Below are 230686 nucleotides of genomic sequence, written 5' to 3'. Positions count from 1 at the left end.
GCAACGGCAGGCCGTTGATTTCGACGACGTTGTCGAGCATGCGGGTGAAGATGGCGACGACTTCGCGGTATTCGTTCCAGTCGAAATAAGCGTTCTCGGTAAACGGCTGGCGCACGAACTTGGTCAGGTTGACCGAGCCGAGCAGGCAGGCGCCGTAAGGCGGCAGGGGCTGTTCGCCGCAGGGGTTGGTGGCGCGGATGTTCTCGCAGTACCAATTGTTGTTCATCTCGTTGACGCGGTCGATGAGGATGAAGCCTGGCTCGGCGAAATCGTAGGTGGAGGACATGATCACGTCCCACAGGCGCTGCGCCTTGATGGTCTTGTAGACGCGGCAGGCCACCTTGCCGTCGGATTTACGGGTGAGGTACCTGCCTTTCACTGGCCATTCGCGCCAGACCACTTGCTCGGGATTGCTGAGGTCCAGATCGTCTGCGATCGCTTCCTTTTCAGTGACTGGAAATGCGAGTTTCCATTCTGCATCTGCCTTCACGGCTTCCATGAATTCCCTGGTGATCAGGGTGGACAGGTTGAACTGGCGCAGGCGTCCAGCTTCGCGCTTGGCCTTGATGAAATCGGTCACGTCGGGATGCGAGATGTCGAAGGTCGCCATCTGCGCGCCGCGGCGGCCGCCGGCGGAGGAGACGGTGAAGCACATCTTGTCGTAGATATCCATGAACGAGAGCGGGCCGCTGGTGTAAGCGCCCGCGCCGGCGACGAAAGCGCCCTTGGGGCGCAGGGTGGAGAATTCATAGCCGATGCCGCAGCCTGCCTTCAAGGTCAGGCCGGCTTCATGCACTTTCTCCAGGATGCCGTCCATGCTGTCTTCGACAATGCCGGAGACGGTGCAGTTGATGGTGCTGGTGGCGGGCTTGTGCTCCAATGCGCCAGCGTTGGAGGTGATACGGCCAGCCGGGATCGCCCCGCGGCGCAACGCCCAGAGGAACTTGTCGAACCACAGGCCGCGCTTTTCCTCGGTTTCCACATCTGCCAAGGCGCGCGCCACACGCTTGTAGGTATCGTCTATGTCCTGGTCGATGAAACTGCCTTGCTTGGTTTTCAGGCGGTATTTCTTGTCCCAGATGTCCAAAGAAACTGACTGCATCGTCACCTCTTGCACTGCTGATTCCTGATCGGCTAGTTTGGCAGATTTCACGGCCTTGAGCATGGAATTTCCTCTTTAGTTTTTGTGGCTAGATGCGCCGTTTCTGGATACACAGGCTTTTGTTGCAGATCACGGTTTGACCACAACATGTAGTGATTGAATGCAAAGTTATGTCATTTTATTGTGTTGGTCAAGCGTGTTTTTTGGTGCATGAGGATGGCGGTCATGCATCGAAAAAGGGCATGCTGGGCGTATGCCTTTTGCGTGCAATGCTTTGGAGCAGGGTGAGTCCTTGCTTCGTTTTGTTTTGATGGTGGAAAATCGTTTGCTGGGGGTTATGGGCTGTGTCAACCAACTCAGATTACAGGTGAGCAGGCATGAGCGATGAGTTGGGGCTAGGTGGTCGCAACCCATTCAACCTCCATGCTGTTTTACGCCTAAATTACTTCATCCACTGAATTGGCAATCCCGGCATACAAATCCCGCGTGGAGGCCAGTGCCCCCTTCTGTACCTCGGCTGCTGGGATAATGGTGCCATCCGCACCGGGAAGCGCCCGGGTTGCGGTTGCACTGGCGACAATAGTAGGTGCATATCCAAGATTGAAGCCACCATGCGCCGTGGAATTGATGCACATGTGCGTCATAAAGCCCGCCAGCACAATGCTTTTAATACCGTTGGCCTGCAAGACTTCATCCAGGTTCGTTCCCACAAAAGAGTTGGGATAATGCTTGGTAATGACCACTTCGTTTTTAATGGGAGCGACCACATCCACGATCTGGCCGATATGGGCGCGAATGTCATATAGTGTTCCTTCGCCTGAATCATGCTGGATATGAATCACGGGCACCTTGAGTTCGCGTGCTTTCCCCAACAAGCGTTTGGCCTCTTCCAGTGCAGGCTCCACCCCTTCCAGTTTCATGAGGCCTTCGCGGTAGGTGTTCTGGCAGTCAATCAGAATCAGGGCCGAGTCTTTCAATAATGCGGGTGTCTGGCCAAGCCCGTTCAAGTCTCGCAATGTCGTGATCATGATCTCTCCTCTTTTGAGTCGGGTGCTGTTGTCGCCATCAATGGATGAATGTTTGCCATTCACTTAAGCAGCATGCTAGTGCCCAGATTATGTGATTATGCTTTCCTTCTGGCCAGATGTTATACAAGTCGGCGGCAATCATGAGAAAATTGCGCCATGCCGCGTTCACTTTATACCCTGCTTATTTACCTTTTATTGCCTTTTGCACCATTGCGCTTGCTCTGGCGAGGCCTGCGCCAGCAGGAATATTTGCGGCATTGGGCGGAGCGCTTCGGGTTTTTCCGGGTACCGGTGACGAGCCCCGTTATCTGGATGCACTGCGTATCGGTGGGTGAAACCCGGGGCGCCGCGCCGCTCATCAAGGAATTGCAGCAGCGCTATCCGCAATACCAGATTCTGATCACCCATGCGACGCCCACCGGGCGCGAGGCCGGGCAGCAGTTGTTCGGCGACGGCGTGCTGCGCTGCTACCTGCCTTATGACACGCCAGGCGCGGTGGCGCGCTTCCTCAAGCATTTCCAGCCCAAGCTGGGCATGCTCATGGAAACTGAGTTGTGGTTCAACCTGATTGCGGGCTGCAAGGCGCGCAACATTCCCATCCTGCTGGTCAATGCGCGGCTTTCCGCAAAATCGGCGCAGGGTTATGCGCGTTTGGGACGCTTGGCTGGCGACGGCTTGCGGCAATTGACGGCAATTGCCGCGCAGACCGTGCAGGATGCCGAACGCTTGCAGGCATTGGCGAGTGACCGTGACGGAGAGCTGCCGGTTGAGGTGACCGGCAACCTCAAATTCGACGTCACGCCGCCCGCGGCAGCCGCGGAACTGGGCGCTACCTTGCGCGGCTATTTCGGCAATGCGCGGCCGGTATTTCTTGCTGCGAGCACGCGCGATGGCGAGGAGGCCATTATCCTCGATGCGGTGGCTGCGGCTAATATTCCGCAGTTATTGACGGTGATCGTGCCGCGCCATCCGCAACGGTTTGACGAAGCCGCCAACCTGCTGACAAAACGCGGCATCCATTTCCTGAGGCGTTCCCGGCTGGATTCGGCTGTGCCTGCAAGCGTGCAGGTGGTGCTGGGCGACAGCATGGGGGAAATGTTTGCCTACTATGCAGCCTGCGATGCGGCGTTTATCGGTGGCAGCCTGCAACCGCTGGGTGGGCAGAACCTGATTGAGGCGAGCGCGATGGGGAAGCCGGTGCTGATAGGCCCGCATACGTTCAATTTTGCAGCTGCCACCGAGCTTGCTATCGACGCCAAGGCTGCCTGGCGCGTGCAAGATGTGGCTGATCTTGCGCGCGCATTGCAGCGACTGTTTGGTGACCCGGAGCTGCGGCAGTCCATGGGATGGAAGGCATTGGCGTTCAGCACCAGCGCGGGCGGCGCTACCCGACGCATTGCCGATATGGCGGCGCGGTATTTGCCTTAGAGCCTGTTCACCCTCTTAAACATAGAGTGAGATAGTGACATCGTTGGGGACTTGCGTCTGCCATTGCCCATTTCGATGTTTTATTTCACAAGCCGCGAGATTGCCTTGAAGGCATCTCCTTCTGCTTTTTCCAACCACTCGAATACGATGGATTCGGTATTGCTCACGACAACACCGGCCTGCTGCAGGCGTTGCAGGGCATTGGCCTTGTTGGCCGGATGGCGCGAGAGCACTGCGTCTTCCGCCACGATCACCTGGTGACCGTGCTGCTGTAATTGCAGCGCGGTTTGCAATACGCAGATATGCGCCTCCATGCCCGCGAGCACAAGTTGCGGCCGGTCGCGCGTGAGCTGGCTGCGGAAGGCGGGCACGGCATGGCAGGAGAACGCGGTTTTCTCCACCCGGGCGGCCTTTTCCAGCCACGGGGAGAACTCCGCGAGCGTGGAGCCAAGGCCCTTTGGATACTGCTCGGTGTATATCACCGGGATTTCCAGCAAACCGGCGGCCTGCAGCAGGATGCCGCAGTTGCGGGCAAGGGAGGCGATGGCGTCTTCCGCCATGGCGGCTGCGAGTTTTTCCTGCACATCGACGATGACCAGCTGGCTTTGCTCACGTATGGCGAGATGGGCAATGGGCATGAGTGGCTCCTGTTATTGCGACAGGCTGCTGGTGACGACCAGGCGCTCGTTGACTTCGGCAAGGTCGGCCTCGTTCAGGAGCCCGATGGCATACTTGAGCCTGAGCACATTCATGAGATAGCCATAGCGCGATTGCAGCAGGTCGCGCTTGGCGGTGAAGAGTTGCTGCTGGGCATTGAGCACATCCACGCTGTTGCGCACGCCGACTTCATATCCCAGGTTGGTGGAATCAAGCTGGCTCTGGCTTGAATTGAGTGCCTGTTCATAGGCTTGCACCTGTGCCACGCTGCCGGTCAGGCTGAGATAGGCCTGGCGCGTATCCAACTCCGATTTTCTGCGCGCGGCCTCGACTTCATCCATAGCTTTTTGTTGGTTGGAAATGGCTTCGCGCACACGCGAACTGATGGCGCCGCCCTGGTAGAGCGGGATATTCAGCCTGAGGCCGATGGTGGCATTCTGCAAATCAGTGCCGAAACCATTCGGGCTGCCGCCTGAGCGGGTATCTGCATAGCTGCCCACCATATCCAGTGTGGGCCAGTGGCCTGCGTTCATGCGCTCGACTTCCTGGCTGGCAAGCTGCAAGGCCTCCTGTTGAATGCTGAGTTCCAGATTGTTCTGTGCCGCAAGGGTTACCCATTGTTCCATATCAAGAGGCTGCGGTGGCCGCGTTTGCAGGTCTTGCCGTACCGTGGCGAGGCGTTCCGGCAGGCGGCCAATGATGGCCTGCACCGCGCGCTTGCGCACCTCGTAATCATTGTGCACGGTGATTTCCTGCGCTTTGAGCAGGTCGAACCTTGCCTGTGCTTCATTCACATCCGTGATAGTGGCAGTGCCTACTTCAAAATTGGCCTTGGCTTGTTCCAATTGCTCGGCAATGGCAGCTTTCTGGCTGTTGATGAGGTCGATCTGGTCCTGTGCCATCAACACGTCAAAATAGGCTTGCGCACTGCGTAGCATCAGGTCTTGCTGTGACAGCATCAACTGCTTGTCCGCCTGCGAAACCTGGGTTTGCGCCTGCTTGTATTGCACCCAGTTTTCCTTGCGCAGGATAGGCTGGGTGAAGTTAACGCCAAAGCCGAATACTTCAAAGGATTCACGCCCGGCGTTGCGGAAAATGGCGTTGTCGCCCAGGTAGCGGATGTCGGTCTCGGAATGGCTGGCCTCAGTCGTGAAGTTGACTGTGGGCCGGTACAAGGCCTTGCCCTGTTCGATCTTTTCCTGTGCCGCCAGGTTACCGCTGCGCGCTGCCGCGAGCGTGGGATCACTGGATAGTGCAATTTCGTAGATATCAAGCAGGTTCTGTCCGTTTTCAGCCTGCGCCTGACATGAGATCAGGCCAGCCATTGCGAGGATGAACAGGCGGGTATGGATGTGAGTAACTCTCATGGTATTGATCTCTGGAAAGTCTGTTAATACCGTGTCAGGGATTGATTGTCCGGCATTCTAACCCGATACCAGGCGGCATATAGCGCGGGCAGGGACAATATCGTCAGCACGGTGGCCACGGTCAAGCCTCCCATGATGGCGACGGCCATGGGGCCGAAAAATGTGTTCCTGGTGAGCGGGATCATCGCCAGGATGGCGGCTGCCGCTGTGAGCATGATGGGACGGAAGCGGCGCACGGCGGATTCGACAATCGCTTCCCATTCCGGCTTGCCGGCACGCTTGTCCTGTTCGATCTGATCTACCAGGATCACGGAATTACGCATGATCATGCCCGATAGCGCAATGGTGCCCAACATGGCGACAAAACCGAATGGCTTGTCGAATATCAGCAGGGCGATGGTGACGCCGATCAGGCCCAGCGGCGCGGTCAATAACACCAGCATGGTGCGCGAGAAACTCTGCAGTTGCAGCATGAGAATGGTCAGCATGGCAAAAATAAACAGTGGCAGCCCGGCTGCTACCGATTGGCCGCCCTTGGCTGACTCCTCGACCGCGCCGCCGGTTTGCAGGTCATATCCCACTGGCAGGTGCTGGCGGATATCGGCCAGTTTCTTTTCCACCTGCTCGGAAACAACTGGGGCTTGCAAGTGGCCGATCAGGTTTGCTCGAACGGTGATGGTGGGGACGCGGTTGCGGCGCCAGATCACGGCATCTTCAAAGCCAGGGGTGATGGTGGCCAGTTGCGAGAGCGGAACACTGGTGCCGGCGCTGGTGGGCACCATCAGTTCGGACAGGTGCGAGAGGTGGGTGCGCTCCAATGTATCACCGCGGAGCACGAGGTCTATGCGCTCTATGCCGTCACGGTACTCGGTGACATACAGCCCGCGCATTGCGGCATTGAGCAGGTTGGCAATATCAGTGGAACTGACGCCCAACAGCCTGGCCTTGGATTGATCCACTTCCACCTTCATGACCTTGCTTGGCTCTTCCCAATCCAGTTGCACATTGGTGAGGTTGGCGTTGCTGCGCATGATATCTGCCACCTGGTGGCTGATGTCGCGGATTTTCTCCACTTCAGGGCCGGAAACGCGGAATTGCACCGGAAAACCGACCGGCGGCCCGTTCTCCAGGCGCAACACCGAGGCCCTCAGGGCAGGGAAGTCAGTGTCGAACAAGTGCAGCAGCTTGCTGCGCAGGGCCTCGCGTTGCGCATCGCCTGCCGTCAGGATGACGAACTGGGCAAAGCTGCGTTGTGACAATTGCTGGTCCAGCGGCAGGTAGAAACGCGGGCTGCCGCTGCCAATATAGGCCACATAGTTTTCTATGCCGGACTGTTGCTGCAGCCATTGCTCCAGCTTTTTGACCTCCGCATCGGTGGCGGCATACGAGGAGCCTTCCGCCAGGCGCAGGTCGACAATCAATTCGGGCCGAGTGGAATCAGGGAAAAACTGTTGCTGCACCAGGCCAAAGCCAACCACCGAGGCGATGAACAGTGCCAATGTGGTCGTGATGACGATCCAACGGTGGCGTACGCACTGCGTGATCAGGCGGCGCAGGCGTTGATAGAACCGCGAGTCGTAAATGTTGGCATGTTCGCCGGCCCCTATATGTTGCAGGTGTTGCTGCTTGCGTGCTGCCAGGTATCGGTTCAGGCCAGGAGCGATGCGTTGCAGCCAACGGGCCGCGCGTGAAGGCGGCTTGGCTGCTTGCTGCCGATAGTCAGGCAGCAGGTAATAGCCGAGGTAGGGCACAAGGATCACTGCCGCAATCCAGGAAACCAGCAGGGCAATGGCCGAAACCTGGAAGATGGAGCGGGTGTATTCACCGGTGGCGGATTCGGCGATGGCAATCGGCAGGAACCCTGCCACGGTGACCAGCGTGCCGGTCAGCATGGGGATGGCCGTGGAGGTGAAGGCAAACGAGGCGGCTTTCATGCGCTCCCAGCCCTGTTCCATTTTCGATGCCATCATTTCCACGGCAATAATGGCATCGTCCACCAGCAGGCCCAGCGCCAGGATTAATGCGCCCAGCGAAATCTTGTGCAGGCCCACGCCGAATATTTCCATCAGCAGGAAGGTAATGGCCAGCACTACCGGGATGACAATGGCGACGACAATGCCCGTACGCAGACCCAGTGACAGCAGGCTGACGCCCAGCACAATCACCAGCGCTTCTATCAGTGAATGCACAAAATCATTGACGGACCTGACGACGGCCCTAGGTTGTGAAGACACGGTATCCAGGTTCAAGCCCACGGGCAACTGGACGCTGATGCGGGTGGTGGCATTATCCAGTGCGCGGCCCAGTTGAATGATATCGCCGCCATGGTTCATGGCTACGCCCAGCAGCAGGGTTTCCTTGCCCATGAAGCGTACGCGCGAGGTAGGCGGATCTTCAAACCCACGGTAGATTTTCGCAATATCACCCAGGCGGAACTCATTGCCATTGGCCCGCAGTTTCAGCTCGCGCAAGTTGTCCAACCGGTCAAAGCGCCCGCTGACGGCAATGCGGATATGTTCCGGCCCGCTGTCGTAAGCCCCAGCGCTGTTAACTTGATTCTGCTGTTTCAGCGTATCCAGCAGGGTGCCGGTGCTGATACCCAGGGTTGCCAGCTTGGCATTGGCCAGTTCGATATAGATGCGCTGCGGCTGCTCGCCAAAAAACTCGACCTTGGCGACATCCTTGATCCTGAGCAATTCGCTGCGGATGGATTCGGCCTGGTTCTTCAGTTCGGCATAGTCGTAGCCATCGCCATGCAGGGCATAGAGGTTGCCATAGACATCGCCGAACTCGTCGTTGAACCATGGCCCCTGCACCCCGTCGGGCAAAGTGTTGCGGATGTCGCCTATCTTTTTTCTGGCTTGGTACCAGACATCAGGCACGGCTTTGGGTGGCGTATCGTCCCTGGCGAGGATGAAAATCAGCGATTCGCCCGGGCGGGAATAGCTGCGCAGGATATCCAGGTGAGGCAGTTCCTGCAGTTTCTTTTCCAGCTTGTCCGTTACCTGTTGTTCCACTTCATGGGCACTGGCGCCGGCCCACAAGGTACGCACCACCATGACCTTAAAGGTGAAGGGCGGGTCTTCAGACTGCCCGAGCTTGGTGTAGGCGAGCATGCCGGCAATGGTGAGTGCCAGCATGAAGTAAAGCACCAGGCTGCGATGGTGCAGGGCCCAGTCGGAAAGGTTGAAATGACCGCGTTGTTCGCTCATTGGTCAACCTCGGTATTGACCGGGGTGACGACCTGCCCGTCAGTGAGGGTGTGCACGCCGGTGACCACGATAGTTTCGCCGCCGTTGAGGCCGGAAAGAATGCTGACCCCTTGCTCGCTATAGCTGCCTATGCTGACAGCCTGCGGACGTACCTGGTTGTCGGCGTCAACAACCCAGACTTCCGCCTGGCCGTTTTGCTGGGAGACAGCGGTGCTGGGTAGCACAAAGCCATGCTGGTGGTCGTCCAGCCTGACTCCCGCCGTCATGCCGATCTGTACGTTCTCATCGGGATCCAGCAACGATACCTGGGTCTGGAAGGTGCGGGTGGATGGATCAGCGGCGGGTGCTATTTCCCTGATGCGGCCCTGATAAGCCTGCTCACGGTGCGACCAAAGGCGGATGACAGCGCTATCTCCTGCATGCCGGTTCTGCATGCGGGATTCAGGGATGGCAACCTGCACCTCCAGTATGCCCGGCACCGCAACACGCGCGATGGTCTGCCCGGCACTGACCACCTGGCCAGGCTCTGCATTGATCGCGGTGATCACCCCATCGCGCTCTGCCGTCAGTGTGGTGTATTGCGCCTGGTTGCTTGCTACCCTGGCCTGGGCCCTGGCCTGCTGCACCTGGGCATTGGTGGATTTCAGGCGTGTTTCCACCGAGTCCAGCGCAGCGGCGGAAATAAAGCGCTGCTCAAAGAGCTGGCGCTGGCGCTTGCTATCCGCCTCGGCCAGGGCCAGTTCGGCCTCTGCGGCATGCAGGGCAGCCTGGGCTGCAGCAAGGGAGAGGTTGTTGTCCTCTGCGTCCAGCCTGGCAAGTACTTGTCCTTTTTTGACGTGATCACCTACTTCCGCATAACGCTGGACAATCTTGCCGGCGATGCGGAAACCTTGCGCCGACTCATAGCGCGGGCGTACCTCGCCCGTCAGCCACTGGCCATGGTTGATGTCATCGGCGGCTTCTACTTTCATTACCAGTGCAGGCCGCGGTGGGGGTGCTTCCGGGGCGGGTTTCTGGCAAGCGGCAAGTAGAGACAGGGTCAGGCTGAGCAGCCACATGGTACAGGGCAGCCTGAAATACCTGTTGTTACCTATAAAGTTGGGGCTTGCTGGCGAAGATGGCATGTGCAGGGCGGGCTTTTGGGGCATATCTATACCTAGTGGGCAGGATGAGGCCTGGTCAGGCCTTGAATCATGGTGTCTTGCATGAGGGTGACGCGTTGTTCTATCGGCTGCCAGTCCACCCAGTCGTCGTCAGCCATGCTGATTTGCAATGCGCATACCCCATGAATCCCGGCCCAGAGCGTCTGGGCAATCAGCTCTATATTGTGTAGTTCAGGGCGGAATACCTGTTGCTCGAATGCCTGTTTGACCATGAAGCGCAGTAGTGCATAGGCATCCTGCTCGACATTGCCATGGTGAACCTTGGATTTGTCCTTGCTGGTAACAGGCTTTGGCGTCATGAACATGAAACGGTAATGGTTGGGGTAGGTCAGCGCATAGCGGGAGTAAGCGCGGCATAGTGCCTGAAGTTGCTCGACCGCATCCTGGCTGGCATCGGTGTGAATGCTTTGCAGATCCTTGGAGAGAATCCTGAAATCGTGATCGCACAGGGTTTGCAGCAAGTCGTTCTTGTCAACAAAGTGCAGGTAGATTGTCGTGGGAGAGTAGGCTGTGCGCTTGGCAATCTCGCGCATGGAAACAGCCTCAATACCGCGCTCCACAAACAACTGGCGTGCCGCATCCAGTATCAGCATTTTCAGGTGTTGGCGTTGTTCCGGGGTTTTGACTCTGCGAGGCATACACTGGATATCAAATAAATAATATCTTTAAATTAAACACTGTTAAGTTAACAGTGTCAATTTAACTGGGATTGCTGAGCAGGCTGCCTTTGCTTTCTGCTGGGAAAACTAAGCCTGCTAGGCGAGTTTTCCCGCGGGCGCAGGGATGCAGTAACTTAAAGAAAGGCGATACGAAAACGGAAGCTTCTGGCTCCCGTTCTTTTATTCAGAAGTTGAATTTTTGCGGCTGCGGTGCATTTTCGAGCTGGGGCAGGCAGGTCTCGAAAATCACATCCTGACGGAAGCTTTCCTCGCTGATGCGGCGCACGATAGTGGCTTCCATCACAGGCGCTTCACCTATCACGGCAAACAGCCTGCCGCCGACATTCAGTTGTTGTGCTGCCAGGGGCGGAAGCGCAAGTGACCCTGTGAACACGATGACGTCATACGGCGCATTGTCGGGCCAGCCTTGGGCGCCATCACCGACATACAGGGTGACATTGTGAATGTGTTGTTGTATCAGTCTCTCATGGGCTTGACGGCTCAGTTCTGCATTGATTTCAATGCTGTGCACCTCGCGAGCCAGGGAAGCGAGCAAGGCGGTGAGATAACCACTGCCGGTACCTATTTCCAGTACCTTGTCCGCGGGTTTGATTCCCAATGTCTGCAGGATGCGGCCTTCCATCTTGGGGGAAAGCATGGTCTGGCCTGAGCCGATGGGAATTTCGATATCAGCAAATGCCAGGCCTTGGTATTGCTTGGGGACAAAAGCTTCGCGAGGAACTCGGCTCAACAGATCCAGCACAGTGCCGTCTAGTACCTCCCAGGGGCGGATTTGCTGCTCTATCATGTTGAAGCGGGCTTGTTCTACATCGTGGTGCATAACATTATCCATCACATGGGTATCGGTTTGCCGATTATAGCGTTCGCTGATGGAGATTCAAGCTAATCCCGCTTTTGTAAGGGATTTTGATTGTTGAGATGAAAAGATTATGAGTGCCGGCTTTGTCGCTATACGGGAGATTAACACGGTTTTTCAATGGCTTATTTCTGATTCAATGTTTTTATTACACTTGATTCCACCAGGGATTTAACGTAGATTCCACCTATCGCTAGGGGTCTGCTTTTCCTGTCTCAATTGATGTTGGGGCTGGGAGTTGCAGTGAGAGTTACCCTTTGAACCTGACGTGGATTATCCCACCGTAGGGAAGCGGCTGTAGGTTTCAATGGGTTCCCCTGCCTGGTTTCTTTCCAGCGTCCATGAAGCTTTCATCGCTCCCTGCATTTTTCTGGAGCACTGAATGAACGCCACCGATAAAAACCTGCATGAGAAATTCCTCAATGCCACTGCCCAGGTCGACCCGGGTACTACGCAGCCGTTTACCAATTCCCGCAAGATTTACGTAGCAGGCTCGCGTCCTGACATCCGCGTGCCTTTCCGTGAAATCAGCCTGTCCGATACGCCGTCGGCATTTGGCGCGGAAAAGAACCCGCCTGTTGTCGTCTACGACACCTCCGGCCCCTATACCGACCCGGACGTGCAGATTGATATCCGCAATGGCTTGCCGGCCTTGCGCGCGGGTTGGATTGCAGAACGCAATGATACCGAGCAACTGGATGGGCCGACCTCGAAATACGGCCATGAGCGCCAGACCGACCCCAAGCTGGCCGACATGCGCTTTAACCTGACACGCAATCCTTTGCGCGCCAAGCCTGGCAAGAACGTGTCGCAGATGCACTATGCACGCCAAGGCATCATCACGCCGGAAATGGAATTCATCGCCATCCGCGAGAACCAGCGCCGCGAGGGGATGAGCGAATTGTTGCAAACCCAGCATGCCGGGCATCATTTCGGTGCTTCCATTCCCAAAGTCATTACCCCTGAATTCGTGCGTGACGAAGTGGCGCGTGGCCGTGCGATTATTCCTGCCAACATCAACCACCCGGAAATCGAGCCGATGATCATCGGCCGCAACTTCCTTGTGAAGATCAATGCCAACATCGGTAACTCGGCCATTTCGTCGAGCATCAACGAAGAAGTGGAAAAAATGGTCTGGGGCACGCGCTGGGGCGGCGATACCGTGATGGATTTGTCCACCGGCAAGAACATCCACGAAACCCGCGAATGGATCATCCGCAACTCGCCCGTGCCGATCGGCACCGTGCCTATCTACCAGGCGCTGGAAAAGGTCAACGGCAAGGCTGAGAACCTGACCTGGGAAATCTTTCGCGACACCCTGATCGAGCAGGCCGAGCAGGGCGTGGATTACTTCACTATCCATGCCGGCGTGCGCCTTGCCTACATCCCGATGACGGCCAAGCGCATGACCGGCATCGTGTCGCGCGGCGGTTCCATCATGGCGAAGTGGTGTCTGGCGCATCACAGGGAAAGCTTCCTCTACGAGCATTTTGCGGACATCTGCGAGATCATGAAGGCCTATGACGTCAGCTTCTCGCTGGGTGATGGCCTGCGTCCCGGTTCCATCTACGATGCCAACGATGAAGCCCAGTTTGCCGAACTCAGAACTCTGGGCGAACTTACCCAGATTGCCTGGAAGCACGATGTGCAATGCATGATCGAAGGTCCCGGCCATGTGCCCATGCACATGATCAAGGAGAACATGGACCTGCAACTGGAGCATTGCGGCGAGGCGCCGTTCTATACACTCGGCCCATTGACTACCGATATCGCGCCTGGTTACGACCATATCACTTCCGGCATCGGTGCCGCGATGATCGGCTGGTACGGCTGCGCGATGCTGTGCTATGTCACGCCCAAGGAGCACCTGGGCCTGCCGGACAAGGAAGACGTGCGCGTGGGTATTGTCACCTACAAGATTGCCGCCCACGCGGCCGACTTGGCCAAGGGCCATCCAGGCGCGCAGATCCGCGATAACGCGCTATCCAAGGCACGTTTCGAGTTCCGCTGGGACGATCAGTTCAACCTCGGCCTCGATCCTGAAAAAGCCAAGGAATTCCACGACGAGACACTGCCGCAGGAAGGCGCCAAACAGGCGCATTTCTGCTCTATGTGCGGCCCGCATTTCTGCTCGATGAAGATCACGCAGGACGTACGCGAATATGCAGACAAGTTGGGCGTGGACGAGCAGGCGGCGCTGAGCAAGGGCATGCAGGAAAAGGCGATTGAGTTCGTCAAGCGCGGTAGCGCGGTTTACCAGAAGGTCTGAATGAGCTTTGATGCGCTTGATAGCAATAGCCAGTTGCACTGGCCGTTGCTATTTTTTCGGCTGATTGTTACGTCTCAGCCAATCGGCAAGTTCCAGTTCGCTGATACCGCCTGCAGCCATGTTCTCAATCGTGAGCGTGGCATCTGCCTGCGATGCGGTCAACTTTCTGCCATTCAGCAGCAAGAACAAACCAGCCGCCAGCAAGGCGGCGCGTTTGTTGCCGTCGATGAAGGGATGGTTCTTGGCGATACCGTAACAGTATGCGGCCGCCAGGTCGGCATAGTCAGGCGACTCGTAGTTGGCAAGATTGATTGGCCTTGCAAGCGCGGAATCCAGCAATCCTTCATCGCGCATGCCTGAATCCCCGCCATGTTCTGCCAGGCTTTCATCGTGCAGCACCAGCAGTAGCTGCTTGTCTAGCCAGCGCCAGGACATTTATTTAGCCAGCGCCTTGAAAGTGTCGCGATACTCTTTCATGAATTCACGTCCCATTTCCAACTGCTCCTCGAAATTAGGGTCATAGGCGCTCAGCGTAATACCGGTTGGGCTTTCTGTGACAAAAACCTCATCGCCCTTTTTCAGCTTGAGCTTGTTCAGGTATTCCTTGGGCAGAATCACGCCCAGCGAGTTGCCAATTTGCGTCAATTTGAGTGTGGACATAGGGCTTACCTCAATGGGTCAATGTTATAACGATAGTTATAATACATAATTTTGTCAGGCATTCCAATGTGACAGGTCACTACCTTGATAAGCAATCGGTTGTTTGAGGTTGTGAAGCAGGACGCGGAATGATGGGTGCGGATGGCTGCTATGCTAAAATCACGTCATGACCACGCTTAAACTGAAACCCGGTGCAGCAACTTCATCCAAGACCATTGGCAAGCCACCGGTACGCAGGGCGGATCCTGCCAAGCGGTCGCGTACGACAGCACCAGATTATGCGGTGAAGGCCTCGCAGGGTGAGAGCGAGGAAATACGGAGTTCAGAAAAGGCTGCTCCTGTAAAAGAACGCAGGGCCAGGCCAGAGTCTGCACGAATCGCTTTAGAAAAACCTTCCAGAAAGCCGGCAGATCACAAACCGGCATCTGCCAGGAAACCGCATGGCCAAAAAGATGCCCAGCCGCGCCAATTTACCGATCGTGACACGCCTCGCCGTGGGGGCAAGCAGCGTGATGGTTTTGAGCCGGGCGTATTCAATCAGGATAGAAGTACCAACCCCAAGTTCTCGCCTAAGCCAACCCCCGGCAATCCCGAGCTGCCCCGGCTTTCCAAGCGCATGGCCGAGCTTGGCCTTTGCTCACGCCGCGAGGCGGACGAGTTTATTGCCAATGGTTGGGTGACGGTGGATGGCAAGGTGGTGGATGTGCTCGGAACGCGCGTATCGCCTGATGCGGAAATCAAGGTGAGCAAAGAGGCACACAAGCACCAGGCAGAAACGGTCACTATCTTGCTGCATAAGCCGGTAGGTTATGTGTCTGGCCAGGCGGAAGACGGTTATGAGCCCGCCATTGTGTTGGTGCACCCTGATAATCACTGGGATGAAGACCCCAGCCAGATAATATTTCAGCGCGGGCACCTGCGCGGCCTTGCGCCGGCAGGGCGTCTCGATATTGATTCCACTGGATTGCTCATCCTGACACAGGATGGCCGTATTGCGCGCCATCTCATCGGCGAGGATTCCAGTGTGGAGAAGGAATACCTGGTGCGTGTGACGGGAACGCTCAGTGCAGACGGGTTGAAGAAGCTCAACCATGGCCTGAGCCTGGATGGCGTCACACTCAAGCCTGCCAAGGTTTCCTGGCAGAATGAAGACCAGTTGCGCTTTGTCTTGCGCGAAGGGCGCAAGCGCCAGATACGCCGCATGTGCGAACTGGTCGGGCTGACCGTGGTCGGACTCAAGCGCGTGCGTATAGGCAGCGTGACCTTGGGTAAATTGCCTGTGGGTACTTGGCGTTATCTGCGTCCGGGCGAGCGTTTCTAGGAAAATTTAAAGGAATATCATGGGATTGTTTGACAGTATTGCAGGTTCGGTCATGGGCAAACTTGCTGGAAACAGTGGCAACCCGATGGTGCAGGCCGGGCTGGAACTCATGAACAAGTCCGGCGGGCCGCAAGGTGTGCTCGACAAGCTGCGTGCCAATGGCCTGGGTGCCGAGGTCGAATCATGGCTGGGCTCCGGCAGCAATCTGCCGTTGACCTTGCAACAGGTATTGCAGGTGTTTGGGACTGAGCTGATCAAGTCGATGGCGGGGCAGTTTTCCCTGCCCGTGGATGAATTCGGCAGCAAGCTTGCCGAGTACCTGCCGCAGGCAATCGACAAACTGAGTCCGGACGGCAAGCTGCCTGGCAGCCAGGCAGAGCTGATGGCACGGGCATTTTCCTTGCTTAAGTAGGCGCAGCCTGTGAGAACCGTCGGGGGCGGTTCATCGCAGGATCACATGAATGCGGTATTTTGATGCCGCCCATATCAACAACAAAGATGGCAAGACATGGATCTCTTATTATTACTCAAGGCTTTTCTCCTCGGCATCGTTGAAGGTGCCACTGAATTTCTCCCCATCAGCAGCACGGGCCACTTGATCATCATTGGTGATTTGCTCGACTTCAACGATGACAAGGGCAAGGTGTTTGAAATCGTGATCCAGCTGGGTGCAATCCTTGCCGTGTGCTGGGAGTACCGCACTCGGCTGACATCGGTGGCGACCACTTTGCATACCGGCACATCGCAGCGTTTTGTCCTCAACCTGTTTATTGCATTCCTGCCAGCGGCAATTCTGGGCCTGACGTTGCACGGGTTTATCAAGGAGCACCTGTTCTCCTCGATTACCGTGGCGGGCGCCCTGATTGTTGGCGGTTTTGTCATCCTGCTGGTGGAGAATATCTATTCCCACGACAAGGCGCCTGTCGCCAAGACTTCCAATCTCAACGAGATTACGCCATGGCAGGCGCTCAAGGTCGGTTGCGCGCAGTCGCTGGCGATCATGCCTGGCGTGTCGCGCTCGGGTGCCACCATTCTCGGCGGCATGATTTTCGGCCTCAACCGCAAGACGGCAACTGAATTCTCCTTCTTCCTGGCAATTCCTGTGATGTTTGCAGCCACGGTTTATGATGTTTACAAGAACTTCGAGCTGTTCGTGGTGGAAGACCTGGCAATGTTTGTCATCGGTTTTGTCACGGCTTTCCTCGCCGCGCTGGTGGCGATCAAGACCCTGATCCGCTATGTAGCCAACCATGATTTCAAGGGTTTTGCCTACTATCGCATCGTGCTTGGTATCATTGTGCTGGCTTATTATTGGTAAGCCGCTATCCGGTATCACTGCCGGTCAAACCTAGGCAGTGATACACTCGTTTTCTTCGCGCGCAATCAAAACAGGATAGGTTAATGAATAAAATCCTTAAGTATTCCTTGTTTGGCCTCGGCGGAATTGTCCTGGTGCTGGTCATCATCGTGGCGGTGTTTGCCGCGACCTTCAACCCGAATGACTACAAGCCCATGATCGTGCAACTGGTCAAGGACAAGAAACAGCGCACGCTCAATATAGAAGGCGACATCAAGCTGGCCTTCTGGCCCAAGCTTGGGGCCGACCTGGGCAAGATTTCACTTTCCGAGCACAACAGCGACAAGGAGTTCGCTGCAGTGGACGGTCTCAAGGTATCAGTGGCCTTGCTGCCGTTGCTGCGGAAAGAGCTAGTGGTCGATGCGGTTTATGTCGATGGCGCACGGGCCAATATCGTCCGTTACCAGGACGGCAGCACCAACTTCGACGACTTGCTGAGCGAAAGCAATGATGAGCCTTCCCAGGAAATCGCGTTCGATATTTCCAGCATCAATGTCAGCAATTCGGCAGTGAGCTTTCATGACGAAGCTGCCGACAGCACTTATGCCATCAAGCAGTTCAGCCTGAAAACCGGGCGTGTTGCGCTTGGCACGCCATTCGACCTTGCCAGCGATTTCGAGTTGAGCACCAGTGCGCCCAAGGTCGAGGCCAAGGTCAAGCTGCAAGGCAACTTCATGGCCGACCCCGAGAACAAGCATTTTGCCGTAAGCAAGCTGGATGCCGTGGTCAAGGGCAATATTGCAGATGTGGAGGATGCGGACATTCGTCTCAGCGGCGATGTGGATGTACACCCCGATAGCATGGAGTTGCTGGTCAATGGCCTCAAGCTTGCTGCTACCGGCAAGCTGGCGGATGCGAAGCTGACTGCCGACCTAGTAGCGCCCAAGCTGGTGGTGCAGAAGGATGAAGTGTCGGGAGACAAGGCAGAGCTTGCCTTCAGCCAGGAGAAAGCAGGGGAAATCATCAAGGCCAAACTGGTGCTGGCAGACATCAAGGGTTCGCCAAGGCAACTGCAAAGCAGTGGCATCAATGGAGAATTCAGCCTCAAGCAGCCGGACCGCAGCGTGGAAAGCAGGTTCTCCTCGCCGTTCCAGGGCAATCTGGAAGATTTGGTGTTCGAACTGCCCAAGCTGGCCGGCAGGATAGACATCAAGGACAAGGCGCTACCCAAGGGTGCTGCCCAGGGCGAATTTGCTTTCAAGCTGTTCGCAGATGCCAAGCAGGAGAAAGTGAACAGCGATTTCAGCCTGGATGTCGAAGATACCAAGCTTAAGGGTGATGTTGCCGTGGTGGGTTTCGCCAAGCCGGATATCCGCTTCAACCTTAATGGTGACAAGCTTGATCTCAACAAGCTGCTGGGTACAAATTCCACCAATGCAAAACCGGCACAGAAGGCTGCGAGCAAGCCCTCAGAAGCAGGGGCGCAGGATCTTTCAGCGTTGAAGGACTTGTTGTTGCAGGGCAACGTCAATATCGGGAGCATTGTGTATGAGAAATTCCATCTGGCCGGACTCAGGCTGGGGATCAAGGCAGATGGCAAAACGCTGAATGTTAGCCCGTTCAACGTCAAGCTGGATGAAACTTCCATCAAGGGCAGGTTTGGCATCAGCCGCTTTGAACGGCCGATTTACCATTTCGATGTGGATATCGATGATCTGGATGCAGACCGCTATATCACGGATTCCGAGGCCAAACCTGCTCCAGCGCCTGCCAGCAAGCCGAAAGAGGATGCCCCGATTGACCTGAGCGCATTGCGCCAGTTGAACGCGGATGGTGAGCTGCGTATCGGGTCGCTCAAGGTTGCCAATGTCAAAAGCACGAATGTGCGCATCAAGTTAAAAGCGGACTCGGGGGTGGCCGAATTATCCCCTTTTTCCGCTAATCTCTACGAGGGCTCAATGAATGGCGCCCTGACCGTGGACGCCCGCAGCACGCCCAATATCGCCATCAAGCAGGACATGAAAAGCATCGCGATAGGCCCCTTACTCTCTGATGCCATCAACAATGACATGCTGAGCGGCAAGGGCAGTCTCAATCTGGATATCACGACCAGCGGCGAGACTGTGAATGCGCTCAAGAAAGGGCTGAACGGCAAGGCGGCGCTCAATCTTCAAAATGGCGCAGTCAAGGGCATCGACATTGCCGGCACGTTGCGCGGCGCCAAGGACAAGCTCAATGTGCTTAAGGGCAATACCAGTGTGGCGGATGACAAAAGCAAGCAGACGGATTTCAGCGAAATGTCCGCAAGCTTCAATATCAAGAATGGCGTTGCGCATAACGACGACCTGAACATGAAGGCGCCCTTGTTCCGTATTGCAGGCAATGGCACTGTCGATATTGCCAATGAAACCTTGGATTATCTTGCTAAGCCTACCGTAGTGGCTTCCCTTAAAGGACAGGGCGGGGCAGACCTGCAAGAGCTCAATGGCTTGACTGTGCCCATCAAGCTGAGCGGCACCTTTGCCAAGCCTGCGTATGCCATTGACTTTGCCGGGCTTGCCAGCGCAGTTGCCCGCAACAAATTACTGGAAGGCGCCGGCGGTGCGAAAGGCGAGGCCGTGAAGAATCTGCTGGAAGGCAATCGCGAGGAAGCGGTTAAATCCCTGCTGAACAAGAATAATCAAAGCTCCAAGGAAGGCAGCGATGAGCCGGCTGCCTCGTCTGAAGACAAGGTCAAGCAGAAGCTGCAGAACTTATTTGGCAGATAAATGGATTTGTCACATTTTCCACCTATTGCAGAACGGTTGATTGCCTGGCAAAAACAGCATGGCCGTCATGACCTGCCCTGGCAGAATACGACGGACCCGTATGCGATCTGGGTTTCAGAAATCATGTTGCAGCAGACGCAGGTGGCTGCCGTGATCGGCTATTACCAGAAATTCATGCAGCGCTTCCCGACCATTGCCAGCTTGGCTGCAGCCAGCCAGGAAGACGTGATGCAGCACTGGAGCGGCCTGGGGTATTACTCGCGGGCGCGCAACCTGCATAAGGCAGCGCAGATCATGATGGCCGAACACCAGGGTGTTTTTCCACGAGATTTCGAGGCGATACAAGCCTTGCCCGGCATAGGCCGCTCTACCGCAGCAGCCATTTCCTCATTCGCCTTCGGCCTGCCGCAACCGATATTGGACGGCAACGTAAAGCGCGTGTTTGCGCGTTATTTCCTGGTCGATGGCTGGCCCGGCCAACCCAGTGTCGAGAAAAAACTCTGGCAGATAGCGGAGCGGATGCAGCCCCAGACTGCAATGGGCACTTACGCGCAAGCCCTGATGGACCTGGGGGCCACGGTGTGCGTGCGTAGCCGCCCCCGTTGTGCCAATTGCCCATTGCAGGAAGATTGCGGCGCACTGTCCATGGACCGCGTCAGCGAATTGCCTGCCTCCAAGCCCAGAAAAACCATCCCGGAAAAAACCGTGCAAATGCTGGTGATGACGCATGGCAACCGTGTCTTGCTGCAAAAGCGGCCTGATAGCGGTATTTGGGGCGGCTTATGGAGCCTGCCCGAGCTGGAGTTGGGCCAGGATAGCCAGGCTTGGGGGAAGCAGACAATGGGCCTGGATGGGCATGCGCCCGCATCCTTGATGCGGCTGACCCATGTGTTCACCCACTTCAAGCTGCATATTACCGCCAACCATATGCCGGTGGCTGCTTTGCCCTTGCAGGCGCAGGAACCTGGCTGGCATTGGATGCCGCTTGACGTGGCGATTGATGCAGCCCTGCCGGTGCCGGTGCGCAAAATCCTGCAGGCCCTGGCCGCGCAGCAGCATGGCGCTGCCAGTGCAAAACAGCGCCAGCTGGCCCTGGTCTAAGAGCCTGTTCACCATCTTTTCATGGGATACGTTGTCCCGGCAGGGTAGTTGAAGCAAGGTTCCTCCTTAAGCGTTTTTCACCTTCTGAGCAGTGCTGCGCGATCTGCGCTTGCGCAGCCAAATGACGATGCCGGTAATGCTGAGCATTGCCACCACGGCGCCCATGACAGAAATCATGATGCGGCCCGGCAACCCGAGAATGCGGCCCGAATGCAGCGGGAATTGCGCTTGCATGAAGATGTCCCCAGCGCTGCCGGTGCCGGGAATGACTGAGCCGGCCGGGCTGCCATCCTTGCCATCGAAGTAGAGCCAGGGATTTCCCAGTCCGCCGTCGCCATGGTCATTGCCCGCTTCAAAAAATCCCACACCATACAGGCCGAATGCCGGTGAATAGAACACGGCACCCGCAGGTGCGCTCCATCCGCGCTTGCGGGCTTCCGTACTTGCAATTTCCAGTATCTTTTCCCGGCTGATGCCGGGTTCGAGCGGCTGGTCTTCGGGTTGCGGTGCGCGCGAGGCAAACGGGCTTGGGCTCAGGCTGGAAAAGGTTTCCACCACGGGGCGCATTACCTGGAAATTGAGATTCATCGAAACTGAGGTAACAGCGAGTATCAGTAACAACAGCCACACCCAGACGCCGCCGGAGCGATGCAGGTCGAAATTGAGCTTGTAGCCGCCCTGCTGCCAGCGGAAGGCAAACGATTTGCGCCACGACTTGAAGTTGGGAAACGAAATCCAGAGTGCGATTAGGTTATCGAACACCCAGATAATGGCAATGATGCCCATGAACAGTATGCCCAACTCGATGCCCCAGGCATCGGGAATATGCATGCTGTAGTGCAGTTTATAGAGAAAAGGCAGCAGGTTTTCGCGGCTGAGGGAAACTGCGCCCCACTCCCGCTGGCCTTGTATTTTCCCGTTGACCGGATTTAGGGCCACTTGGTTGAAATCAAGTTCGTGGGCTTTTCCGGTGGATGGGTCCGGCCTGGCGGCAACGCCCACACCCAGGGTATGGCCTGGCTCTATATCAAGCGGCAGGTAGCTTACCATCAATTTGGGGTTATCTTGCTCAAGCTTGTTGGCAAGATCCAGTGCAGCTTGGGGTGTTCCTGTGCTTGCAGCATGGAACAACGCCGGGTTTAGCCATTCATCCAGCTCATGATCCCATGAAATGACGGCACCGGTGAGGCCGGCAATAAAGAGAAAAACGGCCATGGTGAGCCCGAACCAGCAATGCAGGGTAACTAGATATTTACGCATTCAAATTCTAATGATGCAGTTATGAGTGGAGATGAAAGTTTATATTTTATATAATACGGATAATGATTTTTATTAAAAATAATCAAGCGCGTCAGTAGTTTTGGGCTTGCGTCCGGGTTCCAGCCCGGTGTTTCCAGCTTCATCTATCCAATCGGGGAATTTGCACAGCCGGGCAATTCCCTGTCCCCAAGCCTTGCGTCAGCAGGGTTGTCCGGTATTGTTAATTCAATGCAGGAGTATCATGAAATCCTTAAATTATCGTTTCTATTGCTGGTTGGCTTGCTTTGCTACCTTGCAGGCTTATGCGGCTGAAGAAAAATTGCCCGAGGTGCAGGTAAGCAGCCACCTGGAAAAGGAAACCCCCACAAGCGCCGTGCGGGGCTATACCGCAAAACGCAGCGCTACTGCAACCAAGACCGACAGCAGCATCCTGGAAACACCGCAATCCATCTCCGTGATCACGGCAGACCAGATTGAAGACCAGCGAGCGCAATCAATACAGGAAGTCTTGCGCTACAGTGCTGGGGTCGTATCCGACCAGTACGGTCTGGATTCACGGTCAGACTCTTATGCCATCCGCGGCATGGATGCCACGCAGTACCTGAATGGCTTGCGCCAGATCAATACCTTTTATTCCGAGACCATACGTCCCGACCCTTACGCCATGGAGCGCATCGAGGTTTTACGGGGACCTTCTTCCATGTTGTATGGATCAGGCGGCGTCGGCGGTGTGGTTAACCTGGTATCCAAGCGCCCGCAGACGGAAACCAAACGTGAGATGAGCATCTTGCTTGGCAACTATCAGCGCAAGCAATTGCAGGCTGATTTCACAGGGCCGGTCGCGGATACCGACAACTTGTTCTACCGCTTGGTCCTGTTGGGACGCGATAGCGAGAGCCAGGTCAAGCATGCGGGAGACGAGCGCACCCTGATTGCGCCCTCGCTGACCTGGAAGCCGAGCGATCACACCAGCATTACCCTGCTGGCCCAATACCAGCGCAATGACGGGCGGCCCACGCCGCAATTCCTGCCTTGGTCCGGCGTGCTGCGGCCCAACCCGAACGGCAAGATTCCGTTCAACACCTATCTCGGCGATCCCGGCTTCGACCGCTATGTCTCCGAATCCACGCACCTCGGATGGTCGCTGGAGCACGCGTTCAACGATCACCTGAAATTTAGGCAGAACGCCCGCTACACCAGCAGCACGAACGATTACCGCAGCCTTTATCCCGACAGTTTCAGCGTCAACCCTTATATCGATGCCAACCAGCGCGTGTTGAACCGTTACGTGGATGTCTCCAAGACGAATTCCAAGACCGTCAATCTCGACAATCACCTGGAAGCCAGCTTCAATACCGGCGATTTTTCACATACCTTGCTGCTGGGTTTGGATTATGGGCGTTTTCGCCAAGCCAAGAATGCCGGTTTTTATTTCAGTCCCAACAACTCGATTGATGCCTACGATCCAATCTATACGCCTGTAGATACTTCTGGCTTGGTATTGACACCTTCATTCTCGCGCCTGATTCAGACAGGTGTTTATTTGCAGGATCAAGTGCGCTACAAGCAATGGATACTGACAGCCGGCATTCGACGGGACGAGGCCAAGAATGAGGCTCAAGGCTCGGAGACCCAGCGGGATTATGCAACCACGGAACGTTACGGCCTGACCTATGTGGCCGAGAATGGCTGGACGCCTTATATCAGCTATGCCGAATCTTTCTTGCCTGTTGCCGGAACAGATCGCTTGGGTGACCTGTTTGAACCGCAGCGTGGCAAGCAATGGGAGCTGGGAGTGAAGTATGAGCCGCCAGGGTCCCGCACTCGCTTTACTGCGGCAGTGTTTGATATTCGCGACCAGAATCGTGCGACGCCTGACCCTATCAATCCAAACTATTCAATCCAGCAAGGAGAAATCCATTCAAGAGGCCTAGAGTTGGAAGCGGTGAGCTCACTGACTAACCATCTGAGCCTGATTGCGAGCTACAGCTATCTGGATGCGCGTTATAACAAAACCAATAATCCAGCGGAGCGCGGCAACCAGATCGAAACCATTCCCAAGCATTTGGCTTCCGCATGGGCAGTGCAGCGGTTTGCGCTGGGTGAGCTGCATGGCTTCCGGGCCGGCCTCGGGGTGCGCTACATTGGCAGTACTCAGGATGCCTACGAGCAGGTCAAGGCGCCCGATGTAACGCTGGTTGATGCGATGCTCGGATTGGATTACGGGTCATGGCGCTATGCATTCAATGCCAGTAACCTGTTCGATAAGGAGTATGTATCCACTTGCATTTCGCGAGGCGATTGCTGGCTGGGCCCGCGCAGGCAGGTGATTGCCAGTGCCACCTATTATTGGTAAGCGCTTGCTTTCTGTGGCAAGTGAATAAAAAAGCCCGCTTAGCGGGCTTTTTAGGATTAAGCCAGGCTTAGATCTCGCCCCAGCTTTCGTCCCACATGCAGTGCTTGATCTTGTGGCGGTTGGCGATGAGTTCGTCGATAGTCGGCTCATCGTTCAGCGCGCGCTTGATTGCAAGCTTGGTTGCTTCGTAGTTGTTCTTGTACATGTCGGCCTTGTCCAGCTTGCCTTCCTTCGCCAGCGGGCCACAGCCCGGATCAATCCATACCAGGCTGATGATGGCCAGGTCGTTGACCTGATCTTTAGGGATAATGCCTTCGATCACAGCGTCCAGGATTGCGTCAGCCGTTGCAGCCTGTACCACGCCGCCGAACAGCTCAATGTTGATGGAATCCTTCAGGGTCACCTTGGGCACCATCATGGTAGCTGGGCGCACCAACTGGTTGATGTCACGCACGGCAAACATGGCGGAGTGGCCCTTGCTTTGTGCCATCAGGTTGGCAAATGCCTGGCCGACCGGGCCGTCAACAGCGCCGATGAGGATTTCTGGCATGGCCGCGGTGACGTCCTTGCCTTCACTGAAGATGGTGGCTTCACCAGCCTTGAAAATGATTTTTGACATCGTGGGTATCCTTAAGGGAGTGGTAAACGAACTAAACGTCGTATTTTACCCAAAGCGGCATGACTGGGGCAAACTTCAAAAGTGGCTGGCGTGCGCCTGATGTGATCTAAATGTAGCCGACCTTCGGCGATCGTGCCGCTTGTCAGCACAGTATTGCCGCTTGTCGGAAAAATTCGCTTTCAGCGCAGTCTGCATTGCATGATTCACAGTGGCAAAAGAGGAGTTCTGATGAGAGTGAGACAGCAAGGTTTTACATTGATTGAGCTGATGGTTGTGGTGGCAATCATCGCGATTCTTGCGTCTATTGCTGTACCGTCTTATACACGGTATGTCGCTCGTGCGAAGATTGCAGAGGCAATCTCGCAATTGTCGGATATCCGCAACCGCATGGAGCGCAGTTATCAGGATAACCGGCGGTATGACTGTAATGCCGTTACCATGCCTTCTGCCCCGACTGTACAGTTCTTTACCTACGAATGTGGCACGCCTAATGGTAATCAGACTTTTCTCATTACGGCGACTGGTGTTGCCGCGCAGGGCATGGGCGGTTATGTCTTCACCATCAATCAGGATAATGTGCGGCAAACCACGGCATTTCCTGGTGCCTCAGTACCAGCGAATTGCTGGATCACCAAGCATGGCGGGAGCTGCTAAATGCGGCAACATGGCTTCACGCTGGTGGAGTTGGTGGTTACCTTGACGCTCATGGCGATTTTATTAGCAGTTGCAGTACCAAGTTTTCGTGAGATGTTGCTGAATTTCCAGATTCGCGCAGCAGCGGAAGGGTTAAATACCGGTTTGCAACTGGCGCGGGCAGAGGCTATTCGTCGCAATACCAATGTGGTGTTTACCTTGAGCAACAATGCGACCTGGACTATCGGGTGCCAGGTTGTTGTGGCAGATGATGATAATGATGGCGTTGATGACTGCCCGGCGGTGATTCAGAGCAAGCCTGATACGGAAGGTGCGGTAGCCGTGAGTGTAGAAGTGGTGCCTGCAGGTGCCAATACGGTAACGTTTAATGGTCTGGGGCGCGTGACATTCAATAACGATGGCAGCAATGTGGTGCGCGAGATTGATATTGACGCCAGCGAAGGCAATGGACGCAACTTGCGCATCCTGGTTCGGGGGGGCAGTGTGCATTTTTGCGACCCCAACGTGACTACAGTAGGAGATCCACGCGTATGCGCATGATTCCGTCTCGTGCTAAGCAAAACGGTTCTATCTTGCTGGAAGGGCTGATTGCTATTTTGGTGTTCTCCATGGGGATATTGGCAATTATCGGTTTGCAGGCCGCATCCATGAGGACAGTATCTGATGCGCAATATCGTTTGGAAGCAAGTTACCTTGCCAATAGGTTGGTGGCCAGTATCTGGACAGCAGGGCCTTCCAACATCAATACCTATGGTTTACCCGGCGGCAGCTCTCCCGAGCTTGCGCTTTGGCTTGCAGATGTGAAAAACCGTTTGCCGGGAGCCGAGAGCCAGGCGCCTACTGTTGTGATAGCAGGCGATGCCACGGCCGGCTTTACCGCCACCGTGACTGTGTTCTGGCAACCTCCCTCAGAAACCGAACCACACAGCCATACCGCCGTGGCCTACATCAACAGCAATCCGACGCCATGAACACCATTGCCATTCATAGACATCATTCGGGATATAGCCTGGTCGAAATCATGGTCGGCATGACCATCGGTTTGTTGGGGCTGATGGTGATTGCACAAGTGCTGTCCATTTCGCAGGACAGCAACCGTACAACAAGCAGTGGCGGCAACGCGCAACAAAATGGCGCATTGGCCCTGCTGGCCATAGAGCGCGATATCCGTCAATCTGGCTATGGCATGAATGTGTCGCAAAACCTGGGTTGCCAGGTGGTGGGGACGGATAGCAGCACAGGCCGTGAGGTACGTTTTCTTTTTACCCCTGCTGTGATTACCCAGGGCCTGGATACAGCACCAGATGTGATTCAGCTCACTTACAGCAATGCCAGTATGGTGACTAGTCCTTCGGCATTGATGCAAACCATGGCTAATGCGGATGCAGACTATGTGGTTTCCAACCGCTTCGGCTTCACGGTAAATGATTTGGTTGTAGCAGCAGCCCCGGGCCAGGATTGCGATCTCGCACAGATTACTGCCACTCCTGGCAATCCTTATCAGAACAATATTACCCATGCTGCCACAGCGCGTTATCGCGGCAGCCAGATATACAGCAGTGGCGCACAAATCTACAACATGGGAAAGAGTCCGGCCAGCAACCGTTATTCAATTGTGGACGGCGGGCTCCAGGTATTTTCTGAAATCACTGGCGAGGCTGAACTGATCGCGGATGGCATTGTGGATTTGCAGGCGGATTACGGGATCAATTTGGATGCGGATACTGAAAACACGGTAGATGAATATCGTGCATCTCCAGACCTTGATGGCAATGGCGTGGTGAGTTGGGACGAGTGGGAAAAAGTAATTGCAGTACGGGTGGCGCTGGTGAGCCGCAGCGGCAAGAAGGAAACGGCCAACGTCACCACCGAGTTGCCTAGCTGGACTGGTGGCGTATTCAGCAATGTGTCCAATCTGGCCGATTGGCAGCAATACCGTTACCGTGTGTTTGAAACCACAGTCGTGATACGGAATATTTTATGGAAGCCTCCTGCATGAAAACACACATGCGAGTTAATCAGGCAGTTCCTGCTGCGCACCAGCAAGGTGTTGTGCTCATGGTGGCCTTGATTGTTTTGATTGCCATGACCTTGGCAGGGTTGGCACTGTGGCGCGCGGTGGATTCCGGTAACGTAATTGCCGGCAATCTTGCCTTCAAGCAATCAGCCACCATGTCTGCAGACCGCGGCTTGCAGGCAGCATTGGTATGGCTGGATAACAACCGCAACGCACTTGCTGAAAGCAACCCATCACAAGGCTATATTGCCAACACTCTCACCACGGATCCGGACTGGTACAGCAACACTATCTGGAGTAATGCTGTGGATGTGGGCACAGATGCGGCAGGTAACCGCGTGCAATACTTGATTCATAGGTTATGTACTACTACTGGTGCATATAACGGTGAAGATGGTTCAGGCCAACCTAATTCCTGCTCGACCTCATTATCCAAAGCACCAGTCACCAATGCCACATTGGGCAGCAGCCTGCAAATTGGTGCTGCCGTCTACCAGTCCAACCCATCCGTGTATTACCGCATCACAGCCCGTGTGCTCGGGCCGCGCAACACTGTGAGCATCGTGCAGGCCACCGTCATGGTGCCGGTATAAATCCAGAGAAGCGCCAGCAATTCCAGGGAGCAAGATAATGAAACAACAAACTCAAAGAATATTCTGGTGGCAGCCTATCTTGTTTGCAGGCTGGCTGATGATGTCCTCCTGGCTGGCACATGCAGCGGTGACGGATATTTCCAGCAATCCGCTTTCTACTGCTTCCGGTACGGTAGTCAGGCCGAACGTGATGTTTGTGTTGGACGATTCGGGAAGTATGAACTTTAATTTCATGCCGGATTATATTGGATATAACCCGGCCAACTCTACACAAGCACGTTATAAATGCCGGAAAGGTACAGCTGGAAGAATCAACGGATCAAATGCAATTTGCAGCGGAGCAACAAGCCCAAGCGAAACAGGGAGCAATGCGCCTACGATAGGTGGCGATCCGCCGATGTACAGTTATCAAGTTAATACGATTTATTACAACCCGAATGTGAGCTATACGCCACCGGTGAGCCCATGTGACGCATCTCAGAACCTGCCATCCATGAATGGGACGAATACCAATGGTTGGCGTGCTGTCAGAGTTGCAGGGCATTCATTGAACAGTTCCTGCGAGCAGAATTCAGCAACCGCCAATATTTTGGCCTCCTATCCCGAGCTTTATTATTGCACGGGGACGAACGGCAATACTTGCAAGCGTAATGGAATAGCAGCAGATCAACGCCAAGGCACTGGGGGAGATTATGATAACTCTGATGGTGATTATGATTGGCCGTACAGGGTAAGTGAGAATAATACAACGAGGGATTACACCACAGCAGTAACGAAAAACAGTAACCCCCATTACTTCTGGATTGAGCCGAAGGAATATTGCACTGATAGTTCATTGACGATATGCCAGAGTGACTATGAGGCTACTCATACTTATCCTGCGTATGTTCGATTTTGCCAGACAGCTGATGATGCCGATAGAGTCGCGGTAGTAAGTGGCGCAGGAAAGTGCCAAGCCAAATTTGTGGCAAGTGTGACAAATGGGCCGACCAGTTATGTCTATGCCCGATACGGAAAATTCCGGCGAGTAGATATTGTTTCAGGCAATACTTATTCCAAATCTACTGATCGTATTGACTGTGCTGGAGTGGTATGTAGCTATGATGAGGAGATGACGAATTTTGCCAATTGGTACGCCTATTACCGTACGCGCATGTTTACTATGAAAAGCGCCGCAGGTCTGGCATTTTCAACGATTGATAATAGTTACCGGGTCGGGTTTCTTACAATCAATCCAGGCTCACCGGTTGCGGAGACAAAATATCTGAAAATTGATGATTTTGAACCAGCACATAAAGCAAACTGGTACAAGAAATTTTATTCAACAAATGCTAGTGGTGGTACACCCTTACGGCAAGCGCTTTCACGCGTAGGGCGACATTATGCTGGCATCACTACTGGAATTAATAGAGGTATGTCTGAGGATCCGGTGCAGTTTGCTTGCCAACAAAACTTTACTATTCTAACGACAGATGGCTATTGGAATGGCGCTGCAGGTGTTACAACAGGGAATGATGCAATAGGTAACCAAGACAATGAAGATAGTGGATATTCCAAGCGTGCTGATGGTGCATATGATGGGGGGTTAACTGACGCAACTGATACTTTGGCTGATGTAGCGATGTATTACTACCAGACAGATTTGCGACCCAATATGGAAGACAAAGTGCCGACTACCAGCAAGGACAGAAATGCGAAACAGCATATGAATACTTTTACGCTGGGGCTTGGGCTGGATGGAGAGTTGGATTATCGCTCTGACTATGAAGTTGCTAATGAAGGCGATTTTGCAGAAATTAAGCAAGGTCTTAGAAATTGGCCTATTCCGGCCGCAGATTCTCCAAGTGCCTTGGACGATCTCTGGCATGCTGCGGTCAATGGACGTGGTTTATATTTCAGTGCCAAACAGCCCAAAGAATTGATTTCAGGATTGCGCAGCGCGCTGGCCGGAGTGTCGGACAGGACGGGAGCTGCTGCAGCTTCCGCAACTAGCAGTCCTAACATTACCCAAACCGATAACTATATCTTCAGTTCTACCTATCGTAGCGTGCATTGGGATGGCGATGTGCAGGCGCAAACCATTAATCCCTCTGACGGTACGGTGAGCGAGGCGCATGTCTGGAGTGCGCAAGCGCAATTGAGCGGTGGTGGCCGGAGTATTTTCAAATTTGACCGGGACAGCAAGGCAGTAGAGCCTTTTGCATGGGATAACCTGAGCACAGAAGAAAAGGCATACTTCAATAACAAATGCGAACTGCTTTCGCAATGCAATGGTTTCGACGCAGATACCAAGGAGATTGCAAACTCTGGCGAGAACCTGCTGAATTATCTGCGGGGGCACGCTGGCCATAGCGGCGAAGTAACCCAGACGGACAAGGCATATCGCTTGCGTACGCATCTGTTGGGTGACATTGTTAACTCGGCCCCTGCCTACGTGAAGCAACCACGATTCAATTTCATTGACAATGTTGCGCCTAATTACCAAGCATTCAAGAATGAGCAGGCAGATCGTCACGGCATGCTGTATGTAGGTGGAAATGATGGCATGCTGCATGCGTTCAATACCACGAATGGTGCGGAGAGCTGGGCTTATGTGCCGCATTCTGTAATGCCCAATATGTACAAACTGGCAGACAAGAACTATGGTGCTAACCACCAATTCCTGGTAGATGGTTCGCCACAGGTGATGGACGTTTACGATGCTTCTACATCTGCCTGGCGTACGATTCTTGTTGGAGGGTTGAACGCCGGTGGGCGTGGTTATTTTGCGCTGGATGTGACAAACGAAGATAACCCTAAGGCGCTTTGGGAATTTTGTCATAGCAATGCGTATTGCAACCGTTGGGATGAGGATTTAGGTCTGACATACGGCAACCCGATCATTACCAAACTGCCCGAGGGCAATGCCTATGCGGGCCGTTGGGTAGTGATGTTTACTTCGGGCTACAACAATGTATCGCCAGGCAATGGGCAAGGCTATCTATACATTGTGGATGCTATCACAGGGGCGTTGATCCAGAAGTTGGGTACAGGCGTGGGTACGGCCGAAAGTCCCAGCGGTTTTGCCAGGCTTGCCAGCAGTTCAGGAATCAATAGCAATGCGGATATCAATGCTGCGTCGGTGGCATTATACGGGGGTGATCTGGACGGTAATCTATGGAAAGTCAATCTCGAAACCTCGACGGCAACCATCTCTCGTCTGGCCAAGTTGACGGATCCTGTAGGCATTGGGCAGCCGATTACAACCAAGCCTGAAATTGGCAAGGTGCCCAATGTTGTTGAACCTGTGATCTTCGTGGCGACAGGGCGTTACCTGGGGCTGAGTGATGTGACCAATGCCCAGGTGCAATCGGTATATGCAATACGGGACAATGGTGTGAGCTATAACGGGCGGGCGCTGACGCCGAGGTCCATCACACAGGGCGATACGACTTCTTCGATTGATGGCAGCGTGCTTGATTGGGCAAATGGTGGCTGGTATGTTGATCTGCCTGGGCTGCGTGAGCGTGTCAATCTTGATCCGCAACTGGCCTTGGGGACATTGACGGTCAATAGCAATGCGCCGCAGATCGACAACGTGAATTCAGACGGTTGTTCGCTGGGAGGCATTACATGGGCATATCAGTTCGATTTCAGGACTGGCTTGATGGTGCCGGGAGCTAGTCACTTTGGCAATAAACTGGCGACAGGGTTGTCGGTGGGGATGGTGATTGTCCGTCTGCCTAATGGTCAGCTCAAGGCGATCATCACGGACGCACAGGGCAGGAAAACCACCATTGGCATTGATACGGCTGCTTCGGACACCGTATCCAGGCGTACAGGTTGGCGTGAGTTGACCAAATAATAAATAACCCGAGCCGGTAAGTAAAAAAGCCAGGTCAGTTCCCTGGCTTTTTTATTACGGAAAACTGGCTGTCAGCCTGTCGAGCAGGATTGCAGCAGGATTGCAGTCCGTCTGCGCCGCAATTTCCACCATACCTGTCGGGCTGGTAACGTTGATTTCTGTCAGGTGTTCACCAATCACATCCAGGCCAACCAGGAATAATCCTTTTTGCTTGAGCACGGTGCCTACTGCATTGGCTATTTCGTAGTCACGAACACTCAGTGGCTGGGCCACGCCCTTGCCGCCCGCTGCCAGGTTGCCGCGGGTTTCGCCGTTTTGCGGGATGCGAGCGAGGGCATAGGGTAAAGGATCACCATCAACGACGATAATGCGTTTATCGCCTTGTGTAATTGCTGGCAGATAGCGTTGTGCCATGATGGTTTGGCTGCCATGGCGGGTGATGGTTTCCAGGATAACGCCCAGGTTGGGGTCATCTTTCTTTAGGCGAAATACGCTGCTGCCGCCCATGCCGTCCAGTGGTTTGACGACAATATCCTGTTGCTCAGCAAGAAATTCCCGGATGAGGCTTTGTTCGCTGGTGACGAGGAAGGTGGGTGCAAACTGCGGGAAGTTGAGTACGGCGAGCTTCTCGTTCCAGTCACGGATGGCGACGGGATTGTTGTAAACGCGGGCTCCCTGTCTGGCTGCTTGTTCCAGCAGGTAGGTGCTGTAAAGGTATTCGTTGTCGAAAGGCGGATCCTTGCGCATGAGGATGGCGTCAAAATTCTGCGGGGCTTCTTCTTGTATCTCGCCCAGCTTGTACCAGTTCTCACCAGTGCTGAACTGGAAGGGCCTTACGCGTAGCCTGGCTTCGTTGTGACGCAAGAAGAGGTCGTGCTGCATAGCCACAAACAGGGCATGTCCGCGGGCTTCAGCCTCGCGCATGATGGCAAGGCTGGTGTCTTTGTAGAGCTTGAGGCTATCCAGCGGATCAAGGATGAATGCAATGCGCATAATTAAGGCCTAGTCCACCAAGTCCGGGTCGGTTTCCTGCAGCTCAATCGCTGCCGCGAGCAAGGCCAGCCTTGCGACAACGCCATAGGCATAGAAGCGGTTGGGCAGCGCGTCGGGCGCGCCGGCGCAATCAGGGGTCGAGCATGGGGTTTCGAATGCCAGCGGCTCAAAGTGCATGCCGGGCGCGTTGAGGTTTTCATCGATGCCGCGCGAAGTATGCACGCGGTAGAAGCCGCCTACGACGAAATGGTCCATCATGTAGACCACGGGTTCCGACACGGCATCATTGAGGTGCTCGAAGGTGTACACACCCTCCTGCAGAATGACTTCGCTGACCTTGAGGCCTTCCTTTACTACGGACATCTTATTGCGTTGCTTGCGGTTGAGATCGCGAACATCATCGGCATTTTTCACGGTCATGATGCCCATGCCGTAAGTGCCGGCATCGGCCTTGACGATAACGAACGGCTCCTGGGTGACACCATATTCTGCATATTTGCCGCGGATTTTTTCCAGCAGGGTTTCTACCTTTTCCGCGAGACAGTCTTCACCAGTGCGTGCCTGGAAATCCAGTCCTTCACAAGTATCAAAATAAGGATTGAGCAACCAGGGGTCTATCTCGATCAGTTGCACAAACTCTTCTACGACGCGGTTATAGGCATCAAAGTGCCGGGATTTGCGGCGGGTGGCCCAGCCTGCGTGCAAAGGGGGAATCAGTGATTGCTCAAGGTTCTGCAAAATCTCGGGAACACCTCCGGAGAGGTCATTGTTGAGCAGGATGGCGCAACTGTCGAAGTTTTCCAGCACCAGGCGATTGCCTTTGCGTTGTACGGGCTCCAGCAGGATACTATGGCCGTCATGCGTTTCCAGAAAGGTCGGCTCGGTAATTTCGGGGGAAATGCTGCCTATGCGTACCTCCAGGCCTGCCTGGCGCAGGATGTGGGTGAGAGCGTGGATATTGCGCAGGTAGAAAGTATTGCGTGTGTGGTTCTCTGGAATCAGCAGCAGTCTGCGTGCATCTGGGCAGATCTTTTCTACGGCGATCATGGCTGCCTGAATGCATAGTGGCAGGAAATCCGGATTGAGGTTGTTGAAGCCGCCCGGGAACAGGTTGGTGTCTACCGGGGCCAGCTTGAAGCCTGCATTGCGTAAATCCACCGAGGCATAGAAAGGTGCGCCATATTCCAGCCATTGGCTGCGAAACCAGTGTTCGATGCGCGGCATGCTTTCCAGAAGCCGCTTCTCCAGGGTGAGTAATGGGCCGGTAAGAGCCGTGGTAAGGTGGGGAACCATCATGAAAGCAGCACCTGATAAGCCAAAAGAGTAGCCGCTGATTTTAGCCTAAAACAGGAACAGTCCCTCTATGGGTGAAAAAAAAGGGCGCTAAAAGCGCCCTGAGGAGGAGGAGATAATGCATAAAACTAGGCAGTAAGATGTTCCAAGTCTTGCGACGTAAAGATCAAATTACGCTTGATTAACTATAAGCAATAGCTGTGCCAGGTTGTGTGAGCTAAGTGCGGCTAACAAAACTCTCCTGGCGTTGTTGCCTTATCTTGCTGCACTTCTCGTACTGTCTGCGGCAGAGTGCCTGGCCAGGGCTGCTTTGCTGAGAGTTGTTAGCTGGCCTGAATAATGGGATTGATGTTGTGATGAAGTGGTGCAAGCCTGCCCTGATTATGTGCATTGCCCAGAAAATATTTGCTATGGTCAAGCTAGAAATGACAACGGGCGCTAAAAGCGCCCGTTTTTACTATTGCCGATTGAGCAACTTAATTAAAAGGCTTAGTAGTGGTAAGCACGTTCACCGTGTTCGGCGGTATCCAGACCTTCACGCTCAGCTTCTTCGCTGGCACGCAGGCCGATGAATATATCCACGATCTTGAACAGGATGTAGCTACCAATACCGCCCCAGACAATGGTCACGCCAATTGCTACCGCTTGCGCATAAAGCTGGCTGCCCATGGTGGTGCCTTCTTCGTAGCCCACGCCACCAAAGTCAGCGCTCATGAGGACGCCGGTACCGATTGCACCGATCAGGCCTGCGACGCCGTGGATGCCAAAGACATCCAAAGAGTCATCATAGCCAAGCTTGATCTTGAGGCTGGTCACGGCCCAGAAGGCAATGACGCTAGCAACAAAGCCGAGAACCAGGGAACCGACGGGGCCAAGGAAACCGCAAGCAGGGGTGATGGCAACCAGGCCAGCCACTGCACCTGAAACGGCACCCAGCAAGGAAGGCTTGCCCTTGAACAGCCATTCGGCAAATACCCAGCCCAGCACTGCGGCACCTGTCGCTGCCTGGGTATTGATCATTGCCAGGCCGGCAATGCCATCAGCTGCCAACTCACTACCGACGTTGAAGCCGAACCAGCCAACCCACAGCAGGGAGGCGCCGACCATGGTCAGGGTGATGCTGTGCGGAGGCATGGCTTCTTTGCCATAGCCTAGGCGCTTGCCAACGACAATGGCACCAACCAGGGCTGCAATACCAGCATTCATGTGTACTACGGTGCCACCTGCGAAGTCGGCAGCACCGAGTTCGCCGAGGAAACCGCCACCCCAGACCATGTGTGCGATCGGGATGTAGACAAAGGTGACCCAAAGCGCCAGGAATGCCAGTACGGCGGAAAACTTTATGCGTTCTGCAAAGCCGCCCACAATCAGTGCGGGTGTGATAGCCGCAAAAGTAAGCTGGAAGGTAATGAATACGTATTCAGGAATAGTGGCATCCTCCAGAAGAGTGTCTGGCGTCACGCCGGAGAGCAGTGCTTTGCTGAAACCGCCGATATAGGCATTGAGGCTGCCCCCATCGGTAAAGGCCAGGCTGTAGCCATAGACTACCCAGATGACGGACATGAGTGCCGTCGTCACAAAAACCTGGGTGAGTACGGACACCATGTTTTTGGTGCGTACCAAACCGCCGTAAAACAAGGCGACACCAGGAATGACCATGGCTAACACCAATACCGTGGCAGCGATGGTCCAGGCAGTATCGCCGGCGCTGAGTGACAGTGCGGCTTGTGCTGCTTCCTCTACTACTTCCACAGCAGCGGGTGCAACTTCAGTGATAGTGGCTTCATCAACAATGACAGCCTCTTCCTCAGCCAGTGCAAATCCGGATAAGCCCAGTGCGCTGACCAGTGCAATCATGGAAAGAATTTTTTTCATAACATACCCCTTAAAGCGCATCTGCGCCGGTTTCCCCGGTGCGGATGCGATAGACCTGCTCCAGGTCGAAGACAAAAATCTTGCCATCGCCGATTTTGCCAGTAGTAGCGGATTTTTCGATAACCTCTACTACTTGGTCAAGTAATTCATCCTCAATTGCGACTTCCAGTTTTACTTTAGGCAGGAAGTCGACTACGTATTCTGCGCCACGGTAAAGTTCAGTGTGGCCTTTCTGGCGTCCAAACCCTTTGACTTCAGTGACGGTAATGCCTTGTACTCCAATGGAGGAAAGGGCTTCGCGCACTTCGTCAAGCTTGAATGGCTTGATGATGGCGGATACAAATTTCATGGGTATCTCCTCTTAAAAGCATAAAGGCAAGGCAATTTGCCTTGCCTTCTATTATGACTGTCTGAATTAGAAAGTCTTTTGCACGAAGAATGTCCAGTTTTCCTTGCCGGAGAACACAGGGCCATAAGTGAAGGAACCACGGTCAGCATCGGTATCAGTATAGTAACCACCTACTACAATGCCGTTATCCCAGGCCTTGCTTAAGCCAAGCTTCCAGTCAGTGTAATCAAATACGCTGGGACCATTACCAAATTCCTGGCGACCAACGTGGGCAATGGCACTATAGCCACTTTCACCGAATGGTACTTCCAATGTCAGGTCGATATAGCTGGCACCCCGGCCTTCAAAACCGAAAGCTGACTTGCTTGGGGACCAGTTGTAACGTGCGGAAACCCACTTGTAAGAAATACCGCCGTAGATTTCGGTAGTGTCGGCATTGTAGGAACCGCTTACCGAGTTGCGGCGGCCAGGATAAATGTACTGATTCACACCAACATCATAAGTGATACCTGTGTCACCGATTTCAGCTGTATAACCTCCATAGATATCCCATTCCAGACTGGAGCTGTTGTAAGCACGATCACCGGCGTAACCGTCAGCACCTGTATCAGCCAGCCAACTGATACTGGATGCCCAGCTACCAATATAGAACCCACTGGCGTGAGAGTAATCCACGCCGCCTTGTACGGCAGGGCGGTCACCGGATTGGCTGGTACCACGGAAGATATAGTTGCTGGTCAGGCCAATGTTGTAAGTAACAGTGTGAGGTGAGGTTGCCTCAGCAGCTTCTTCGGCCATGACAGCGGCAGGTGCTGCAAATGTGCCAAGGATGGCGGCAAGTAGAAGCGAATTACGCATGATTTACCCTTTCAAGGTTTAAAAATAAAACAGCAACGAAAACTCTGCGTTGGGTAATAAGCAACACCTGTGCCATAAAAACAACATCTATATAAAACAAATAGTTACGTCGTTTTTCTTGATATTTTTTACCGTCAAAAACGGTGCGCATCTTGAATTTGTTTTGTAAGTGGTTGAGTTAATTGTATTTAGTTGGGATTTTTGCGAGAAAAAACCTGCTAAACTGCAAACGTTTTGGGAGATATTTAAGCTATGAATGCTCAAATGATTGAAGAATTATCTAATAAAATCAAAGAAATATACTCTTCGTTGCCTGCTGATGGCATAGAGCGAAACTTGCATGCACTATTACAGGGCGCATTCACTAAACTGGAGCTTGTTTCGCGCGAGGAGTTTGATATACAGGCTGAAATTCTGCGCAAAACCCGCGTCCAGCTCACAGACTTGGAGAAGCAGTTAGCAGCGCTGGAGGCACGTCTGGAGCAGCATTTCTGAGTATGGCGCTCGCAGTATTGCATAGCCGTGCCTTAGCGGGCATGGAGGCGCCAGAAGTGGCAGTTGAGGTGCATCTCGCCAATGGATTGCCGAGTTTTGCTATCGTTGGTTTGCCAGAGGCCGAGGTCAAGGAAAGCAAGGACCGGGTGCGCGCCGCCCTGCAAACGGCGCAGTTCGAGTTCCCGGCTCGTCGCATCACTGTGAACCTGGCGCCTGCGGATTTACCGAAGGAAAGCGGGCGTTATGATTTACCGATTGCGCTTGGCATCCTGGCGGCTTCTGGGCAGATACCTTTGCAAGGACTGGATCAATATGAAGTGGCAGGCGAGCTGGCGCTGACTGGCGAGCTGCGCCCGATACGCGGTGCATTGGCCATGATGTACAAGGCGCGTCAGAGCGGGCGGGCGTTTATCCTGCCCCAGGACAGTGCAAAAGAGGCTGCGTTGGTGCGCGGTGCGACGGTTTTGCCTGCCGCCAGCCTGTTGCAAGTTTGTGCGCATTTGGCCGGGCGTGAGTTGTTGGTGCCGCATTCCGAGGCTATTGAGGACAGGTCGGCAGACTATGCCGATTTTGCGGAGGTGAAAGGGCAGTTACAGGCCAAGCGTGCGCTGGAGGTTGCCGCTGCTGGCGGACATAGTGTATTGATGTCTGGCCCGCCTGGTACCGGGAAGTCCATGCTGGCCTCCCGTTTCGCCGGTTTGTTGCCACCCATGAGTGAGGATGAGGCACTGGAATCGGCGGCCATCCAATCGCTGAGCAAGGGCTTCCATGCCAATGAATGGGGCAGGCGGCCCTACCGCGCGCCTCATCATACGGCGTCTGGTGTAGCTTTGGTGGGAGGCGGGGGCATTCCCAAGCCGGGAGAGATTTCCCTGGCCCACCATGGTGTCCTGTTTCTGGACGAGCTTGCCGAGTTTGACCGCAAGGTGCTTGAAGTATTGCGTGAGCCGCTTGAGTCAGGGCATATCACGATTTCCCGTGCGGCACGCCAGGCCGAATTTCCTGCGCGCTTTCAGTTGATTGCGGCGATGAATCCCTGCCCGTGCGGCTATTTGGGGCATCCCAATGGCAAATGCCGATGCACGCCTGATCAAGTGTCGCGTTACCGCGGGCGATTGTCGGGGCCATTGCTGGATCGCATCGATATTCATATTGAGGTGCCTGCATTGAGCGAGGATGAGTTGCTCAGTGTGCCGGCAGGAGAGTCCAGTGTGGTGATTCGAGGCCGGGTTGAAGTTGCGAGAAAGCGCCAACTGGACCGGCAAGGCGTAAGCAATCACCTCCTGACAAGCCAGCAGGTGGAGGCATATTGCCAGCCAGATGAGGCGGGAGGAGCGTTGCTGAAACAAGCGATCGCACGGCTTGATTTATCAGCCCGTGCCTATCATCGTATTCTCAAGGTGGCGCGCAGCATTGCCGACCTTGCGGCGAGCGAATCTATCAGCAGCACTCATATTGCCGAGGCGGTGCAATATCGCAGGTTGGGGTTGTAGCCTGTGGTAGACCTGTTGCAAGGCTGGCGCGAAGAGCAACGTTCGGCGTATCTCTACCGGGTATTGGCGCAGCGCGAGCCTGATGCAGAGCTTGCCATGATGTTCAGCAAGCTTGCCGATGCCGCGCTGATGCAGGCCCAGGTATGGCAGCACAAACTGAGTGCTGCGGGATATGAGGTACAAGCCTACCATCCGGATATACGCACGCGTTTCGTGGTGCTGATGTTGCGTGCCCTCGGTCCAAGGCGTATGCGCCATGTGCTTGCTGCCAGCAAGGTGCGCGGCCTGTCAGCCTATGGTACAAAGCGTATCGATCTTGCGACACATGCCACACCAAGCCAGCTTCATGAGGTCGGTGGACGGCACAAGATGCCCGGCAGCAATGGCGGCTTGCGCGCGGCCGTGTTCGGGGTCAATGACGGGCTGGTGTCGATAGCCTGCCTGGTGTTGGGGGTGGCAGGCGCAGCCAGTCAGGCTTCCGTGATTTTGTTATCCGGGGTTGCGGGGTTGTTGGCCGGCGCATTCTCCATGGCGGCAGGGGAGTATGTCTCCATGCGCTCCCAGCGCGAGTTGTTTGAATACCAGATCGCCTTGGAGCGGGAGGAGCTTGCCCTGTACCCTGAGCAGGAGGCGGCAGAGCTGGCATTGATTTACGAGGCGCGCGGCCTGACGCATGATGAGGCGCAAAAGCTGGCAGGCCGGCTGGTGGCAGACCCGGAGCTGGGTCTTGATATCCTGACGCGGGAAGAACTGGGCTTGAACCCCGATGAGCTTGGTTCGCCCTGGGCTGCTGCTGGTTCCTCATTCATATCCTTCTTGCTGGGTGGAATGATTCCCCTGTTACCGTGGTTATTGAATGTTTCGGAACATGCCCTGGAAATTGCCTTTGGCCTGACTGGAGTTGCTTTGTTCATTGTTGGCGCCATGCTCGCGTTGTTCAGTGGACGCAACATGATCTATGGCGGCGTCAGGATGTTGTTGATTGGTGCGGCTGCCGGAGGACTGACCTACTGGATAGGCAGCCTGCTGGGAACAGGCACTTAGAGCCGCTCGGGATGTGGAGAAATTATTGGCATGTTATGCGCCATGCTTTAGCTGATTTATAATCACGCCCTGAATATTCAATCACCTGGCAGGTTTCAGTCCGCCAGTATTTAAGGTTTTGCATGAAACACGACGAAATGTCCCCGACCGAGGTTTTGCTGCGGGAAATCCTCGCCAGGCGCATCATGATCCTCGATGGCGCCATGGGCACCATGATCCAGCAATACAAGCTGACGGAAGAAGATTATCGTGGTGGGCCACAAGGTCGTTTCGCCGACTTTGCTGCGCCGAAGGGTGAGCGTGAACTGTTCGTCAAGGGCAACAATGAATTGCTGACCATGACCCAGCCGCACATTATCCAGGAGATACATGAGCAATACCTGGCGGCGGGTGCCGACATTATTGAGACCAATACGTTTGGCGCAACCAGCGTAGCGCAGGATGACTATTTCATGTCGCACCTCGCCTTTGAGATGAACGTCGAGGCTGCCAGGCTGGCGCGCGCCGCCTGTGACAAATACTCCACCCCGGACAAGCCGCGTTTTGTGGCTGGCGCACTCGGGCCCACGCCCAAGACCGCCTCCATTTCGCCTGATGTGAACGATCCGGCAGCGCGCAATGTGACTTTCGACCAGCTCGTCGCTGCCTATCATGAGCAAACGCGGGGCTTGGTCGAAGGCGGCGCAGACATCCTGATGGTCGAGACCATCTTCGATACGCTTAACTGCAAGGCGGCCTTGTTTGCCATTGACCAGTATTTCGAGGAAACCGGCAAGCGCCTGCCTATCATGATCTCGGGGACGGTAACGGATGCGTCCGGGCGCATTCTTTCAGGCCAGACCGTGCCTGCATTCTGGAACTCCGTGCGCCATGCACGGCCTTTGACCATCGGGCTCAACTGTGCGCTGGGTGCGGCGCTGATGCGCCCTTATGCCGAGGAGCTGAGCAAGATCGCGGATACCTTCGTCTGCATTTATCCCAATGCCGGGCTACCCAACCCGATGTCGGATACCGGTTTTGATGAAAGACCCGCTGATACTTCTGCCTTGCTGAAAGAGTTCGCCGAGAGCGGCTTTGTCAATATTGCCGGTGGTTGCTGTGGCACGACGCCGCCGCATATTGCCGCGATTGCCGAGACGATCAAGGACATTCCGCCGCGCCGCATTCCGGAAATCCCGGTCGCCACGCGCCTGGCCGGGCTGGAGCCATTCACGATCGATGAAAACTCCTTGTATGTGAATGTCGGCGAGCGTACCAATGTGACCGGTTCCAAAGCGTTTGCGCGCATGATCCTCAACGAGCAATACGAGGAGGCGTTGGTGGTGGCGCGCCAGCAGGTGGAAAACGGCGCGCAGGTGATCGACATCAATATGGACGAAGGCATGCTGGATGCCATCCATGCCATGACGCATTTCCTCAACCTGGTGGCTTCTGAGCCGGATATTGCCCGCGTGCCTATCATGATCGATTCGTCCAAGTGGGCGGTGATCGAGGCCGGACTCAAATGTGTGCAGGGCAAGTCCATCGTCAATTCCATTTCCATGAAGGAAGGCGAGGACGAGTTCCTGCGCCAGGCGGGATTGTGCCGCCGCTACGGTGCGGCCGTGATCGTGATGGCGTTTGATGAAGTCGGGCAGGCCGATACCTTTGAACGCAAGGTCGAGATATGCAAACGTGCATACGACCTGCTGGTGGAAAAGCTGGATTTCCCGCCCGAGGATATCATTTTCGATCCCAACATCTTTGCCGTGGCGACCGGCATCGAAGAGCACAACAACTATGCCGTGGACTTTATCAATGCCACGCGCTGGATCAAGGAAAACCTGCCCTATGCGCGGATTTCCGGCGGCGTTTCGAATGTGAGCTTCAGTTTCCGCGGCAACGAGGCGGCGCGTGAGGCCATCCATACTGTGTTTCTTTACCATGCCATCAAGGCCGGCATGACCATGGGCATTGTCAATGCCGGCATGATAGGCGTCTATGACGACCTGAACCCTGAACTGCGCGAGCGGGTGGAAGACGTAGTGCTCAACCGCCGCGAGGATGCCACCGAACGCATGATCGAGTTTGCCGCCACTCTAGCGGCAGGCGGCAAAAAGCAGGAGGCGACGCTGGATTGGCGCGGCACGCCGGAAAATCCCGTACCGGTGGAAAAGCGCCTGGAATATGCCATGGTACACGGCATGACCGAATTTATCGTGAGCGATACTGAAGAAGCCCGGCAGAAAGTCATGGATGGCGGCGGGCGCCCCATTCATGTCATTGAGGGGCCCTTGATGGATGGCATGAATGTGGTGGGTGACCTGTTCGGCCAGGGCAAGATGTTCCTGCCGCAGGTGGTGAAGTCCGCCCGCGTGATGAAGCAGGCCGTGGCGCACCTGGTGCCGTTCATCGAGGAGGAGAAGCGTCTTGAGGAGGAGCGTACCGGCATTGTCGCCAAGCCCAAGGGTAAGATGGTGATTGCCACCGTGAAGGGCGATGTGCACGACATCGGCAAGAATATCGTCTCGGTGGTGTTGCAGTGCAACAACTTCGAGGTGGTCAACATGGGCGTGATGGTGCCTTGCGCAGAGATTCTCGAGCAAGCCAAGGCCACTGGCGCCGATATTATCGGTCTTTCCGGCTTGATTACCCCTTCACTGGAAGAAATGGCCTATGTGGCACGTGAAATGCAGCGCGACCCGTATTTCCACGGCATCAAGATGCCCTTGCTGATCGGCGGTGCGACGACTTCGCGTGCGCACACTGCGGTCAAGATCGCGCCGCACTACGATGGCCCGGTGATCTATGTACCGGATGCCTCGCGTTCGGTCTCCGTGATGCAGTCGCTATTGACGCCGGAGCAGCGCGATACCTACCTTGCCGACCTGGCCGAGGATTATGAGCGCGTGCGCACCCAGCATGCCAACAAGAAGGGTACGCCCATGCTGAGCCTGGCTGATGCCCGCGCCAACAAGGCGAAGCTGAGTTTCAGCGGTGAGTATACCCCGGTGAAGCCCAAGTTCATTGGCCGCCGCCTGTTCAAGAATATTGATTTGGCGACGATTGCCCAATATATCGACTGGGGCCCGTTCTTCCAGACCTGGGACCTAGCCGGGCCTTACCCTGCCATCCTCAAGGATGAGGTGGTGGGAGACGCGGCGACCAAGCTGTTTGCCGAAGGCCAGGCCATGCTCAAGAAGATTATCGAGGGCCGCTGGCTCACTGCCAGCGGCGTGATTGCCCTGTTGCCTGCCAATAGTGTGAATGACGACGATATCGAGATTTACACGGACGATACGCGCAGCCAGGTAGCGTTCACTTACTACGGCATGCGCCAGCAGACGCAAAAGCCTGTGGTCAATGGCGAGCAGCGGCCCAACCAGTGCCTGGCGGATTTCATTGCGCCCAAGGCAAGCGGCATTGCGGATTACATCGGCATGTTTGCCGTGACTGGCGGGCTGGGGATCGAGAAATACGAGCAGCGCTTCGAGGCCGCGCAGGATGATTACAGCAGCATCATGCTCAAATCCCTGGCGGATAGGCTGGCTGAAGCATTCGCCGAATACCTGCACGAGCGCGTGCGCAAGGATTTGTGGGGTTATGCGCCGGATGAAGCGTTGAGCAACGAGGCGATGATCAAGGAAAAATATCGTGGCATACGCCCGGCTCCCGGCTATCCTGCCTGCCCGGACCATACGGTCAAGCCGGATATGTTCAATGTCATGAAATGTGAGGAAGTCGGCATTACACTGACGGATTCGTTTGCCATGATGCCGGGTGCCGCGGTTTCCGGTTTCTATTTTGCCCATCCTGAATCCAAATATTTCAGCGTGGACAAGATTGGTGAAGATCAACTGCTGGATATGGCAAAGCGGCGCGGATTGCCCAAAGAGTATCTGGAACGCTGGCTGGCACCCAACCTGTCCTGATTGTCTGCATTTGCTACAATCAACCTGATTCGAAAGTTCATTTAGCCTTATGCATATACATATCCTCGGCATCTGCGGCACCTTCATGGGCGGGATTGCGGTGCTCGCCAAGGCAGCCGGGCATCGCGTGACCGGCTGCGACGCCAATGTCTATCCGCCCATGAGCACGCAGCTTGAGGCCCAGGGCATAGAGCTGATCGAAGGCTTCGGCCCGGAGCAGGTTTCCCTCAACCCCGACATTTATGTCGTGGGCAATGTGGTGGCGCGTGGCAATCCCCTGATGGAGGAAATTCTCAACCGCGGTTTGTCCTATATCTCCGGCCCACAATGGCTGGCCGAGAATATTCTCTATGCACGGCCAGGTGAGCAGGAAAAGTGGGTGCTCGCTGTAGCCGGCACCCATGGCAAGACCACCACCACTTCCATGCTGGCCTGGATACTGGAATATGCCGGTTTGGCCCCTGGCTTCCTGATTGGTGGCGTGCCAGAGAATTTTGGCGTTTCCGCGCGGCGGCCCGGTGTGCCGCGCCAGGACGACAAGAGCATTTCGCCGTTTTTCGTGATTGAGGCCGATGAATACGACACGGCGTTTTTCGACAAGCGCTCCAAGTTTGTGCATTACCGCCCGCGCACGGCCATCCTCAACAACCTGGAATTCGACCATGCGGACATTTTTGCCGATCTGGCGGCGATAGAAACCCAGTTCCACCATCTGGTGCGCACGGTGCCCGGCAATGGCTTGCTGGTGGCCAATGGCAGGGAGGACAGCCTCAAGCGGGTCATCAAGCGTGGCTGCTGGACACCTGTGGAGTATTTCGGCACCGACTGGCAGGCGCAGGATGTGGATGCTGAAGGCAGCTTTACCGTGGACTTCAAGGGCGAGTCCAAAGGCAGGGTGCAATGGCAGTTACTGGGCGAACATAACCGCATGAATGCGCTGGCTGCCTTGGCTGCGGCGCGTCATGCCGGTGTGGCGATTGAAACCGGCATTGTGGCGCTTTCCGAGTTCAGGAATGTCAAGCGGCGCATGGAGGTGCGTGGCGTGGTCAACGGCATTACCGTTTATGACGACTTTGCCCATCATCCTACCGCGATTGCCACCACGGTGGCGGGTTTGCGCGCCAAGGTCGGCCAGGCACGCATCCTGGCCGTGCTTGAACCGCGTTCCAATACCATGAAGTCGGGCGTGATGAAGGATGCCTTGCCGCAAAGCCTGGCTGATGCCGACCAGGTGTTCTGCTACGGCGAGCACCTGGGCTGGGATGCTGCCGCTGCATTGCAACCTGTGCAGCACAAGTCGGCCGTATTCGATTCATTGCCGGTGTTGGTGGAGGCGATTGCGGCAGAGGCGCAGCCTGGCGATCATATCCTGGTCATGAGCAATGGCGGATTTGGCGGTATCCATCAACGCCTGTTGCAGAGGCTGGCTGAGTGAGCCTGCCTGGCTTGAAAGAAATGGGCATACTGGGTTGGGCCTTGCTGGTTTCAGCCGTGTTTCACGTTATCCTGATTCTTTCGGTCAATTTCGAGGCGCCCGACCTCAAGTTCCTCAAGGATAATATTCCGCCGCTGGAGGTAGTCCTGGTCAATGCCAAGACCGAATCCAAGCCCAAGAAGGCCGATGCCTTGGCGCAAGCCAACCTGGATAAAGGTGGAAATACCGACCAGGACAGGCAGATGAAGACTGCCCTGCCCCCGCCGAGGAAAAAGAAAACCGAGGTGACTCCTGATCAGTCGGTGGAAGCCTCGGCTGCCTCGCGCCCTGGTGAGGAAAAGCAGGAACAGACGCAGCAGGGTAAGGTAGCTGAGCTGGAGCGCCAGGCGCAGGAACTCATGACCCAGCTCAAGGAGCAGAAAAAGGTTGAATCTGCGCCTGCACAGAGTGCTGCGACTTCAACGCCTGATCATGGTCAACAGCAAGATGCGCCAAAGAATCTCAATGCGCGTGATCTGATTGCCAGCAGCATGGATATTGCGAGGCTGGAAGCTCAGATTGCCAAGCAGCAGGACGAATACCAGAAACGCCCCAAACGCAAGGAACTGGGTGGACGTACACAAGAGTACCGCTTTGCGACCTATGTAGAGGCATGGCGGCAGAAGGTGGAGAAAATCGGCAACCTGAACTATCCCGAAGCGGCCAAGGAGCAAAAGCTCTATGGCAAATTACAGTTGTCGGTGGATATTCGCGCGGATGGATCGATAGACAAGATTCACATTACACGCAGCTCGGGACACAAGGTGCTGGATGATGCCGCCAAGCGCATTGTCGAGCTTGCGGCGCCTTATGCCGCCTTTCCGGAAGACATCCGCAGGGAATACGATATTATCGGCATCACCCGCACCTGGACCTTTACCAAGGAAGACAGCCTAGCCACCCAGTAACTATTATTGAGAATCTTGCTGTCAAATTCCCATAAAAACCTGCTCGCCCTGATTCAGGCGGGCAGCGATAGCATTCTTTAATGCCTGGCTACTGCCTGAGTCCAAAGCCTGCGGCAAGCTTTCGCGCTTGCTTGCTCCCCATATTGGGTTGGGGAAGTGACGGTCGCGCTTGAAGCGTGGGATCACGTGCCAATGCACATGCGGTGTCATATTTCCCAGGCTGGCAAGATTGACCTTGTCAGGGCGTATGACTTCACGCACGGCTTCTTCCACGGCAAATACCACCAGCATGACATGCTCGCGGTCCGCAGGCTTGAGGTCACTCATTTCCTTGATATGCCGGTTCAGGATGACGCGGCAGAAACCCGGATAATCCTGGTCTTCTACATGCACCACGCGGCATAAAGCATCTTGCCAGAGAATTTCCCCTCCGGCTGTGGTGCAGAGTTCGCAAGTCTTGTGGTACGGCATGGTTCTGGTCATGAAGTATGGCAAGCCTGATATGGCATGGTTAATGCTAAGTAATTGTTATAGAAATGACATTCAATATGGAACTTTGTGTTAGCGTGCAAGTCTTGCACAGGGTTTGTTCCTAATGGCAGTTTCTTGTCATGGGTAATTGTTAAGGATTATAGATCAAGATGACCAGATTTCTGCCAGGCAGGCGCCTGGGCTTGCTGTTGATATGCATTGCCGCATTGCTGCTACTCGCTTATAACTTCAGGCTTGAGGCGATTGCCTGGCATTTGTGGAGTACACAGCAGGTCAAAGAGGATGCTTCCCTGCGTCTTAAGGATTATGTCGTTGAACGTGAGGCGATTGAAATTCCCGGCGTTGGGTCCGACCTTTCCGATCTCAGCTACAACCATGAAACGCATACCCTGTTTACCGTTTCAAACAAGCAGCCGTTGATTGTTGAACTTGCCCTGGATGGCAAGGTATTGCGCAAAATTCATGTGCAAGGGATTTCCGATATGGAGGGGATTGCCCATATCGGCGGCAATCGTTTCGCACTCCTCAATGAAGATACACATACGCTTGTGATTGCCGACATCAGGAATGATGTGCATGAACTGGATGTCCGCAATGCGCCGTCACTGACGCTCGCCATGTATGCGCACGACAACAAGGGCTTCGAGGGCATTGTCTGGGATAAAGAGCGCCGCCGGTTGCTGGTGGCCAAAGAGCGGTCACCCAAGCGGGTAATTGCCATCCATGGGTTTGTGGATGCGCTACCTGGCCAGCCGGTGAGCATCCATATCGAGAAACTACAGGAAACGGCCTCTTGCGGGTTGAGGGATTTGTCTGCCGTGACCTATGATGTAGCAAGCGGCCATGTGCTGCTGCTGAGTGATGATTCGCGCATGGTGGCGGAATATGACGCGGAGGGTAAGATGCTGGATACACTCGCCCTTTGGCGCGGGTTTCAAGGGTTGAGCAAGAGTGTGCCGCAGGCCGAGGGGTTGGCGATTGGCCCGGACAAGCGCATTTATGTGATCAGTGAGCCCAACCTGTTCTATGTCTTCAAGCCAGGCTCCAGTGCAAAATCCAGTGTTTAGCTTTGTGCAGAAAATTGCGCAAAGCCTTGAATGAACTTCTCCAACTCTTCCTTGCTGCGTTGATTGCTCAGGCTGCCTTGCGCATCAAATGCTTCATGCGCGCGTGAAAGCAGCAGTTTACCGCCAGCCCAGTAACGGGTGCCTAGCTGGCGCAGCACCGTAAGCCAGGCATCCTGCGCCAGAATGGTGCCAAACCCCGATGGCGTGGCGCCGATCACAGCGAATGCGCGTCCAGTGAATACCTGGGTGATATCGGCCGGCGGGCGTGACAACCAGTCAGTGGCGTTTTTCAATACACCGGGAATGCTGCTGTTGTATTCAGGCGAGGCGAGGATGACACCGTCGCTGGCAATGATTTTCTGCTTGAGTTTGGCAACGGCTTCAGGAATGCCGGAGGTTTCCTCCAAATCACCATCGTAAAGCGGGATGCCATGCAGGTTGACGACCTCGAGCTCCACGCCTGCGGGTGCAAGCTCCTTTGCTGCATTCAACAGTGCAGTATTGAACGATTGTTTGCGTAAACTGCCGGATATACCCAATAACTTGGCCATGCTGGTTCCTTTATCGGTCGATGGTAAAAATAGCGTGTGAACGATCAGGCATCTCCCTTGAGAATGAGTTCCGTATATTCTTCTATCGTGATGGTGCCGCCCATTTTGGCAACCTTGTCGAGATCAGGTTGGTGCAGCACATCCTGCACAGTGTCCAGGCGTTTCCACTGCGGCGTTGGAGTGGTGCACCCGGCTTGGGGGACATAAGGTGAAGTTTGCACGCGCTGGTGCTTGTGGATGTAGCGTGGGCAATTGACGAACACCTCCTCGATTTTTACGCGCACGACCAACTCTGCCTCCTGATATTCTGCAAGCAATGGATCGGCCTGGTCTATGCTCGCCGTACCATGGACCCGTACCCGATGCGGTGTCTCAAAATCAATGAACAGCATGCCGATCTTCGGGTTAAGCGAGAGATTGCCCATGGAAAGGTACATGCTGTTGCCATCCAGGCTGGGAAAGGCCAATGTCGAGTCATCCAATATCTTCACGAATCCAGGCTGACCACCTTTGTGTGAGCAGGTGGGGAAGCCGCGATGGTCAATCGTGGAAAGAAAGAAAAAATCCCGGCTGGCAATAAATCCTGCATGTTCTTCCGGAATCGTGGGTAACACGATCAGGTCACGCACCCGGTCCGCCATGGCAACGCCATCAAATACCTCCTGCCATTGCCGGTGCTGCTGCCCATAAAATTCGCTCATTTCTCCTCCTCCATTTCATGGTGGTGTTTACTGGTTAGTATAGTTGCATGGTATGGAGAAGTAGTAAGTTACGTCAATAAACTATTACTGAGGCGAGTGTTTCTAGCGGTGGGATAAAGAAAATTGGTATTAATTTTGAGTCAGGAAATGGCTGTAACAGCTATGGCTCCGGGCGGCACCATAGCCAAGTGAGTACGGTTGCCATGCAGCTTATGGAGATGACAACACTGGGAAGGTGTGTAACGAACGCAACCATAATTATTGCGGTAATTGTCATTGCAATAGTGGCCGCCCATTTTGCACGGCGCGGCAATTTGCCTTGCTGCCAATCGGTGAGCAACGGGCCAAACAAGCGATGACGCAAAATCCAGGCATGCAGGCGGGGGGAGCTACGCGCGGCGGCCCATGCGGCAAGCAGAATGAATTCTGTGCTTGGAAGTCCTGGCAAGACGAGCCCTAGCATGGCGATGGCAAGGCTCAACAATGCTAGGACATGCAATAGCCAGCGCTTGAGCCGGTTCGATGTTGCCGGGACGGTGGAATGTTCCAGCTCAGGGAGAGATGGTGTTGAGAACATGGCCTGATCCTGTGTGTTTTCTAGGGATTTCATGAGCTGGTTTTCATCATTGTTTCAATATGGTCAATGCAATCTGTAACCAGCGGTTCACCGGCTACAGATTACTCTTCGCCCCCTTTATGTGGGAAGGTTCTCACTGGTAATGATCCAGAACTTCTTCACAAACGGCCCCTTCGATGTCCAGGTAATATTCAGTCCCGAGGGCAGGGCGATCACGTCCCCCGCCTTGAAGTCGTATTCTTCCCCGGTTTCCTCGTTGACGACATGGGCCTGCCCTTCCAGCAGCAGCATGGTTTCGTCGCCAAGCGGTGCGGTATAAGGAACTGTGGATGAGCCATCCGCTTCGCATCCGGCAATACCCACGCCCGTGCGCCACATGCCGCACATCAATGTGCCGGTGCTGCCTGTCGAGCGGAGCATGAACAATTCACCGCAGACTTGCGGGCCATGGTTAGGTTCGACCCATTCATAGGCGCTCCAGACATCAGGGTTGTCGTTGATGTTGCCGACGAAGACATCATCGCTTTTGGTCGCTTGTTTTGGACTGTCCCAAATGACCCAGAATTTTTTCAGGAATGGTGAATCGATATCCCAGCAAACCTCCACGTCTTTGGGGTGGCTGATGATGGTGCCAGCCTCAAGGCGGTATTGCTTGCCTGTCGCCTTGATAGTGACGGTCGCCGACCCTTCCAGGATCACCATGGTTTCATCGCCCAGCGGGGCAGAGTAATCCACATGGCATGTGCCGTCCGGCTCGCAGCCGGCGATGTTGGGGCCGGTGCGCCAGAGCCCGGCCATCAGGGTGCCGGAAGTGCCTTGGGTGCGGATAACGGCAACTTCGCCTTTTACCTGTTTGCCGTAGATGGGGTCGTCCCATTCAAACGGTGTCCAGGTTCCAGGATTGAAGTTTCTGCTGCCTGTCTCTATTTTCAAATTCTCCTGGGCAGTTTTAACAGCGGTTGTACTAGTCATGGTTCTCGGCCTTTTATGTCAAGTTAATCGAGTGGATAAGGGCATGGCCTTGAAAACCAGCAAAGGCATTCGGCCATGAGGCATTCAAGACGATGTCAGGCGGAGCATAGGGCAGCGGGCTGGCCATCCCATAGAGCCAGTTGCCATATTTCATTTAGAGCCAGCGAGATGGCTTGAGGCGGCATCAGCATGGATAATGGCGCGCGCGTTTGCGCGCCGCAGTTGCACATGGCTGCCTGCGTGGCGCGTTATGAGCCGGCTTTGTGAGCAGGTTTCAGGTATGGAATTGGATGAGCTTCAAATGGCAGAGGCCAGGCGTGCGATCGCTTGCCTGATTTCGTCCGCAGACAGGCCGGTGTAGCCAAGCACGATGGCGCGGCCACGGAACCGTCCGCGCGTGCCCTGCTCGTATGCGGCAGCGGCTTGCAGGGGATACAGGCCGACATCATGCTGCCGTGCCACCCGCTGCAATTCTTCCGCGGCAGGCAGGCCGGGCGGCAATGTCCACATCATGTGCATGCCGCATTCCCTGCCTAGCAATGCGCCGCCGGGGAAGTGGTGTTCAATCGTTTCAATTAGCGTGTCGCGCGCCGCCATGTACGATCTGCGGATACGCTTCAGGTGGCGCAGGAAAGCGCCTTCTTGCAAAAAGTCCGCTATAACCGCTTGTTCCAGCCATGGGGCGCCGTGATCAAGCAACGCCTTGACGATGCGCGCCTGGTCGAGCAGATGGCGCGGCAGGACGGCATAGCCAAGCCTGATGCCGGCGCCGATCGACTTGGAAAACGTCCCCAGGTAGATCACCCTTCCCTTGCGGTCCAGGCCGGCAAGGGCAGTCAAGGGCGGCCCGTCGTAACGGAAGTCGCTGTCGTAGTCATCCTCAATGACGTAGCTGCCTGTCCGGTAGGCCCAGTCCAGCAGGTGCAGCCTGCGGTCCAGGCTAAGCGTGCAGCCGGTTGGAAACTGGTGGGAGGGTGTCACATACACCAGGCTGCCGGGAAAGCCTTCAAGCTGGGACACGAGCAGGCCTTGCTCGTCCACCTCTACGGGAGACACCCGGGCGCCATAGCTGCTGAACAGGAATGCCGCGCCCTGGTAGCCGGGATTTTCGACGGCGACATTCAATTGGGAGCGGCCGCTGGTGAAAATGCGCGCGAGCATGTTCAATGCCCCCTGGATGCCCGCCGTGATCAATATCTGGTCCGCTTCTGCATCAATGCCGCGTGTGGCGCGCAAATGCTCGGCGATGGCATGGCGCAAAGCGGGCAGTCCTCTCGGGTCGCCATAGTCTGTCTGCATGCCGTTGGCATATGGCAGGTGCCTTGAAACGGCGCGTTGCCAGAAAGTCGTCGGAAAGCTCTTGGGATGAGGGCGTCCGACAAAAAAATCGAACTGGGGCCGCAGCTTTTTTTCTTTCCATAATTCCGGGGCGCGCCCGGAAAAGCCCGGAATTTTCCCCACCCGGATGCGGCTGCCCTGTGAAGCCACTGCAGGGCGGCTGTTACGCGCGAGCACGCTGGCTTCGGGCAGTTTTCATTGACGAAGATGCCCGCCTTGATGCGCGAGGCAATGTAGTCCTCCGCCATGAGTCTCTCATAGGCGATGACTACCGTATTGCGGGAGATTTCCAGCTGGGCGGCGACGCTTCTCGTGGAAGGCAGCCGCTGCCCGGCTTTCAGCGTGCCAGTCAGGATCATGCGGCGGACAGCTTCATAAATTTGAACCTGGAGCGGCTGGCTGTCGTGCCGGTCGATATTGATCAGTAATTCCATTGAAATGTCCTCTGGGAGATTATCCCCCTTTTTTCTACATTGGTATTTTGTCGCCGGGGATGTCAAGTGAATTATCTGGCCTCATCAACTTTTGCGATTGTGGCTCTACGGGCCGGCCAAACTCTTTCTGATAATGCGCTTGCAGTCAATTTGACTGTAGCCAAGCAAAATGAAGGAGTCAGCAATGTCTATTTATCTCAGCATGCAGCGCGTGCGATTCTCCAGTCCGGACGGATACGAGAAATTCAAGGTTATTTTTGCCGATACCCGCAATCACCTCATGAAAATGCCGGGTTTCCTGCACCTCACGTGGTGGGTGCACCCCGAGGACCCGACCTGGTTCAACGAAGTCAGCTTCTGGATCAGCCGCGAATCCCTGAAGGACTGGCATATGAACACCTACCACAAGTATGCAAAGGAATGGGCAGCCCGCGGCGCGATCATGGAGGACATTATCACCAACTTCCAGCTCACCAACACACGCCTACTGCGCGTATGCCCTTGTTGCGGCTTGGTCGAAGACAAGCCATACGAATTGCAGCAGGAGCAAAAGACATTGGCCGAGCCTTGCCCGCAATGTGAGTTCAATTTCCCCGTGATGCCGGCTACCCCAAGCAGCTTCGCAGTTTTCAAGGACATATTGGAGCCGGTCGGAAAAGGCTAACCGGCATGCATTGAACACGGTGAGGGGTATGTGACGCGGCTTTGGGCCGGATAAACAGCGTTTCACCTGCGTTTATGAAATCCAAGCCATCGCTTAAACCCCTTTGCATGTGTGCGGTTCATCAAACCTTGCCAGAACCTCGTCGACAAGTTAAACAAAAGGAAAACCATGTTTACCCAAAAATTACGTCATGGCTGTCTTCTGGCCTGCATGGCCTTGCTTCTGGCCGGGCCTGCGCATGCCGTGGATGTCAATTCACAGGACTTCATACCAGCGCCGGCGGGTACCAATGCGATGCTGGGTTATTTTACCTATACAACACGTGACAGCTTTGTGCCTACCCAGGGGAATACTATCAAGCACGACACCAGCCTGGAATCATTTGTCGGTATCTTCCGTTATGCCCGGTATATGGATATTGGCGGCTTCAGGGTCGGCCCCCAGGTGCTGTTGCCGTACGGCAGGCTGTCAAACGGCTCACTAGGCGGCGCGCAGCTCGACTCGGCCAGCGGGGCAGGCGATCCGATCTTTGCTGCTCCTGTCTGGCTGGTGACCAATCCCAGTACCAATCTGGTGGTCGTGCCTTACTTGTACGTACCCGCCGGGTCGTATGATGCAGGCCGCACCTTGAATGTCGGGGAAAACCGCTGGAAATTCGACTTTCAGTTTGGCGGTACCCAGGTGATCGCCCATGATTTCACCCTGCATGTATCGGGGGATGTGATGTGGTACGGCAAGAATGACGATGCGCTGGGCACTGGGGTCGGCACGCTCAAGCAAGACAACACTTATCAATTCCAGAGCTGGCTTTCTTATGCGCCTCCAAGCGACAAGACATGGAACTTCGCCGTTGGGTACTCGAAATATTGGGGCGGCAGGCAACGCATAGACGGCATTGAGAATGGGCAGGCGACAAAGGCTGACCAGGTGCGGCTGGAAGTGTCGAAGTTTCTGACGCCCAGTTTCCAGGTTCAAGGGCTGGTGCAAAAAGATATTGATGTGCAAGGAGGCTTCAAGGAGGATTTCCGCACTACCTTGCGCTTGCTGAAATTATTCTAGCAATGCCGTCGATTCTTAAGTTTTAGCCGCTGTTCCGCTCCTTGCTGACAGCGGTTTTCGCGTCGACGCCACTTGCTGATGCAATTGCTGCTCATCTAAAATGAGAAATATTCTCAATTATTGGCGCAGCACATGTCCTCTAGTCCCGATTCCAGGCAGCAAATCCTTGGCGCACTTTATAGCGAGCATCATGGCTGGCTCCAGGGCTGGCTGCGCAAGAGGCTGGGCTGTGTATTCGATGCTGCCGACTTGGCACATGACACTTTCGTGCGCATTGCCGTCCAGAACGAACTGGAAAACCTGCGTGAGCCGCGCGCTTACCTCACTACTGTCGCGCATGGACTCATGGTCAATCAACTGCGCAGGCGCAAGCTGGAACAGCATTATCTGGATGCGCTGGCTCAGGTGCCAGCCAATCAGATGCCTTCGCCGGAAGCGCAGGCCATGCTGCTGGAAACCCTGATGGAAATTGATGTGATGCTGGATGGATTGCCGCCCAAGGTACGCATTGCTTTCCTCATGGTGCAGCTCGAAGGCGCCTCGCACGCCGAGATTGCCCAGCGCCTCGATGTCTCGGTAAGTTCAGTGCGTAAATACATCATGCGGGCATTGGCGCATTGCCTTGCCGTGGAAATGCCCGCGGTTTAGTCGTCTGCATGTCTACTATTCCGCCACCGACCGAACAATCCGCCTTGCAGGCGGCCATTGCCTGGTATGCCCAGTTGAGTTCGGGCGAGGCCAGCGAAGCCGACCATGCCGCATGGCAAGCCTGGCGCGAGCAAAGCGCTGAACACCATGCCGCATGGCAACGCGTGGAGGCTATCACCGGCAAGTTCGAGCATGTGCCAGGCAAGCTCGGCATGGCCACCCTGACCCCGCAAAAGCGCCTGGAGCGCCGCAAGGCGCTCAAGCAATTCGCTGTCCTGCTGGCTGTGAGTGGCACTGGCTGGCAGGCCTATCGAGAACTGCCGTGGCAAAGCTGGAATGCCGATATCCGCACCGCAGTGGGCGAGCAGCGCACAGTGGCGCTGGCAGATGGCAGCCAGTTGATCGTCAACACTGACTCTGTCCTGGATGTGGCATTCAGTGCTACACAACGCCTGATCCGTCTGCACCAAGGTGAAATCATGGTCGATACCGGCCAGGAATCTGGCCCTTACCGCCCTTTTGTCGTGCAGACCCGCGAAGGACTGCTGACTGCATTGGGTACGAGATTCAGCGTGCGCCAGACTGATGGCCGCACCTTGCTCAGCGTGCTGGCGCATGCCGTCAAGGTCGAGCCGCAGTCCGCACCTGAGCAGGCTTATACCGTTAGTCAAGGCATGGCTAGCCTGTTTTCTGCCCATGGGAAGATCACCTTAAGCCCGTTGTCACCACAAGCGTCGAGCTGGGCGAATGGGTTTATCTATGCCGACAACCTACCCTTGTCGCAATTTATTGCCGAATTGCAACGCTACCGCAAAGGCTGGCTGCGCTTGGCCCCTGAACTGCATGGGTTGAAAATCTCCGGCTCCTTCCCCGTAGCGGATACCGATGCCGTGTTGCGCAGCATTGCGAGAACACTGCCAGTCAGGCTCACTATGTTCACCCGCTATATTGTGCTGCTGGAACCTCGCACAACGTAAAGCCCGATCACTGGCTTGGGCAAGCCTGCCAAAATAATATTCATTTTCGATTGTCACTTTTCGATTTTCGTTTGGCAAAGCAGATAGAGACGTTCAATCACTATCCAGGGAGCATCATGCCAAGAGAAAACAAAACACATTCATTCAAGCGCAGCACTATTGCCTTGCTGCTGCAGGCCAGCCTTGCAACAGGCGCGGTGATGTCAATGCAGGCGACACATGCTGCCGAGCCAGCTGCGGCAGAGGCAAAAACCTACGCTATCGCAGCAGGCCCTTTGGGCGCTGCGCTTTCCACGTTTGCCACCCAGGCTGGCGTGCTGCTTTCGTTTGACCCTGTCGCTACACAAGGGAAAACTACTTCGGGTTTGAACGGCACTTATCGTTTGCGGGAAGGCTTCGAGGTTTTGTTGCAAGGCAGCGGGCTGGCCGTGAGGCAGGAAAGCGATGGTAGTTATTCTTTGACCATAGCTCAGGAGCCCAAGGCTAGCGCAGAAAACACTCTGCCCGAAGTCAGGGTCAAAGCAAGTCGGGAGGTTAACATGTCTTCAGCTATGACCGAAGGTACAGGTAGTTACACTATCGGCTCCATGAGAACCGCTACCAAAATGGATTTATCCATCCGCGAAACGCCGCAGAGCGTCAGTGTTATAACGCGTCAGCGCATGGACGATCAAGCCATGTATACACTGAATGACGTCGTCAAGAATACTGTAGGGCTGACTGTCTCTAAATGGGGCGATGAACGTCCGCAATTCAACTCTCGTGGCTTTCAGCTTAACAATTTGATGATTGATGGCTTGCCCATCTTCTATGAAGAAGCAGCTCTCAGTACCGGCTTATTGTCGCAATACGATCGCGTTGAAATTGTTCGAGGAGCCTCCGGCTTGATGGAAGGAGTCGGTTCGCCAGGTGGTTCCATTAATCTTGTACGCAAGCGTCCAACCCGGGAGTTCCAGAGCTCCTTGACGGTCGGGGCTGGGAGTTGGGACAACTACATCGCCAGCTTGGATGTTAGCGGTCCATTGAATGAACAAGGTACCTTACGTGGCCGAAGCGTTGTGTCTTACCAAGACAAGAATTCTTTCCAAGACTACCGCGAGAACAAGCGCACACTGCTCTACAGTATTCTTGAAGCGGATATAACCACTGCCACTACGTTAAGCCTCGGGGCTTCATACAGTAAAGAGGACAACCCCGGTGCGAACTGGGTTGGTATGGTAACCTATCCTAATGGCAGCTTCTTGCCTATTTCTCGTTCGCATTCCATGTCTCCAAGTTGGACGCACTGGGATAAAGAGAGCAAGACGGTTTTTGCAGAAGTCAATCACAGTTTTTCCAACGAATGGAAAGCCAAGGTGGCGGCGACTTATGTCGAAAGCCAAATGGATATGCTTGGTGTCAGCTTCAGCAGGAGTAGCGACGACCTCGTATATGGCGTTGGATCTTACAACTATGACATTACTCAGAAAAGTGTAGATGGAATGGTTTCCGGTCCATTCTCATTGATGGGCAGAGAGCATGAACTGGTTTTCGGCGTCAGTCATCGCGTGAAAAAGGATGACTGGACAGGAAGTTGGCCTTCCGGTTACAGCTTCATCCTCAATCCCCTTGACGCTAACTCGGCAAGCTCAGCACCTTATCCAATATTGCAGACTCCAAACCCTTACGCTAATAAGGTCGAGGTCGAGCAATCCAGTATTTACACTAGTGGACGTTTTAATTTTCGCGATGATCTGAAGTTAATTGTCGGCGGCCGTCTCGATTGGTATGAAAATACACAAAACATTCGGTCCGGTACTTGGCTGAACAATGTTAATTACAAAACCACTCGTCAGTTTACGCCATATGCGGGTTTGGTTTATGACCTCAACGACACTTATGCGGCATACGTAAGTTTGACTCGAATATTTGCCCCGCAAGATTACCAACAGCCAGGGGGCGGCTTGATTGATCCCCGGGAAGGGACTAATTATGAACTGGGAATCAAAGGAGAGCACTTTGGGGGACGCTTAAATACAAGCTTGGCTCTTTTCCAGATTGATTTGGAAAACCTGCCTACCCAACTTGATGTATCGCAGTGCGCACAAGAGCAAACAAGCTGCTATACCACGACTGGAAAAGTGCGTAGCCGAGGTATTGAGCTGGAAGTCTCTGGAGAAATCGCTACGCGTTGGCAGATGGGGGCTGGCTATACCTATAACTATGCCGAAAACCTTGAGCCATCATCCTATTCCCAGATCGGCACAGGAAGCATGGGAAAGCGCTACGGCACTAATCTACCTCTCAATATATTCAAAATGTACACTACCTATCGCCTGCCGGGAGAGTTTGACAACTGGAAGATCGGCGGAGGAATTCAAACGCAAAGCAATATATATACGCAATATGGAGTCAAGCAAGGAGGCTACACCCTAGTTGATTTGCATGCTGGGTATACCTTCAACAAAAATATAGACTTGTCATTGAACATCAATAACCTATTAGATAAGCGCTATTACTCTGGAATTTTGAGTACAGCGAGCGGAAACTTTTTCGGGGATCCCCGCAACTTCATGCTGACAATGAGGTATAGGTTCTAAGGTATGGACGATTTCCCCACTAGGATTTAGTGGGGTTTTATTTATTTCGGGAAGAGGTTCAAGGCTATGGATAATGATAGTGTTTTCAATCCCAGCGCATAACGAATCACTTCCCGCTTGAGAGGGCCGTCGTGATTGGCAAGCCTGAGCCCAAGATTGCGGGCAATACGCAGCGGTGCAATGTCGTTACTGAAGCCGTAACTGAAAGCGTCCATGACACGCTGCATGGCATGATTGGCCAGTTTGCGTTTGCGTTCATATTCTTTCAGCAGGGTTAATGCTTCAACCGGTTTCTTATCCTGCCAAGCGTTGAGAAGTAGCTCGCTCAGCACAGTGGCATCCTGGAAGCCGAGGTTGACGCCTTGGCCTGCCAGTGGGTGGATGGTGTGGGCGGCGTCGCCGATCAGTGCGACGCCTTGACGGGCATAGCTGGTGGCGTGGCTGCGGGTGATGGCGAAGCTGCCTTTTTGCACAAGGCCAGTGATCTCAGGCAGCGCGGCAGGAAAGTGCACGCGGAATGCGTCCAGCAGCGCGTCGTCTTCCAGTGTGAGCAGGCGGCGTACTTCGCTCGGACGGTGGTACCAGACTAGCGAGGCATGGTTTCCCGGCAACGGAAGTAATGATTGCGGTCCGTCAGGGGTAAAGCGCTGCCAGGTGATGTCGCGTTCGCCGCCTTCTATGTTGACGGTGGCAACCAGGGCGTGCATCGGGTATTGCCGACTGTCTAGTGCGATGCCGGCAGCCTTGCGCACCTGGGAGTTGGCGCCGTCAGCGCCTATAAGTAGTTTTGCCTCGAAAGCTTGGCCGCTTTTCAGGCTGATACGGCTGCCTCCGGGCTGATAGCTAATCTGGCTGACTTCGTCTGGACACAACACCGTGACGTTTTCGTGATGTTGCAATACTTCCAGGCAGGCCAGCTGCACCAGGCGGTTTTCTACAATATGTCCCAGCCACTGTGCATCAACCTCGGCAGCATCAAACAGGGTGCCTTGGTCGCGGCGGTTTTCCCACACCTGCATGCGCCTGAACGGGGCGCTGCGCATGGCAGCGATGGCGAACCAGGCCTGGGCTTGTTCCAGGAAATGAATGGAAGCCGGGCTCAGGGCAGAAACGCGAAGGTCGGGTGCGCTGGCTGGGTCGTAGGGAGTAGGGGCACGGTTCTCCAGCAATGCGATGCGCATGCCGCTGGGCGCGAGCCGCGCAGCCAGTGCGCTGCCGACCATGCCGCCGCCCACGATGAAAATATCGACAGCGCTAGTCTTATTAGTCATGGGCCTGCTTAGGGTGGATGCGCACGAGGATGATGCGCGGGCCGTTCATCTTCTTGACGACGATGTCGAACTGGCCAAAGGGAATACTATCGCCTTCCTTGGGAATATCGCCGAGCTTGGACAGTACCAGGCCGCCTACCGAGTCGACTTCGTCGTCGTTGTCGATTTCTACGCCGAGCGCTCGCTCGAGCGTGAAGATGGGCAGGCTGCCCTTGCCGATCAGCGTCCCGTCGTCTAGCTTGGTCCAGTCATTCTGGCTCTGGCGGAACTCGTCGCGGATCTCGCCGACCAGGGCGCCCAGCATGTTGTCCAGGGTGATGAAGCCCTGGGGTTCCTGCCCCTTGCGGCCGACGATGGCGAAGTGGCTGGCCTTACCCTCGCGGAAGCGGCGGAACAGTTCTATGGCAGGCAAATCGGGAGCCACAAATGGGGCCGGGTGCACAAACTGGCTTAAGTCCTGCAGTTCTTCTGCCTCGAATTTGGCCAGAAATAAACTCTTGAGATGGATGACGCCTTTGACCTTGCCATCCAGCTCCACGAAAGGATAACGGCTGTAGCGGTGCTGGGAGATGATTTCCAGGTTTTCCTCAAAGCTGTTTTTTGCCGATAGGGAAATGGCCTCGTTGAAGGGGCGCATGAGGTCGGCGACTTCGAGGTCGCTGAAATCCAGCGTGTGCGCGAGGATGTTCCATTCATCTTTGGTGAGTTCTTCCGAAGCGCGGCTGCTGCGCAGGATCAGTTTAAGCTCATCGGCAGAATAATGTGCGTCATTGGCATGGCCGGTGCCCAGGCCTGCCTTGCGCAATATCCAGTTGGAGCTGGCATTGAGCAGCCAGATGGCGGGATACATGATCCAGTAAAACGCGTACAAGGGTGCAGCAGTCCACAGGCCGACTCTCTCTGCCTGGCGTATTGCGATGGATTTGGGCGCCAGCTCGCCCAGGACGATATGCAGGTAAGAGATGGTAAAAAAGGCGACGACGAATGAAATGCCATGGATGATTTCGGGCGAGGTGACGCCTAGCTTGAACAGCAAAGGCTCCAGCAGTTCGGCAAAGGCCGGTTCGCCCACCCAGCCCAGTCCGAGAGAAGCGAGGGTGATGCCAAGCTGGCAGGCGGAAAGGTAGGCATCAAGCTGGGCATGCACTTTTGCCAGGATGCGCCCACGCCAGCCGTGGGTTTTGGCGATCGCCTTGACCCGGGTTTGCCGGAGTTTGACCATGCCGAACTCGGCGGCCACGAAGAAGCCGTTGAGCAGGACCAGGAACAGCGCAAGCAGGATGAGGAGAAGGTTGCTTTCCATAATGCCGGCGGTTTAGAAACTGACTCCTGCCTGTTGTGCCTGGTTGTCGGCATGGTAGGATGAACGTACCATAGGGCCACAGGCGGCGTGAGTGAAGCCCATGGCGAGTGCTTGCTGCTCGAATTCCGCAAAGCGCTGCGGGGTGACAAAACGCTTCACCGGCAGGTGGTGTGCACTGGGTTGCAGGTATTGGCCCAGGGTGAGCATGGTGACGTTATGGGCACGCAGGTCGCGCATTACGTCGAGGATTTCTTCGTCAGTTTCGCCAAGGCCGAGCATCAGGCCGGACTTGGTTGGGACTTCGGGATGCAGTTCGCCGAATTCCTTGAGCAGGCTGAGCGAGTTCTGGTAATCCGAGCCAGGCCGTGCTTCCTTGTAGAGGCGCGGCACGGTCTCCAGGTTATGGTTCATGACATCGGGCGGTGCGGCCTTGAGAATGTTGATCGCGCGGTCGAGGCGGCCGCGGAAGTCTGGCACCAGGATTTCCACCCGGATATTGGGTGAGTGAGCGCGTACTGATGCAATGCAATCAACAAAGTGCTGGGCGCCGCCGTCGCGCAGGTCGTCGCGGTCCACGCTGGTAATCACAACGTATTTGAGGCGCATCTGGGCAATTGTACGCCCCAGGTTTTCCGGTTCATTGGCATCGGGCGGCAGCGGTTTGCCGTGCGATACGTCGCAGAACGGGCAACGGCGTGTGCAGATGTCGCCGAGGATCATGAAGGTGGCGGTGCCGCCGCTGAAGCATTCGCCGATGTTGGGGCACGATGCTTCCTCGCATACTGTGTGCAGGTTGTTCTCGCGCAGTACCTGCTTGATTTCCTGGAAACGTGCGCTGTCTGGCACTTTCATGCGTATCCACTCCGGCTTGCGCATGGCAGGCATGGGAATGATCTTGATCGGGATACGCGCCATTTTTTCGGCGCTCGTCTCCTTGACGCCTGCAACCTTGCGCGGCGGCGGGGCGATACGTTCTGTCGTTTCTGTCATAAAGTATTCTCGGTCAGGCAGTCAGTATAGCCTAACTGTGATGTCAATTTATCAAGCAGCTTTTGTGCCGCCGTCTCAGGTGTCAGGCCGATTACTAGGTCGCGAACCTGGGTGACTTGCAGGCCTCGGTAGCCGCAAGGGTCGATGGCGAGGAAAGGGGCAAGGTCCATGTCGATATTCAGTGCCAGGCCATGATAGCTGCGCTGGTTCTTCAGGCGCAGGCCGAGCGAGGCAATCTTGGCACTATGAACATAGACGCCTGGGGCGTCGGTACGCGCCTCGGCATGAATGCCGGAGTCGGCTAGAAGGGCAATGATGGCATTTTCCATTGCGCTGACGAGTGAGCGCACACTGATGCCCCGGCGCTTTAGGTCAATCAGTACATAGATCACCGCTTGGCCGGGGCCGTGGTAGGTAATCTTGCCGCCTCGGTCGACTTCAATCAGCGGAATGTCGGATCGGCTAGGCGGGCGTACCTCCTTGCGGTTCAGCCCCAGGGTATAGACAGGGGCATGCTCGGTGAGCCAAAGTTCATCGGCGCTATGTTCTGTCCGCGACTGGGTATAGACCCGCATGGCCTGCCAGGTAGGCAGATAGTCGGTACGGCCTAGGGTGCGGATAACCAGGCGCTGGTTTGTGCGTTCAGGATGCATGTCTGGATGGAGTGAACGCCGCAATCAAAGTACGTACTTGACCTTTGGGTGCGAAGTCAGCGCGCGGTAAATATCATCCAGCTGCGGCTTGGAGTGTACCAGTACGGTGCATGTCAGGCTCACATATCTGCCGCCTGTGCTTGCGCGCATTTCAATGCGGCTGGCATCGAAATCGGGCAGGTGCTGCTGGATCACGGCCATGATCAGGTTGGCAAATTCTTCGTGTGACTCGCCCATGACCTTGATCGGGAAGTCGCAGGGAAATTCGATTAAAGACTCTTGTTCGTTAGGTTCATTGGCCATGGTGGGGTACCTGTCTCCGCATCACTTGTTTCTTGAATTCCTGGTATAGCGCATACATGCGCTTGAGCAGCGGGCCCGGTTTGCCCGTGCCGACCACGGCATTATCCAGCGAGACAATGGCTAGCACCTCCTTGGTGGAGGAGGTGAGCCAGACCTCATCTGCCGCCCTGAGCCGCGATTCGCTGATCGGTTCGACCGAATAGGCAATGCCATTGGCTTCAGCCAGTTCCAGCACTACATCGTAAGTAATCCCCGGCAGCATGTGCTCGTTCTTGGGCGGCGCCAGTAGTTTTCCTTGTTCGACTATCAAAATATTGCTGCTGCTGCCTTCGGTAAGGTAGCCGTCACGCAGCATCAGCGTTTCTGCCACGCCATGATCCACGGCTTCCTGTCGCAATAACACATTAGCGAGCAGGGATATGGCTTTTATATTGCAGCGTTGCCAGCGAATATCAAGTGCCGTGATGGCACTGACGCCGGATTGCACCAATGCTTGCGTCGGAGTATCCAGCGGCATGCTCATGATAAACACCGTGGGAGCGACGCTGGATGGAGGGAATGCCTGGTTGCGCGGCGCTACCCCGCGGGTGATTTGAATGTACACCGATTGGTCGGAGAAGTGGTCATTGGTGTGCACCAGCCTGTTGATCACTCCCTGCCATTCGGCCAGGCTGAGCGGGTTGCGAATGCGTATTGCCTCCAGGCTATTTGCGAGTCGGGCCAGGTGCTCGTCAAGGCGGAACGGCTGGCCGGAATAGACCGGGACGACTTCATAGACGCCATCGCCAAAGATAAAGCCACGATCCAGTACCGGGATCGTGGCTTGTTCCAGTGGCAGGAATGAGCCGTTGAGATAGACGGTTTCACTCATGCGGTTTGGAATGATTCAAATCAGGCTTATTCAAACCAGAGCTTGATGCTATCCAGTATGCGGCCAAAGATGCCAGCGACTTCCACACCCTTGGAGGCAACCAGTTTGTGTTCGGCGATGACTTTTTCATCCAGGATGAACTGGATGGTGCCAACCTGCTGGCCAGCACTGACTGGGGCAACCAAGGGCTGCTGGCTCACTACCTTGGCTTTGACGCGGGCATATTCGCCCTTGGGCAGCGTCAGCGAAACATCCTTGGCGACAGTGGCAACCACTGTGTTCTCGGCACCCTTCCAGACCTTGAGCGTGCTGACTGCGCTGCCGCGCTTGTAGACCAGCTTGGATTCATAGAACTGGAAGCCGTAATTGAGCAGTTTCTGGCTTTCGGTGGCGCGTGCTGAATCTGACGGCGCGCCCAGTACTACCGAGATCAGGCGGGTATCTCCGCGCTTGGCGGAGGTGACCAGGCAGTAGCCTGCGCTCTTGGTGTGGCCGGTCTTCATGCCATCCACATAAGGGTCCAGCCACAGCAGGCGGTTGCGGTTGGGCTGGCTGATCTTGTTATAGGTGTATTCCTTCATGGAGTACAGGCGCTTGTATTGGTCCGGAAAGTCGCGGATCAAGGCACCCGCGAGCACGGCCAAGTCATGTGCGGTGGTGTAATGCTGCGGGTCGGGAAGGCCGGTGGCATTGACATAGTGGGTGTCACGCATGCCTAGCCGTGTGGCTTCCTTGTTCATGAGTTCGGCGAAGCCCTCTTCAGAGCCGGCAATGCCTTCCGCCAGGGTGATGGAGGCATCGTTGCCTGACTGGATGATCATGCCGTGCAGCAATTCATCGACCGTCACAGGCTTGTTGGGCTCGATGAACATCTTGGAGCCTTCCACTTTCCAGGCCTTTACGCTGACCGGCAGGGTTTGGGTCAGCGTGAGGTGGCCGTTCTTGAGTGCCTTGAATGACAGGTAGGCAGTCATGATCTTGGTGAGCGAGGCAGGCTCCACGCGGGAGCCGCCATCTTGCTCGGCAATGACGCGTTCACTGTTGTAGTCGTACAGCTGGTAGGACTTGACGGCAAGTGCAGGCGGCTGGGGAATATCCGCTGCCTGTGCGGTCAGGACATTGCTCAGGAATGCTGCCGCTGCAACGAGCAAGGCAGCAGGCTTGGCGTAGGTGGAGAGGTATGACATAGAATCTCTTTAACTCAAATATTCAGGGTTTCAATTTCGGGGGTAGCCAACAATCTTACTGGTACACCACGATGGCATTCGTATTGAGCGTTTGCTTGATTTTTTCTGCAGCAGCTTCAGCCTGTTGGCGGCTGCTATAAGGCCCCAGGCGTACGCGATAAGTTCCGGCATTATACCAATTCTCTACCTGTACATTGTCCGCCAGCTTGTTTTGCTGCAACGTATCCACCAGGCGGTCCCCATTGGCCTTGACCGAGAAGGCGCCCACCTGCACATAAGCCCCCGTTATTGGCGGATTGGTCACCGGCTCGTTCATGACATTGGGCAGGTTGCCTGGCGCTATCTCTGTGGGCGCAGGTGCCGGCGCTGGAGCTGGTGCCGTTTGTGGAGCAGCGGCTGTGGTGATGGGCCTGCCATGTTCATCCAGCGCTTCCACATCGACAATACCGCTGCCTTTTTCTATCAGGCGCAGCTTGTAGGCTGCGGCGTAGGAAAGGTCGATCAGGCGGTTGTCATGAAACGGGCCACGGTCATTGATACGCACAATGACCGAGCGGCCGTTTTCCGGATTGGTGACGCGCACATAACTGGGCAACGGGAGAATGGTATGCGCGCCGGTCATGGCGTACATGTCGTAAACCTCGCCGCTGGAGGTTTTCTGGCCGTGGTAGCGTTTGCCGTACCATGAGGCAACGCCACGCTGCTTGTAGGGCGTGTGCTCGCTCAGAGGGGTATAACGGCGGCCCAGCGCACTATATGGACGCGTAGCGCGCGGCAGCGGTGTTTCCGCGCGTGGCACGGCATCCGGGATATTGTCTATATCGGCAGGCGGATTGTCGCCAGGGCCGTCGTCCAGGTAATAGCCGCCTTTTTTCGGGGCTGGCTTCTGCGTGGTCGGGGCGGGTTTTCCTGCTTCAGGTTTGACGCTGGTGCCGCCGCCGCAGGCGACCAGGGCGAGGGCAATCATGCCCGGAATCAGGTTGCGTATCAGTTTCATTGGTTCATACAGATTGCGTAGCGCAGTCTGCCTCGCTCCTTTTCCATTATGAGGTAACAAGTTTTTTGTGCGTATGGATACTCATGAGTATGCCGAAACCGGTCAGCAAGGTGACCAGCGAGGTGCCACCATAGCTGATAAGCGGTAACGGCACACCTACCACGGGCAAAATGCCGCTGACCATGCCTATGTTAACAAACACATAGGTGAAGAAGGTCAGCGTGATGCTGCCGGCGAGCAGGCGGCTGAAAGTACCTTGGGCCTGCGCTGCAATGACCAGGCCGCGACCGATGATGGTGGTGAACAGGAGTATCAGCAAGACATTGCCCAGCAGGCCGAATTCCTCACCAAATACGGCAAAGATGAAGTCGGTGGTGCGCTCAGGCAGGAAGTCGAGCTGGGACTGGGTGCCATTGAGCCAGCCCTTGCCGGCAAGGCCGCCCGAACCCAGCGCAATGCTGGCCTGTATGGTGTGGTAGCCAGCGCCCAATGGGTCCTGATAGGGGTCGAAGAGGATTTCAATGCGCCGGCGCTGGTAGTCATGCAGCATGGTCCAGAGGATGGGCGCCATGACGCCAATGCTCACTGCGGTGCCGATCAGGATGCGCCAGCTCAGCCCGGCAAGGAACAGCACATAAAAACCGGAGGAGGCGATCATGAGTGAAGTGCCAAGGTCGGGCTGCTTCATGATGAGCCCGACTGGCACAGCAAGCAGCACGGCCCCGATGGCATGGTCTTTGAAAGTGGCTACTGATTCGCGCCGGGAGAAATACCAGGCCAGCAGCATGGGAACCGCGATCTTCATCAGTTCTGAAGGCTGGATTTTGGCAACGCCGATGTGCAGCCAGCGCCTCGCGCCGTGGCTGATTTCGCCGAACAGGGCCACGCTGATCAAAAGCAGCACGCCCAGCACGTAGGCGGGTAGCGCAATGCGCTCCAGAATCTGGGGCGAGACATTGGCTGCAATCCACATCAGGCTGACGGCGACACTGATATTGATCAATTGGGTGCTGATCTTGCTCATGCTCTGGCCGGAAGCGCTGTAAAGCACGCACAGGGCAAGGATCATGGTGACGATCAGGCAACTCATGAGAAAGCCATCGATATGCCTGACCAGGCGCTTGAGCAGTTTATTCAACATGGTTATGCTCCTCCGGTGTTACAGGCGCGCCCACGCTTGGATCTTCCACTGCCGGTTTGGCTGATGGAGGTTCTTTGCCCAGCAGGTAGTAATCCATGACGCGCCGTGCTATCGGGCCTGCAGTAGAGCCGCCATGGCGGCCATTTTCCACAATCACGGCGATGGCAATCTTCGGGTCTTCGGCAGGCGCATAGGTGATGAACAGCGCATGGTCGAGATGACGTTCGGCCACCTTGCTCTCGTTATATTTTTCATTCTGTTTGATGCCGACTACCTGGGCGGTACCGGTCTTGGAAGCCATGAGATATTCGCTGTCAGCCCCCAGCCGTGCCGCTGTGCCGCCTGGCAGGGTGACATCCATCATGCCTTGCTTCACGAGGTCGACATTTTTCGGGTTGAGCGCGATCTGGTCAATGACTTCTGCCGGCACGGAGTGGACCTGACCGCCCTTGCTCTCCTGGATGGCAGAAACCAGATGCGGACGCATGGCCTTGCCGTTGTTGGCGAGGATGGCTGTGGCTTGTGCCAATTGCATGGGCGTTGCCAGCATATAACCCTGGCCAATGCCGACAATGACGGTTTCACCCGGGAACCAGGCCTGTTTGAAGCGGCGGCGTTTCCATTCAGGCGTTGGCAGCAGGCCTCCCATTTCGCCCTTGATGTCGATGCCGGACGGCTTGCCGAAGCCAAAGTGGCTGACGAATGACGTCAGTTTTTCTATACCCAGTTCCACGGCAAGGCCGTAAAAGAAGGTATCGCAAGAAACGGCAATCGCCTTGCGAATATCGACGCTGCCGTGGCCGCCGGCCTTCCAGTCGCGATAGCGATGGGTATTGCCGGGCAATGTGAAAAAGCCGGGATCGCTGATGCTGAAGGGGGGATGGCGTTTGCCTGCCTCCAGTCCGGCCAGCGCGACGAATGGCTTGAAGGTCGAACCGGGCGGATAAATCCCGCGCAACGGGCGGTTGATCAGTGGCTTGTCTAGCGATTCATTGAGCTCTTTCCAGCTTTCAGTGTCGATGCCATCGACAAAAAGATTGGGGTCATAGCCTGGCTGGCTGACGTAGGCCAGTATTTCTCCGGAACTGGGTTCAATCGCGACCAGGGCGCCCCGGTAGTTGCCAAACGCTTCCTCGGCGATACGCTGCAATTTGCTGTCCACGGAAAGGATCAGGTTGTTGCCTGGCACCGGCGGCGTGCTGGATAAGACCCGCACCGCATGGCCGCCTGCGTCAATTTCCACTTGTTGGAATCCGGTGATGCCATGCAGCTGAGATTCGTAATATTGTTCCAGGCCGCTCTTGCCGATATGGTCGGAACCCTTGTAATTCGAGAGGTCGCCCGATTCCTTGAGGTTCTCCAGGTCACGGTCGTTGATGCGGCCTATGTAGCCAATGATGTGTGAGCCCGACTTGCCTTGCGGGTACTGACGGAACAGGCGCGAGCGGATTTCCACGCCAGGGAAGCGGAACCGGTTCACGGCGATTTGCGCGGCCTCTTCCTCGGTGAGATGGGTGCGGATGGGGACGCTTTCGAAGCTGTGGGTCTGCGCCCGCAGCTTCTTGAAGCGCTTCTGATCGTTAGGGCTTACTTCAATCAGCTTGGCCAGTTCCTCAATGGTTTCTTCTACCGTGTTTGCGACCTTGGCAGGCGTGATTTCCAGGGTATAGACGAAGGAGTTCTGCGCCAGTACCTCGCCATTCCGATCCAGAATCAGGCCTCGGTTGGGTGCAATGGGCACCAGCGAGATACGGTTGTTCTCGGCCATGGTCTGGTAGTGGTCGTACCTGCTGAATTGCAGGTAGACGAAGCGGCTGATGAGGATGCCGAAACAGATGAGGACCAGTAATGCGCCTGCGGCGAGGCGCATGCGGAAGTCGTACTGTTCCTTTTTATAGTTTTTCAGTTCTGACCGGCGGGCTCTCATACGCAGGGTCAAGCCTTGTTGGAGCGACTGTCGATGTTAAGACGCGAGAAAATGACGAATTGCCAGAGCAGGATGCCGCTGACGCTGGGCAGGAAATACTCCCAGCCTGGCAGCTCGCCGCCGGCAAACAGCTTCAGCACCAGCGTGATGAGCTGGGTAAACAGCAACAACAGGAATACGTAGCCGGCCTGTTGCCAGATGTTGAACAATGCCAGGCGGCGCTGATAGGTGACGGCAAAAAATGATGTCAAGGCATAAGCGAGCGCGAACTGGCCAAATAGCCCGCCTGAAATCAGGTCCATGATCAATCCGGCAAACCAGGCGGTGCCGATATTGCATAAATGGGGCGCACGCAAGGTCCAGTACAACACGGCAAGCAGCAGAAATTCGGGGCGTACCATCAGCAGAGTGCCCGACCATGGCAGGAGCTGCAGCAACAATGCCAGCAGCAATGACAGAAATACAGGCTTGAAGCTAGTTGTTGACATGGCGCTTGGGCGGCGTTGCTTTTTTGTTGTTGGCAGGAGCGGGTGTCTTCAAGGTGTTGCTGTCTGCTGGACGGTCGACCTGGGGGATGCTGACCAGCAGGAGTTGCCGGTGGTGCTCAATCCCAGCCAGGGGTTTGCCGATAATGTGGGCAAACGGGGAGTCCGCATCCGTGTCTACCTGGATGACTTCGGCCACTGCGAGCCCTGCAGGATAAATGCCATCAATCCCCGAGGTAATGAGCGTATCGCCCACACGGATATCGACATTCGCAGGCAATGATGGCAGTTCCACTGTGGCACTGCGTCCCTGTCCGAACGCAATCGCCCGCAGTCCGTTGCGTTCCACCTGTACCGGGATGGAGAGGTTTTTGTCCGTAATCAGCGTGACCTCGCTGCTGAAGGGAAACACGCGCGTGACCTGGCCAACCACGCCGGCTTCGTCAATGACCGCCTGGCCTGGGGTAATGTTCTGGCGCGAACCCAGGTTGACCACTACTTTATGGCTGAACGGATCCCGGCTCATATGTAATATTTCTGCCAGGCGCGCAGGCTGGCTGGATAGTTGCGCAGCGCCCAACAGGCTGCGCAGGCGTTCATTCTCGACGGCGAGCGCCTTGAAGCGTTGCAGTTCGGCCGCGTGTTCCAGGGCCTGGGTGCGTAACTGGATGTTTTCTTCGACGACGGTGGTTTGCGTATGCAGGTACTCACCAATGTCCTCCGCAATATTGAGCGGGGCGTTGGCGATGATTTGCAAGGGATGCAGCAAGGCGATGAACCCTTGGCGAACCTCGACAAGATAGTTCAGTCTGGCATCCGTCGCGATCAATACCAGGGAAAGTACAGCAAAGAAGAACAGCCGTGCAGTTGGGCTGGGGCCGCGGACAAAGAAGCCAGTGTGATGTTGGTGTTCCAAGGCGCGTGGCATGAGAGCTGTGTCGTGACTAGGTTTGGTTTAGTGTGCTGAGCATATTAGGAAACCTGCAAGGTTCCCGATGATAAAAAACAGGCCATCGTGACATGGCCTGTTGATTCCTATGATAGCGCAATTTACTCGTAGGCAAACACATTGCCCAGTTTGTCCATCTCTTCCAGGGCGCGGCCGCAGCCACGTGCAACACAGCTCAATGGATCCTCTGCGACGATGACCGGCAGGCCGGTTTCTTCGAGCAGCAGGCGATCCAGGTCCCGCAACAGCGCGCCGCCGCCAGTCAGTACCATGCCCTTCTCGGCAATGTCTGCGCCAAGTTCAGGAGGCGTCTGTTCCAGTGCGGATTTCACCGCGCCGACAATCGCGTTGAGCGGCTCGGTGAGCGCTTCCAGGATTTCGTTGCTGGAAATGGTGAATTTGCGTGGCAGGCCTTCTGCCAGGTTGCGGCCGGTGACTTCAAGCTCCAATACCTCGGAACCCGGGAATGCGGAGCCGATCTGCTTCTTGATCAGTTCAGCGGTAGGCTCGGAGATTTGCATGCCGTAGTTGCGGCGGATGTAGTCGATGATGGCCTGGTCAAACTTGTCGCCGCCGACACGTTCGGACTTGGCGTAGACGATACCGCCCAGTGAGATCACGCCGACCTCGGTGGTGCCGCCGCCGATGTCCACGACCATGGAGCCTGTCGCTTCGGCCACCGGCATGTTCGCACCAATCGCTGCTGCCATTGGCTCTTCAATCAAATACACCTGGCGCGCGCCTGCCATCTCGGCAGATTCCTTGATCGCACGGCGCTCCACCTGGGTGGAACCGACGGGAACACAGATGATGATGCGGGGATTGGGGCTGAACAGGCGGGACTCGTGAATCTTTCGGATAAAGTATTTGAGCATTTGCTCGGTAATGGTGAAATCGGCAATCACGCCATCCTTCATCGGGCGGATCGCGGTGATGTTGGCAGGCGCGCGCCCCAGCATGCGCTTGGCTTCCAGGCCAACGGCAAGCAGCGTTTTCTTGCCGGTGGGGCCGCCTTCCTGGCGGATGGCGACTACGGAGGGCTCGTCAAGGACGATGCCTTTGCCACGCACATAGATGAGGGTGTTTGCTGTGCCAAGGTCAATGGCGAGATCGTTAGAAAAGTAACTGTTTAAAAGACCGAACATTTATTTGTATCCTGACAAGCTGCCGCAGGTCATAAGGGCCTTATGACGCGGCTGAAGATGTGCGTAAAATCAAGTTATAATACCCGATATCGCATAGAAATTTAAGATTTGGATTTAGATAAATGTCACTCAATACAAATGACGTCAAAAGGATCGCGCACCTGGCACGACTCGCCGTCAGCGAGGAAGAGGCCGAGGCCACGCTGGTCAAGCTTTCCGGTATTCTCGGCCTGATCGAGGAAATGCAGGCGGTGGACACCACTGGCATTGCGCCAATGTCGCATTCTCAGGATGTCACCCAGCGCCTGCGTGAGGATAAAGTGACTGAAAGCAACCAGCGTGAGCTGCTGCAATCCATCGCGCCTGCTGTCGAGAACGGCCTCTACCTCGTCCCCCAAGTCATCGAATAAGCCCCGTCATGATCAATCATAGTTTGAAACACTTGGCTGGTATGTTGGCCGGCAAGGAGATTTCCAGTGTCGAGTTGACGCAGGAATACCTCAACCGCATTGCGCGTTTTAATCCCGAGATCAATGCCTATATCACGGTTGACCCTGAATTGAGCCTGGCGCAGGCCAGGGCTGCAGACCAGCGTTTGGCCAATGGCGATGCCGGCCCTCTCACCGGTATTCCGATTGCGCAGAAAGACATCTTCTGTGCTAAGGGCTGGAAGACCACCTGTGGTTCCAAAATGCTTGAGACATTCATTGCGCCCTATGACGCCGGCGTGATCGAGCGCTTCAATGCGGCTGGCGCGGTGAGTCTTGGTAAGACCAATATGGATGAGTTCGCGATGGGCTCTTCCAACGAGACTTCCTATTACGGCAAAGTGCAAAATCCCTGGGACAGGACGCGTGTCCCAGGCGGCAGTTCCGGCGGCAGCGCCGCTGCTGTGGCGGCTCGATTGTGCGCAGCCGCAACGGGCACCGATACGGGTGGTTCGATTCGCCAACCAGCATCGCTGTGCGGTCTCTCGGGCCTCAAGCCCACCTATGGCCTGGCTTCGCGCTACGGCATGATCGCCTTTGCCTCCAGCCTGGACCAGGCAGGCCCGATGGCGCATTCCTGTGAGGACATGGCGTTGATGATGAACGTGATGACCGGCTTTGACGAGCGGGATTCCACCAGCTTGCAGCGCGAGAAGGAAGATTACACGCGTGACCTTGGCAAGCCGCTGGCAGGGCTCAGGGTTGGACTGCCCAAGGAGTATTTCGCCGAAGGCCTGGATACGGGTGTGGCGAAAGTGGTGGAAGCCGCCGTGGAAGAATACCGCAAGCTGGGCGCTGAAATTGTCGAGGTCAGCCTGCCCAATACCATGCTTTCCATTCCGGTCTACTACGTGCTTGCCCCAGCCGAGGCTTCGAGCAACCTCTCGCGTTATGACGGCGTGCGTTTCGGCCATCGTGCCGCCGAGTACGACGACCTCATGGACATGTACTGCAAGAGCCGCGCCGAAGGTTTTGGCGCCGAAGTAAAGCGCCGTATCCTGATCGGGACCTACGTGCTGAGTGCAGGTTACTATGATGCGTATTACCTCAAGGCGCAGCAAATCCGCAGGCTGATTGCGGAAGATTTTGCCAGGGCATTCGAGCAATGCGACCTCATTCTCGGGCCGACGGCGCCCTCTACCGCGTTCAAGGCCGGTGAGAAGGCAGATGACCCGGTATCCATGTACTTGCAGGATATCTACACCATTGCCGTCAACCTCGCCGGCTTGCCCGGGATGAGCATCCCGGCCGGGTTCGCGACTGTTGCCGATGGCACCGCATTGCCCGTGGGCCTGCAAGTGATCGGCAATTATTTCGACGAAGCGCGCATGCTCAATGCCGGGCATGCCTATCAACAAGTAACAGATTGGCATACCCGCATGCCTGAAGGGATTGCATAATGAGCACTTGGGAAGTCGTCATCGGGCTGGAAACCCATGCCCAGCTCAACACCAAATCCAAGATTTTCTCCGGCAGCAGCATTGCCTTCGGTGCGGAGCCCAATACCCAGGCCAATGTGGTCGATATCGCCTTGCCGGGCGTGTTGCCGGTGCTGAACAAGGAAGCCGTGCAATGCGCGATCCGCTTCGGCCTCGCCGTCAATGCCGAAATCGCCTCGCGCTCGGTGTTCGCGCGCAAGAATTACTTCTACCCCGACCTGCCCAAGGGCTACCAGATCAGCCAGTATGAACTGCCGGTAGTCGGCAAGGGCGCACTGACCATCCAGGTCGGCGATAGCGAGAAAACCATCAACATCACCCGCGCCCATCTTGAAGAAGACGCGGGCAAGTCCGTGCATGGCGCGAGCCCGGGCCAGTCAGGCATCGACCTCAACCGCGCCGGTACGCCCTTGCTGGAAATCGTCACCGAGCCCGACATGCGTTCCGCCGCCGAGGCCGTGGCCTATGCGCGCAAGCTGCATGAGCTGGTGCAGTGGATCAATATCTGCGACGGCAATATGCAGGAAGGCAGCTTCCGCTGCGACGTCAACGTCTCCGTGCGCCGCAAGGGGGATGAAAAGCTCGGTACGCGCCGTGAGATCAAGAACCTCAATTCCTTCCGCTTCATGCAGCAGGCGATCGAGTATGAAACCCGCTGGCAGATCGAAACGCTGGAAGACGGCGGCAAGATCGAGCAGGCAACCGTCCTGTTCAATCCTGATACCGGCGAAACCCGCGCCATGCGCAGCAAGGAAGAGGCCAACGACTACCGTTACTTCCCTGATCCCGACTTGTTGCCAGTGGCAATCTCGGCTGAAGACATTGATGCAATCCGCGTTACGCTGCCCGAATTGCCATCCGCGATGAAGGTGCGCTTCGAGCGTGAGTATGGCTTGTCGGCTTACGATGCCGCAGCCCTGACTGCGTCGCGCGGTATCGCGGATTACTTCACCGCAGCCCTTGTCGCATTTGGTGGCGAGGCCAAATTGGTTGCCAACTGGGTGATGGGCAACGTCAGCGCCAAGCTGAACGAGGAAAGCCGCGAGATTGCGGATGCCCCCGTTTCACCCGAGCTGCTGGCAGGCTTGCTGAAGCGGATTGCCGACAATACTGTTTCCAGCAAGATTGCCAAGGATGTGTTTGAAGCCATGTGGAGCGGCGAAGGCGATGCCGATGCCATTATTGAGCGCAAGGGCCTGAAACAGGTGACGGATACCGGTGCGATTGAAGCCATCGTCGATGAAGTGCTGGCAGCGAATGCGGCCATGGTGGCGGAGTTCCGCGCTGGCAAGGACAAGGCCTTCAATGCCCTGGTCGGCCAGGCAATGAAGGCTTCCAAGGGCAAGGCCAATCCTGCGCAGGTCAATGAAATCCTCAAGCGCAAGCTGGCCGGTTAACCCGCTCTAACGTGCCGGGCTGGTATTCTCGCCAGCCGGCACGCCTGTCTTCAATTCAGTAAAGCGTTTCTTGTCATTCTCGAAGCGCTGGCGCGTGGTTTCCATGTGCTGTTTGCGTTCCGCAATTTGTTCATCGATCTTGCCAATCTCCAGATGGGTGTTCTTGAGGTCTTTCTTGATATCACCCGGGACTGCTTTGCCTTGCCTAGTGTAGTCGGCCGCGGTTTTCTGGACATTCTGTAGGCGGGCAGCGGTGCTGAGCCTGCGTTGCTCCAGGCCTTCCAGCATGGCTTGGTCTATTTGCAGGTTGCGGTCACGTGCGAGATCGATTTCCTGCTCCGAGCTATACACCGATTGCAAGGTCTTGTCGCGCCTGTCCTGTTCGCTCCCTTTGCCTGAACGTTCTGCCACGGCGGGGCTATGCAGGGTGTCGGCCTGCGGCAATCCGCGCGGGCTGATATTGCTTTGCTTGCCTGTATATTGCGGCGGCAGGGTGTCGCTATAGTGGGTGACGCCTTGTTCATCCACCCATTTCATGATCTTGCCGCTTGGCTGTTTGGACTCCGCGGCTGCCAGGATCGCACTGGCGTGAAACGTGAATGACAGCAGTGCGATGACAGTGCTTGGCAATCGCAATATGCGGGCCATGCTTTTCCTCCCTGTGGGGTTTTGTCGTGATTGTTTTTATATGATTTATGACTAATTAGTGCATGATTCTGCGCCAGATCATGTCCTGCCTGCAAGCATGGATATTACTGGGAGGCGATTTCCGCGAGCCGCTGCCATTGTGCAAATTTGTTGTCACGCGTGATGGAAGCATTGGCCGGACTGGTGGAAGGCAGCTTGTGATAATGCAAGTGTGCAGGAATCGATTGCTGTTTCAGCACATGGCGGCGGAAAGCCTGCTCCGCCTTGCTGCCGTTGAAGAAAATATGCCGGATATGCGGAAATTGCACCAAAAGGGCGCTGAAATCATTGGCAATGATGGAGGCTTCTTCAATGTCGCCATCCAGGCTGCTGATGCGTATGCACTCCTTGAGCACATCCCATATGCCGATATTCTGCTGGTTCAGCAACTGCAGCCTTTGTTGATATGCGGTATCGGCTGGGATGTTGAAAAGGTGATTGATGAACGGCCAGAACAGGTTTTGCTGGTGGGCATAGTAGGCCTGCATTTCCAGCGAGCGCTTGCCGGGCATGGAGCCTAGTATCAATATCCGGCAATTCGGCGTGATGGCCGGAGGAAAACTATGGATGAGCATGCAGTCGCGTTATTCCACGCCATAGGTGTTGCGGTATTCTGCAATGGCTGGGCGGTATGCCGCGAGTTCGTTGCTTTGGTCCAGGTACTGGATCAGGTCGCGCAGGTTGGCGATGCTGATCACGGGCAATTGGTGCTGCTGCTCGACTTCCTGCACTGCCGACAGTGCGCCCAGGCCGCGTTCCTGGCGATCAAGCGCAATGGCGACGCCACTGGGAATAGCGCCGTTGGCGGAGATGATATTGACGGATTCGCGCACCGAGGTGCCTGCGGAAATGACGTCATCGACGATCAATACCCTGCCTTGCAAGGGAGCGCCTACAATGGTGCCGCCCTCCCCGTGGTCCTTGGCTTCCTTGCGGTTGAAGGCATAAGGGACATTGCGGCCTTGCCGCGCCAATGCAATCACAATGCTGGCTGCCAGCGTAATCCCCTTGTATGCCGGGCCAAACAGCATGTCAAACTGCACGCCGGAACGTACAATGGCCGCGGCATAGAATTCGCCAAGGCGCATGAGGCTCTCGCCATCGTTGAAAAGCCCGGCATTGAAGAAGTAGGGGCTGAGCCGGCCGGCCTTGGTAGTGAACTCGCCAAAACGTAATACCTGCTTTTGGATGGCGAATTGGATAAAATCTTGCGTTGAATCTGACATGGTGAATGAAGAAAGGTTGTAGTGTTGCGTATTATATCCCTGAATCTCAATGGCATCCGCTCAGCAAGCAGCAAAGGCTTTTATCCGTGGATGCAGGAACAGCAGGCCGATATCGTCTGCTTGCAGGAACTGAAGGCGCAAGAGGGCGACATGACGCCCGAGATGCTGCAGCCGGAAGGTTATTATGGCTATTTCCACTATGCTGATAAAAAAGGCTATAGCGGCGTGGGCATCTACTCCCGGGAAAAGGCGGATGCAGTGATTGTGGGCCTCAGGATTGCTGACATCGACAATGAAGGACGTTACCTTGAGGCACGGTATGGAAACCTGAGCGTGGTGTCACTCTATTTGCCTTCGGGTTCCAGCGGGGAAGAGCGCCAGACTTTCAAGTTTAGCGTCTTGGCGCGTTTCCTGCCGCACCTCGAGTCATTGATTCGGGATGGGCGCGATGTCGTGATCTGTGGTGACTGGAATATCGCCCACCAGGAAGCCGACCTCAAGAACTGGCGTGGCAACCGTAAGAATTCCGGCTTTTTACCGGAGGAGCGTGCCTGGTTGACGGACTTATTGGGGCGAGTAGGTTGGGTTGATGTTTATCGGCTATTGCATCCGGATACCACCGATGCCTGTTATACCTGGTGGAGCAACCGTGGCCAGGCATGGGCCAAGAATGTGGGATGGCGAATCGACTATCAGATCGCAACACCGGCATTTGCAGCAAAAGCAGTGAGCGCCACGATTTACAAGGATGAGCGCTTCAGCGACCATGCGCCGCTCACCGTGGACTACCAGTAGTGTGAAAACCAGTAACTTTACAAGTCAGGATATTGAATGATCAAGCAAGGCTGGGGGGCTACCCTCAAGGCCGTGGTAAGCGGGCGCATGCTGGTGGCGCTGATGATGGGGTTTGCTTCCGGCTTGCCGCTCCTCCTGACGGGTTCGACCATGCAGGCATGGCTCAAGGAGTCCGGCGTCGACTTGGCCATGATAGGCGCCGCGGCCATGATAGGGTTGCCGTATACGCTCAAATTCCTTTGGGCGCCGATTTTTGACCGCTACACTATTCCCTTGTTTGGGCGTCGCCGTGGCTGGCTGGCCCTGAGTCAACTAGCCCTGGTGCTGGCTTTGCTGGGCTTGAGCCTGAGTGACCCTGCTGCCAGCTTGTGGGGCGTGGCATTTGCCGCCTTGCTGGTGACATTCTTTTCCGCCTCGCAGGACATTGTCATTGATGCCTATCGGCGCGAAAGCCTGTCGGATCAGGAGTTAGGGCTGGGTTCCGCCATGTTTGTGAATGGCTACCGGGTGGGCATGCTGCTCGCTGGCGGCGGTGGCCTGATTCTGGCGGATTTGCTGACTTTTCCCAAAATGTACCAGCTTATGGCCTTGTTCATGGGTTTGTGTATCCTGGTCACCCTGTTTTCGCCGGAGCCCAGGGAAGCCGCCGGCACGCCACGTACCCTACGGCAGGCAGTGATAGAGCCATTCCTCGAGTTCTTCAAGCGCCCGGAGGCGATCACGATCCTGACGTTCATCCTGCTGTACAAGCTTGGCGATACCCTGGCTTCGGCGATCAATGTGCCGTTTTATCTTGATCTGGGATTCAGTAAGAGCGAGATCGGGGCCATAGCCAAACTGTTTGGTTTCTGGGCAACTCTGATCGGCGGTACGCTGGGCGGGATATGGATACTGCGTATCGGTTTGTATCGCTCATTGTGGATATTTGGTTTTCTGCAAATGGCTTCTACTTTTGGTTTTGTGCTGTTGGCGCAGGTCGGGTATAGCCTGCCGATGCTAACCGGTGTGATCGCGATCGAGAATTTCACCGGGGGGTTGGGCACGGCGGCCTTTGTCGGCTTCATGGGCGCAATGACGGATAGGCGTTTCACGGCAACGCAATATGCGCTGCTCTCCAGCCTGATGGGCGTGCCGCGGGTGATTCTTTCCACGCCGACAGGCTGGATGGCCGGGGGGATGGGTTGGACCATGTTCTTCCTGCTTTGCACCCTGTTGGCAATTCCGGGCCTCATCATGATCCGCCGTTTCAGGGGCTGGGAAAAGCATGCCTGAGCTCAGCCTGCTCGCTGCCTTGTTGGTGGGTTTGCTGGGTGGCGGGCATTGCGTGGGCATGTGTGGCGGCATCGTCGGTGCCGTGAGCATGAGCATGCCGGGCAGCCGTCCCCAATGGCGCTTGCTGCTGGCTTATAACCTGGGGCGTATATTCAGCTACACCATGGCGGGGGTGGTTGCCGGTGCGGTGGGTGCCAGCAGTTTTTTTCTCCCGCATCTCCTGCCCGTAGGCAAGGTGCTGTATGTCCTCGCCAATATCATGCTGATCCTGCTGGGCCTCTACCTTGCCAATATCTGGCATGGCGTCATCGCGCTCGAGCGCGTTGGCAGTATGTTGTGGAAACGGCTGCAACCATTCAGCAAGCGCTGGTTGCCGGTACGCACTATTTTCCAGGCGGGTGCATTGGGGGCGATCTGGGGCTGGTTGCCTTGCGGCTTGGTCTATAGCGTCCTGATTGCTGCGTTGGCAACTGGGCATCCTGTACAGGGTGGTTTGCTGATGCTGGCATTTGGGTTGGGGACGCTGCCTACCCTGCTGGCAATGGGTATGGCTGCTGTGCGGCTCAAGGCCTGGCTGCAGCAAATATGGATCAGGCGCGTGAGTGGTGTATTGGTATTGTTGTTTGGAGTCGTCGGATTGCTAAGGTTATGGCCTTGAGGGTATTGAGGATGCCAAGCGTGCTTAGTAACTGATTGGCCAGGCCGCCTGTTCAAAGCGATAGATCGCCAGGCTGCCCAGCAGGTTGGGCATGAAGCTGACCGTATCGCCTTCGTTGATAACAATGCGGTCGGTGATGCGGATATTCATCTTGGCGCATAAGGCCTCGAAGTCATCAATCGTGCATAAGTGCAGGTTGGGAGTGTTGTACCACTGGTGAGGCAGGTTGTCCGAAACCGGCATGTGTCCGGCCATGAGCTGGATGCGGTGTCGCCAGTAACCAAAATTGGGGAAGGTGATGATACCTTGCTTGCCGACGCGCAGCATCTCCCGTAACACGCCTTCTGTATTGACCATGGCCTGCAGCGTCTGCGACAGGACCACATAGTCGAAAGAGAGTGAGTCGAAGCCAGCCAGCCCTGCTTCAAGGTCCATCTGGATAACGCTGATGCCATTGCTGATGCAGGCAAGCAGATTGGCGTCGTCCTTGTCCACGCCATAGCCTTTGACTTCCAGCTTGTCGCGCAGAAAGGCCAGGAGCGAGCCATCGCCGCAGCCCAGATCCAGCACTTTGGACTTGGGCTGAACCCATTCTGCTATAAGGGCAAAATCTCGACGATTTTCTGCTTCTCTTACAATTTCTGTGCTCATGTGCCAGCTCCGGTATTGATATTGGCAAGGTAGGTACGCAGAATCTGGTGATAGTGCGGATCCGGCATCAGGAAAGCATCATGCCCGTGTGCAGCGGTCACTTCTGCATAACTCACGGCAAATTCATTATCGAGCAACGCTTTGACGATCTCGCGCGAGCGTGCAGGGGAAAAGCGCCAGTCACTCGTAAACGACACCACTAGAAAATCTGCCTGGGCCTTGGACAGCGCCAGGCTGAGGTCGCCATGATGGGCGAAGGCCGGGTCGAAATAATCGAGCGCCTTGGTCATGCGCAGGTAGCTGTTGGCATCGAACGCGGTGGCGAACTTGTCGCCTTGGTAGCGCAGGTAGGATTCCATCTCGAATTCCACCTCGAAATTGTATTTGAGGCTGCCGTCGCGCAGCTTGCGGCCGAATTTCGCGCCCATTGCATCGTCGGAAAGATAGGTAATGTGGCCGAGCATGCGCGCGATGCGCAAGCCGCGCCTGGGCACTGTGTCATGCTCGTAATAATCGCCATCGAAGAACTCGGGATCGGTCATGATCGCCTGGCGCGCTACTTCGTTGAATGCGACATTCTGCGCCGTGAGGTTGGGGGCGGAGGCAATCACCAGCGCATGGCGCACGCGGTCGGGGAAGTCCAACGTCCACTGCAGGGCCTGCATGCCACCCAGGCTGCCACCGACAACGGCAGCCAGTTGTTCAATGCCAAGGTAATCCAGCAGCCTGGCCTGGGATGCCACCCAGTCCTCTACCGTGACCATGGGGAATTGTGATCCCCACGGTTTGCCGGTTGCCGGGTTGATGCTGGCAGGGCCAGTGCTGCCGTGACAGCCGCCCAGATTGTTGAGGGCGATCACGAAAAACTTGTTGGTATCCAGCGGCCTTCCAGGGCCGATCAGGTTGTCCCACCAGCCGGGATGTTTGTCGTCTTCTTGATGCTTGCCGGCTGCGTGATGGTTGCCCGACAATGCATGGCAGATCAGCACGGCATTCGACCTTGTGCTGTTTAGCGCGCCATAGGTCTCGTAAATAATATCGAATGCGGGCAACACCTCGCCGCTCTTGAGCGTCAGGGGTTGCTGGAAATGCGCAGTTTGCGGGGCGACGATGCCGACGGATGAAGAATCTTGCATGGGTGGGATTATACTATGGCTTATGCCGGACAATCATACCTCGCAAGCGGGTGCTGTGCTTGCTGCCTATCAAGGAGTCGCGCCGCAGGTCGGGCGCGAAGTCTATATTCATCCTTCAGCCGTGGTGATTGGGGATGTCGTGCTGGAAGACCATGCCTCGGTATGGCCGGGCACGGTGATCCGCGGGGATGTGAACCATATCCGCATCGGCGAGGGCAGCAATATCCAGGACGGCTCCATTCTGCATGTCAGCCACAAATCCAGTTGGGAGCCGGAGGGGTGTCCCTTGATTGTGGGGCGGAATGTGACGGTAGGCCACAAGGTGATTCTGCATGGATGCACATTGGAAGACGAATGCCTGATTGGCATGGGCAGCATTGTCATGGACAAGGCGGTCGTGCAAAAGCATGTATTGCTCGGTGCGGGCAGCCTGGTGCCGGAAGGCAAGGTGCTGGAAAGCGGCTTTCTCTATCTGGGTAGCCCGGCGCGCAAGGTCAGGGCGCTGACGGAAAAGGAAATTGCGCATTTCACCTATTCAGCGCAGCACTACATGCGGCTCAAGCAGCATTATCTGCTGGCTGGATAATACGGTGGACGGGCTGATGTGCTTGGGATATAGTCAGGCCATGAATTCTCTCAAGCATATGTCAGGCCTGCGACTGTGGCATTCCGCCATTCTGGCCCGGCATGCCTGATAGTTTTTTTATGGCGACACGGGCTTTGTCCCGTTGATTGCTTTCTGACTGTTCTCCTCACCTGGACCAAGCCTGCGTCATTCGACTCAATCTCAATCCAGGTTTCCCAATGTCCACTATGCACTCGTTCCTTTCAAGATTCTTCTCCTCGCGTCAGCAGGCATTTGGCGTATTGTTTGCGCTGTTGTCAGCGGTTGGTTTTTCAGCCAAGGCGATTTTTGTCAAGCTGGCCTACATTGAGCCTGTAGATGCGGTAACCCTGCTGGCCCTGCGCATGGCATTCTCCGTGCCATTCTTTGTGCTGGCGATGTTCTGGGGCCGGGAAGATGGCGCCGCGATGCGCAGCCATGACTGGCTTGCCGTGTTGGTGCTGGGCTTGGTGGGTTATTACCTGGCGAGCTTCCTGGATTTTCTCGGCTTGCAATACATCAGCGCCGGCCTTGAGCGCCTGATCCTGTTTCTCTATCCCACCATGGTGGTGTTGATCAGCGCCCTGGTGTTCCGCAAGCGTATAGGCCGGACAATATGGATTGCGCTCTTACTCAGCTATGTGGGGATTGTGCTGGTGTTCGTGCATGATTTCAGCATGGGCAGTGAGGGCTTGCTCCTGGGCGGCAGCCTGGTGTTTGCGAGTGCGCTTGCCTATGCCATCTACCTGGTCGGGGCAGGGCATACGATTGCGCGCATCGGCGCCATGCGCTTCACGGCTTATGCGATGACTGTTGCCTGCCTGGCGTGTATCGTGCAGTTCCTGGTGACGCACCCGTTAACCGCATTGCAACAATCCGGGCGGATATACGGGTTGACGATCGCGATGGCATTGCTGTCAACGGTGCTGCCCGCATTTGCCCTGGCTGCTGCCATGCGGCGTATCGGCTCCATGCAGACTTCCATGATAGGGGCATTGGGACCGGTAGCGACTATTTATCTTGCCTATGTATTCCTGGGCGAACAATTGTCACTAATCCAGTTTTTGGGATCGGTACTGGTATTGGCTGGTGTGATGATGATCAGCCTGCGCAAGCGGAAGGCGTGATGATTACGTATGCTGTCCTAATGTCACGCGGTCATGCCCAGCGAGGTCTTGCTGGGTATAGATATTCTTGAACGCATGTCGTTGAAGAATGGATCTGACTGCCGAACCTTGGTTGTAGCCATGCTCAAACATGAGCCATCCCGAGGGGGCAAGGTGTAACGCTGCCTGGGCGGCAATACGGCGGATGTCATCAAGGCCGTCTTCCCCGGAGGCCAGGGCCGTGACCGGCTCAAAGCGCAGGTCGCCTTGCCGCAGGTGTGGGTCAGCGGCTTCAATGTAAGGCGGGTTGCTGACGATGAGGTCGAAACGCTGCCCTTGCACGGCGGCAAACCAGTCGCTCAGTATGGCTCTGACGTTGTGGGCTGCTAACAGCTGAATATTGTCTCTTGCAACATTGAGCGCAGCCACGGAGAAATCCAGGAGCATGACCCTTGAGCGAGGACGTTCAAGGCCGAGGGTGATGCCGATGGCACCGGTGCCTGTGCCCATATCCAGTATGCCATATGGTTGATCGGGCAGTATTTTGGCGAGCGCGGTTTCGACCAGAATTTCGGTATCCGGGCGTGGAATCAGGGTGGCGGGGGTGACCAAAAACTCCCGCCCAAAGAATTCGCGCTTGCCGAGGATATGCGCGATGGGCTCGCCGTGGATGCGGCGGGCAAGCAGGTTTTCAAAGCGTGCGCGCAATTCATCTGTCACAGGGTCGTCGCCATGGGCAATGAGCCAGGCGTGGCTCACACCGCCCAGGCTATGCTGCAATAGGGTTCGCACTTCGATGCGTGCTTCGTTGCCCGGTAGTTCGCTGGCTTGTTGCAATCGATTGCTTGCGCAGGCTGCCAGGTTTTTCAGTTTTGCCATGTTTCTGGTGTGGCAAGGGTTAGCGGTGATGGCGCCAGAGGATGGCGACAATCACCAGGTTGGAAGCAAACACGCTCAATCCCAGCCAGCTGAAATGTGCCAGCAACTCCAGGATTTCGAATGGCAGGTACAAGCCGGCACTTGCAATCCCCAGCACAATAGCCCAGTGGCGCCCAAGCCACAAGCCGTAGGCTTCAAGTAAGCGGATGGCGGCGTAAAACATGGCGCCGAATGCTAATGCCAGCAGCCTGGGTTCGGTAATGTTGGCGCTCAGGCTCAGCAGGATGCGCGGATAATGATTGGCAGGGTTAAGGTGCAGGTGGCGGATCAGCGATTCCGCATATGCCTGCCAGTCTGCATTGATATAACGGAACAGCGCCAGCGAGGCCGTGAGCACGATAAGGCCCTTGCTGGCCTCAAGCAGGGCAATGCTGCGAAGGCTGGTGCTCATATAGGCCTAATTGTCCTCGCCTAATGTGGCCAGCAGGTCTGCTTGATACTCTGCGGCGAGGGCGTTGATCAATTCATCCATGTCGCCCTCGGTGATCGCATCGATCTTGTAAAGCGTCAGGTTGATACGGTGATCGGTGATGCGCCCCTGCGGATAGTTGTAAGTGCGGATGCGTTCACTGCGGTCGCCCGAGCCGATTAGGCTACGGCGCTCGCTGGCAATCTTGCTTTGCTGCTCGTCCACCTGCTTGGCCTTGATACGCGCGGCAAGCACTTGCATGGCTTGCGCCTTGTTCGAGTGCTGGCTGCGTCCGTCCTGGCATTCCACCACGATGCCGGTGGGGAAGTGGGTGATGCGCACTGCCGAGTCGGTCTTGTTGATGTGCTGGCCGCCGGCCCCGGAGGCGCGGAAGGTATCGATGCGGATATCGGCAGGATTGATGGTGATGTCGGAAACTTCATCGACTTCGGGCAAGATGGCGACTGTGCAGGCGGAGGTGTGGATACGGCCCTGGGTTTCGGTTTCCGGCACCCGTTGCACCCGGTGGCCGCCGGACTCGAACTTGAGCTTGGAATAAGCGCCGAAGCCCTCGATCTTGGCGATGATTTCCTTGTAGCCGCCCACTTCGGATTCGCTGGCAGAGACGATTTCCACCTTCCAGCGCTGGCGCTCGGCATAGCGCGAGTACATGCGGAACAGGTCGCCGGCGAACAGGGCGGACTCGTCGCCGCCAGTGCCGGCACGGATTTCGAGGAATATATTGCGCTCGTCGTTAGGATCCTTGGGCAATAAGAGCTTTTGCAGTTCCTTGGCGATGTCTTCGAGTTTTTCTTTGCCGGTTTCGATTTCTTCCTGGGCAAATTCTTTCATTTCCGGGTCGGAAAGCATTACCTGGGCTTCGCGGATGTCGTTCTCTGCCTGCTCATAGGCGCGGAACTGCTCAACGATAGGCGTGATCTCGGCATGTTCGCGCGTGATCTTGCGATAGTTGTCCATATCGTTGGTAGCGTCTTCGCTCGACAATAGACGGTTTAGTTCATCCAGGCGCTCGCTCAAGGTGGCGAGCTTTTTGATTATTGAGGGTTTCATTGCTTGAGAAGGTGAAGGCTAAGTTTAGTGGTGTATTTGGTAGAGCTGGCGCAACATGGCTTCCAGCTGGTCGCGGTCTTCGCCGTTGACATTGTTGAGGGCATGGCTGGGCCCATGCAGCAGCTTGTTGGTCAGTGCGCTGCTCAAGGCGTCCAGCACTTGTGCCGGATCTTCGCCGCGGGCAAGCAGCTTGTGGGCTTTTTCCAGTTCATTCAGGCGATGCTGTTCCGCCTGTTCACGCAATGCGCGAATGGTCGGGACGGCGCTGCGCGTTTTCAGCCATTGCATGAAGTTCTCCACGCGCATGTCGATGATGGCTTCTGCTTCAGCGGCGGCCTCCTGGCGATTCTCGATGCCTTCCTGCACCACTTGCGCCAGATCATCCACGGTATAGAGGAATACATCGTCCAGTTCGCTGGCTTCGGGCTCGATATCGCGCGGCACGGCAAGGTCCACCATGAACATTGGTTTGTGCTTGCGGTTGCGGATGGCGCGTTCCACCATGCCCAGGCCGACGATAGGCAGCTGGCTCGCCGTCGAGGTGATCACGATGTCGAATTCAGCGAGCCGTTCAGGCAGGTCGGCCAGCAGCATGCTGTTGCCGCCGATGCTGTTGGCCAGCTCCTGGCCGCGTTCCAATGTGCGGTTGGCCACGGTAAGGGAGAGTGGGCGGTGGGCAGCGAAATGCTCGGCGCACAGCTCAATCATTTCCCCCGCGCCGATAAATAATACATGTTGTTGGTGCAGTTCGCCGAAAATGCGCTGGGCAAGCCGGGTTGCGGCGGCGGCAAGGGAAACCGAGTTGGCGCCGATATTGGTATTGGTGCGGACTTCCTTCGCAACGGAAAATGTGCGCTGGAACAGCTTGTGCAACAGGGTGCCCAGGGTCCCCGCGTTTTCCGCAATACGCACTGCCTGCTTCATCTGCCCCAGAATCTGGGCTTCGCCCAGCACCATGGAGTCCAGGCCGGAAGCGACACGGAATGCATGCTTGACCGCATCCTGCTGCGGCAGGGTATACATGTACGGGGCAATGGTTTGCGGCTGCAGTTGGTGGTAATGCGCCAGCCATTCCAGGGCTTTTTGCGGGTTATCGGTATTGCAGTAGAGTTCGGTGCGGTTGCAGGTCGACAGGATGGCAGCTTCGTGAATGCCGTGCGAGTTCAGGTCGCGCAGAGCTCCGCCGAGATGCTCGTTCTGGAAGGCGACGTTCTCACGTATGGAAACTGGTGCGGTCGTGTGATTAACGCCGACTGTAAATAAATGCATCCTGCAATTTTCCCGTATCGCGGCAACTTGGGCAACAATTTCAAGCAATTAAGCTAAGAGCCTGTTCAACGTCTTTTCATAGGGTACGCATGGCCCCAAAACGCGTCCGGTCAAGGCGCAGTCCGCAGGTAATGCTTATTGCCTTGCCAAGGACCGCAACGCCGAGCGGGCGCGTTTTGGGGCCGTGCCCTTCGGGTTGTCCCGGCAGCGCAGCCGCTGCTGCATTGCAAATCCTCGCCGGGCAATAAGCCCGTCTGCGGTTTGCGCCTGGCGTCCACTACCCTGCCGGGACAACGTGCCCTATGAAAAGACGTTGAATAGACTCTAATAATTGTGCGCGGCAGGCCGCTATCATACTCTGATTTGAGGTTGTTGAACTAAGCTGTTAATTAGCGAGCAAAATATTTTCCTGAACTAATGGCTCGAATATTGCCGATAGACCCTATATAAGCACGTTTGCAACATGGTTTTTGCAAGACGCGTTGCCGATGCCAAGTGTTTTGGCGCATTTTCAGTTAAAATAACCATTTTTACGCTTATCCGACTTCAATATCATGGCTAAACCATTCAGAATTGCACCTAGTATCCTTTCCGCCAACTTTGCCAAGCTGGGCCAGGAAATCACCGATGTCATCACTTCCGGTGCCGATATTGTCCACTTTGACGTGATGGACAACCATTATGTTCCCAACCTGACCATTGGTCCTCTGATCTGCGAGGCTATCCGCCCGGTGACTGATGCCATCATTGATGTGCATTTGATGGTGAAGCCGGTCGACCGCATCATTCCTGACTTTGCCAAGGCCGGTGCCAACATCATCACTTTCCACCCGGAAGCTTCCGAGCACATCGACCGCAGCCTGTCGCTGATTCGTGACCAGGGCTGTAAGTCCGGCCTGGTATTCAATCCGGCCACGCCGTTGTCCTACCTTGACTATGTCATGGACAAGGTGGATATGGTGCTGTTGATGTCCGTGAACCCCGGCTTTGGCGGCCAGAAATTCATTCCCGGCACGCTGGACAAGCTGCGTGAGGCACGCGCCCGCATCGATGCCTATACTGAAAAGACCGGCCGCGAAATCTGGCTGGAAATCGATGGTGGCGTAAACCCTGCCAATATTGCCGACATTGCCCGTGCCGGCGCCGATACTTTTGTGGCAGGCTCTGCCGTGTTCGGCGCAGGCAAGGACACTGATCCTAACCGTTACAACACCGTCATCAGTGCCTTGCGTGCTGAGCTGGAAAAAGTATAAGCAATATGGGCATGAATATCCGAATCCTGAGTGATCGTACTAGTTGGCGATGGTGGCGCTGAGGTTGCCAACTTGAAGCCCGTGGAAATGTATGGGCGCCACGCAATAAAAAAACTAATCAGGATTCGGGAATTTTTATGCTGAAAACCATCAGTCAACAGGAGTTTGATGCCCTGGCGAGCCAGGGCTATAACCGTATTCCGCTGGTAGTCGAGACGTTTGCTGATCTCGATACACCGCTTTCACTCTATCTCAAGCTGGCTAACCGGCCGTTTTCCTATCTGCTGGAATCGGTGCAGGGCGGTGAGCGCTTTGGCCGTTATTCCATCATTGGCCTGCCTGCACATACCCGCATAGAAGTACATGGCCAGGCGGTCAAGGTGCTTGAGCATGACAGGGTGGTTGAGGAAGCGCACGATGTAAACCCGCTGGATTTCATCCAGGCCTACCAGGCCAGGTTCCGCATTCCTCCCTATCAGGGCCTACCCCGCTTCATCGGAGGGCTCGCAGGGTATTTCGGCTACGACACCATCCGCTATATCGAGCGCCGACTGGCGCATACCGTCAAGCCGGATGGTATTGGCGTTCCGGATATCCTGTTGATGGTCTCGGAAGAGCTTGCCGTGGTAGATAACCTCTCGGGCAAGCTTTATTTCATCGTCTATGCCAATCCTGCAGTGCCGGATGCCTATCAGCACGGCATCCAGCGCTTGAATGGGCTCATTCAGCGTTTGCGTCAGCCGGTTAGCATTCCGCAGGCGCCTGCCATGGCCGCGACGGAAGCGCATTCGGAGTTTGGCGAGGCCAGCTTCAAGGATGCGGTTGCCAGGTCCAAGCGCTATATCTTTGATGGCGACATTATGCAGGTCGTGCTCTCGCAGCGCATGGCCAAGCCGTTCGATGCCGATCCGTTGTCACTGTATCGTGCCTTGCGCAGCCTGAACCCTTCGCCTTACATGTTTTATTACGATATGGGCGACCATCATGTGGTCGGCTCTTCGCCTGAAATCCTGGTCAGGCTGGAAGATGGCACGGTGACTTCGCGGCCAATTGCCGGGACCCGTCCTCGGGGCAAGACCGGGGAGGAAGACCTGGCGCTTGCCGATGAGTTGCTGGCCGACCCCAAGGAGATTGCCGAGCATGTGCAGTTGATGGACCTGGGGCGGAATGATGTCGGGCGTGTGGCGCAGGTCGGCAGTGTGCGCGTGACCGATAACATGATGATCGAGCGTTATTCCCATGTCATGCACATCGTCTCCAACGTGGAAGGCAAGCTCAAGCCTGGCTTGCATGCCATTGATGTGCTCAAGGCAGCGTTCCCGGCCGGCACGCTGAGCGGCGCTCCTAAAGTCAGGGCCATGGAAATCATTGATGAGCTGGAGCCGAGCAAGCGTGGTATCTATGGCGGTGCCGTAGGCTATCTTGGCTTCAATGGCGATATGGATCTTGCCATTGCCATCCGCACCGGCGTGGTCAAGGATGGCATGTTGTATTCCCAGGCCGGTGCAGGGATCGTTGCCGACTCAGTACCGGAAAACGAATGGACAGAAACCCAGAACAAGGCGCGTGCGGTATTGCGCGCAGCGGAGATAGTGCAGGCGGGACTCGATAACAACAAGGAGTAGGGATGGCGGCAGCTAAAGGCCGGGTGTTACTCCGGTTTATCATTCTGATATTAGGGTATTGCGCCATTGGCATGCTGGGTAAAGTGTTGCCATTTTCCATATTAGAGGCAAACCTTGTCTGGTTGCCTGCGGGGGTTGCGGTAGCGGCCTTGCTGCGCTGGGGTATTCATTACTGGCCAGCAGTGCTTGTCGCAGAGGTGGTGCTTGCTGTCATGGCCTATGGCCCAGCTCCTGCCAATTGGATACTCCTCTTCATACTGCCGGTTGCCAACACTGTAGCCTATTTGATCACTGCATGGATGCTGCGGCTTAGCGCTTTCCATCATATGCTTGACCGCATCCGCGATATTCCCATGATGGTCTGCGGGGTTGTTCTCGGGATGCTGGCCTCTGCCGTGGCGAGCCTAGCGGTATTGCATTATGCGCAGGTGGTTGAGTCCGACGACCTGTTGCCTTCCCTGCTGTTTGCATGGGTGGCCAATGTCATTGGGGTGCTGCTGCTATTGCCTTTGCTGCTTAATATCTCCTGGAGTGATCTCAGGAGTTTCTGGCAGCGGCGCAGGAAATATACATTGTTGGCGGTTCTCGTGGTGGCAATGGAATGGGGCATTTTCCATTTTGTGCACGATTATGCCGACCAGTACATGCTGCTGGCTTTCCTTGTATTGCCATTTGTGGTGCTTATCTCCATGCGCATGGGCGTGGCCGGGACCTCACTGGTCGTGCTGGTGCTGTCCATGGTGGCCATGGCCGCCATCCAGGTCGAGACGCACACAAGGCTGGAAGGCCTGGAGCATCAACCGGTATGGGCGCTGTGGGTGCTGATGAGCACATTGTCTATCGTGGGACTGCTTATTACTGCCTTGCAATCTTCACGCGAGCTGACTGAAAAAGCATTGCGCAACAGCGAAACCAGGTTTCGCGCGGTGATCGAGAATGCCCAGGATGGCATTGTCAGTATTGATGAGCAGGGCAGGTTGGTTGAGTTCAACCAGGCGGCTGAAAACATGTTTGGCTATCGCCGTGATGAAGTGCTGGGCAAGATGCTGGTGGAAACCTTGATTCCCCCAGCCCTGCGCGAGGCGCATAAGCAAGGCCACCAGCGTTATCTTCATACGGGCCAGAGCAAAATGCTGGATCGCCGGCTGGAATTGAGCGCATTACGTGCGGATGGCACCGAGTTTCCAGTCGAGTTGACCATTACCTCGCTCAAGGAACAGGGCGTGCCATTGCTGACAGGGTTTTTTCGCGATCTGACCGAGCGCCGCAAGGTTGAGACTGAAATCCGCAACCTGGCTTTTTACGATGCCCTGACCAGTCTGCCGAATCGCCGTCTGCTCATGGACAGGCTGCAGCAAGCCATTGTCGCCAGTGTCCGGCATGGCAACCATGGTGCCGTCCTGTTTATTGATCTGGATGACTTCAAGGCGCTTAATGATTCGCGCGGGCATGATACTGGTGACCTGCTGCTGATCGAGGTTGCCCGGCGTTTGCGGCAATGTGTGCGCAACGAGGATACCGTGGCGCGCCTAGGTGGCGATGAATTCGTGATTGTGCTGGAGGACCTCAGCCTCAGCCTGGAGCAGGCGATTGCTCAAACCAGGCAGGTGGCACAAAAGGTACTCGACGCTATCAACCATCCTTATCAATTGGGCGAGATCGAGCATCACAACTCATCCAGCATCGGCATTGTGTTGTTCAACGGCAATTTCGTCAGCATGGAGGAGTTGCTGAAGCGATCCGACACTGCCATGTATGAGGCCAAGGCCGGCGGGCGCAATACCTTGCGTTTTTTCGATCCTGCCATGCAGGCGGCATTGGAAAAACGCGTCGACATGGAGTTGCAGTTGCGCCTGGCGATTGTGCAGGAGCAGTTGCGATTGTTTTGCCAAGTCCAGGTGGATGCCGAACGCAAGGCATTCGGCGCCGAAGTATTGCTGCGTTGGCAGCACCCGGAGCATGGCCTGCTTTCTCCCAAGGAATTTGTCGGCATTGCCGAGGATAGCGGGCTCATTGTTTCGATTGGTCACTGGGTCTTGTATAACGCCTGTTTGCAGCTCAAGGCATGGGAGGGCAAGCCTGGGTTCGGCGAATTGCAACTTGCCGTGAATGTGAGTGCCCGCCAGTTCCGCCATAGCGATTTTGTTGATGAGGTTAGCAATATCCTGCAAAGCACAGGCGCTGATCCCAGCCTGCTCAAGCTGGAGTTGACGGAGAGCGTGGTGCTAGACAACCTGGCGGACGCCGTTGCCAAGATGAACGCATTACGCGAGCTTGGCGTGCGTTTTTCCATGGATGATTTTGGCACGGGTTATTCTTCGCTGGCCTATCTCAAGCGTCTGCCGCTGACCCAGGTCAAGATCGACCGCTCGTTTGTGTACGATATCGCGGAGGACGCAAGTGACGCTGCAATCGTGCAGGCTATCCTGGCGATGAGCAACACACTGGGACTCAACGTGATTGCAGAGGGCGTGGAGACGGAGGCACAGTTTGACCTGTTGCAAAGCTATGGTTGCCGTTTCTTCCAGGGGTATTTGTTCTCTAAGCCAGTGCTGGTCCAGGACTTTGAGCAATTGCTGCAGGACAAAGGCTTTTTTTTATGATGAATTACGCCCAAAATAGCGAGCTGGGCCTAAAGCGCGAGAAGGCGCAAGATGAAGGAAGCACATTATGCTGTTGATGCTGGATAACTATGACTCGTTTACCTACAACCTCGTGCAATATCTTGGCGAGCTTGGCCAGGATGTACAGGTTTATCGCAATGACGAGATCGACCTTGCCAGCGTGGCGGCCCTTAATCCGCGGCATATCGTGATCTCGCCAGGGCCGTGCACGCCTAACGAGGCAGGTATCTCTGTGCCATTGATCCACGAGTTTGCGGGCAAGATTCCCATTCTCGGTGTTTGCCTGGGCCATCAGAGCATAGGCCAGGCATTTGGCGGCAGGATTGTGCATGCCAAGCAGCTGATGCACGGTAAGACTTCGGAAATCCATCATGCGGATATCGGCGTATTCAAGGGGTTGCCCAATCCCTACACTGCGACGCGCTACCACTCGCTGGTGATCGAGCGCGAAACCATCCCGGACTGTCTGGAAATTACGGCTTGGACCGAAGACGGCGAGATCATGGGCGTGCGCCACAAGACCTTGCCGATTGAGGGCGTGCAGTTCCATCCCGAATCCATCCTAACCCAGTATGGGCACGAGTTGCTGAATAATTTCCTGAAAGCGTATTGATGAGTATTACCCCCAAGAGTGCCCTGCAGAAACTGATAGACCACACGGATTTCAGCCATGAGGAAATGCTGGATATCATGCAGCAGATCATGGGCGGGGCATTTACCCCAGTGCAGATTGCCGGGTTTCTTATCGGACTGCGCGTCAAGGGCGAGACGGTGACCGAGATTGCTGCTGCTGCGCAGGTGATGCGCGAGCTTTCCAGCAAGGTCGAGGTCGCTGATACCCGCCATCTGATTGACACCTGTGGCACGGGCGGTGCGGCTAACAAGGCGTTCAATGTTTCCACTGCCTCGGCGTTTGTTGCTGCCGGTGCGGGGGCGAGAATTGCCAAGCATGGCGGGCGGGCGGCTTCTTCCAAGAGCGGGTCGGCGGATGTGCTGGAAGCGCTTGGGGTCAATATCGGTCTGACACCGGAGCAGGTGGCGCGCTGTGTCGATGAGGCCGGCATCGGCTTCATGTTTGCCCCCAACCACCATGCCGCCATGAAATATGCAGCGCCGGTGCGGCGCGAGCTTGGGGTGCGTACCATGTTCAATCTGCTGGGGCCGATGACAAATCCGGCAGGCGCCAGGCGGCAGGTCATGGGGGTGTTCCACCGTGACTTGGTCAGCCTGCTGGCACAAACGCTGCAAAAGCTCGGCAGCGAGCATGTGATGGTGGTGCACAGTGCGGACGAAATGGATGAGATATCCTTTGCTGCGGATACTTATGTGGCCGAGCTCAAGGATGGCGAAGTACGTGAGTACACGCTTAACCCTACGCAGTTCGGCATTCCTCTGCATGACATCAACAGCATCAGGGTGGAAAATGCCCAGCAATCCAGCGAAATCATTCTCGGCCTGCTGGCCGGTGAGCGGGGCCCCGCGCGTGACATCGTCCTGCTCAATGCCGGGGCGGCGATCTATGTGTCTGGCCTTGCAGATAATCTTGGTGATGGCATCAAGCAGGCAGCCAACTCACTGGATTCCGGCGCTGCTATGGGGAAATTGCAGCAGCTCAAGGCCTTGAGCCAGGCATCATGATGCGCCTGTTGTTGGTCGCTGCCATTGCAGTTACCTATACCTTGTTCCATTTTGGCCAAGGCGGAAGCATTGCATCGCCGGGACCTGAAGCACAGGTATCATTGCAGGGGCATGCAGGCCAGGACATTGGCGAAGCCTTCCGGCAGCGTGCAAGCGGAGTCGCAGTGCAGTCGGGTGGCATGGTGGCCAAGGTGCTGCCGGATGACAATGACGGCTCGCGCCATCAGCGCTTTATCCTCAAGCTGGATAACGACATGACGCTATTGGTGGCGCATAATATTGACCTCGCCCCAAGGCTGGATGGACTCAGGCCGGGCGATACGGTGGATTTCAATGGTGTTTACGAATGGAATGCCAAGGGTGGCGTCATACACTGGACCCATCATGACCCGCGCGGGCGCCACGCGGCTGGCTGGTTGCGCTATAACGGCAGGCTCTATCAGTAGAGCCAGGATTAACGAAAGCGATTGCAGGGCAATGTCAGACATACTCAATAAAATCCTTGAAGTAAAACGTGCGGAGATCAACGCTGCACAGCAGCAAAAGCCATTGGCTGCGGTTGAAGCCGAGGCATTGGCCCAGCTGCCGCCCCGTCCTTTCCTCAAGGCAATCCGGGACAGGATTGCCGCGGGCAAGGCGGCTGTGATTGCAGAAGTCAAGAAGGCAAGCCCCTCCAAGGGGGTGATCCGGGAAGACTTCCGGCCTGCCGAGATTGCCGCCAGCTATGCGAGCCATGGGGCGGCCTGTCTTTCCGTGCTGACCGACGAGCAATTTTTCCAGGGCAATGCCGAATACCTCAAGGCAGCCCGTGCCGCTTGCGACATTCCCGTTCTGCGTAAGGATTTCATGATAGCTCCTTATCAAGTCTATGAAGCGCGCGCCATGGGGGCTGACTGCATCCTGCTGATTGCCGCTGCTCTCGACCTGGCCCAGATGCGCGAACTGGAAACGATTGCCCACAAGCTCGGCATGGGCGTGCTGGTGGAAGTACATAACGGTGAGGAGCTGGAGCTGGCATTACAATTGCAAACTCCGCTGTTGGGGATCAACAACCGCAACCTGCGTACATTCGAGGTCACGTTGGACACCACGCTTTCCCTGTTGCCGCGTATTCCTGCGGAAAAGACAATAGTGACGGAGTCCGGCATATTCACTGCCGAGGATGTGACCTTGATGCGACGCCATGATGTGCATACCTTCCTAGTGGGTGAGGCTTTCATGCGCCAGCCTGACCCAGGCCTGGCATTGGCCCAGGTATTTGCATGAGTATGAGGAGCCTAGGCAATGAGTAAGCAAACACGCCAGTTTCTTGCCATACGTCCGCGCCGGATGCGGCGTGATGAATTTTCGCGCCGCCTGATGCGTGAGCATGTGCTCACTAGCAATGACTTGATCTATCCGGTGTTTGTGCTGGAAGGGGAGAACCGTGTCGAGGAAGTGGCATCCATGCCAGGCGTATTACGCCAGAGCATAGACCGCTTGCTGGAAACTGCCGGGCAGTGTGTGGCGCTGGGGATTCCTGCATTGGCATTATTCCCTGTGGTCGACCAACAATATAAAAGCCTGACCGCTGATGAGGCATGGAACCCGGAAGGGTTGGTGCCGCGCGCAGTACGTGCGCTGAAGGCGGCGTATCCCACGCTGGGGGTCATCACTGATGTTGCGCTTGATCCTTACACCACGCATGGGCAGGATGGCGTCATCGATGAAACAGGCTATGTGCTCAATGATGAGACTGTTGCGATTCTGGCAAAGCAGGTCTTGTGCCATGCCGGGGCAGGCGCGGATGTGGTGGCGCCTTCAGACATGATGGATGGGCGGATTGGAGCGATTCGTGACGCATTGGAAGACGCTGGACATATCCATACCCGCATCCTCGCGTATTCCGCCAAATATGCCTCCGCTTTTTACGGGCCGTTCCGCGATGCGGTGGGGTCTTCCGCCAACCTGGGCAAAGGCAACAAATATAATTACCAGATGGATCCTGCCAATTCTGACGAGGCCTTGCGCGAAGTCGCGCTGGATCTGGAAGAGGGCGCGGACATGGTGATGGTGAAGCCCGGCCTGCCTTATTTGGACATTGTGCGGCGTGTGAAGCAGGAGTTTGGTGTGCCGACCTATGCCTATCACGTGAGCGGCGAATATGCCATGATCAAGGCCGCAGCGCAGAATGGCTGGCTAGATGAAAAAGCCGTGGTGCTGGAGGTCATGCTGGGCTTCAAGCGCGCCGGGGCCGATGGCATCCTGACCTATTACGCCATGGATATTGCGCGCTGGCTGCAAGCAGGCGCTTGATTCCTTAGAGTAAAGAGGTTGAACAGGCTTTTAGCTAGGTACTTGCTTGCTTTGTTGTATCAGGTTGCTAAGTGCTTCAATACCGGCGCGATGGGCATTGCTGCCGTTGACCGGGCTCTTGGTCGGGATGCGCATGTCATCCACCTCAAACACGCTGAGCCTGATCAGGCCGTGAGGCCCCTCCAGCGTGAAGATCGGTACCTTCTTACGCTCAATGCTGCGTCGTTCACTGACCCGGTAGGATTTTTCATCAGTGAGATAGGGCACTTGCTGATTGAGCAGGAATATCTCCACTTCCTTCAGGCTGTCCGCAAACAGGTGAATATGAGTCTCCGCATATTTTCCGGCAGTACCATCCAGCACCGGGCCCGTCAGGTGCGGGTTGAAGCGTTCGAGTAATTGCATGACCAAGAGCGCGTCCTTGCGCAGTTGCAACAGGGCTTCCGGCTGTTCATCACTGTTGTAGATTTCGTGATAAATACGGATTTCTTCCTCGATCTCGCTATTGGCAGGCATGCATTGCGTATCGGTGACGCCAAGCTGACGTCCTGCCTTGCGTTTGGCGTAGGCATAATCCGAGATGCCCTCTTCTGCCATCATGCGCGCGGCATGCTGCGCAACCAATTGGCGTAATTGAGATTGGCGATTGCTGCTATCTTTTGCCATGGTGCAAACGCCTCTTCAGAGTTTGCTGCCAGCGTACTGCTGGCAGCATCAGGTTAAAACAGTTGGTCCGGCCTTGGTGGCGTATCGTCCTGCTTTTCTGTCGGTGGCGTCGAGCCGTGTCCGGGAATCAGGAAGCCCGGAATGAGTGAGAAGGAGGATTCTTCAGGTTCCTGTGGCGGGAATTCATGATAGAAATACTCCATGATGCCCTCACCATCCCCAGCCGCGCGCAGGCCTGTAGCCGGGTTGATGCGGATAGCGCTGACCCCGGCAGGAACCTCGGGCGCGATGTCTGGCACGCCTTTCAGGGCAGAGCTCATGTAATCCACCCAGATAGGCAGTGCCGCCTTGCCGCCGGTTTCCAGGCTGCCCAATGATTTTGGCTTATCGTATCCCATCCAGGCAATCGCGACTTGTGTGGGGTTGTAGCCTGCAAACCAGGCATCGATCTGGTTGTTGGTGGTGCCGGTCTTGCCTGCAAGATCGGAGCGGCCGAGGGTGCGGGCACGCGTGGCTGTGCCTATGCGGACTACATCCTGCAACATGGAATTCATGATAAACGCGTTGCGTCCGTCAATCACGCGCGGGGCGCCCTTGCCAGCCAGCAAAGGCTTGGATTGCTCCACCACCTTGCCGCGGCTGTCCACGACCTTGTCGATAATGTAGGGCTTGACGCGATAGCCGCCGTTGGCAAATACCGAATAAGCGCCTGCCATCTGCCAGGCGGTTACCGAACCCGCGCCCAGCGCCATGGCAAGGTATGGCGGATGATCCTTGGGCGAGAAGCCAAAGCGTGTAATGTAGTCCTGCGCGTAGTTGACGCCTATGCCTTCCAGAATGCGGATGGATACCATGTTCTTGGATTTGGTCAGCGCCGTGCGCATACGCATTGGGCCATCATATTTACGGTCGTAGTTCTTGGGTTCCCAGGCGGAACCGCTGCCGGTTTCACGTGCGGAAATCGAGATGGGTTCATCTTCTATCATGCTTGCCGGGGTAAAGCCTTTTTCCAGGGCCGCAGAATAGATGAACGGTTTAAAGCTGGAGCCCGGCTGGCGCCAGGCCTGGGTGACATGGTTGAACTTGTTGCGGTTGAAATCAAAGCCGCCCACCAGTGCACGCACTGCGCCGTTTTCAGTATCCATGGCGACCAGAGCGGCTTCGGCCTGCGGCAACTGCACGATATGCCATTTGTCACCCTGGCGCATGATGCGGATCACCGCGCCAGGCTTGATCGTGCGTTTGGCCGCGTTTTTTTCTGCAAGCTGCTTTTGCACGAATGCCAGGCCGTCGCCGCTGATCTCAATATTATTGCCATCCTTGGCATAGACACTCACAGCTTTGGGTGTGGCATTGGTGACTACGGCAGGGATCATGCCCTGGAAGCTTTCAAGGTCATCCAAGGCATTATCCAGCCAGTTGCCACTGCCCTGATCGTTGGCGCCTGGGGTCACGATTTTTTCCGGGCCACGGTAGCCATGGCGTCGGTCGTAATCCACAATCCCTTGCAGAATTGCGCGGTTGGCCGCTTCCTGGTTGCTTTTGCGGATGGTGGTGTAGATCTTGAGGCCGCTGCTGTATATATCGTCCTTGTAGCGTTCGTACATGGCCTGGCGCACGATTTCCGCGACATAGTCCGCGGACAGCTCGCGTATCTTGCGCGATTGGCGAAAGCGGTGCGGTTCTTCCAGGGCGGCTTCATATTGTTTCTGGTCGATGTAGCGCAATTCCTTCATGCGGCGCAGCACATAGCGCTGCCGTGCTTCGGCGCGCTTGGGATTGGCAAACGGGTTGTAGCGCGATGGCGCCTTGGGCAGGCCTGCCAGCATGGCGACCTCGGCAATGCTGAGCTGGTCAAGCGGCTTGCCGTAATAGATTTGCGAGGCAGCAGCAAAACCATAGGAGCGATGACCCAGGTATATCTGATTGATATACAGCTCCAGGATCTGGTCCTTGGTCAGGTTGTGCTCGATCTTGATGGAGAGCAGGGCTTCACTGAGTTTGCGGGTGGCGGTTTTTTCGCGGGAAAGGAAAAAGTTGCGCGCTACCTGCATGGTGATGGTGCTGGCGCCTTCCTTGAAACTGCCTGAAGTCACGTTCGAGATCGCGGCACGCAGGATGCCCAGCGTATCGATGCCGCCGTGCTGGTAGAAGCGTTCATCCTCCGCGGCAAGAATCGCCTGCTTCAATGATTGAGGCGTAGCGTCTATGCTGATGAAGGCGCGGCGCTCTTCGCCAAATTCGCCAATCAAAAGGCCATCCTCGGAATAGACGCGCATCGGCACCTTGGGCTTATAGTCGGTCAAGGCTTCCAGGGACGGGAGTTCAGGGTAGAGCAATGTGGCAGCCAGTGCCACCAGTGCAGTTGCTACCAATCCCAGGATAACGCCGGTGAGGATCAGGAACTGCCACCATTTTTTCGGGAGCATTGAATAGGGTTCAGTATTGGTAACAGACGCCGTTATTATAAGTGTCATTACCGTGTTTTTAAAATCAATTAATCTGCTTTGACTTCATGGGTGCTTGTTGCTAGCATCTAAAGTAAATTATTAGAAATAACTGTAAATAACCGTATTGGAAAGGGAATTTCGTTTGAAATTCGACTTTTTCTCAGAGCGTACACCACCTCTGATAGGAATGGATATCAGCTCCAGCTCGGTCAAAATGGTCGAGTTGGCACAGGGGAACAAGGGAGCTTATCATCTGCAGGGCTACGCCATTGCCTCCATGGCCAAGGATGCCGTCGTGGATGGCAATATTGTCGGCCTCGATCTGGTGGCGGATGCGGTAAAACGGGCCTGGAAGCTGCTTGCCACGCGTGAAAAGCGTGTTGCCCTGGCGTTGCCCGCCACTGCCGTGATTACCAAGAAAGTCATCATGCAGGGCGGCATGCGCGAGGAGGATATGGAATTCCAGGTGGAGGCCGAGGCCAACCAGTACATTCCATTCCCGCTGGATGAGGTCAATATTGATTTTCAGGTGCTGGGTCCGGCGCCGAGCAGTGCCGATGAGGTTGAGGTGCTGATCGCAGCCTCGCGCAAGGAAAAAATAGAGGATAGGGTCGCTGCGGCAGAAGGTGCCGGCCTCAAGGTGCTGATCGTTGATGTCGAGTCTTTTGCAACAGAAGCGGCGTATGTGCTCGCAGCGAGCGAGTTGCCCAAGTCCGGCAAGGGTCAAACCGTGATGGTGGTGGATGTGGGAAGTGTCATGACCCATATCCATGTTTTCCATGATGGTCAGTTGGTGCATAGCCGCGAGCAGGCTTTTGGCGGTTATCAGCTCACATTGGAAATCCAGCGGCGCTTTGGCGTTACTGGCGAGGAAGCTGAAATTGCCAAGCGCAATGGCGGGTTGCCGGAAAGTTACGAGAACGAGGTGTTGCAGCCTTTCATACAGTCAGTGGCGCAGGAAGTGGCCCGTAGCCTGCAGTTCTTCACCAATTCTACCCAGTACAACAAAGTGGATCATATCCTGCTGGCAGGCGGCTGTGCCGCCATTCCCGGTCTGGTGGCGCTGATTCAGGAGAAAACCCAGGTCAATTCCCTGATTGCCAATCCATTCAGTCATATGTCCATCAATCCCCGCCTCAAGCAACAGCAGGTCATGGCGGATGCGCCAGCCTTGATGATTGCATGCGGCCTGGCCTTGCGGAGGTTTGACTAATGGTCAGAATCAACCTCCTCCCCCACCGCCAGATTCGCCGCGCTGAACGGCAGCGCCACTTTAATCTCATGCTGGCATTTTCAGCCGCCTTGGGCGTGGCGATTGTGTTTATGGGCAGCACCATTCTCGGCAGCAAGCTGGATGAGCAGGTCAATCGCAATACACGGCTTGAAACCGCGAGTGCCAACCTTGATAAGCAGATTGCCGAAATCAAGGAACTCAAGGCACAGATTCGCAATGTGTTGGACCGAAAACAGATTGTGGAAAACCTGCAGGTCAACCGTAGCCAGTCCGTCATGATGCTGGATGAAATCAGCCGCCTGATGCCCGAAGGCATGTATCTAAAGGCATTGAAGCAGCAGGGCGGACTGGTGACGCTGGAAGGCGTGGCGGATACCAATGCCCGGGTAGCCACCCTGGTGCGTAATTTGTCCGGTTCCGAGTGGCTGCAATCTCCCAATCTGGTGGAAATCAAGTCCGCCACGGTGAATGGGGTGAGGCAGAACAACTTTACCGTCACAGCGCAGTTGAAGGCGCCACCTGCGCCTGAAGATGAAGTGCCAGGTACGCAGAAAGGCGGTGCGCTGTGAACCTGCAGGATTTCAACAATATAGATATCAAAAATGCCGGCAGCCTGCCCTGGCCTGTCAAGGGCGTATTGCTGAGCTTGCTGCTGCTGGTCATCGTGATTGCCGGATATTGGTTTTTCTGGAGCCCGGCGATGGAAGAGCTTGACCAGGCACGGGCAAAGGAAAACGAACTTCGCGAGACTTTCCTCGCCAAGAAGCGCCAGGCGATCAACCTTGAAGCCTACAAGCAGCAGATGGTGGAAATCGAGCGGACTTTCGGCGCGCTGGTAAAACAACTGCCCGACCGTTCGCAGATGGATGGGTTGCTTACGGATATCAACCAGGCTGGCCTTGAGCGTGGCCTGGAGTTTGAGCTGTTCAAGCCCGGTCAGGAAGTGATTGCCGATTTTTATGCTGAAATGCCCATATCGATCAAGGTGACAGGTGCTTATCACGACCTGGGCGAGTTTGCCGGGGATATTGCAAGGCTGCCCCGCATCGTGACCCTGAACGATATCGTCATCAACAACTCAGGGAAGGATAACAAGGACGGGCGTCTGGTGATCGAAGCCGTGGCGCGCACCTACCGTTACCTGGATGCCAATGAGATCGCCAGCAAAAAACAGGCGGAAAAGAAAGAGGTGCGGAAATGAGCGCCTTGAACATTCATACCTGGCGTGTGCGGTCTGGCCATGCTTTCGTGCTTGCGTTGTGTCTGATGCTGACAGCGTGCGGTGACGGGCAGGGTGACGACCTGGATCGTTTTATCCGTGATGCCGGCAACGATATGCATGCACGTATAGAACCCTTGCCTGAGGTGAAAGTTTACACTGCCGCTACCTATAACGTGGATAGCACCCTGAATGACCCGTTCAAGGCGCGCAAGATCGTCAGTTCGCGTAACAGCCTGCAGCCCAATATGAACCGTCCGCGCGAGCCGCTGGAAGCATTTCCGCTGGAAAGCCTAAAGTTTGTCGGCTCGTTGTCGAAGGAGAAGTTACAGTACGCCCTGATACTGACGCCTGATAATCTGGTGCAGCAGATCAAGGTTGGTGGGTACATGGGGCAGAATTTTGGCATGGTGACCGAGATTAGCGAGAGCGGGGCGACGCTCAAGGAAATCATACAGGACGAGTTGAGCGGTGACTGGATAGAACGTACTTCCAGTATTGAGTTGCAGGATTAAGGGTGAACACATGAATATTATAAAATGGGCTGCTGGGCTGGTTCTTCTGCTGACCGTATCAGGTGTGCAGGCTGCCGAAGAGCAAGATGAATTCGCCAACAAGATTGAAAAAATCGACTTTGTGACGATGTCTGGCGGCCGGGTGGCAATACAGGTGCAAACCACCACGCCTTTGGCAAATCCCCCCGCTGGTTTTACCCTTAACAACCCCTCGCGTATTGCATTGGACTTTCCTGCCGTAGGCAATGGCCTGGGCAAAAACAGTGTGCAGGCGGGGCAGGGCGTGCTTAAAGCGGTCAATCTGGCCCAGGCAAGGGATCGTACCCGCGTTGTGTTGAATCTTGCCAAGATGGTGGCTTACAACACCACTACCCAGGGGCGCGAAACCACGATTGTCCTGCAGGCAGCCGACGTGGGTGCTAATGCAAGTGCCAATGTTGTTTCACGGTTTGCCGAGGCCAAGGCCGGTGAGAAGTTCCACACGCTCAATAACATTGATTTCATGCGCGGCAAGAACGGCGAAGGCCGCATCATTGTAGACTTGTCCGATCCCTCTGCCGGTATCGATATCCGCCAGCAGGGCAAGACCGTAGTGGTGGACTTCATCAATACCGAGCTGCCCCAGAATCTGCAGCGCCGCCTCAATGTGATCAATTTCAATACGCCGGTGCTGTATGTCGATGCCATCAAGCAGGGCAACAACAGCCGCCTGGTGATTGAGCCCAAGGGTTTGTGGGAGCAGTCGGCTTATCAGGCAGACAAGCGCTTTATCATTGATATCCGCCCGGTGGTCGAAGACCCCAACAAGCTGGTACAGGGTTCCAGGCCAGGTTATTCGGGTGAAAAGCTGTCGCTCAATTTCCAGAACATCGATGTCCGCTCGGTGTTGCAGGTGATTGCCGACTTTACCGGCCTCAATATCGTCACCAGTGATACCGTGACCGGCAACCTGACGCTGAGACTCAAGGATGTGCCGTGGGATCAGGCGCTGGACATCATCATGTCAAGCAAGGGGTTGACCCAGCGCAAGACCGGTAACGTGATCTGGGTTGCGCCATCCGATGAAGTGGCAGCCAAGGAAAAGCTCTTGCTGGAAGCCAGCCAGCAGATTGAAGAGCTGGAGCCGATGCGTACCGAGGTGTTCACCTTGCGCTATCAAAAGGCCGAGAATTTCAAGAACATCATCAGCGACAGCAAGCAAAAGATTCTTTCCAAGCGAGGCAGCGCTGTCGTGGATGCGCGCACCAATACCGTATTCGTGCAGGATACCCCCAAGCACCTGGAAGAAATCCAGAGCATCATCAACAAGATCGACATTGCTGTGAAGCAGGTGATGATTGAATCGCGCCTGGTGATTGCAGACGAGAAATTCGGCCGCAGCCTCGGTGCCCGTTTTGGTGTACAGAAGCAGCAAGCCAGCGGCGATACCCGTTATGGTTCCAGCGGCACTTTAGGCAATACCATTACCCAGCGCACCATAGACCCAACAACCGGCGTGATTACTGAAACCATCGCCAACCGTGTCGGTTCTTCCACGCTGGCAACAACCTCGATTCCTGGTACGGTTGGGGTGGGCGTGAGTGCGGATGGTGCCCAGGATCTGAACGTGAACCTGCCGGTTGCCAATGCATTCGGTAACTTTGCCTTCAGCTTGTTCCGCCTGCCGGCAGGTTTCCTGCTCAATCTGGAATTGTCCGCCCTGGAGACTGACCAGCGCGGCAAGATTGTTTCCAGTCCGCGTGTGACGACAGCCAACCAGCAAAAGGCCATCATCGAGCAAGGTACGCAGATTCCGTTCCAACAGGCTACCAGCAGTGGCGCTACGGCTGTGCAGTTCAAGAACGCGTCACTTAGCCTGGAGGTAACACCGCAAATCACGCCGGATGAGAAAATCATCATGGACCTGGAAGTGAAGAAGGACAGAGTAGGTCAGGTCTTTGCCAATGTGCCATCAATCGACACGCAGCGTGTGCAAACCCAGGTACTGGTCGCCAATGGTGAAACAGCGGTGCTCGGTGGTATTTATGAGCAAACCGAGCGTAATGATGTGGACAAGGTGCCATTCTTCGGCGACCTGCCGTTTATCGGCAATGTATTCAAGCGTCGCGTCAAGCAGAGCGACAAGACTGAGCTTCTAATCTTCATCACTCCCAAGGTCATGGATGAGAGTCTCTCGTTGCGCTAGGCGAACTGTCTTTCGTCATATCTGACAGCTAAGCCAGATTCCCTTAAAATGCTCGCTTGCGTATGGCGGGCATTTTTTATGGCAGCAAATATTTTCTTTGTAGGCTTGATGGGGGCGGGGAAAACCACCGTAGGCCGTATTATTGCCAAGCACCTCAACAAAACCTTTTACGATAGCGACCATGAGATAGAGCGGCGGACCGGCGTCAGTATTCCCGTGATCTTTGAACTGGAAAAAGAGGATGGTTTCCGCAGGCGCGAGGCAACAGTTATAGAAGAGTTGAGCCAGATGCAGGATATTGTGCTGGCGACAGGGGGAGGCGCTGTACTGTTGCCCGAGAACCGCAGGCAACTGAAGGAAAATGGCACGGTGATCTACCTGCGCGCCAATGTGCATGAACTCTGGCAGCGTACCCGTAACGACAAGAACCGCCCATTGCTGCAAAATGACAACCCGCGCAAAAAGCTGGAGCAATTGTTCGCACAGCGCGATCCCTTGTATCGGGAAATCGCCTCTATTATTGTAGATACCGGCGGGCAGCCGGTAAGCGCCATCGTGCATCAGATCGAACAGAAACTGGAATCTTTATAACACCATGCAGACATTACACGTAAACTTGGGCGAGCGCTCTTATCCTATTCATATCGGCCGTGGATTGCTGACCCAGCCAGAATTGATTCTGCAGCACCTCAAGCGCAAGCAGGTGGCAATTGTGACCAATACGACAGTTGCGCCGCTGTATCTGGAAAAACTCGCTCAGCCGCTACGCGATGCCGGGGTGAAGGTCATCCTGATCGTGCTGCCAGATGGCGAGGCCTATAAAAATGCCGCGACGCTGAATTTGATCTACGATGCCCTGCTTGAAAACCGTTGCGAGCGCAGCACCACCGTCATTGCCCTGGGCGGCGGCGTCATTGGCGACCTGGCTGGGTATGCGGCAGCGACTTATCTGCGTGGCGTGCCTTTCATCCAGGTGCCGACTACATTGCTTTCCCAGGTGGATTCATCCGTAGGCGGCAAGACCGGCATCAACCACCCGCTCGGCAAGAACATGATAGGCGCGTTTTACCAGCCGCAAGTCGTGCTGGCGGATATCGATACGCTGTCCACATTGCCCGAGCGTGAGCTGTCGGCAGGCCTTGCCGAAGTGATCAAATACGGCCTGATCCGTGACGAGAAGTTTTTTGTCTGGCAGGAAGCCAATATGCAAAAGCTGCTCGCGCTGGATACCGAGGTCATGAGTTATGCCATTTACCGCTCCTGCGAGAACAAGGCGGAAGTGGTGGCCGCGGATGAGCGCGAAGCCGGCGAGCGTGCCTTGCTCAACCTGGGGCACACCTTTGGGCATGCCATAGAAAATGCGATGGGGTATGGCGTCTGGCTGCATGGCGAGGCAGTGGCGGCCGGCACCATATTGGCGGCTGATCTTTCACACCGCTTGGGCTGGCTGAATGATGCAGACATCAGCCGCATCGTGGCTATCTTCAAGGAGGCCAGGCTGCCTGTGGAAGCGCCCGCACTAGGGGTGGAGCGTTACCTTGACCTGATGGGGCTGGATAAAAAGGTCGTGGATGGCCAGATCCGCCTGGTCTTGCAGCAAGGGATAGGAAAATCGCTGGTGACCAGTGACTATGATGCCGGCCTGCTGAAAGAAACCCTGGCCATTGCTGCATGACCGGGCTCGCGCCCTATGCGGCCAACCCGGCCCTGACGCGTGGCCGTTTGCATGAGGAGGCCGCTCCCGCCACGCGCAACCATTTTCAGCGCGACCGTGACCGTATCATCCACTCCGGCGCCTTCCGCCGTCTCGAATACAAAACCCAGGTTTTCATCAACCATGAAGGCGACCTGTTCCGCACCCGGCTGACGCACAGCCTGGAAGTGGCCCAGATCGGCCGTGCGATTGCGCGCAACCTCAATCTGCATGAAGACCTGATTGAGGCCGTGGCGCTTGCACACGATCTTGGCCATACGCCATTCGGCCATGCCGGGCAGGATCAACTCAATGAATGCATGCGCGAGTACGGCGGTTTTGAACACAACCTGCAATCCCTGCGCGTGGTGGACCACCTCGAGCATCGTTATGCCGAGTTCGATGGCCTCAACCTGACATTCGAAGTGCGTGAAGGCATTCTCAAGCATTGCTCATTGCCCAACGCCAGATTGCTGGGCGAAGTCGGCGAGCGTTTCCTCAACAAGCAACAGCCTTCGCTGGAAGCCCAGGTAGCCAACTTTGCTGATGAAATTGCCTATAACAACCATGATGTCGATGATGGCCTGCGCTCCGGCTTGATCACCATAGAACAGCTTGCCGAGGTGCAAATGTTTGCCGAGCAGTTTGCGCTGGTAAAGGAACAATATCCTGCCTTGGCTGGCCGCCGCCTGATTCATGAAATCGTGCGCCGCATGATCCACATCCTGGTGACAGATCTATGCGAGCAAAGCCGCCGCAACATTGCCGAACATGCGCCGAAAACACTGGATGATATCCGCACCCTGCCGCCGCTGATTGGCTTCAGCCCGGTGATTGACCAGCAGCAACTTGAGCTCAAGCGCTTTCTGCGCACCAACCTTTACCGGCACTACCAGGTCAATCGCATGACTTCCAAGGCCAGGCGGATTATTGCCGAGCTGTTCAATGCATTCCTGGCGGACCCCGGCCTGTTGCCTGACGATTACCAAACTTCAAACCGTGATGAGCAGCCGCGTGTGATTGCCGATTACATTGCCGGCATGACAGACCGTTATGCCATCCGCGAACACCAGCGCCTGTTCTCCATATCTGAGTGAAAACTTTAGCATTCGCGGCTAAATATTTAAAAACAGAATCATTTTCTGTAAAAACCGTGGTTGAACCTCAATCTGTTGCGTAATTGCAACACAAAGCCCAACTCAGCATCAAAAAACCACAAGATTGCTTGCAGCCCTTGAAGCGCCTTTGGCATACTGCCCATAACTTCTTGCATTAAAGAAGTCCGCGAAATACCTTTGTAGCGATGGATACACGTTGCACAAGGGATAACTAAACGCATTAGGAGATATACATGAACAAGAAACTAGGCTTGGCAGTTGCCGGCGCTGTAATGGCGTTTGGCGCTTCCGCTGCAAACGCAGGTATCATCATCCCAGCAGGTGACTGGACCATCGACATCGGTGGTAACGTTAATACTTACTACACTAACACCCGTTACTCTGGAGATGCTTTTTCTGGCGTAGCTAGAAAAAACCAAGTTTCCACAGGTCTGTTGCCTTCCGCTATCGGTATCGGTGGTAAGACTCGTCAGAACGATCTGGACATCGCATTCCAGTTCACATTCTTCGTTGGTGCCAATGCTGACAGCGGTTTCGGAACTACAGGTTCTGCTAACCCGAATTTCCAAAGTCGTGCCGGTGATGGTAACTCTATCAACATTCGTCAAGCTTACCTGACTTTCGGTGACGCTTCCTGGGGTACTATCAAGGCTGGTCGTGACCTCGGCCTGTTCGGTTCCGATGCTATCCTCTCCGACATGACCCTGTTGGGCGTGGGTGTTGGCGCCGGCGGTCCTGGTAACTCCACACTGGGCCGTATCGGTTCCGGTTATGTATACGCTGACTGGATCGGCCAAATTCAATACGCATCCCCTAACTGGAACGGTTTCAGCTTCGCTGTAGCCGCTCGTGAAGGTTTGCGTAATGATGGTGTTCTTGCTGGTACTGCTCTTGCTGATGACAAGACAGAACTTGGCTTCGATGGTAAGGTAAGTTACGAGTGGGCTGGTGATGTTTCCGGTAAAGTTTGGGCTGGTTACATTACTCAGAAGCACAATAACACAACAACAGGTGACTACCGCTCAAGTGGTTATGACCTGGGTGGTAAGATTAACGTAGCTGACTTCGGTCTGGTAGGTTACTACTACAATGGTCGTGGTCTGGACACTCAGACCGGCGGTCAACTGGGCGGTCTGCAATTCCTGGGTGGCAACAAGTCTGATGACAAGGGTGGTTATGTTCAAGCAACATACAAGCTGCCTACAGTTGGTACCAAGCTGGGTGTTTCCTACGGTATTAGCAAGTCTGAAGCTCGTGCTAATGTTTATGACATTGATAACAAGTCTTGGATCGTTGGTGCTTATCATCCTCTGACCAAGAGCTTGAACCTGGTTGCTGAATATGCACAGCAAAAGGTTGAGAATGATGTTGTAGGCGGCTTGGATGGCAAGGCCAAGACCATCAGCTTGGGCGCGATTCTGTTCTTCTAGGATTAAATCGAAAGATTTAGCTTAAAAGCACAATCGTAAAAACGGCACCTTCGGGTGCCGTTTTTTATTGTGTGGAAAGTTTAATCGCTTGGCAATTCCACTGCTTTTTGTCACACTTGGCGAATAAAGTTCGGAGTTGGATGACGAGCCAATCTGCCGCAGCAATGGAGACACTAGTCATGAAGCCTTCTGAAATTCTCAATTCACATCGTGAAGCGATCCGTCTGGCTGTTAAGCTGAATCGGGCAAAGAACCCCCGAGTTTTTGGTTCAGTTGCCCATAGTAAGGATGCGGATGGCAGTGATATTGATCTGCTGGTTGATGTATTGCCTGAAACAACATTATTCGATCTGGGAGGCCTGCAAGAGGAGTTGGAATCTTTGCTTGGTATCCATGTTGACCTTCTGACTCCGGCAGATATTCCTGCCAAATTCCGGGAAAAGGTGCTTGCAGAAGCGCAGCCAGTATGAACGAAAACCGCTTGCCGGATTATCTTGAACATATTTATCGGGCGGCAGTAGATGCCTGCAATTTTGTGGATGGATTAGATAAGAATGATTTTCTGGCGGATAAGCGAACTCAGCAGGCTGTGATCATGAGTTTTGTCATTATTGGTGAAGCTGCGGCAAAAGTGATGGATAGTTATGCCGAGTTTGTTGAGCAACACCCGGAAGTGCCTTGGCGCAATATGCGTGGGATGCGTAACCGGATTGCTCATGGCTATTTTGATATTAATCTGGATGTGGTGTGGCAAACTGTTCAACGTAATATCCCAGATCTGACGAAGCAGATTGGCCTGCTTAAGGAAAATATTTAACTTGTTGAGCGTATATCTTGCTAAAGCTCAAAGCGTAAAACGGCACCTTTGGGTGCCGTTTTTTTATTGCTTGTCATCTTCGCAAATCTTGTCACCTTGCTTCCGCAGCGTCATGCCGACTTTGAGCCGGGATCATCTTGAAGGATAAAAAGAGATAAAATATATTATATAGAATATATTTTATTGATTTCTCGCTAAAGTATTTAAAAGTATATTTGATCGAATATATTTGGTTGATGAATTTCGTATTCATATTAAAATATATACGATCAAATATATTTTTGGTGAATATTGATGAAACTCCAGATAACGACAATGGCGGAACTTGGTGAGGTGATTCGGGCTACGCGCAAGGCCAATCACATTCGGCTCGATGATATGGCCGGTATGGCCGGGGTCGGTCCTGTATTTGTAGGTGACGTCGAGTACGGTAAGGAAACCGTCCAAATGGGACGTGTGCTGCAGCTCTTGCGGGAGCTAGGCCTCAAGCTCACGGTCGATGTGCCCTTATCTACCGAGCCGTATCTGCAGAAAATCCGTCAACAAGGTGGCCTGGTTCGCCCGAGCAAGCGTAAAACTCAGCGGAGCATTAAGGAATGAGGCGCTCCCTGCTTGCTTATATCAATGGGGCTCACGTCGGCACCTTGAGCGCTGAAGGTAATATCTGGCGGTTTGAGTACACTCAGGCCTGGGCCGACGACGACGACGGGTATGACCTGTCCCCGTCGCTGCCACGCTCCAATGCCGCGGGCCAGCCTATGCTGCATATTGACGGTAGTTCCACCCGGCCAGTGCAATGGTATTTCGATAATCTGCTGCCTGAAGAGGCATTGCGCATCGCATTGGCTAGTCAGGCTGAAGTGGAGGAGGGCGATGCGTTTGGCCTGTTGGCCTACTATGGTCGAGAATCTGCGGGCTCGCTGACGCTGCTGCGCGAAGGCGAGGAGCCGGTTGCAGCCAGCATGCGGCCGCTCCCATTGGAAGAGTTATCCGCCCGCATCAAGGCGATGCCGAAGGTTCCGCTGAACACCGATTCACCGAAACACATGTCATTGGCTGGTGCGCAGCACAAACTAGCGGTGATCTACAAGGATGGTGAGCTTTTTGAGCCGGATGGTCCGACCGCGTCAACCCACATTCTCAAACCGCAGCACCCAGAAAAAGATTCGTACCCATCCAGCGTCGTCAATGAATACTTGACCATGCGCGTCGCACGCGAAGTGGGTTTAAATCCCCCGCCAGTGCGTCGTCTATTTTGTCCGGAACCGGTTTACCTGATTGAACGGTTTGACCGGATGCCGAACGCTGATGATGGTGTTGACCGGTTGCACGTTATTGACGGCTGCCAACTGCTCAACATTGACCGCGTGTTCAAATACTCAGCCGCGAGCGTCGAGACGCTGGCACAGTTGGTTGCCTTCCTTCATGTGCCGGCAGCTGGCCGACAATGGTTTTTTGACTGGCTGGTATTCAATATCCTGATGGGTAACGGCGATAACCATCTCAAGAACATTTCATTCATGGTTTCCCACAACGGGATTGTCATTTCACCCTGCTACGACCTGTTGTGTACTGCCGCTTATGATACGAAAGCGGTTGACCGTGATTTTGGGGAATGGTCGCAAACAAAGTTCGCTCTCACTCTGGGCCCTGAAGTGAGGTGTTTCTCCGATATCACCCGTGATGCCGTCATTGCTGCCGGTATTACTCTGGGCTTGGGCCGCATGGCAGCGAAGCGCAGACTAGACCACCTTATCCGGAAAGTGCCGCTGGCGGTCAACAAGGTTCGCAGGGAAATACTTGACGAGAATGCGCAGCAAACCGAAGAAGCTCAATGGGGGCTAGAGAAAGACTCGCGCATGCTGGGGATTATTGAGCACACCATCGTGAGCACGATGATCAAACAGCTTCAGGAAGTGCCTGTATCCTGATGTCGGTTGCATTTGAAACCTAGAATTAATATCTCCAAATGCTATCCCGGCCCGGAGCCGGGGTCTTGTGGGGCGGAATTACGAGTGTCGGGATCAAGCCTGGTGTGACAGAAGAGCATGCGAGGTGCTCATCACCACGGCTGGTATGATTTCTTGTGAAAGAACCACTGCTATTTTGATATTGACCTGAAGATTTCTCTGGCTACATCAATTTCGTATTGATTAACGCGGTCGTGCATGAATGCATAAATCTCTTCCATCTTGATATCAAGGTGAATGGAATTGAATCCTTCGTCATCTGAATCAATAGGCGCTGTACCCAGAAGGACATCTTTGACAAACTCAATACTGTAGGAGGCATCTGCTGCAAGGCCGGCATCAAAGATATCTCTTACTGTTTTGCCATAATCCCGCAGTAGTATCATCAGGTCGTAAAGGTCTCTGGATCGTATGCGTTTTGAAATCAGCCAAGCCTTCATTTCAAAAATGGAATTTAACTCCATGATCTGAAAGCTGATTTCCGGGATCTGATGGCGGCCTGGTTTTGCAAAATACTGGTAGGGAGCATCATTTCTTGCAAAGAAGGTGACTTTCACTCCGTTGATCGAGTAATCCCGGGATAGTGATAGCAGGTCCTGATTGTTGATCTTGGCTTGGGTGATTCTCCAGGCTGGTGTGGCCAACTGAATATGATGTCCATCGCTTCTTAAATTCTCGACGATGGCATCAATACGTGCACTCGACATCTGCTCTGCAGGGAGCCAGAAATCCAGGTCTTCACTCAGGCGGTGTCCGATCTGCAGGGACAGCGCAGTGCCGCCGATCAGGTTGAAGCCGGACATCAGTGGTTGTCTGGTCAATGCTTTAAAAACTTCAGCAGTTCGAGGCGGTACAAACTCCAGATTAAGCATGGCTCAAAGCTGCATGCAAATTATCAAGCATGCGGTTGATGTTGGCTGCAGCATGAGGGATATTGCTGATGACGGTTTTGGCTCTGTCGGATATCGCATCTATTCCGTACTCTGCGGTTATCCGGGCAATATCCTCATAAATTCCTCTTTCCAGCACACGATCAATCAATAATTCATCTGGCAGGCTAGGGTTGCTCCAATCGTAAGGAAAAGACAAGGCCAATTTTTCAGATTTGCTTTCTGATACTTTCAGGCTTGGCTCTTTTGCTTTGGGTTGAAGAGCATCTGTAGTGCGAATAATCGCTGAAAGCCGATTGAAGCCAATTTCTTTGATAGTGCCTTTCTCAAGCGCATTAATGGTTGCCCGCGATACACCGGAGCGGGCCGCAAGTTCAGCTTGGCTTAACCCGCTTTTAATTCGGCGGCGCCTGATTTTGGATCCTATTTCCAACATGTTGATCATGAATAATATTTTTACATATTTTGGACTTTAGTCAAATATATTCTACATTATAATTTTACTCGTCTATCCCCAATTCCTGAATCTTGCGTGTCAGCGTGTTGCGGCCCATACCAAGTTGGTTGGCGGCTTCTATGCGGCGGCCGCCTGTGTGTTGCAGGGCCTTGGTGATCAGGATGCGCTCGAATTGCTGGGTGCGGCTATCCAGGATTTCGTGTTCGCCGCGATTGAGGGCATCCGCGATTTCTGAGGCCAGGGCATGCTGCCAGGAGGTAGCGCCGGCGGGTTTTGTGGCGTCTTCCTTGAGTTCTGGCGGCAGGTCGGCCACGTCGATATTCTGGCCGGGCGCCATGACGGTAAGCCAGTGGCAGACATTTTCAAGCTGGCGTACGTTGCCGCTCCAGCTCAATGTGCCGAGGTAACGCAGGGCAGCGGACGAGGGTTGTTTGGCTTCCACGCCGAGCTCGCGCGCGCTGTGCTGCAGAAAATGCCTGACCAGCAGGGGAATATCCTCGCGCCTTTCGCGCAAGGGCGGCAAGCGCAGGCGGATGACGTTGAGGCGGTGGAACAAGTCTTCACGGAACAGGCCTAGTTTGACTCTCTCTTCCAAGTCCTGGTGGGTGGCGGCAATGATGCGGACATTGACTTTGACTGGTTGGTGGCCGCCCACGCGGTAGAACTGGCCATCGCACAATACACGCAATAGCCGCGTTTGCAGGTCGGAGGGCATGTCGCCTATTTCATCGAGAAACAGGGTGCCGCCATCGGCTTGCTCGAAGCGTCCGCGCCGGGCAGCCTGGGCGCCGGTAAACGCTCCGCGTTCATGGCCGAATAATTCGGATTCCAGCAAGTCTTTGGGGATGGCGGCAGTGTTGATGGCAATGAAGGGCTTGTCCACGCGCGGGCTATGGCGGTGTAGTGCGCTGGCAACAAGCTCCTTGCCGGTACCGGATTCTCCGTTGATGAGCACGGTGGAATGTGAGCGGCTCAAACGGCCTATGGCGCGGAAAACTTCCTGCATGGCAGGTGCCTGGCCAATGATTTCCGGCGTTTCTTCCTGGATGACTACTTCTGTTGCCTGGCGCATGCTTTCTTCTACTGCGCGGCGGATGATCTCGATGGCCTGGTCTACGTCGAAAGGCTTGGCCAGGTACTCGAATGCCCCGCCCTGAAAAGCTGCCACTGCGCTTTCGAGGTCGGAATAGGCGGTCATGATGATGACGGGGATGTCGGGATGCTGTTGTTTCACTTCATGCAGGAAATCCAGGCCAGAGCCATTTGGCATGCGGATATCGCTGACGATGACCTGGGGCTCTTCCCGGGTGAGGGCATTCAGCGCTTCTGGCACCGATGCAAAAGTCTTGAAATCCATATCGGTACGGGCCAGGGCTTTTTCAAACACCCAGCGGATGGATTTGTCGTCGTCTATGATCCAGATCGGTTTCATGATGGTTACCTGTGAATAGTCCGTTTTTTATTTAAGAGTTTCTTAATGCTTATTGTCTTGGAATGTAAGCCTGCATTGCCGTACTTTCGATGGGGAGCAGGATGGTAAAGCTGGTATGGCCCGGTTCGCTCTCACATTCGATCATACCGTGGTGCTGGGTAATAAAGGTTTGTGCGAGTGTCAGACCCAGTCCTGTGCCACCTTCCCGGCCCGAAACCAGTGGGTAGAAGATGCGCTCACGGACCTCTGCTGGGATGCCAGGGCCGTTATCGATGATTTGCAGCTTGATGGCGACCCGGTAGCGTTTCTTGGCTAGCGTGACTTGGCGTGCCGCACGCGTACGCAGGATGATTTCCGGTGCTTTTGTGCCGGGGTGGTTCTGCATGGCCTGCACTGCATTGCGCGCGATATTCAACACAGCCTGAATCAGCTTCTCGCGATCACCGATAATTTCGGGCAGGCTGGTATCGTAATCACGGCGGATATTAATACTGCGAGGCGATTCAGCCAGCAGCAGGCTGCGTACCCGCTCCAGCACTTCATGGATATTGGTGGGTTCGTACTTGGGGACACGGTGTGGCACCAGCAGCCTGTCCATGAGCAATTGCAGGCGGTCGGCTTCCTTGATAATCACCTGGGTATATTCCCGCAGGCTGACCTGGGGCAATTCGTGCTCCAGCAATTGCGCCGCGCCGCGGAGCCCGCCAAGCGGGTTGCGAATTTCATGGGCCAGGTTGCGCAAGAGTTCTGCATTGGCTTGTTGCTGGATCAGCATGCGCTCTTCGCGAGCAATACGCAGTTGCTGGTCCATATGCTGGAATTCCAGTACCAGGCAAGCCGGAGCCAGCTCAACCGGCGTTACTGTGCACGTGACGGCAAATGACTGCTGGCGTAGTGTCGTGATCGGGAACTCGTGCTCGCGGAATGGGCTGTGATGCTTGATGGCATGTTCCATCGCCAGGTCCAGGATGTCACAGCCGGGAAATACCTGGGACACGGGCAACCCGGCGATTTGCTTTGCGCTGATTGCAAACAGGACTTCGGCGCCGGGATTGGCATAGACGACGTGACGTTGTTGGTCGAGCAGGATAATTGCAGTCGACAGGTGTTCGAGGCCTGCAAAAGATGGGGGGATTTTATGTTCCATGGCTTAGGTTAAGCAAAAGCCAGGCCAATTAGGGAGCATTTGCCACAGCGACGCGAAGGGCCGGAGCCGGTCTTGCCCGGTGCTGCGTTATTCGTCGTTCATTTGGAATAACCAAACCTCTCTCCTTATGCCTTGCTTCGCACAAAAACTGGTACCGGCGCGGCCACGAACCATACGTCACAAGACCCTGGACACCGCTTATTTAAACGCCTCCAACTCTTTTTGTAGAAGCTGCACATTCCTTTCGTGCGCATCTACATCAGCCTGCAAGCGCTGCATTTTTTCCTCGAATTTCACAACATTGCGAAAGGTCTTGCCGCCCGCGCCACGGTATACCTCTGGTTTGGATTCGCCTTCAGTATAGGCTTTCCTGGCTTCCTCCAATGCGGCTTTTTCAGCTTCCAGTTCTTCCTGCAGGATTTGCCTGCGCTGGTCATCGCGCTTTTTCTGGGTCTGGGTATCAACACGTGGAAAGTTGCTGGGCGTGGCCTGGGGCTTGGGTTTTGCGGTGGCAGGTGGCGGTGGGTCTAATTCCAGCTTGGTAGCCCCTTTGCTGGGGACATTGGAGTAGGTGACATGGCCGTTTTCATCAACACTTTTATAGATTTCCGCCTGGACGCTGGTACAGGTCGCCACGCATGCCAGCCAGGCAAAAAAAGACAGGCATATTCTCTTCATGTGATTCAGTTTAGAGCAGAAGGCGGGGGCAGGCAATTGGCAAATGAATGAGAGGACGGGGTAAATATACCGGGCACAAAAAAAGCGGGTTTCCCCGCTTTTTTGATTCACAGCGATCGTGAATTAAACGCTGTAGTAGAGGCTGAACTCGACAGGGTGCGGAGTCTGGCGCAGCTTGGTGACTTCTTCCATCTTGAGGTCAATGTAGCTGTTGATCCAGTCTTCGGAGAATACACCGCCGCGGGTCAGGAACTCACGGTCATTGTCCAGAGCTTCCAGCGCTTGCTCCAGGGATGATGCCACGGTTGGAATCGCTGCATCTTCTTCTGGTGGCAGGTGGTAGAGGTCCTTGGTCGCTGGCTCACCTGGGTGGATCTTGTTCTGCACGCCGTCCAGGCCTGCCATCAGCAATGCGCTAAATGCGAGGTATGGGTTGGCGGTTGGATCCGGGAAGCGGGCTTCAATACGGCGTGCCTTGTCGGAATGCACGAAAGGAACGCGAATGGAAGCAGAACGGTTCTTGGCGGAGTATGCCAGTTTCACTGGGGCTTCAAAGCCGGGTACCAGGCGCTTGTAAGAGTTGGTGCCTGGGTTTGTGATGGCATTCAATGCGCGCGCGTGCTTGATGATGCCGCCGATGTAGTAGAGTGCGAACTCGCTCAGGCCGGCATAGCCGTTGCCTGCAAACAGGTTCTTGCCGTCTTTCCATACGGATTGGTGCACGTGCATGCCGGAACCGTTATCACCGAAGATAGGCTTGGGCATGAATGTCGCTGTCTTGCCGTATGCATGTGCCGTATTCAGTACGACATACTTGAGGATCTGGGTCCAGTCAGCGCGCTGTACCAGGGTGCTGAACTTGGTGCCGATTTCACATTGGCCGGCAGTTGCCACTTCGTGGTGGTGTACTTCTACAGGCACGCCCAGTTCTTCCAGGGCTACTACCATGGCGGAACGGATGTCGTGCAGTGAATCGATTGGAGGCACGGGGAAGTAGCCGCCCTTGACGCCAGGCCGATGGCCGGTGTTTCCGCCTTCAAACTTCTCGCTGGAGGCCCATGCGCCTTCTTCGGAGTTGATCTTGACTGAGCTGCCGCTCATGTCCACAGACCAGTTGATGGAATCGAAAATGAAGAACTCAGGTTCTGGACCGAAGTAGGCGGTATCACCAATGCCGCTGGATTTGAGATATGCTTCGGCGCGCTTGGCCAGGCTGCGGGGACAGCGGTCATAGCCCTTGCCGTCTGTAGGATCAACCACATCACAGGTCAGGAACAAGGTAGGCTCGTCCATGAATGGGTCGATGTTCGCAGTTTCCGGATCAGGCATCAGTTGCATGTCCGAAGCCTGGATGCCCTTCCAGCCAGCAATGGATGAACCATCGAAAGCGTGGCCTTCGGTAAATTTGTCTTCATCGAATGCGGATACAGGCACGGTTACATGTTGTTCCTTGCCTTTAGTGTCGGTAAAGCGAAAATCGACAAACTTGATGTCGTTTTCCTTCACAAGTTTTAATACGTCGGCCACCGCCATTTGATTCTCCTAGCTCTTTTTGAATTAAGAAGGTTGTTGAAGCACTATGCTTGACACTAAGGTGAAGCATGAATTGTGCCACTGGAAACATGCAGATTCTCATTTTCACACATAAGGTTATAAAAGAGAAATTCTCCGGTATGCACCAAAATATTGCGCATCTCTATTTTGTGCACCAATATTGTGCGTGTGGGTTTGCGGCAGAATTAGGGCTATACTCCATGCATTTCCGAGAGTGAGGAGGAAGCAATGAAAACGTTGAGCACTATTTTGCAAAATGCAAAGCAACGTGCCGAACAGCACGGCCTTCCTTATGCGGGGGCATTGACGCCGCAAGAGGCAAATCAGGTGCTGGAACTGGCACCCGTGGCCAGGCTGGTGGATGTGCGCACCAAAGCGGAGCTTGAGCTGGTGGGCCGTGTTCCGGCTGCAACGCACATTGAATGGGCATTTTATCCTGGCATGGTTGCTAATCCGGATTTTCTGACCCAGCTTGACAAGCAGGTTGACCGTGAAGCGCTGGTGATGTTCTTGTGCCGCACTGGCGGGCGTTCGCACAATGCTGCCGCGGTGGCTGCCGAGGCTGGCTATGCCGAGGCTTACAATGTGCTGGAAGGCTTTGAGGGCGAATCTACCCCCGATACCAAGCAGCGTGGCCAGATCAATGGCTGGAAAGCCGCAGGCTTGCCTTGGACCAACGCTTGAGGTTTTGATGGACCGTTATGCCGTGATTGGCCACCCGGTGGAGCACAGCAAGTCGCCATTGATTCATGCGGCATTTGCAAGACAAACCGAACAACAACTGGAGTACGGCAAGATACAAGCGCCGCTTGATGGGTTTGCCGGCACGGTAGCTGATTTACGCGCTCGGGGCTATCTCGGCGCCAATGTCACCGTGCCGTTCAAGTTTGAAGCTTATGCGCTTGCTAGCGAGCTGACAGAGCGCGCACTGAATGCGGGCGCAGTGAATACACTCAGCTTCAAGGATGGCAGTATCCAGGGCGACAATACGGATGGCGTCGGCCTGGTGCGGGATATTCTGCATAACCTCAAGTTTCCCCTGGCAGGAAAGCGAGTGCTGTTGCTAGGGGCAGGCGGGGCGGCGGAAGGGGTGCTGGGCCCGTTATTGGAAGCCTTGCCCGCGAAGTTATGGATTGCCAACCGCACTGTGGAAAAAGCGGAAGCCATGGCGGGGCGTGCCGGTAAGGCTGTGCTTGTGCCTGAGGCCAGCAGCTTTGAGGCGCTGGCAGGCCAGGTGTTTGATGTGATCATCAACGCGACTTCCAGCGGACTGAGTAATGACAAGTTGCCATTGCCGGTTGGCTTGTTTGCGCCTGAGGCATTGGCTTATGACATGATGTATGGCCGCGAGATGCCTTTCATGGTTTACGCGCGAGCGGAAGGCGTGCAGCATATCGCGGATGGGTTGGGTATGCTGGTAGAGCAGGCGGCAGAAGCATTTTATATCTGGCGCCAGGTGCGTCCGGACACTGCACCCGTGATCAAGGCGTTACGAGAATCGTGATCAAACGCTTGATATGGCGCGGGTTATTGCTGGCTCTGGTGCTGGTGGTGTTTTACCAGCTCTGGATATTCATGCATATCCTCTGGTGGGTTGAGCATAATCCTGCCAGCAGCGCGTTCATGCGTACCAGCCTGATCACCTTGCGTGAGGAAAATCCCAAGGCCGCGCTCAAGCATGAGTGGGTGGAATACAGCAGGATTTCCCGCAATCTCAAACGTGCCGTGATTGCATCCGAGGATGCCAAGTTTGTCGGCCATGAAGGTTTCGACTGGGATGGCATCCAGAAGGCGTATGAAAAGAACTGGCAAAAAGGCAAGATCGTCGCGGGCGGGTCCACCATCAGCCAGCAGCTTGCCAAGAACCTGTTTCTTTCCACCAAGCGCACGCCCTGGCGCAAGTTGCAGGAAGCGGCGATTACCTGGATGCTGGAGCGCATGATGAGCAAGCGCAGAATCTTGGAGATTTACCTCAATGTGATTGAGTGGGGGAGCGGCGTGTTTGGTGCCGAGGCTGCCGCGCGGCATTACTACAAAACCAGTGCCGCCAACCTGAGCAGCGCCCAGGCGGCCAAATTGGCAGCCATGATTCCCAACCCGCGTTATTACGACAAGCATCGTGAGGCGCGCGGACTGGTGCGCAAGGCGGCTATCATCGAATCGCGCATGCGCCATGCGGCTGTGCCTTGATGCAGTAGCACTGCCAAAGTGACTATCGCTTTGTGTTAAAATAATCTCTTTGAATTCAAACAATATGCGCTTCTGCTTCCTGATCCTGATTGCAAGCCTGACCCTTGCCGCATGCGGCACCAAGGGCGATCTTTACATTCCGGAACAGCAATACCCGCAGGAACCCCTGCAGCAAAACCAACCTTCTCAATGAGTTTGTCCGTGAATCCATTTCAGTTGAAAAACGGCACGTTGCATGCCGAAAATGTCCCCTTGACCCGTATTGCCGAAGCGTTCGGTACCCCTGCGTATGTCTATTCGCGTGCGGCGCTTGAGTCTGCCTATACCCGCTTTGCGGCAGGTTTTGCAGGTACTGACCACCTGGTCTGCTTCGCGGTGAAATCCAATCCCAGCCTGGCGGTGCTCAACCTGTTTGCCCGCCTGGGCGCCGGTTTTGATATTGTCTCTGGTGGTGAGCTGGCACGCGTGCTGGCTGCAGGTGGCGATCCTGCCAAGGTGGTGTTTTCAGGCGTGGGCAAGACCGAGGCCGAAATGGAGGCTGCGCTGAATGCGGGTATTTTCTGTTTCAATGTCGAGTCTGCAAGCGAGCTGGATCGGCTCAACGACGTCGCTGCACGCCTGGGCAAAACTGCGCCGGTTTCGCTGCGCGTCAATCCGAATGTAGATGCCAAGACGCATCCCTATATTTCCACAGGGCTCAAGAACAACAAGTTTGGCGTGGCCTATGAAGATGCCTTCAGCCTGTACAAACGCGCGGCTAGCTTGCCCAATATCGCTGTGCATGGCGTGGATTGCCATATCGGCTCGCAGCTGACAGAGCTATCGCCGTTTCTGGATGCTTTTGATCGCGTATTGGCATTGGTTGATCAACTGGACGCTGAAGGGATCCATATTGAGCATATCGATGTGGGTGGTGGCATCGGCATTTGCTATGCGGATGAAACCCCGCCGGATTTTGCCGCCTATGCGGCAGCCATGTTGAAAAGACTTGGCAATCGTGCTGTCAAGCTGGTATTTGAGCCAGGGCGTGCCTTGGTGGGCAATGCTGGCGCATTGATTACCAAGGTGGAATATCTCAAGCACACCGAAGCCAAGAACTTTGCCATTGTCGATGCCGCCATGAACGACCTCATGCGTCCGGCACTCTACGACGCCTATCATGAAATTGCCGCAGTGACGCCTGTGTTGGATCCGGATGTTGCCCAGATTTATGAAATTGTCGGCCCGGTATGTGAAAGCGGTGATTTCCTTGGTCATGACCGGAAACTTGCGCTCCAGCAAGGGGATCTGCTGGCTGTCTTATCCGCTGGTGCCTACGGCATGAGCATGAGCTCCAACTACAATACCCGTCCGCGTGCCGCTGAAATCATGGTGGATGGGGACAATGTACACCTGATCCGCCAGCGCGAGACCATTGAACAACTGTTCGCCCTGGAAAAAATTCTGGGCTAAACTAAACGGCATCCCACAAGATTTAAAAGAGAAAGAGGAGATTGAAATGCGCCTGATTCTTGCCATTTTCCTGCCATGGCTGCAGTTCTTCACAATCGGCCGTCCGATTGCCGGCATCATCTGCCTGATCCTGCAACTCACTATCATTGGCTGGCTGCCTGCGGCTATCTGGTCTGTATATGCCTTGAGCGAATACAAGACTGACCAGAAAATCAGTAAGGCTTTGCAGAAGTAAAGCAAAGGAAAGCGTGAGAAGGCTGGCAGATGCTCTGGCTTTTTTAGTTTATTTCCTGTTTGGTTTGTGCCAGTCGCGATATGGCTTCTGGTGACCCTTCAAAAATAAATGGGTTGAGAAACATCCTTCCCCAGAACAGCAGGCGATCTACTTCGCTCAATGCTACCTCGTCACAAATGCCTGTCCAACGCATGCATACTATTTCGAGCTGTTGGGTGATGATCTCAGTGGCTTCGGTTTTGTCCAGCAAGAACTTTGGAGCTGCTTCCAGGCAAGTGGCCAGATTGCTCATCCGGTTTTCGCCGATGATCAGCATCGCTTGTGTGGCCTCGTTGCCTGTCCGGTATTGCGGACAAATGTCGTAGGCAGGTGTCAGTTTCAGAGTTTTTCCATTCCAGAATGCAGCATGGTTCCGGGCGTGATCATCGGTATTGCCGCAGATGATATTGAAGACCAGGCGGGAAAACAGTTCGCGCAGTGTTGCCTCGGGTTCGTCGAAGCGTTGCCGGACGATGTCCGAGAAATCTTCATAGCTGGCATATCGCGCCATCATTTCATCAAGGCCAAACAGGGTCAGTGCCGAGACCATCAGCCGTCGCTGCCAGCCATTGCCAGCTTTCAAACGGTCGAACCGCTCAATCAGGATAACGTCCTTGCCTGCCGCATGGCGGAAGTGTACCGGAGCCACGTGCAAGCCAACCTCTGCTGCAAGCCGCATGGCGACGCATTCAGCTTTCACTATATTATAGGTATCCGTTGAGGACGAAAACTTCGCGATGAATTTTCGGCCTCCATCCTCAATCATCGCTTTTGGTCGCGCCCCGCCTAATGAGCTCCCATGAAAAAGCGCCTGATCGAGATCAGGTGTCAGCGGCACGCCGCTTTCTACCATTGCTGCTGCGTTCATCAGTTCTTCAAGTGACGCGGTTTTGCCGATACGCGATATATACTCTGTTGGAGATTCTTGGAAATCGAGACCGCCAATTCTGTCTGAACCGGACTCAAGCAGGTATGTCAGTTCATCCAGAGCTGCGATATCTGCGTCTTTGATACCTGTCGCTGTCAGCCGATTCAAGATCACCCGCCGGCCCCATGCGTCAGGTGCTGCGTCGCGCAATGCACTCGCCAGCGTCAGTCCTGCCTTGGGTGGGATGATTCCACGCATCAGTGGCAGCTCGGGCTCATAGATCGGAATAGCATCACTCCTATCCAGATAGCTGCGGCCATAGTTGAAAAGGAATCGATCTCCATCCCGGCTTATCAGGCCGGCTACAACCGGTTGCGTGGCGCCGGGCAGCCAGATCCATACGTAGGCTTCGTTGGCTGCTTTTCTAGAAATCATCCTTCACTGCCTTTTGGGAAGGGCGAACAGCACAAGGTAGAAGAGAAAGTGTTTTTTCTGCGTTTGCGATGTGAAGCCCTATTGCAGATTGATCTATGGTGAAAAGGGGAACGCCAACAATGGTAGCAAGCTCAAAAACGCTGCCAATCCCGCAACCCATATCACCTTCCTCAGCTCGGTAAACCAGGCCGCGTGATACGCCTGCACGTTCTGCCAATTCTTCTATTGTCAGCCCACGCTCAATCCGCGAGTTGCGGATCATTAGTCCGAGCAGTCGCGCTGCATCGTGACTGTAGCGGGAATATGTTCGAGTGAGTAGTTTTGCCATAGTGGCAACTATGCTCCATTAATGAGTCTTGAAACCAATTTGCGATCTATTAATGAAGCATTATGGATATGAACTGCTGGTAGTGCAAGTAAATTGTTCTATTAATAGGGCATATTAAGTGCTTGTGACTTATTAATGGAATGTAAGCGCGGGCTATGATTCTTTGTTACGCAGGGCGCAGCAGTTTTTCTTTTGGTCCATCCGCGGCGACCTTGCCATTATCAAGCGCAATAATGCGTTGTACGGCAGTCATCATGGCGGCGCTATGGCTGATCATGATGAGGTTGCCCTGGCCTATGACTTGCGGCAGGCGCTGGGCGAGGAGTTGCTCGCCTTCCGGGTCCAGGCCCAGGCTGGGTTCGTCCAGCAGCAGAATGTTGCTGGACTGGGCAAAGGCGCGAGCCAGGGCCACTTTCTGCCGTTGACCGCCCGAGAGGTTGCTGCCGCGGTCGGCAATTGCCATGGTCAGGGTCAGGCGGCCTTGCTTGAGTTCTTCTTCCAGGCCGGAGGCCCACAAGGCGCGTTCCATGCGTTCGCTTTGCGGTTTGCTGCCAGCCAACAATAGATTGGCTTCCAATGTGCCCGCAAACAGCACGGGTTCCTGTGGTTTATAAGCCAGCCAGCGGGCGCGGTCTGCGGGCGAGATGGCATGCAGCTCATATCCATCAATCAAAACCTCGCCTTCGTCGGCAATGCTCAGCCCTGCAATCAGCTTGAGCAGGGTGCTCTTGCCTGCGCCTGGGCGTCCCAGGAGGCCGATTTTTTCACCTGCAGCGATATTGAGGCTGACATTATCAAGCGCGGCAGGGCGGTCAGGGTAACGCTTGCTCAGGCGCAGCAGGGCGATGTCGCCCTTGGCTTCTGGCTTGCTGACCTTGAATGAAGCATGAGGGGCAGATTGCTCAATCTCGTGGCTTACGCCGTGTGCGGCCTTGCCAGACTCAAGCAAGGCATCCATGCGCTTGGCGGAGCGGGCGAAGTCTTCCCACTTGCCCAGCACCAGGTATAGCGATGTCACCAGCATCATGGCGCGCGCTGCGAGCAGTGAGCAGGCGATCAGGCCACCCACGGAGAGCATGCGGTCCTCGATCAGGTAAGCGCCCAGGGTCAGCACTGCCACGGTGGTGAAGGTCATCATGCCGGCAGAAAGGGTGTTGCTGTGGCTGGCTGAAAGCCTGCGCGCGGCCTCGAGTTCGCTGACTTTTTCAGATTGCGTGCGCCAGCCTTGCAGCAGGCCGGTGACACCGGGAATCGTGCGTACTATCTCCATGCCCTGCAATATTTCACCGATGTACGCCATGCGGTGTGTTGAAGTCTGCTCAGCATCGCGGTTGAGGCGCAATGTCTGGCGCTGCAGGAAATAGCCGATGCCGGCATAGATCAATGTCAGCACCGCAACCAGAATCATGATCGGCCAAGCGATGAAGCCAATGACCAATAGGTACAGCAGGTAAAACGGCAGGTCGGCAATCGCGAGCAGGTAAGTGGAAGAGACGAAATTGAGCGCATTGGTGAGGTCACGATAATGCGCAAGGAAGGTCGCTACGCCGCCTGCCGGCATATCACGATCTGCCAGCAGCTTGTGCCAAAGGCCTTCATCGGTCTTGCGTGCCATATCAGCCGCTACGCGCTCCACCGTCCAGTTACGGGTAACACGCATGCCCACATCCAGCGCAATGAAGATCAGCATGCCGATCACCAGCGCCCACAGCGTCTCAAATACGCCATTGCTGACAATCTTGTCGTACACCAGCATGGAGAATAGCGGCAGAAGAATCTGACCGCTGTTGATCAGCAGACTGGAAAGGCCGACTTCAAGCCATTGGGTGCGGAGCACTCCCCACAGGCTGGAAAGTGGGGAAAATACCTGGGCTGGTTCTTTGCTCACACTAGGCAACTTGCCAGTTCACTTGTGCCACGACATTGTTACTTGCGTCATGAATCGCATAAGTACCAGCATTGGTCAAATCAATGGCCGACCCTAACTGTACCCCGCCAAACCAGACGGTTTCGCCTGACCCGAGGCTGAAGCTTAGCTTGTCTGTATTATCGCCAATAATATTAATAACAGAACTGCTGCCGCTTGCCATCAATCCCTGGATGCTTTGGGTGCTGACTGTCATATTGGTCGAGCTTGCCTGCAGGCCATATGCTTGCTGGGAAATATCAATAGTCTCGATACTGCGTACCAGGCCTACCAGCGTTGCCAGTTCATAGGCGGCGCCATTGACAAACCCTTCCAGCGCCAGGGTGTCGTTACCGCCTTGTCCATCTACCAGGGTAAATCGGTTGCTCCAATTGTTGGCAACGTTGCCAGTAATGGCATCGACTGACGCAACAACCGTATCGTTGCCTGCGCCTCCATATACTGTATCCTTGCCGCCATTATTGATGAAAATCAGGTCATTGCCATTACCTGCATCAATATAGTTGCTACCGGAGGAACCTCTGATCGTATCGGCGAAGCTTGAACCAATAACATGCTGAATGTTAAGCAAAGTATCAGTACCTACAGAGTTTCCTGAGCCAGTAATCGTAGCCGAACCAGCACTCAAGTTAACATTCACTCCAGTACCGCCAGTCGTATATTGGTAAGTGACAAAATTCGATCCGCCACCACCATCAAGGGTATCATTGCCGCCCATGCCGGCCAAGGTATCGTTGCCGGAGCCGCCTTTGATGTAATTGTCTTGCGCGTCGCCAATTAAGCGATTGTTGCCAGTAGTTGCTTCAAGGTTCCGGATATTGATAAACACATCCCCTGCGGCATCCCCGGTTGCCGTAATCAGTCCGGGAGTCAAGGATACATTGACCTGGGTCGTATAAAGCGCGGTATTAACACCTCCACCGCCATCCAAAGTATCGGCGCCAGCACCGCCTTGCAGGGTGTCATTAAAATCGCCGCCAACCAGCAGATTGGCATTGCCATTGCCAGTGATCGTGTTGGAATGGTTGACTGCTCCGATGACAGTATCGAAATTGCTGAGACTGTCGCGCTCATATCCAGCAACCTGGCCATAACTTTGGGCTAAATTGACTGTAACGTTACCTGCTGCATGCGCATAACTCACGGTATTAGAGCCAGTGCCGCCATCTAGAGTATCGCCGCCCTGACCAATTGCATTGCCTATGCCTTCAATTGTATCGTTCCCGTCCCCGCCAAAAATATGGTTAGCATTGCCATTCCCGATCAAATGATCAGCATATTGGGAACCTACCAAGTTTTCTATGCCGTCAAACTGGTCCCCAGCCGCATTACCGCTTTGCGTAATATTCAGGATATTGGTAATGTTGTTAACTTGATTATCCAGCAAATTAACAACCACGCCGCTGCCTGCATTTTCATACGTCACGGTATCCTTGCCAGTGCCACCAAAAAATTTGTTGGTACCAGAACCGCCTTGAAGCGTATCGTTGCCAGCCCCACCATAAAGCTCGTTATTGCCATTGCCTGATGTGATGAGGTCATTCCCGGCACCGCCATAGACAATGTTGTCACCTTCCCCGGCATGGATGTCATACCCAATGCCACGAGCAGGCAATATCAGCCAGGGTTTGCCGTCCACAATGACATTGAAGTCATTGGCTGCTGTTGCGTCACGATAGCTAAAGTTGAGATCCTTGGATACTTGAAAAGCGAAAGGCCCTACTTGTCCATGGATGACTGCTTGCAAGACAAAATCGAGTGGGAGAACGGGGACGCCATCTGCTGTCAGTGCGTATACGAGCTCAAGGTCAACACCGTATGAGCCATCTGCCTGCAGTTGCAATGCATCTGCGGAAATGACCCAGTTACCATTGCTATCCTTGCCAATCGTGCCGGTGCTGGACGGATTGAGTTTCAAATCAAAGCCATCGGGCAAGTTACCGCTTGCCATAATGACGAATGAATCAACGGAATTGAATCCATTGGTGCTGATATAGAGGTTTTTGGACCATTCCCCAGTAGCGGCAAAATCAGGGTTTAGGTTGATATTATCGTTACCTGCAGTGCCGGTAATCACTTCGCGATGGGCTTGTGCAGCAGGCGCTGCTGGATTGTGATCTGGGTTGTTTGGGTCGACTGCCCCGCGTGCACCGAATGGTAGATCATTTCCGAAATTGGCTCCGGTTTTAAACTCGGAACTGACATACAACTGCCCGTCAACGGATGGCAAACCAAGATTCTGTATATCACGCAAGGTTTCTGCTGATTCAACCCGATTGCCCAAGCGATAAGTCGACGGCTGGTCCACTCTTGGCGGAATGATCGCATCCATGAATTCGCCGCTGTTGTTGCCGCGGCCATTGATGCTGCCGCGCTGTACTTGCGCAGCTTGTGGCAGTGTCGGTGCTTGCGGCAACGGGGCGGCAGGGGCTGTAGGCGCTGCGGTGTTGTTGCTCAATGCCATGAACAGGGAGGCGTAGTCGATTTCGTCCGGCTGCAGTTCAGTCAGGCGGGTATCGATGTTTTCGCTGATGATGCGCAGGTTGCCGGCATCGGCGGCATCGACGGTGCCGACTTGCTTGAACAGGTCGGTGAGGCTGGTGTTGTATTGGTCGCCGCTGAACTCAACCTTGGGCGCGTCGATTTCTAGTGCATCCAGTGCGCCGTTGGGGATGATGATGTAGCTGCCATCGGCAAAGCCCAGCACCAGGTCAACGTCGGCGACGTCTACCGATTTAAGTGCACCATGGCTTTCCGTCAGGCGGATGATACCGTCTGCATCCGCATGCACGCGCGTGACATTGGTCACGTGGTTTTGCTTGGCGCTGGGGCCGTTACGTTGTTCAGTGACTGCGGGTTGGGTGATTGCCATGGTGTGGTGCTCCTTCTTTCAATTGGCTGCCCGGCTATTGCCGGGACATTCAAAACTTAAGGCTGGACCGTCATTATCAACGGCGTTGCTTGCCTGCTTCTTCCAGCAAACTCTCCAACAACGCGCGCTGTTCGGCTGGCGAGAACCTGTCCATCATGTTGGTGATGTTGGTGCGCAGTTCCATGGAGTCGTCGGTCATGCGCGTCATCATGTCGCTCATGCGCGAGAGATCGCTTCCCTGACGGGTAGTCGCCTGGATGAGGCCAGTAAAGTGATCATTAAGCTGGCTCAGCATGTCGGCATTGCCGCGCTCCATCATGCTGAGGATGGTACCTAGCTGGCGGCCTACACGCTGCAATTCGCCACGGAACTGGGAAACCGATTCGTTATGGTCTGCCATGGCGCGCATCATTTCGCTGCGTTGCTTGCTGAAATTATCCAGTTCGGCCTGTAAGGCACGATCCTGCAAGCGCGAGGATTCGCTTAGGCGCTCTTCAATGCGGCGCAGCACGCGGATTTCTTCCGTGGCGATTTCGCGGCGGAACTTGAGTTCTGCCGGATCCATATTGGCCAGGAAACCGTTACCGGCTGTGTCTGCTTCAACGACGACAGCATCACTATCGCCGATGGCAACTGCATTGCCTGGCTGGCCATTGCTCGCCAGGCGTGCAATGGCTTGCTCGATGTGCTGGGCAACTTCAGAACCCAGGATGGAAAGCACTTCCTGATTACAGCGGCGCACAGCGACCATCATGAAGCCGAGGATGATGGAACCCAGCAGGCCGAATAGCGAGGCAGAGAAGGCAATACCCATGGAACGCATCGGTGCGCGCATGCGGGATACCATGTCGCGGAATACTTCAACCGGACTATCCACCGCCACGTTGATGGTGGCAAAGCTGGAAATCAGGGTGGCAATGTCATCCAGGGTAGCCAGCAAGCCGATAAAGGTACCCAACAGGCCCAGGCCGACCAGCAGGCTGGTCAGGAACTGCGGCAGGGCATTGCGGTTGGTCAGGCGGCGGCCAGCGCTATTGAGTTCTGCATCAATCGCGACTTGCTCCTGGTGGGCAATGCCGCGACCGCTGGAGGTTGCCATCATGCGCAGTACGTAGGCGATGTCGCCTTCATAAGCCTGCGCACGGCTTTGTAACTGGGCCGGGCCTTCACCAGCCTGTATGGCATCGGTGAAATCCTCCAGCTTGCTGGCTTCGCGTAGCAGCCGGCGGATGTTGAACAGGATCAGGATGCCGCCCAGTATGGTGATGAAGAATATGGTGTAATTGATCTGCGGATGCGGGTTCTCGACCAGGGTCTTGAGAATGGCTTCATGGTAAACGGCAGCCCCCAGCAAAAGCAGCACGAATGGCAAAGCCGCGTAAAAGTAATAAATTCTTAGTCGCTTCAGCATGTGGAACTTACCTTTAACAAATTATCTTTATCTCGGATCGCGGAATACGCGATCCCCGAAACGCATCATCGGTGACAGCAGGTAGGAAAGCACAGTGCGCTTGCCAACCACGATATCCGCTGTTACCGACATCCCTGGCGAAATTGGGCCAGCCGACTTGGCCAGCTTGATTTCGCCGATACTGCCTACATCTACCCTCACCCGGTAGTAATACCCTTCACGCTCATCAAACAGCGTGTCTGCACTTACCTCGGTCACCTTGCCTGGCAAGGCGCCATAAGTTGCGTAATCGAATGCCCCGATGCGCACCCGTGCCGGCAGGCCATGGCGCAGGTTGGCGCGGTCATCCGGCCTGGAGCGGGTTTCCACCACAATATGTTCATCCTCGGGCGTGATTTCCAGCAACGGCTCACCTGGCCGGATGACCCCGCCCACGGTAGAGAGCATCATGCGGTTGATAAACCCGGCCATGGGCGCCCGTACGATGTTGCGGTCCAGCTTGTCCGCGCTGGTCTCGAATTCCAGCGTCGAGCGTTGCAGCTCTGCACGCACATCGGTCAGTTGCGCCGTGGCATCGGCACGGAAACGCGCCCAAAGTTCGCCTATCTTGGATTCAATCTCTGCCTGTGCCGCCCTGAGCCTTGGAATCGCTGCTTCGGCTTCACGCAGTTGCGATTCCAGGCGTTGCAGGCGGCTTTCCGCATCCAGCAGCTCCATCTTGGAAGCTGCGCCATTCTTGTTTAGCCCTTCAATCAGCGTGTGCTGCTGGCGTGCCAGCTCGATTTCCGAGACCAGGTTCTTGCGCCGGGTCTCGATCTCGGCAATTTCGCCACGGCGCTGTGCGCTCTGGTCACGCAACACGCGTGATTCTTCATTGATGCTTGATACCCTGGCATGCAAGGCAGCAGATTCAACTTGCCTGACCTCGGCATCGTGCAGGTCGGCAGGAAACGCTATGCTGGTCTTGCCGCGTGCTTCTGCCAGCAATCTGGCTTCCCGTCCACGCAGCGCATCGCGCTTGGTACGTTCCTGACCGAGGTCGGAACGTGCCTTGATGTCGGAAAGCTCTATCAAGGGCTGCCCGGCTTTTACTACTTCACCTTCCTGCACCAGGATGGTCCGCACAATGCCGCCTTCAAGATGCTGCACGATCTGGGCCTTGCCAGCCGGCACTACGCGGCCCACGGTGCGCACAATCAGGTCCACCTGCGCCAGGGCTGCCCAGGCCAGCAAGGCAATTACAGCGGTAGTGCCAATCAGCACAAAAGCCCGTGACGGCGTCATGTCAGACCAAGCGCGGCGTAACCAGTCCATATCGCTTAAGGCTTGCTGCTCGCTGGCATGACAGACACCAGTGAGCTGTCGGAGCGGGCATTGCCATCAACCACGGAAACATTGATGCGGTCTGCAGGCAGGTTCATCTCGATCAGGAGGTTGCGCACGGCCATGGCACGGTAGAAGGCCAGGCGGCGCGCCTCGGTAAAGCCAGGCGGCACGGTCACTTCCAGAGTGGCGCCACCGCTATCCACAATCGCCTGCAATGGGCCGCGTAATTCGTCGGCCTCATTGGTGGAGATGGTGATGGCATCATCGACGAAGTCCACCACCAAGCCGCCTTGGGAGCCTGCAATGGTCATGTCGGGCTCTTCGGCGCGAATCGTGGCGGAAACCACTCGGCGCGGACTATTCCTGCCGGCTGATTTCTCGTGTTGCAGCGCAGCCAGTTCATCCTTAAGGCGGCGGGCTTCTTCGTCCTTGCCTTTCAGGGCGGCCAGTTGTTTTTGCAATGCATCCACCTGCAAACGTAGGCGTGCCGCGGCATCGTCATCGGATTGATATGACGTGGGTTCTACTGCTTCCATGTCGGATGGTGTGATCTGCGAGACGTGTTGCTGCTCTTCGGTAGGGGCTGCCACAGGCGTTTCCGCGCTGATGTGGCGGCGTCCCAGTTCCATGGCGAAAATAAACACGGCAATGGTCAGGATGACGACCACAAACAGCAGGTTCAGTACCAGGTTGCTGACCGCATCCACATAGCCGGGCCAGAATATGCCTGAGTCTTCCTGTTCGTTATCGAGTTGCATGTTGATCTCTCACTATTCCTTGGGCAGCGGCGTAGCCGTACCGTCTTCTGCCGGAGACAATGGCGTGACCACCGCATCGTCTGCATCGCGTGGCGCAGCAATAGCGGGGCCAAAGCCTGGCACCTTGCTGGCCTCAGCCATGGTCATGGGTTGCGATTGGCCTAGCAGGCGGCTGATCTGTGACAGTGCGTCGATTTCCTGCGCATGCAGGGTGACGAGACGGGTGCGAGCCTGATACTGGCGGTCATAGACATCCAGCAGGTCCAGCAACGACTGGTTGCCGGCAAGCATTTTTTCAGACATCGCAGTGGCTGCGGAAGTGATTGCATTCAATTCGCGATACCCCGCCACCAATTGCTCGCGTGAAGATTCGAGAATGGCGTATTGCGAAATCATGGCCTGGCTGATGCGGCGTTGCAGGTCATCAACACGGTAGCGGACTTCTTCGATGCGGGAGAGTTTTTCTCTGGTCATGTAGTAGTCGCTGCCGCCGTTGAGCAGGTTCCAGTTCAATACCAGCATGAAGCGTTTGTCGTCCTGCTCGCCGACCCGGCCGCCGGCATTGTCCGTGGTCCAACGCGAAAGTTCCAGGTCCAGGCGTGGCGCATAGCGGGAGCGGGCCACATTCTGGTCGATCTGGGAAGCACGCAGCTCTTCACGCAGCGAGGCGATATCCGGGCTGTTGTTCATGGCGATCTTGATCGCATCAGCGGCGGTTGACGGAATGACGCCCATGTCTTCACGTTCCGGCAGGCGGATATTTTGCGGCGCGATATTGGTCAGGCGCAGGAATTCAACACTGGCGGCAGAATGTGCGGCTTCCTGTTGCGTGCGGGCTGAGCGGGCAGACAGGCTGCGTGCGCGAACGCGTTCACGGTCAGCATCGCTGGAAGCGCCTGCCGTGGCACGCTTGTCCACATAGGTGAACAATTCATTGAGCTGGTTCTCATAACCGAGCGACAAGTCGGCAATCAGGCGGCTGGTGGTCAGGCCTAAATAGGCATTGACGGTGGAGAGCCAGGCATCGCCCTGGCTGCCGCGGCGGCTTTCCTCGCGTGAACTGATGATGGCCTGGCGGCGCTTCCAGTCGTAAATGCTGGGCAAGTCCATCAAGGGCTGGCGCAGGGTAATTACGCGGTCAGTCCGGGTATGATGCGACTCTTCCATACGTGCTCCGGTACGAGCATCGATCCCCGAGGAAGGTGAGGAAATTTCGCGCCCCTTGCCGTAGCGCACGGAAAGATTGGGCAGCAGCAGGCCCCGAGCTTGCTTGGATTGTGCCTCGGCCTGGTTGACGCGCTCATCGGCGACATGCACATCGCGGCTGAAATCTACCGCCGCATCGGTGGCTGAACGCAAGTCCATGGTGTCGATGACGTTGGCCAATGACTGCGAGGCATGCTGCTGATCCGCATATTCGCTGCTCAGGTATTCGTTGTTGATTTCATTGGCTACTGCAACCGGGATAGTGCTCACCCCAAACAGGCGGGCCAAATGGAGCTCGTCAACTGCAGCCACGGATTGTTGCTGGGTCGGCAGATCGAGGTTCAGTGATTGCAAGCCTATCGGGACGATACTGGCGGCCCCTTGTTGCCGCTGGTTAGGCACAACAGTTGGGACTGCGACTACAGGCGGTGTAGCCAGTTGTTCGGGAGTGGTGGGTGCGACCACCAGTTGCGGCTGCTTCAAGCCTTGTTCGGTCGCTCTTACCGCTTCGCCCGCAGCATTGGCGGCTGCCGTTGCTGCGGTGGCCGCTGCGGTAGCGGCCGCGGCCGCGGCATTTGCCGCTTCAACTGCGGCGTGAGCGGCGCTGGAAGCTGCCTGCAATGGACTTGCAGGCGCCTTGGTTTGTTCCCCTTGCGGCTCTGCAGCCCAGGCTGCAGTCACCACTAACATAGGCCATGTGTATTTAAACACAAGGTGTTTACGGTTACTTAACACGTTAAACCCTTTATGATTTTTATGGATAACCGGCAGCATGATCCTGCCAAAAAGTCGCTTCAATCTAACTCAACCCGCGTTTTTTCATTGTCAACCATTGTTAATCGGGGGGAGTCGCCCGGATCAATTACGCGGTTTACAACATGTCGTTACACAGCATTTATCACGCCAGCCTGATGCAACAGGGCGCTAGTCTAATGATGTGTAAATTAAATGTCATTGTTTTTATAGGGTTTTTAGTCCTATTGGACTATTCGGGATTTTTATCGAAACGGCAGGAGAAGAGTAAGCGAAGGATAAAAACAAGCGCAGCAGTGCCAAAATCCTGGCATTGCTGTCAGTTCTTCGACGATTGTTGTTCAGAACCTGTTCAATGTCATTTCATGAATGCGTTACCGGGCGCGTTTTGAAACCATGCATGCCTTATGAAAAGCCGTTGAACGGGCTCTTAATCGAAAATAACGGTTTTATTTGCGTAGAGCAGGATGCGGTTCTCGATATGCCAGCGCACTGCGCGGGACAGTACAACGCGTTCGAGGTCGCGACCTTTCTGGATCAGGTCTTCAACCTGGTCGCGGTGGGAAATGCGGGCGATGTCCTGTTCAATGATCGGGCCCTCGTCCAATACTTCGGTGACGTAATGGCTGGTGGCGCCAATCAGCTTGACTCCGCGCTCGAACGCGCGGTGATAGGGGCGGGCGCCGATGAAGGCGGGCAGGAAGGAGTGGTGGATGTTGATGACGCGATGCGGATAGCGCTTGACGAAATCAGGCGAAAGAATCTGCATGTAACGTGCCAGCACGACCAGGTCTATCTGGTATTCGTCGAACAGCGCAAACTGCCGGGCTTCTGCCTCGGCCTTGTTTTCCCTGGTCACTTCAATATGGAAGAACGGTATGCCGTGGAATGCGGCCAGATTTTCAGTATCGCGATGGTTGCTGATGATGAGCGGAATATCACAATCCAGCTCACCGCTTTTGTGACGGTGCAACAGGTCGACCAGGCAGTGGTCATACTGCGACACCATGATCGCCATGCGCGCGCGGCGTTGTGAACCCTTGAGTTCCCAGTTCATGCCGAACTGTTCGGCAATTGGGGAGAAATATTCGGTAAAGTTATCGAGGTTGACCTTGGAGCCCGCCAGGTCCCACTCCACTCGCATCAGGAACAGGTTGTTATCGGCATCCTGGTGCTGGTCGGCATGCAGGATGTTGGCATCGTGGCGATAGAGAAAATCGGCAATCGATGCGACGATGCCCTTGCGGTCAGGGCAGGTCACAAGAAGGGTTGCGGTGTTTTTCATTGTGGCTCTGGAGGCATTAAACGCAAAAGCTGCCATTATACTGGGATTTAATGCTCATGCAGGCACTCAGTCCCAGCCGGTTGATCATTGAAAGTTATGGTGAACACAAACTGTGTCTGTGGTATCTTTTGCCAGTAACAATAACAGTAGCCCGAACCTGTTACTTGCAGGCTTGCAGGGCTCATCGACGACAATATGCCGGATGGCAGCCAAGAACGTGAAAAAACAATTACCTTATTTCCTGCTGGTATTTCTTATCCCTGTCACCCTGGTGTTGTGGTGGTGGGGTTTGTTTTCATCTGCCGATGTCGAAATCGCCGAGCGTGGCAATTACCGCTACGCCTACCTGGAAGCAGAAGGGCCTTACTCCAGGCTTTCCAGCAAGCAGGAGGAGGTGTTGCATGAGCTGGTCCAGCAAAAGATCCAGCCTGGCCCTGAAATCACGTTGATTTTCAGCGACCCGCGTACCACATCGTATAAGGAATTGCATGCACGCGCAGGTTTCATTATTGATGCGGATGCCCAGCCCGTTGCACCGATCCAGATAGATACAGTCCCTGTGCGCAAGGTGTTTGTAGCCAGTATCAAGGCGCATCCGCTGCTTGCTTATGGCAAGACCTATTCAAAAGTGCTGGATTTTGTCAAAGCCAAGGACACCACATTGAACCTGCCCACGGTGGAAATTGTGGACGACAGCGTATTATCCGTTGAAATGCCGTTTGAGCCGGTTGCACAGCCGGCAGATACCGAAGGAGTGTCACCTTGAACTTCATCGCACTGATTGGCGCCCTGGCGCTTACGTATTACCGGCCACACCGCAAGCTGGACTGGCTGCAGGAGATCGTGGCGCCGTTCGTTCAATTGCTTGAACGTAATTTCAACGGCGGTAACCGCCTGCAAGGCGTGACTGCCTGGGCATTGACGGTATTGCTCCCCACCCTGCTGATTGGGGTTGTCTATTATGTGCTGCTGGAGATCAATGCCATTCTGGGCATCGTGTTTGGCGTTGCATTGCTCTACTTCATATTGCGATTGAGCCAGTTTGGTCCGCGCGCCGAGGAAATTATTGCGGCATTGCGTACTGGCAACATTGATGAAGCCCGCCTGTTGCTTGGCCAATGGGAAAAAATAGACAGCGACAATTTCACGACTACCCAGGTGGCCCAGGTCGGTATAGAAACCGTACTGATGCGTGCGCACTATGGCCTGTTCGCGCCGATTTTCTGGTTTGTCATCCTGGGTCCTGCTGGTGCGTTGTTCTACAGGTTGTCCCACATCGTCACGATGGAATGGCAACCCCAGGAAGTCACGCCATTCAATCAGTTTGCGCGAAAAGTGTTCTATTGGCTGAACTGGCCGCCTGCGTTTGTTACCGCAGGCAGTTTTGCCATTGTTGGTGATTTCGAGGATGCCATTTATTGCTGGCGGTCACAGGCAGAAACCTGGGCAGACAAGGCCATGGGCATGATACTCGCCAGCGGTGCCGGTGCGCTGGGCGTCAGGATAGGAGAGCCGCTGCCCATGAATGGTATCCTGGTGTTCCGCCCGGAAATTGGCCTGGGCGATGCTGCTGATGCTGACTACCTGCGCAGTGCCGTGGGCCTGGTATGGCGTGTGCTGGTATTGATGATAGGATTATTGCTGCTGCTGACCTTTGCCCACTGGTTGGGCCAGTAGATAAGAATTGCAGAGAGACTCATGGAAATTGTTTTAGCCAACCCGCGCGGGTTTTGTGCCGGTGTAGACCGCGCGATCATCATTGTTGAGCAGGCGCTGGAGAAATTCGGCGCGCCTATCTATGTGCGCCATGAAGTGGTGCATAACAAGTTTGTCGTCGACGACCTCAAGAAAAAAGGCGCGATCTTTGTCGAAGAGCTCGATGAAGTGCCGGCCGGGAACACTGTCATTTTCAGTGCGCATGGTGTTTCCAAGGATGTGCGTGCAGAGGCCGAGGTGCGGGGATTGCAGGTGTTTGATGCGACTTGTCCCCTGGTGACCAAGGTGCATATTGAAGTGGCCAAGATGCGCGCCGCAGGCAAGGAAATTATCATGATCGGCCATAAGGGGCACCCGGAAGTGGAAGGTACCATGGGCCAGTCCCAGGGCGGGATGTATCTGGTCGAGTCGCCTGAAGATGTGGACAGGCTTGAGGTCACTGATCCAGGCAAGCTGGCTTACGTGACGCAAACCACTTTATCCATTGATGACGCGGCTTCCATCGTCAGTGCGCTCAAGGCGAAATTCCCAGAGATTACCCCACCGCGCAGCGATTCTATCTGCTACGCCACACAGAACCGCCAGGATGCAGTCAAGGTGATGGCGCGTGATTGCGATCTTGTGATCGTGGTTGGCTCGCCCAATAGCTCCAACTCCAACCGGCTGCGTGAAGTTGCGCAGAACCAGGGCATTGAATCCTATATGGTGGACAATGCATCTTTCCTCGATCCTGCATGGATTGTGGGCAAGAAGCGGGTTGGTGTTTCCGCGGGGGCGTCTGCGCCAGAAGTATTGGTCAAGGAAGTGATCAACAAACTCAGGGAGCTGGGGGCTGCTGATGTGCAGGAGTTGAATGGCGTGGTCGAGAACGTGGTATTCAAGATACCCCGTAACTTGGCTGAAGCTTAAAATCAAAAGGGCGGTTTCCCGCCCTTTTTTATTGCCTGAGCGGACTCAGGCTTTTTTGCGCAGGTTATCCAGGCTGAAAGCAGTGGGTGCATGCAGCGCCAGCGTGATATAGCCGCCAGCCAGTGCAAGATACTGCATGAAACCAATCAGGCCGGCACCTGGCGTTGGGTCGGGCAGCTTGAGGAAAACTGCAACAAAGATGGCATATGCGGCCAGCACATAGGCGGCTAGTTTGGTCTTAAAGCCTAGGAACAAAGCCAGGCCAAACACCAGTTGAACCAGAATCATCAATGGTGCAAAAATACCGGGCAGGCCAAAGTGGCCAAGATAGACTTGGTATTGCTCGTAGCCATTGGGGTTCTGAAAGATAATGGCCAACTGGAACAGAATCGCTACCAGGAAAATTTGCGCCAATAAAATGCGTCCAAGGAAACCTAAAAACTTCGTCATCGTCTTACCTTCTCATCCAAGTACACAATGAATGTGTTTACGTTAATTTTTATCATCGATTTTTTCATCGCTTGAGGCGAAGGTAGATGATGCCTGTAAGCGCCATGTACCGCAATACTTGCGATTGCCGCATTGCTCCCCATTGGAAAAATCGATTTCAATAATAAAAGAAAGATCGAACTGTTATGAATTTCTATGTGAGGCAGGCTGAATGGGTCACTGACCATACACAAATATCCGCAATTCGCGAGCAGGTTTTTATCAACGAGCAACATGTGCCTGCCGAACTGGAGTGGGATGGACTGGATGATACTGCGTTACATCTGCTTGCTGTGGCGGAAGATGGCAATGCCATCGGCTGCGCCCGTGTCCTCAGTGATGCGGGCATAGGCAGAATGGCGGTGCTACAAGCCTGGCGAGGGCGAGGTGTCGGCCATGCCTTGTTGCAGGCGGCGATAGAGCTTTGCCGCCAGAATGGCTGGCTGGATATTTATCTTTCCGCGCAAACTCATGCCATCTCTTTTTACGAACAGGCTGGATTCAAAATCTCCAGTGATGAGTACCTGGATGCGGGTATTCCGCACAAGGCCATGAAGCTGCATATAAGCAACTGACTGATTTTCTTAATTTAGGCTGCCATCCAACACCCGCATTGCGCAGCCAGTGCGGCTGATTTCCTTTCTTCCATATTTCAAAGACGATAAGCCTGTTTGTCTATTATCAGGACTAGTTGCAGGACTACACATGTCTTCATCCTGCTGTCTTTTGCTATCTGCAATATTCCTCCCGCTTTATCGTTAACCAACAATATTTGCATCACCATTTTTAGGGGAATTTCAAATGATTGCGCGTACCTTGGTACTGCTCGCCGGGCTTTCCATGTCTGCTCTGGCGCTTGCCCAACCCTCTCTCAACCTTTCCGACTATACCCTGGGTTATAGATTCAATCTGCCTGGCCAGATAGGCATGGTAGGTGAGGCCTCGGCTATTACCTATAACTGGGATACCGGCACCTTGTTCGTTGTCGGCGATGAAGCTGAAGCCATCGTCGAAGTGACTAAGACCGGCGAAGTTGTCGGTTCGATGAAGCTGAATTTTGGCTCTAGCTTCGATGCCGAATCTTTGACCTATATTGGCAACGGCCAGTTTGCCCTGGGTGAGGAGCGTACACAAAGCGTGTACCAAGTCACTTATGAGGCTGGCACGTCACTGAGCCTCTCCTCGTTAACCCCTGCCTACTCTTTCGGCAGCTATAGCGACAACGAGGGCCTGGAAGGCTTGAGCTGGGATCCGCGTAATAACACCTTGATCGCTGTGAAGGAAAAGAATCCGCAAGCGGTCTACGAGGCTGATATTAATTTCAATGACGGTACAGGCAGTCACAGCATCCTGTTCAATGCTTCCTTGCTTGGTGTGCTGGACCTTTCCGATGTACAGGTACTGGGCACCGTGCCTTCTTTCCTTGGCACCGGCCTGGATGACAACTTGTTGATCATTAGCCAGGAGTCGCGCTTGCTGTTGGAAGTGACACGTACCGGCGAAGTACTGAGCTCCATCGATCTCCGTCGTCTGAGCGGTACTGCGGAAGGCGTGACGATTGATGAGCTGGGCAATATTTATATCGTTGATGAACAGCCTCGCGTGTTTGTATTCCTGCGGCCAACACCCGCCGTGCCCGAGCCTGAAACCTATGCCTTGCTGCTGGCCGGCCTTGGCCTGGTCGGTCTCGCTGCCCGCCGCCGCCGTGTTGCATAAAGCTTTTTCTGTAGTGCCTGTGTTGTTGTTTCTTAAATAATATTTTCAAATCAGAGAGGTTAATCATGAATGTTATCAATAAGTTGATTGCTGCCGGCGTTCTGGCTGCCAGCGCTTTCTCCGCCGTTCCTGCTTTTGCGGCTAACGCCTACAACGTCTATATCACCGAGTGGAACTACCAGAGCCGTGTTGCGGATGAAAAGGGCGAATATATCGAGATCACCAACCTTGGGCAATTAGATGTCGACTTCAGTTACTGGAGCTACGACGACGACAGCCGTCAAAGCTTTACTTTCGACCTGTCCGATTTCGGTATCGTCAAGGCTGGCGAGTCAGTGATCCTGACCGAAATCACCGCCGAAGAATTCCGCGCACGCTGGGGTCTGGATGACTCCGTCAAGATCATCGGCAACTTGAACCCCAACCTGGGCCGTGCTGATGAAATCAATATCTACGATGCTGATGAAAATCTGGTGGATCGCTTGACCTATGGTGACAATACGATCGGCGGCATTCGTGCCCGTTACAACAGCGGTATTCCTACCAGCGTTGATGTGCTCGGCACTAATAACGTACAAGGTTGGGTATTGTCCCAAGTGGGTGACTCCGAAGGTTCCTGGCGTTCCACAGTAGGCGATATCGGCAGCCCCGGCTTCACTAACCTGACTATCGCCGCTGTACCTGAGCCAGAAACTTATGCCCTGATGCTGGCTGGTCTTGGCCTGGTTGGTTTTGCTGCACGTCGTCGCAAGGTAGCTTAAGCGGTAAAGTTTAAGATACTGTTCTAATGTGAAAACGGCTCTCCTGATGGAGGGCCGTTTTTTTATTTAGGGCGAGCGTAGCGAAGCCAAGTGTGGGTTTGACTTTAAGTTGGGTTTACCGCTTTAGCATTGGTTTCAGGTACTTGCCGGTATAACTAGCCTTTGTATCCGCAACTTCTTCCGGTGTGCCGCAGGCAATCATGGTGCCGCCGCCGTCGCCGCCTTCAGGGCCCATGTCCACGAGCCAGTCTGCGGTTTTGATCACATCCAGGTTGTGTTCGATGATGACGATGGTGTTGCCGTGGTCGCGCAGGCGGTGCAATACATCGAGTAACAACTGGATGTCTGCAAAGTGCAGGCCGGTGGTGGGTTCATCCAGGATATACAGGGTTCTGCCTGTGTCGCGCTTGGAGAGTTCGAGCGCCAGCTTGACGCGCTGCGCTTCGCCGCCCGAAAGCGTGGTTGCCGACTGGCCAAGGGTGATGTAGCCCAGGCCGACATCGAGCAGAGTTTGCAGCTTGCGTGCCACGACAGGCACCGCATCAAAAAACTCGCGTGCTTGCTCTACTGTCATTTCCAGCACTTCGCGGATGTTCTTGCCCTTGTACTGGATTTCCAGCGTCTCGCGATTGTAGCGGTGGCCCTTGCAGACATCGCAAGGCACGTAGACATCGGGCAGGAAGTGCATTTCCACGCGGATGACGCCGTCGCCCTGGCAGGCTTCGCAACGGCCGCCCTTGACGTTGAACGAATAACGGCCGGGGCCGTAGCCGCGCGCGCGGCTTTCCGGCACGCCAGCGAAAAGGTCGCGGATCGGCGTGAATACGCCGGTGTAGGTGGCCGGATTGGAGCGTGGCGTGCGTCCGATCGGGCTTTGGTCTACGTCTACTACCTTGTCGAAGAACTCCAGGCCGGTGATTTCCTTGAATGGCGCGGGTTCGGTAGAGCTGCCGTAGAGGTGTTTCGCGACGACACGATATAAGGTGTCGTTAATCAGCGTGGACTTGCCTGAGCCTGACACGCCGGTAACACATGTCAGCAGGCCTACCGGCAGTGCCAGGTCTACATTCTTGAGGTTGTTGCCGCTGGCTTGGATAAGATTGAGCCAGCGTTGCGGGTCGGGTGCGTGCCGTTTTTTGGGTACCGCAATTTCCTTGGTTCCACTCAGGTATTGGCCAGTGAGTGATTGCGGGTTGTGCTGGATTTCAGTTGGCGTCCCGGCTGCAACGATGTTGCCGCCGTGCTCCCCGGCACCAGGGCCGATATCCACCACATAGTCGGCGGCCATGATCGCGTCTTGGTCATGCTCGACCACGATGACGCTGTTGCCGATGTCGCGCAGGCGCACCAGGGTTTGCAGCAGGCGGTCGTTGTCGCGCTGGTGCAGGCCGATGGAAGGTTCGTCCAATACATACATCACGCCGGTCAGGCCCGAGCCGATCTGCGAAGCAAGACGAATGCGTTGTGCCTCGCCGCCGGACAAGGTTTCGGCCGAGCGTGACAGCGAGAGGTATTCCAGCCCGACATTGGTGAGGAACTTGAGGCGGCTGCTGATTTCCTGGACGATCTTGTCTGCAATCGCAAGCTTTTGGCCGGTCAGCTCGATATGGTCAAAAAAGTGCAATGCCAGCCGGAGCGGGGCCTCGCATACCTCGTGGATGTTCTTGCCGCCGACCTTGACGTGGCGCGCCTCGCGGCGCAAGCGGGTGCCGCCGCAATCCGGGCAGGCTTGCGAGTTGAGGTACTTGGACAGCTCCTCGCGTACCGTCATGGAATCGGTTTCATGATAACGGCGTTGCAGGTTGTTGAGGATGCCTTCAAATGCATGGGATTTTTCATACAACTTCCCGCGCTCGTTGAGGTAGTGGAAAGTGATTGCTTCCTTACCGCTGCCGTTAAGCAGGACATCCTGAATTTCTGTGGAGAGCGTCTCGAAGGCCGTCTCCAGGTCGAATCTGTAATGCTGGGCCAGGCTTTTCAGCATCTGGAAATAGAATTGGTTGCGCTTGTCCCAGCCCTTGATCGCGCCGCTGGCAAGTGAAAGGTGCGGGAAGGCGACGACGCGCCTGGGGTCGAAGAAGCTGATCTGGCCCAGGCCATCGCATTTTGGGCAGGCGCCCATCGGGTTGTTGAACGAGAACAGGCGTGGTTCCAGCTCTGCTAGTGAGTAATCGCATACCGGGCAGGAGAACTTGGCGGAGAACAGGTGCTCCTTGCCGGAATCCATTTCCAATGCCACTGCCTTGCCGTCAGCCAGTCGTAATGCGGTTTCAAAAGATTCGGCGATGCGTTGCTTGACGTCGGCGCGAATCTTGAGCCGGTCAACGACAACATCCACATTATGTTTCACGGTCTTGGCAAGCTTGGGGACGCTGTCGAGCTCATAAATCTCGCCATCCACACGGACGCGTACAAACCCCTGGGCCTTGAGTTCTTCGAACAGGTCCAGTTGTTCGCCCTTGCGGTTGCTGACTACCGGGGCAAGAATCATGAGTCTTGTTTCTTCCGGCAACAGCAAGACGCTGTCCACCATCTGTGAAACGGTCTGCGCTTCCAGCTTGATGCCGTGGTCCGGGCATTCCGGGTCGCCTGCGCGCGCGTAGAGCAGGCGCAGGTAGTCGTGGATTTCGGTGACGGTACCCACGGTGGAGCGCGGGTTATGCGAGGTGGATTTCTGCTCAATCGAAATGGCCGGGGACAAGCCCTCGATCAGGTCTACATCGGGTTTGTCCATGCGGGCAAGGAACTGGCGCGCATAGGCCGAGAGGGATTCCACATAACGACGCTGGCCTTCTGCATAGAGTGTATCGAATGCCAGCGAGGACTTGCCCGAGCCGGACAGTCCGGTAATCACGATCAGCTTGTTGCGGGGCAGGTCCAGCGAAACATTTTTCAGGTTGTGCGTGCGGGCACCACGTATGCGTATGTAGTCCATGGAGTAAAAATTGTCGCTTGTCGGTTTGGTTACTTGGGGAGGCAACCTGTTAATATACGCAACTTCGCGTATTTAATTCAATGATTTTTAATGTCACAGTCTGAACGCATGTCCGCCGTTGAGCTGCGGTCCACCCTGAGCCTGGCTTCCATCTACGGCCTGCGCATGCTGGGCATGTTCCTGATCCTGCCGATCTTTGCCATCTATGCGGAAACCCTGCCTACCGGACATGACCATTTCTATATCGGCCTAGCGCTTGGCGCCTACGGCTTGACGCAGGCCTTGTTCCAATTGCCGTTTGGCATGGCGTCAGACCGCTTTGGCCGCAAGAACATGATTTATCTCGGTTTGGTGATTTTCGCCATTGGCAGCGTTGTGGCTGGGATGGCGGACGATATCCATACCATCATCATCGGCCGTGCAATTCAGGGCGCCGGTGCGATATCGGCAGCCGTGACTGCACTGGTGGCCGACCTGACGCGCGAGGAGCACCGCACCAAGGCGATGGCGATGATAGGTGGCAGCATTGGCATCACCTTTGCGCTATCGCTGATTCTTGGGCCGGCCCTCAACCAGTGGATAGGCGTGTCGGGTATTTTCATGCTGACCGGCGTCCTTGCGCTGCTGGCGATTCTGGATATCAAGTACCTGGTGCCCAATCCCGAGGTGAGCCGTTTTCATTCTGACTCCCAGGCTGCGCCGGCCAAGCTTGGCCCGGTGTTGCAAGATACCCAGCTGTTGCGGCTCAACTTCGGCATTTTTGCCTTGCATGCCTCGCATATGGCGATGTTCGTGGTGGTGCCGTTTGCGCTCAAGCAAACCAGCGGCATGAGTGAGAATGACCATTGGATGATCTACCTGCCGATTATGGTGGTGTCCCTGGTCATGATGGTGCCTGCCATTATCATTGGTGAGAAAAAGGCCAAGCTCAAGCAAATATTTATTATCAGCGTTTCGGTGATGTTGCTGGCCGAATTGGCGTTTGGGTTCATGATTGATAGTTTCTGGGGCATTATTGCCGCGCTGACAATCTTCTTTATTGCCTTCAATGTGCTGGAAGCGATCATGCCTTCCACCATTTCCAAGCAGGCGCCGGCTGCGGCCAAAGGGACGGCGATCGGCGTATTCAACACCGCGCAATCGTTGGGTATATTTGTCGGCGGCGTTTCAGGCGGCTGGCTATCCAGTCAATACGGATATTCAGCAGTGTTTATCTTCTGTGGCATACTCATGCTCTTATGGCTGGTCAGCGTCATGACGATGCAGGCACCCGCTGCGGTGCGCAGCAAAATGTACCATTTGCCAGAAGGGCATGCGCATGATGCAGCCCAGTTATCGCGCCAGTTGGCAGCATTACCTGGCGTGAAAGAATCTGTAGTCCTGCCCGCAGAGGGCATGGTGATATTGAAAGTGGATATGCAGGCGAACTGGGATGATTCCGCAGCGCTGCAATTGATAAGGGGTTAAAAATGGCATCGGTGAATAAAGTAATCTTGGTAGGCAACCTCGGGCGTGACCCGGAAGTGCGTTATATGCCGAACGGTGAGGCAGTATGTAATTTCAGCATTGCCACTACCGACAACTGGAAAGACAAGAACGGTCAACGCCAGGAACGCACCGAATGGCACAACATCGTCATGTACCGCAGGCTGGCGGAAATTGCTGGCGAATACCTGAAAAAAGGCCGCCCGGTCTACGTGGAAGGCCGCTTGCAAACCCGCAAATGGCAGACCAAGGAAGGGCAGGACCGCTACACGACGGAAATCATTGCCGACCAGATGCAGATGCTGGGTGGGCGAGATGGTGGTGGGGGTGGTGCCAGCTATGACGGCGGCGGCGATGACTTCAACCAGGACTACAGTCAGTCTGCTCCGAGACAGCAAGCTGCACCTGCCCAGCGCCCAGCGCCTGCCCCGGCTTCCAAGCCCGCTGGCGGCAGCAACTTTGATGATTTTGAGGACGATATTCCGTTCTAAAATCTGACTGTGCAGATTGAAGTGAGATGCCCTCTGAACGAGGGCATTTTTATTTGGTGCGTCCCATGCTTGGTTGCTTGCATTTTTGATGCTTAAGATATTGAGAATGATTATTGATAAATAGTATAATGATTCTCAATATCAAATTAACAAGGTGCACCATGCATTCATTGCATAAGCTGGCAAAGTTGGTCTTGATCGGTAGCCTGGCATTGGCAGCAAGTTCGGCCCAGGCGCTCGACATCATCTTTGATTATCGATTTGACCGCAACGGCTGGTTCGGTACCGATAGCGATGCAGGCTTGATGCGGCGAGAAGTGCTGGAGCAGGCGGCATCTGTATTCAGCGGGTTTACCGACAAGTTATCTGCCATCCAACCCGGGGCAGGCGATAGCTGGCAAGTAAGCTTTCAGCATCCAAGCTGGAAGAGCTGGGTTGAGAATGTCACGGTGAGCAACCTAGTCGTGCCAGAGAGCAGCATGGTGATCTTTGTTGGTGCTTCTTCCTTCAATGGCTCGGTGCTCGGTGCTGCCGGTTCAGGCAATATCCGTGCTGAGGGCAGCCAGGATTTTCTTGATACGGTAGCCGGCCGTGGTCAGGATGGCGCATTGGATGATATAGCTACTGATATTGGCCCTTGGGGCGGCTCTATCTGGTTCAACAGTTATCATGACTGGTATGCCGGGCTGGATGAAAATGGCCTTGCAACTGGACAGCCGGACCTGTTGACCACGGCGACGCATGAGTTGGCGCATTTGCTGGGCTTTGGATCCTCCGCTGCCTGGGATGCCTTGCTACAGCCAGGTGCTGACGGCTGGGTGTTCACCGGGGAAAATGCAACCGCATTATATGGAGATGCGGTGCCTGTGGACGGTGTCGGCGCACACTGGGGATATGGCGTTTTGGGATCAATCGATGGTGTTCCTGTGCCCAACCTGATGGACCCAGGCACGGCACCGGGAAACCGTGAATATTTCAGTGACCTTGACTATGCCGCGCTGGCGGATATCGGCTGGCAGGTCAGCGCAGTGCCGGAACCTTCCACATTCTGGATGCTGTTGCTGGGGCTGGTGGGCGTGTTCGGCCGTTGGCAGCGCAAGCAGCATGTACGGACACTGCAAACCAAATAAGCTGCAGGTTTGTAGGCCTACATATCTCCCAGTGTATGCTGGTTGACCTGGTGTTTGTACTCTGCGACCCAGCGTGCAAACTTTTCTGCCGGCAGGGGTTGTGAAAAGCGGTAGCCTTGCACAAAGGTACAGCCGCTGGACTCTGCCCAATGCAGTTCCACATCCGTTTCCACACCTTCTGCTACCAACTCCAGCGACATGCTGCGCGCCAGCGCTGCGATGGTTTTGACAATTTCAACATTGACTGGCTCGTGTTCTATGCCCTTGATAAATGATTGATCGACCTTGAGCCGGTCAATGGGGAATTTGCGCAGGTAGCTGAGGTTGGAATAGCCTGTGCCAAAGTCGTCAATGGCCAATTTAATGCCCAGCCCATGCAGCTTGCGCAATGTGCGCACGACGGCATCGGCATCCTGCATGAACATGCTCTCGGTCAGCTCAAACTCAAGATATGACGGGTTGATGCCGGTTGCATGAATGGTGTCTTCCACCATGTCGCAGAAGTCGCTCTGGTAAAACTGCATGGCGGAAATGTTGACGGATATGCGCATGGGCTGGAGCCCATCTTTCAGCCAAGCCTGGTGCTGGCGGCAGGCCTCCCGGATCACCCATTGGCCGATGGCGACAATCAGGCCGGTTTCCTCGGCAATCTCGATGAAATGGATTGGGGTGAGCAAACCGCGCTGGGGATGATGCCAGCGGATCAAGGCTTCCTTGCCTACCACCCTGCCGCTGTCGAGCGCTACCTGGGGCTGGTAGTAAAGCTCAAATTCATTGCGTTCTATTGCAACGCGCAGGTCTGTCTCCAGCGACATGCGGTCAAGCGAGTACAGCCGCATGCCGGCCGTATAGTGGCGATAGGTATTGCGCCCACTGCGCTTGGCTTCGTACATTGCGGCATCGGCCTTGACCAGCAGGTTGTTGGCGTCCTGGTCGTCGCGCGGGAAGATAACGGTGCCTATGCTGGCAGAGATGAAGACCTCTCGTCCCATGATCTGCTGCGGCAGCTTGAGCGTATCAAGAATGCGCCAGCACAGGCTGTCCAAGTCCTTCTGGCCGGTGATGTTGTCGGCGATAATGGTAAATTCGTCGCCCGACAGTCTTGCGACCGTATCCATCTCGCGTGAGCAACGGGTGAGGATGCCGGCCATCGCAATCAGCAACTGGTCGCCAAAGGCATGGCCCATTGAGTCGTTGAAGTGCTTGAATTTATCAAGGTCGATGAATAACAAGCCAATCTGGGAGCCAACCCGGCTGGCTTCGGCAATGGCCATTGAGAGCCTGTCCATGAACAGCACGCGGTTAGGCAGCTTGGTTAACTGGTCGAAATGCGCGAGGTAGAACAGGTTGGCCTGTTTGCGCTGCGTGATTTCGTCCAGCAAGTCATGGCCGTTGGCAATGCCGGCATACTGCCCATGTTCGGTGACAATGAAGCCGCTGACCATATGCTGCATGCCCGCATCAATAATGATGCGCGATATATCATCAATGGAGGTGTGGCTGCTCACTATCAGCGGTGCCTGGTTCATGAATTCGGCAATCGGTTTCTTGCCGTATATCTCGTGGGTATAAGGCTTGATGAAGGTTTCAACGAATGCGTGCCGCTCCACAATGCCTACCGGCTCATTGCGAGCATTCACTACCGGCAGCGCGAAAATTTGCGGGTTTTCCTGGAAAATGCCCAGTACAGGCAGGCAGGGCATGTCGTCTACCACCGGCTCGACGGCACGCAGCAAGCGCTTAACGGTCGGGTTGTCGTCGTTCTTGGTGAAGCGGAAATGGGTTGCAGTATTCATGAGGCGAAGCAGTTGGGTCTTCAGGTGATAAGTAAGCATCTGCTGAACGCCAGATGTCGGGCAGATTATGCATATGAATATTGCAGAATTATGACGACAGGTATGAGCCAAAGCCTTTATTGGCAAGGACTTGGTTGCGGACGCAGTTTAATGAAAACGTCATAAATCATAGCTATGCTTGGCGTCAAATCTTATTGTTAAGGCTAGGCGGCGCCTGGCGTCTGTGATGAAAAATCCTACATTGATGAATCTGCGCCAAGCAGGGTTTACCCTGCTCGAGTTGTTGGTGGTGTTAGTCATCCTCGGCTTGCTGGTGGGATATGTTGCACCAAAATATTTTGCCCAGCTTGGCAAATCCGAGGTCAAGACTGCGCGTGCCCAGATCGGGGCATTGGAAAAAGCCCTGGATCAATACCGGCTGGATGTCGGCCACTATCCCACTTCCGAACAGGGCTTGCTGGCTTTGAATGTGGCACCCGCCGGTGAAAGCAAATGGGCCGGGCCCTATCTGCAGAAAAGCGTGCCCAACGATCCCTGGGGGCGGCCTTATGTCTTCAAGTCCCCCGGCGAGCATGGCGACTTTGACCTTTATTCACTGGGCAAGGACGGCCAGCCTGGCGGTAGCGACGACAATGTCGATATCGTGAACTGGTAACCATGCGCTACCAGGTACGGGCGATTAGCGGCGGCCGGCTGGTCTCGCTTGAGCTTGAGGCGCAGCATGCCGATGAAGCAGCGGCCAAGGCACGCAGCCAGGGCTATGAGGTACTGACCACCAAGGCTGAACAGCAAGGTTTGTTAAAAGCCAAGCGCACGCGCTTTCCCTTGCTGTTGTTCAGCCAGGAGCTGCTTTCCCTGCTTAAGGCCGGGCTGGGGCTTGTCGAGTCCCTGGAAGGCATTGTGGAGAAGGAGCAGCGGCCGGAGATCGCCCAGATATTGAAGGGCGTGCTGGAGGCGCTGTATCGCGGGCAGACATTGTCTGCCGCCCTGAGCGCTTATCCCACGGCATTTCCCGGTCTTTACACTTCCATGGTCAAGGCGAGCGAACGCACCGGCGACTTGCCGGAAGCCTTGCTGCGCTATATCGGCTACGAACAGCAGGTGGAAGTGCTGCGCAAGAAACTGATTGCCTCCTCGATTTATCCGTTTTTACTTATTACCGTTGGCAGCCTGGTTGTGTTGTTCCTGCTGGGATATGTCGTGCCGCGCTTTTCGCAGATTTATGCCGATGCCGGGGACAACCAGGCCTGGATGCTCAAGCTGGTGCTGGGCTGGGCGCATATCATGGAAACGCATGGCCAGGCATTGCTGTTGGGTTCCGTATTGTTACTGGGACTGGTCATCGCGGCCCTGATGCGGCCTGGCGTGCGCGGGCGTCTTATCAAGCTGCTGTGGCGTTTGCCCACGGTGGGCGAGCAGATGCGCGTGTTCCAGCTGGCAAGGTTTTACCGCACGCTGGGCATGCTGCTCGAGGGTGGAATTACTGTGACCCAGGCGCTGGAAATGGCGCGCGGCCTGCTCACCGCCTCCATGCACCAGAGCCTTGGCAAGGCGGCTGCGTTGATCCGCGAAGGGCGCGCAATCTCGGAGGCGATGGAAGCTGCTGGCCTTGTGACGCCGGTATCGTTGCGCATGCTGCGCGTGGGCGAGAAAAGCGGCGAGATGGGCAAGATGATGGAGCACATCGCCACGCTGCATGACGAGGAAATCGCCCGCTGGCTCGAATGGTTCACGCGCCTGTTCGAGCCTTTGCTCATGATCTTCATCGGCCTGATTATCGGTGCGGTCGTCGTCATGCTCTACATGCCCATCTTTGAACTGGCAGGGAGCCTGCAATGAGCGTTGCCGGGATATTCAGCCGCGCACGCATCGAAGAGGCGCGCGGCCTGGCAGCCAGCAATAACCGTGGCATGGTGGAGATGCTGCAGGGCTTGTCCGGCATGGAAGACCATGCCTATGCCGAGGCGCTGGCCCATGCGTCGCAATTGCGCCTTTTCAGTATGGAAGAATTGCATGCGATGCAGCCTGCGTTCGATGTGATGAGTTTTGCCATGGCAAGCCGCTTGCAATGCCTGCTTTTGCGTGAAGGTGAAACGCCGTGGCTGGTATTGTCAGACCCTTTTGACCAGACGGTGCTGGACTGGGCCAGTGAGTGGCTGCCGGGAAATTTCCTCACCGGGCTGGCGCATTTCCGCGATATCCAGGCTTACCTGAGCCGCCATGAGGAAGACTTGCGCGCCATGGATGGCAACCTGCTTGCCGTGGGAGAAGTGAGCGAGGCCGCGGCCGCTGATGTCGAGCACTTGAGCCTGCAAAGCATCAATGCCGACAGCAGCCCGGTGATCCGCATGGTGAACTCTACGCTGTATGACGCGCTCAAGGCCGGGGTCAGCGATATCCACATGGAAAGCGTCGCTGCCGGCCTGGTGATCAAATACCGTATCGACGGAGTGCTTTCCCATGTCGGCAGCATGCAGGGCGCGGACATGGCGGAGCAGGCAATTTCGCGGGTCAAGATTCTCGCCGAACTTGACATCGCCGAGCGCCGTGTGCCGCAGGATGGCCGCTTCAAGGTGAGGATGCAGGGGCGCGACGTAGATTTCCGCGTTTCCATCATGCCCAGCATCTACGGCGAGGATGCCGTGCTGCGCGTGCTCGACCGCAAGTCTCTGTCCGACCAGGCCAAGGGCCTGTCGCTCAAGCAATTGGGGTTTGACGACTACATCATTGCCGATTTTCGCCGCCTGGTGAGCGAGCCCTACGGCATGGTGCTGGTGACCGGCCCCACCGGCTCGGGCAAGACCACTTCGCTTTATGCCGCCATCAGCGAGGTCAACCACGGGCATGACAAGATCATCACGATTGAAGATCCGGTGGAATACCAACTGCCCGGCGTGTTGCAGATACCGGTCAACGAGAAAAAAGGCCTGACCTTCGCGCGCGGCCTGCGCTCTATCCTGCGTCACGACCCGGACAAGATCATGGTCGGCGAAATCCGCGACCCGGAAACCGCGCAGATCGCCGTGCAGTCCGCGCTGACCGGCCACCTGGTGTTCACTACTCTGCATGCCAACAATGTATTCGACGTCATCAGCCGCTTCCTGCACATGAATGTCGAGGCATACAGCCTGGTTGCTGCCTTGAATGGCGTCATGGCGCAACGCCTGGTGCGCCTGGTGTGCCCGCATTGCGCAGAGGCGGCGGAGGCGAGCGATGAATTGCTGGCGCAATCGCGCCTGACGCGGGAAGGGATTGCCGGATACCGGTTGCGTCAAGGCAAGGGCTGCGGGCATTGCCGCGGCAGCGGCTACAAAGGGCGCAAGGCGATTGCCGAGCTGCTGGCGCTGGACGACGAACTGCGCGAGATGATTATTGCGCGCGAGCCCTTGCGCAAACTCAAGGAGGCGGGCCGCGCGCGCGGCATGAAGAGCCTGCGCGAGGCTGCGCTGGAGGCCGTCGCGCGTGGCGAGACCACATTGGAGGAGATCAACCGTGTCACCTTCGTGGCTTGATCGCATGCTCCCCAGCTGGTTGCGGCCAACCCTTGTCCTGCATATTTATCCCGATCATATCGTCTGGGTACGCACTGCTGCCGGGTTAAAGCGCCGAATTGAAAATAGGGGCGTATTCCAGTTCGAGGCGGAAAGCAGCGGCGCTCAGGCGGTGCTGGCTGCCCTGCCTCAGGTCTTGCAGCAAGCGGATGCCGCAGGAGCCAGAGTCGAGGTAGTGCTTTCCAGCCATTTCATGCGCTATGCCATCGTCCCCAATCCGGATGGCGCTGCGGGCGGAGGGGAACTGGCGTTGTTATGCCGGCATGCGTTTGAGCGTGTGCATGGCGAGGCGGCATCGAGATGGGATATCCGGCTGAGTTTTGCTGCGCTTGGCGGCAATGGCATTGCCAGCGCCGTGGACCGGGATTTGCTGGACGGGCTGTGGCACCAGTCGGCAGTATCAGGCGCTCTGCTCGCAAGCGTGCAATCCGGTCTGGCGCGCGCTTTCAATCAACTGAAAAAGCCTCAGCCGGATGGCATCTTCGTACTGGCAGAGCCTGGCCGTTTGTGCCTGTTGGCATGGCAGGCGCGCAGCTGGACTGCGGTGCAATTGCAGCCTGCATTGCCTGATTGGCAGGACGGACTGGATGCCAGGTTGGCAAGGTTGAGGTTGCAACTGGACATGCCGGATACCGTTCCGGTGCATGTGTGTGCCCGGACAGGGGAAGACATCGACCTACGCATAGTGCCCTGGTCTGTCGATCATGAAACCGGTCTTGCCATGGCGGGAGGCAAGGCATGAGGCTGCAACTGGATCATGCAGCGCCAGGCGCGGCAAACGCGCGCTGCAGGGTCAGCATGGTATTGGTGGCTTTGGCGGCACTGGTCTGTGCCTGGCAGCTTGCAGAGATGCATGCCGAGCGGGCTGAGCTTTCGCAGCAATTGGAACAAACACAGCTGGCTGCCAAGCCTGCGTCAGCCACTGCCATCATCCAGCCGCAAGCCTTGTCCGGCGCGCAAAAAGCCGAGATCAAGCAGGCGAATAGCGTGCTTGATGAGCTCGGCAGGCCCTGGCCAGGTTTGCTGAACCGGCTGGAGCAGGTTGCCCAACCGGAAATTGCCTTGCTGGCAATACGGCCGGATGCCGCCAAGGGAAAATTACGCCTCAAGGGCGAGGCCAGAGATGTAGCAGCCTTGTTGGCCTACCTGAAACGCCTGGAGGCCGTGCCGGAAATGCGCGATGTCGTCCTGGATGAGCATGAAATGATGGAAAAGCCGCAAGACGGCGGCATGGCGAACTTCATCCGCTTTGGCATTACGGCAAGCTGGGGTGCGGCGTGACGCAGCAGGCGCTTGACCTCAAATGGCTGCAGTGGGCGGCGCACCGCATGCAGTACCGTCTGGGATGGCCGGGCATGGCGGCGATTGTATTGATGTTGTCGACGCTCTACATGATTGCGGGATGGATATTTCCCCTGCAAACAGAGATGGCTGAAATCAGGCGTGATCTGCAAGCGCAGCAAGCTGCGTTGCGGTTGAACCCCCAGCCGCAACGCCAGGAAGCGGCATCGCCGGAGCAGGCGCTGGCGCAGGAGCTGCGGGAATTCGATACTCGCTTTCCCGCCATCGAGAAATTGCCGGACGAGTTGGGCGTGCTGTTCCGCCTGGCTGAAGGGCATGGGCTGCAAGTGGTCAAGGGCGAGTATTCACTTGCGGAAAAGAAGCAGGGCAATGTGCGCCGCTTTGAGGCCAGCGTTCCGGTGCAGGGAAATTACCAGGCAGTCAAGGCGCTGGTGCTGGACGTGCTGGATGCACTGCCGAACGTGGCGCTGGCGGAACTCAGCTTCGAGCGTGGCGAGGCGGTGGATGCCGAGGCCAAGACCCGCTTGCGTCTGGTGTTCTTTATCAGGAAGCAGGCAGCATGAAGCTGCAGCCGCGGCAATGGCTCATGGTGCTGGGGCTGCTTGCCACCCTGGCGCTGGTGTTCAGCATCGAGGATGAAGAGGATGCTGAACTGATGCCGTCGGCACGGCCGAAGGCAAATGTTGCGCTCAAGCAGCCAGCTAGCAAACCTGCCGGTGAAAGCCGGCAGCATTATCTGGACTGGGGCCTGCTGCAGGGCCGCTCTGCTGGGGCAAACAGCCATGCCGCCCAGGCGGACTTGTTCAAGCCGCAACGCTGGTATGTCCCGCCGCCTAAGACTGCGGTAGAACTGGCTCCCCCGCTCCCTGTAGCGCCGCAGCCCGGATTTGCCTATATAGGCAAACTGGAGGATGGGCCACAGGGCACGGTGATCCTGCTTGCCAGCGCCAGCCGCCTTTATTCCGTCGGCGTCGGCGAGAATGTCGACCAGTCATGGCGCTTGGACAGGGAGGATGACAATAGCCTCTACCTGACTTATTTGCCGCTCAATTTACCCAAAACCCTGCTCAAGAAGAGCAGGCTGGCAGCGTCTACAAACCCTGCCAGCCATTTGCCGGGCGGTCCGGATGATTTACAGGGGAACCTTTAAATGTTGTTGAATTCTGCATGGCGTCCATTCGGATGTTGCCTGACGTTGCTGGCGCTGTCTTCCTGTGCGCTCACCCCGTGGCCCAAGCCTGGATTTCCCGGAGATACGTCCGAGGAAAAAATCGAGAATACCCGCATAGCGCTGGATAAAAAGCCTGAAGGCACGGCAGAAAAGCAGAATGTGCGCGTTGCTACCGAGCAGGGCGTCAACCGGTTGTTGGTGGAGGCAGAAGCCGCCTTGCGTGACAGGCGCATGGCGGATGCCGGGGAACTGTTCCAGCGCGTGCTGGCGATAGAGCCGGATAATCCGCGGGCGCAGTCCGGGAAATTGCTCATTGAAAGCACCCGCAAGCATGCCGAGAATGTGGAGCGGGCGAACCAGCTACTGGAAAAAGGCGATACCGAGGCTGCACGTGAGCTGTTGCACCAGGTGCTGCTGGAGTCGCCCCAGCATGAGGAGGCGTTGCGGCTGCAACGTGAAATCCGCCAAAAGCGCGCCCATGTGCGCATGGAGCCGCCCAAGCTCAAGCCCGCCTTTGACAAGCCGGTGAGCCTGGAATTGCGCGACGCCAATATCAAGATGGTGTTCGAGGCCTTGTCGCGTGCGACCGGCATCAACTTCATCCTCGACAAGGACATCAAGCCTGACACCAAGGCCACGGTGTTCATCAAGAAATCGCCGATAGAGGAAGCGATCGAAATGGTGCTGGCGACCAACGGCTTGCAGAAGAAAGTGCTTTCCGAGAACACGGCGCTGGTGTTCCCGAATACCGCGGCCAAGCTCAAGGATTACCAGGACCTGGTGATCCGCAACTTTTACCTGACCAATGCCAAGGCCAAGGATGTGTCTACCATGATCAAGACCATGCTTAAGACCAAGGACGTGCATACCGATGAGCGTCTCAATATGATCGTGGTGCGTGATACGCCGGAAGTGGTGCGCATTGCCGAGAAGCTGGTGGCCGCCAACGACCTGGCCGACCCGGAAGTAATGCTGGAGATCGAGGTGATGGAGGTCACGCGCGAGCGCCTGCAGGAACTGGGCATCGAGTATCCCACTTCGCTGACTGCATCGGCTGGCCTGTCGATAGAGGCAATGCGCAGCAATAACTCCGGCACCTATTTGTTTGATGCCAACCCCAGCCTGAATTTCAGGAAAACCACCGGCGATGTCAATATCCTTGCTAACCCGCGCATTCGCGTGCGCAACAACGACAAGGCGCAAGTGCTGGTGGGCGACAAAGTACCGGTAATTACTACCGTGGCGACTGCTGGGGTGGGTTCGTCGCAGACCGTGCAGTATCTTGATGTGGGCCTCAAGCTGGAAGCCGAGCCGCGCATTACGCTGGATGATTTCGTCAATATCAAGATCGCGCTGGAGGTGTCGTCGCTCGGCAGTTCCACAACATTGCAAGGCGGCGGCGTCGTCTACCAGATCGGCACGCGCAATGCGAGCACCCTGCTGCGGCTCAAGGATGGCGAAACGCAGATTCTTGCTGGCCTGATCAATGACGAGGAGCGCAAGAATACCAGCCGCCTGCCGGGCCTGGGCGATATTCCATTGCTAGGCCGTTTGTTTTCCAACCAGATCGATAACCGCAAGAAGACCGAGATCGTGTTGGCGATTACGCCGCGCGTGGTCAACAACATCAGCCGTCCAGAGTCTGAGGTAATGGAATACTGGTCCGGCACGGAAACCGGCATCAGCGACCATCCGCAGATCATCGCGCCTGGCACCGGCGCTGCCGGCAATGTGAGCCCGCGCGAGATGATCATGCAGCGTTTACGTCCTAGCCAAGCTGAACCGCCGCCTGCGCCGGAACCGGAACCAGAGCCTGCAGCCGCGGAGGAAAGCCAGCCGGCGCAGGATAATTTCATGTCGACGCAACCCAAGCCCGTAGTGCCGCTGGTGACGCCTGAGGTTGTGGTGCCACAGTCCAACCAGCAGCAAAGCAGGTAGCCATGGCGGGGCGGCACACGGGTTTTTCGCTGATCGAACTGGTGGTAACGCTGACCATCGTCAGCATACTCGCCAGTGCGTTGATTCCGCTTGGCCAATGGAGCGTCAAGCGCCAGCAGGAGGCGGAACTGCGCCAGGCACTGCGCGATATCCGCAGCGCGATCGATATGTATAAAAAAGCCGTGGAAGATGGCAAGGTGGTTGTGAGCGCCGAATCTTCCGGCTATCCGCCCAATCTTGAGGTGCTGGCCAATGGCATGCCGGACGCCAGCAGCGAGAAAAAGCGCCTGATCCGCTTTTTGCGCCGCCTGCCGCGCGACCCGATGTTTCCAGAGAAAGGTGTGCCAGCGCAGGACACCTGGGGCAAACGCAGCTATGCCAGCCCCCCGGATGCGCCACAAGCGGGCGCGGATGTGTTTGACGTGTATTCATTGAGCACCGGAACCGGCCTCAATGGCATTGCCTACAGGGAATGGTGATGCGACACTGGCGCATGCATGGGTTTACCTTGGTCGAGCTCTTGGTGGTGATGGCGATTCTCATGCTGTTGCTCACGATTGCGGCGCCGCGTTATTTCAGCGGCGTGGAGCGGGCCAAGGAAGCAGCGCTGAAGCAGACCCTGCATGTCGTACGCGATGCCATCGACAAGTTCCATGCCGATAACGCGCGTTATCCGGATTCGCTGGAAGAGCTTGCCGAGCGCAAATATATCCGTGCCGTGCCGGTGGATCCGATCACGGAAAGCAATGAAACCTGGCAGGTTGTGGCGCCGGAGGAAGATATGCCGGGTGAAATGTATGACCTGTATAGCGGCGCGGAAGGCCAGGCTGCGGATGGTTCGCTCTATGCGGAATGGTAGCGCGCAGCAGGGCTTTACCTATATCGGCCTGCTCATGATGATTGCGATCAGCGGCATCGGCCTGGCCGCGCTTGGCGAAGCCTGGCATACCGCCTCGCAGCGCGAAAAGGAACGGGAATTGTTGTTCGCCGGGGAACAGATCAGCAAAGCGATTAGCCGCTATTATCAGCAGACTTCCAGCCCGATCAAGGAATATCCGCCCACGCTGGAAGCGCTGCTGCTCGACAAGCGCGGCCCGAAACCCCAGCATCACCTGCGCAGGATCTATATCGACCCGATGACCGCCAGCAGGGAATGGGGGTTGCTCCAGGACAAAGGGAGGATTGTGGGTGTTTTCAGCCGCTCGCACGGCAGGCCGTTCAAACAGGATGGATTCGATGAGGTTTATCAGGGGTTTGCTGGAGCGGAGAGCTATGAGGATTGGCAGTTTGTTGCCGGGCAGAAGTCTGATGGCATTACGCTCAGTACCAATCCTCGCACCCCGCTGGATAGTGCTGCGGTATCTTCTGTGGATAAAGCATCTGCCGAAACATTCATACCAGCGGATTAAGCCTTAGAGCCTGTTCAAAGTCTTTTCATAGGACACGCATGGCTTCAAAACGCGTCCGGTCAAGGCGCAGTCCGCAGGTAATGCTCATTGCCTTGCCAAGGAACTGCAACGCGGAATGGGCGCGTTTTGGGGCCATGCCCTTTGGGTTGCCCCGGCAGCGCAGCCGCTGCTGCGTTGCAAATCCTCGCCGGGCAATCAGCCCGTCTGCGGTTTGCGCCTTGCTTCGACTGCACTGCCGGGGCAACGTGCCCTATGAAAAGACTTTGAACAGGCTCTTAGTATCCAATACCAGCGAAATTCAGAAAGAGGTTTTAAGTTGCCGATATGCCTGCAATACCTTAGGCACATACGCCTGGGTTTCGGCATAGGGCGGGATGGTGTTGCCATGGCGCGCCACTGCGCCGGGGCCGGCATTATAGGCAGCCAGCGCCAGGCTGATGTCGCCGTTGAATTGCTGCTGCAACAGGCTCAGGTAGCGTGCTCCTGCCTGTATGTTCTGTGCCGGGTCATCAATGTTGATGACGCCCAACTGGCGGGCAGTGGCAGGCATCAGTTGCATCAGGCCCTTGGCGCCGCGCGATGAAACTGCTAGCGGCCGATAGCCGGACTCCGCCTTGATCACGGCATGCAATAAAGCCGGTTCTAGGGAATTGGCCTGTGCGGCTGAGGCAATGATTTCCTGATAAGGCAACGAGCGGGATGTCACATTCGCTGATTGGGCGGCAGCTTCAGTGATGCGCCAGGCGCAACCCTGCGGGTCTGTTGTATTCGAGAGGTGTAGCTCCTCGTCCGCATTCTCATGCATGCAGATATCTGCCCGCGATTCCGGCATCAGCGATAGCCACGTCCAGAAGGCAAGAATGAAAGTCAGGGTGAGCTTGCTCATGCCCGTAAGCGTGCGCCATGTGTATGACACACAAATGAAGCCAGCAAAATGACGGACTAGTTCTTTGTGACTAGGTTGATCCGATTTTTTGTCATGTGTGCTTGCTATAAGTAAAAAGACATTAAGCGGGCAGTGTGTATTGGCAGGCACCTTCCTTTAGTTGAAATAAGAATGCCACATCGTCTTCATCTGAATGCAACCTGGGTACAGCAAAGTGCACGCAGGGAGGACGGTGTTTTGCTGCAACAACATTCAATCGGGGTTATGGACAACTATAACAAGGATCTCACGCCAGACCAGGCGAGCGCCTTTCTGGAAGTGGTGGACGCATCCTTGCGGATCAAGAAAAAAGCGCAGTTTTTTTCTTGGTTGCAAGGCCATTTTCAATTCCTGCTGCCGCACGAAGTGTTACTTTGCGGTCTTTCCATTGGTGTGGGGCGAAAATTCACGCTGGAAATGCTCAGCAGCACGCGTTATGTCACGGATGCGCATGTCACTATTGCCATGCAGGATGAAGCAGGCGTAGTGATGCAGGCGATACAGGCTTGGCAAGAGTCATCCCAGCCTGTGCTGGTGGATCCGTATCTTAAGCCTGGCAATTTTGGCAGTTTTACCGTGCCGAAAATCGATAACGGCAACCTGCATGAAAGCGAGTTGCGCAATATCGCCGCATATGGATTGTCTTCAGCCGATGGCAGCATTTCATCCTTCTTCTGTTTTTCCCGTGTTTCCGGCGAATTGAATGCCAACCATGCCTATATGCTGGAATTGCTGGTGCCCTACCTCAACTCGGTTTTGATGCGTGTGAGCGATGGCGTGGCCAATATTGGCGAGGTGCTGGGTGATACTGCAACGGCCGGCATGATTACGGCACGTGAAAAAGAAATCCTGCAATGGGTGCATACCGGCAAAAGCAACTGGGAAATTGCCACCATTCTCGAGATCAGCCCGCTTACTGTCAAAAACCACATGCAGAACATCCTGCGCAAGCTGGATGTGCAAAACCGCAGCCATGCCGCAGCCAAGGCTACCCGGTTGGGATTGATCCGCCACCAGTCCTGATTTTCTCTTGCGCTGTGGTCTGATGCGCACCATTTCTAGAGCGCTCGTTATCCCGGATTTTCGCTCAGGCGCTGCCTAGTCCTAAAGAACTAGATCACCACCATATCCACTTCACATTCTGTTTTTAAGATGCTCCAAGTCGCGAATTTTGAGAAGGCGCAGTTGGGTACGTTCGGTAGTGTGCGGCGTGGCGAATGCAGCGGCTCAAAGATTTTTCGTTTCAGTTTTTTATGTCAATTTTCGGGAGTAATGACAATGAATATCAAGATGAAGGCTTTGGTTGCTGTCGCTGTCGCAGCAATGAGCATTTCTGGTGTGGCTAGCGCTGCTTTGGATTCCGGTGCTGCTGGTAACAGTAGCTTGGTGCTGACTTTGTTGGATCGCAATAGTAGTGCTTCTGCCACATTTGATCTGGGTTTTACTTATTCCAGTTTCTCTGCTGGTGGTTCTGATTCTTCAGTTAGTTTCAATTGGAACTTAGGTTCTGGTGATTATGCTGCAGCATGGAATGAGTTCTTTTCTTTGGCAGACGCAAACAGTGTGGTTTGGAATATATCTGCTGGTGACAATCTGGGCCTCAATACAGAAGTAGGTACCAAGGGTTTCATTACTACTACGCGTGAAGGTGCAGCGGTTCCTGAAATCGTGCGTACTGTTCAAATTTCTGGTGCAGCTACCGCGTTTGATAAATATGTAGAAGCCAATAAGGCATTGGGCAACCATGCTGATGTTGAGAATGGTGCGAGTGTTGCTACAAACGGTAGTGCATATGCTTCTGTGTTCCTGAATGGTAACAAGTTCTCCAATATCGGCCCACTGGCGACAAGTGCATTGGATACTGAGCAGGGTGTTGTTCAGTATGTAACAGGTTTAGGTTCTACCGGTTATGTAACACCATCTATCTATGATGCAACTTTCCGTTTGGGTGCCGATGGTCTTTTGACATACACCGTGGCTGCTGTTCCTGAGCCAGAAACTTATGCTTTGTTGCTTGCTGGTCTTGGTTTGGTAGGTGCTGCTGCACGCCGCCGTAAGTCTGCTTAATTGCAATGTCAGCCTTGCCCCACAAGGGCGGGCTGCCTTCCGTAGTTTTTATTCAATAGATATCAATTTGGGAGATTCAAATGCAAGTAAAACAACTGATCCTGGCCATTGCGGCCACGTTTGCTGCCGGTTCCGTATTGGCTGCTCCTGTGACTCCAGCCCAAATCGGCGCTGCTCGTACTGCCGGTACATTGCAGGAAACCTGGATTTCCGGCGCCTCCGCTCCTACTTTCAATATTTACAGTGGTTTTGCGCTTGGTTGCGATGCTAATTCCATTTCCCTGTTCTCTAACGCTAGTTCCGACACCAGTGTGCGTCCTGGCTCCCTGGGTAACTACGCTGCCTATGCCTGTACCCGTGGCGGCAGGGTTTCCGTGGTTTACCATTCGGTAGCCGATGGTTCCTGGAATGCTTACGCGCCTCATATCGACGGCACCCAGTTGCAACGCCTGCGTCGCCTGGAGCAAGCTAACTGCCAAGTTGCTACAGGCAGCTTCCCTGGTCATGTCAATTACAAGAGCTGCACGTTGGTAAACCCGGCTGCAACGCCTGATGGCGCAGTGGTTAAGCCCGCTGGTGGCTTCTCCGATGTTGAAGCCTCTCTGTTCGGTTTTGATGTATCTTCTGCCGGTACAGAAGCCGAGGCTTATGTTGGTCAAACCTTTGGTATTGCAGTAAGCGTACCGCTCTATCGTGCTCTGCAGGTTGCTCAAGGCATTTATGCATCTGTAGCGGCTGCCAATGCTGCTGATGCTGCATTTAGCCCAGCCAATGCGCCTAACATCTCTTCCGCTCAATATACCTCGATTATTGCTCGTGATTCTGGATACCAAAATGATTGGAGCCCGATCTTGGATAGTGCCGGTGCTGGTCGGGCAATCTATCTTGAGCGCCGCGTCCATACTTCCGGTACTCAAGCTAGTTCCAATGCTCATTTCTTGCATAACCCTTGTGCAGAAGGTACCTCCGCTGGCCTGCCAGTGGCTGGTGCAGCTGATTCTACTTCCAGCTTTATTGTTACCGAGCACAGTGGTTCCGGCAATGTAAAAACCACTTTGACAACTCGTGGTACGAACAATCAGTTCGCAATTGGTGTGTTGTCGCTGGAAAACAACTGGCGTTCTGACAGCAGTTCGCAAAATGGCTATCGCTATGTGAAGCTGGATAACGTTCACCCTGAAGCTGGTACGTTCGATGGCAACGGTAACGGTACACCTGATGGTGTCGAGTTCGCTCGCGAAACCGCGATTAATGGTGATTATCCATTCCAAATCGAACTACGTTCTTTTGTAGCCAATACTGCTGATGCCTTCGGTGCTCAGTTGATCCCTGAGATCACTGCTGCTCTGGGCAATCCAGCCAATTGCGCTGATGTGCCACGCGGCCTGACCCTGAACCCATTGGGCGGTTCTATCTGCAGCAGCGCTGCTGTTCCAGGCGAGCTGCAAGTGACTGCCAAGGGTACTCGTTTCGGCAATAACTGCGCACCACAGCAATTGTTCTTCTAAGTCGATAACAACAAGGGTGTAAACCCGGCAAAGCAATCGCACTTTCCCGCATCAGCGGGAAAGTGCTTTTTACTCTGGATTCCGTCATGGGGTTGTCATGTGGCCTTCATATGATAGGCGCACTCAGCTTATGCGGATTCAGGGCATACAAGCCGAGAGCGGCTAATAAAGCAGTTGGGAAGAGCAAGAGCCTGCTTGTTTTATTAGCCATTTTCCATATGTGCAAATCCAAGAAAGTTATTCAGCGTGCGTTTATTTTTGTTATGCATGGCAGGGTGGTTAAGCCTGGTTTTCATGGTTGGGCCTGCCGTGGCTGCGGATAGTGCTCCTGCGGAAGAAGCTGTTGCTGATGGGGCCGAGGAACAGGCCAGCTTCGACATCATGGAGTTCAGTGTGAGCGGCAATACCGTATTGGCTAGCGGCAAGATCGAGGAAGCGGTCTACCCTTTCCTAGGTGAGGGCAGGACTATTGATGATGTCGAGGGCGCGCGCGCGGCTCTGGAAAAGACATTCCACGACGCAGGCTACCTGACGGTATTCGTCAATACGCCCGAGCAGGAAGTCACCAACAAGGTGGTCAAGCTGGATGTGCTGGAAGGCAAGGTGGAAAAGCTGCGTGTGGTGGGTGCCAAATATTATTCGCTCGGTGTTATCAAGAGCAGGGCGCCAGACCTGGCCGAAGGCAAGGTGCCTTATTTCCCCAATGTGCAGCGCCAGCTTGCGAGCCTGAATGCCCAGCCTGACCGCCAGGTGGCGCCGGTGCTGCGTCCCGGCAAGTCGCCGGGCAAGGTGGAAGTGGACCTCAAGGTGGAGGACAAGCTGCCGTTGCATGCCAGCCTGGAGCTTAACAACCGCTATATCGCCAATACCACGCACACACGGCTCAATGGCTCTATCCGGTATGACAACCTGTGGCAGCTTGACCATAGCCTGAGCCTGAGCTTCCAGGTGACGCCGGAAGATACCAATGAGACGCGGGTATTGTCTGCTACTTATGTGATACCGACGCCAGGGGGGGATTACTGGGCGCTCTATGGCGTGGTGTCGCGCAGCGATGTGGCTGCGGTAGGCGATGTCAATGTGGTGGGTAACGGTAATATTTTCGGTCTCAGGTATATCCATCCCCTGCCTGCGCCCGCGCTTTCGGGATATTTCCACAATTTGACCCTGGGTGTGGACTACAAGGATTTTGAGGAGTCCACGCGCCTGATCGGCACAGGCTTTAACACTCCGATCAGCTATATGCCGTTCTTTGCAGGTTATGACGGCACTTTGCATGCGGACAAGAGCACCACGCAGCTTAATCTTGGCCTAACCTTTGCCGTGCGCAACCTGGGATCGGACGAGGAGGAGTTTTTCGAGAAACGCTCTCATGCCGAAGGGAGCTTCGCCTATTTGCGCGGAGACCTTAAGCATACTTACAAGCTGCCCAAGGATTGGGCGTTGTTTGGCCGGGTATCGGGCCAGGCGGCTAGCACGCCCATTATTGCGAATGAGCAGTTTGTCATTGGAGGCGCAGACAGCGTACGCGGGTATTACGAGGCGACAGTGCTGGGAGACAAAGGCCTATTCGGTACTGCCGAATTGCGTACGCCCTCGCTTGCCAAGTACTTGGATATGGATGGCGAGCTAGTGGCTTCGGTATTTTACAGCGCGGGACAGGCGCGTATTTTCAAGCCTTTGCCAGAACAGACCAGCGAATTCAAGCTGGCCTCGTTTGGCATTGGCTTGCAATTGAAAAATTGGCATGGCGTGACCGCTGTGCTGGACTTTGCACGTGCCTTGAGAGCTGCGGGTGTCGTTGATAAAGGCGATTCCCTGTTGCATTTCAGGCTCGCATACGATTGGTAGAGTGGGGTTTGGGAGGGTGACATGAATCAGGGACTGTTCCGTCTGGTGTTCAACAAACGATTGGGCCTTTATGTCCCTGCGCATGAAATGGCATACGCGCATGGCAGTCGTGGTCAAGGCAGGCGTGCGCGCCGCCGTTTGTTGAGTGCGATAATTGCAGCGATGGTGGTCGGCCCGGCGTATGCGGATGTCTTGCCTCTCCCGGTTTCTGGTCTGGTGCCAGGCGGCGGCGCGTGGACCAATGCTTATATTTCCGCGGCTACTCCCGCTATTACCACGATTCAGCAAAGCGCGCCTCAGGCGATTGCCAACTGGAGCCAGTTCAACCTAGCCCGCGACCATACGCTGAATATCAACCAGCAGTCCACCTGGTCGATGCTGCACCGCATCCATGACCAGAACCCCAGCGTGATTGCCGGCACTATCAATGCGGCTGGGACCAATTATTTCGTCAATACCAATGGCATTATTTTTGCCAATGGCGCACAGGTCAATGTCGGCTCGCTCATGGCCTTGACCTCGGCAGACATGACGGACGCCTTGTTTACCAGTGGGTTGTTGTCCAGTCTCAGTAATGCGCCGGTATTCCGTAATACCGGCGGGTTTATCAAGGTGGAGCAAGGGGCGGCGCTCACGGCTGCCAGCGGCGGCCGCATTACCCTGCTTGCCAAGGACGTTGAGAACAGCGGCATCATCAAGACGCCGGATGGCCAAACCATATTGGCTGCCGGCGAGCAGGTGTACCTGAAATCCAGCACGGATCCTGCAGGGTTACTGGTGGAAGTGAATTCCGGCGGCAATGCCGTCAATCTGGGCGAGATCGTTGCCGACCGCGGCAATGTGACCTTGATAGGCCTTGCTGTGAACCAGCAGGGAAAAATATCCGCCAGTACTTCGGTGCGTGCCAATGGGTCGATTCATTTGCTGGCCAGGGACACAGTCAATGCAACCAATGCCGGTGACGGTAGCTACAATTACACTCCTCAGCGCTATGGCACGGTCACGATCGGCGAGAAAAGCGTGACGGAAGTCCGGGTGGAAACCAATAATACAGAGGAGACTCTGGCGGGCCAGGCGCTCACCCCTTCCCGCATCAATATCGAAGGTCGGAACATTGCAATTGACGGCCTCGTGCGCGCCAAGGGCGGAGAGGTGAATATCTCTGCCAAGGCAGGCCTGGAGAGTGGCCAGGGAGCGACAGACCCGGTTCGTGTTTTCTTGGGTGACAATGCGTATATTGATGTATCCGGAGTGGATGCTCGCGCACCTATGTCCAGGAATCAATTGCAGGTTCAGTTATATTCCGACCAGTTGAAAGATGTGCCCATCCTGCGCGGTGGCGACTTATTTGGCGGGATCGTCTATATTGACGCACGCAAGGGAACCGACCTGATCGATATAGAACCTTTGCTTGCCTTGCAAACGCAGACAATTGCGGAAAAGATGAGCGCGGGCGGCACGGTCAATATCACTTCGCAGGGTGATGTTGTGACCAAGGCAGGTTCTGTGATTGATGTCTCTGGCGGCGTCATAGATTACGATGCCGGCTATATCAAGGAAAGCATCTTGGTTTACCAGGGGCAAGTGACGGCAATTTCACAGGCAAGCAAGGAAATTCCCTATAGCGGGCTTGCGGATGTTTATAAATACACCGACCCGAAATGGGGCTGGACACAGACGGTATACCTCAAGGGCAATGACAAAGGCATATGGCAGCAGGCCTATCGCGAAGGGCGCGACGCGGGAACTGTCAATATCACCAGTAGTGACAACAATCCCCTGCTTGCGGGCAGCATGCTGGCCAATACGCGTTATGATCTCACGCAGCGCAATAACCTGCCGGATGGCGGTTCGTTCAACCTGACTACCGGCAATGGCCAGGTTCAGGTTGCCAAACAGCAATTGACCATCGCCGAGGGGTTCGACCGGCAGTCAGACAATGAAAGCGTCTCTACCGTACTTAGCACAGCTTTCCTGGGGACTGGATTCAACCATCTCAGTATCGACAGCCTAGGGCGCATTGATGTCAACACGGCAGTCGAAACCGATCCGAACGGCTCGGTCAGCCTCAAGGGGGGCGGTGTCAATGTCAATGCCAGCATTACCAGTGCGGGCGGCGATATTGCGCTGCAAACGCAGCTTTCCGGACAATCCGTGACAGTGGCTGACAATGTCGTGTTAAGCACTGCCGGCAACTGGAATAACGATGTTCCGGTTGTTCCAGGGGCAAACAGCATACCTGTGGCGTTGAACGGCGGAAGTATTCAAGTGGCAGCTACCCAGAATATCGTACTGGGCCAAGGCTCGCTGCTCGATGCCAGTGCTGGCGCCTGGATCGACAGCCAGGGGCAGTTGCATACGGGGGAAGGGGGCAATATTACCCTTGAGGCGGCTAACCTGACACTCAATGGCAAGATGACTGCCTATGGCTTCAGCAGGGGCGGGGAGCTAGGCCTCACCACGGCCCAGAATGTGCAGATAGGCGGCGAGCCTGCCTCAGGCGGTGATTTCTGGTTGCAGGCATCCTTCTTCGAGCAAGGAGGTTTCTCCCGTTATGCCATCAAGACTACGGGAACTGAGAGCCAGTTCACTGTTGGGGATGCCAGCGGGAGATCTACGCTGATCCATCCGAAAATGCAAACCCTGCTGATGAGCGCAGGCTATAGCCGCGCTGCAAGCGGAGCCAGCATGTCCCAGGTGGCGGCGCCGCTATTGCAGTCAGAGGGTTTGCGTGCACCGGTGTCCCTGGACTTTTCCGCATTTCACAACGCGCAGACCTTCGGCAGTCTGACCGTGCTGGAAAACACTACCATACGCACTGATGCGCCGGATGTGAATGGCAATATAGGGGCTATCAACCTTGAGGCTGGCCGGCAGCTGACGGTGTTGGGAAATCTGATTTCCCCAGGCGGCGAGATTAATTTGTCGCTGAGCGGTTCGCTGGAGGAGATATCGTATGACAACCGGCAAAGCATCTGGATCGGCGATAAAGCCTTGATCAGCGCTGTTGGCCATTACTTGATTCCTGATGTCATACAGGAGAACCTGCTCAATGCCAGGGTATTTGATGGCGGCACTATCAGCCTGAATGCCGAGAAGGGGTTTGTCGTGACCGAGGCCGGCAGCGTGCTGGATGTTTCAGGCAGGTCGGGAGCCGTGGATGTTGAAATTGGCGGCAATGCTGAACGGAAGATCATTGACGGGGCCGCCGGGGAAATCAATATCACGGCGCGTGAAGGCATGATCCTGGATGGCGATCTGCTGGGCCGCGCCAACGGCAGCGGTGAAGCCGGCAGCCTCAATATCGCGCTCAAGGGGAATATTGTCACAACTTCCCAGGGCTCCAATCCGCCTACGGTTGGACGGGTGTTGACGGTGACTGCAGAGAAACAGGTGTTAGGCAATGCGCTTGATCCCCGCGACAGCCTGGCTGCATTTGAAGGCAAGGCGCAGATTTCCACGGCGCAGATCGATGCAGGGCAGTTCGATCATGTTAGCCTCGAAAGCACTACCAGCAACCGTGAACCCAATGCCTCCCAACGCGACCGCATTGTACTCGAGAGCGGGGTCAAGCTACAGGCTCCGGAGACTCTGGCGCTGACTTCGTCCGCGTTTGAAGTAACCGGCAATGGCGTGGCCGAAGTCAATGCCTCCCATGTGGCCCTGGCGGCACCTCAAATCAACAACACGGTGACAGCAGGCGATGCCACGTTCAGGGTCAATGCGGACTGGATTGACCTGAACGGTTCCCCTAACATTGCCGGCGTGCAGCGCACCGAGCTCAACAGCCGCCTGGACATCCGCATGCGCAGCCTAGTCTATGACAATACCGGTTCCTTGCGCACGCCTGGCGATTTGCTGATGACAGCGCGCCAGATCTACCCGGTAAGCAATACCAGCTTCAGCGTTGAGGCGATCGGCCCTGACAGCAATATCACAATCAAGTCCAGCGGTGAACAGTACAAGCCGGTGTATAGCGCTGGCTCTACACTGAGCCTGAAGGCGGATACCATTGACCAGCAAGGGGTGCTGCTGGCGCCCCTCGGGCAGATTTCCCTGGATGCTGCAAGCAGGCTGACACTGGCTGACGGCAGTTTGACTTCCACATCGGCAGCGGGGCTCAGCATTCCTTACGGCACCACCATGCAGGGCGGCACGGACTGGAATCTGCCGAATAGTTATGGTGACACGCCGGAAGAAAAACGCATCAGTTATACCTCCAAGGAGGTCAATCTTGAATCCGGTGCCGTGATTGATATTTCTGGCGGCGGAGACACTTTTGCCTTTGAGTGGATCCAGGGGATAGGCGGGTCCACGGATATCCTGGCTCAATCGGGCATCTATGCAATCCATCCCGCCATCGGCAGCGATTATGCCCCTTTCGACTATGATTACACTACCGGAACTGCGCCAAAAATAGGTCAGGCAGTCTACATTTCCGGTATGCCTGGTTTGGCCGCAGGGTATTACACTCTGTTGCCCGCACGTTATGCCCTGCTGGAGGGAGCCTATATGCTGCAGATGAATCCCAGCCAGCAGGTCAAGCAGGGCATCAGCACGGTATTGCTCGATGGCAGCAGCCTGACCTCGGGTTTCATCACCAATGTCAACCGCAGCAGCCGGGAAGGGCTGTGGCAAACTTTCCGGGTGACTGACGGAAAAGTATTCCGGCCGGAAACGGGAGCCGTTTCGCGCGCGCCGTCGGAATACATGTTGAGCTATGGCAGCGAATATTTCAGCGACAAGGCCCTCAGTGCTGGTCTTGACGTGCCCAGGCTGGCGGCAGATGCAGGGCAGCTCATCCTGTCTGCGACCGAAAATCTCAAGCTCAATGCTACGTTGAAGACAGAAAAAGGCGAGGGCGGCCGTGGAGCCATGGTGGATATAGTTTCCGATAAGATCAGCGTGGTTTCCGAAGTCGGGGCGGATGACGGCACGCTGCAGATCACGGCGGGTGCGCTCAATGAAATGGGTGCGGACAGCATTTTGCTTGGCGGTATCCGCAGCCAGGGCGATGAAGTCACGCAGATTGCCACTTATTCCAGTGAAGTCAGGTTTGCCAATGGTGAGGACAGCGGTTTGTCATTGAATGAGTTGATCGCGACAGCCTCAGGCCAGATCAAGGTAGAGTCCGGTGCGGTCATTTCAACTGTACAAAACTCGGGATATTCCACCAGTAATCTGCGTGTCAATGGAGATGGCGCTCTGGTGGCGGTTTCTGGCAGCAATGACATTGTCTTCGACCGGACGGGCGCTTCGAACAATCCTGTGAGCGGCATATTGGATATACAGGATAACAGCTCAATCCAGGCTGGCAGGTCGCTGGTGCTGGACGCCACCAGGGAATCCAGGCTGGATGGCCAAGTTACCGTTAGCGATGGAGGCAGCGTGACGCTGGGAGCCAATAGCATCATCCTGGGCGACGCTGATTCCAGCATTGAAGGCATGCGCATTGATGACAGCCTTGTTGCCGGCCTGGGCAATCTTGAACGGGTGACGTTGAACAGCCATCGCAATCTCAATATCTATGGCGCGGTGGAGTTCGGCAACAGCGACTTGGACATGACAATCAATGCTGCAGGCATTGTGGGCCATGAAGGCGCAGCTGGAGAGGCGGCGCGCCTGTCGGCTGGCAACCTTGTCATCAAGAACTCCAGCGGCGCTACCTACGAACCTGGTGGCACCGGGCTTGCCAATCAACTCGTCATTGATGCCGGAACGATCACTGTTGAAGGAGTGAATCAGGCAGCGAGCAACACTCCTGCCAATGCAGGCAGTTTTGCGATCAGTGGTTATCAGGCGCTTGAACTTAACAGTGCGCAGGATCTGAAATTCAGTAATAGCGGCAGTATCGCGTTGCATGCCGATCAGGCCACAATTAGCAGCCAGCGTATTGTTACGGCTGCTGGTGCAGATTTTACCCTGGTTGCGGACGGCAGCCTGACCACGCAGGGAAATGGCGGCCAGGCGCAGTTGGGGGATGGCGGTTTAGGAGGCCAGCTCCATCTGGAGGCGCAGGAGTTGCAATTGGAGGGCAGTTTTGTTTTGCCGTCTGGCCAGTTTACCGCTCGTGCAACGCAGGGTGATTTGGTTCTGCAAAGCGATGCCAGGGTGGATGTCGCTTCCCGTATGGTGGAGTTCGACCGTTTTAACGCCTACACGCCCGGTGGCGTGGTGAGCCTGCAATCCGATCAGGGCGACATCAACCTTGCCAGCGGCTCGGAGATCGACGTCAGTGGCAGTGCTGGCGGCAATGCGGGCAGCATTCGCATGAGCGCGGTCCATGGCAATGTCAGTGTGGCTCAGGGAAGTCTGAAAGGCGAGGCCGGTGACGGAAAGACGGCGGGCAGCTTCAGCCTGGACAGTGGGCGCCTGAGTGATTTATCTGCCCTGAATGCTGTTTTGAATGCGGGTGGGTTCAATGCTGGTCGGGAATTAAGGGTCAGGACGGGCGATGTCAATATCGCCGCGGCTGATGTCGTCAATGCGGAAAGCTTCGTTCTGAGTGCCGATACCGGAGCAATCACGGTGGCAGGCACCATTGACGCCAGCGGGCAGGATGGCGGCAGCATCCGCCTTTATTCAAAGAATGATCTTACTATCGTTGCAGGCGGCAGCCTGCAGGCGCGTGCTGCCGCCAGTGACGGCAAGGGGGGCGACGTACTGCTTTCTTCCGAGAACGGTACCATCAGGGCTGAGGTATTCGAGGCTGACGGCAGTACCCACCTTGCAAACGCTGCCTTGATTGACGTGAGCGGTAGCGAGCGCGGGCAGGTCAACATGCGTGCCGCGCGCGAAGGCGTGGCAGGCCTGAAGGTGGATACGGATGCAACCGCTGCTGTAGCGGGTGCCGACAAGATATTGCTCGAGTCGGTCAAGGTGACGGATGTTGCTACTACGCTTAACGCCACTACCCTGAACAATATCGCAGCGGATACCACCGCCTTTTATGCGGATGCCGGCAATGCGGCGGCAGCCTACAAGGCAAGCAGCGATGGTGTCAGTGCGATTGTGGCACCGCATACCGAACTGCGTATTGATGGCGATGCGACCCTGGCCAGCGACTGGAATTTGAGCACTCTTTCCCAGGGGCGTGATGGCGTGCTGACCATTCGCAGCAGTGGCAATATGCAGTTGAATGGCAGTATCAGCGATGGCTTTGCCACTGCACTGGCTGCAGGCGTGCTGGCCGCGGGTGATTCCTGGAGCTTGAACCTGGTATCCGGTGCGGATTTCTCGGCGGCCAATACCTTGTCCACCATCAGGAGTGAAAGCAGCGGCAATATGGTGCTTGCCAATAGCAAGTTGGTGCGTACCGGTACCGGCGACATCAATATAGCGACCGGCGGCAACCTGACCCTTTCGAATACTGCATCGGTGATTTACACCGCAGGAAATGCTGCAGCCAGCCTGGATGGTTTCGTCGCACCGATCAGCACAGATGGTTTCGGTACGAACGGCGCGCAATATCTGACCAATGGTGGTGACTTGTATATTGAGTCACAAGGTAACATTACCGGTGCATTGGTGAATGCAAGTGGTACTCAGCAGTCTGTGAATAACTGGCTATTCCGCCAGGCAGGCGGTACGGCAAACAAACATCCGACGTGGTGGCTGCGTACCGACTTGTTCCAGCAGGGGGTGGCAGCATTTGGCGGGGGCGATGTAAAGATCAGTTCTGGCGGCAACATCACCAATTTCTCGGCATCTGTGCCCACTACCGCGCGTTACGCACCGGACGGATCGGTTGCTGTTGACGGAGGGGGCAATCTGAGTGTCGTGGCTGACGGTGATATCCTCAATGGCATGTATTTCGTTGCCAAGGGGGAACTGGATCTACAGGCTGGCGGTGAGATCGGCCGTACCTTCAATGCTCAAGGGAATGCGATCACATTGGGCACTACCCTGGCCTTGCAGGATGCGACGGCCAATGTGGCAGCACTGGGCAATGTTTATATTGAGTCGGTATTCAACCCGACGCTGTTTGCACAAAGTACAACCAATGCACAGAGTGTATTGAACCAGACGGGCCGCAGTGCATTTTTCAACACCTATTCCGACAGTGCGGCAGTGGATGTTGCTTCCTTAGGAGGGAGTGTGACCTTTGGGCTGACGGGGGCTAGCATATCTACTATTACCAACAAGTTTACGGGCATGGCTTCCACAACCAATTCGATAGCCAGTCTCGCTTACTATCCTGGTACGGTCAATGCGACAGCATTTGGTGGTGATATCAATGTAGGTATTATGAAGTTGATGCCAAATTCCGAGGGCAATCTGAGCCTGCTTGCGGCGGGAAATATCAGGGCAGATCAGATCGTGGTTTCGGATGCCGAACCTAGTCTGGTGCCTGGAGCCAGATCACCGATAATTAATCCCACCGGTGGCGGCAGCAACCTGGACAGCATCATTGTCAATAATCATGCGGCTGTTCCCCTGCATCGCAACAGCACGACACCGATAGCAATTGTGGCACAGGACGGTTCGCTGACATCGTGGACGACATCGGCACAGGTTGTTACATTGACATTGCCCAAAGCTTCTGTGGTTGTGGCGGGGCAAGATATTCGCAACCTTAATGCCAGCCTGCAGAACTTGAATGATGGTGATTTGAGCGTGGTGCGCGCAGGGCGTGACCTTTACTACGATAGCCAATCCGGCGGTATCAATATCAGCGGACCTGGAAACTTGCTGGTGGAGGCAGGGCGCAATCTTGATTTGGGCCTCAGCAATGGGATCAACAGCCTGGCAAATACGGTAAATGCGGCGTTGCCTGCACAAGGCGCTTCCTTGACAGTGCTGGCTGGGGTCGGCGAGGGCGCCAGATTGGCGGATTATATTGATCTCTATATCAAGCCCGATGGCAGCGGTCCCTCAGTGTTGCAGGCTAATGAAAATGGCATGGCTGAATACCGGGCTGCCACGGCGGAGGCACTTGCCAAATATATGCGCGAGCTGACAGGCAATCTGGAGTTGTCGGGGGCAGATGCATTGACCGCTTACCTTGCATTGGAGACAGACCAGCAAGCCGTATTTGCCTATCGTCATTTTTCGTCCGAACTGCTGGCGTCGGGCAGGGCTTATGCCAGCACTCAAAGCCATGAGCGCGGTGATGCGGCGATTGCCACCTTGTTCCCGGGCGACTATCAGGGTGACATGAGCCTGTTTCAGAGCCGGATACGCACAGTGCGCGATGGCAGTATCGACTTGCTAGCGCCTGGAGGCTTGATTAATGTTGGCGTGCCGGGTGGTACGGCGTCCGGCAATATCGGGGTGGTCACCGAAGGTGGCGGAGATATTCGCGCCTTTGCCGAGACCGGCTTTCAGGTCAACCAGTCGCGTGTGATTACTCAGTACGGCAGTGATATCACGGTGTGGGTCAACCATGGGGATATTGATGCCGGTAGGGGTTCCAAGACTGCACTGTCCATCCCGGATGTGGAAATCAGCACGGATGTCTACGGCAATACTACCCGTACAGTCAAAGGGGCTGCCGCAGGCAGTGGAATCCAGGCACAAACCTATGACCCTGACGGGCCGGATGGACCTGCTCAGGCTCCACGCCTGGGAACGGTATCGCTCATGGCGCCGCGTGGTGTGCTTAATGCCAGTGAGGCTGGCATTGTCGCGGGCGATTTCCTGGCTGTTGCCCCCCAGATAATTGGAGCAAACAATATCAGCGTTAGCGGCCAGTCGGTTGGGATGAGTATGGCAAGCACGGTTTCATTGGCGACTTCTGTCGTGGGAGCATCGACTGCGGCTTCGTCGGCGACCAGCACGGCAACCGATTTTGCCAGGATGCCTGTGAACCAGGATTTCAATCCGAGAAGCATGCTGCCGTCATTTGTCTCGGTCGAGGTATTGGGGCTGGGCGATATCGTCAGATAGGTTTTACCGGTGCCGTAAAAAGGACTAGTAGCAACTAGTCCTTTTTTCATTTCCATGACTCATCAATTTCACGGATGGGTCACCGGTGTGTCACATATGACATCTATATTACGCGCTTTGTCCTGGAGCGCGGTTCGATGTTGAGAAAGTGTGGTTTTCTGCTGTTGCTGTTCATGCTGCCTGGCTTGGCGCATGCCGCCTGGAATGATGCATGGGACAGCCGCGCCAGGGTGACGGTCAATGCAGCAGGCATACTGGCTGCAGAATCCCAGGTGCCTGTGGTGCTGCGCTTGCATTCGGGCAATTTCGATTTCTCCTCCGCCAGCCTCGATGGCTCCGATCTGCGCGTGATTGCGGCGGACGACAAGACCGAGCTCAAGTTCCATATCGAGAAATTCGATTCGATCAACGAATTGGCCGTAGTCTGGGTGCTGTTGCCCAAGGTGGACCCGGCTGACAAGAATGCCCATTTCTGGCTTTACTCCGGTAACGAGTCTGCCACTTCCACTGCGGACAGCCAGGGCAGTTTTGATGATGCGACTGCGGCGGTATTCCATTTTTCTGAAAAAGCATTGTTGCAGGACAGCAAGCGCGGCCTGGCGGCAGGTGGCAATGCCACGGTGCAGAGGGCTGCGCTGATCGGGGAGGCTGCCGTGCTGTCTGGCGAGCCTTTGTCGTTGGCGGCTGATGCTGCCCTGGCGCTCGGCGATGTGCGCGGTTTCACTTTCAGTGCCTGGATCAAGCCTGCGGCGCTGGATGGCAATGCCGTTCTGTATCAGCAGGGCAGTGTGGTGCTGGAAATTGCGGACGGCAAGCTGCAGTTCAGGAGCGGCAGCGCCAATATTGCCGGTGGCGAGGTCAAGCCTGGAACATGGCAGCATGTGGTGGTGTCCTCCGGTGCGGGCAAGGCGACGCTTTACCTGGATGGCGTGGAAACCGCGAGCGGCGAGGTCAGCCTGGCCGAGGTGCAGGATGCCGTGCAGGTGGGCGCTGGCTACCGGGGCGAGCTGGATGAGCTGGAGCTGGCCAGTACTGCGCGAAGCGCCGCCTGGGTCAAGATTGCTGCCAATGGCCAGAGTATGGATGGCCAGCTGATTACTACTGTGCATGCCGCCGATGATGATGGCGAGGAAGAAGGCAGCAGCTCGCACTTCATGGTGTTGTTCAATAGCCTCACAGTAGATGCCTGGGTGGTCATCATTATCCTGGCCGTCATGTTTGCGATCAGTGTGGTGGTGATGGCGGCGAAAGCCAGGCAGGTGAGCCGTGCTGACAAGGCCAACCGTGAATTTCTGCGGGACTTCAATGAAGCAGGCAATGCCGAATTGTTGCAGCTTGACCAGAGTGCCGATACCGCAAACTCTACCTTGGCGCGTCTTTACACGGCGGGCCTGCGGGAAATCCGCAAGCGCTATGCGGAAGACGGTTCATTGTCGCTGAGTGGCGCTTCCATGGATGCGATCAAGGCGGCGATCGATGCCGACCTGATTCGCGAGAACAAAAGCCTCAATGCCAATATCGTGCTGCTGACGATTGCGATTTCCGGCGGCCCGTTCCTCGGCCTGCTGGGGACGGTGATCGGGGTGATGATCACCTTTGCCGAAATTGCGGCAGCCGGTGACGTGAACGTCAACGCGATTGCCCCGGGTATTGCCGCTGCGCTGATGGCGACCGTTGCCGGTCTTGCCGTCGCGATTCCCGCCCTGTTTGGCTACAACTATCTTTCCAGCCGCATCAAGAACATCAACACCGACATGCAGATATTCGTGGATGAATATGTCACCCGCGTGGCTGAGCTCTACGGCAAGTAAGCGGAGCGACCATGGCGGACATCAAGGAAGACAACCAGCCGTATGACGAGATCAACATCACGCCGATGCTCGACCTCGCCTACGTGCTGCTGGTGATCTTCATCATCATGACCACCGCTTCCGTGCAGGGCGTGAAGGTGGATATTCCGTTGACAAGCGCCACCGGCAATCTCGCCAAGCCGGATATCCGCGGCATCACGATTACGCGTGAAGGCGATGTTTACCTGGATGCCTATCCGGTGGATATGGCAATGCTCGAACAGCGCCTGGGCGAATACAAGGCCAACAATCCTGAATTGCCCGTGGTGCTGAAGGGCGATGCCGCCGCGCATTACGAGAAAGTGTCTGCAGTGCTGGAAATATGCAAGAAGCTGGGCATTGCCGAGGTAGGCCTGGTGACCAAGAGAGCCGAGGGATAAGCGATGCAGGTTCAAGACGACAGTAAACCCTATGACTCGATCAACATCACGCCGATGCTGGATTTGGCCTATGTGCTGCTGGTGATTTTCATCCTGATGACCACGGCATCGGTGCAGGGGCTGACCATGAATTTGCCCAAGCCTTCCAACAAGCCCAGCACCGAGCAGCATGAGGTCAAGATCGTGCAGGTGCAGGAGGGCGGCAGCATGCTCATGAATGGCATGGGGGTCAGCATTGCCGAACTGGAAAGCCAGCTCAATGCAGCCAAGGCCAGGGATCCGAAATTTTCCGTGATGATCAAGGGCGATGCGCGCGCGCCTTATGCCGGGATTATTGCCGTGGTGGACCTGGTGACCCGGCTGGAGATTGAGAATGTCGGCCTGGTGACATCGAGGATAGGTACCTGATGGCTGTGGAAGCAAGGAAGCAAGCACAGTCTGCTCCCATATTGAAACGGCTGGGATTGATCGGATTGGTGGTTTTGTTGCTGGCCGTGCTGGGCTATGGCGTTTATAGCCTGGTTTCAAGCAAGCCTGGCCCGAAAAAGCCGCCGGTGACCACGATCAAGATCATGCCGGATACGCCGCCGCCACCGCCGCCACCCAAGGAGCCGCCGAAAGAGCAGCCCAAGGAAGAACCGAAGGAGATCAAGGTGGAGCAGCCCAAGCCGGTGGAGGCGCCGCCTGAGCCGCAGAATCTCAAGATGGAAGGCGATGCTGGCGATGCGCCTAGCGCGTTTGGCGCAGGCAAGGTCACCAGTGATTACAGCGGCGGCGATGTGGGCGTGAAGATAGGTGGTAGCAAAGGTCTGTCCGCTTACGCCTGGTATACCGGCAAGATCAAAGCCAGCATCGAGGCGGCCATTGCCGAGCAAAAGGAACTGGCGCGCGAGCAATACCGGATTGTGGTGCAACTGTGGCTGGCCAAGGATGGGCAGGTGGAAAAGATCGAGTTGGTCAATGGCAGTGGCGATCAGAAGAAAGATGAATTGCTGCGGCAGGCATTGAATTCGATCAAGCGCATGCCGGAAGCGCCGCCGGAAGATATGCCGCAGCCGGTGAAATTGAGAGTGACCGCCAAGCCCATGGGTTGAAGCGCGGATTGAATATGACAAGCCTGTGATAGGCGATGTGAAGGCAGATAAAGAATGATGAAACAACCAGGGATAATCAGACCAGCATTGCTGGCCTTAGCGATGGCGGCGGTATTTGCATCGCCTGCTGTGGCAGGCGAGCGCGAATCGCTGGAGCAATTGCGCAGCACCACGGTGGGGTTGATTGAAGCATTGGTGCAGGAAGGCATCTTGTCCAAGGAAAAGGCGGATGCGCTGATCCGCAAGGCGGAAGAGGCCAGGCAAACTGCTGAAACACCGAGTGAGCCTGCTGGTGCAGTTACTGGCGTTGCCGAGTCTCCTGCCGGTAAGAGCAATGTGGTGCGCGTGCAATATGTACCTGAATTTGTCAAACAGCAGCTGCGCAATGATATTCAAAAAGAAGTCATGGCCAAGCTTAACTACCACGTGGAAGAAGAGCGCCTGGCCTTGCCTGGCTGGCTGGACCGCATTTCGTTTGAGGGGGATGTGCGCTTGCGGTATGAGCCGGACAGATTTTCCTCACGCAATGCAGAGGCTTATGTGCACGGCCTTTACGAATCACAGCAGGCCATGATCCCGAATACCACGCAAGACCAAGACCGATATCGCGTGCGTGCGCGTTTTGGCATCAATGCCAAGCTGAGCGACACCTTCACTGCGGGTATCCGCATGACGAGTGGACATATGGATAATCCACTGTCGCCTAATCAGTCCATCGATATTCGCGCTGCCAAGCTCGATTGGGGGCTTGACCGCGTATTTATTACCTATAAGCCTTATCAATGGATGAGCGTAACTGCAGGCCGTTTTGCCAACCCGTTCTTTTCCACGGATATGGTCTGGGATAGGTCATTGGCAATGGATGGTATTGCTGCCTCTTTCACGCCTAAGCTGAGTGATAGTGTCGCGGGATTTGGCACACTGGGTGCTTTCCCTATAGACCAGGTGCAGAAGGGCACACTGAACAAGGCCAAGGATAAATGGTTTATCGGTGGCCAGGCAGGATTCGAATGGATAAGTCCCAACAAATCATCCATCAAAGCAGGTATCGCTTATTACGATTTCAAGAACGTGGAAGGTATCCCCAATAACCAGGATGGAAGCGATACCCGTTATAACGGCACAGTGATGCCTTATCGCCAGAAAGGCAACAGCACTTTTGACATCAATATGAATGGCAGCACAGTGGGAAGCTGTGGAATTCTGTCGACTAGCACTACTAGTACTATTCGCTACGACGGTAGCGGTTGTGGACTGGCTTCTAAGTTCCGACTTGTGAATCTGACGGGCCAGATTGACCTCGCCACATTTGACCCGGTGCATGTGATCCTGCAAGGGGACTATGTGCGCAATATTGGTTTTGATGCCAGGGAAATCCTGCGCCGGACTAATGGGACATTCGAGAAGCAGAATGAGGGTTATCAGATCAAGCTGACTGTTGGTACCCCACTTATTACGCAACGCCACGATTGGCAGGTATTTGGTGTATACAAAAAGCTCGAGGCCGATGCCGTCGTGGATGCCTTTACCGATTCCGACTTTCATTTGGGTGGCACCAACGCCAAGGGCTTTATTCTCGGTGGCAGTTACGGCCTGGACAAGAATACTTTCCTGTCGGCCCGCTGGCTAAGTACCAAGGAGATTAGCGGCCTGCCATTGGCGATCGATGTATTCCTGTTTGACCTGACGACCATGTTCTGATCATGAATAAATTGACGATATCCGGTTGGAAAAATTTGATCGTTACTGTATTGGCTTTTGCAGTAGCGGTGCCGGCATTTGCTGCCGACAAGGACAAAGCAGCCAAGCAGCAAGAGCGCCGCATGCGCCAGATGATGCAGCAGGTGCAGGCGGAAAAGGAGCAACTGCAAACCCAGTTTGAGCAGGAAAAGACCCAACTCAAGCAGGAGGCCGAAGTTGAGCAGGCCAAAAGCGATGAGTTGAAAAACAGTGTGGCCAATGCCAACCGCAGGAATGCTGCCTTGAATGCCGAGTTGGAAGCCTTGCGCAAGGAAAAGACAGCTTTGCAAACTGCAGGACAGGCATTGCAAGCCAAGCTTGAGGAAACGCAGCAACAGCTTGCCAATGCAGAAGAAACCATACTCAAGGGCGAAGCTGAACGTAGTGAAATGCAGGCGGTGATTGTCAGGAAGCAGCAGCAATTGAATGCTAGCAATGAGAAAAACGCTAAACTGTACAATTTTGGCCTGCAACTGATCAAGATATACGAGCGCCCTAGTTTGTATCGCCAAGTCATGCGTGACGAGCCATTTACGCAATTGAAGCGCGTGGAGCTTGAGAATATTTTGCAGGAGTACAAGGACAAGATAGATGAGATGCGTGTCGGGACCGGCGATATAAGGCCCTGATATTGTTGTGTTATGGCAAGCATTGGCCCCGGCAATTGTCCGGGGCATTTTTTTGCCCGCTCCAACCGGACTATTTCTTCACCTAAAGATTGTCATATTAACCTCCTAGAATGATTCGCATCAGGTGCCTTGCTGGCGTTCCTTGATCAGTCAAATCTATAGGGCGATATAATGAAGAAGAAAAGCGTGATGACTGCCATGGTTGCCATGGCGTTATTGCCAGTATGTGTGAATGCTGCCAATTCGCTGAATATGTCAGATAGTTCCCGAGTTGAAGATTTGGCAAACGATATCAACTCCTCTTCTGTGCATCATTTTCCTGATGCGTCGACTGTCAGCCATGCTGATAGTGCCAATCTATCTGTTGAAAATGCAGGTGTTGCCATCACCTCATCTGTAACTGCTGTGCCGGAACCTGCTACCTATGCATTGCTGGTGACGGGTATGGTATTGATGGGTTTTATAGGGCTCCGCCGCCGCCAGGACAAGTTCAAATTGTAATCATCATCAGTATAGATTAGTCCTAACGGACTACTCTAAAAGCACTGCGTTTCAGTGCTTTTGAGGATTGGCTCATTTATAATGGGCACTAGTTTCAAAGTAATAACTAACTATTGTCTTTCATTTCCATTTTTAGGGGATTTTCATGAAGTTCATCAAGACCTTGCTGGCTTCCGTAGCGCTTATAGCTGCGGCTTCCAGTGCAAATGCAGCATCGTACGATTGGGGTGTGTTGAGTGTAGACGACGCTGACTCTTATCAGGTATATACCGTTGCCGCGGGCAATTTCACCGACACCATTACTTTCACAATCAGCGAAGATGTCGTGGCTGATTTCGGCGCTGGTGTATTGAACGTCGTCGTTGGCAAGAAGCAGTTCGAGTTCATCGACAACTTGACAGTCTCTCTTCTCGATATTGAAAGCAATGTGATTGATTCCGGCCTCAATTTCACAGTTCCATTGCTTTCTGCAGGCACTTATGTGTTGCAGATCACTGGTGTCGCATCTGGTATTAATGAGAATGCTGGTCGATATGGCGTAGGCGTTTCTATCGCTGCTGTGCCAGAGCCAAGCAGCGTAGCAATGTTGCTGGTTGGTATTGCCGCTCTGGGTGCTGTCGCACGTCGCCGCAAGAGCCTGTAATTCAGTATTTGATGAATCTGGAAACGGCACCTTCAAGGTGCCGTTTTTTATTTTACATAGCTATTGGTTTTTATAAGCTTATTGCAAAAAACATGCTGGATTAGTCCATTCGGACTCAAGACAAAAAAATTTGGCTGGTTATAATGTAGCTAGCTGTAGAACAAAAATTTCTCTTTTAACCATTAAATAGGGGATTTACCATGAAGTTTATCAAAACTTTTCTGGCTTCCATAGCGTTCATAGCTGTGGCTTCCAGTGCAAATGCTGCTGTTACCGATATTGGTCCTTTGACAGAGTCATATGACAACATTGTGCTTGTTCCGAAAAATACAACATTCGATGATTTTTATACATTCGAATTGACTGCTCCCGCAGCTGATTTTTCGATTGCAAAGATTGTTCTTTCAAGTTTTTATAATTTCTCTAGCCTTGATTTCACTGTTTATTCTGGTGTTTATGGCGGTGCGGCCACAGAGTTGTATACTGTGTCTATTCCTACTTCTGAAGAAGTTGCATTTAGCCTGAACTCTTTGGATGTTGGTAGTTATTATGTCCAAATTTCTGGTGTGACTAGCGGCTCTTCAGGCGGTTCTTATGCATTCTCTATCACTCCAGTACCAGAACCAAGCAGCGTTGCAATGTTGCTGATTGGTTTTGCTGCTCTGGGTGCTGTTGCACGTCGTCGCAAGACTCTGTAATTCCTGATATCAGTTAGTTATTATTTCTGATATTGAAAACGGCGCCGTTGGCGCCGTTTTTCTTTTATAAATCAGTTATATCACTTATATAAGAATAACTATAAGTTCTTTGATGTTTGAGCTGTTCATGTATAATTCTCAATGGGGGGAATATCATCAACATTAATCAGAAAAAGGAGTTTGTATGAATATTCTCAAAAACGTACTGGTTCCTGCAGCGTTCTTAGTTGCAGCTTCTAGCGTATATGCAGCAGATGTAGTAGACCTTGGTGAACTCAATGCTGGTATCAATACTTACACTGGTACTGTAGCCGCTAATACCACTTTCAGCACTGACTATACTTTCAGCCTTGCTGATGTCAGCAGCGGTATTTTCTCTTTGAGCCAACTGCCATTGAGCAACGGTGGTATCAGTGTGCTGGATTTCAGCAGCCTGACTTTCAACCTGTATAGCTCTGCTGATACATGGTTGGCTGGTTCTGTGGCTGGTGGTGAGTTCACCTTCAACAGCCTTGCAGCTGGTGACTATTACATCACTGTGGCTGGTACCAGCAGCGGTGTTGCTGGTGGCATCTACAGCGGCGCGATCAACGTTGCTGCCGTACCAGAGCCAAGCAGCGTTGCAATGCTGATGATTGGTTTTGCTGCTTTGGGTGCAGTTGCACGTCGTCGCAGGAACAAGCTGTAAATCAGTAAGTACTTAAAGTTGTAATGAAAAACGGCGCTCTTTGAGCGCCGTTTTTTTATTTAAGAGCCCCTTAAGAGCATATTTGTAAAAGATATAAATGATCATAACTTACCTTGTCTAGAGGTTATGTCGTGGCAATGTGAGACGGAAACAAGTTCCCTGGCCTGGTTCGCTGCGAACGATCAGTTGGCCTCCGTGCCCTTCTGCGATCCTGCGTGCTACATGCAGGCCAAGGCCGGTGCCATGAACAGTCATGTTTCCTTCGATTCTCATGTATTTCTCAAAAATTCTCTCTTGTAATTCTGGGGCAATGCCAGGGCCGAAATCTTGTATTTCTATATGGCAATAATGTTGACCATGAAATACCCGCATCATGACATCAGTTTCAGCCGGTGAGTATTTCAGGGCGTTATCAAGAAGATTGGAAATGACTAGGGTGATGAGGTATTGATCGCCCAAAACATTGGCTGCTGTAGGACTTAACTCCATGACAATATTTCGATAGCTAAAATCCTGATAATGCTCAACAGTAGTTTGTACCACTTGGCGCAGATCCAGTAACTTTTGGCTGAAACCATGGCTTGCGTTGATGGCATCGAGTCTGTCCATGCTCAGAAAATTATCGATCATCCGGCTCATGCGCTGTGTTGCCCGACGTATCTTGCGTAGTGCAGGAGTGAGCATTGCACTGGTATCCAGGTTGGGTTGAGACTGAAGCAATGACAGACGTTGCGATGTGGTGTCTATGATCGCAAGCGGGGTGCGGAACTCATGGGAGGCCATGGCAAAGAATTCGCGCTGGGCCTGCATGAGCTCTTTTTGTTTCACCAGCGAGTCTTCCAGCATGACGTGCAATGCTTGCCGTTCTGCAATTTCCTGGTTCAGTTGTGTGTTGCTCAACGCGAGTTGATGCGTCCGTTCCCGCACACGTTGATCAAGGATACGCTTGCTTTCCTCAGAGAGCTCCAGTGCCAGTTCTTTGGCTTGCAGTTTTTTTTCGGCTTCCTTCTTGGCGATATCCACTAGTCCGAGCGTGACCAGCGTCAGTGAAACCAGCGGCAGGAAAATTGGCATGTCCATCATGGTGATGGAGGGGCCTATTGGTATGCCGAGGTTATGTAGCAGAATTAACACATATAAGCCAAAACCTAGCCAAAATGCCAAGATATATAAAACTCTGTCGAAGTGCTGGCGATACAAAAGCCAGACGCTGGCATAAAGCAGGATGCTGATGTTGAGCAAAAGTAATAGATTGGTTACGGGACCACTGAACGCGAGCAGGCTGGTACTGATACCGATAAATAGTACAAATTCAAGGCTGACTATTCCTTGAATCAGGCGGAATAATCTGGGGAGATGCTTGTCGAGTTGAAAAAGGGTGGCATAAAAAATGAGCACGGTCGCCATGAGCAAGAAATTTGTCGATTTCTGGATGGCATCGGATGTTAATGGTGCAAGCGGCAAAGAGATTTGCGCGGTGCCAGCAAGATAGGCTTGTGTTATGCAGGCGACACATTGATAAAGTGCATATAAAAGAAATATCTTATTACGTAGCCATATCCATAAAATAGAGGCGAAAAATGCCAGGAACAGGCGCACGCCATAATATGCGCCCGTTAGTGCGTCAGGGCGACTATGATCGCTGATAAAAATGTGTGGTTGCCATAATGTGGCGTGCAAATTGATGACGCTTGTGGATTGGATGCGTACATAATAGGTTTGTGCAGTGCCGCTCAGTTCGGGAGGTAACGGAAATATGAAATTGCGATGCATGATGGGCCGGGCCTGCACAGGCTGGTGATCGCCAAGTTGCATGCTGCTGTAACTGTTGTCGGCTCCGGGGATATACAACACAATATTGTCAAGAATGGCAGGGGAAATTTCCAGCCAATATTTATTGTTGGTTACCGCGGGAAATTCCAGAGTGAATTTGAACCAAATGGTATCTTTGGTGTAACCTGCCACCCAATCAGGTGGTAAGGGAATAAAGGCACCACGCTTGTCTTTGGCAATAATGTCACTAAGGGTATCTTTGCCAGATGCATCACGCAAATATGACACTGCCCCTATCTTTTCCAGCTCAATGCCTTGGTGCATCGGATGTGGTACCTGGACAGCATGCGCGCATAGCGGGCTTAGCAGTACCAGGATGGAAAAGAGGCTTAATAACAGGTTGAACAAGAGATAGAATGCCCAGGTTGCAAATGAAATGGTTGATGGATTTTATACGCAATTGAATAACTCTAGCCATTTACGCGTGATTATCGTCGAGGATGATCTTGATCTCCGTGAAGAAACGGAATTGGGATTGCGCTCCCTTGGTATTGAGGCTACGGGGGTGGCGGATGCCTCCGCGCTTTATCGCGAGCTAGTCAACAAGAAATATGACATTGTCATCCTCGATATCAGCTTGCCTGGCGAAGATGGTTTTTCAATCCTCAGGCATTTACGCAGTTCTGGAAACATGGGCATTGTCATGTTGACTGCGCGTGGCAGCCTCGATGACCGCGTGCAGGGATTGAATGATGGTGCCGATGCCTACATGGTCAAGCCGGTTGATCTCAAGGAGCTGGTCTCTGTTCTACATTCCTTGGCCCGCCGCCTTGAATCAAGAGGCGCGGAGCGGCAAGCGCAACAGCCTCACCCTTCATCTCCTGAAAGTTCAAGCTGGAAGCTCTCTAAAGTCCACTGGACGCTGATGTCGCCAGAGGGTATTTCGATCCCATTAACGCCTAAAGAATATGCTTTCCTCAGTCGGCTGGTAGAGAAGTGCGGCCAGCCGGTACCCAAAGCGCATATTATTCACGCCTTTGGTGGCGATATTGACGACTTCGATTTCCACCGTGTTGAAGTCATGATCTCCCGCTTGCGTCGCAAAGGCAAAGCCATTACCGGTGAGCTATTGCCGATCAAGGCCTTGCCTGGATTTGGTTTTTCTTTCACGGCTGATTGTGTTTTTGCGTAACGCCTTACTCAAGTCTCTGTCGCATTAGTTCCTTCCTCTCCTTTCCCAATAGTCCATCCGTACTAGCCACTCACATTTTGTGTGATGCACTCAGCAGCACGTGCTGCTGTGCAAATCTCCCTTAATTCCAATCATGACGCGGCCTATGGGCCTGCAGCCAGCATCCGTACCAGTCCGGAGATGTATTGGGGCAGTGAGCCAATGTGAGTCTTGGTGAATTACTGTCAGTGATCCATGTTTCAAATAGGGATAAATTCTTCCAGCCTTTAAAGGCAGCCATTACGGCACAAAGGCAATGCATTCAGATAGAGCGAGTGTTTGGGAGAATGTTGTGCAGATCAATAAGAATTTTGGGAATGCTAATGCAGCGGCGGTGCCATTCTGGCGCCGGGTGCTATCCAGGCTGAGTATTGAGCGCGAGGCTGTAGAGGTATCGCCACGGCAAACAAGGCAGGACGGAAGGGGGTGGCACTTGTTACGTGCGTTGCTACTCTCGCTATCCATGGTGGCTGCGGCTCCAGCCTTGGCTGACGTTGATGTGCTAATCGCCAATCTCAGCGACTCCCCTGACCCTGCGCCCAGGGGCGGTGACATTACCTATACCATCGTGGTCGCCAATAACGCCAGCAATCCAAGCAACGATCCCGCCAGTGACGTCACAGTGACGGTTCCATTGCCAGCGACGACACTATATCAAGAAGCAACGATGACCAATGGTACTTGCCCAGCCAGTGTGCCGGCGGGAGGCAATATTGTCTGTACGTTGAATAGTCCGCTAGTGGGCGGCACGACTACCACTGTCATCCTGAAGCTGCGGACCACAGCAGTGACAGGTGATTCGATCAATATTTCCGCTTCTGTCGCAACCTCCACTGCAGAATCCAATGGCAGCAATAACACCGAATCACAGAATACAACCATCAATAATGGCGCAGATCTGCAAATCAACGCAGTTGGATCGCCAGGTACAGTGGTAGGGGGCGGCAATGTTACCTGGACGATTGACGGGATAAACAACGGCCCGAATGCTGCAATCAATCCTGCAGTCACCATCACGTTGCCCGATTCATTGACGTTTGTTGCAGCAGGCAGCGGGGGCGGGGGCTTCAATTGCTCTGCCTCTGGACAGAACGTGACTTGTACCAGCACTTCCCCGTTGGCAGATGGCGCCACATTTTCCGGCCTCAATATTGTCACCAGGGCGAATGTCGACAGCGGAACGGTGACTGTGACGCCACGGATCACATCTTCCGTGGCCGATCCGTTTCCTTTAAACAACGATACCACGGTCAGCGTGCTTGCCAGTGCAGGGGCTGACCTGTCGATTACACAAAGTGAGCCGAGCCCATCTCCTGCGCATCCGGGTGATGCTGTCACATTTACGCTTCATCCAGCCAACCTTGGACCCAGTAACGCACCTGCTGGGGTAACCGCCACCTACACATTGCCTGCAGGTTTCACCTATACCGGTGCAACACCCGAGCAGGCTGGGTGGGCATGCCCGCTACCACCTGCCGGGCCGGTTATTACCTGTACATATGCGGGAAGTTTCAATACAGCGCGCGTGGACACGATCAGGATTGTGGCAACTGCCCCGGCGGCAACCCAGCTGGATTCCTATACTGGCATTACGGCGACTATTGCGAACAACGACGCTGCCCTGCCTGACCCTGACCCGGCCAATAACACTTCGATAGTAGACCTGAACGTATTGCCCGAGGGGGCAGGCCTCTATGTAAGCAAGTCGCGCAGCCCTAACCCGGTTGCTGCCGGGCAGGAAGTGACCAATACGATCACGGTCGAGAACCAGGGATCGTCCGCAGCTCCGGCCAATACCATCATCGTCACCGATACGATCAATATTGCCGATGAAACCTTCGTGCGCTATGACGCCAGCAATGGTTGGTCCTGCACACCTGCAGGTACTGGAGGCGGAAATTCCCTGGATGCTAGCGTTGCAACTGTCTCGTGTAGTTACACCAATGTGCTAGCCGCAGGACAGACTGCTTCCCCTTTACGCATTATCACCAAGGTGAATGACAGCCATGTAGGCGGTGTTGCCAACAATACTGCCGAAGTGGATTGTGCCGGTGGTGCCACTTGCTGGTATCCGCGCAAGACGATAGGGGCGAATGTCACGATCACCCAGCTTGCCGACTCGGTCAACCTGGCCATGGCCAAGGCCGTGACCACAGCCAATGGCGATTCCACGCTTGATGCCAATGAATCGGTCATGACTTATACCTTGACCGTGACCAATAACGGCACTGTAGATGCAACAGGCATTGTGGTGCGCGACCCGATTCCCGGCCACCGGACGGATACGCCCAATGTGGCAGCGGCCACCATGGTTAGCACAGCATCAAGCGCTACCTTCAATTGCACTATGGATAATGCCGCGCTGGTCTGCACGCAGTCGGGTGGTTCGTTGCTGCCTGGCGAACAGGTGGTCTTTACTGTGCCCGTCGAGCGCAACCTGAACGGCGGTAGCGACCTGCGCAATACCGCCAGTGTGCGTTCCTCTACGCAGGGGGATCTTAGCCCGGGCAACAATAGTGCTTCGGTCGATGTTGCCATTGTGCCGCTGGCTGATGTGGAAATGGTATCCAAGATATCTACGCCGGCCACAGGCGAGGCCGGTACCAACTTCACTTATGTGCTGACCTTCAGGAACAACGGGCCATCTCCTGCGCAGAACGTATCGGTGACCGACAGTTTCACCATTGCTGCCAGCGATCCCGGCTTTACCGTAATAGCTGTTAATCCATCCGCCTGGTCGTCAGGCGCGCCGAACTGCAGTGGGTTGGACGCCGGGCAAAGTTATGGGGCTGGTTCCAATCCTGTCCTGACTTGCCAAGGCGGCAACCTGAACAGTGGTGAGCAACAGACCGTCCAGATCGTCGTGCGTCCGAACTGGAAGAGCGGACAGGCCAGCGGCGAAACCTGGACGATCAACAACACTGCCCATATCAACACCAGCACGGTGGAAAATATTGATGGTACCGATGGCGGCAACAACAGCAAGGCCGTTCAGCTCACGGTAGAGGTTGCATCCATCGACTTGCTGGTCAACAACATCGACAACGTAGATCCATTGGGTTACGACCCAAGCAACGATGGTGACAATCCGCAGAACGATGTGATCTACACCATCAACATGGTGAACAACGGACCGTCGCTTGCCACCGGCCTCCAGTTTACCTATGCGATTACGCCGCCCGCAGGCAAGACTGTACGCTTTCTGGGCGATAGCGCCAGCATGGGACCGCCGAGCAACAGCATATGTAACAACATCGGCAGCGAAGTGACCGGCCCTAATACCCTGACGGTGACATGTGCCTATAGCGGGCTGCAGGCCAATATCGCCAATGGCGAAACACGCAACCGCTATCTCTCCGTGCGTATGCTGGACGCGCCGCCGCCTACTGGCGATGTGTACAACAGCGTGGCCAGGGTTTCTGCCAATGAGAATGACAGAAACAGCAGTAATGACCAGGAGAGCGAAGCTACTTCTGTACGCAATGATATCCAGCAGAATAATTTTAGCCTTGCCGGGCGAGTGTACAGCGATATCAATGACAACGGGGTGATTGATCCGGGCGAGCTTGGTATCGGCGGAAGCACCATTACGCTTTCCGGCACGACGGAAGATGGCCAGAACGTTTGTGACGTTACGCCTTCCTGCGTGGTGCAGACCAACGCGGATGGCAGCTATATCTTTACCGGCTTGCCTCGTTCCAATGCTGCGGGTTATACCATTGTGCAGACCCAGCCTGCCGGTTATAACGATGGCAAGGATCAGGTCGGCAACCTGGGCGAGATCGGCAGCCCTGACCACGGCGGTGGCGGCGACGACGACCGCTTTACTGTTCTGCTGACAGCAAGCGCGACTGGCTATAACTTTGGGGAAAGTGCTCCGGTTTCAGGCACAGCTAACCTGAGCGGCCATGTCTGGATCGATGGCAACCATGACCGTGTGTTCGATAGCGCCAATGCAAGTGATCGCCCACAAGCTGGTTGGTTGGTAGAACTTCTGCGCAATGGCAACCTGATTGCAACCGTGACCACGGATGCCAATGGGGCCTACAGCTTCAGCAACTTGTCGCCCGGAACAGGTTACCAGGTACGCTTTCTGCATCCCAACGGTACGGTATATGGTCATGCACGTCCTAACGAACAAGGTCTGCCCTATGACAATGGCCAGGTAAGTCCGGCCAATCCGGCTGGTGCTAGCAATCTTGATGGCGGCTTGAGCGGTATCATCCTGGCTGCTGGTGACAATATCACGCAGCACAGTTTGCCTATCGACCCTGCCGGTGTGGTATATGACGCCGTGACACGTCAGCCGGTAGCCGGGGCCGTGGTGACTATCCGGGGACCTGCGGGCTTCACCCCGGCTTCCGATCTGGTGACCGGGAATGCTTCGCAGACCACCGGCCCTGATGGCATATATCAATTCCTGCTCAATCCGAGTGCGCCTGCCGGTGTGTATACCCTGGAAGTGACCAGCTATCCGGCTAATTACATACCGCAGCCATCCGGCATGATCCCGGTATGTAATGCGACGCTGCAGGTGGCAAGTGTGCTGTTGGGTGGGGCTGACCCGGCGATGATGCAGCAGAACGATGGTGCGCCTGCTGTCGGCATTGGTCCGCATGATCCGGCAGCTTGTGCCACAAGCAGCGCCGACGGATCTTTTGCCAATAGTTCTGGCGCACTGGCTGCCGCAGCAACGCGCTATTACTTCAATTTCACGATTGGTCCTGATTCTGCGGACTTGATCAACAACCATATCCCGCTGGATCCAATCATGGGCGGCATTGTCCGCATCGTCAAAACAACACCACTCGTGAATGTGGTGCGTGGCGACCTGGTGCCTTACACCATTACCGCAACCAGTGCGGTGGCGATCAGCAATATTGTGATTACCGACCGCCTGCCGCCGGGTTTCAAATACCGCAGCGGTTCAGCATCGGTGAATGGCGTGCGTATCGAGCCTGATGTGAGCGGGCGTGATATGACCTGGATTAACCAGAGTTTTGCCGCCGGTGAAACCAAGACCTTCAAGTTGATCCTGGTTGTCGGTACCGGTGTAGGCGAGGGCGAGTATGTCAACCAGGCCTGGGCACAGAATGCACTGGTCAACACCCTGGTATCTAACATCGGCTCCGCCACGGTCAAGGTGACGCCAGACCCGACCTTCGATTGTTCCGACATCATCGGCAAGGTTTTCGACGACAAGAACGCCAACGGCTACCAGGACCAGGGTGAGCCCGGCATCGCGAATGTGCGCGTGGTCACTGCGCGCGGCCTGCTGGTTACCACTGATGCCGAGGGTCGTTTCCACGTTACTTGTGCCGACATTCCCAACATGGACCGCGGCGCCAACTTCGTCATGAAGCTGGATGAGCGGACCCTGCCTTCTGGTTACCGCGTTACTACCGAAAACCCGCGTGATGTGCGCGTGACCCGAGGCAAGATGGTCAAGCTCAACTTTGGCGCTACCGTGCACCGCGTGGTGCGGCTTGATCTCAATGACGAAGCCTTCGTTCCCAATGGCACCGACCTTCAGCCGCAATGGCATCAGGCATTCGCCGACATGGTCAAGCAGCTTGATGGCCGGCCTTCTGTGTTGCGCATTGCCTATGACCCGGGCGGCGGGGGAGAAAAACTCGCCAAGAAACGCCTGGACAGCGTTGCCAAGGCTGCCCGCAAGCTCTGGCATGACGCGCATAAGAATAATAAGGATGAAGCAGCCTTCCCGCTGATCATCGAGACAGCAGTGGAGGTGCAACCATGATGAAGAAGCGAGCAATTGCTATCGCCATCAGTGTGATGATGAGCGGGGCCAATGCGGAATCATTGCTGATAAGCGACAGGGGCTATGCGGCATCGATGTTGCCGACACGCGATATGCCGGTTCCTGATTTCGAACAGGAAACAGGCAAGCGTATTGACAACAGCCGCGTGGATTTCCATGGCATGCCTTCTCCGGCTGAACGGCAAGGGCCGACCAGTTATCCGCTGCCTTCCGGCATCAGCAGCAGCGCACTGGAACGCATGCGTGCAGCGGCGGCTAATGTGCCGCAGGCCGAGCCGCAGGTGTTTACGCGCCTGGTAGAAAACAGCGGCGCTGCGCGTTTCGAGTCTGGCAAGGCTGACCTCACGGCCAGTTCGATTGCTGAGTTGGAACAACTGGCGGCGCAACTGCAAGGCAAACAGGGAATACGCATTGATATTGCCGGGCATACCGATAACCAACGCCTGTCGCCCAATGCGAAAAAGATTTTCCGCGATAACCAGGGCTTGTCCGAAGCGCGTTCATTGTCCGTGGCGGCATTCCTCAAGCAGCAGTTGGGTCTGGATGACAGCCAGTTCAGCATCAGCGGCTATGGCGAGAGCCAGCCGGTGGCCAGCAACGACAATCCGGCAGGCATGGCGCAGAACCGCCGCGTGATTATCCGGGTATGGTTTGATGAGAAAGAAATCATTCCGGCAGAACCGGTGGCAGTTGCGCCGCCGGTGCGCAGCGCCTGTGAGGCCACCAGCGTGGCAAGGGCCGGTGCGCCATTCCGCATCAGTATCGATGGCGAGCCTGTGAGCCTGGATGACGGGCCATTGGAGGCAGATCGTCAGCGTTGCACCGATGTGGCACTGGAAAAAGCCGATATCCAGGTACGTTACGACAATCTTTCTACCCTGCCGCAGATGAATGTCTGGAACACCACCCGTGGCGTGGCACGCGGCGAAGAGGCTGAGTTCCGTGCCTGGGCCAATTACCTGCCGTGGATCAAGAAGGCGGAAATCCGCCTGTTCACCCCAGGCCAGCAGCCACAGGAAACCCCGCTCGCGGTGTTGCCGGTGGACTGGAACGGCGTGACAAAATGGCAGGCCAAGGTGGAGGACGTGGAGCAGGTGATGTTCCTGCTGCGCGTGTATGACGAGCAGGGACGTTATGATGAAACCGTGATGAAGCCGCTGGAAATACTTTCCAGCACGACACCACGCATCACCAGCGACCTGCAAGCCGGCAAGGAAGAGCTGATTGGCTATGGCGAGAACAGCCTCAGCCTGCGCAATATCCCGGTCAAGGGTGGCACGGTGACAGTCAATGGACGCTTTATCCAGCCCGGACAAAAGATAGAAACGCTGGGCCTGACCGTGCCGGTAGATGCTAATGGCCGTTTTGCCATCAAGCAGATCATGCCGCCTGGCCCGAACAGCGTGGAGGTCAAGCTGGTCGAGCCGGACGGCGAGTTCACCAGCTTCCGCCGCAACCTCAATATTGCCGATGACGACTGGTTCTATATCGCGATCGGTGACATCACCGCGGGCAAGAACAATGTGCGCGGCCCGGCCCAACTGGTGACAGGCGACGACCAGCACTATGACGGTTCCAGCCATGTCGATGGACGGGGGGCATTCTACGTCAAGGGCAAAGTCAAAGGGGAGTGGTTGCTCACTGCTGCTGCCGATACCAGGGAACAACCGCTTAAGCATTTGTTCTCCAACTTCTCGTCGAAGGATCCGCGTTACCTGTTGCGCAACATCAACCCTGATCTGTATTACCCGGTTTACGGTGACGACAGTACTACCGTCGACGATGCGCCGACCCAGGGCAAGTTTTACGTCAAACTGGCACGTGGTGAATCACATGTGATGTGGGGTAACTTCAAGACCTCCTGGAGCGGAACGGAATTGCTGCAATATTCGCGCGGCCTCTATGGTGCTAATGCCAAATATCGTTCCGAGAACACCACCAAATACGGCGAAAAAGCCACTACGGTAGATGCATTTGCTGCTGATCCGGGCACACTGGGATCGCGCGATGAATTTCGCGGCACTGGCGGTTCGCTATACTACCTGCGGCACCAGGCGCTCACTATGGGTTCCGAGCGTGTCTGGGTGGAAGTGCGCGACCGTGATTCCGGCCTGGTCGTAGAGCGAAAACTGCTGGCACCGGCGCAGGACTATGAGATCAACTATCTGCAAGGCCGCATTACCCTGCGTGAGGCGCTGAACTCCACTGGCGCTGCGCCAAGCATGATCAGCACCGCCTCGATCAACGGTAACGAGATCTACCTGGTCACGACTTATGAATATGTACCGGGCCTCACCAAGGTGGATAACTTCTCCACCGGCGGCCGGGCTTCGCACTGGGTCAATGATTACCTGCAAATAGGTCTGACCGGTTACAAGCAGGGCGAGGGTATGCTCAAGCAAACCTTGCAGGGCCTGGACGCCACCGTGCGTTATACGCCGGGTACTTTCATCAAGCTGGAAGCTGCGCGCTCGGATGGTGCGGGTGATGGCGCCCAGACCTCGCTTGATGGCGGTTTTGCCTTTAACGGCATGACCACTACCGGTGAAGCAGCCAATGCCTACCGGGTTGAAGGTTCGGTGGATTTGGCGGATGTGAGCGAGGACGTGAAAGGCAAAGTGACTGCTTACATCCAGAACCGTGACCGTGGCTTCTCGGGCCCGGGGCAGATTGCCGTGACGGGTGAGGAAATCAAGCAGCATGGCTTCAAGGCTAATGTGCAGGTGACGGAAAACACCACTATTGATGCCAAGGGTGATGTACGCCGCGCCGACACGATTGATACCCAGGCCGTAGAAATTGGTGTGCGTCAGAAGCTCGACCCTGAGTGGCAGGCAGGCGTAGCCGTGCGCCAGGATGAGCGTGACGTGCATATTTCCAGCGCCAGCAGCCTGTTGTCGCAAACCGGCAACCGTACCGATGTGCAGGTGCGTATGGATTACACGCCGGTCGATCATGATGCGGAAGTGGAAGAAGGCCAGCCATTGCCCAAGAAAGACTGGAGTACTTATGGCTACCTGCAGGGCACTATGGCGCGGGATGGCGACCGTGAAGCCAATAACCGTGCCGGATTGGGCATGAGCTGGCGTGTCAATGACCGCCTCAAGCTGGTGGCTGAAGGCTCGCAAGGCAACCTTGGCCCAGGGGTCAAGCTGGGTGCGGATTACCGCCTGTCCGACCGCAGCAATGCCTACACCAACTACCTGGTGGAAAACGAGCGGCCCGACAATGCCTGGCGCGGCCGTCAGGGTACCTGGGTTACCGGGACATCCTACCGAGTGACTGATGAAATGCGTGTGTTCGGTGAAACGCGTACCGTGGATGGTTCCGGCGTGCAAAGCCTGATCAATGCCTTTGGCCTGGATTATGCCGCCAACGATTTCTGGAACTTTGGCGTCAAGGGCGAAGTGGGCAAGGTCTCTCATCCATTGTCTGGCGACCTCAAGCGCAAGGCGGTGAGCTTCGCTATCGCTTACAAGCGCGACAATACCAAGTACAGCGGCAATATCGAGTACCGTGACGAATCCAGCAATATCACAGGCGACCGCGATACCTGGCTGATCCGCAACACCTTCGGTCACCAGGCGACACCGGAATGGCGCCTGCTCGGCAAGCTTAACTGGTCGGTCTCCAATAACAGCCGCGGTGCGTTCTATGACGGGGATTACCACGAAATCGTGACTGGCGCGGCTTACCGGCCAATCGATAATGACCGCTGGAACACCTTGTTCAAGTACACCAACTTCTACAACCTGCCTTCCCCGGGCCAGTTGTCGCCTTCCGGCTTCACGGCGGATTACGCGCAGCGCAGCCAGGTGCTGTCGGTGGATACCATTTATGACGTCAAGCCATGGCTGTCGCTGGGTGCCAAGTATGCTTTCCGCATTGGCGAACTGAAAGACAGCAAGGTGGATGGCCAGTGGTTCTCCAGCCGGGCAGACCTGATGATCCTGCGTGCGGACTGGCACTTCGTGAAGGAATGGGATGCCGTGCTCGAACTGCGCAACCTGCGTGCAACCGAGGCCAAGGACTCGCGCGCCGGTGCACTGGTGGCGGTATATCGCCATCTGGCCGAAGGCGTCAAGGCGGGTGTCGGCTATAACTTCACCAACTATTCGGATGACCTGACCAACTTGTCTTACCGCAGCCGTGGCTTCTTCATCAACGTGATTGGCACGATGTAAAGGTTGGCGGGACGAAGTGCAATGAGGTTCGAGCTTGATTATCTGGATGAGTATCGTGTCAGCCGCGTGACGTTGTCAGGCGTCATGCGGTTGCGTGAATACCAGGCCATGGTACAAAGTGTGCTGGCCGAGATGGCCGATAGGGAAACGACCAGACTGGTTGTGGATTTGAGGAACGTTACTCTCAGCCTGAGTTTCGCTGAGACTTCGAGCCTGCCAGACACTAACCTGGCATTGGGCGTACCCATGCATTATCAGGTGGCCGTCATTTTTCTGGAGTATTCAGTCAAGGCAACCGGCGTACGGTTATACGAAATCATTGCCGGCAACCGCGGTTATGATCACAAGCTATTTACATGCTATCCATCTGCCTTCCAGTGGTTGCATAAGGAAGAGCAGAAAGGCGGAAGTTGCTCAGGCATGCTGGATCGCAATGTGGCGCTGCATGGTCTTGGCAGCAAGCTCCCGGTCATGGGTGACCAGGAGAATGGCACTGGCATTCTCCGCAACCGTTTCCAGCAATAAATTCATGGTGTCCTGCTGGCTGATAGGGTCAAGGCGCGAGGTGGGTTCGTCGGCAAAGATCAGCGCAGGCGAGAGCAACAATATGCGTGCTAATGCCAGCCGCTGAAGCTCTCCGCCCGATACCTGGCTGGGCAGGCGGCGCAACAATCCTTCATCAAGCTTGAGCCTTGCCAGCATGGGTGGCAAGGCCGATGGGTTGAGTTTGTGCAGGCGGATAAGGTCGTCAAATGCCTGCTTCAGCGTCAAGCGTGGCGCAAATGCGGAAACCGGGTCCTGGTAGAGTTTTTGCAGCTTAAGCTTATCCAGGCCGGGCGCAAGTGCGATGCTTCCCTGATCGGGTGCTACCAAACCCAGCAGCATGTTGCCCAGCGTGGTCTTGCCTGCCCCGCTAGGGCCGCTGATGGCAATGCGTTCGCCGGCATGAATTTCCAGGTTGATGCCGCTGAACAGTGTCTGCTTGCCGTAGCGTTTGCCCAGGCCTCGCGCTTCCAGGATTTGCTGGCCTGTGCCGGGAGCAGGCATGGCCTGTGTCCAGTTTTCCGGGTCGGCTGCGAGTAGGGCGCGGGTGTATTCATGCTGCGGGTTTTCCAATACCTGCTCCGCTGTACCTTGTTCCAGCACATTGCTATCGCGCATGACCATGACATTGCCGCCCAGCATGCGCGCCACGTGCATGTCGTGCGTGATGGTGAGCACGCTGCCGCCTTGCTTCAATACGGTTTGCAGTACGGTAAGCAGGTTGTCGCGCGCATCGGCGTCCAGGCCCTTGGTGGGTTCATCGACGATCACGACTTGTGCGCCGCCTGCGCGCGTGGCGGCAAACGCGACGCGTTGCGCCATGCCGCCGGACAGCATAAAGGGATATTTTTCGCTCGCGGCAGCAACACCCAGCTGGTTCAGGTCGGCGCTCGCCTGCATCTTGGCTTGCGCCATGCCCATGCGCGTGTTGCTGACATAGTGGTAAGACTCGGCGACCTGCTTGCCTGCGCGCATGCTGGGGTTGAGCGCGAGCCATGGTTCCTGCGGCAGCATGGCCAGGGTATGGCCCCACCAGGGGCGGCGGCCCGAGGCATCTTCCGCACGGGAAACCGCATTGCCCAGGCGGATTTCTCCGCTGGCCCTGAGGCCGGAGGCCAGTGAGCCCATGATGGCCTGCACCAGAAGCGACTTGCCCGAACCGCTGCCGCCGATGATGGACAGGGCGACACCGGGTTTCAGCGTGAAGCTGCATGGTTGTACCAGCCAGTTGCCTTTGCCGTCCTTAACGGCAAGGTCCTGGACTTTCAATTCTGGCGCGCTCATGGCATCTCCTTGCGCCCGCCCAGCAGCGCCAGTGCGAGCATGATCAGGCCCAGCGTGACGACCGGGCTGGCGATCAGCCAGGGCGCTTCTTCATAGTAGGGGAACAGTTCTATCATCATCACGCCAAGTTCCGGCGTGGGCGGACGCAGGCCGACGCCGACAAATCCCAGTGCGGCGAGCGCAAGAATCGCCGTGGAGATGCCGAACAGCATGAGCGTGCCGACCACAGGCGCGAGCTCCGGCAGCAAATGCCGCCGTAACAAGTAGAAGTTGCCAAAGCCCAGCATACGTGCGGATTCGACCGGCGCGCTGACCAGCGTAGCCTTGATCGTGGCGCGGCTGACGCGGAAATACTCCACCCACAACGCAAACGACAAGCCGATGTAAAGCGACCAGAACTCGCCCTGGGCAAATGCGGAAAACAGCAATACGACCAACAGTACCGGCAGCGTCATGACCGCATCAGCAATGCTGGTGAGCACGGCTTCGATCACGCCGCCGCGCCAGGCGGCAAGCAGGCCCAGGCTGATGCCGATGATGGCGGCGGAAATCACGGAAAGCAAGGCCAGGCTGAAAGAGAGCTGCAAGGCGTGTGTCAGCCGGGCCAGCATGTTGCGGCCGAGGTGGTCGGTGCCCAGTGGCTGTTCCAGGCTGGGGGCCAGCAGTACTCGCTCCAGGTCTTGTGAGACAGCATCTGGCGCCAGGGAAGGGGCAAGCAGCGCGGCCACCAGGATCAGGACAAGCAACACTGCGCCGCTACGCCGGGCCAGTGGGAGTTGTTGCCACCAGGCGCTCATGCGTCGGCTCTCCTGGAGGCAAGGTAGCGTTGGCGCGGGTCTGCCAGCATGCAGGCGATGTCCACCAGGGTATTGCACAGCACGAACAGCAGACCCATGACGATGGCGGTGCCCTGGATCATGGGGATGTCGCGGCCGAACACCGCGTGGGCGAGCGCATGGCCGATGCCGGGCCAGGCGAACAGGCTCTCGATGATGATCACGCCTTCCATGAGAAACACCAGTTGCACGCCGAGATAGGCGATCACCGGCACTGCGGCATTGCGGATACCGTGCCGCAGCAGCGCCAGCAGGTCGCTCAGGCCCTTGGTGCGCGCGAAGTTGAAATAGGCGGATCGGCGCACTTCCACCATGGCATCGCGGGCGACACGCGAGGATACGGCAGCCAGGCTCAATGCCAACGTGAGGGCAGGCAGGAACAGCCCGCCATGTTCATGGCTGGCATTGGCAGCATTGGTGATGCCGAGCTTGCTTGATAGCAGCAGGATCAGTAGGATGCCGAGCAGGAATGGCGGAAACGCGCGCAGGATGATGGACAGCGTGAGCGACACCCGGTCCAGCCAGCCATGCGGGTTGAGTCCTGCAATCAGGCCGATAGGCAATGCAATCACCACTGAGAGCACAAGCGCACTGAGGGCGAGCTGCAGGGTATGGCCGAATTGCTCGCGGATTTCCTCAATCACCGGCGCGCTGCTGAGATAGGAATCGCCCAGGTCGAATTGCAGCAGTTGCTGCCACCAGAGGATGAGGCCCTGCAATAATGGACGATCCAGTCCCAGTTCGACCCGTACAGCCTCGGCTGCGGCGGCGGTGACCATGTCATAACCGTATCGGCCCGCTGCAATGCGGAAGGCCAGGTCGCCCGACAGGCTGTGCATGAGGAAGAACGACACGGTGCTGACTAACAGCGCGACGAGAACGGCTTGCAGGCAGCGGCGGAGTAATAAATGGCTGAGGACTTTAATCATGGCTTATTTGGATGACCAGTACATATCGCTGATGTAATAGGATTGCTCCAGGGGGTCGACCTTGACCCCTTTCAATTGCGGATGCACTGCGACAGGCAGGCGGTACCAGCTGATGGGGATGACCGGGAGTTCCTGCTGCAATGTCAGTATAATGTCGTGGCGATAGCGTGCCTGGGCATCCGGGTCGGTATCGCTGGCGATTTTCTCGAGCAGCGCGGGGACCTGGCTGTTCTGCCATTGCATGGCGCCCCAGTCGCCGCCGCCAGTCTTGAAATCCTGGTTGAGCGCGACAAATGGGTCCGGCACCAAGGCAAAATTGCGCGGGACCAGTCCCATTTCCAGCGTGCCGGTGCGATGCCCGAGCGGGATTTCGCTGGAATTCGTGATAATCACCTTGATCTCGATGCCCAGTTTGCGGAACTGTTCCTGCAAGGCGGTGGCGATGATAGGCAGTTCGGGCCGGTCAGGAAATGCATTGAGTTTCAGCGCGAAACGTTCGCCATTTCTTTGCAGGATGCCGTCTGGCCCAGGCTGCCATCCTTGCGCGGACAGGAGGGCTTTGGCGCGTTCCAGGTCGGTATGCAGTTTAGGGAATCCAGCGCCGGTCTGGTGCCATTGCGCGATGCCTGGCGGCAAGAGCTGGTCAGCCGCCAGTTCGGGGGTGCGCAAGATACCCTTGGCAATGCCTGCGCGGTTGATGGCAAGGCTAAGCGCTTGACGCGTTTCTGCGTTGTTGAGAAAGCGGTGGCCGCTGTTGAGCTTGAGCGTAATCGTGCGTGCCAGGTCGGCTTCCTTGACCACGACTTTCGGGTTGTTGCGCAGGCGCTGCATGCTGGCCGGGTCAAAGCCGAACACCAGGTCGGCCTGGTGCGATTCTGCAATCAAGGCGCGCGTTTCCGGGCGGCTGGCCGAGAGGTAATGGATTTGCTTGATGGCAGGCTGCTTGCCTTGCCAGTGAGGCGAGAGCGCAAGTTCAAGCTGCTGTGGCAAAGTTTGCCGGACAAGCTGGTAAGGGCCGCTGCCCAGCATCTTGCGCACATGGCCCTTATCGTTATAAGCGGCAGGGGCAAGGATAATCGCGCTGCTATGCGCAAGCAGCATGGGCAGCATGGCGTAAGGTTTGGAAAGCGTGATGCTGACTTCGCCAGGTGCTGCGGCAATAATGCCGGTCACTGGCGCCATCGAGAGCACGCCAGGCTGGCTGAGCGCGCGTTGCAGGTTCATGACCACGCTTGCTGCCGTGACCGGGCTGCCATCGTGGAAACGCGCCTGTGGCCGCAGGAAAAAACGCCAGTCCAGCCCGTCAGCCGATACTTGCCAGCGTTCAGCAAGCCCGGGCGACGGTTTGCCTTCAAGGTCGGTGCTGATAAGCGCTTCCGCGACTTGCATGCGCAGGAACAGATAGCCCGCGCGTGATGGTTCGAGCGTGCTGACTTCCCATGGGCCGACAATGCTCAGGCTGGTTTTGGTTGAGTCAGTGGCTGCCATCAAAGGCATTGCTATCAGAAGGGCCAAGCTCAGCATGGCAACTGCAATAGACAACGGTTGCCTGTGTATTGGACATAAAAACATATTGCTGCTTTTTATTTAAAACTTGGTTTGTAGCATTCTAGAACTTGGCTTGCAGTCCAAGGGTCATCATGCGAGGCGTACCTGGCATAGCCCATGTGTTGGTATAGGAGCTGGTGTAATATTCGCGGTCAAACAGGTTCGTGACGTCAAACGAGAGTCGCAGTTTTTCATCAATCTGCCAATACGTCATTAGGCGAACCGTGACGTAAGATGGGAGATCAAACAGGGCTTCGGGCCCATCTGTGCGTTTTCCAACATAGCTGAACCCGCCGCCAAGGCCGAGCTTACCACCATTGGTAAGTGGCTGCTCATGCATGAGCAAGGTATTGGCGGAATGCTTGGGAATATTCATCAGGCGTGAACCGGCCTCAACGATAGAGGATGCCGCCTGTAAATCCTTACCCAGGTACGCATCGACATAAGCATAACTTGCAATCAGCCGCAGGCACTCGGTAAGCTGCCCGCTTAAGTCCAACTCAAGGCCGCGGCTGCGTACTTCACCCGCCGCAATACTGAATCCGGGGTCAGCAGGGTCAGCTGTCAGCACGTTATGTTTGGTAATATCAAACAACGCGATATTGCCGCCCAGGCGTTGATTTAACGATTGATACTTCAGGCCTAATTCAAATGCGCGGCTACGTTCTGGGTTAAAGCCCTTGCCTGTGGCATCAAGGCCATATTGACTGCCGCCAGCAGCACCTGAATTGGGGCGGAATGAGCGGCTAAACGACCCATAAAGCGAGACTTGAGGGCTGGCGACATAAGTAATTCCAGCGCGCGGGGAGACAACAAAATGATCCTGTTTGGCCTCGGTTCCTGGGCTGTTGTGCCTCGTATGCAGTTCTTGCCGGTACGACTCGAAACGCAAGCCACCCATTAGCTTCCATTTTTCTGTCAGGCTGAGCTGGTCTTGTACAAACAGCGCAATATCGGTCTGTTTTTCCTTGAAGTCCGAAAGCGTGGTGAGATGAGGCAACGCTTGCTGCCCATATACCGGCGCATAGAGATTGATGGGGGCTACCGCGGCACTGGTCAGCTGGATTTGGTGATTATTGAAGCGATATGCCTCGATGCCGACCAGGAAATCGTGATTGATACTGCCCGTCTCAAACTTGCCGTTGAGCTCTGCCTGCAATGACAAGTCATCAGAGTCAAAGTCACGCCCACGCTGCCGACGGCTGACGGTGCCGCCAGGAGTAACCCTGTTAATGCCAGTCAGCTGCTCGACTGTATTGCCTTCTGTCTTGTTGTCCTTATATGCAATGCCAATACGGCCACGCCAACGTTCGGAAAACTCATGCTCAAGTGATAGCTGGTGAGTGTAGGCTTCCATGGTGACATCGCCAGCATTGGGTTCACCCAGAAAACGGCTGAGTTTGATGTGGGGCAACCGGTTGCCATTGCTGTCGCGCAAGGCAATGCCGCGATCAATCGGGGTGCGGTGCTTGAGGTATTCTAGCTCGTAGTTGAGCGTGGTCGATGGCCCTAGCAGCCAAGTGAAGGATGGGGCAATCAGCAGGCGTTCACTATCCACATAATCGCGGAAACTCCCCTTGTCCTCAGCCGCTACAATCATGCGGTAAGCAAGATTCTCGGAAAGTGCGCCGGTGGAGTCTATGGACGTGAGATAAGTGTCGTAACTGCCTGCATAAACCTCTGCTACATTGCTGGATTTGAATTGCGGTTTTTTTGTGACGACATTGAGTGTGCCACCAGGTTCGCTGTTGCCATAAAGCGCGGCGGCTGGCCCTTTGAGGAACTCGACACGCTCGGTATTGGCAGTGTCGCGAGGCGGATTGACGCCGCGGTTTCCGGAAAAGCCGTTGCGCAGCATGGCTGGGCCTGTGTTGTCATGGCCGGCGAAGCCACGGATGGCAAAGTTATCCCATAGTCCACCATAGTTGTTCTGCCTGCTTACACCACTGACCAGGTCAAAAGTATCATCCAGCCTGGTTGCATGTATATCATCCAGCACCTGGCGCGAGATGATTTTCACTGACTGCGAAGTTTCCTGTAGCGGGGTGTCGGTGCGGGTAGCGCCGCCAGCATCCTTTTGGTAATAATCGCTGGCCTTGTTCCTGGTGGTGGTTGCCTTGACTGTGATTTCTTCCAGTTGGTCCGGGTTTTCAGTAGTCTCCGCGTGACTGGTGCAAGCGATAGCCAGTAGGGCAGGTAACAAGCGTCGAACATGGGTTTTATGCGTCATAGGGATGGCGATGGATGAGTTGTTGAAGTTGCCATCTGTGAAAAAGCAGGATTGGTGCCATTATAAGCAGGTGCAACATGGTTGCGCAACAATGTTGCGGAATTGCGACTTTGGGAATTTCGCTGTGATATCGGTTTTGTTGGGAATGTTGTAAGGAACTGGTTTTTACTGAAAATTCAATCGATTGGATCTGTATGCTTTAAAAGCGATGTGGCTGGCCCCATACAGAGCCTGTTTAAGATCTTTTTTTGGTACGTGACTCGCCCTGGTAGTCGAAGCAAGGCGTAAGCAATGAGTAAACCTGCGGCCTGCGCCTTGACCGGATGGGTTTTGAAACCATGCGTGCCCTATGAAAAGGTCATGAACAGGCTATAAGCCAACTCGCATTCGGGTATAATTTCATTTTTACGGGGATTGTTGCGATGCCTATATACGATTACCAATGTACTAGTTGTGACCACAAGGCGGAACTGATGCGCAAGGTCAGCGAAGCGGGCACTACCGTGTGTCCGCAATGCGCCAGTGCAACCTTTGAAAAGCAGGTGTCTGCGCCCAGCTTCCAGTTGAGCGGTACCGGCTGGTACGCTACTGACTTCAAGGGCAGCAGCCCGGCCAAGAAAACTGAAGAAGCTGCGCCTGCTGCCTGTGGCGCCGACTGTGCTTGCCACTAGCGCAACCCGGTTTGCAATTTCACATTAGGGTTGCCATGAAAAGTTACTTTATAACCGGCCTGCTGGTGTTGGTGCCGCTGTGTATCACGATCTGGGTACTCAGCACTCTGATTGGGTTGATGGACCAGAGCCTGCTGCTGCTGCCGGAATCCTGGCGTCCCGAGGCGCAGTTTGGCCGGGCCATACCCGGCATAGGCGCCATCCTGACATTGCTGATCGTATTGGGCACTGGCGTGATTGCCACCAATTTCTTTGGCCGGCGCATCATCCAGTTCTGGGAAGCCTTGCTTGCCCGCGTGCCTGTGGTCAAGTCGATTTATTACAGCGTCAAGCAGGTTTCCGACACCCTGTTTTCCGATTCCGGCCAGGCTTTTCGCAAGGCATTGCTGGTGCAGTATCCGCGCCAGGGCAGCTGGACGATCGGTTTTATGACCGGCCAGCCTGGCGGCGATGTGGCGAATTACCTCGAAGGGGAGTATGTGAGTGTTTACGTGCCGACTACGCCCAACCCGACTTCCGGCTTCTTCCTCATGATGCCCAGGGCGGATGTGGTGGAGCTCGACATGAGCGTGGACGAAGCGCTGAAATATATTATCTCCATGGGCGTGGTTGCGCCCAGCAGCAAACCGAATAAACCGAAACCCTGATTTTTAACCTGATTTCAATATAAGAAAACTGTTATGCGTACTCATTACTGCGGTCACCTGAACCGTGAACACATTGGCCAGACCGTCACCCTCTGTGGCTGGGCACACCGCCGCCGCGACCATGGCGGCGTGATTTTCATCGATTTGCGCGACCGCGAAGGCATGGCGCAAATTGTTATTGATCCGGATACGCCGGAGGCTTTCAAGCTGGCCGAGAGCGTGCGTAACGAATTCGTGCTCAAGGTGGTGTGCAAGGTGCGCGCGCGTCCTGAGGGGACCGTCAACCTCAATATCCCGACCGGCGAAGTGGAAATGCTGGCGAGCGAGATCGAGATTCTCAACGCATCGCTCACGCCGCCGTTCATGCTGGACGACGACAACCTGTCCGAGATGGTAAGGCTTGAACATAGATATATCGACCTGCGCCGCCCTGCGATGCAGAAGAACCTCATGTTGCGCTACCGTGTCGCCAAGGTATTGCGTGACCAACTCGACAGCCAAGGCTTCATCGAGGTCGAGACGCCAATGCTGACTCGTTCCACGCCGGAAGGCGCCCGCGACTACCTCGTGCCTTCGCGCGTGCACCATGGCCAGTTCTTTGCCTTGCCGCAATCGCCGCAGCTGTTCAAGCAATTGCTCATGGTGTCTGGCTTCGACCGCTACTTCCAGGTCACCAAGTGTTTCCGCGACGAAGACCTGCGCGCAGATCGCCAGCCCGAATTCACCCAGGTGGATATCGAGACCTCCTTCCTCAGTGAAGAGCAGATCATGAATATCGTCGAGGAAATGATCCGCAAGATGTTCAAGCAGGTACAGGATATCGACCTGCCAAACCCGTTCCCGCGCATGCCATTCTCCGAGGCGATGAACCGCTACGGCTCCGACAAGCCCGATATGCGCGTGACGCTGGAAATCACTGAGCTGACCGATGTCATGAAGGATGTCGACTTCAAGGTGTTTGCCGGTGCAGCAAACTCCACCGGCGGCCGTGTTGCGGCATTGCGCGTGCCTAACGGCGCATCGATTTCCCGTAGTGAAATCGATGCCTATACCGAGTTCGCTAAAATATACGGCGCCAAGGGCCTGGCTTATATCAAGATCAACGACATCACCAAGCTCAACGAAGAAGGCCTGCAAAGCCCTATCGTCAAGAACATTCACGAGGCCGCACTGAACGCGGTTATTGAGCGCACTGGCGCGCAAAACGGCGACATCGTGTTCTTCGGTGCCGACAAGGCCAAGGTAGTGAACGAGGCGCTGGGCGCATTACGTGCCAAGGTCGGCCATGAGAAGGGCCATGTTGATGGCCGGGCCTGGGCGCCATTGTGGGTGGTCGATTTCCCCATGTTCGAGCATGACGAGGAAAATGACCGCTGGGTCGCCTTGCACCACCCGTTCACCAGCCCTAAGGATGGTCACGAAGACCTGCTCGGCGCCAACCCAGGCGCGGCATTATCCAAAGCCTACGACATGGTGTTGAACGGCTGGGAAGTCGGCGGCGGTTCCGTGCGTATCCACAAGCAGGAGGTGCAGTCCAAGGTATTCGACGCGCTCAAGATCAGCAAGGAAGAAGCGCAGGAGAAATTCGGCTTCCTGCTTGACGCATTGCAATACGGCGCGCCACCGCACGGCGGCCTGGCTTTCGGTCTCGACCGCCTGGTGACCCTGATGGCGGGTGCAGAATCGATCCGCGACGTAATTGCCTTCCCGAAAACACAACGCGCGCAGTGTCTGATGACTAAGGCGCCTAATGATGTGGACGAGAAGCAGTTGCGCGAACTGCATATTCGCGTCAGGCAGCAAAATATCACGGCTGGCTGAACGAACGATGCCAACGGTTTTGGCGATATGCGTGAGCATTTTGAATGACTTGGTAATGGTGAAGGGGTTTACTGGCCGAAGACATTAGTATTGCCGGTTTGCTGGTTGGCCGTCCTTCCACAGAGTTTTTTAGGGTGAGTTACCCATGCGGCAATAAAGTAAAGGAGCACTCTGTATGAACAAAGCGACTCAAGCTATTGTTGAGCAAGCGGCCCAGCTTTCCGTCAATGAAAAAATCGAGTTGATTGATGCTTTGCTGGCTACTGTAGATAAGCCAGATGCTGAAATTGATGCCTTGTGGGCATCAGAAGCAGAAAGTCGTTTGTCTGCATATCGAAACGGTGAATTGCTGGCGTTGGATTTGAACCAGGTATTAGCCAAATACCGTTAAATGCAGATCAGATTTTTACAGCCTGCTCAGTATGAATTGGATGAGGCTATAGCTTATTACAACGCCCAAGCGCCCGGTTTGGGGCAAGGGTTTTTGGTGGAAGTATTGGCAAGTTTGAATCGGGTTTGCCAATATCCTGATGCTTGGCATCCTGTATCTGATAAAACAAGACGTTGCCAGTTAAGGCGTTTTCCTTATGGTGTCATCTATACAAAAATCGACGATGTAATTTTGGTTGTTGCGATCGGGCATTTACATAGCAAGCCGGAATATTGGCAAACCTTGAAAGCAAGGTTCGAGAAGTAATCTGGACGAGATTAATGACCATCAAATCCCTCATTCGCACCATCCCCGATTATCCCAAGCTCGGTGTCCAGTTCCGCGACATCACCACGCTGCTCAAGGATGCCGATGGCTTGCGGCAGGTAGTGGATGCCCTGGTTGAACGCTATGTGGGTGCCAAAGTTGATAAAGTGGTGGGCATAGAATCGCGTGGCTTTATTGTCGGTGCGGCTGTCGCTTATAAGCTGAATGTCGGTTTTGTGCCGGTGCGCAAGAAAGGCAAGTTGCCGGGTGATGTACTGGGGCATGACTATGCGTTGGAGTATGGCACTGACCGGGTGGAGATCCATAGTGATGCGATCAGCCCCAATGAAAATATCCTGTTGCTTGATGATCTGATTGCCACGGGAGGCACTGCAGAAGCGGCAGCCGTGTTGATAGAAAAGCTCGGTGGCAATGTGCTGGAATGTGCATTCATCATCGGCCTGCCTGACCTGGGTGGCGAGCAGCGCTTGCGCGGGCTGGGTTACAAGACGTTTGCGCTGTGCGAGTTTGAGGGCGATTAGTGACAGGTCAGCAATCGGCATACAAGACGCCAGTTTCAGCCTTGGTGCTGATCCATACGGCCAATTTGCAGGTGCTTATCATGGAGCGTGCGGATAAGCCGGGCTTTTGGCAGTCGGTCACGGGTAGTCTTGAAGTGCTGGATAATGGTGAGTTGGAGCGGCCTGTTGATGCGGCAGTCCGCGAGGTCAGGGAAGAGACCGGGCTTGACACCGCTGATTACAAGCTGGTGGACTGGCAGCTTTCCCATGTGTACGAAATCTACCCGCACTGGCGCTTTCGCTATGCGCCCGGCGTAACGGAAAATACCGAACATATATTCGGGTTGGAATTACCAGAGCCTGTTGCTGTCCAACTCGCTCCCCGAGAGCATGTAGCTTATGAGTGGGTGGACTGGCGCGAGGCAGCAAAACGTGTATTCTCATGGACAAATGTCGAGGCCCTGCGCAAGCTGGGTGAACGTAACAACTTAACATTGTGAATCAGCAGCCATGCAAGCAACTGTAGAGACAACAGAAAGACCAGCAAAAACGGTGATCGCCGAGCCAATCAAGTTCGAGCGATTCCAGGCGACGCAGGAGGCCGAACTGCAGGCGCGCATCATTGCCGCCAAGAAAAAGCTCGGCAAGAGGCTGGTGATCCTGGGCCACCATTACCAGCAGGAGAGCGTCTACCGCCATGCCGATTACACCGGCGACTCGCTCAAGCTGTCGCGTTTTGCAGGTGAGACGGATGCCGAGTACATTGTGTTCCTCGGCGTGCATTTCATGGCCGAGGTGGCGGACATCCTCTCTCGCCCCGAACAGATTTCCATCTTGCCCGACCTTTCCGCCGGCTGCTCCATGGCGGATATGGCCAACCTGGCCAAGGTCGAGCGTTCGCGCCGAGAGCTGTCCAAGGTGCTGGATTTTGACGCCACCATCACCCCAATCACCTATATCAATTCCGCTGCCGACCTCAAGGCATTCTGCGGCGAGCACGGCGGCATCGTCTGTACCTCGACCAACGCCACCAAGATCATCGAGTGGGGCTTCAAGCAACGCGAGAAAGTGCTGTTCTTCCCCGACCAGAACCTGGGCCGCTGGTCTGGCTACAAGATGGGCATTCCGCTTGAGCAGATGCCGGTGTGGGACCCCGACTTGCCCATGGGCGGCCTGACGGAAGAGCAGATCAAGAATGCCAAGATATTGCTGTGGAAGGGCCATTGCGCTGTGCACCAGATGTTCCGCGAGCAGAACATCACGCGTTTCCGCGCCGAGCATCCTGACGGCATTGTGATCTCGCACCCGGAGTCGCCGTTCGAGGTCTGCCTGAACTCCGATTATGTCGGCTCCACCGAGTACATTCTGAAAACCGTCAGCGACGCGCCTGCCGGCACGCACTGGCTGGTGGGCACCGAGCTCAACCTGGTGAACCGCCTCGCCGAGCAGATGAAGCCTCAGGGCAAGATCGTCCAGTTCATGTCGCATGTGATCTGCGAGTGCTCTACCATGGCGCGCATCGACCCGCAGCACCTCGCATGGACATTGGAAAACCTGGCGGAAGGCAACGTGGTCAACCGCATCAAAGTGCCTGAGCACGAGGCCGAGCTGGCACGCCTGACACTGCAACGCATGCTGGACGCATCTTGATGAAAGGTTGAGGTTGCAGAGCGTTATCCGGATTGCCACCTTCAACATCCACAAGGGCGTGACCAGTTTCAACGCCCGTTTTGCGCTGCACGAGCAACGCGAACTGATCCGCAAGCTGCAGGCGGACATCGTTTTCCTGCAGGAAGTGCGCGACCAGCATATCAAGCACAGCCGCCGTTTCAGTGCCTGGCCGCTGGCCGGGCAGGTGGAGTTTCTTGCCGACGCGGTCTGGAGCGATTATGCCTACGGCAAGAACTCGATCTACCCTGCCGGGCATCACGGCAATGCCTTGTTGTCCAAATTTCCCATTACCAAGTACGAAAATACCGACATATCTGCGCACCACAGCGAGCAGCGCGGCCTGTTGCATTGCGAGATTGCGGTGCCGGGCTGGCATCAGCCGCTGCATTGCATCTGCGTGCACCTGGGATTGTTTGCGGGTTGGCGTCGCAAGCAAATTAATGTCCTGCGTGACCGTATCGCCGAAATGGTACCTGACGATGCGCCTTTGGTGATTGCCGGGGATTTCAATGACTGGAGCATGAGCGCCGGGCGTGAGCTGGTGCACGGCTTGCACCTGCATGAAGTGTTCGAGCACCATGGCGGCGGCAAGCCCGCCCGCAGTTTTCCTTCCTTCCTACCTCTGTTCAGGCTGGACCGCATTTATGTGCGGGGCTTTCATGTCCGGCATGTCGAGGTTCACGCTGGGCCGCAGTTCCTCAAGGTTTCCGATCACGCAGCATTAACGGCGGTGCTATCGAGAATATGATGCGTTGGAAGGCTGGCAACCGTATAACCCTGCTCAGAAACGGCACCGAGTTTTTCCCGGCGCTTGCTGCATCCATCGAAGCGGCACAGCGCGAGATTTATATCCAGACCTATATCTATGAGCTGGATGCCACAGGCACCATGATAGGTGAAAAGCTCAAGGCCGCCGCCGCGCGCGGCGTGGTGGTCAACTTGTTTCTGGATGGATTCGGCAGCCGCAAATTGCCGCCGGAGTATGTATTGGAGCTGGAAGCCTTTGGCGTCAAAGTCATGTACTACCGGCCCAAGATCTCCGCATGGTCGTTCAAGCGCAGCCGCTTGCGGCGATTGCACCGCAAGGTTTCGGTGTTCGACGGCCAGCATGCCTATGTCGGCGGCATCAACATCATTGACGACATGAATGTGCCCAGCAACCTGGATGCGCCGCGCGTGGATTATGCCGTGCGCGTGGATGGCGCATTGGTGTTTGATATCCACGCCAGTGTGCGCAAGCTGTGGCGCCGCCTGGCCTGGATGCATTTGCGCGAGGTAGAGGCTTTTCCCAGCCTGCCGGCACCGCTATTTATCAACAACGGCATGCGGGCCGCGTTTGTTGTGCGGGACAATGTATTGCACCGGCATGATATCGAGCGTGGGTACCTCAAGGCTATTGGCAAAGCTAGGGTAGAGATCATCATTGCCAGCGCCTATTTTGTCCCGGGCAAGAAATTCCGCCAGGCCCTCATCAAGGCCGCCCAGCGCGGCGTGCGGGTGCGCCTGTTGTTGCAGGGGCGTATGGAATACTGGCTGATGTTTGCCACCCATGAGGTGTACGGGCTGTTTTTGCGGCATGGCATTGAAATCTACGAGTACCGTGCCAGCTTCATGCACAGTAAGGTGGCGGTGACCGACAGCCGCTGGGCTACCGTGGGCTCATCCAACCTTGACCCGTTTAGCCTGCTGCTGGCACGTGAGGCGAATATCATGGTGCAGGACAAAACTTTCAATGCCCAGCTCAAAGCAGACCTGGAACAGGCCATTGAGGAGAAATCCATCAAGGTGCGGCCTGAGGACTGGTCGCGCAGGCATGTATTCAAACGGGTGTTTTCATTGCTGGTGTATATAGTGGTGCGGCTCATGATCGGCTTGTTCGGCCTGAAGGAGAAACAATAGTACGGCAGGTTCCCGCCGCGCTGAGTTTTGTCGGCCGCGCTTAACTCACGGTGAGTTTGCGGTAAAATGCGCACAGGCGCCGCTGTAGCTCAGTCGGTAGAGCAGCTCATTCGTAATGAGAAGGTCACCAGTTCGATTCCGGTCAGCGGCACCACCTTATGTCACATGCCTTTCCCGATCCAAGCACCCATATCGCGTAAGTGCAGTAATTCATTAATGCCTCCCTTTTTCTGTTGATGCATTTTCTTGATGTCTGTCTGGCAGCGTTTTTTGCTCAAGAATAAAGTGCAAATAGCCGTAATGAGTAGTTCATTCCCATTCTGACGGTACCGTTCATGTTGCAAGAGTTTTACGATTTGAATCTCGTGGCCATTTCGTTGGTGGTCGCCATGTTCGCGTCTTATACCGCACTCAACATGACGGAGCGGATCAATACCGCCAAGGGGCGCGCTGCAAGGTGGTGGTTGCTGGGCGGCGCGGTAACGCTGGGGGTTGGCATCTGGTCGATGCACTTTATCGGCATGCTGGCGTTCCGGCTGCCGATACCGTTGGGCTACGACCCGGCAATCACTCTGCTTTCCCTGGCATTGGTGATCGTCGTTTCGGGATTCGCCCTGTACCAGGTAGTGCAGCCTGCCCTGCCGCTCAAGCGCTTGTTTATCAGCGCCATCATCATGGGAGCCGGGGTTGCGGGCATGCATTACGTCGGGATGGCTGCCATGCGGATGGCGCCTGCGCCGCATTATGACCCGGGATTGTTTGCGCTGTCGGTTGTGATTGCCGTTGCTGCTTCTGGCGCTGCCTTGTGGATTGCATTCAGGCTGCGCCAGCGCGTGCCGCAGGTATTGGTTGCGCGTGCCTTGGCGGCGCTGGTGATGGGGGCTGCCATCTGCGGTATGCATTACACCGGGATGGCTGCGGCAGACTTTCCTGTCGGCAGCGTCTGCCGCGCAGCGACAGGCGGCAACCTTGACCATTTGACTATCATGGTGGTGATGGGCGCAAGCGGCGTGCTGGTGATCGCCTTGCTGGTGTCGATTCTGGATGCCAGGCTGGAATCGCGTACCGCGCAGCTGGCGAAATCTCTTGAGCAGGCGAATCAGGAGCTTTTGCATCAGACCCTGCATGACCACCTGACTCATCTCCCCAATCGCTCATTGCTTGAGGATCGCGCGAATCAGGCACTGCACAAGGCAAGGAGGGAGCATCACAGCTTTGCCCTGATGTTCATCGACGTGGATGGATTCAAGACCATCAATGATTCACTGGGGCATCATGTTGGTGATCATTTATTGGTCGAGGCTGCTAACCGGCTACGCAAACTGTTGCGTGCCCAGGATACTATTGCCCGAATCGGCGGCGATGAGTTTGTGGTATTGCTGGAAAATGCCACGCCGGAGGATGCTGCCGTGGTCGCGGAAAAGATCGTGCTGGCATTTCATCAGCCGTTTATTGCCAACGGGCGCGAGTTGCGTATTTCTGCCAGCCTGGGCATTGCGATCTACCCCGACAATGGCCAGACCTACCGGGAGCTTGCCATCAATGCGGACACGGCCATGTATCACACCAAGCGCTCAGGGCGTAATGGCTACCATTTCTTCGAAGCATCCATGCATATCAACACCCAGGGCCGTCTCGACATGATGCTCGACCTGGGCTCGGCGCTTGAAAAAAACCAGTTTGTATTGTTGTACCAGCCGAAGTTTGATGCGGGCCATGAACATATCGTGGGCTCTGAAGCCTTACTGCGATGGGAGCACCCGACGCTGGGGACGGTTTCGCCGGACCAGTTTATTTCCCTGGCGGAAAAGTCGGGCCTGATTATCCCGATTGGCGAGTGGGTCTTGAACGAAGCCTGCAAGCAGATGCGTGCCTGGCATGACATGGGCTACCGGCACTGGCATGTGGCGGTGAATCTTTCTGCGTTGCAGTTCAGCCACGACAGGCTGCTAGAAGTCGTCAAGTCGACATTGGTGCGCTGGCGCTTGCCGGCGCATTGCCTGACGCTGGAGATTACCGAGTCAACGGCCATGCACAACGTGAAGGCGACGTTGGAGATTCTGCATGAGCTGACCAGGTTGGGCGTCAAGATTTCTATTGATGATTTTGGCACTGGATATTCAAGCTTGTTGTATCTCAAGCGCTTGCCGGCGAATGAGTTGAAGATTGACCGTGGTTTTATCCGCAACCTGGGCAACGGCAGCGGGGTTGATGATGGCGCTATTGTGTCGGCCATTATTGCCTTGGGCCATACATTGAATTTCAGGATTGTTGCAGAAGGCGTGGAGACAGAAGCGCAAAAAACCTTCCTTCAGGATTTGGGCTGCGATGAGCTGCAAGGGTTTGGTCTTGGCAAGCCCATGCCTGCGGCACAGATTACCGAGTACTTTACGAGTGAGAAACTGGCGGGCTAGTCGTTTATACTATCGGTTTTGGCGCAATTGGCGCGGAAACCTGAGTGGGATATTGAATATGGCTGTTCGTTTAACCGGTTGGTCCGGGAAGTTTCTTCTGCTGGTACTCATGGCCAGCATGTTGTCCGCATGTGGCGGATTCAGCCTTTGGCCATTTGGCGAGGATGATGCCGACGTGCGTTCACGAGGCCCCGCCGGCAGCACCGAGTATGTCTGTGACAAGGGGCGGAAATTCTATGTGAGGCTGCAGGATGGCGGCAATGCGGCCTGGCTGGTTCTGCCTGACCGTGAAGTCCTGCTCAACAAGACAGAAGCCGGTCAGTACAGCAACAGCATCGCCAAGCTGGAAATTGAAGGCGAAACAGCCACGCTTGATGATGGTTACAAGCATGACTATGATAATTGCAAGGTCAACCAGCCGACCAAGTAGGTGTTTCAATTGCTCCAAACTACAGCAGCCGCTTTTTAAGCGGCTTCTTGCTTTTTGACAGGATGTATTTTCAAGGCAAATATACCAAGATATTTTTGCGCCACATTGAGCTTTTTCGCTTGTTGAGTGAGGAGATGGCAAAGGAAGAATTTCTGTTTATATTTGAACACTTTCTGTTGTTTTATCCATGCATCCTGTTGGTAATTCATCTTTTTGCATCCTGGTTGCAAATTCCCCTATTTTCTACCGGGTCATAATGGCAAAATAAAGCAATAATGTGGCAGTTTTGATTAAGCAGAGCTCATCATCTCTGGAATAATTGTGGGTTAAGTCAGTCGTCCAGAGAGTCAATCATGTTAGGCCAGGAATGTTAGGCATAGTACAAGTTGCGCTCAGGCGCCCTTACACGTTCGTGGTAATGGCGATCCTGATCATGATCGCTGGTATTTTCTCGGCATTGCGCATGCCGACCGATATCTTCCCCGAAATTCGCATTCCCGTGATTGCGGTCGCCTGGTCGTATTCCGGGATTTCTCCTGATCAAATGAGCGGGCGCATCATGACGACGTTCCAGCGCTCATTGACCACGACCGTGAACGATATTGAGCATATCGAGGCGAATTCCTATGCCGGGTTCGGCGTCGTCAAGATTTTTTTCCATCCCGGCGTCAACATTGCAACCGCCAATGCGCAGGTGACGGCAATTTCGCAGACGATGCTGCGTTCACTGCCTACCGGTACCACCCCGCCGTTGATTCTTAACTACAATGCTTCTACCGTTCCTATCCTGCAGCTCGCGCTTGCTGGCCAGGGCCTGACAGAGCAGAACCTGGCCGACCTTGGCATGAACGCAGTGCGTGTGCGTTTAACGTCTGTGCCAGGGGCTGCAGTTCCGTGGCCGTTTGGCGGCAAGACACGCCAGGTGCAGATTGATCTTGACCCGGATGCCATGCAGGCGCGCGGGCTTTCCGGTCAGGATGTGGCCAATGCCCTGGCGGCACAAAACCTGATCTTGCCGGTCGGCACACAAAAGATCGGCAGTTATGAATACACCGTACAGCTGAATAACGCCCCATCGGCGCTGGAGGAGCTCGGCAACCTGCCGATCAAGGTAGTCAACGGCGCAACGGTCTATATCCATGATGTGGCACAGGTGCGCGATGGCAATCCACCGCAAACCAATGTGGTGCACGTTGATGGCGCGCGTTCGGTGCTGATGTCGGTGCTAAAAAATGGCGCGACTTCTACGTTGGCGATTGTGCAGGGCATCAAGGACAAGCTGGTCGAGATCAAGCCTAGCTTGCCGGATGAGTTGGAAGTACGGCCGATCAATGACCAGTCGATTTTCGTCAGCGCCGCGATCAATGGCGTGGTACTGGAAGGCGCTATTGCCGCGGTGCTGACCAGCGTCATGATCTTGCTGTTCCTTGGCAGTTGGCGTTCCACCGTGATTATTGCGATTTCCATCCCCTTGTCCATCCTGGGAGCAATTGCTGGGTTGGCACTGGCGGGCGAGACGCTCAATATCATGACCTTGGGCGGATTGGCGCTTGCGGTGGGTATCCTGGTGGATGACGCCACCGTGACGATCGAGAATATCAACTGGCACCTCGAGCAGGGCAAGCCTGTCGAACCCGCCATTCTTGACGGCGCGCGCCAGATCGTGACGCCTGCGTTTGTTTCCCTGCTGTGTATTTGTATTGTGTTCGTGCCGATGTTTTTCCTCGGGGGTGTGTCGGGCTTCTTGTTCGTGCCAATGGCCAAGGCAGTGATATTCGCCATGGTGAGCTCCTTCATCCTCTCTCGCACGTTGGTGCCGACCATGTCCAAATACCTGCTGAAGCCGCATGCGCCGCATACCGACCTACATGGCAATAGCGAGACCCTGCCGCCGTCCCGTAATCCGCTGGTGCGGTTCCAGCGAGGGTTCGAGGCCAGGTTCGAGCGTTTCCGGGCAGGCTATCTCGGCATTCTTCAATTGGCATTGCAGAACCGCAGGAAATTTATTGCAGGTTTCCTGGCCTTTGTATTGTTGAGTTTTGCGCTGGTGCCTTTCCTCGGGCGTAATTTCTTTCCGGCGGTGGATGGCGGCCAGATCCTCATGCATGTCCGCGCGCCGATAGGCACGCGTCTGGAGGATACTGCCGCCAGGTTTGCCGAGATCCAGAAGGCCATCCGCAACATCATTCCGTCGGAAGAGATTGACACGCTGGTGGACAATATCGGCATGCCGATCAGCACGATTAACCTGGCTTACAACAATACCGGCCTGATTGGCGTGCAGGACGGGGATATCCAGATTGCGCTGACCAAAGAGCACAAGCCCACGGCAGACTATGTCAAGCGCCTGCGCGAGGAGCTGCCACGCCGGTTTCCCGATACCATCTTCAGCTTTCCGCCGGCGGATATCGTGAGCCAGATTCTGAACTTCGGCTCGCCAGCGCCGATCGATCTGCAGATTCGCGGCAACAATCTTGATGGCAACTTCGAATATGCCAGCAAGCTGGTTGCCAGATTGCGCACGGTGCCGGGGATTGCCGACGTGCGTGTGCAGCAGTCGCGGCGCAATCCGGTGCTTAACGTCGATATTGATCGCTCAAGGGCGCAGGATATTGGCCTGACCACGCGCGATGTGACCAACAACATGCTGGTCAGCCTGGCGGGCAGCGGGCAGGTCGCGCCCACATTCTGGCTCAATCCTGCCAATGGCGTGTCTTACTCGATCGTGATGCAGACGCCGCAGTACCGCATGGATTCGCTCTCTGCGCTGGAGAACCTGACCATCAGCAATGCAGCTGGCGGCCAGGACCCGCAGATTCTCGGCGGCCTTGCCACGTTCACCCGTACCACCGGCAATGCGGTCGTCAGCCAGTACGATATCCAGCCTTTGGTGCAAATCAACGCCTCCACCCAGGACAGGGATCTCGGCGCCGTGGCCAAGGATATTCGCCGCATCATCGAGGAAACTGCCAGTGAGGTGCCGAAAGGCTCCACTGTGGTCTTGCTGGGCCAGGTGCAAACCATGGAACAGGCATTTTCTGGCCTGCTGTTCGGCCTGGTCGGCGCGATTGTGTTGATTTACCTGCTGATTGTGGTGAACTTCCAGTCATGGAGCGATTCCTTTGTCATCATCAGCGCCTTGCCTGCCGCGATAGCCGGGATTGTCTGGATGTTGTTTGCAAGCTTCACTCCGCTCTCTGTGCCGGCGCTCACTGGCGCCATCATGTGCATGGGGGTGGCGACTGCCAATAGCGTGCTGGTGATCAGTTTTGCGCGTGAGCGCCTTGCCGAGCTTGGCGATGCGACACAGGCTGCGATCGAGGCGGGCTTTGTCCGCTTCCGGCCGGTGTTGATGACAGCGTTGGCAATGATGATCGGCATGGCGCCAATGGCCTTGGGCCTGGGCGAGGGCGGGGAACAGAACGCGCCTCTTGGCCGTGCCGTGATCGGCGGCCTGTTGTTTGCAACCGTTACTACCCTGATATTTGTGCCTGTGGTATTCAGTATTGTGCATCGTCATTACCGCAAGCCAGTGCCTACAGGCGAGTTATCGCCAGCACAAATTTAGAGAAATCGAGTCATGGAGAAGTCAATGTCATCTGATCTTAGTGCGCCGCGCCGTACATTGCGTAAGGGTGGCCTGGTAGTTGCCCTGGTGGCGGTGGCGATCGTGGTTTATGGCCTCACTATTCGTGCCAAGGAAAATGAAGAGCTCAAGCAATGGACTGGTGAACAGGCTATTCCTTCTGTGATTGTGATCAAGCCTTCGAGCGATATTACCGCGCGTACTCTGGAACTGCCTGCCCGCCTCGAAGCTTTTGCGCGGGCGCCTATCTATGCGCGCGCCAGCGGTTATCTCAAAAGTTGGAGTGCCGATATCGGCAGCCAGGTGAAGGCGGGCCAGGTACTGGCGGAAATCGAAACCCCCGACTTGGATCAGCAGTTGCTGCAAGCCAAGGCCGATGTCGCGAGTGCCAGGGTCAATGCCGAACTGGCAGGGACGACCGCCAAACGCTGGCAATCCATGCTCAATACTGATTCGGTCTCCAAGCAGGAAGTGGATGAGCGGGTGGGTGATTACGCCGCCAAACAGGCTATTCTGCAAGCTGCACAGGCCAACCTGGACCGCATCCAGGCTACCAAGGGCTTCACCAAACTGGTTGCACCTTTCGCTGGCGTGGTCACCGCACGCTCAACCGATATTGGCGCCCTGATCAATGCCGGTGAAGGTGTTCAACCCTTGTTCGTAGTGTCCGATACGCGCAAGCTGCGCCTGTATGTCAATGTGCCGCAAAGTTATGTGCCGGCGATAGGCAAAGACACCGTGGCCAAGGTCAGTATCCCAGGCCAGCCAGGCAAGGTGTATACAGCAAGCCTGGTGGCATCCGCACAGTCTGTCGATGCTGCTTCGGGTACTACCCTGTTCCAGTTCCTGGTGCCGAATGATGATGGCGAGTTATTGCCGGGAGGCTTTGCGCGCGCCAGTCTGGAGCTTCCCTCCAGTGCAGCGACACTAAGTATTCCCGCCAGCGCGTTGATCATCCGCCAGGATGGTGTGCATATCGCGGTGTTGGGCGAAGATGACAAGGTACAACTTAAAGAGGTGACGATTACACGCGACCTGGGCAGGACAATAGAGCTCAGCGGGGACATCAGCGCGGATGACAGGCTGGTGGACAGTCCGCCTGAGGATATAGCCGATGGCTTGCAGGTGCGTGTGGTTTCCAAGCCTGATGCAGGAGCTGGCAAGTCATGAGGATGAGAAGGCATGCGATGGCTTACAGCCTGCTCGCTTTGCTGGGTGCCTGTTCATTCGCACCCGAACTCAAGTTACCGGAGGTGCCGGTTGCTGAAGCCTACAAGGAAGTGCAGCCCTGGGTGCCTGCCCAGCCTGCGGACCAATTGCCGCGCGGCGCCTGGTGGAAGCTGTATGGCGATGAAGAACTCAATGCGCTGCAGGATAAGCTGATCACCAACAACCCTAACCTGGCAGCGGCATTTGCCCATTACCAGCAGGCTTTGGCCTATAGCGAACAAGCCCGCGCCGGCCTGTTCCCTTCACTGTCGGCAAATGGCCAGGCAGGCCGCAACCGGGTATCTGAAAACCGTCCGCTGGTACCGCCCAATGCGGTTATCCCACCTACTTATTCCAATTACAGCATAGGCTTGCAGGCCAATTACGAGCTGGATTTATGGGGACGGGTGCGCAACGCAGTCAAGGCGGGCGTGGCCGAGGCCATCGCTGCCGAAGCTGATTTTGAATCCGCGCGCTTGAGCCTGCAGGCACAGCTTGCCGATAATTTCATCGTGCTGCGCGGCCTGGACCAGCAACTGCATATCCTTGAAGAAACCGTACAGGCCAATGACAAAGCCTTGTCCATTACCCGCACGCGCCATGATGCCGGTGTCGTGCCCGGGCTGGATGTCAGCCGTGCCCAAACGCAACTTGAAACCACGCGCTCTCAACTGGAGCAGGTCAAGGCGCAGCGTGCCGTAGTCGAGCATGCCATTGCTGCACTGGTCGGCGAGTCGCCTTCGAGCTTCAGCATTGCCAGCAAGGAAACACCGGTTGCCTTGCCGCAAATTCCGCTGGGCGTGCCTTCAACGCTGTTGCAGCGTAGGCCGGATATTGCCGCGGCACAAAGGCGCGTAGAGGCAGCCAATGCCAGTATTGGCGTCGCAAAAACGGCTTACTTTCCCGCGCTCAGCCTCAGCGCCGCCTTTGGCTATCAAAGTGTTTCCACCGGCAACTGGCTGAATGCGCCGAGCAATTTCTGGTCGATAGGTCCGGGCATGGTGTTCCAGTTATTTGATGGCGGACGCCGCAAGGCCCAGGTTGCCCAAGCCGAGGCTGTGCTGGAAGAGGTCGGTGCACGTTACCGCAACGTGGTATTGGAGGCATTCCAGCAGGTGGAGGATAACCTTGCGCGCCTCAACCATTACCAGACAGCTGCCAACTCGGAACGGGCCGCTGCCGAGGCTGCACAGAAATCCATGGATTTTGCGATGAACCGTTATCGCGAAGGGGCTGCCAATTATCTTGAAGTCACTTCGGCGCAAACGCAGGCACTGGATACCCAGCGTGCATTGCTTACACTTAATGTCAGCCAATTGCGTGCCAGTGTAGAGCTGATACGCGCTTTAGGCGGCGGCTGGCAGCAAGAACAGGCTGCGGATGAGTCGTCCAGCTAGGGCATGATCGTAAACGTGTCCATTCCGAGAACCGGTTCTCAGATTATTTAGTCACGGGTTTGTCCTGCGACAGGCGTGTGAGGTAATTACTGGGAGACTCTCCCATAGTGCGTGAAAACATGCTGGTGAACCCGGCGGTGCTTTCATAGCCCAATGCCAGGGCAATGTTGGTGATGCTCTGACCTTCTATCAGCATTTCTACCGCACGTATCAGGCATAGCTGCTGGCGCCATGCCGAAAATGTCATGCCAGTTTCCTTCTGGAACAAGCGTGCCAGGGTACGCGCACTGGCACCGGCAAGCTGCGCCCATTCCTCGATATTGCGGTCATCGCCCGGGTTGCGATGCAGGCTTTCCGTCACGCGGCGCAGACGTGGGTCGCGCCCTTCGGGCAGGAATAGCGGGGTTTCCTGGGCAAGGCCGATCTGGTCTATCAGGACCTGCATCAGTCTGTGCTCGCGGCTATGCAGGGAATATTGATTGTCTATCGCCACTGCCTGCAATACCAGTTCACGCAATAGTGGCGTCAGCTTGATGACGCAACAGTGTTTGGGCAGGCCGTCCAACAATTCCGGAACGATCAGCGCCGTCTGCATTTCTGCAGCCTGGGTATAAGTCACTTTATGTGTGGCTTTGCTGGGTATCCAGCAGGCGCGCCCGGGAGGCGTAATCCAGGAACCATCTTTCGTTTCCACACGCATGCTGCCTGAGGTGACCAGCAGCAATTGCCCGCGCTGGTGCGCATGTGGTTCCACCTGCCAGCCCTTGGAGTAGGTGCCTACCAGGGACACAACGGGCAGGGATGACAGGTCAGGATCCGGGAAGGTGCGATTGATATCACGAAAGGCCGGATAGACTTTTGTCTCAGGCATGATGGGATGCGGATCGATATTATCGCTGCTAGTTTGCAGCAGCCTGGCATTCGCTGGCGGCAGCGCTGGTTTCGCCCGCCCATTGCGCAGCTTGTTTTAACGCTTCGGTACTGGCGGTATTGAGCGCGGCCACGCCGCCTTTCGCATCACCGCTGCTCGCAGGGCTCTGGGCTGAAACCAGCGTGGATTGCACCAGTTTGCGCGAACGGCGATCCACCAAGCTTGCCTGTAGCTGGACAATGCCCTGGCTGCTGCTTGCGCTGTCGAATACTTGGTCGAAGGCCAGGATTTGCAGTTTGAGGCTGCATGAGGCATGGGCTGGGGCAGTATTGGCTAGCTTCTGGCGCACCAGATCCAAAGGCAGGGTTGACCAGCGGCTTTCCGCATAGCCAAATACCTGGGAAGGGTTTTTGTAATTGAGGCGATAACGGATGTTGCTGTGCTGGATTGCATCAGCGGCATTCAGGCTCTCAATCGGCAAGGCAAATTCGACCCGGTTTTCTGCGGATTGCAGGCCGAAGTCATAAAAGTCCAGTTGTTTGGTTTCAGGCTTGATCGAGCTGACGCAAGCGTTGAGCGTAGCGGCCGCCAGCAACAGGATGGCAAGCGATGATGTTTTTTGCATGGGATACCTCATTGAGCAGGTTTAAATCCGGATTCGCCTGGGCCGGGGCGCAATTCCGGTTTTCCGAAAATCAGGCTTTGCGGGTTTTCTTCCAGCATATCCAGTAAGCGGCTGATACGTCGCGCATCGTCGTTGGCAGTCGCCGTCAATTCATTGAGGCGCGGCAGAGTTTCATTATTCAGCGTATCGCCAATTAGGCCGGCGCTGTTACGAATGTCACCAGTCATGCCGCGTACATCCTGTACCGCCGCAGTCAGCTCATTGAGCAGCGGTGTAGCGGCGTTGGTAGCGTCTTGCAGGTTGGTGAGCGTTTGCGAGAACTGCTGCTGGTTTTGCTCCGACATGAACTTGCTGGCCTTGCCAAAGGCTTCGTTAGCGGATGCCAGCGTCGGGCCAAGGTTGGACGATGCCTGTTCCAGGTTGGACAGGGTTTGGTTCAGGCTCTGCACATCGATGCTCTGCATCACGGCATTGGCATGCTCAATGGTTGCCACACCATGATTGACGAAGGATTCCACCTTGTCTACCAGTTGCGGCACGCGTTCGGAGATGCGGTCGATCAGCGAGGGACGCATGGTGATAAGTGCGCCCTGGGCCAGCTGTTCTCCATTATCGTTCGGGTCGTTGAGGTCGATGTAGGCGAGGCCGGTGACCCCTTGAGCACGCAGCTCGGCATAGGCATCCTTGGTCAGGTGCAGTTTTTCATCCACACGTATAGTGATTTCGATCTCTGATTGAGATTCCGGGTCCAGGGCAATCTTTGAAACCTTGCCGACATTGACGCCGCGGAACTTGACCGAGGCTTCCTGGCTCAACCCGGTGACCGGTTGTTTGGAAATGATTTTATATTCGGTAAGCGATTGGCGCGTTCCGCTCATCCACCAGAATGCAAAGGCGAGAATGGCCAATAGTATGAGGGTAATAATGCCAACGGCAAGGGCATGGGCGCGGTTTTCCATAAGTTATCCAGTTCTTTCCAATCGGACACGAACGCCCTGGAAAAAGTTTTGCACAAAAGGGTGATCGATATTGCCAAGCTCGCGCAAGCCGCAATTGGCGACGATGCGCTTGTCTGCAAGCACGGCTACCTTGTCGGTAAGCGATACCAGGGTATCCAGGTCATGGGTGACAAAAATCACGGTCAGTCCAAGCGCATGCTTGATACTCTTGATCAACTCGACAAACTTCTCGCTGCGGTCCGGGTCGAGCCCGGCCGTAGGCTCGTCCAACAGCAATAATTCCGGTTCCAAGGCCAGCGCGCGGGCCAGCGCCACCCGCTTGATCATGCCGCCAGAAAGTTGTGAGGGCAGCCGCGAGCCGGTATCCGGCTCCATTTCCACTAGCGAGAGTTTATGCAGCACCAGCTGGCGTATGGTCGCCTCGTCAAACTGCTTGAGCTCGCGTAGGGGAAAGGCAATGTTATCAAACACGCTCAGGGCGGAGAACAAGGCCCCTTGCTGGAATAACATGCCCAGCCGGTTCATCAGGCGCTGCTGCGGGATTCTATCCATCTCGTGCAGGTTCTTGCCGAATAGCAATACCTCGCCCTTGGTTGGTCGGGTGAGGCCGACGATATGGCGCAACAATGTGGTCTTGCCGCTGCCGGAGCCGCCGACCAGCGAGACGATTTCCCCGGCATTAATCGTAAGGTCCAGGTCCTGGTGCACGACATTGCTGCCGAATACGGTCCAGACTTTGCGGATTTCACAGATGGGGCGCACAGCTTGCTCGGCCATCGCGTTATACCCCTATGCCGCTGGTGAGGATGGCGAAGGCGGCATCGATCAGGATGACACAGGTGATGGCCGTGACCACGGAACTGGTGGTGCTGCGGCTCAGGCTTTCGGTATTGGGCTTGATGCGCAATCCGAAATGACAGGCCATTACCGCGACAATGAAACCGAACATGACGCCCTTGATCAGGCCCAGGGTAAGGTTAACCGGTTGTACCACGGTAGCGAGATAGTCGAAGAAAAAACGGAAGCCCAGGCCGAGTTCGAGGTTGGCAGACAGGGCGCCGCCAAACAATCCCCAGGCCGAGGTCCATATGACCAGGAACGGCGCGATAAAAGTAAGCCCTAACACTTTCGGCAGGACAACGCGCAGGATGCGGGAAATGCCCATGGTGGCAAGCGCGTCAATTTCTTCCGTGACGCGCATGACGCCTATTTGCGCTGCCATGGAGGAGCCCGAACGACCAGCGACCAGCACTGCCATCAGAATGGGCCCAAGCTCGCGGATGATGGCCAGGCCAAGGATATTGACGATAAAGATGTCCGCGCCAAAGGTTCGTAGCTGGGTGGCCATGAGGTAGCTCATGGCAATGCCAATCATGAAGCCGAGCAACGCCGTGACTGGTAAAGCGGTGACGCCGCTCTTGTAAATGTTGGCGCTGAATTCGCGCCAGGGGAAATCCTGTGGGCGCCGCAAGAGATAGCCCAGTTCTATCACCAGCAATCCCAGCAGCTTGACGAAGTCTACGACGTGGCTGGTGATGAAAATCGTGAGCTTGCCGGAAGCTGCCACCAGCTTCAGCCAGTCAAAACGCGGGGCCTTTTTCTCGGGGGACTCGGCCTGGATAGTCGCCAGGGTATCAAATAATTGAGCTTGCTCGTCAGTGAGTGCTACCTTTTCTTCCAGCTTGCCTTGCCAGCCGTTCCACAACACTGCTGCGCCGGCGGTATCCAGTTGCTCCACCCGGGTGAGGTCCCATTGCGCGGCAGGATCTGAAAAATAGGGTTTGAGGGCATGGCGCAACTGGGCAAAGTCATTGTCCAGGGCACGCAGCGACCATTGCCCGCTAAGGGCAATCCGCTTTCTGCCTTGGGCATCCTGCTCTACCTGAAAACTTGCTGCAGCCATGAGCATCCTTTGATTGTTGCGCCAGCCATACCGGATGGTAAATGATTGGGACTACGAGGATGGCATCGGCAAGTGTAATGCCGATGCCATCCTAAATGGGTTATAGCAGATTAAATTTTGCCGTCCAGACCCAGTTGGAAATATTTATGCACGATTTTTTCCTGGTTTTCCAGCAGCCAGTCGATGTCGGGCTTGTTGCTCATGGCCTTGTGGATGGCGTTGGCAGTGGCTTTGCGATGGATGTCGAACAGTATCTTGTGGTCCAGGTTGTCCTGCTCGACCACAATCGGGTTGAGCCAGACGGAGACGATGATGCCGAGGTCGTTGGCTTTTTCCTTGGGGATGTCGCCGTTGCGTACGGCATCGAGCACGCCGTTGGCAATCGCTGCCTGCACGGTGCCCATGAGGATATTGGTGTAACGCTCGTTCTTGACCGTGACCTTGCTCACCATGATGGTGGCGGGCCGCACCATGATATCGGTATTGAGGATGGCAAGCACGCGGGAGTGGCCCTTGACCTGGTCGCCGAGCAGCGTGCCGAAAGCGGTGCCCATGGGGCCATCCATTTCGCCGATGATGACTTCAGGCTCTGCAGCCGTGCCCGGAGGCCCACCAGCTACCAGTGCTTCACCGACGCGCATGAAAATCTTGTCACTCATTGTTGCTCCTTACTTTTCTGATTGGATGGAAATGTGGAATCGAGTAGTTTTAACTTAAATCCGGTGCAAATGCAAAAATGCTAGCGGGCCACTCAATGACAACAGCGGCAGGCTATAATTTCCCGGCTTACCATTTTTTAAGGCAAAACTCATGAAAAGTTACCGTAAAGAACTTTGGTTCAATGCGCCTTCGCGCGTGGCATTCATCAATATTACCCACGAAGTGGAAGCCTGTTTGCGCGAAAGCGGCGTACGCGAGGGGTTCGTACTGGTCAACGCCATGCATATTACCGCCAGTGTCTTTATCAATGATGACGAATCGGGCCTGCATCATGACTATCGCGAATGGCTGGAACGCCTCGCGCCGCACGAGCCTATCCGCAACTACCGTCACAACGATACCGGCGAGGACAATGCCGATGCGCACATGAAGCGCCAGGTCATGGGGCGCGAGGTAGTGGTGGCGATTACGGACGGCCATCTGGATTTCGGCCCATGGGAGCAGATTTTCTATGGCGAGTTCGATGGTCGCCGCAACAAGCGTGTGCTCGTCAAAATCATAGGCGAATGAACATTGAAAAAACGCGTGCTGGTCGTGGCGGCCCACCCCATGCTGGAGAATTCGCGAGTAAACCGTGCCTTGCTTGATGCTGCTGCGCTTTGCACCGGGGTTCAGGTGAGGGATATTTATGCCCAGTATCCCGAGCAGATGATCGATGTGCAACAGGAGCAGGCCCTGGTGGATGAACATGATGTACTCGTGTTCCAGCACCCCTTGTATTGGTATTCCTGCCCCGCCTTGCTCAAGAGCTGGTTTGATACGGTGCTGAGTTATGGCTGGGCCTACGGCGAAAGCACTTCCAAACTGACAGGCAAGGCATGGGTGCAAGCCGTGTCCACGGGCGGGTCGGAAGGTGTCTACCAGCGCAATGGCTACAATCGTTTTTCACTTGCTGAACTGTTACGGCCGTTTGAGCAGACTGCACGCTTATGCAATATGCGTTATCTGCAGCCCTTCCTCACCCAGGCTGCCGATACCTTGAGTGACGCCGCTTTGCACGAACAGGCTAGCAGTTACGCCGCGTGGCTGGACAATCTTGTCGCAGGCGATTGGCCTCCTGACGTAGACAGCCTGCAAGCGGAAGAGGCGCAATACCTGGCGCCGGCAAACGGCGTAGAGGCTTCTTGATGGCAACCGCCCATATTCCCCCATTATTGCTGGAAGGCGCTATCTACCTGGGTGCAGCCGTCCTGGCGGTACCTATCTTCCGGCGCATCGGGCTGGGCTCCGTATTGGGATACCTCTTTGCAGGCATCGTCATCGGCCCCTGGGGACTGGGATTGGTGGCAGATACCGAAACCGTGATGCATTTCTCCGAGTTCGGCGTCGTCATGATGCTGTTCCTGATCGGCCTTGAGATCGAGCCTGACAAGCTCATGAAGCTGCGGCTGCCAATTTTTGGCATGGGCGGGTTGCAGGTGTTGCTGACCGGCGGGATTGTCTATGGTCTTGGCACTGCTTTTGATCTGGATTGGCGCTTGTCGCTGGTGGTCGGCATGGGAGTCGCCATGTCATCGACAGCGATTGCGATGCAGATTCTGGCGGAGCAAGGCGCATTGAACCGACCATCGGGCCGTTCCGCTTTTTCTGTATTGTTGTTCCAGGACCTGGCCGTGATCCCGATCATGATCCTGCTGTTGGTGATTGCCCCGGGCGCGCATACCGCGCACGGTGTGCATATGGACTGGCTCGCCATCCTCAAGGCGGTGTCGCTGGTCATACTCCTGATACTCGGCGGGCAGTACCTGCTGCGGCCGGTGCTGCGTTATATCGCCAACACCGGTTTGCGTGAGATATTCATCGCTTTTTCCCTGTTTCTCATCATCGGCGTTTCCATCCTCATGACGCTGGTTGGATTATCCATGGCGCTGGGCGCCTTTATCGCCGGCGTATTGCTGGCCGACTCGGAATACCGCCAGGAGCTGGAACTCGACATAGAGCCGTTCAAGGGCTTGCTGCTTGGCCTGTTTTTTATCTCGGTGGGCATGTCGGTGAATCTGGACCTGGTATTACAGCAGCCGGGCCTGATCGTAGGCTTGGCGCTGGCTTTTGTCCTGTTCAAGCTGGTGCTCCTGTTCGGCCTTGCCAAGGCGTTCCGGCTTGATAATGCCGGCGGCCTGATGTTTGCCGTCACATTGTCCCAGGTGGGCGAGTTTGCTTTCGTCATTTTCAGCGGGGCCGTAGACGCCAAGGTCATCAGCCAGGAGCACGGAGCTTTGCTCAACTCGGTAGTGGCGCTGTCCATGGTGACAACGCCACTGTTGCTGCTGGGTTTCCATTTTGTCTATCGCCGTTTGCTGCAACAACGGCGCAAGGACGGACACCATGACGAATTCGAGGAAGCACGCCCTGTGATCGTCGCTGGTTTTGGCCGTGTGGGGCAGATCATTACCCGTCTGCTGACCAGTGCCGGCGTGGTGCCCACCGTGATTGAGCATGACCCCAACCAGATCGAGTTGATGCGCAGTTTCGGCTACCGGGCCTACTATGGGGATATTACCCGGCCGGATGTGCTGCGGGCTGCCGGCATTGCGCATGCCAAGCTGCTGATATTGGCGATAGATAATGCAGAGGAAACGCTGGAAACAGCGCGTTATGTGCGGCAGCATTATCCCGATGTCAAGATACTTGCACGGGCGCGCAACCGCACCTATGTGTTTGACTACATGGATCTGGGCATAGACTGCGTGCGGGAGACTTTTCTCAGCGCCGTGCATTTGGGCGAGAAGGCATTGCGTGAAATGGGCTACGGTGCCTTCCATGCCTACAGCACGGCATGGAAGTTCAGGCAAAACGATGAAAAAATGATGCATGGCCTGCACCCTATCCACACCGACATGCAGAAAGTGGTTTCCTATAGCGTGCGCACGCGGCAGGATCTACAGCGGACCTTGACGCGGGAAATGGAAGAGGTTGTTGCCGGCCTCAATAACAATGCCTGGGAAGGGCAAACCAAAGCTCCCGCGCCCAAGGACTGATCCTTAGGCAGCGGCTTCTGCCTAGCTCTGGATATAACTTTCCAACTGCTTGATCAGGAACTCCTGATAGGCAATGGTTTCCTTGACCAGGTCGCCTATCGAGAGCAGGCCTATCAGTCTGCCGTCTTCTAGCACGGGCAGGTGGCGTATGCGTTTGCCTGACATCAGGTTCATACAGTGATCGACGGTGTCATCCGGGCTGACCGTGATCAATTGCACTGACATGATGTCGCCCACAGTGGTGGTTTTTGAGGTCTTGCCCTTGATGACCACTTCGCGTGCGTAGTCGCGCTCGGAAAAAACGCCCACCATCTGGTCGCGATGCGTGACCACCAACGCGCCGATATGGTGCTCGGCCATGATGAGCAATGCGTCATAGACCAGGCTTTCTGGTGCGACGGAATAAACAGTGCTGCCCTTGGTTTCCAGAACTTGCCTCACGGTTTTCATGTTGGCTCCTCCGTTGTTTTCTTATTGGCGTAAGCCCAATATACACCTTATTGTGTCATGGTTAAATGTTTGAGCAGGCAACAAATATTGACCTTGTTGTCCTGAATATCCCAGGCATGACCATGGCGAGTTGAATAGTGATTGACATAATTAGTCAGCTAATTATAATTCGGCTAATTATGTTGCAGCTCAGAGACCTTCCCAGCAAAGCCGTATTGGATAAGTTTTCCGCGCGCTATCCGGAAGCGGATATCAGTGCGGTATCTTCCTTTCTGCACCTCTTGCGCGTGGCGAGCGATCTTTCCCTGGCGCTCGATGCCTGCTTGAGCCGGCATGGTCTGCTGCAAGGGCGGTGGTGGGTGCTCATCCTGCTCATGCGCGAAGAGCATGGCATCTCATTGCCTTCCGTGCTGGCAGAAAAGGCAGGCGTCAGCCGCGCCACGATGACCGGCTTGATTGATGGTTTAGAGCGCGACGGCCTGGTCGAGCGTATATTTGATAAACATGACCGCAGGCGGGTATCCGTGAGGCTCACGGCACCAGGCCAGGAAAAGCTGGACCAGGTGATGCCGGATTATTACACGCGCTTGCGTCACTGCATGGCCGGGGTGAACGAAGCGGAGCGGGATATGCTCAACGGCATCCTGGTCAAGCTTAATGCCGGGATCACGGCATTTGATGCGCCTGGTGCCAATGCTTCAGGCACATCGTTTAAAGCGCCTGTTCAACCTCATGAAAAGTCTGAACAGGCGCCAAGCAAGGGTAGTTAAGCAGTAAGCACGTATTTCTATAATCAAGAGAGGAGCATCATCATGAAGATCAGCAAGGTTATCGTCGCTGTCGTTTTGCTGGCACTGGTGGCTATCGCTGCTGTTGCCGTTTATCAATGCAATGCCAAGCCTAGTGAAGAAGACGCTAAAGCCATCGTGAGCAAGCTCAACACAGCATGGGATGAGGCTTTTGCCCAGGCTTCAGCCGGTACACTAAGCTCTTACTACGATGCCAATGGCAGCCTGTTGCCGGCTGGCGGTGAGCAAGTGACTGGCAGCCAGGCGATTGCAGATTTCTGGTCCGGCCTGTTTGCCAAGGGGTTTGCCGAGCACCAGATCACGAATGTGGAAACCGGCATTGTCGGCAACACGCTTTACCAGCGCGGCAAATGGAGTGCCGTACTCAAGAGCGAGGATAGCGAGCCGCAGCAGTTCAGTGGCAACCTGCACATTCTCTACAAAAAGCAGGATGACGGCAGCTGGAAAATCCTCACCCATACCTGGAATTAACCTTTTTACAACGCAAAGGGAATAACGATGTCGAGTTCAGATTTCAAAGCCACAGCCGAGCAACTCAACCAGGCCTGGGATGCTGCCTTCAATGCCAAGGATCATGCGCTTGTAACCTCCTTTTATGATGATGCAGCGACCGTGTTGCCTTCCGGCGCACCGCAGATCAACGGCAAGGATGCGCTGCTGAGTTTCTGGAAGACTTCCATTGCCCAGGGCATCATCGACCACAAGCTGGATTTGATCCATGCCGAGGCAGACGGTAACCTCGCTTTCCAGCGCGGGCATTGGAGCGCTGCCGTGGTCGATGCGCAAGGTCAACGCCAGAGTTTCAGCGGCAACGTGCATCTTTTGTACAAAAAGCAGGCTGACGGTCATTGGAAGCTGCTGAGCCATATCTGGAATTAACTTAACCAGGGCCTTGTGCCGGGAGTTGACATGAAAGCGGGATCGACCACTGTGCGTGCTTTTGCGGCGTTGCTGCTGCTGGCCGTGCTGTGGGGTTACAACTGGGTGGTCATGAAGCATGCGCTGGACTATGCAGGGGCGTTCCAGTTCGGCGCAATGCGGACTTTCTATGGCGCCGTGTGCTTGTTTGCGCTGCTGGTATTGATGCGCAAACCGCTGAAACCGCGCGAAGTGCCCACCCTGATCTGGCTGGGCATATTGCAGACGTGCGGCTTTACCGGCCTCATCATCTGGGCGCTGGTGGAGGGCGGGGCGGGCAAGACTGCCGTGTTGACCTACACCATGCCGTTCTGGGTCATGGTGCTGGCCTGGCCGTTGCTGGGCGAGAAAATCCGCGGCATGCAATGGCTGGCCGTGCTGTTTTCAGTGATGGGATTGCTGTTTATCCTCGATCCGCTGCATTTGGGATCAGACCTGTTCAGCATGTTTCTTGCGATATTGGGCGGCGTGTTCTGGGCGATTTCCGTGATTGTCGCCAAGAAGCTGCACCAGCGCGTGCCCGACCTCGACCTTATGTCGC

200 protein-coding genes, 1 tRNA gene, 3 pseudogenes and 1 riboswitch (2 of these 205 only partly in view) are annotated in these 230686 nt (G+C 55.3%); of the genes and pseudogenes, 123 read left to right on the top strand and 81 right to left on the bottom strand.

Features of this window, described 5'->3' with window-relative positions; all coding sequences use genetic code 11:
* Both LG198_RS08470 and LG198_RS08465 read right to left on the bottom strand, forming a co-directional pair.
* Positions 1-1165, bottom strand: the 5' portion of a protein-coding gene (locus LG198_RS08470) for an adenosylcobalamin-dependent ribonucleoside-diphosphate reductase (protein WP_230342739.1). The gene continues 992 nt to the left of window position 1, outside the view; 1165 of the gene's 2157 nt are visible here — the first part of the coding sequence; its start codon is at positions 1163-1165; its stop codon lies beyond the left edge, outside the window.
* 374 nt (positions 1166-1539) lie between these two features.
* On the bottom strand, positions 1540-2130 hold the full coding sequence (locus LG198_RS08465; protein WP_230342738.1) for a cysteine hydrolase family protein: 591 nt from the start codon (positions 2128-2130) through the stop codon (positions 1540-1542).
* Positions 2131-2286: 156 nt separating this feature from the next.
* Here LG198_RS08465 and waaA point away from each other — a divergent pair, with 156 nt between their 5' ends.
* Positions 2287-3558: a lipid IV(A) 3-deoxy-D-manno-octulosonic acid transferase gene (waaA, locus tag LG198_RS08460; protein ID WP_230342737.1), complete on the top strand. Its 1272-nt coding sequence runs from the start codon at positions 2287-2289 to the stop codon at positions 3556-3558.
* A gap of 80 nt (positions 3559-3638) precedes the next feature.
* Here the strand turns inward: waaA and LG198_RS08455 are convergent, their stop codons facing one another.
* From LG198_RS08455 to LG198_RS08430, 6 genes are all read right to left on the bottom strand, one after another.
* Positions 3639-4196, bottom strand: a complete 558-nt coding sequence (locus tag LG198_RS08455; RefSeq protein ID WP_230342736.1) for an isochorismatase family protein — start codon at positions 4194-4196, stop codon at positions 3639-3641.
* 12 nt (positions 4197-4208) lie between these two features.
* Positions 4209-5582 carry a TolC family outer membrane protein gene (locus tag LG198_RS08450; RefSeq protein WP_268866820.1) on the bottom strand — a complete coding sequence of 458 codons (1374 nt, stop codon included), beginning with the start codon at positions 5580-5582 and terminating at the stop codon, positions 4209-4211.
* 23 nt (positions 5583-5605) lie between these two features.
* Positions 5606-8794, bottom strand: a complete 3189-nt coding sequence (locus LG198_RS08445) for an efflux RND transporter permease subunit (RefSeq protein WP_230342735.1) — start codon at positions 8792-8794, stop codon at positions 5606-5608.
* Entirely contained in the window at positions 8791-9852 is a 1062-nt protein-coding gene (locus tag LG198_RS08440; protein ID WP_230342734.1) for an efflux RND transporter periplasmic adaptor subunit, read from the bottom strand. Before LG198_RS08440 ends, LG198_RS08445 begins: the two co-directional genes overlap by 4 nt.
* A gap of 98 nt (positions 9853-9950) precedes the next feature.
* On the bottom strand, positions 9951-10595 hold the full coding sequence (locus LG198_RS08435; RefSeq protein ID WP_230342733.1) for a TetR/AcrR family transcriptional regulator: 645 nt from the start codon (positions 10593-10595) through the stop codon (positions 9951-9953).
* Between the two features lie 205 nt (positions 10596-10800).
* Positions 10801-11457, bottom strand: a complete 657-nt coding sequence (locus tag LG198_RS08430) for a protein-L-isoaspartate O-methyltransferase family protein (RefSeq protein WP_230342732.1) — start codon at positions 11455-11457, stop codon at positions 10801-10803.
* Between the two features lie 221 nt (positions 11458-11678).
* Positions 11679-11800: riboswitch (TPP riboswitch) on the top strand.
* A 75-nt stretch (positions 11801-11875) separates the two neighbouring features.
* On the opposite strand from LG198_RS08430, the gene thiC reads away from it, so the two are divergent.
* Positions 11876-13762: a phosphomethylpyrimidine synthase ThiC gene (thiC, locus tag LG198_RS08425; protein ID WP_230342731.1), complete on the top strand. Its 1887-nt coding sequence runs from the start codon at positions 11876-11878 to the stop codon at positions 13760-13762.
* Between the two features lie 48 nt (positions 13763-13810).
* On the opposite strand, the gene LG198_RS08420 is transcribed toward thiC, so the two are convergent.
* Together LG198_RS08420 and LG198_RS08415 are read right to left on the bottom strand one after the other, a co-directional pair.
* Positions 13811-14197, bottom strand: coding sequence for a type II toxin-antitoxin system death-on-curing family toxin (locus LG198_RS08420; protein ID WP_230342730.1), 387 nt, complete (start codon positions 14195-14197; stop codon positions 13811-13813).
* The gene (locus tag LG198_RS08415) at positions 14198-14422 is read right to left on the bottom strand and encodes an AbrB/MazE/SpoVT family DNA-binding domain-containing protein (RefSeq protein WP_230342729.1); all 225 of its coding nucleotides are present in this window, start codon (positions 14420-14422) and stop codon (positions 14198-14200) included.
* 166 nt (positions 14423-14588) lie between these two features.
* On the opposite strand from LG198_RS08415, the gene LG198_RS08410 reads away from it, so the two are divergent.
* The 5 genes from LG198_RS08410 (at position 14589) to mutY (ending at position 20909) form a co-directional block, all read left to right on the top strand.
* Positions 14589-15743 carry a pseudouridine synthase gene (locus tag LG198_RS08410; RefSeq protein ID WP_230342728.1) on the top strand — a complete coding sequence of 385 codons (1155 nt, stop codon included), beginning with the start codon at positions 14589-14591 and terminating at the stop codon, positions 15741-15743.
* Positions 15744-15762: 19 nt separating this feature from the next.
* A complete protein-coding gene (locus tag LG198_RS08405) occupies positions 15763-16155 on the top strand; it encodes a YidB family protein (RefSeq protein WP_230342727.1) in 393 nt (130 codons plus the stop codon).
* A gap of 96 nt (positions 16156-16251) precedes the next feature.
* Positions 16252-17061 carry an undecaprenyl-diphosphate phosphatase gene (locus LG198_RS08400; RefSeq protein ID WP_230342726.1) on the top strand — a complete coding sequence of 270 codons (810 nt, stop codon included), beginning with the start codon at positions 16252-16254 and terminating at the stop codon, positions 17059-17061.
* Between the two features lie 83 nt (positions 17062-17144).
* The gene (locus tag LG198_RS08395; RefSeq protein WP_230342725.1) at positions 17145-19808 is read left to right on the top strand and encodes an AsmA family protein; all 2664 of its coding nucleotides are present in this window, start codon (positions 17145-17147) and stop codon (positions 19806-19808) included.
* Complete coding sequence (gene mutY / locus LG198_RS08390) at positions 19809-20909, top strand: A/G-specific adenine glycosylase (RefSeq protein WP_230342724.1); 1101 nt, start codon at positions 19809-19811, stop codon at positions 20907-20909.
* Positions 20910-20975: 66 nt separating this feature from the next.
* On the opposite strand, the gene LG198_RS08385 is transcribed toward mutY, so the two are convergent.
* The gene (locus tag LG198_RS08385; RefSeq protein ID WP_230342723.1) at positions 20976-22169 is read right to left on the bottom strand and encodes a PepSY-associated TM helix domain-containing protein; all 1194 of its coding nucleotides are present in this window, start codon (positions 22167-22169) and stop codon (positions 20976-20978) included.
* Positions 22170-22410: 241 nt separating this feature from the next.
* On the opposite strand from LG198_RS08385, the gene LG198_RS08380 reads away from it, so the two are divergent.
* Positions 22411-24525 carry a TonB-dependent siderophore receptor gene (locus LG198_RS08380; RefSeq protein WP_230342722.1) on the top strand — a complete coding sequence of 705 codons (2115 nt, stop codon included), beginning with the start codon at positions 22411-22413 and terminating at the stop codon, positions 24523-24525.
* A 67-nt stretch (positions 24526-24592) separates the two neighbouring features.
* On the opposite strand, the gene fae (LG198_RS08375) is transcribed toward LG198_RS08380, so the two are convergent.
* Positions 24593-25144: a formaldehyde-activating enzyme gene (gene fae, locus LG198_RS08375; protein ID WP_230342721.1), complete on the bottom strand. Its 552-nt coding sequence runs from the start codon at positions 25142-25144 to the stop codon at positions 24593-24595.
* Between the two features lie 228 nt (positions 25145-25372).
* Here fae (LG198_RS08375) and LG198_RS08370 point away from each other — a divergent pair, with 228 nt between their 5' ends.
* The 6 genes from LG198_RS08370 to LG198_RS08345 are packed head-to-tail and all read left to right on the top strand — an operon-like array spanning position 25373 to position 32252.
* On the top strand, positions 25373-25798 hold the full coding sequence (locus LG198_RS08370; RefSeq protein ID WP_230342720.1) for a type IV pilin protein: 426 nt from the start codon (positions 25373-25375) through the stop codon (positions 25796-25798).
* The gene (locus LG198_RS08365) at positions 25799-26338 is read left to right on the top strand and encodes a GspH/FimT family pseudopilin (protein WP_230342719.1); all 540 of its coding nucleotides are present in this window, start codon (positions 25799-25801) and stop codon (positions 26336-26338) included. It abuts the gene before it with no gap.
* Positions 26329-26769, top strand: a complete 441-nt coding sequence (locus LG198_RS08360) for a type IV pilus modification PilV family protein (RefSeq protein WP_230342718.1) — start codon at positions 26329-26331, stop codon at positions 26767-26769. The genes LG198_RS08365 and LG198_RS08360 overlap by 10 nt, the downstream gene beginning before the upstream one ends.
* Positions 26766-27797, top strand: a complete 1032-nt coding sequence (locus LG198_RS08355) for a PilW family protein (protein ID WP_230342717.1) — start codon at positions 26766-26768, stop codon at positions 27795-27797. The genes LG198_RS08360 and LG198_RS08355 overlap by 4 nt, the downstream gene beginning before the upstream one ends.
* On the top strand, positions 27794-28408 hold the full coding sequence (locus tag LG198_RS08350) for a pilus assembly PilX family protein (RefSeq protein WP_230342716.1): 615 nt from the start codon (positions 27794-27796) through the stop codon (positions 28406-28408). Before LG198_RS08355 ends, LG198_RS08350 begins: the two co-directional genes overlap by 4 nt.
* Before the next feature lie 37 nt (positions 28409-28445).
* Complete coding sequence (locus LG198_RS08345; RefSeq protein ID WP_230342715.1) at positions 28446-32252, top strand: pilus assembly protein; 3807 nt, start codon at positions 28446-28448, stop codon at positions 32250-32252.
* A 54-nt stretch (positions 32253-32306) separates the two neighbouring features.
* Here LG198_RS08345 and gshB read toward each other — a convergent pair whose 3' ends face one another.
* The 5 genes from gshB to LG198_RS08320 all read right to left on the bottom strand — a co-directional run bounded on the left by gshB (position 32307) and on the right by LG198_RS08320 (position 37620).
* A complete protein-coding gene (gene gshB, locus LG198_RS08340) occupies positions 32307-33245 on the bottom strand; it encodes a glutathione synthase (protein WP_230342714.1) in 939 nt (312 codons plus the stop codon).
* Between the two features lie 9 nt (positions 33246-33254).
* The gene (gene gshA, locus LG198_RS08335; protein ID WP_230343027.1) at positions 33255-34538 is read right to left on the bottom strand and encodes a glutamate--cysteine ligase; all 1284 of its coding nucleotides are present in this window, start codon (positions 34536-34538) and stop codon (positions 33255-33257) included.
* Positions 34539-35027: 489 nt separating this feature from the next.
* Positions 35028-36413: an ammonium transporter gene (locus LG198_RS08330; protein ID WP_230342713.1), complete on the bottom strand. Its 1386-nt coding sequence runs from the start codon at positions 36411-36413 to the stop codon at positions 35028-35030.
* A gap of 10 nt (positions 36414-36423) precedes the next feature.
* Positions 36424-36762, bottom strand: a complete 339-nt coding sequence (gene glnK / locus LG198_RS08325; RefSeq protein WP_230342712.1) for a P-II family nitrogen regulator — start codon at positions 36760-36762, stop codon at positions 36424-36426.
* Positions 36763-36828: 66 nt separating this feature from the next.
* Positions 36829-37620: a TorF family putative porin gene (locus tag LG198_RS08320; RefSeq protein ID WP_230342711.1), complete on the bottom strand. Its 792-nt coding sequence runs from the start codon at positions 37618-37620 to the stop codon at positions 36829-36831.
* A 252-nt stretch (positions 37621-37872) separates the two neighbouring features.
* Here LG198_RS08320 and LG198_RS08315 point away from each other — a divergent pair, with 252 nt between their 5' ends.
* From LG198_RS08315 to LG198_RS08290, 6 genes are all read left to right on the top strand, one after another.
* Positions 37873-38115 carry an accessory factor UbiK family protein gene (locus LG198_RS08315; RefSeq protein ID WP_230342710.1) on the top strand — a complete coding sequence of 81 codons (243 nt, stop codon included), beginning with the start codon at positions 37873-37875 and terminating at the stop codon, positions 38113-38115.
* 2 nt (positions 38116-38117) lie between these two features.
* A complete protein-coding gene (locus tag LG198_RS08310) occupies positions 38118-39608 on the top strand; it encodes a YifB family Mg chelatase-like AAA ATPase (protein ID WP_230342709.1) in 1491 nt (496 codons plus the stop codon).
* 3 nt (positions 39609-39611) lie between these two features.
* Complete coding sequence (locus LG198_RS08305) at positions 39612-40652, top strand: VIT1/CCC1 transporter family protein (RefSeq protein ID WP_230342708.1); 1041 nt, start codon at positions 39612-39614, stop codon at positions 40650-40652.
* A 122-nt stretch (positions 40653-40774) separates the two neighbouring features.
* Positions 40775-44563 (top strand): methionine synthase, encoded by a 3789-nt coding sequence (metH, locus tag LG198_RS08300; RefSeq protein WP_230342707.1) that lies wholly within the window; start codon positions 40775-40777, stop codon positions 44561-44563.
* A gap of 49 nt (positions 44564-44612) precedes the next feature.
* Positions 44613-45998: a UDP-N-acetylmuramate:L-alanyl-gamma-D-glutamyl-meso-diaminopimelate ligase gene (gene mpl, locus LG198_RS08295; RefSeq protein ID WP_230342706.1), complete on the top strand. Its 1386-nt coding sequence runs from the start codon at positions 44613-44615 to the stop codon at positions 45996-45998.
* Positions 45995-46945 carry an energy transducer TonB gene (locus tag LG198_RS08290; protein ID WP_230342705.1) on the top strand — a complete coding sequence of 317 codons (951 nt, stop codon included), beginning with the start codon at positions 45995-45997 and terminating at the stop codon, positions 46943-46945. The genes mpl and LG198_RS08290 overlap by 4 nt, the downstream gene beginning before the upstream one ends.
* 21 nt (positions 46946-46966) lie before the next feature.
* Here the strand turns inward: LG198_RS08290 and LG198_RS08285 are convergent, their stop codons facing one another.
* A complete protein-coding gene (locus LG198_RS08285) occupies positions 46967-47428 on the bottom strand; it encodes an HIT family protein (protein WP_230342704.1) in 462 nt (153 codons plus the stop codon).
* Between the two features lie 158 nt (positions 47429-47586).
* On the opposite strand from LG198_RS08285, the gene LG198_RS08280 reads away from it, so the two are divergent.
* On the top strand, positions 47587-48504 hold the full coding sequence (locus tag LG198_RS08280) for an SdiA-regulated domain-containing protein (RefSeq protein WP_230342703.1): 918 nt from the start codon (positions 47587-47589) through the stop codon (positions 48502-48504).
* On the opposite strand, the gene LG198_RS08275 is transcribed toward LG198_RS08280, so the two are convergent.
* The 6 genes and pseudogenes from LG198_RS08275 to LG198_RS14430 all read right to left on the bottom strand — a co-directional run.
* A complete protein-coding gene (locus LG198_RS08275; RefSeq protein ID WP_230342702.1) occupies positions 48501-49055 on the bottom strand; it encodes an NADPH-dependent FMN reductase in 555 nt (184 codons plus the stop codon). The genes LG198_RS08280 and LG198_RS08275 overlap by 4 nt on opposite strands.
* Positions 49056-49099: 44 nt before the next feature.
* On the bottom strand, positions 49100-49756 hold the full coding sequence (locus LG198_RS08270; RefSeq protein WP_230342701.1) for a pyridoxamine 5'-phosphate oxidase family protein: 657 nt from the start codon (positions 49754-49756) through the stop codon (positions 49100-49102).
* 160 nt (positions 49757-49916) lie between these two features.
* Complete coding sequence (locus LG198_RS08265) at positions 49917-50366, bottom strand: YbaN family protein (RefSeq protein WP_230342700.1); 450 nt, start codon at positions 50364-50366, stop codon at positions 49917-49919.
* 84 nt (positions 50367-50450) lie between these two features.
* Complete coding sequence (locus LG198_RS08260) at positions 50451-51305, bottom strand: cupin domain-containing protein (protein ID WP_230342699.1); 855 nt, start codon at positions 51303-51305, stop codon at positions 50451-50453.
* Positions 51306-51602: 297 nt separating this feature from the next.
* Positions 51603-52820 carry a MocR-like pyridoxine biosynthesis transcription factor PdxR gene (gene pdxR, locus LG198_RS08255; protein ID WP_230342698.1) on the bottom strand — a complete coding sequence of 406 codons (1218 nt, stop codon included), beginning with the start codon at positions 52818-52820 and terminating at the stop codon, positions 51603-51605.
* A 35-nt stretch (positions 52821-52855) separates the two neighbouring features.
* Positions 52856-53077: pseudogene (locus tag LG198_RS14430) on the bottom strand (GntR family transcriptional regulator); the annotation flags it as partial.
* Positions 53078-53261: 184 nt separating this feature from the next.
* Here LG198_RS14430 and LG198_RS08250 point away from each other — a divergent pair.
* From LG198_RS08250 to LG198_RS08230, 5 genes and pseudogenes are all read left to right on the top strand, one after another.
* On the top strand, positions 53262-53741 hold the full coding sequence (locus LG198_RS08250; RefSeq protein ID WP_230342697.1) for an antibiotic biosynthesis monooxygenase family protein: 480 nt from the start codon (positions 53262-53264) through the stop codon (positions 53739-53741).
* Positions 53742-53909: 168 nt separating this feature from the next.
* Positions 53910-54800, top strand: a complete 891-nt coding sequence (locus LG198_RS08245; RefSeq protein WP_230342696.1) for a transporter — start codon at positions 53910-53912, stop codon at positions 54798-54800.
* Between the two features lie 114 nt (positions 54801-54914).
* Positions 54915-55448, top strand: a pseudogene (locus LG198_RS08240) (sigma-70 family RNA polymerase sigma factor); the annotation flags it as partial.
* Positions 55449-55456: 8 nt separating this feature from the next.
* Positions 55457-56425, top strand: coding sequence for a FecR domain-containing protein (locus tag LG198_RS08235; RefSeq protein ID WP_230342694.1), 969 nt, complete (start codon positions 55457-55459; stop codon positions 56423-56425).
* Between the two features lie 116 nt (positions 56426-56541).
* Positions 56542-59004: a TonB-dependent siderophore receptor gene (locus LG198_RS08230; protein WP_230342693.1), complete on the top strand. Its 2463-nt coding sequence runs from the start codon at positions 56542-56544 to the stop codon at positions 59002-59004.
* A 41-nt stretch (positions 59005-59045) separates the two neighbouring features.
* Here the strand turns inward: LG198_RS08230 and LG198_RS08225 are convergent, their stop codons facing one another.
* From LG198_RS08225 to LG198_RS08165, 13 genes are all read right to left on the bottom strand, one after another.
* On the bottom strand, positions 59046-60275 hold the full coding sequence (locus tag LG198_RS08225) for a UbiH/UbiF/VisC/COQ6 family ubiquinone biosynthesis hydroxylase (RefSeq protein ID WP_230342692.1): 1230 nt from the start codon (positions 60273-60275) through the stop codon (positions 59046-59048).
* Positions 60268-61578 carry a hemolysin family protein gene (locus tag LG198_RS08220; RefSeq protein WP_230342691.1) on the bottom strand — a complete coding sequence of 437 codons (1311 nt, stop codon included), beginning with the start codon at positions 61576-61578 and terminating at the stop codon, positions 60268-60270. The genes LG198_RS08225 and LG198_RS08220 overlap by 8 nt, the downstream gene beginning before the upstream one ends.
* A gap of 12 nt (positions 61579-61590) precedes the next feature.
* A complete protein-coding gene (gene lipA, locus LG198_RS08215) occupies positions 61591-62568 on the bottom strand; it encodes a lipoyl synthase (protein ID WP_230342690.1) in 978 nt (325 codons plus the stop codon).
* A complete protein-coding gene (lipB, locus tag LG198_RS08210; protein WP_230342689.1) occupies positions 62565-63221 on the bottom strand; it encodes a lipoyl(octanoyl) transferase LipB in 657 nt (218 codons plus the stop codon). The genes lipA and lipB overlap by 4 nt, the downstream gene beginning before the upstream one ends.
* A gap of 24 nt (positions 63222-63245) precedes the next feature.
* Positions 63246-63524 carry an HP0495 family protein gene (locus LG198_RS08205; protein ID WP_230342688.1) on the bottom strand — a complete coding sequence of 93 codons (279 nt, stop codon included), beginning with the start codon at positions 63522-63524 and terminating at the stop codon, positions 63246-63248.
* Entirely contained in the window at positions 63514-64395 is an 882-nt protein-coding gene (locus LG198_RS08200; protein ID WP_230342687.1) for a D-amino acid aminotransferase, read from the bottom strand. Before LG198_RS08200 ends, LG198_RS08205 begins: the two co-directional genes overlap by 11 nt.
* Before the next feature lie 26 nt (positions 64396-64421).
* Positions 64422-65582 (bottom strand): D-alanyl-D-alanine carboxypeptidase family protein, encoded by a 1161-nt coding sequence (locus LG198_RS08195; RefSeq protein ID WP_230342686.1) that lies wholly within the window; start codon positions 65580-65582, stop codon positions 64422-64424.
* 55 nt (positions 65583-65637) lie between these two features.
* Positions 65638-66579 (bottom strand): septal ring lytic transglycosylase RlpA family protein, encoded by a 942-nt coding sequence (locus LG198_RS08190; protein WP_230342685.1) that lies wholly within the window; start codon positions 66577-66579, stop codon positions 65638-65640.
* A gap of 46 nt (positions 66580-66625) precedes the next feature.
* Positions 66626-67720: a rod shape-determining protein RodA gene (rodA, locus tag LG198_RS08185; RefSeq protein WP_230342684.1), complete on the bottom strand. Its 1095-nt coding sequence runs from the start codon at positions 67718-67720 to the stop codon at positions 66626-66628.
* Positions 67710-69647: a penicillin-binding protein 2 gene (gene mrdA / locus LG198_RS08180; RefSeq protein ID WP_230342683.1), complete on the bottom strand. Its 1938-nt coding sequence runs from the start codon at positions 69645-69647 to the stop codon at positions 67710-67712. The genes rodA and mrdA overlap by 11 nt, the downstream gene beginning before the upstream one ends.
* 8 nt (positions 69648-69655) lie before the next feature.
* Positions 69656-70135, bottom strand: coding sequence for a rod shape-determining protein MreD (gene mreD, locus LG198_RS08175; RefSeq protein ID WP_230342682.1), 480 nt, complete (start codon positions 70133-70135; stop codon positions 69656-69658).
* Complete coding sequence (gene mreC, locus LG198_RS08170) at positions 70122-71060, bottom strand: rod shape-determining protein MreC (RefSeq protein WP_230342681.1); 939 nt, start codon at positions 71058-71060, stop codon at positions 70122-70124. The genes mreD and mreC overlap by 14 nt, the downstream gene beginning before the upstream one ends.
* A 122-nt stretch (positions 71061-71182) precedes the next feature.
* On the bottom strand, positions 71183-72226 hold the full coding sequence (locus LG198_RS08165; RefSeq protein WP_230342680.1) for a rod shape-determining protein: 1044 nt from the start codon (positions 72224-72226) through the stop codon (positions 71183-71185).
* Positions 72227-72348: 122 nt separating this feature from the next.
* On the opposite strand from LG198_RS08165, the gene gatC reads away from it, so the two are divergent.
* Genes gatC through gatB form a run of 3 tightly spaced genes read left to right on the top strand, consistent with a single transcriptional unit; the run spans position 72349 to position 75550 of the window.
* On the top strand, positions 72349-72636 hold the full coding sequence (gatC, locus tag LG198_RS08160) for an Asp-tRNA(Asn)/Glu-tRNA(Gln) amidotransferase subunit GatC (RefSeq protein ID WP_230342679.1): 288 nt from the start codon (positions 72349-72351) through the stop codon (positions 72634-72636).
* Between the two features lie 8 nt (positions 72637-72644).
* Entirely contained in the window at positions 72645-74114 is a 1470-nt protein-coding gene (gene gatA / locus LG198_RS08155; RefSeq protein WP_230342678.1) for an Asp-tRNA(Asn)/Glu-tRNA(Gln) amidotransferase subunit GatA, read from the top strand.
* The gene (gene gatB, locus LG198_RS08150) at positions 74114-75550 is read left to right on the top strand and encodes an Asp-tRNA(Asn)/Glu-tRNA(Gln) amidotransferase subunit GatB (protein ID WP_230342677.1); all 1437 of its coding nucleotides are present in this window, start codon (positions 74114-74116) and stop codon (positions 75548-75550) included. The genes gatA and gatB overlap by 1 nt, the downstream gene beginning before the upstream one ends.
* A gap of 6 nt (positions 75551-75556) precedes the next feature.
* On the opposite strand, the gene LG198_RS08145 is transcribed toward gatB, so the two are convergent.
* The 3 genes from LG198_RS08145 to pyrE all read right to left on the bottom strand — a co-directional run bounded on the left by LG198_RS08145 (position 75557) and on the right by pyrE (position 77463).
* On the bottom strand, positions 75557-76198 hold the full coding sequence (locus LG198_RS08145; RefSeq protein WP_230342676.1) for a DUF4124 domain-containing protein: 642 nt from the start codon (positions 76196-76198) through the stop codon (positions 75557-75559).
* A gap of 104 nt (positions 76199-76302) precedes the next feature.
* Positions 76303-76812: a DNA-deoxyinosine glycosylase gene (locus LG198_RS08140; protein WP_230342675.1), complete on the bottom strand. Its 510-nt coding sequence runs from the start codon at positions 76810-76812 to the stop codon at positions 76303-76305.
* Positions 76813-76821: 9 nt separating this feature from the next.
* Positions 76822-77463 carry an orotate phosphoribosyltransferase gene (gene pyrE, locus LG198_RS08135; RefSeq protein WP_230342674.1) on the bottom strand — a complete coding sequence of 214 codons (642 nt, stop codon included), beginning with the start codon at positions 77461-77463 and terminating at the stop codon, positions 76822-76824.
* 24 nt (positions 77464-77487) lie between these two features.
* On the opposite strand from pyrE, the gene LG198_RS08130 reads away from it, so the two are divergent.
* From LG198_RS08130 to LG198_RS08120, 3 genes are read left to right on the top strand one after another with little or no spacing between them, the layout of a single operon-like run.
* Positions 77488-78258, top strand: coding sequence for an exodeoxyribonuclease III (locus tag LG198_RS08130; RefSeq protein WP_230342673.1), 771 nt, complete (start codon positions 77488-77490; stop codon positions 78256-78258).
* Positions 78259-78294: 36 nt separating this feature from the next.
* Complete coding sequence (locus LG198_RS08125) at positions 78295-79530, top strand: AmpG family muropeptide MFS transporter (RefSeq protein WP_230342672.1); 1236 nt, start codon at positions 78295-78297, stop codon at positions 79528-79530.
* Positions 79523-80188: a sulfite exporter TauE/SafE family protein gene (locus tag LG198_RS08120; RefSeq protein ID WP_230342671.1), complete on the top strand. Its 666-nt coding sequence runs from the start codon at positions 79523-79525 to the stop codon at positions 80186-80188. The genes LG198_RS08125 and LG198_RS08120 overlap by 8 nt, the downstream gene beginning before the upstream one ends.
* 24 nt (positions 80189-80212) lie before the next feature.
* Here the strand turns inward: LG198_RS08120 and metW are convergent, their stop codons facing one another.
* Positions 80213-80839 carry a methionine biosynthesis protein MetW gene (gene metW / locus LG198_RS08115; RefSeq protein WP_230342670.1) on the bottom strand — a complete coding sequence of 209 codons (627 nt, stop codon included), beginning with the start codon at positions 80837-80839 and terminating at the stop codon, positions 80213-80215.
* Complete coding sequence (gene metX / locus LG198_RS08110) at positions 80836-81975, bottom strand: homoserine O-succinyltransferase MetX (RefSeq protein ID WP_230342669.1); 1140 nt, start codon at positions 81973-81975, stop codon at positions 80836-80838. The genes metW and metX overlap by 4 nt, the downstream gene beginning before the upstream one ends.
* A gap of 22 nt (positions 81976-81997) precedes the next feature.
* On the opposite strand from metX, the gene LG198_RS08105 reads away from it, so the two are divergent.
* Both LG198_RS08105 and LG198_RS08100 read left to right on the top strand, forming a co-directional pair.
* Complete coding sequence (locus LG198_RS08105; protein ID WP_230343026.1) at positions 81998-82561, top strand: gamma carbonic anhydrase family protein; 564 nt, start codon at positions 81998-82000, stop codon at positions 82559-82561.
* Positions 82562-82779: 218 nt separating this feature from the next.
* The gene (locus tag LG198_RS08100; RefSeq protein ID WP_328485152.1) at positions 82780-83706 is read left to right on the top strand and encodes a DMT family transporter; all 927 of its coding nucleotides are present in this window, start codon (positions 82780-82782) and stop codon (positions 83704-83706) included.
* A gap of 3 nt (positions 83707-83709) precedes the next feature.
* Here the strand turns inward: LG198_RS08100 and prmC are convergent, their stop codons facing one another.
* Genes prmC through hemA form a run of 4 tightly spaced genes read right to left on the bottom strand, consistent with a single transcriptional unit; the run spans position 83710 to position 87373 of the window.
* Positions 83710-84564 carry a peptide chain release factor N(5)-glutamine methyltransferase gene (gene prmC, locus LG198_RS08095; RefSeq protein WP_230342668.1) on the bottom strand — a complete coding sequence of 285 codons (855 nt, stop codon included), beginning with the start codon at positions 84562-84564 and terminating at the stop codon, positions 83710-83712.
* A 19-nt stretch (positions 84565-84583) separates the two neighbouring features.
* Positions 84584-85015 (bottom strand): DUF2127 domain-containing protein, encoded by a 432-nt coding sequence (locus tag LG198_RS08090; RefSeq protein WP_230342667.1) that lies wholly within the window; start codon positions 85013-85015, stop codon positions 84584-84586.
* Between the two features lie 6 nt (positions 85016-85021).
* A complete protein-coding gene (gene prfA / locus LG198_RS08085) occupies positions 85022-86104 on the bottom strand; it encodes a peptide chain release factor 1 (RefSeq protein WP_230342666.1) in 1083 nt (360 codons plus the stop codon).
* A gap of 24 nt (positions 86105-86128) precedes the next feature.
* A complete protein-coding gene (hemA, locus tag LG198_RS08080; protein ID WP_230342665.1) occupies positions 86129-87373 on the bottom strand; it encodes a glutamyl-tRNA reductase in 1245 nt (414 codons plus the stop codon).
* A 554-nt stretch (positions 87374-87927) separates the two neighbouring features.
* On the opposite strand from hemA, the gene rpe reads away from it, so the two are divergent.
* The 8 genes from rpe (at position 87928) to hemB (ending at position 96808) form a co-directional block, all read left to right on the top strand.
* Positions 87928-88626 carry a ribulose-phosphate 3-epimerase gene (rpe, locus tag LG198_RS08075; protein WP_230342664.1) on the top strand — a complete coding sequence of 233 codons (699 nt, stop codon included), beginning with the start codon at positions 87928-87930 and terminating at the stop codon, positions 88624-88626.
* A 137-nt stretch (positions 88627-88763) separates the two neighbouring features.
* Positions 88764-90251: an anthranilate synthase component I gene (gene trpE, locus LG198_RS08070; protein WP_230342663.1), complete on the top strand. Its 1488-nt coding sequence runs from the start codon at positions 88764-88766 to the stop codon at positions 90249-90251.
* A gap of 2 nt (positions 90252-90253) precedes the next feature.
* Entirely contained in the window at positions 90254-92854 is a 2601-nt protein-coding gene (locus tag LG198_RS08065) for a bifunctional diguanylate cyclase/phosphodiesterase (RefSeq protein ID WP_230342662.1), read from the top strand.
* 67 nt (positions 92855-92921) lie between these two features.
* Positions 92922-93488: an anthranilate synthase component II gene (locus tag LG198_RS08060; RefSeq protein ID WP_230342661.1), complete on the top strand. Its 567-nt coding sequence runs from the start codon at positions 92922-92924 to the stop codon at positions 93486-93488.
* On the top strand, positions 93488-94513 hold the full coding sequence (gene trpD, locus LG198_RS08055; RefSeq protein WP_230342660.1) for an anthranilate phosphoribosyltransferase: 1026 nt from the start codon (positions 93488-93490) through the stop codon (positions 94511-94513). Before LG198_RS08060 ends, trpD begins: the two co-directional genes overlap by 1 nt.
* On the top strand, positions 94510-94959 hold the full coding sequence (locus LG198_RS08050; RefSeq protein WP_230342659.1) for a DUF3465 domain-containing protein: 450 nt from the start codon (positions 94510-94512) through the stop codon (positions 94957-94959). The genes trpD and LG198_RS08050 overlap by 4 nt, the downstream gene beginning before the upstream one ends.
* A gap of 31 nt (positions 94960-94990) precedes the next feature.
* Positions 94991-95779 (top strand): indole-3-glycerol phosphate synthase TrpC, encoded by a 789-nt coding sequence (gene trpC, locus LG198_RS08045; protein WP_230342658.1) that lies wholly within the window; start codon positions 94991-94993, stop codon positions 95777-95779.
* An 18-nt stretch (positions 95780-95797) separates the two neighbouring features.
* On the top strand, positions 95798-96808 hold the full coding sequence (hemB, locus tag LG198_RS08040; protein WP_230342657.1) for a porphobilinogen synthase: 1011 nt from the start codon (positions 95798-95800) through the stop codon (positions 96806-96808).
* A gap of 30 nt (positions 96809-96838) precedes the next feature.
* Here hemB and LG198_RS08035 read toward each other — a convergent pair whose 3' ends face one another.
* Both LG198_RS08035 and LG198_RS08030 read right to left on the bottom strand, forming a co-directional pair.
* Positions 96839-97474 (bottom strand): hypothetical protein, encoded by a 636-nt coding sequence (locus tag LG198_RS08035; protein WP_230342656.1) that lies wholly within the window; start codon positions 97472-97474, stop codon positions 96839-96841.
* A 53-nt stretch (positions 97475-97527) separates the two neighbouring features.
* Entirely contained in the window at positions 97528-99903 is a 2376-nt protein-coding gene (locus tag LG198_RS08030; protein WP_230342655.1) for a penicillin-binding protein 1A, read from the bottom strand.
* A gap of 163 nt (positions 99904-100066) precedes the next feature.
* On the opposite strand from LG198_RS08030, the gene LG198_RS08025 reads away from it, so the two are divergent.
* From LG198_RS08025 to LG198_RS07965, 13 genes are all read left to right on the top strand, one after another.
* Positions 100067-101137 (top strand): pilus assembly protein PilM, encoded by a 1071-nt coding sequence (locus LG198_RS08025; protein ID WP_230342654.1) that lies wholly within the window; start codon positions 100067-100069, stop codon positions 101135-101137.
* On the top strand, positions 101137-101727 hold the full coding sequence (locus LG198_RS08020; protein WP_230342653.1) for a PilN domain-containing protein: 591 nt from the start codon (positions 101137-101139) through the stop codon (positions 101725-101727). The genes LG198_RS08025 and LG198_RS08020 overlap by 1 nt, the downstream gene beginning before the upstream one ends.
* Positions 101724-102359: a type IV pilus inner membrane component PilO gene (locus LG198_RS08015; protein ID WP_230342652.1), complete on the top strand. Its 636-nt coding sequence runs from the start codon at positions 101724-101726 to the stop codon at positions 102357-102359. Before LG198_RS08020 ends, LG198_RS08015 begins: the two co-directional genes overlap by 4 nt.
* On the top strand, positions 102356-102892 hold the full coding sequence (locus LG198_RS08010; RefSeq protein WP_230342651.1) for a pilus assembly protein PilP: 537 nt from the start codon (positions 102356-102358) through the stop codon (positions 102890-102892). The genes LG198_RS08015 and LG198_RS08010 overlap by 4 nt, the downstream gene beginning before the upstream one ends.
* 10 nt (positions 102893-102902) lie before the next feature.
* Positions 102903-105077, top strand: coding sequence for a type IV pilus secretin PilQ (pilQ, locus tag LG198_RS08005; protein ID WP_230342650.1), 2175 nt, complete (start codon positions 102903-102905; stop codon positions 105075-105077).
* Positions 105078-105155: 78 nt separating this feature from the next.
* Positions 105156-105668: a shikimate kinase AroK gene (gene aroK, locus LG198_RS08000; RefSeq protein WP_230342649.1), complete on the top strand. Its 513-nt coding sequence runs from the start codon at positions 105156-105158 to the stop codon at positions 105666-105668.
* Between the two features lie 4 nt (positions 105669-105672).
* A complete protein-coding gene (aroB, locus tag LG198_RS07995) occupies positions 105673-106752 on the top strand; it encodes a 3-dehydroquinate synthase (RefSeq protein ID WP_230342648.1) in 1080 nt (359 codons plus the stop codon).
* Complete coding sequence (locus LG198_RS07990) at positions 106749-107867, top strand: deoxyguanosinetriphosphate triphosphohydrolase (RefSeq protein ID WP_230342647.1); 1119 nt, start codon at positions 106749-106751, stop codon at positions 107865-107867. The genes aroB and LG198_RS07990 overlap by 4 nt, the downstream gene beginning before the upstream one ends.
* 254 nt (positions 107868-108121) lie before the next feature.
* Positions 108122-109318, top strand: coding sequence for a porin (locus LG198_RS07985; protein ID WP_230342646.1), 1197 nt, complete (start codon positions 108122-108124; stop codon positions 109316-109318).
* A gap of 179 nt (positions 109319-109497) precedes the next feature.
* Positions 109498-109788 (top strand): nucleotidyltransferase family protein, encoded by a 291-nt coding sequence (locus tag LG198_RS07980; protein WP_230342645.1) that lies wholly within the window; start codon positions 109498-109500, stop codon positions 109786-109788.
* Positions 109785-110135, top strand: coding sequence for a HepT-like ribonuclease domain-containing protein (locus LG198_RS07975; RefSeq protein WP_230342644.1), 351 nt, complete (start codon positions 109785-109787; stop codon positions 110133-110135). Before LG198_RS07980 ends, LG198_RS07975 begins: the two co-directional genes overlap by 4 nt.
* 294 nt (positions 110136-110429) lie before the next feature.
* On the top strand, positions 110430-110735 hold the full coding sequence (locus tag LG198_RS07970; RefSeq protein WP_230342643.1) for a helix-turn-helix domain-containing protein: 306 nt from the start codon (positions 110430-110432) through the stop codon (positions 110733-110735).
* On the top strand, positions 110732-112066 hold the full coding sequence (locus tag LG198_RS07965; protein WP_230342642.1) for a HipA domain-containing protein: 1335 nt from the start codon (positions 110732-110734) through the stop codon (positions 112064-112066). Before LG198_RS07970 ends, LG198_RS07965 begins: the two co-directional genes overlap by 4 nt.
* Positions 112067-112236: 170 nt before the next feature.
* On the opposite strand, the gene LG198_RS07960 is transcribed toward LG198_RS07965, so the two are convergent.
* From LG198_RS07960 to glnA, 6 genes are all read right to left on the bottom strand, one after another.
* Positions 112237-112977 carry a nucleotidyl transferase AbiEii/AbiGii toxin family protein gene (locus LG198_RS07960; RefSeq protein ID WP_230342641.1) on the bottom strand — a complete coding sequence of 247 codons (741 nt, stop codon included), beginning with the start codon at positions 112975-112977 and terminating at the stop codon, positions 112237-112239.
* Positions 112970-113440, bottom strand: a complete 471-nt coding sequence (locus tag LG198_RS07955) for a helix-turn-helix transcriptional regulator (RefSeq protein WP_230342640.1) — start codon at positions 113438-113440, stop codon at positions 112970-112972. Before LG198_RS07955 ends, LG198_RS07960 begins: the two co-directional genes overlap by 8 nt.
* Before the next feature lie 55 nt (positions 113441-113495).
* A complete protein-coding gene (gene ntrC, locus LG198_RS07950; RefSeq protein ID WP_230342639.1) occupies positions 113496-114884 on the bottom strand; it encodes a nitrogen regulation protein NR(I) in 1389 nt (462 codons plus the stop codon).
* A gap of 49 nt (positions 114885-114933) precedes the next feature.
* Positions 114934-116031: a nitrogen regulation protein NR(II) gene (gene glnL / locus LG198_RS07945; protein WP_230342638.1), complete on the bottom strand. Its 1098-nt coding sequence runs from the start codon at positions 116029-116031 to the stop codon at positions 114934-114936.
* Positions 116032-116229: 198 nt separating this feature from the next.
* Positions 116230-116709 (bottom strand): DUF4124 domain-containing protein, encoded by a 480-nt coding sequence (locus LG198_RS07940; RefSeq protein WP_230342637.1) that lies wholly within the window; start codon positions 116707-116709, stop codon positions 116230-116232.
* A 123-nt stretch (positions 116710-116832) separates the two neighbouring features.
* On the bottom strand, positions 116833-118242 hold the full coding sequence (glnA, locus tag LG198_RS07935) for a type I glutamate--ammonia ligase (protein WP_230342636.1): 1410 nt from the start codon (positions 118240-118242) through the stop codon (positions 116833-116835).
* A 249-nt stretch (positions 118243-118491) separates the two neighbouring features.
* Between glnA and LG198_RS07930 the strand changes: the two genes are divergently transcribed.
* The 6 genes from LG198_RS07930 to LG198_RS07905 all read left to right on the top strand — a co-directional run bounded on the left by LG198_RS07930 (position 118492) and on the right by LG198_RS07905 (position 122140).
* A complete protein-coding gene (locus tag LG198_RS07930) occupies positions 118492-118947 on the top strand; it encodes a rhodanese-like domain-containing protein (RefSeq protein WP_230342635.1) in 456 nt (151 codons plus the stop codon).
* 7 nt (positions 118948-118954) lie between these two features.
* Positions 118955-119767 carry a shikimate dehydrogenase gene (aroE, locus tag LG198_RS07925; protein ID WP_230342634.1) on the top strand — a complete coding sequence of 271 codons (813 nt, stop codon included), beginning with the start codon at positions 118955-118957 and terminating at the stop codon, positions 119765-119767.
* Complete coding sequence (mtgA, locus tag LG198_RS07920) at positions 119764-120453, top strand: monofunctional biosynthetic peptidoglycan transglycosylase (RefSeq protein ID WP_230342633.1); 690 nt, start codon at positions 119764-119766, stop codon at positions 120451-120453. The genes aroE and mtgA overlap by 4 nt, the downstream gene beginning before the upstream one ends.
* A gap of 64 nt (positions 120454-120517) precedes the next feature.
* Complete coding sequence (lptM, locus tag LG198_RS07915) at positions 120518-120646, top strand: LPS translocon maturation chaperone LptM (protein ID WP_230342632.1); 129 nt, start codon at positions 120518-120520, stop codon at positions 120644-120646.
* Positions 120647-120654: 8 nt separating this feature from the next.
* Positions 120655-121905, top strand: coding sequence for a diaminopimelate decarboxylase (lysA, locus tag LG198_RS07910; protein WP_230342631.1), 1251 nt, complete (start codon positions 120655-120657; stop codon positions 121903-121905).
* Positions 121906-121951: 46 nt separating this feature from the next.
* On the top strand, positions 121952-122140 hold the full coding sequence (locus LG198_RS07905) for a YqaE/Pmp3 family membrane protein (protein ID WP_230342630.1): 189 nt from the start codon (positions 121952-121954) through the stop codon (positions 122138-122140).
* Positions 122141-122183: 43 nt separating this feature from the next.
* Here the strand turns inward: LG198_RS07905 and LG198_RS07900 are convergent, their stop codons facing one another.
* From LG198_RS07900 to purU, 9 genes are all read right to left on the bottom strand, one after another.
* Positions 122184-123482, bottom strand: coding sequence for a type II toxin-antitoxin system HipA family toxin (locus tag LG198_RS07900; RefSeq protein WP_230342629.1), 1299 nt, complete (start codon positions 123480-123482; stop codon positions 122184-122186).
* Entirely contained in the window at positions 123472-123810 is a 339-nt protein-coding gene (locus tag LG198_RS07895) for a helix-turn-helix domain-containing protein (RefSeq protein ID WP_230342628.1), read from the bottom strand. Before LG198_RS07895 ends, LG198_RS07900 begins: the two co-directional genes overlap by 11 nt.
* A gap of 166 nt (positions 123811-123976) precedes the next feature.
* The gene (locus LG198_RS07890; protein ID WP_230342627.1) at positions 123977-125698 is read right to left on the bottom strand and encodes a peptidase domain-containing ABC transporter; all 1722 of its coding nucleotides are present in this window, start codon (positions 125696-125698) and stop codon (positions 123977-123979) included.
* A gap of 1 nt (position 125699) precedes the next feature.
* On the bottom strand, positions 125700-128609 hold the full coding sequence (locus LG198_RS07885; protein WP_230342626.1) for a calcium-binding protein: 2910 nt from the start codon (positions 128607-128609) through the stop codon (positions 125700-125702).
* Between the two features lie 76 nt (positions 128610-128685).
* The gene (locus tag LG198_RS07880) at positions 128686-130020 is read right to left on the bottom strand and encodes a hypothetical protein (RefSeq protein ID WP_230342625.1); all 1335 of its coding nucleotides are present in this window, start codon (positions 130018-130020) and stop codon (positions 128686-128688) included.
* Positions 130021-130047: 27 nt separating this feature from the next.
* Positions 130048-131334 carry an HlyD family type I secretion periplasmic adaptor subunit gene (locus LG198_RS07875; protein ID WP_230342624.1) on the bottom strand — a complete coding sequence of 429 codons (1287 nt, stop codon included), beginning with the start codon at positions 131332-131334 and terminating at the stop codon, positions 130048-130050.
* A 5-nt stretch (positions 131335-131339) separates the two neighbouring features.
* Positions 131340-132104, bottom strand: coding sequence for a hypothetical protein (locus LG198_RS07870; protein WP_230342623.1), 765 nt, complete (start codon positions 132102-132104; stop codon positions 131340-131342).
* A gap of 12 nt (positions 132105-132116) precedes the next feature.
* Positions 132117-134000 (bottom strand): TolC family protein, encoded by a 1884-nt coding sequence (locus LG198_RS07865; protein ID WP_230342622.1) that lies wholly within the window; start codon positions 133998-134000, stop codon positions 132117-132119.
* A gap of 493 nt (positions 134001-134493) precedes the next feature.
* On the bottom strand, positions 134494-135348 hold the full coding sequence (gene purU, locus LG198_RS07860; RefSeq protein WP_230342621.1) for a formyltetrahydrofolate deformylase: 855 nt from the start codon (positions 135346-135348) through the stop codon (positions 134494-134496).
* 217 nt (positions 135349-135565) lie between these two features.
* On the opposite strand from purU, the gene LG198_RS07855 reads away from it, so the two are divergent.
* The 3 genes from LG198_RS07855 to ispH are packed head-to-tail and all read left to right on the top strand — an operon-like array spanning position 135566 to position 137973.
* Entirely contained in the window at positions 135566-136114 is a 549-nt protein-coding gene (locus tag LG198_RS07855; RefSeq protein ID WP_230342620.1) for a GyrI-like domain-containing protein, read from the top strand.
* Positions 136111-137025 carry a CobD/CbiB family protein gene (locus tag LG198_RS07850; protein ID WP_230342619.1) on the top strand — a complete coding sequence of 305 codons (915 nt, stop codon included), beginning with the start codon at positions 136111-136113 and terminating at the stop codon, positions 137023-137025. The genes LG198_RS07855 and LG198_RS07850 overlap by 4 nt, the downstream gene beginning before the upstream one ends.
* Before the next feature lie 21 nt (positions 137026-137046).
* The gene (ispH, locus tag LG198_RS07845) at positions 137047-137973 is read left to right on the top strand and encodes a 4-hydroxy-3-methylbut-2-enyl diphosphate reductase (RefSeq protein WP_230342618.1); all 927 of its coding nucleotides are present in this window, start codon (positions 137047-137049) and stop codon (positions 137971-137973) included.
* Positions 137974-138018: 45 nt separating this feature from the next.
* On the opposite strand, the gene LG198_RS07840 is transcribed toward ispH, so the two are convergent.
* On the bottom strand, positions 138019-138423 hold the full coding sequence (locus LG198_RS07840; protein WP_230342617.1) for a DoxX family protein: 405 nt from the start codon (positions 138421-138423) through the stop codon (positions 138019-138021).
* A 185-nt stretch (positions 138424-138608) separates the two neighbouring features.
* On the opposite strand from LG198_RS07840, the gene LG198_RS07835 reads away from it, so the two are divergent.
* From LG198_RS07835 to LG198_RS07825, 3 genes are all read left to right on the top strand, one after another.
* Entirely contained in the window at positions 138609-139037 is a 429-nt protein-coding gene (locus LG198_RS07835; RefSeq protein WP_230342616.1) for a GNAT family N-acetyltransferase, read from the top strand.
* Positions 139038-139263: 226 nt separating this feature from the next.
* Positions 139264-140178: an SdiA-regulated domain-containing protein gene (locus LG198_RS07830; RefSeq protein ID WP_230342615.1), complete on the top strand. Its 915-nt coding sequence runs from the start codon at positions 139264-139266 to the stop codon at positions 140176-140178.
* 65 nt (positions 140179-140243) lie between these two features.
* Positions 140244-140939, top strand: coding sequence for an FxDxF family PEP-CTERM protein (locus LG198_RS07825; RefSeq protein WP_230342614.1), 696 nt, complete (start codon positions 140244-140246; stop codon positions 140937-140939).
* A gap of 115 nt (positions 140940-141054) precedes the next feature.
* On the opposite strand, the gene uvrA is transcribed toward LG198_RS07825, so the two are convergent.
* A complete protein-coding gene (gene uvrA, locus LG198_RS07820; RefSeq protein WP_230342613.1) occupies positions 141055-143874 on the bottom strand; it encodes an excinuclease ABC subunit UvrA in 2820 nt (939 codons plus the stop codon).
* A 90-nt stretch (positions 143875-143964) separates the two neighbouring features.
* Here uvrA and LG198_RS07815 point away from each other — a divergent pair, with 90 nt between their 5' ends.
* The 3 genes from LG198_RS07815 to LG198_RS07805 all read left to right on the top strand — a co-directional run bounded on the left by LG198_RS07815 (position 143965) and on the right by LG198_RS07805 (position 146980).
* Positions 143965-145341, top strand: coding sequence for an MFS transporter (locus tag LG198_RS07815; protein WP_230342612.1), 1377 nt, complete (start codon positions 143965-143967; stop codon positions 145339-145341).
* Positions 145342-145343: 2 nt separating this feature from the next.
* Positions 145344-145850 carry a single-stranded DNA-binding protein gene (gene ssb / locus LG198_RS07810; RefSeq protein WP_230342611.1) on the top strand — a complete coding sequence of 169 codons (507 nt, stop codon included), beginning with the start codon at positions 145344-145346 and terminating at the stop codon, positions 145848-145850.
* A gap of 161 nt (positions 145851-146011) precedes the next feature.
* Entirely contained in the window at positions 146012-146980 is a 969-nt protein-coding gene (locus tag LG198_RS07805; RefSeq protein ID WP_230342610.1) for a PEP-CTERM sorting domain-containing protein, read from the top strand.
* A gap of 17 nt (positions 146981-146997) precedes the next feature.
* On the opposite strand, the gene LG198_RS07800 is transcribed toward LG198_RS07805, so the two are convergent.
* Entirely contained in the window at positions 146998-148776 is a 1779-nt protein-coding gene (locus tag LG198_RS07800) for a putative bifunctional diguanylate cyclase/phosphodiesterase (protein WP_230342609.1), read from the bottom strand.
* 226 nt (positions 148777-149002) lie between these two features.
* Between LG198_RS07800 and gspG the strand changes: the two genes are divergently transcribed.
* The 11 genes from gspG to LG198_RS07745 are packed head-to-tail and all read left to right on the top strand — an operon-like array spanning position 149003 to position 158147.
* Positions 149003-149431: a type II secretion system major pseudopilin GspG gene (gspG, locus tag LG198_RS07795; protein WP_328485121.1), complete on the top strand. Its 429-nt coding sequence runs from the start codon at positions 149003-149005 to the stop codon at positions 149429-149431.
* Between the two features lie 2 nt (positions 149432-149433).
* Complete coding sequence (locus LG198_RS07790; RefSeq protein WP_230342608.1) at positions 149434-150615, top strand: type II secretion system F family protein; 1182 nt, start codon at positions 149434-149436, stop codon at positions 150613-150615.
* Positions 150612-152288 (top strand): GspE/PulE family protein, encoded by a 1677-nt coding sequence (locus LG198_RS07785; RefSeq protein ID WP_230342607.1) that lies wholly within the window; start codon positions 150612-150614, stop codon positions 152286-152288. Before LG198_RS07790 ends, LG198_RS07785 begins: the two co-directional genes overlap by 4 nt.
* A complete protein-coding gene (locus LG198_RS07780; protein ID WP_230342606.1) occupies positions 152269-153069 on the top strand; it encodes a hypothetical protein in 801 nt (266 codons plus the stop codon). Before LG198_RS07785 ends, LG198_RS07780 begins: the two co-directional genes overlap by 20 nt.
* Positions 153066-153608: a PilN domain-containing protein gene (locus LG198_RS07775; protein ID WP_230342605.1), complete on the top strand. Its 543-nt coding sequence runs from the start codon at positions 153066-153068 to the stop codon at positions 153606-153608. Before LG198_RS07780 ends, LG198_RS07775 begins: the two co-directional genes overlap by 4 nt.
* Positions 153605-154192 carry a hypothetical protein gene (locus LG198_RS07770; protein ID WP_230342604.1) on the top strand — a complete coding sequence of 196 codons (588 nt, stop codon included), beginning with the start codon at positions 153605-153607 and terminating at the stop codon, positions 154190-154192. The genes LG198_RS07775 and LG198_RS07770 overlap by 4 nt, the downstream gene beginning before the upstream one ends.
* Positions 154189-154779, top strand: coding sequence for a hypothetical protein (locus tag LG198_RS07765; RefSeq protein WP_230342603.1), 591 nt, complete (start codon positions 154189-154191; stop codon positions 154777-154779). Before LG198_RS07770 ends, LG198_RS07765 begins: the two co-directional genes overlap by 4 nt.
* The gene (locus LG198_RS07760; RefSeq protein WP_230342602.1) at positions 154780-156738 is read left to right on the top strand and encodes a secretin N-terminal domain-containing protein; all 1959 of its coding nucleotides are present in this window, start codon (positions 154780-154782) and stop codon (positions 156736-156738) included.
* 2 nt (positions 156739-156740) lie between these two features.
* Positions 156741-157217, top strand: a complete 477-nt coding sequence (locus LG198_RS07755; RefSeq protein ID WP_230342601.1) for a type II secretion system protein — start codon at positions 156741-156743, stop codon at positions 157215-157217.
* Positions 157211-157597: a type II secretion system protein gene (locus LG198_RS07750; RefSeq protein WP_230342600.1), complete on the top strand. Its 387-nt coding sequence runs from the start codon at positions 157211-157213 to the stop codon at positions 157595-157597. The genes LG198_RS07755 and LG198_RS07750 overlap by 7 nt, the downstream gene beginning before the upstream one ends.
* Complete coding sequence (locus LG198_RS07745; RefSeq protein WP_230342599.1) at positions 157584-158147, top strand: type II secretion system protein; 564 nt, start codon at positions 157584-157586, stop codon at positions 158145-158147. Before LG198_RS07750 ends, LG198_RS07745 begins: the two co-directional genes overlap by 14 nt.
* 298 nt (positions 158148-158445) lie before the next feature.
* Here LG198_RS07745 and LG198_RS07740 read toward each other — a convergent pair whose 3' ends face one another.
* Positions 158446-159033, bottom strand: coding sequence for a lytic transglycosylase domain-containing protein (locus LG198_RS07740; RefSeq protein WP_328485116.1), 588 nt, complete (start codon positions 159031-159033; stop codon positions 158446-158448).
* A gap of 171 nt (positions 159034-159204) precedes the next feature.
* Here LG198_RS07740 and epsA point away from each other — a divergent pair, with 171 nt between their 5' ends.
* From epsA to LG198_RS07665, 15 genes are all read left to right on the top strand, one after another.
* The gene (epsA, locus tag LG198_RS07735; RefSeq protein WP_230342598.1) at positions 159205-160095 is read left to right on the top strand and encodes an XrtB/PEP-CTERM-associated transcriptional regulator EpsA; all 891 of its coding nucleotides are present in this window, start codon (positions 159205-159207) and stop codon (positions 160093-160095) included.
* Between the two features lie 255 nt (positions 160096-160350).
* Positions 160351-161139 carry a PEPxxWA-CTERM sorting domain-containing protein gene (locus LG198_RS07730; RefSeq protein WP_230342597.1) on the top strand — a complete coding sequence of 263 codons (789 nt, stop codon included), beginning with the start codon at positions 160351-160353 and terminating at the stop codon, positions 161137-161139.
* A gap of 80 nt (positions 161140-161219) precedes the next feature.
* Complete coding sequence (locus LG198_RS07725) at positions 161220-162647, top strand: hypothetical protein (RefSeq protein ID WP_230342596.1); 1428 nt, start codon at positions 161220-161222, stop codon at positions 162645-162647.
* Positions 162648-162914: 267 nt separating this feature from the next.
* Positions 162915-164498 carry a ShlB/FhaC/HecB family hemolysin secretion/activation protein gene (locus LG198_RS07720; RefSeq protein WP_230342595.1) on the top strand — a complete coding sequence of 528 codons (1584 nt, stop codon included), beginning with the start codon at positions 162915-162917 and terminating at the stop codon, positions 164496-164498.
* Positions 164499-164519: 21 nt separating this feature from the next.
* Entirely contained in the window at positions 164520-174386 is a 9867-nt protein-coding gene (locus LG198_RS07715; protein WP_230342594.1) for a filamentous haemagglutinin family protein, read from the top strand.
* A gap of 137 nt (positions 174387-174523) precedes the next feature.
* Entirely contained in the window at positions 174524-176197 is a 1674-nt protein-coding gene (locus tag LG198_RS07710; protein ID WP_230342593.1) for a DUF2341 domain-containing protein, read from the top strand.
* 11 nt (positions 176198-176208) lie between these two features.
* On the top strand, positions 176209-176616 hold the full coding sequence (locus LG198_RS07705) for an ExbD/TolR family protein (protein ID WP_230342592.1): 408 nt from the start codon (positions 176209-176211) through the stop codon (positions 176614-176616).
* A gap of 3 nt (positions 176617-176619) precedes the next feature.
* Positions 176620-177024, top strand: coding sequence for an ExbD/TolR family protein (locus tag LG198_RS07700; RefSeq protein WP_230342591.1), 405 nt, complete (start codon positions 176620-176622; stop codon positions 177022-177024).
* On the top strand, positions 177024-177710 hold the full coding sequence (locus tag LG198_RS07695) for a TonB family protein (protein ID WP_230342590.1): 687 nt from the start codon (positions 177024-177026) through the stop codon (positions 177708-177710). The genes LG198_RS07700 and LG198_RS07695 overlap by 1 nt, the downstream gene beginning before the upstream one ends.
* Before the next feature lie 102 nt (positions 177711-177812).
* A complete protein-coding gene (locus tag LG198_RS07690; RefSeq protein ID WP_230342589.1) occupies positions 177813-179411 on the top strand; it encodes a putative porin in 1599 nt (532 codons plus the stop codon).
* Between the two features lie 35 nt (positions 179412-179446).
* Complete coding sequence (locus LG198_RS07685) at positions 179447-180079, top strand: hypothetical protein (RefSeq protein ID WP_230342588.1); 633 nt, start codon at positions 179447-179449, stop codon at positions 180077-180079.
* A gap of 171 nt (positions 180080-180250) precedes the next feature.
* Positions 180251-180580, top strand: a complete 330-nt coding sequence (locus LG198_RS07680) for a PEP-CTERM sorting domain-containing protein (RefSeq protein ID WP_230342587.1) — start codon at positions 180251-180253, stop codon at positions 180578-180580.
* 145 nt (positions 180581-180725) lie between these two features.
* Positions 180726-181223 (top strand): FxDxF family PEP-CTERM protein, encoded by a 498-nt coding sequence (locus LG198_RS07675; RefSeq protein ID WP_230342586.1) that lies wholly within the window; start codon positions 180726-180728, stop codon positions 181221-181223.
* Between the two features lie 200 nt (positions 181224-181423).
* Positions 181424-181921: an FxDxF family PEP-CTERM protein gene (locus tag LG198_RS07670; RefSeq protein WP_230342585.1), complete on the top strand. Its 498-nt coding sequence runs from the start codon at positions 181424-181426 to the stop codon at positions 181919-181921.
* Positions 181922-182105: 184 nt separating this feature from the next.
* Complete coding sequence (locus LG198_RS07665; protein WP_230342584.1) at positions 182106-182609, top strand: FxDxF family PEP-CTERM protein; 504 nt, start codon at positions 182106-182108, stop codon at positions 182607-182609.
* Between the two features lie 117 nt (positions 182610-182726).
* Here the strand turns inward: LG198_RS07665 and LG198_RS07660 are convergent, their stop codons facing one another.
* Entirely contained in the window at positions 182727-184790 is a 2064-nt protein-coding gene (locus LG198_RS07660) for a sensor histidine kinase (protein WP_230342583.1), read from the bottom strand.
* A gap of 52 nt (positions 184791-184842) precedes the next feature.
* Here LG198_RS07660 and LG198_RS07655 point away from each other — a divergent pair, with 52 nt between their 5' ends.
* From LG198_RS07655 to LG198_RS07640, 4 genes are all read left to right on the top strand, one after another.
* Entirely contained in the window at positions 184843-185574 is a 732-nt protein-coding gene (locus tag LG198_RS07655) for a response regulator transcription factor (protein WP_230342582.1), read from the top strand.
* 331 nt (positions 185575-185905) lie between these two features.
* Positions 185906-191374 (top strand): SdrD B-like domain-containing protein, encoded by a 5469-nt coding sequence (locus LG198_RS07650; protein ID WP_230342581.1) that lies wholly within the window; start codon positions 185906-185908, stop codon positions 191372-191374.
* Positions 191371-195579 (top strand): OmpA family protein, encoded by a 4209-nt coding sequence (locus LG198_RS07645; RefSeq protein WP_230342580.1) that lies wholly within the window; start codon positions 191371-191373, stop codon positions 195577-195579. Before LG198_RS07650 ends, LG198_RS07645 begins: the two co-directional genes overlap by 4 nt.
* Before the next feature lie 21 nt (positions 195580-195600).
* On the top strand, positions 195601-196104 hold the full coding sequence (locus tag LG198_RS07640; protein ID WP_230342579.1) for a hypothetical protein: 504 nt from the start codon (positions 195601-195603) through the stop codon (positions 196102-196104).
* Here the strand turns inward: LG198_RS07640 and LG198_RS07635 are convergent.
* The 5 genes from LG198_RS07635 to LG198_RS07615 form a co-directional block, all read right to left on the bottom strand.
* On the bottom strand, positions 195994-197406 hold the full coding sequence (locus tag LG198_RS07635; RefSeq protein ID WP_230342578.1) for an ABC transporter ATP-binding protein: 1413 nt from the start codon (positions 197404-197406) through the stop codon (positions 195994-195996). The two genes, LG198_RS07640 and LG198_RS07635, sit on opposite strands and share 111 nt — an antisense overlap.
* Positions 197403-198203: an ABC transporter permease gene (locus tag LG198_RS07630; RefSeq protein ID WP_230342577.1), complete on the bottom strand. Its 801-nt coding sequence runs from the start codon at positions 198201-198203 to the stop codon at positions 197403-197405. Before LG198_RS07630 ends, LG198_RS07635 begins: the two co-directional genes overlap by 4 nt.
* A complete protein-coding gene (locus tag LG198_RS07625) occupies positions 198200-199171 on the bottom strand; it encodes an ABC transporter permease (protein WP_230342576.1) in 972 nt (323 codons plus the stop codon). The genes LG198_RS07630 and LG198_RS07625 overlap by 4 nt, the downstream gene beginning before the upstream one ends.
* Positions 199172-199174: 3 nt before the next feature.
* Positions 199175-200659, bottom strand: a complete 1485-nt coding sequence (locus LG198_RS07620; RefSeq protein WP_230342575.1) for an ABC transporter substrate-binding protein — start codon at positions 200657-200659, stop codon at positions 199175-199177.
* 121 nt (positions 200660-200780) lie between these two features.
* Positions 200781-202949, bottom strand: coding sequence for a TonB-dependent siderophore receptor (locus LG198_RS07615; RefSeq protein ID WP_230342574.1), 2169 nt, complete (start codon positions 202947-202949; stop codon positions 200781-200783).
* A 422-nt stretch (positions 202950-203371) separates the two neighbouring features.
* Here LG198_RS07615 and LG198_RS07610 point away from each other — a divergent pair, with 422 nt between their 5' ends.
* The 13 genes from LG198_RS07610 (at position 203372) to LG198_RS07550 (ending at position 213720) form a co-directional block, all read left to right on the top strand.
* A complete protein-coding gene (locus tag LG198_RS07610) occupies positions 203372-203620 on the top strand; it encodes an FmdB family zinc ribbon protein (protein WP_230342573.1) in 249 nt (82 codons plus the stop codon).
* Between the two features lie 35 nt (positions 203621-203655).
* Entirely contained in the window at positions 203656-204267 is a 612-nt protein-coding gene (locus tag LG198_RS07605; protein ID WP_230342572.1) for a DUF502 domain-containing protein, read from the top strand.
* 33 nt (positions 204268-204300) lie between these two features.
* Positions 204301-206088 carry an aspartate--tRNA ligase gene (aspS, locus tag LG198_RS07600; RefSeq protein WP_230342571.1) on the top strand — a complete coding sequence of 596 codons (1788 nt, stop codon included), beginning with the start codon at positions 204301-204303 and terminating at the stop codon, positions 206086-206088.
* Between the two features lie 175 nt (positions 206089-206263).
* On the top strand, positions 206264-206479 hold the full coding sequence (locus tag LG198_RS07595) for an addiction module protein (RefSeq protein WP_230342570.1): 216 nt from the start codon (positions 206264-206266) through the stop codon (positions 206477-206479).
* Positions 206480-206785, top strand: coding sequence for a type II toxin-antitoxin system RelE/ParE family toxin (locus tag LG198_RS07590; protein WP_230342569.1), 306 nt, complete (start codon positions 206480-206482; stop codon positions 206783-206785). It abuts the gene before it with no gap.
* A gap of 14 nt (positions 206786-206799) precedes the next feature.
* A complete protein-coding gene (locus tag LG198_RS07585; protein ID WP_230342568.1) occupies positions 206800-207327 on the top strand; it encodes an adenine phosphoribosyltransferase in 528 nt (175 codons plus the stop codon).
* Entirely contained in the window at positions 207327-207806 is a 480-nt protein-coding gene (nudB, locus tag LG198_RS07580; RefSeq protein ID WP_230342567.1) for a dihydroneopterin triphosphate diphosphatase, read from the top strand. Before LG198_RS07585 ends, nudB begins: the two co-directional genes overlap by 1 nt.
* A 10-nt stretch (positions 207807-207816) precedes the next feature.
* Complete coding sequence (gene nadA / locus LG198_RS07575; RefSeq protein ID WP_230342566.1) at positions 207817-208956, top strand: quinolinate synthase NadA; 1140 nt, start codon at positions 207817-207819, stop codon at positions 208954-208956.
* Between the two features lie 13 nt (positions 208957-208969).
* On the top strand, positions 208970-209725 hold the full coding sequence (locus tag LG198_RS07570; protein WP_230342565.1) for an endonuclease/exonuclease/phosphatase family protein: 756 nt from the start codon (positions 208970-208972) through the stop codon (positions 209723-209725).
* A complete protein-coding gene (gene clsB, locus LG198_RS07565; protein WP_230343023.1) occupies positions 209725-210876 on the top strand; it encodes a cardiolipin synthase ClsB in 1152 nt (383 codons plus the stop codon). Before LG198_RS07570 ends, clsB begins: the two co-directional genes overlap by 1 nt.
* A gap of 78 nt (positions 210877-210954) precedes the next feature.
* Positions 210955-211030 (top strand) — tRNA-Thr (locus LG198_RS07560).
* Positions 211031-211211: 181 nt separating this feature from the next.
* Positions 211212-213290: a putative bifunctional diguanylate cyclase/phosphodiesterase gene (locus tag LG198_RS07555; RefSeq protein ID WP_230342564.1), complete on the top strand. Its 2079-nt coding sequence runs from the start codon at positions 211212-211214 to the stop codon at positions 213288-213290.
* Positions 213291-213348: 58 nt separating this feature from the next.
* Positions 213349-213720 (top strand): hypothetical protein, encoded by a 372-nt coding sequence (locus LG198_RS07550; protein WP_230342563.1) that lies wholly within the window; start codon positions 213349-213351, stop codon positions 213718-213720.
* Between the two features lie 35 nt (positions 213721-213755).
* Here the strand turns inward: LG198_RS07550 and LG198_RS07545 are convergent, their stop codons facing one another.
* On the bottom strand, positions 213756-213929 hold the full coding sequence (locus tag LG198_RS07545) for a hypothetical protein (protein ID WP_230342562.1): 174 nt from the start codon (positions 213927-213929) through the stop codon (positions 213756-213758).
* Between the two features lie 158 nt (positions 213930-214087).
* On the opposite strand from LG198_RS07545, the gene LG198_RS07540 reads away from it, so the two are divergent.
* Genes LG198_RS07540 through LG198_RS07530 form a run of 3 tightly spaced genes read left to right on the top strand, consistent with a single transcriptional unit; the run spans position 214088 to position 219912 of the window.
* Positions 214088-217288, top strand: a complete 3201-nt coding sequence (locus LG198_RS07540) for an efflux RND transporter permease subunit (protein ID WP_230342561.1) — start codon at positions 214088-214090, stop codon at positions 217286-217288.
* Between the two features lie 24 nt (positions 217289-217312).
* The gene (locus LG198_RS07535; RefSeq protein WP_230342560.1) at positions 217313-218476 is read left to right on the top strand and encodes an efflux RND transporter periplasmic adaptor subunit; all 1164 of its coding nucleotides are present in this window, start codon (positions 217313-217315) and stop codon (positions 218474-218476) included.
* On the top strand, positions 218473-219912 hold the full coding sequence (locus tag LG198_RS07530; RefSeq protein ID WP_230342559.1) for an efflux transporter outer membrane subunit: 1440 nt from the start codon (positions 218473-218475) through the stop codon (positions 219910-219912). Before LG198_RS07535 ends, LG198_RS07530 begins: the two co-directional genes overlap by 4 nt.
* A 43-nt stretch (positions 219913-219955) precedes the next feature.
* On the opposite strand, the gene LG198_RS07525 is transcribed toward LG198_RS07530, so the two are convergent.
* The 6 genes from LG198_RS07525 to fae (LG198_RS07500) form a co-directional block, all read right to left on the bottom strand.
* On the bottom strand, positions 219956-220783 hold the full coding sequence (locus tag LG198_RS07525) for an AraC family transcriptional regulator (protein WP_230342558.1): 828 nt from the start codon (positions 220781-220783) through the stop codon (positions 219956-219958).
* A gap of 28 nt (positions 220784-220811) precedes the next feature.
* The gene (locus LG198_RS07520) at positions 220812-221408 is read right to left on the bottom strand and encodes an ABC-type transport auxiliary lipoprotein family protein (RefSeq protein WP_230342557.1); all 597 of its coding nucleotides are present in this window, start codon (positions 221406-221408) and stop codon (positions 220812-220814) included.
* Between the two features lie 8 nt (positions 221409-221416).
* Positions 221417-222367, bottom strand: coding sequence for an MlaD family protein (locus tag LG198_RS07515; RefSeq protein ID WP_230342556.1), 951 nt, complete (start codon positions 222365-222367; stop codon positions 221417-221419).
* A gap of 3 nt (positions 222368-222370) precedes the next feature.
* Positions 222371-223144 (bottom strand): ABC transporter ATP-binding protein, encoded by a 774-nt coding sequence (locus LG198_RS07510; protein WP_230342555.1) that lies wholly within the window; start codon positions 223142-223144, stop codon positions 222371-222373.
* 4 nt (positions 223145-223148) lie between these two features.
* Positions 223149-224270, bottom strand: a complete 1122-nt coding sequence (locus LG198_RS07505) for an ABC transporter permease (protein ID WP_230342554.1) — start codon at positions 224268-224270, stop codon at positions 223149-223151.
* Positions 224271-224380: 110 nt separating this feature from the next.
* Positions 224381-224929, bottom strand: coding sequence for a formaldehyde-activating enzyme (gene fae / locus LG198_RS07500; protein WP_230342553.1), 549 nt, complete (start codon positions 224927-224929; stop codon positions 224381-224383).
* A 151-nt stretch (positions 224930-225080) separates the two neighbouring features.
* On the opposite strand from fae (LG198_RS07500), the gene LG198_RS07495 reads away from it, so the two are divergent.
* Genes LG198_RS07495 through LG198_RS07485 form a run of 3 tightly spaced genes read left to right on the top strand, consistent with a single transcriptional unit; the run spans position 225081 to position 227968 of the window.
* A complete protein-coding gene (locus LG198_RS07495) occupies positions 225081-225500 on the top strand; it encodes a secondary thiamine-phosphate synthase enzyme YjbQ (RefSeq protein WP_230342552.1) in 420 nt (139 codons plus the stop codon).
* A 3-nt stretch (positions 225501-225503) separates the two neighbouring features.
* On the top strand, positions 225504-226118 hold the full coding sequence (locus LG198_RS07490; RefSeq protein ID WP_230342551.1) for an NAD(P)H-dependent oxidoreductase: 615 nt from the start codon (positions 225504-225506) through the stop codon (positions 226116-226118).
* Complete coding sequence (locus LG198_RS07485) at positions 226118-227968, top strand: monovalent cation:proton antiporter-2 (CPA2) family protein (RefSeq protein WP_230342550.1); 1851 nt, start codon at positions 226118-226120, stop codon at positions 227966-227968. Before LG198_RS07490 ends, LG198_RS07485 begins: the two co-directional genes overlap by 1 nt.
* 21 nt (positions 227969-227989) lie before the next feature.
* Here LG198_RS07485 and LG198_RS07480 read toward each other — a convergent pair whose 3' ends face one another.
* The gene (locus LG198_RS07480; protein ID WP_230342549.1) at positions 227990-228418 is read right to left on the bottom strand and encodes a CBS domain-containing protein; all 429 of its coding nucleotides are present in this window, start codon (positions 228416-228418) and stop codon (positions 227990-227992) included.
* 179 nt (positions 228419-228597) lie between these two features.
* Between LG198_RS07480 and LG198_RS07475 the strand changes: the two are divergent.
* From LG198_RS07475 to LG198_RS07460, 4 genes and pseudogenes are all read left to right on the top strand, one after another.
* A pseudogene (locus LG198_RS07475) lies at positions 228598-229095 on the top strand (MarR family winged helix-turn-helix transcriptional regulator); the annotation flags it as partial.
* A 135-nt stretch (positions 229096-229230) separates the two neighbouring features.
* Positions 229231-229698 (top strand): YybH family protein, encoded by a 468-nt coding sequence (locus LG198_RS07470; protein ID WP_230342548.1) that lies wholly within the window; start codon positions 229231-229233, stop codon positions 229696-229698.
* 27 nt (positions 229699-229725) lie between these two features.
* Positions 229726-230106: a YybH family protein gene (locus LG198_RS07465; protein ID WP_230342547.1), complete on the top strand. Its 381-nt coding sequence runs from the start codon at positions 229726-229728 to the stop codon at positions 230104-230106.
* 30 nt (positions 230107-230136) lie between these two features.
* Positions 230137-230686, top strand: partial view of a DMT family transporter gene (locus LG198_RS07460; protein WP_230342546.1) — the 5' portion only. Its footprint extends 365 nt past the window's final position; the window shows 550 of its 915 coding nt (coding positions 1-550); the start codon lies at positions 230137-230139; its stop codon lies beyond the right edge, outside the window.

This window comes from Methylobacillus arboreus, from assembly GCF_020532725.1.
Taxonomy (GTDB): domain Bacteria; phylum Pseudomonadota; class Gammaproteobacteria; order Burkholderiales; family Methylophilaceae; genus Methylobacillus; species Methylobacillus arboreus.
Note: the sequence above shows the minus strand (reverse complement) of the source record. Positions and strands in the feature narration are given on the sequence as shown.

What these genes read in the sequence shown, in the direction of transcription:
- LG198_RS07760 (WP_230342602.1), top strand. Translation starts at nt 154,780, where the DNA reads ATGTTGTTGAATTCTGCATGGCGTCCATTCGGATGTTGCCTGACGTTG.
- LG198_RS07675 (WP_230342586.1), top strand. Translation starts at nt 180,726, where the DNA reads ATGAAGTTCATCAAGACCTTGCTGGCTTCCGTAGCGCTTATAGCTGCG.
- LG198_RS08370 (WP_230342720.1), top strand. Translation starts at nt 25,373, where the DNA reads ATGAGAGTGAGACAGCAAGGTTTTACATTGATTGAGCTGATGGTTGTG.
- LG198_RS07610 (WP_230342573.1), top strand. Translation starts at nt 203,372, where the DNA reads ATGCCTATATACGATTACCAATGTACTAGTTGTGACCACAAGGCGGAA.
- LG198_RS07965 (WP_230342642.1), top strand. Translation starts at nt 110,732, where the DNA reads ATGAGGCGCTCCCTGCTTGCTTATATCAATGGGGCTCACGTCGGCACC.
- LG198_RS07775 (WP_230342605.1), top strand. Translation starts at nt 153,066, where the DNA reads ATGAGGCTGCAACTGGATCATGCAGCGCCAGGCGCGGCAAACGCGCGC.
- lipB (WP_230342689.1), bottom strand. Translation starts at nt 63,221, where the DNA reads ATGCATCCTGAACGCACAAACCAGCGCCTGGTTATCCGCACCCTAGGC.
- LG198_RS07645 (WP_230342580.1), top strand. Translation starts at nt 191,371, where the DNA reads ATGATGAAGAAGCGAGCAATTGCTATCGCCATCAGTGTGATGATGAGC.
- LG198_RS08420 (WP_230342730.1), bottom strand. Translation starts at nt 14,197, where the DNA reads ATGTCCTGGCGCTGGCTAGACAAGCAGCTACTGCTGGTGCTGCACGAT.
- LG198_RS07835 (WP_230342616.1), top strand. Translation starts at nt 138,609, where the DNA reads ATGAATTTCTATGTGAGGCAGGCTGAATGGGTCACTGACCATACACAA.
- LG198_RS08435 (WP_230342733.1), bottom strand. Translation starts at nt 10,595, where the DNA reads ATGCCTCGCAGAGTCAAAACCCCGGAACAACGCCAACACCTGAAAATG.
- LG198_RS08450 (WP_268866820.1), bottom strand. Translation starts at nt 5,582, where the DNA reads ATGAGAGTTACTCACATCCATACCCGCCTGTTCATCCTCGCAATGGCT.
- LG198_RS07585 (WP_230342568.1), top strand. Translation starts at nt 206,800, where the DNA reads ATGACCATCAAATCCCTCATTCGCACCATCCCCGATTATCCCAAGCTC.
- LG198_RS07665 (WP_230342584.1), top strand. Translation starts at nt 182,106, where the DNA reads ATGAATATTCTCAAAAACGTACTGGTTCCTGCAGCGTTCTTAGTTGCA.
- LG198_RS08310 (WP_230342709.1), top strand. Translation starts at nt 38,118, where the DNA reads ATGGCGCTCGCAGTATTGCATAGCCGTGCCTTAGCGGGCATGGAGGCG.
- LG198_RS07680 (WP_230342587.1), top strand. Translation starts at nt 180,251, where the DNA reads ATGAAGAAGAAAAGCGTGATGACTGCCATGGTTGCCATGGCGTTATTG.
- LG198_RS08455 (WP_230342736.1), bottom strand. Translation starts at nt 4,196, where the DNA reads ATGCCCATTGCCCATCTCGCCATACGTGAGCAAAGCCAGCTGGTCATC.
- glnL (WP_230342638.1), bottom strand. Translation starts at nt 116,031, where the DNA reads ATGGAACATAAAATCCCCCCATCTTTTGCAGGCCTCGAACACCTGTCG.
- LG198_RS07805 (WP_230342610.1), top strand. Translation starts at nt 146,012, where the DNA reads ATGCATTCATTGCATAAGCTGGCAAAGTTGGTCTTGATCGGTAGCCTG.
- LG198_RS08410 (WP_230342728.1), top strand. Translation starts at nt 14,589, where the DNA reads ATGACCACGCTTAAACTGAAACCCGGTGCAGCAACTTCATCCAAGACC.
- LG198_RS07595 (WP_230342570.1), top strand. Translation starts at nt 206,264, where the DNA reads ATGAACAAAGCGACTCAAGCTATTGTTGAGCAAGCGGCCCAGCTTTCC.
- LG198_RS07905 (WP_230342630.1), top strand. Translation starts at nt 121,952, where the DNA reads ATGCGCCTGATTCTTGCCATTTTCCTGCCATGGCTGCAGTTCTTCACA.
- LG198_RS08035 (WP_230342656.1), bottom strand. Translation starts at nt 97,474, where the DNA reads ATGGCAAAAGATAGCAGCAATCGCCAATCTCAATTACGCCAATTGGTT.
- LG198_RS07550 (WP_230342563.1), top strand. Translation starts at nt 213,349, where the DNA reads ATGGCTGTTCGTTTAACCGGTTGGTCCGGGAAGTTTCTTCTGCTGGTA.
- LG198_RS07745 (WP_230342599.1), top strand. Translation starts at nt 157,584, where the DNA reads ATGCGGAATGGTAGCGCGCAGCAGGGCTTTACCTATATCGGCCTGCTC.
- aspS (WP_230342571.1), top strand. Translation starts at nt 204,301, where the DNA reads ATGCGTACTCATTACTGCGGTCACCTGAACCGTGAACACATTGGCCAG.
- hemB (WP_230342657.1), top strand. Translation starts at nt 95,798, where the DNA reads ATGAGTAAGCAAACACGCCAGTTTCTTGCCATACGTCCGCGCCGGATG.
- LG198_RS07800 (WP_230342609.1), bottom strand. Translation starts at nt 148,776, where the DNA reads ATGAATACTGCAACCCATTTCCGCTTCACCAAGAACGACGACAACCCG.
- trpC (WP_230342658.1), top strand. Translation starts at nt 94,991, where the DNA reads ATGTCAGACATACTCAATAAAATCCTTGAAGTAAAACGTGCGGAGATC.
- LG198_RS08195 (WP_230342686.1), bottom strand. Translation starts at nt 65,582, where the DNA reads ATGTCATACCTCTCCACCTACGCCAAGCCTGCTGCCTTGCTCGTTGCA.
- LG198_RS08245 (WP_230342696.1), top strand. Translation starts at nt 53,910, where the DNA reads ATGTTTACCCAAAAATTACGTCATGGCTGTCTTCTGGCCTGCATGGCC.
- LG198_RS08140 (WP_230342675.1), bottom strand. Translation starts at nt 76,812, where the DNA reads ATGCTCATCCATAGTTTTCCTCCGGCCATCACGCCGAATTGCCGGATA.
- LG198_RS08030 (WP_230342655.1), bottom strand. Translation starts at nt 99,903, where the DNA reads ATGCTCCCGAAAAAATGGTGGCAGTTCCTGATCCTCACCGGCGTTATC.
- LG198_RS07605 (WP_230342572.1), top strand. Translation starts at nt 203,656, where the DNA reads ATGAAAAGTTACTTTATAACCGGCCTGCTGGTGTTGGTGCCGCTGTGT.
- rodA (WP_230342684.1), bottom strand. Translation starts at nt 67,720, where the DNA reads ATGTTGAATAAACTGCTCAAGCGCCTGGTCAGGCATATCGATGGCTTT.
- LG198_RS07620 (WP_230342575.1), bottom strand. Translation starts at nt 200,659, where the DNA reads ATGGCAGCCACTGACTCAACCAAAACCAGCCTGAGCATTGTCGGCCCA.
- LG198_RS08235 (WP_230342694.1), top strand. Translation starts at nt 55,457, where the DNA reads ATGTCTACTATTCCGCCACCGACCGAACAATCCGCCTTGCAGGCGGCC.
- LG198_RS08205 (WP_230342688.1), bottom strand. Translation starts at nt 63,524, where the DNA reads ATGGCCAATGAACCTAACGAACAAGAGTCTTTAATCGAATTTCCCTGC.
- metX (WP_230342669.1), bottom strand. Translation starts at nt 81,975, where the DNA reads ATGCAAGATTCTTCATCCGTCGGCATCGTCGCCCCGCAAACTGCGCAT.
- LG198_RS07840 (WP_230342617.1), bottom strand. Translation starts at nt 138,423, where the DNA reads ATGACGAAGTTTTTAGGTTTCCTTGGACGCATTTTATTGGCGCAAATT.
- gatA (WP_230342678.1), top strand. Translation starts at nt 72,645, where the DNA reads ATGATCAATCATAGTTTGAAACACTTGGCTGGTATGTTGGCCGGCAAG.
- LG198_RS08010 (WP_230342651.1), top strand. Translation starts at nt 102,356, where the DNA reads ATGAGCGCCTTGAACATTCATACCTGGCGTGTGCGGTCTGGCCATGCT.
- LG198_RS07625 (WP_230342576.1), bottom strand. Translation starts at nt 199,171, where the DNA reads ATGATTAAAGTCCTCAGCCATTTATTACTCCGCCGCTGCCTGCAAGCC.
- LG198_RS08105 (WP_230343026.1), top strand. Translation starts at nt 81,998, where the DNA reads ATGCCGGACAATCATACCTCGCAAGCGGGTGCTGTGCTTGCTGCCTAT.
- LG198_RS07955 (WP_230342640.1), bottom strand. Translation starts at nt 113,440, where the DNA reads ATGATCAACATGTTGGAAATAGGATCCAAAATCAGGCGCCGCCGAATT.
- LG198_RS07870 (WP_230342623.1), bottom strand. Translation starts at nt 132,104, where the DNA reads ATGCAACTCGATAACGAACAGGAAGACTCAGGCATATTCTGGCCCGGC.
- mrdA (WP_230342683.1), bottom strand. Translation starts at nt 69,647, where the DNA reads ATGAGAGCCCGCCGGTCAGAACTGAAAAACTATAAAAAGGAACAGTAC.
- LG198_RS07690 (WP_230342589.1), top strand. Translation starts at nt 177,813, where the DNA reads ATGGCGGCGGTATTTGCATCGCCTGCTGTGGCAGGCGAGCGCGAATCG.
- LG198_RS07865 (WP_230342622.1), bottom strand. Translation starts at nt 134,000, where the DNA reads ATGTTAGTGGTGACTGCAGCCTGGGCTGCAGAGCCGCAAGGGGAACAA.
- LG198_RS08220 (WP_230342691.1), bottom strand. Translation starts at nt 61,578, where the DNA reads ATGGAAAGCAACCTTCTCCTCATCCTGCTTGCGCTGTTCCTGGTCCTG.
- LG198_RS07520 (WP_230342557.1), bottom strand. Translation starts at nt 221,408, where the DNA reads ATGCAAAAAACATCATCGCTTGCCATCCTGTTGCTGGCGGCCGCTACG.
- LG198_RS07725 (WP_230342596.1), top strand. Translation starts at nt 161,220, where the DNA reads ATGCAAGTAAAACAACTGATCCTGGCCATTGCGGCCACGTTTGCTGCC.
- uvrA (WP_230342613.1), bottom strand. Translation starts at nt 143,874, where the DNA reads ATGGACTACATACGCATACGTGGTGCCCGCACGCACAACCTGAAAAAT.
- pilQ (WP_230342650.1), top strand. Translation starts at nt 102,903, where the DNA reads ATGAATATTATAAAATGGGCTGCTGGGCTGGTTCTTCTGCTGACCGTA.
- LG198_RS08225 (WP_230342692.1), bottom strand. Translation starts at nt 60,275, where the DNA reads ATGACTAATAAGACTAGCGCTGTCGATATTTTCATCGTGGGCGGCGGC.
- LG198_RS08405 (WP_230342727.1), top strand. Translation starts at nt 15,763, where the DNA reads ATGGGATTGTTTGACAGTATTGCAGGTTCGGTCATGGGCAAACTTGCT.
- mpl (WP_230342706.1), top strand. Translation starts at nt 44,613, where the DNA reads ATGCATATACATATCCTCGGCATCTGCGGCACCTTCATGGGCGGGATT.
- thiC (WP_230342731.1), top strand. Translation starts at nt 11,876, where the DNA reads ATGAACGCCACCGATAAAAACCTGCATGAGAAATTCCTCAATGCCACT.
- LG198_RS08330 (WP_230342713.1), bottom strand. Translation starts at nt 36,413, where the DNA reads ATGAAAAAAATTCTTTCCATGATTGCACTGGTCAGCGCACTGGGCTTA.
- LG198_RS08250 (WP_230342697.1), top strand. Translation starts at nt 53,262, where the DNA reads ATGTCTATTTATCTCAGCATGCAGCGCGTGCGATTCTCCAGTCCGGAC.
- LG198_RS08065 (WP_230342662.1), top strand. Translation starts at nt 90,254, where the DNA reads ATGGCGGCAGCTAAAGGCCGGGTGTTACTCCGGTTTATCATTCTGATA.
- LG198_RS07785 (WP_230342607.1), top strand. Translation starts at nt 150,612, where the DNA reads ATGAGCGTTGCCGGGATATTCAGCCGCGCACGCATCGAAGAGGCGCGC.
- LG198_RS07970 (WP_230342643.1), top strand. Translation starts at nt 110,430, where the DNA reads ATGAAACTCCAGATAACGACAATGGCGGAACTTGGTGAGGTGATTCGG.
- LG198_RS07755 (WP_230342601.1), top strand. Translation starts at nt 156,741, where the DNA reads ATGGCGGGGCGGCACACGGGTTTTTCGCTGATCGAACTGGTGGTAACG.
- epsA (WP_230342598.1), top strand. Translation starts at nt 159,205, where the DNA reads ATGCCACATCGTCTTCATCTGAATGCAACCTGGGTACAGCAAAGTGCA.
- LG198_RS07815 (WP_230342612.1), top strand. Translation starts at nt 143,965, where the DNA reads ATGTCACAGTCTGAACGCATGTCCGCCGTTGAGCTGCGGTCCACCCTG.
- LG198_RS08230 (WP_230342693.1), top strand. Translation starts at nt 56,542, where the DNA reads ATGCCAAGAGAAAACAAAACACATTCATTCAAGCGCAGCACTATTGCC.
- LG198_RS07730 (WP_230342597.1), top strand. Translation starts at nt 160,351, where the DNA reads ATGAATATCAAGATGAAGGCTTTGGTTGCTGTCGCTGTCGCAGCAATG.
- fae (WP_230342553.1), bottom strand. Translation starts at nt 224,929, where the DNA reads ATGAGTGACAAGATTTTCATGCGCGTCGGTGAAGCACTGGTAGCTGGT.
- gshA (WP_230343027.1), bottom strand. Translation starts at nt 34,538, where the DNA reads ATGGTTCCCCACCTTACCACGGCTCTTACCGGCCCATTACTCACCCTG.
- waaA (WP_230342737.1), top strand. Translation starts at nt 2,287, where the DNA reads ATGCCGCGTTCACTTTATACCCTGCTTATTTACCTTTTATTGCCTTTT.
- LG198_RS07640 (WP_230342579.1), top strand. Translation starts at nt 195,601, where the DNA reads ATGAGGTTCGAGCTTGATTATCTGGATGAGTATCGTGTCAGCCGCGTG.
- LG198_RS07885 (WP_230342626.1), bottom strand. Translation starts at nt 128,609, where the DNA reads ATGGCAATCACCCAACCCGCAGTCACTGAACAACGTAACGGCCCCAGC.
- LG198_RS07480 (WP_230342549.1), bottom strand. Translation starts at nt 228,418, where the DNA reads ATGAAAACCGTGAGGCAAGTTCTGGAAACCAAGGGCAGCACTGTTTAT.
- LG198_RS07900 (WP_230342629.1), bottom strand. Translation starts at nt 123,482, where the DNA reads ATGATTTCTAGAAAAGCAGCCAACGAAGCCTACGTATGGATCTGGCTG.
- LG198_RS07940 (WP_230342637.1), bottom strand. Translation starts at nt 116,709, where the DNA reads ATGAAGAGAATATGCCTGTCTTTTTTTGCCTGGCTGGCATGCGTGGCG.
- LG198_RS07555 (WP_230342564.1), top strand. Translation starts at nt 211,212, where the DNA reads ATGTTGCAAGAGTTTTACGATTTGAATCTCGTGGCCATTTCGTTGGTG.
- LG198_RS08200 (WP_230342687.1), bottom strand. Translation starts at nt 64,395, where the DNA reads ATGAGTGAAACCGTCTATCTCAACGGCTCATTCCTGCCACTGGAACAA.
- LG198_RS07485 (WP_230342550.1), top strand. Translation starts at nt 226,118, where the DNA reads ATGGCAACCGCCCATATTCCCCCATTATTGCTGGAAGGCGCTATCTAC.
- LG198_RS07510 (WP_230342555.1), bottom strand. Translation starts at nt 223,144, where the DNA reads ATGGCCGAGCAAGCTGTGCGCCCCATCTGTGAAATCCGCAAAGTCTGG.
- ntrC (WP_230342639.1), bottom strand. Translation starts at nt 114,884, where the DNA reads ATGAAACCGATCTGGATCATAGACGACGACAAATCCATCCGCTGGGTG.
- LG198_RS07720 (WP_230342595.1), top strand. Translation starts at nt 162,915, where the DNA reads ATGGCAGGGTGGTTAAGCCTGGTTTTCATGGTTGGGCCTGCCGTGGCT.
- trpD (WP_230342660.1), top strand. Translation starts at nt 93,488, where the DNA reads ATGAGTATTACCCCCAAGAGTGCCCTGCAGAAACTGATAGACCACACG.
- LG198_RS08090 (WP_230342667.1), bottom strand. Translation starts at nt 85,015, where the DNA reads ATGAGCACCAGCCTTCGCAGCATTGCCCTGCTTGAGGCCAGCAAGGGC.
- nadA (WP_230342566.1), top strand. Translation starts at nt 207,817, where the DNA reads ATGCAAGCAACTGTAGAGACAACAGAAAGACCAGCAAAAACGGTGATC.
- LG198_RS07990 (WP_230342647.1), top strand. Translation starts at nt 106,749, where the DNA reads ATGACCGGGCTCGCGCCCTATGCGGCCAACCCGGCCCTGACGCGTGGC.
- LG198_RS08350 (WP_230342716.1), top strand. Translation starts at nt 27,794, where the DNA reads ATGAAAACACACATGCGAGTTAATCAGGCAGTTCCTGCTGCGCACCAG.
- LG198_RS07765 (WP_230342603.1), top strand. Translation starts at nt 154,189, where the DNA reads ATGAAGCTGCAGCCGCGGCAATGGCTCATGGTGCTGGGGCTGCTTGCC.
- LG198_RS08380 (WP_230342722.1), top strand. Translation starts at nt 22,411, where the DNA reads ATGAAATCCTTAAATTATCGTTTCTATTGCTGGTTGGCTTGCTTTGCT.
- LG198_RS08125 (WP_230342672.1), top strand. Translation starts at nt 78,295, where the DNA reads ATGATCAAGCAAGGCTGGGGGGCTACCCTCAAGGCCGTGGTAAGCGGG.
- fae (WP_230342721.1), bottom strand. Translation starts at nt 25,144, where the DNA reads ATGTCAAAAATCATTTTCAAGGCTGGTGAAGCCACCATCTTCAGTGAA.
- LG198_RS08020 (WP_230342653.1), top strand. Translation starts at nt 101,137, where the DNA reads ATGGTCAGAATCAACCTCCTCCCCCACCGCCAGATTCGCCGCGCTGAA.
- LG198_RS08260 (WP_230342699.1), bottom strand. Translation starts at nt 51,305, where the DNA reads ATGACTAGTACAACCGCTGTTAAAACTGCCCAGGAGAATTTGAAAATA.
- aroB (WP_230342648.1), top strand. Translation starts at nt 105,673, where the DNA reads ATGCAGACATTACACGTAAACTTGGGCGAGCGCTCTTATCCTATTCAT.
- LG198_RS07790 (WP_230342608.1), top strand. Translation starts at nt 149,434, where the DNA reads ATGCGCTACCAGGTACGGGCGATTAGCGGCGGCCGGCTGGTCTCGCTT.
- LG198_RS08440 (WP_230342734.1), bottom strand. Translation starts at nt 9,852, where the DNA reads ATGTGGCTGCTCAGCCTGACCCTGTCTCTACTTGCCGCTTGCCAGAAA.
- gatC (WP_230342679.1), top strand. Translation starts at nt 72,349, where the DNA reads ATGTCACTCAATACAAATGACGTCAAAAGGATCGCGCACCTGGCACGA.
- LG198_RS07530 (WP_230342559.1), top strand. Translation starts at nt 218,473, where the DNA reads ATGAGGATGAGAAGGCATGCGATGGCTTACAGCCTGCTCGCTTTGCTG.
- LG198_RS07705 (WP_230342592.1), top strand. Translation starts at nt 176,209, where the DNA reads ATGGCGGACATCAAGGAAGACAACCAGCCGTATGACGAGATCAACATC.
- LG198_RS08395 (WP_230342725.1), top strand. Translation starts at nt 17,145, where the DNA reads ATGAATAAAATCCTTAAGTATTCCTTGTTTGGCCTCGGCGGAATTGTC.
- LG198_RS08270 (WP_230342701.1), bottom strand. Translation starts at nt 49,756, where the DNA reads ATGAGCGAATTTTATGGGCAGCAGCACCGGCAATGGCAGGAGGTATTT.
- LG198_RS07505 (WP_230342554.1), bottom strand. Translation starts at nt 224,270, where the DNA reads ATGGCTGCAGCAAGTTTTCAGGTAGAGCAGGATGCCCAAGGCAGAAAG.
- lipA (WP_230342690.1), bottom strand. Translation starts at nt 62,568, where the DNA reads ATGACAGAAACGACAGAACGTATCGCCCCGCCGCCGCGCAAGGTTGCA.
- ssb (WP_230342611.1), top strand. Translation starts at nt 145,344, where the DNA reads ATGGCATCGGTGAATAAAGTAATCTTGGTAGGCAACCTCGGGCGTGAC.
- metH (WP_230342707.1), top strand. Translation starts at nt 40,775, where the DNA reads ATGAAACACGACGAAATGTCCCCGACCGAGGTTTTGCTGCGGGAAATC.
- LG198_RS07635 (WP_230342578.1), bottom strand. Translation starts at nt 197,406, where the DNA reads ATGAGCGCGCCAGAATTGAAAGTCCAGGACCTTGCCGTTAAGGACGGC.
- mutY (WP_230342724.1), top strand. Translation starts at nt 19,809, where the DNA reads ATGGATTTGTCACATTTTCCACCTATTGCAGAACGGTTGATTGCCTGG.
- LG198_RS08165 (WP_230342680.1), bottom strand. Translation starts at nt 72,226, where the DNA reads ATGTTCGGTCTTTTAAACAGTTACTTTTCTAACGATCTCGCCATTGAC.
- LG198_RS08120 (WP_230342671.1), top strand. Translation starts at nt 79,523, where the DNA reads ATGCCTGAGCTCAGCCTGCTCGCTGCCTTGTTGGTGGGTTTGCTGGGT.
- LG198_RS08385 (WP_230342723.1), bottom strand. Translation starts at nt 22,169, where the DNA reads ATGCGTAAATATCTAGTTACCCTGCATTGCTGGTTCGGGCTCACCATG.
- LG198_RS07670 (WP_230342585.1), top strand. Translation starts at nt 181,424, where the DNA reads ATGAAGTTTATCAAAACTTTTCTGGCTTCCATAGCGTTCATAGCTGTG.
- pyrE (WP_230342674.1), bottom strand. Translation starts at nt 77,463, where the DNA reads ATGTCAGATTCAACGCAAGATTTTATCCAATTCGCCATCCAAAAGCAG.
- LG198_RS07975 (WP_230342644.1), top strand. Translation starts at nt 109,785, where the DNA reads ATGAACGAAAACCGCTTGCCGGATTATCTTGAACATATTTATCGGGCG.
- LG198_RS07535 (WP_230342560.1), top strand. Translation starts at nt 217,313, where the DNA reads ATGTCATCTGATCTTAGTGCGCCGCGCCGTACATTGCGTAAGGGTGGC.
- LG198_RS07465 (WP_230342547.1), top strand. Translation starts at nt 229,726, where the DNA reads ATGTCGAGTTCAGATTTCAAAGCCACAGCCGAGCAACTCAACCAGGCC.
- LG198_RS08145 (WP_230342676.1), bottom strand. Translation starts at nt 76,198, where the DNA reads ATGGCCCGCATATTGCGATTGCCAAGCACTGTCATCGCACTGCTGTCA.
- LG198_RS08345 (WP_230342715.1), top strand. Translation starts at nt 28,446, where the DNA reads ATGAAACAACAAACTCAAAGAATATTCTGGTGGCAGCCTATCTTGTTT.
- LG198_RS08415 (WP_230342729.1), bottom strand. Translation starts at nt 14,422, where the DNA reads ATGTCCACACTCAAATTGACGCAAATTGGCAACTCGCTGGGCGTGATT.
- purU (WP_230342621.1), bottom strand. Translation starts at nt 135,348, where the DNA reads ATGAAAAACACCGCAACCCTTCTTGTGACCTGCCCTGACCGCAAGGGC.
- mreD (WP_230342682.1), bottom strand. Translation starts at nt 70,135, where the DNA reads ATGTCAACAACTAGCTTCAAGCCTGTATTTCTGTCATTGCTGCTGGCA.
- LG198_RS08060 (WP_230342661.1), top strand. Translation starts at nt 92,922, where the DNA reads ATGCTGTTGATGCTGGATAACTATGACTCGTTTACCTACAACCTCGTG.
- LG198_RS08275 (WP_230342702.1), bottom strand. Translation starts at nt 49,055, where the DNA reads ATGGCCAAGTTATTGGGTATATCCGGCAGTTTACGCAAACAATCGTTC.
- LG198_RS07740 (WP_328485116.1), bottom strand. Translation starts at nt 159,033, where the DNA reads ATGAGCAAGCTCACCCTGACTTTCATTCTTGCCTTCTGGACGTGGCTA.
- LG198_RS07830 (WP_230342615.1), top strand. Translation starts at nt 139,264, where the DNA reads ATGATTGCGCGTACCTTGGTACTGCTCGCCGGGCTTTCCATGTCTGCT.
- LG198_RS07615 (WP_230342574.1), bottom strand. Translation starts at nt 202,949, where the DNA reads ATGACGCATAAAACCCATGTTCGACGCTTGTTACCTGCCCTACTGGCT.
- LG198_RS07715 (WP_230342594.1), top strand. Translation starts at nt 164,520, where the DNA reads ATGAATCAGGGACTGTTCCGTCTGGTGTTCAACAAACGATTGGGCCTT.
- LG198_RS08100 (WP_328485152.1), top strand. Translation starts at nt 82,780, where the DNA reads ATGTCCACTATGCACTCGTTCCTTTCAAGATTCTTCTCCTCGCGTCAG.
- LG198_RS07695 (WP_230342590.1), top strand. Translation starts at nt 177,024, where the DNA reads ATGGCTGTGGAAGCAAGGAAGCAAGCACAGTCTGCTCCCATATTGAAA.
- LG198_RS08315 (WP_230342710.1), top strand. Translation starts at nt 37,873, where the DNA reads ATGAATGCTCAAATGATTGAAGAATTATCTAATAAAATCAAAGAAATA.
- LG198_RS08465 (WP_230342738.1), bottom strand. Translation starts at nt 2,130, where the DNA reads ATGATCACGACATTGCGAGACTTGAACGGGCTTGGCCAGACACCCGCA.
- LG198_RS07700 (WP_230342591.1), top strand. Translation starts at nt 176,620, where the DNA reads ATGCAGGTTCAAGACGACAGTAAACCCTATGACTCGATCAACATCACG.
- LG198_RS07630 (WP_230342577.1), bottom strand. Translation starts at nt 198,203, where the DNA reads ATGAGCGCCTGGTGGCAACAACTCCCACTGGCCCGGCGTAGCGGCGCA.
- LG198_RS08280 (WP_230342703.1), top strand. Translation starts at nt 47,587, where the DNA reads ATGACCAGATTTCTGCCAGGCAGGCGCCTGGGCTTGCTGTTGATATGC.
- LG198_RS07540 (WP_230342561.1), top strand. Translation starts at nt 214,088, where the DNA reads ATGTTAGGCATAGTACAAGTTGCGCTCAGGCGCCCTTACACGTTCGTG.
- LG198_RS08400 (WP_230342726.1), top strand. Translation starts at nt 16,252, where the DNA reads ATGGATCTCTTATTATTACTCAAGGCTTTTCTCCTCGGCATCGTTGAA.
- aroE (WP_230342634.1), top strand. Translation starts at nt 118,955, where the DNA reads ATGGACCGTTATGCCGTGATTGGCCACCCGGTGGAGCACAGCAAGTCG.
- lptM (WP_230342632.1), top strand. Translation starts at nt 120,518, where the DNA reads ATGCGCTTCTGCTTCCTGATCCTGATTGCAAGCCTGACCCTTGCCGCA.
- LG198_RS07515 (WP_230342556.1), bottom strand. Translation starts at nt 222,367, where the DNA reads ATGGAAAACCGCGCCCATGCCCTTGCCGTTGGCATTATTACCCTCATA.
- LG198_RS08355 (WP_230342717.1), top strand. Translation starts at nt 26,766, where the DNA reads ATGAACACCATTGCCATTCATAGACATCATTCGGGATATAGCCTGGTC.
- LG198_RS08360 (WP_230342718.1), top strand. Translation starts at nt 26,329, where the DNA reads ATGCGCATGATTCCGTCTCGTGCTAAGCAAAACGGTTCTATCTTGCTG.
- LG198_RS07980 (WP_230342645.1), top strand. Translation starts at nt 109,498, where the DNA reads ATGAAGCCTTCTGAAATTCTCAATTCACATCGTGAAGCGATCCGTCTG.
- LG198_RS07750 (WP_230342600.1), top strand. Translation starts at nt 157,211, where the DNA reads ATGGTGATGCGACACTGGCGCATGCATGGGTTTACCTTGGTCGAGCTC.
- LG198_RS07525 (WP_230342558.1), bottom strand. Translation starts at nt 220,783, where the DNA reads ATGCCTGAGACAAAAGTCTATCCGGCCTTTCGTGATATCAATCGCACC.
- mreC (WP_230342681.1), bottom strand. Translation starts at nt 71,060, where the DNA reads ATGCCACGCGCCTTGGAACACCAACATCACACTGGCTTCTTTGTCCGC.
- LG198_RS08445 (WP_230342735.1), bottom strand. Translation starts at nt 8,794, where the DNA reads ATGAGCGAACAACGCGGTCATTTCAACCTTTCCGACTGGGCCCTGCAC.
- ispH (WP_230342618.1), top strand. Translation starts at nt 137,047, where the DNA reads ATGGAAATTGTTTTAGCCAACCCGCGCGGGTTTTGTGCCGGTGTAGAC.
- LG198_RS08320 (WP_230342711.1), bottom strand. Translation starts at nt 37,620, where the DNA reads ATGCGTAATTCGCTTCTACTTGCCGCCATCCTTGGCACATTTGCAGCA.
- prfA (WP_230342666.1), bottom strand. Translation starts at nt 86,104, where the DNA reads ATGAAACCCTCAATAATCAAAAAGCTCGCCACCTTGAGCGAGCGCCTG.
- LG198_RS08190 (WP_230342685.1), bottom strand. Translation starts at nt 66,579, where the DNA reads ATGAAACTGATACGCAACCTGATTCCGGGCATGATTGCCCTCGCCCTG.
- LG198_RS08430 (WP_230342732.1), bottom strand. Translation starts at nt 11,457, where the DNA reads ATGCACCACGATGTAGAACAAGCCCGCTTCAACATGATAGAGCAGCAA.
- LG198_RS07960 (WP_230342641.1), bottom strand. Translation starts at nt 112,977, where the DNA reads ATGCTTAATCTGGAGTTTGTACCGCCTCGAACTGCTGAAGTTTTTAAA.
- LG198_RS08365 (WP_230342719.1), top strand. Translation starts at nt 25,799, where the DNA reads ATGCGGCAACATGGCTTCACGCTGGTGGAGTTGGTGGTTACCTTGACG.
- metW (WP_230342670.1), bottom strand. Translation starts at nt 80,839, where the DNA reads ATGAGCACAGAAATTGTAAGAGAAGCAGAAAATCGTCGAGATTTTGCC.
- clsB (WP_230343023.1), top strand. Translation starts at nt 209,725, where the DNA reads ATGCGTTGGAAGGCTGGCAACCGTATAACCCTGCTCAGAAACGGCACC.
- LG198_RS07495 (WP_230342552.1), top strand. Translation starts at nt 225,081, where the DNA reads ATGAAAAGTTACCGTAAAGAACTTTGGTTCAATGCGCCTTCGCGCGTG.
- LG198_RS07880 (WP_230342625.1), bottom strand. Translation starts at nt 130,020, where the DNA reads ATGCTGAAGCGACTAAGAATTTATTACTTTTACGCGGCTTTGCCATTC.
- rpe (WP_230342664.1), top strand. Translation starts at nt 87,928, where the DNA reads ATGGCTAAACCATTCAGAATTGCACCTAGTATCCTTTCCGCCAACTTT.
- gatB (WP_230342677.1), top strand. Translation starts at nt 74,114, where the DNA reads ATGAGCACTTGGGAAGTCGTCATCGGGCTGGAAACCCATGCCCAGCTC.
- trpE (WP_230342663.1), top strand. Translation starts at nt 88,764, where the DNA reads ATGCTGAAAACCATCAGTCAACAGGAGTTTGATGCCCTGGCGAGCCAG.
- LG198_RS07710 (WP_230342593.1), top strand. Translation starts at nt 174,524, where the DNA reads ATGTTGAGAAAGTGTGGTTTTCTGCTGTTGCTGTTCATGCTGCCTGGC.
- hemA (WP_230342665.1), bottom strand. Translation starts at nt 87,373, where the DNA reads ATGCATTTATTTACAGTCGGCGTTAATCACACGACCGCACCAGTTTCC.
- LG198_RS07875 (WP_230342624.1), bottom strand. Translation starts at nt 131,334, where the DNA reads ATGGACTGGTTACGCCGCGCTTGGTCTGACATGACGCCGTCACGGGCT.
- LG198_RS07985 (WP_230342646.1), top strand. Translation starts at nt 108,122, where the DNA reads ATGAACAAGAAACTAGGCTTGGCAGTTGCCGGCGCTGTAATGGCGTTT.
- LG198_RS07930 (WP_230342635.1), top strand. Translation starts at nt 118,492, where the DNA reads ATGAAAACGTTGAGCACTATTTTGCAAAATGCAAAGCAACGTGCCGAA.
- gshB (WP_230342714.1), bottom strand. Translation starts at nt 33,245, where the DNA reads ATGCGCATTGCATTCATCCTTGATCCGCTGGATAGCCTCAAGCTCTAC.
- LG198_RS08285 (WP_230342704.1), bottom strand. Translation starts at nt 47,428, where the DNA reads ATGACCAGAACCATGCCGTACCACAAGACTTGCGAACTCTGCACCACA.
- LG198_RS08050 (WP_230342659.1), top strand. Translation starts at nt 94,510, where the DNA reads ATGATGCGCCTGTTGTTGGTCGCTGCCATTGCAGTTACCTATACCTTG.
- glnA (WP_230342636.1), bottom strand. Translation starts at nt 118,242, where the DNA reads ATGGCGGTGGCCGACGTATTAAAACTTGTGAAGGAAAACGACATCAAG.
- gspG (WP_328485121.1), top strand. Translation starts at nt 149,003, where the DNA reads ATGAAAAATCCTACATTGATGAATCTGCGCCAAGCAGGGTTTACCCTG.
- LG198_RS07545 (WP_230342562.1), bottom strand. Translation starts at nt 213,929, where the DNA reads ATGAATTACCAACAGGATGCATGGATAAAACAACAGAAAGTGTTCAAA.
- LG198_RS07590 (WP_230342569.1), top strand. Translation starts at nt 206,480, where the DNA reads ATGCAGATCAGATTTTTACAGCCTGCTCAGTATGAATTGGATGAGGCT.
- aroK (WP_230342649.1), top strand. Translation starts at nt 105,156, where the DNA reads ATGGCAGCAAATATTTTCTTTGTAGGCTTGATGGGGGCGGGGAAAACC.
- prmC (WP_230342668.1), bottom strand. Translation starts at nt 84,564, where the DNA reads ATGGCAAAACTGAAAAACCTGGCAGCCTGCGCAAGCAATCGATTGCAA.
- LG198_RS08265 (WP_230342700.1), bottom strand. Translation starts at nt 50,366, where the DNA reads ATGAAATCCCTAGAAAACACACAGGATCAGGCCATGTTCTCAACACCA.
- LG198_RS07825 (WP_230342614.1), top strand. Translation starts at nt 140,244, where the DNA reads ATGAATGTTATCAATAAGTTGATTGCTGCCGGCGTTCTGGCTGCCAGC.
- LG198_RS07470 (WP_230342548.1), top strand. Translation starts at nt 229,231, where the DNA reads ATGAAGATCAGCAAGGTTATCGTCGCTGTCGTTTTGCTGGCACTGGTG.
- glnK (WP_230342712.1), bottom strand. Translation starts at nt 36,762, where the DNA reads ATGAAATTTGTATCCGCCATCATCAAGCCATTCAAGCTTGACGAAGTG.
- LG198_RS07895 (WP_230342628.1), bottom strand. Translation starts at nt 123,810, where the DNA reads ATGGCAAAACTACTCACTCGAACATATTCCCGCTACAGTCACGATGCA.